The sequence below is a fragment of the Curtobacterium sp. LFS079 genome, assembly GCF_047977865.1.
Classification (GTDB): Bacteria; Actinomycetota; Actinomycetes; order Actinomycetales; family Micrococcaceae; genus Arthrobacter.
This window is the reverse complement of sequence record NZ_JBFPFO010000006.1, coordinates 1-226,606: the sequence shown is the minus strand read 5'-3', so window position 1 is coordinate 226,606 and position 226,606 is coordinate 1. Positions and strand designations below refer to the sequence as shown.

Genomic DNA, 226,606 nt, shown 5'->3' with positions numbered 1-226,606 from the left:
AGATTTCGTACAGTTGGAAGGCTAATACTGTCAGCGCCTGCTGCTACTAATCTCCTTACTCATTCGCGTACCTCTATTTAAGGATCCGTGGGCATGCTTCTCACCCTGATACGGCGCTACTCCAAGCCGTATTTGCCGCAAATTCTGGCCGTCATCATATTCCAGCTGGCGTCCACCATTGCGACCCTGTACCTCCCCAGCCTCAACGCCAAAATCATTGACGAGGGAGTTTCCAAGGGCGACACCGGCTACATCTGGCAGACCGGCGCTTTGATGCTTGCCGTCGCCTTCGGCCAGGTCATCACCGCGGTTGCCGGCGTGTACTTCGGCTCGCGCGTGGCCATGTCCATGGGGCGGGACCTGCGCCGCGAGGTATTCCGCAAGGTCAGCAGCTTCTCCGCCAAGGACGTCAACACTTTCGGCGCCCCCACCCTGATCACCCGCGGCACCAACGACGTCCAGCAGGTCCAGATGCTCATGCTCATGGGCCTGAACTTCATGGTCTCCACGCCCATCATGTGCGTGGGAGGCATCATCATGGCGCTGCAGGAAGACCTCAGTCTGTCCTGGCTGGTGTGGGTCTCCGTGCCGGTCCTGGTGGCAGTGGTTGGCTACCTTGTGGTTCGCCTGATGCCGCTCTTCCGTTCCATGCAGAAGAAGATCGACGCCATCAACGGCGTGCTCCGCGAACAGATCATCGGCATCCGCGTGGTCCGGGCCTTCGTCCGCGAACCCTACGAGGTGAAGCGCTTCGGTGCCGCCAACAAGGACCTCACCGAAGTCTCGGTGAAGATCGGCAACCTCTTCGTCCTGATGTTCCCCGCGATCGGCATGATCCTGCACCTGTCCACGGCCGCCGTGCTGTGGTTCGGCGGTCAACGGGTGGACTCCGGGGACATGGAGGTCGGCGCACTCACAGCCTTCCTGCAGTACCTCCTGCAGATCCTCATCGCCGTCATGATGGGCACCTTCATGGCCATGATGATCCCGCGCGCCTCGGTGTGTGCGGACCGCATCGGCGAGGTCCTCGACGTCGAACCCTCCATCCATAACCCGGACGCCCCGGTCGCCCCTGCGGAGAAGAAGGGCCGCGTGGAATTCCGCGACGTCACCTTCAAGTACCCCGGCGCCGAGGAGCCCGTGCTGAGCAACATCTCCTTCTCAGCCGAACCCGGCCAGACCCTCGCGATCATCGGCTCCACGGGTTCCGGCAAGACCACCCTGGTGTCCCTGCTGCCGCGGCTGTACGACGTCGCCTCCGGTGATGTCCTGCTCGACGGCGTTCCCGTCACCGAGCTGGACAGGGACGAAATCACCAGCCGTGTGGCCACGGTCCCGCAGAAGCCCTACCTGTTCTCCGGCACCATCGAGCACAACCTGCGCTTCGGCAAGACCGAGGCCACCGAAGACGAGCTTTGGGACGCGCTGGAAACCGCGCAGGCCAAGGACTTCGTCGAGGAAAAGAGCTCCGGGCTGAACCGGCGGATCGCCCAGGGCGGCACCAACGTGTCCGGCGGGCAGCGCCAGCGCCTGTGCATCGCCCGCGCCCTGGTCACCCAGCCCAAGGTGTACCTCTTTGACGACTCGTTCTCCGCCCTGGACGTTGCCACGGATGCCCGGCTCCGGCGGGCACTCAAGGAGAAGACCCGGGACGCCACGGTGATCATCGTCGCCCAGCGCGTCTCCACCATCGCCGACGCGGACCAGATCCTGGTCCTGGACAACGGCAGGATCGTTGACCGCGGCACCCACGAGGAACTCCTGGAAACCTCACCCACCTACCAGGAAATCGTCGAATCCCAGCTGAGCGCGGAGGAAGTGGCATGAGCGGGCAGAACCAGCAGAAACGCGGCTGGGCCGCGAAGGCCGAAGCCGCCAAGGCAGCCCGCGAGGCCGCCGACAAAACTGCAGTGGCCGCCGTCGCGGATGACGACTTCGAGGAAGAGGAGTACACGCCCGGCGAAGCCGATGGCGGCATGTTCGGCAACTTGCCGGCAAAGAAAGCCAAGGCCTTCGGCCCGTCGGCCAAGCGGCTCATGGGGCTGCTCAAGCCCGAATCCACCGGGGTGATCTTCGTGATCGGCCTCGTGGTGGTTTCCGTGGTGCTCAACGTCATCGCCCCGAAGGTGCTCGGCAGCGCCATGGACGTCATCTTCGGGGGCGTCATGGGCAAGCAGTTGCCGCCCGGCGTCAGCCAAGAGGCCTTCGCCGAAGGGCTTCGCCAGGCGGGCCAGAACAACTTCGCGGACATGGTCTCCAAGATGGAACTGACCAACGGCATCAACTTCTCGAAGCTGACGTTCCTGATCTCGATCGTGCTCCTGATGTACTTCGTGGCCAACATCTTCCTGTGGGCCCAGGGCTTCGTCCTGAACCGGATCGTCATGAAGGTCATCAACCGCCTCCGCAACGACGTCCAGGCCAAGCTCAACCGCTTGCCGCTGAACTACTTCGACACCCGGCAGCGCGGCGACATCCTCTCCCGCGTGACCAACGACGTCGACAACGTCCAGCAGGGCCTGCAGCAGGCCTTCGCCCAGTTGGTCAGCTCGGTGCTCACGGTGCTCGGCATCGTGGTCATGATGTTCATCGTCTCGTGGGAACTGGCGCTCATCGCGCTGATCGCCCTGCCCCTTTCGGGCATCGTGGCCGGTGTCATCGGCTCCCGCAGCCAGAAGCTGTTCGCTGCGCAGTGGAAGAACACCGGCGCGCTCAACGGGCAGATCGAGGAATCCTTCTCCGGCCACGAGCTGGTCAAGGTCTTCGGCCGGGATGCGGACATGCTGGAGCGCTTCGACGAACGCAACGAGGCCCTCTACAAGGCGTCCTTCGGTGCCCAGTTCGTGTCCGGCATCATCTTCCCGGCCATGAACTTCGTCTCCTACCTCGCCTATGTGGGCATCGCCGTGGTGGGCGGCCTACGCGTAGCCTCCGGTTCCATGAGCCTGGGCGACGCGACGGCGTTCATCCAGTACTCCCGTGAGTTCACCCAGCCGCTCGGCCAGATCGCCGGCATGGCCAACATGCTGCAGTCCGGTGTCGCCTCAGCCGAGCGCGTCTTCGAGTTCCTGGACGCGGACGAGCAGGTTCCGGAAGATGCCGCCAAGCACCTGCCGGCGCGCACGGACGGCCATGTGGAGTTCGAGAACGTGTCCTTCAGCTACGTGGCGGACAAGCCGCTCATCGAGGACCTGTCCTTCAGCGCCGAGCCGGGGCACACGGTGGCGATTGTCGGGCCCACCGGTGCCGGCAAGACCACCCTGGTGAACCTGGTGATGCGCTTCTACGAACTCAACTCCGGCCGGATCACCCTGGACGGTGTGGACATCAAGGAGCTGGGCCGCTCCGAGCTGCGCTCCAAGGTGGGCATGGTGCTGCAGGATGCCTGGCTGTTCGGCGGAACCATCTACGACAACATCAAGTACGGCAACCTGGACGCCACGGACGAACAGATCATGGAGGCGGCCAAGGCTACATATGTGGACCGCTTCGTGCGGGCGCTCCCGGACGGCTACCAGACCGTCATCGACGAAGAGGGCACGAACGTCAGTGCCGGTGAGAAGCAGCTCATCACCATCGCCCGGGCATTCGTCTCCGATCCTTCGCTGCTGATCCTGGACGAGGCCACCAGTTCCGTGGACACCCGCACCGAACTGCTGCTGCAAAAGGCCATGGCAGCCCTGCGCACGGACCGTACCAGCTTCGTGATCGCCCACCGGCTCTCCACCATCCGCGATGCGGACACGATCCTGGTGATGGAGAACGGCAGCATCGTGGAACAGGGCCGGCACAGCGAGCTGCTGGCCATGCAGGGTGCGTACTACCGCCTGTACATGTCCCAGTTCGCCGGTGAAGATGCCGGGGAAGCCGCGGTGGATGACACGACGGCGGTGCACAGCTGAACGCCCCGGCCACCCAGCCGGCAGCCTCCACTGAGCCCCGGCGCATCACGGTCACCGTGCCGATGCGCTGGGGCGACATGGACGCGTACGGCCACATCAACAACGTCCAGATTGTCCGGATGCTCGAAGAAGCCCGCATCGCGGCTTTCGGGCCACCACGGGGCGCCGGACTGCCCGGCGTCGAGCCGCCGGTGGCGATCTTCAACGACGTCGAGGACGGCACCATGACCCTCGTGGTGGAACACAAGGTCCGCTACGTCCGCACCCTCGACTACCGCAACATCCCCGCGGACGTCGAGATCTGGGTGGGTGCCGTCAAGGGGGCGAGCTTCGACCTGCATTACCTCATCAAGGATCCCGTCACTGGTGAGGAATGCGTGAAGGCCAGCACCCACCTGGCTTTTGTGGATGAAGCAACGGGCCGGGTTCGCCGGCTCACCCCGGAACAAAAGGAACGCCTGGGCCCGTACCGGGCCTGACGCTTCCACTCCGAATCCCGCAGCGCCCTGGGCGCCCGCATGGCCGTAGAGTTTCAGCATGAAACTCGAGATTGCCGTGGTGGGCGTGCAGGGCGCTGTTGTCGCAGCTGTCGAAGGAGCGGACCGGATCGAGCTGTGCAGTGCCTTGGAGCTCGGCGGGCTGACCCCCAGCCAGGGCCTCATGGAATCCTGCCTCGAAGCCGCGGCGTCCGTCGCGGACGGCGTGGCTGGCGCGGCCTTGGAAATCCACCCGCTGATCCGCTGCCGGCCGGGCGATTTCCGCTACTCCGAGGATGAACTGGCCACCATGGTCAAGGAGATCCATGCGCTCCTGGGCCAGGGCGCCCACGGCGTGGTGCTCGGGGCGCTTGATGCCCGGAACGAGCTGGACGTGGACGCCGTCCGCCGCCTTGCCGACGAGGCCAGGGAAGCAAACCCGGACGCCGAACTGGTCTTCCACCGCGCAGTGGACGAGACGCCGGACCCGGCCGCCGCCGTCGGGCAGCTCGTGGAACTCGGCTTCACCCGCGTCCTCAGCTCCGGGGGCGCCGCGACCGCGGGTGCGGGCCTGCCGGTGTTGTCGCGGATGGTGCAAAGCGCCGAGGGGCGGCTTCAGGTGATGGCCGGCGGCGGTTTGGCCATCGCGGACATCCCGGAGATGCGGCGGGCCGGCCTGGACGCCGTCCACCTGTCCGCCAAGCGGATTGTATCTGCGCAGGGAGCCGGCAGCGCCGGTGGTGGCCCGGCGTCGTACATGGTCACCGACCGGGAGATTGTGGCCGCCGCCAAGGCCGCCGTCGGTGCCGGGTAGCAGCGCCGCCGGATAGCCCAGGCCGCCCGGCGCTACGGGAAGTCGACGGGGGCGAACTCCAGGCTCATGAACACGCTGTTTGGGTCCGGGACGTAGTCGGCGAACGGCGGGCACTCGGTGAAACCATGGCGCAGGTAGAGCCGGCGCGCGGCGGCGAAGTAGTCCTCCGTGCCGGTTTCGAGGTACAGCCGCCGCAGTCCCCGGCCGCGCCCTTCGACCACGATGGCGGCCAGCAGCAGGCCCGCCACCCCGCGGCCCCGTGCGGCGGCTGTGGTGCGCATCGACTTCAGCTCGCCTTCCTTGGCGCCACCCGCCGCAGCGGGAAGTTCCTTCAACGCGCCGCAGGCCAGGAGCGTCCCGTTCTCGCGGGCGGTCCAGAAGCTGATCTCCGGCCGGGACAGGGCGGCGTGGTCCAGGGCGTGCACGCTTTCGGCAGGGGAGTTGGCGTGCATGTCTGCGAGGTGCTCCTCCAGCAGCAGGCGGACATCCTCCCGCAGGGGATCGTCGAGGTCGATGTCGATCATGGCGCACAATCTACCCGGCGCAGATGTCCGGCTTGTAAAACGTCCGCCCATGTCAATGCGCGGGCGGGGGAAATCCCAGTGAGTACGGTTCGCAATGCTTCTTTACAGGTCCGTTCGCGCCGTCAATGATTGAAGGATTCACCACCGACGGTGACACCCCTCCGGAAGCCTCCCAGGAGCCCCAGTGACGCCCCTGCGCCAAACGACTGAACACCGACCGACAGAGCACCCGCCCACACAGCACCCACCAGCACAGCATCCTGAACTTCCCTGCGGCATCGGGGAATGGGACAAACTTCTCTACGGCAACCATCGCTTCGTGGTGGAGGTCCCGCCGACGCCCGAGTCGGATGCACCCGCGTTCCGGGTGGTCCTGCCCTGGCGGCGGCAGGATCCTCAGCCCGATGCGGTGGACATCATCGTGGTCTCCGGCAGCAGCGGCCGGCGGGTGCGCAATGTGCTGATCCAAGAATGCACCCGGGAATCCGGCGAACTCGTGTTCGAGGCGCTGGGCGGTCCCGGCAGCTACTTCGTCTACTACCTGCCCTACGCCATGCTCGGTGCTGCCCACTATCCGCAGGCCCGGTACCTGCCGCGGCGGCCGACGGCGGCACCCGGGTGGGCGGCCGCCGTTGGTCAGTCGCCCTGGCATGAGGACACCCCGCAGCTGCCGGAGGCGACGGTCCTGCGCTACGAAGCCGAGAGCGAGCGCGATTCCTTCGCCCCAATGAACTTCACGGCCACCGAGCGCGAGCTGCAGGAACTGTACGCCAGGCACGACGGCGAGGCGTTCCTGCTGTTTCCCGAGGACAGGCTGAATCCGGTGTCCATGCGGGACCGGCTGCCCGCCCACTGGGCCATCAACGGACCCGCCGGCAGCTTCCGCGCCACCGCCGAGCCCGGCGAAGACTACGTGGTGCAGCTGGGACTGCACGCCATGCAAGACCTCGCGGAGGTGACAGTCCGGGTGGACGGGCCCGACGGCGGCCGCTGCCTGAACACTGAGGGCACCGACCGCCTCGGCCGGCCCCTGGCCAAGCGGCTGTCCGTGGCGGCCGGGTCGGTCCAGGCGCTCTACGTGGTGCTGCCCGTTCCCCGGCACGCGGCGGGAAGCACGTCCACCGCAGCCATCACGGTTGCCGCTGAGGGCGCCGATGCCGCGCAGGGCGTCGACCCGAAGACCGTCACGGTCACCTTGGACGTGTTGCCGCTGGAAACCGCCGATCCGGACATCCTGGCCGGCGGCTTCGGCGATCCGCGGTACCTGCGGCGGCTCGCTTGGCTGGATTCGACCCTCGCCCAGGACCACGGGCTTGTGGCGCCCTTCACCGCCATCACCCTCGACGCCGGGAACCGCACCCTCGGCATCCTCGGCCGGACCCTGCGGCTGACTCCGTCCGGGCTGCCGGAGCAACTGAGCTCCACCTTCACGCCGGCCATGACCGGGACCGACGGGCCCGCCGTCGAACTCTTCGCTGCAGCCATGGAACTGGCCGTCACGGCCGCGCCGCACCGCGGATGGGACTTCACGCCCCTGGACTTCACCGTCCACGGTCCGGGCAAGGTGTCCTGGAGCAGCCGCTGGCGCAGTATCGGGACAGGACTGACCCTGGAGCTCCGCGGAGAGCTGGAAGCGGACGGCGCGTGCAGCTTTACGGTCCGGCTGCGGAACGGGGACGGCCTGCCGCTGATGCTCGACGACGTCGGCCTGGCCGCGGAGTTCGTCGAGACGGCGGTGCCGCTCGCCATGGGCCTCGGCGTCCCGGGCGGCCGGCGCCCGGACACCCTTGACTGGAGCTGGGACGTTGCCGGCAGGAACCAGGACGCCCTGTGGCTCGGCGGGGTGAATGCCGGTGTCCAGCTGTCGTGGCGCGACGCCGGCTACGAACGACCCCTCAACACCAACTTCTACCGGGAAAAGCCGCTCCGCGAACCTGTTTCCTGGGCCAACCGGGTGGACGGGGAGGTCCGTGGCGGCGTCAGCCTGCGCCCGGGGTCCCGCGCCGGCACGGCGTCCGGTTCCAGCACCGTGTCCGGTTCCAACACGGTGCGGCTGACCGCCTTCAGCGGCGCGCGGACCCTGGCGCCGGGGGACAGCCTCGATTTCGACTTCCGGCTGCTCTTCACCCCGTTCAAGCCCATCGACCCCGGAAAGCACTTTTCCCGCAGGTACTTCCACGCCCCTGCGGACCCTCGGGAGATCGCGGAATGCGGGGCCACTGTGATCAACGTCCACCACGCCACCGCCCCGGCTCCGTACATCAACGATCCTTTGCTGAGCGCCGGCACCCTCGCCGGATACGTCCGTGAGGCGCACGCCCAGGGACTGCGGGCCAAGGTCTACAACACGGTGCGGGAACTGACGTTCCACAGCCCGGAGCTGCTGCCGCTGATGTCCCTGGGGCACGAGGTCTTCAGCGACGGGCCGGGGCAGGGCCACCCCTGGCTCCAAGAACATGTCGGCGGCGAACATGTCGGCGGCGGATACGTGTCCGCCTGGTTCGCCCCCGACGTCGAAGATATCGCGGTGGTGACCACCGGCGAGTCCCGCTGGGAGAACTTCTACGTCCGCAGCTTGGCCGAACTGGCGAAGGCCACGGACGTGGACGGCATCTACCTGGACGATATCGCCTACGACCGGCACACCATGCTGCGGGTGCGCAAGGTCCTCGAACGCCACTGCCCGGCCCCCGGACCCGAGATCGACCTGCATTCGGCCAACCAGTTCACGGCCAAGGACGGCTACGCCTCCTCCGCGAACCTCTACATGGAACACCTGCCTTACGTTGACCGGCTTTGGTTCGGTGAGTATTTCGATTACGACGACACCTCGCCGGACTACTGGCTCGTTGAGCTCTCGGGAATTCCGTTCGGGCACATGGGCGAGATGCTCGAAGACGGCGGCAACCCCTGGCGCGGCATGGTGTTCGGCATGACCGGACGCGCGCCCGCCGTCGACAACCGCTCCCTGTGGCAGTTCTGGCAGGACCATGGCCTGGAACGCAAGCAGATGACCGGGTTCTGGGATCCGGGCGCGCCCGTCCGCACCAGCCATCCAGGGGTCCTTGCCACCACGTGGTCCGGCGACGGCGGCATGGTGGTGGCGCTCGCATCCTGGGCCGAGGAGACTGTGGACGTGACCCTGCAGTTTAGTGGGGCGCAGTTTCGGGAAGCGCGCGAGTTCGGTGGAGCGCGGGAGTCCGGCAGAACGCACGACGGCGGCCCGGCAGGCGCCGTGCGCCTCGTCGCTCCCGCGATCGCGGGCTTCCAAGCGGCCGCCGAATACGCGCCCGGCCAAACCATCCGCATCGCCCCGCGGCGCGGGCTCCTGCTCACGATCGGAGACGCACATGACTGACCCGGCAATCCCGACATCCATCACCGCGGGCACCATCACGCTCGAGGTGGCAGACTTCGGCGCGGAGAGCCCGCTGCCGCCGGTCGCGGCCGGAATCCACACGCCCTACCGGGTGGGCATCGGGGTGCCGGAGGAGCTGAAGGCCAGGGCTGCCTACGGCTACCCGCCGAACATCTACCCCTACACCATCCAGGACGGCTACTCGCGGGAGCGGCAGGCGCGCGAGCTGCCCGCCGTCGTGCTGGAAAACCGGCACCTCAGGGCCACCGTTCTGCCTGGCCTCGGCGGCCGGATCTGGGAACTGCTGGACAAGGAGAGCGGCAAGCAGCTCCTGCACAGTCCCCGCACCATCCAGTTCGCCAACTTCGCGCTGCGCAACGCCTGGTTCGCCGGCGGGCTCGAATGGAACATCGGCACCCGCGGCCACACCCCTACCTCCTGCATTCCCTGGCACACCGCCCTGCTGACGGCACCGGACGGCCAGCAGCTCCTGCGGATGTGGGAGTTCGAGAGGCTTCGCGGCGTGGTGGTGCAGGTGGACCTCTGGCTCCCGGCAGACTCCCGCGTGCTGTTCTCCGCCGTCAGGCTCCGTAACCCGGACCCGCACGAGGTACCCATGTACTGGTGGAGCAACGCCGCCGTCCCGGAGACCCCGGACACCCGGGTGATCGCACCAGCCCGCACGGCCTTCGGCAGTGACTACGAGACCGACATCCGGCGCGTCACGCCCACCGACCACGAAGGCGCGGACGCCACCTGGCCCGCGCGCAACGCCCACGCCGCGGACTACTTTTTCGACATCCCCGAAGGCCACCGCCACTGGATCGCCGCGGTGGACGCCGACGGCGACGGGTTGGCCATGCTGTCCACCTCCCGGTTGCGCGGCAAGAAACTGTTCGTCTGGGGACAGGGGGACGGCGGGCACAATTGGCAGGAATGGCTCAGCCCACGTACCGAAGCGGGGGAGCCCGGAGCAGGCTACGCGGAGATCCAGGCTGGGCTGGCGCAGACCCAGTTCGAGCACGTGCCCATGCCCGGCGGCGCCGAATGGAGCTGGGTGGAAGCCTACGGAAACGCCGGGCTCGACCCCGCTGTGGCGCATGGTGACTGGGACGCTGCGGTGGAGCACGCCCAGTCCCGGCTCGCCGGGCTCGCGGACCAGCAGGCGCTGGACGAGGCGCTTGCCTTCGCCGCGTCCGTGGCTGACACGGCTCCGCCGGAGATGCTGTTGGCCGGCACCGGCTGGGGCGCCCTCGAAGAAGAGCTCCGCCGTGCCTCGGGCGTTGCGCCGCTGGACAGCGGCGGCACACCCTTCGCGGCGGACACCATCGGCGCGGAACAGGCACCCTGGCTCGAGCTGCTCCGGCATGGAGGTCCCGACGCCGGCGGCCCCCTCGCGTTTCCCGGTTCCGGAAGCTTCGTGGCCGGGCCGGCGTGGGAACGGCTGCTCGAAGGAGCAAACGGAGCCGAAGCCCGCTTCCACGAAGCCACCCTGAAACACGCCCGCCAGGATCTCGGGCCCGCGGAAAAGCTGTACGTCCAGGCACTGGTCCTGGACCACGGGCACGCACTGGCCCACCGTGGCCTTGGCCTGCTCCTGTTGGCCACGGGCCGCGTCGACCAGGGCCTTGCCGAGCTGCGCACGGCCTGCGCCGCAGACCCGGCGGGCGGGAAGCTGTTGGCCGAAGCCATGACCCTGCACCTGGCCCACGGGGAGCCCCGCGCCGCGCTCTTGCTGGCGGAACAGGCGCCCGAGGAGGCCACCGCCGTCGGGCGCAACCGCTTCCTGGCCGCCCGGGCCATGGCGGGGAGCGGCAGGACGGAGGAAGCCGCCGCGATCCTTCGGGCCGGGGTGGAAATCCCGGACCTGCTCGAAGGCGACAACGCGATCTCCGATCTCTGGCGCGAGGTGTGCCCGGAGGAACCCGTCCCCGCGAAGTACCGCTTCAGCATGCACTGACAGTCTGAGCTGCGCGAACGTACAGTTGGGGCCCTGCTTTCCGCGGATTCGGGGCCCCAACTGTACGTTCGCGCAGACGGGGAGCCCATGAAACCCCCAGCCAAACCATGTAAGTTGGCTAAGTGACTCCCGCCAGCAAATCCACCGTTTCCCGTGCGCCCGGAATCTCGAAGGAAATCGAGGACGCCGCGTGGTTCGTGCTGGGACCTGCCCTGCAGGGCAAGCGTTCCGCCCTCGACGGGCACACCCACACGTGGACCACCGAGGCCGCCACGGAACTGCTCGAGCGCCTGGAACGCGGCATCGAGGACAGCAAGGCGCCCATGATGACCAACCTCCGGCGCAACCTGGAGGGGGCCAGCCGCGAGGCCCGGCTCCTCGCCGTCGAACTGTTGTTCCTGCAGTCCCTGCCGCTGGCCCATGAGGTCAAGTCCCTGAAGGTCAAGCGCGCCCGCGTGGCCGAGGCCGCATCCTGGCTGGAACCGCCGCTGCAGCTGCCGGACGAGCTCTACCGGGACATGACCGACCACGGCGTCATCCGGGACCGCACTGCCGAATTCAACTGGACCATCTGGGACCAGCTCGGCTGGCTGTGCCGCTTCGTGGCCCAGGTGGACAAGCAGCCGACGGCGGCGATCGCCAAGGCGCTCAAGGACCCCTTGGTGTTCCACGAGCTTGCCGCTGGAACCCCGGGGGACCAGCCCGCCATCCGCCGCAGCATCGAGTATTTGGCATGGCCGGGCTATTTCGAGCCGGTCGTGGCCGACGTGGAGCGCCGCGAGATCCGGGACGCTTTCGCCTCCCTGGTGGGCGGGGCCAAGGGCGACAGCGAAGAGGACATCACGGCGGACATCCACCGCATCCGCCTGCACCTGGACGAACAAGCCGGGCAGCGCATCGACTGGTACTCCCGCCAGCTCGTGGGCCAGTGGCGCAAGGTGGGCGATCCCGGCCGCCGGGCCTGGCTGCTGCGCACCCACCACGACTCCGCCGAGCTCCTCGCCGCCTGGCAGGACGAAGAGAAGGCGACCCTCGACGTCGAACATTTGCGCGAACTGCAGCCGGGAGTCGCCGCCGGGCTGGTCCAGCGCGTGGTGGACGAGGACTGCAAGCACCTGGGCTACGTGGAGCGGGAAGACACCAAGACCGCCGTCTTCGCCTTCCTGACCGTGATGAAACCCGGTGACCTGGTCCTGTTCCAGCACTCGGGATCCGTGCGGATCGGCGTGGTGCTGGGCGAGGCCGAACACGACGGCGGGAAGGGCCAGCTGCGCCGCAAGGTGCGCTGGTTCGAGGAAAGCCACCCCATCGCCGAGGCGCCCCGGCACGTGCAGCGCCAGCTCTCCACCCCCGGCATCGTGGTGGACGTGACCAAGGTGCTGAGCCTGCTGCAGGCGCTGCTGCCCGCGGAAGCGGAGTCCGATGGCGAGGACACCGCCGCCCCCGAGTCCACCGTCGAGCCCGTCCCCGAGGGCTTCCGCCCGCTCAGCGAAGAATTCGCTGCCTCCCTGCACATGGACCTGGAGCCGCTGCAGGAAATCGCCGGGCTCCTGGAGGAGAACCGCCAACTGGTTCTCTACGGCCCGCCCGGCACCGGCAAGACCTACCTGGCCAAACACCTGGCCGCCGAACTCGCCGGGGACAGCACCGACGAGCGCGTGAAGCTGGTGCAGTTCCACCCCTCGTACGCCTACGAGGATTTCTTCGAGGGCTACCGGCCGGACAAGACCGACGACGGCCAGGTGTCCTTCAAGCTCGTTGCCGGACCGCTGCGGCGCCTGGCGGAGGAAGCCGCCAAGCCCGAAAACGCCAGCAAGCAATACTTCCTGATCATCGACGAAATGAACCGGGCCAACCTGGCCAAGGTGTTCGGCGAGCTGTACTTCCTGCTCGAGTACCGGGACGACCGGATCTACCTGCAGTACAGCCCCAACGAACCCTTCAGCCTGCCGGACAATCTGTACATCATCGGCACCATGAACACGGCGGACCGTTCCATCGCCATGATGGACGCCGCGATCCGCCGCCGCTTCGCGTTCGTGGAGCTGCACCCCAAGGTCGAGCCCATCCGGGGCACCCTGCGCCGCTTCCTTGAGGCCCGCGGCCTGGACACCCTGAACGCGGACCTGCTCGATGCCCTCAACGAGGCGATCGACGACTGGGACCGGGACCTGATGATCGGCCCGTCCTACTTCATGAAGCGTGCCGCGCAGACCCCCGCCGGCCTGCGCCGGATCTGGAAGTACGAGCTCATGCCGCTGCTCGAGGAGCACTACCACGGGCAGCTGAACCGGGCGCAGGTGGAAGAGCGCTTCGGACTGGAGCAACTGCTGGGACGCCTTGCGCCCCGCTGAGCAGCGCCCCGCTGAGCAGCGCCCCGCCGAAGGTTCCCGCCCGGTGGCGATTCCGCCCCGGCCGCGGCATGCCCCCGGCGTGCGGCACATCGTCCTGGACGAGCAGTCCCGGGGCGTCGTCGAACGGCTGGACCCCGCGACGGCGGCCTTCCTGAACTCGAGCGGGCTTGCGAAGGCCGCACCGATGGGCATGGGACTGTACCGGATCGAGCCCGTGGGCAAGGTGGGCTCGGTGCGGACCCCGGCGGTGCAGTTCGAGGTGCGGCCCAAGGACCGGCTGGGCCTGCGCAGGCTGCTGTTCCTGCTCAGCTACGCCGGGGACCAGGGTTTCCGCGAGGACGCGGTGGCCGCCGTCGAACACCAGGACCTTTGGAGTGCCCTGGCCGAATCGCTCGCCCAGCTGGCCGAGCGCGCCCTCGCCCGCGGTCCGCTCCAGGGCTACGTGACGGTGGATGAATCCCTGCGCACCGTCAAGGGACGCATCCGGATCTCCGAACAAATAGCCCGCCGTCCCGGCCTGCTGGTGCCCCTGGAAGTGTCCTATGACGAGTTCAGCGAGGACATCGCAGAAAACCGCATACTGCGGGCCGCGCTGGCCCGGATGGGCCAGGTTCCGGGCGTCCGTCCCGAGGTGCTGAGCCGCCTCCGCCGTTTGGGTGGCAAGCTCGACGGCGCCACACACCTGGTGCCCGGCGCGCCCCTGCCGCACTGGCAGGCCAGCCGGATGAACCTGCGCTTCCACGCGGTGCTGCGTCTGGCGGAGGTGATCCTGCGGAACTGCTCGGCCGAAGCCGGCGACGGAAAACAGAGCAGGGCCGCCTTCGTGGTGGACATGTCCACCGTGTTCAAGGAATTCGTGGGTGTCGCCCTCCGTGAAGCGATGCGTGCCCACCCCGGCGAGACCAGGATGCAGTACGGCACGCTGCTCAACGAGGCCGTCCGGGACTCGGACCGCATCACGGTCCGCCCGGATGCCGTGCATTTCCTGGGCGGCCGCCCGGTGGTGGTCTACGGGGCCAACTACGTTGCCGGACCGGACACCGGCGCCTCCCCGAACGCCGACCACTACCGGATGCTCGCGTACTGCACGGCCCTGCAGGTTCCCACCGCATGGCTGGTCTACGCGGGAACGGGGGAGATGAAACTGCGGCGCATCCTGAACACCGACATCGACGTGGTGGAGTACCCGCTGGACCTGTCCAGGCCGCCCGCCGAAATCCTTGCCTCGGTGGCCGACCTGGCCCAGCAGTCGTGGGGCGAAGTGGTCCGCCAAGCCCGCGGCTGATGTCCTGTTCCGTGCCGGCGGCAACAGGGCTAGCCTGAGAACAGACCGCTGCGGACGGAGGCAACTATGGGCGGCATGAGGACCATGGGCGGCATGAGGAAGAAAAAGTCCTGGAAAGACATGACCCCCGGGCAGCGCCGCGTCACCATCGTGGCGAGCGTGCTGGAGTTCGCGTTGATGCTGGCCGCGCAGCGCAGCATTTCGAAGACGCCGGCGGCGCAGATCCGCGGAAACAAGGTCCTTTGGCGGGCCGCATGCTTCATCAATTTCTTTGGCCCGGTGGGGTACTTCCTGTTCGGCCGTCGGAAGACTGCACCCTTGGGAGCGGCTCTTCGAGGAAACGGATAAGCTGCTCCTCCAGGGCGCTGCGGTCCTTGAGGCCGCACTCCCACACGGTGAGCACCTCCCAGCCGGCGGCCGAGAGCTGTTCGCGCTGCACGGCGTCGCGCTCGCGGGTGCGGCGCCGCTTCGCGTCCCAGAACTCGGCGTTGGCCGCGGGCGCGTGCGTTCCCGCGGGGCAGTCGTGGAAGTGCCAGAAGCAGCCGTTCACGAAGATCACCTTGTGCCTGCCCGCGAACACCAGGTCCGGGCTTCCCGGCAGTTTCCCGCCGGCCGCCGTTCCGTGCAGGCGGTAGCGGTAGCCTTTCGCGTGCAGGAGCCGGCGGACCAGGAGCTCGGGTTTCGTGTTCTTGCCGCGGATCCTGGACATGTTCCGGCTGCGCTGCTCCGGTGTGAGCAGATCACGGCTCAGCAGGTCCCGGCTTTCGCCCATGCTTCGAGTCTAGCCAGGGTCACCGTCGTGCGACCGTTACCGTGCGCGGCGCCTGGAAGGACAGCAGCCGGATCCACTCCGGGTCCTGCCCATGCAGGCCGACGCCCGGCAGCGCCGCTGCCGTTTCCTGGACGACGACGGCGGCCTCCAGCTCCGCGAGTTTCGCGCCGAGGCAGCGGTGGATGCCGGAGCCGAACGCCAGCCCGTAGGGCAGCGGACCTTGCTTTTGCGGTTCCTGGCCGTGGTTTCCCGTCAGTTCCAGCAGGATCTCCTCACCGGCAAGGATCGCCTGGCCGTTGAGGTCGGTGTCCTTGCTAGCGACGCGGCGCCACGTCGGCACGGAAGACTCGTTCGCGAGCACACCCCGTACCAACTCCGTGGCTTTGTCTTTGGCTGAAGCCTCGTCCCACGCGATGCCCGTGGAACCTTCGGCCAAGCGGAACAGGGCGGTGCTGATGAGCTGGGTGGTGGTTTCCTGGCCGGCGATGAGCAGGAAGTACCCGAGGGAGCAGATTTCCGGGGTGCTGAGCCCATGCGCGGCCAAGGACTTGAACAGGTTCCGGCCCGGGGAAGCCACGGATTCCAGCACCAGTTCCCGCAGCCAACGGTAGAAGTCCGCGGCGCTGCGGGCGAGCTCCAACTGGCGCTCCGCCCCGGGCCAGCCCCAGAACAATTCCAGGGAGTCCAGGCTCCAGGCCTTCAGTTCCGGCAGGTCCCGGACCGGCAGGCCCAGCATTTCCAGCATCACCACGGCCGGCGGAAGGGCGGCCACGGCCCGCACCAGCTCCACGCTGCCCGTCTCGCCGAGTTCATGGGCGGCCCCGTATGCGGCTTCCTTGGCCAGCTGGCGGATCCGGGGCTCCATTGCCTCCACCGTGGCCGGGGTGAAGAAGCCGGCCACGACCTTCCGGATTCCGGGGTGGGAGTCCGTGTCGTTGCTGGCCAGCACGGGCGGGAGCGCGAAGCGGGCGCCTTGCAGGATGCGCAAGGCTTGTCCGGACAACGGCGTCACAGCGAGCAGGGCGTTGGCCGGGCCGAAGTCCTCCGGCCGGTGCAGGACTTCCCGGACGTCGGCCGGTTCCCGGACCACCCGGTAGGGGCACTGGGCGGTGCTCATGCGAGCCCGTCCAGGCAGATTCGGTCCAGGCAGATTCGGTCCAGCCACTGCGGAGCCTGCTCCCGGAAAGCAGGCACGGGCAAGGAAGCCGCTGCTTCCGGAAGGGCGCCGAACAGCGGGACGGTGCCGGAATCGAACGCCGCCCGGTTGCCTTGCTCTGCCAACCCGGGACGCTCAGGCCAGCTGCCGAGGATCAGTCCTGAGACCGCGAGGCCCCTGCGCTCCAGGACCTCCAGGGTCAGCCCGGTGTGGTTCAAGGTGCCCAGCGACGGCCGGACCACTACCGCAAAACCGGCCCCGTTCCCGAGGAGGGTCCCAAGATCGGCGAGCGTTCCGCCGTCGGGATCCAATTCGACGAGCAGGCCGCCCGCACCCTCCACGAGCACATGGTCGTGCGTGGCGGCGAGCTGCCGGATGCGTTCGGCGTGGGCCGCCAACGGCGGCAGCTCCACGCCGTCGACGGCGGCTGCCTGCACCGGGGCCAGCGGTTCTTCGAGGACGACGCCGGCCTCCGCCGTCAGGGGAGCGGCCAGCCTGGCGATTTCTGAACAGTCCGAGTCGCCGTCCTTGTTGCCGCTTTGGCACGGCTTGTAGGCGGCCACGGAGCGGCCCTGCGCGTGCAGGGCCGCGGCGAGGGCGGCCGTGGCGACGGTCTTTCCGACCGCGGTGTCCGTGCCGGTGACCAGGATGATTCGGGGAAGGCTCCGGTGGTCTTGGTTCTGGTGGTCTCGCGTCATGGGGTTTCCTCCAGGATGCCGCGCAACGTTGCGCAGGCGTAGTCGATCTCGTCGGGGGTGAGCGTGGCGCGGGCGGTGAGGCGCAGCCGGGAGACGCCGTCCGGGACCGACGGCGGGCGGAAGCAGCCCACGCGGATCCCCGCTTCGCGTGCTGCCCGGCTCGTGCGCCAGGCTGTGTCGGCGTCGGGCATGGGAACGGACTGGACGGCTCCGGCAGCCCGCCGGTCGAGCCGCAAGCCGGCTGCCAGCCGGGCGGCGTTGTCCCGGACCGCGGCAGGGCGCCACGGTTCGGCAGTGATGACCCGCAAGGCCTCAAGGGCTGCAGCCGCCGACGCCGGTGCCTGGGCGGTATCGAAGATGAAGCTCCGTGCCCGGTTCAGCAGATGCTCCCGGAGGAGCGCCGAACCCAGCACCGCCCCGCCCTGGCTGCCCAAGGCCTTGGACAGGGTAGCGGTCAGCACCACATTCGGGTGCCCGGCCAGGGCGGTCCCGGCCACGGCACCGTGGCCTTCAAACCCCGCTGTTCCGGAAACGCCGAGGCTGTGGGCTTCGTCGATCAACAACATGGCGTCCTGCTCCACGGCCAGTTCCAGCAGGGAGGCCAGGGGCGCGGCGTCACCCCACACGCTGTAGATGGACTCGACGGCGATCAGCGCCCGGGGTTCGCCGCTCCCGGAAAGACCTCGTTCGGAAAGCAGCCGCGCGGCGTCGTCGGCGTCGTTGTGCGCGAAGGTTTCCACCCGAGAACGGGACAAACGGAAACCGTCGATGAGTGAGGCATGGCAGTGCTCGTCGGCCACGATCAGAGTGCCCGGACCACCCAGCGCCGTCACCACGCCCATGTTGGCAAGGTACCCGGAGGAGAACACCAGGCCGGCCTCCATGCCGGTGAACCGGGCCAGCTCCTCCTCGAGCTCCAGATGCAGCGCGGTGGTGCCGGCCACGAGCCGCGACGATGTGGCGCCGGTGCCCCAGCGTCGGACGGCCTCGCACGCGGCCTCGGCCAGGCGTGGATCCGAAGCCAGGCCGAGGTAATCGTTGCTGGACAGCTCCACCACGGCCCCACCGGCCGCGCGGCTCTCGGGTGAACGGGCTTCCGGCGAGCGCGTTTCCGGCGAACGGCGCAGCCCCCGGCGCTCGCGGACGGCTGCCTGCTGCTCCAGCCAGCGGGTCATCGAGACGCTCACGGAGCGCCCACCTTTCCGGTCGCGAGCTTTCCAGCCGCGACCGCCGCCACCATCCCTGCGGCCATCGCCTCCGCCTCCGCGGCTGAGCTGATGTACGGCGGCATGGCGTAGACCAGGTTCCGGAACGGCCGCACCCACACGCCGTTGCGGATGGCGGCCCGCGTCACGGCGGCGACGTCCACTGCCTCCTTCAGCTCGATGACGCCCACCGCGCGGATGGTGCGGACGTCGGCGACGCCGTCGAGCTCACGTGCGGGGGCGAGCCCGGACGCCAAAGCCGCACCGACCCGGGCCACGTCGCCGCGCCAGGCACCGGTGGCGATGATGCCCAGGCTCGCGTTTGCGACGGCACAGGCCAGGGGATTGCCCATGAAGGTAGGCCCGTGCAGGAGCGCCCCGGCCGCGCCGGCGGAGATGGTCCGTGCCACCTCGCCCGTGCAGAGCATGGCGGCCAGGCTGAGGTATCCGCCGGTGAGGGCCTTGCCGACGCAGAGAATGTCCGGCACCACCCCGGCATGGTTGGCGGCGAAGAGTTCGCCGGTGCGGCCGAAGCCGGTGGCGATCTCGTCCAGGATGAGCAGCAGGCCGTGCTGGTCGGCGATCTCGCGGAGGATCCGCACGCACTCCGCCGGGTAGGCGAACATGCCGCCTGCGCCCTGCAGCACGGGCTCGGCGATGATCGCGGCCAGCTCATCGGAATTCCGCGCGGCCAGCGACTCCACGTCCGACCGCCATTGCTGGATGTCCTGGTCCGTGGATGTCGCCGCGGCCGGTGGGCGGGGCGCAAAGACGTTCGACGCCAGCAGGCCCGGGAACGCCGAATGCATGCCGTCCACCGGATCGCAGACGCCCATGGCCGCGAAGGTGTCCCCGTGGTAGCCGCCGTGCAGGCTGAGGAAACGTTGCCGCTTCGGCCGCCCCGCCGCCGTCTGGAACTGCACGGCCAGCTTCAGGGCGACCTCCACGGACACCGAGCCGGAATCGGCCAGGAACACCCGCTCCAAGGCGGGACGGTCAGCCGCAGCCGGCGCCATCGCCAGGAGCCGTTCGGCCAGCTCGACGGCGGGACCGTGGGTGAGCCCGCCGAACATCACGTGGCTGAAATCCGCCAGCTGCCGCTTGGCCGCGGCGTCCAGCAGGGGATTCCGGTAGCCGTGGATCACCGACCACCACGAGGACATGGCGTCGAGGACCTCGAAGCGCTCGCCGTGTTCGTCGCGCAGTTGCAGCCGCACGCCCTCGGCGCTTTCCACCTCCCACAGCGGAAGCGTGCCCGACGCCGGAGCATAGGGGTGCCACAGGCTGGCCCTATCGCGCTGGATCAGGCTGCCGCGCTGGATCAGATTGCCGCGCTCGGTGAGGCTGCCGCGCTCGGTCAGGCTCATCCCGCGAGGCTCCCGTGCCGGGAGCATTCGGCGCTCCAACCCAAGGGGGTCACCTGGACCTTCATCCGGCGGCGGCACTGCGCGCAATAGCGCGGCGGTTCCAGGGCAAGCTGCGCCCGGCAGTCGTGGTGCGGGTCGGACGCAAAGCGGACGTCCGACGTCGGGCCCTCACCGGCTGCGGCAGGCCCGCCGGCCCGGGTGCCCGTTAGCAGGTCCCCGCCGCAGTGCCCGCAATACAGTTCGCTGCTGCTGTAGCTCACAGCGTCTTCTGGAGTTCCTTGATGGGCATGTTCAGTTCGACCAGCAGCTGCAGGTCGGCGTCGGCGGGACGGCCCAGGGTGGTCAGGTAGTTGCCGACGATCACGGCGTTGATGCCGCCCAGCAGGCCCTCACGGGTTCCCAGGTCGCCCAAGGTGAGTTCGCGGCCGCCGGCGTAGCGCAGCACCGTGCGCGGCATGGCCAGGCGGAAGGCGGCGATGGCGCGGAGGGCGTCCTTGCCGTCCATGATGCCCTGGTTTTCCAGCGGCGTTCCGGGCCGCGGGTTGAGGAAGTTCAGCGGGACCTCGTGCGGGTCCAGGGCCGCGAGCTGCGCGGCGAGTTCGGCCCGCTGTTCCAGCGATTCGCCCATGCCGATCAGGGCGCCGCAGCACAGCTCCATGCCGGCTTCCTTGACCATGGCGCAGGTTTCCAGGCGCTCTTCGTAGCTGTGGGTGGTGACCACCTGCGGGAAGTAGCTACGCGCGGTTTCGAGGTTGTGGTTGTAGCGGTGCACGCCCCACTCGGCGAGCTGGTCCACCTGCCGCTGGGTCAGCATGCCCAGGGAGCAGGCGATGTTGATATCCACTTCTTCGTTGATGCGGTCGATCGCGAACTTGATCTGGTTCATCAGCTTGATGTCGGGTCCGCGGACGGCGGCGACGATGCAGAACTCGGTGGCGCCGGTGGCAGCGGTCTCCTTGGCGGCCTTGACCAGCTCCGGGATGTCCAGCCACACGCCGCGCACCGGGGAGTCGAACAGCCCGGACTGGCTGCAGAAGTGGCAGTCCTCGGGGCAGCCACCGGTCTTGATGGAGATGATGCCCTCCACCTCCACATCCTCGCCGCAGTGTTCGACCCGGACCTCGTGGGCCAGCTGCAGGGCCGCGGGGATGTCCGCGTCGGGGAGTTGCAGGATTTCGAGCAATTGGGCCTCGCTGAGTCCGATTCCGTGTTCAAGGACCTGTTCGCGGGCGGTGTCCAAAATGGTCATGCTGCTCCTTGCTTCTTCGATGAAGTGCTTTTCGTGAATGCCTCCTCACTGACGCTAGCCACCTTGGGCGGAGGCGATTTTGTTGGACGTCCACAAAGCGCGGCGGCGGTTCTTGGCACTGCGCGGGCTGGCTCAAAGGCGGCCGGCGGGCACAAGTTACAGCCCCGAAACACCACGGTGACCCTGCTGTCGAATCCCGCCGATAGCGTCGGGCGAAGACGGAGAACACTCAAAAGCAGCTGAGGAAAGTGACGTGGGGATGACTGAGGAACAGCGGACAACACAGATCCTGGAACGCTCGACGGCGGGCGGCAGCGCCGTCGTCGACGGTTCCGGAAGGGCGGCGGCAGGCAGCCCCGCCAGGAGCGACGCGCTGAGCGCCGCGAAGGAAAGCCTGGAGGATTACACGCTGCGCTTCGCGCCGCGCTCCTACCGGAAATGGAGCGCCGGTGTGGTGGCGACAAGCGCGCTGGGCGGCATCGCGTACCTGGCGGATTTCTCCATCGGCGCGAACATCGGGATCTCCTACGGCACAGGCAACGCGATCCTCGGGATCCTCGTGGCCGCCGTGGTCATCTTCGCTACCGGGTTCCCACTGGCGTATTACGCGGCGCGGTACAACATCGACCTGGACCTCATTACCCGCGGTTCGGGATTCGGCTATTACGGTTCGGTGGTCACCAACATCATCTTCGCCACCTTCACCTTCATCTTCTTCGCCCTCGAAGGCTCCATCATGGCGCAGGGCCTGGAGCTTGGGCTCGGGATCCCGCAATGGATCGGCTACGCGGCGTCCACGCTGATCATCATCCCGCTGGTGGTCTACGGGATGAACACGCTGGCCAAGCTGCAGGTCTGGACCACGCCGCTCTGGCTGCTGCTCATGGTGGTGCCGGTGGGCTACCTGGTGGTGTCGCATCCGGAGAGCATCAGCTCCTTCTTCGCCTACACCGGCACATCCGGTGAATCCGGTACCAACCTGGCCTCGGTGATGCTCGCCGCCGGCGTCTGCCTGTCCCTGATGGCGCAGATCGCCGAACAGATCGACTACCTGCGCTTCATGCCGCCGCGGACAGCAGCGAACAAGGGCGCGTGGTGGCGGGCAGTGATCCTGGCCGGACCGGGCTGGGTGATTTTCGGTGCCATCAAGCAGATCGTGGGCATGTTCATTGCCGTCTACCTCATCGCGACCCTGGATCCGGCAGCCTCCGCGCACGCCAATGAGCCCGTCCACCAGTTCCTGGGCGTCTACCGGGAGATGATGCCGGCCTGGCTCGCAATGACCCTGGCAGTGGTGTTGGTGGTGATCTCGCAGATCAAGATCAACGTCACCAACGCCTACTCCGGCTCGCTCGCCTGGACCAATAGCTTCACCCGCATCACCAAGACCTACCCGGGACGCATGGTGTTCGTGGTGCTGAACCTGGTTGTGGCCCTGGTGCTCATGGAAGCGAACATGTTCGGGTTCCTGAACACCATCCTCGGCTTTTACGCCAACTGCGCCATCGCCTGGGTGGTCACGGTGGCCACGGACATCGCCATCAACAAGTACCTGTTGAAGATCTCCCCGAAGATTCCCGAATTCCGCCGCGGCATGCTGTACGCCGTGAATCCGGTGGGCTTCGTGTCCATGCTGGCCTCCGCAGGCGTGTCCATCGCAGTGTTCTTCGGGGCGTTCGGCGCCGCCGTGCAGCCGTACTCGCCGATCTTCGCCGTGGGCCTGGCGCTCGTCCTGCCCCCGCTGCTGGCCGTGCTGACCCGCGGGAAGTACTACTTGCGCCGCGGCGACGACGGAATCGACCTCGCCATGCTCGATTCCGAAGGCAACCCGAGCCAGGCCAAGCTGCTGTGCCACGTGACGGGCATCGAGTTCGAACGCCCGGACATGCTCCGCTCGGCACAGGACGGGCCCGACGGCGAACCGCAGTACATCTCGTCCCTCGCCTTGTCCACGGACAAGACCGGGGAACTGGTGCTGCCCGAACAGAGGTAGCCGGCAAAGGAATCTCCGACGGCGGCAGGAACCTCCCACGGGAAGGCGGCCGCCGCCGTCGGGCAGTTTGCTGACGGGCTTCCCTGAGCCGTGATCTGCGCCACACCTGGAATAGTTGCACGCGCGTGGTAGTTGCCTTATATCGGAAACGATTCCCGTGTGAAAGGTACTGCGCATGCTGTTTTCTCCCCTGACCGTCGGCGAGCTGGAAATCCCCAACCGCCTGGTAATGGCACCCCTCACCCGAGTCCGCGCAGGCCAGGAAGGCATTCCCGGCCTCTTGCTCGTGGAGCATTACCGGCAGCGGGCCTCCCTTGGCCTGATTGTCAGTGAAGGCACCTACCCGACGCCGGCCGGCCAGTCCTATCCGGGCCAGCCCGGCTTGGTCACCGACGAGCAGATCGCCGGGTGGAAGAAGGTCACGGACGCCGTCCATGCTGAGGGTGGCCGGATCTTCGCACAGATCATGCACGGCGGCAGGGTCTCGCACCCGGACATCACCGGAGGCCGCGAAATCGTGGCCCCCAGCGCCGTGGGCATCGATGGCGAAGTCCGCACCCCGAACGGCAAGCAGCCCTACCCGGTGCCGCGGGAGCTGCGCACCGACGAGCTTCCCCTGGTGATCCAGGAAATCGTGGCGGCGTCCCGGAACGCCATTGAGGCAGGCTTTGACGGTGTGGAGCTGCACTCGGCCAACGGCTACCTGCTGCACGAATTCCTGGCTCCCAATACCAATATCCGCACCGACAGCTACGGCGGATCCCCGGAAAACCGCGCACGCTTTGTGATCGAAACGGTGAACGCCGTGGTTGAGGCCCTCGGCGCCAGCCGTGTGGGCATCCGGATTTCCCCGGAGCACGAGGTCCAGCAGATCGCCGAGACCGATCCCGCCGACGTCCGCGCCACCTACGAGGTGCTGGTGGACACCATCGCACCCCTGGGCCTGGCCTACCTGAGCATCCTCCACCACGATCCCAAGGGCGCCCTGGTGCAGGATCTGCGGGCACGTTTCAAGGGCGCCTTCCTGGTGAATACCGGCTTCAGCAGCATCACCGGCCGGGAAGAGGCGGTAGACCTGGTAACCACCGGCCACGCCGACGCCGTGGTGGTCGGCCGCCCCGCCATCGCCAACCCGGACCTGGTGCGCCGCTGGCGTGAGGGCCTGCCGCTGAACGAAGCGGATCCCTCCACGTTCTACGGCGAAGGGGCCAAGGGCTACACGGACTACCCGTTCTACGAAGAATCCGCCAACTGACCAACCCGCCCGTCCCGACGGCGGCGCTTCTCGAAAGGGGGGCGCCGCCGTCGGACGTTTAACCAAGCTTGCCCGGTGCCCGTTGGCACAGCCCGATGAACCCGCCCAGCTGTTCGAGGCCCTCCGGGTGGACGGGCAAGTAGTTGCTCAGCTCCGGCGAACGGACGACGACGGCGCGCCACTGTCCGCGCGAAACCGCCACGTTGATCCGGTTCCGGGAGAGCAGGAACTCCATGCCGCGCGGAACCTCGCCGGCGGCCGAAGCCGCCATGGACACGATGACAACGGGCGCCTCCTGGCCCTGGAATTTGTCCACGGTGCCCACCCGCACGTTGCTCAGCCCCGCCGTGTGGAGTTCGCGCCGGATCAGCTGCACCTGCGCGTTGTAGGCGGCCACCACCAGGACGTCCTGCTGTGCGAGCGGGCGTCCCTCCGGGCCTTCCTGGGGGTCATGCCAGCGCAGGCCGAGATGGGCTTGGACCTGCCGCACCACCTCGGCGGCTTCCTCGGGTGACGAGGTTGAGTTCCCGCGGTGCGGCACATAGACGCAGTCGATCCCGGGCGGCAAACCTTCGAGATGCCGCGCCGAGGCCGGGGGAGCGGCGTAGAGCTTACTGTCGTAGGCGAGCTCGGACACGGCGGCGCACAATTCGGGGTGCATCCGCCATGACCTAGCCAGGAAATACCCCAGTTCCGGCGGCAGCGTGTGATGTTCCCGCGAGAGCCAGCCGAGGGCCGATTCGTCCACCGGCTCCGGATGCTTCCCCTGGGTGACCTGGGGCAGTTGCTGCGGGTCACCGAGCAGGAGGAGCCGTTGCGCAGCCCGGCTGACTGCCATGGTGTTGGCCAGCGAAAACTGCCCGGCCTCGTCGATGACCAGCAGGTCCAGTGACCCCGGCGGCACCCCGTTCCCGGTCATCGTCCACGCTGTGCCGCCGATCAGTGCGCCGCCTGGTTGGGACAGGAGGCGTTCGACGTCGGACTTGCCGCGCTGCTGCCAGGGCAGCGAATCGTCGTGCTTCACTTCCTTGGCCACCCGGCGGGGATCGACGCCCGCCTTATCCACGGCGGCGCAGAGCATGTTCTCCACCACGGCATGCGATTGGGCGACGATACCCACCTTCCAGCCGCGTTCGACCAGCCGGGCCACCACATGGGACCCGACATATGTCTTCCCCGTCCCCGGAGGACCCTGCACGGCGACGTAGGAATGGTCGAGATCCACCACCGCAGCGGTGAGCGCGTCGACGTAGCCGTCCGGGCCGTCCGCCACCTCAGGCAGCGCGGCAAGGCTCTTGAGCCGCGGCGGGCGGCGGCGCAAGAGGTCCAGGGCGGGGTCCTGCGGCCACGCCGGAAGGGAACCCCGGAGACTGGCGGCAAGCTGGGCCAGGGCGGCCTTCTGCCCGTCCGTGGGAATCGGCCGGTCCGGAGTCAGCGCCATGGGCAGCGCCGCGAACTCCGCGGCACCGCGCGGCAGCCGCTCGGTGACTACCACGATGTCCCGGCCGTCTGCCTCACCGCTTTCAATCACCTCGGTGCCCGCCCAGCCGGAGCGGCCCAGCGCGGACTGAAGGCCCGAGGCGTCATCCTTCTCCTGCAAACAGTCCGGCAGGGGAGGCCCGTACATCCGGAAGAACGTCCTGCCGGGCGAAAAGTCCGAACCCTCGGCGGCCCTGCCGGCCAGGAGGACTGTGCGGACCGGGTTCTTCCGCGGCCCGGGTTTCGCCCATCCCTGAAGTACCTCAACGCTTTCGGCAACGAAGACGTCCCGGGTGTCTTCCCACTCGGAGACCGGCTTGTCCAAGCGGTCGAAATGGCCCCACCAATACTGTTTGTCCTCGCGCCGGTGGTAGCCGACCGCCGCGGCGATCAGGGCAACGGCGCGGGCATCGTCGGACTGGAGTTCTTCCTCCGACAGCGTTCCGAGGTACTCCAGAAGTGCTGTTTCCTCGGGAGGAGCTTCGTAACCGGCAGCATCCGGAGCGGTCTCCACGGGGGGTTCAACGGCCGTCGCGCCGACATCGATGCCCCGCTCCGCGGCCAGGCCAAGCAGCCAGTTGCGCAGTTCCAGGGTGGAGAGGCAGTCGTACTCGTTGTAGTCGGAGATGCTGGCCAGGATGGCCGCGGCCTCCTCCGTCTGCCCGGTGTCGCGGGCCGTGCAGAAGTTGGCGTAGGCAACCACGGAGGCTCCGGCGTCGGTGACGTCGCCGGAGCGCAGGTGCGTGCCCATGTACAGGGGTTCCAGCTTCTTGATGCTGTAGGAGTTCTCGGAGATCCGCAGGCTGTGGCGCACGGTGTCGTAAAGGTCCACGAGCACACCTTCGCGCAGGAGGTCGTCCACCTCGGATTCGCCCATCACATGGCTGAGGGACAGGTTCCGCAGCGCCGTTTTCTCGTAGGACGCGTAGTGGTAGATGTGCATACCGGGATACTTGGCCCGGCGCTCGGCGACGTAGTCCAGGAAGTCCCTGAAGGCCTGGCCTTCCCCGGCCCGGGTGTGCGCCCAGAACGGCCGGAACGCGGGCTTCCCGCCCGGTTCCACCGGATTTTCGACCACGCCGAACAAGTACTCCAGTCCCCACGCGCCGGCGGGGTCCTGCCACAGCGGATCGCCTTCGAAGTCAAAGAAGATGTCGCCGGGGTCCGGGGCCGGAATCCGGCCCAGGGTGTTGTCGGGCAGGACCGTGTAGCCCACGGACTTCGCCTCGCCCTTCTTGTCCATGTAGCGGACGACGCCGTCAGGGGCGCCGGTGCCGGTCTGCAGGCGGGCCTGCTCCCGCAGCCGCTGGAAAGTGGCGTCCCCGTTCGGCCCGCCACGATCCGCGGGCGCGGCGGCCAGCTGGTCGATGGTCGTGATTCCGGATTCGATCAGCTTCTTGCGCCGGTTCACGCGCATTCCGGCCACCATCAGGAGGTCGCGGTGCAGCAGGACCTGCTCGGCGCAATAATCGCAGCGGCCGCAGGCGGAATAGCGCGGATCGCCCCAGCCGACCGGCCCGGGGCCGGCGATGTGACCCGCCGTCATGTCGAGGAACTGTTCGCGGCGCTCCCTGAAGACAGGAAGGATGTCCGCCAGGACATGGTCGCTGTGGATCCCGTTGCCGAGCACCAGCGTGACCGTAGGATCGGGCGCGATGCCGGCCTTGAGGAGTTGATCGGCGTAGGCGGCCAGCTGCAGCAGCGCAGTGACCTTCGCGTGCCGGGCCAGCTTGGTGTCGAACACCGCGTAGCTGCCCCCGCCGCGCTTCACCAGGAAATCCGAGCGGCCGTGGAAGGTGCCGTCGAAGAACGCCGCCTGGAACACGATGTCCGCCCCGGACCGCAGCGCGCCGAGCGATTCCTCATGCTTGGCTTGCAGGGTGGCGCGGTCCATCGCTCCGGCCGGAACGACGTCGTACACGCCCCTTCCCGTCCCCGGGTCCCAAGTGCCGAATTCCGTGAGGAACGCATCCAGGATCTTGTGCTCGTGGATGTCGCCGAGCGTCGCGGCGCGCTCCAGCATGGAGTCCTTCGGGAAGTCCGCCGGGGCGCTGCGGCCGAGTTTCTCGTCGAGCTTCCGCAGGACCTGGTACTCGCAGGTGGCAGCCACCACGAGGTCGCTGGCTGAAAAAACCAGGTCCCGGGGCTGGCTGGCAGTCTCCGCGTCGAGAAAGAACATTGCGCCCCCAAAGGCCGTTGAACTGATGAGTTCAAGCTATCAGCGGGGACTGACAAGATAACGCGACGGTTTATACACAACGCGACGGCGGCACCCGCCTTCCGGTAAGAAGACGGGTGCCGTCGTCGTAAGCGTCGTCCCGAGGGTCCCAATGCGAGCTTGCGAGTGTTGGGAAGGGACCTCCGCGCTATCCGGACCGGCGCCCTATTTCCGGGGAGCCCGCCGGGTCTTGGGAGCTGGTTTCTTGGCCTCCGCCGCTGGCGGCATCAGTTCCCGGACCTCCGCGACCACGCTCGGGTTGGCGCCCCGCTCACTGAGGTCCTTCGCCAGGGTCTCCACCTCGGCGCTGGCCGCCTGGGCATTGTCGGCGGCCATGTGCAGCCCGGCACGGAACTGCACGAGGTCCCGGTATGCGAGGTTCCCCGACGGCGTCCCCGCCGCCTGGAAGTGCTCCAGGCCGGGATCGGTGAGAGCCAGCGCCCGCTCCGGATCCGCGCTGTGGCTCTTGACCATGGTGCGGTGCTCGCGCCGGTAGAAGTCGTCGCCCACGGACTGCGCGACGGCGGTGGCGGCCTTGACGCCCAAAGGCTCGCCCGTGAAGCGCTCGGCTGCCTCCGTAAGGGCGTCCAGCCCCTTGCTCAGGTAGGGGGACATGGAGCCTTCGAAGGCGAGGGTGAGCCCGACCTCGCGGTTGAAGAACTGCGGTGCGAAGCGGTCCGCTTCCTTGGTGACTGGGAACCCCACGCGCAGCGGGAAGGTGTTGGAGGCCTGCAGCACGCCCTCGCTGCTGTACACCACCCGGACAAGGTACTGGCCGGGCTCGTCGAAAACGAAACCGCCGGTGCTGTAGGCCAGCTGGACGAGTTCACTGAAGCGGTCCTCGCCTGCGGTGCCGCCGGCGTCGACCGAGGGGCCGAGGGTGACCGGCTCGGGGATGCCGTAGTAGCAGACCACGGACTCGTGCAGCACCGTGGTGCCGTTGGGCTTCTGGACGTACACAGTGGTGTTCCCGTAGCGCGGGTCCAGGCGCCGGTCCAGCGCCAATGGAGCGTCGCTGGTGTTCCGGAGCCGGAATTCCAGGGCCACCGGCTCCATGAAGTCGAAGTGGTTCTTGCCGGTTACGGTCAGTTCCACGTCGCTGCCCGGACCGGAGACGGTCATGGCGCCGGCCGGGGATTCCAGGTGCCCGCCGGAGGCCCACGGATCCCCGCCCATGATCACCGAGGCGCGGTCGCCGTGGCGCATGTGCAGGAGCTCGTCGTCGTCGAAGCGGAAGCGGAAGTTCGCCCAGAACTGATCCGCACCGTTGCGTTGGTCGTAACGCCAGTCGTAGTTCATCCAGGACAGCGAATCCGGGCGGGCTTTGTCCCACGAGTGCAGGAAGTTGAAGGCATGCCCGGCCTCGTGCACCCAGGTGTAGAGGTAATGGCGCTGGGCCCAGGCCTGGTCCTGGGTGGTCGGTGTCCCCGCCACCAGGTTGGTGAACCAGGAATGGTTGCGGAACACAGCGAAGCCTTGCCGGTCGGGTCCGCGGCCGGCCCCGCCAAAGCCGGCGGCGGCGTCGAACATGATGCCACCCACGCCCGCGGTGTCGAACAGCCCGGCCTGCATTCCCCAGAGGTTCCAGGCGGGCCAGCCGGAGTTGAAGCGGCTGAAGGAGGTTTCCATGGCGTCGTGGAGTTCGCCGACGTTCCAGGACACGAAGGCCGGGGCGCTGTCGTCGATCACTGTATGGGCCGGATCGATCGTGACCGCGACCCCGGCATCCCGGTAGCTGGTCCCGATGTCCAAGGTGCGTTCGGCAAGGTCCGCGGGGCGGTTGTTGTGCGTGTGGGTGTTGTAGGAAGGGGCCTGGGGAGCGACGTCGACGGAGGAGCAGAAGTCCACCTCCAGGTTCACATCCCGGAAGCAATCGGACTTGTACGCACAGGTATACGCGGCCTCCGCGGTGCCTCCGACCGTGAAGACCACGTTGGCCGGCTGGATGGCGCCGAAGAACCAGCCCACGGAAATCTCCACCGTGGTGGGCGGGTGGACTCCCTGCCAGTAGCGGACTGTGCCGCTGATCCGCACCCGGCAGCGGGTCCAGGTGACCACCGGATTGTCCACGATCCAGGACTCCAGGTAGCTGGTGACCAGCTGGAAGCGGCCGCCGATCCGGACGATGCGTTTGGTGTAGATGTCCCCGCTGACCTTGTTCAGCACGGGGGATTCGACGTTGATCCTCCGGTCGATGTCCAGGCGGAGGTCCAGGGATCTGCCGATCAGCGAGGTGCCGCCCTGGCCTCCTTCGTAGCGTCCGCTGATGGCCGCGTTCCGCCAGCACCGCCACCAGTCGTGGTCCGGCGGCAGCGGCACTGGCCCCGGCTGCGGGAACGGGATGGGGCCGGGCAGCGGGACAGGTCCCGGAAGCGGGATCGGTCCGGGAAGGGGCGACGGCGGCAGCGGCACCGGAAGGGGGTTGTCGGGGTTGGGCGTGTAGGACGGATCAGGCATGTTGGGGGTGTTCATCGCAGGGTCTTTCTCGCTCAAAAGCAATCGAACAGAATCGTTCGCCGGAACGGCTAGGGCAGCGCAGCGGGCAACGGGAGCCCGGAAAGCGGGGCCATGGAGGGGCCGGCGGAAAGACGGTCCAGAGCGAGGCGGTGCGAGTCGGTCGGTGTCCCCAGAAACAGTCAGAAGGTGGCCCGCGCCCGGAATCCGTGAGTACCAAGGGGAACAATACTCCAACGAATGGATTATTGAAATGGTGGGCTAGACCACGATACTTCCGGTGCCCGCCAGGCGTAGGCTGACATCATCGGCGTCGGTGCCGAGGGGGGTCCGCGTCGATACCAATCGATCAAGGAGGACTCATGAGTGTTGTACGCGAATTCATGACCACCAATGCCCAATGCGTGAAGGAAGACCAGTCGCTGCAGGAAGCGGCCGTAATGATGCGCGATCTGGACTGCGGTTCCCTGCCCATTTGCGGCACTGACGGGAAGCTCAAGGGATTCATCACCGACCGCGACATCGTGGTCAAGTGCGTCGCCGAGGGGTGGAATGCCAGCGAGAAGACGGCGGCAGACCTTGCCCAGGGCAAGCCGATTTGGATCGATGCCGACGCAAGCATCGATGCTGCGATCGACCTGATGGAAAAGCACCAGGTCCGGCGCCTCCCCGTCATCACCGACCACAAGTTGGTGGGCATCATCAGCCAGGGCGACATCGCCAGGAACTACTCAGAGCAGCGCGTCGGTGAGTTGGTGGAGCACATTTCCGCCAAGAACCCGATGGCACCCATGGGCTGAGGACACGCTGGGCTGACGAAAGAACTGGGCTGACGAAACAACAGGCCGGGCACCGTGGCGGACGCGCCGCGGTGCCTCTTACTGCCCGGCTCCTGCTGTGCGGCCTCTTACTGTCCGGTGCCTCTAACCGCCCGGTGCCCGGAAATTCCAGCTAGAGGAACGCCTCGCGTCCGGTGCCTTCACGCAGCACCAGCTCCCCGGCTTCAACCGAAGCGAGCACGCTCTTGGGCCGGCCGTGGACCGTGATCGCAGCGGACATCTCCCGGGACGGGATCTCGACGCCGACCGTCGCCCCCTTTGCAGGCAGCTCCACGGAGATTTCGGCGGCCATCCCCAGGAGCAGCTTCGTGGACGCGCCGGGTTCGTGGTGGGCTTCCTTGCCGTTGACGGTGATGGTGACGTCGTCGCCGTCGAACCCGTCTTGGAGGATAACGAGCAATTCCTGCATGGTGCGCCCCTTCCTCGCGGTGCCTTCCCACTACAGCACGCGGCGGTCCTTTTGGGTAGGGCACGGCTTTTGGGTAGGTCACCTGTTCCGGTAGGGCAAACTGTCTTGGTGACTCAAATTCCTTCCGGTACCGCAAACGCCGCATCGCCCGAGGCCGCCATCCACGCCCTGATCGCCCAGGAGCTCGGCGTGAAAGCCTGGCAGGTCAAGGCCGCCGTCGAACTGCTCGACGCCGGCTCCACCGTGCCGTTCATCGCCCGCTACCGCAAGGAAGTCACGGGCACCCTGGACGACACCCAGCTGCGCCAGCTGGAGGAACGGCTGCGATACCTGCGGGAGCTGGAGGAGCGCAAGCGCACCGTCCTCGAGGCGATTGCCGCCCAGGGCAAGCTGACCCCTGAACTTGAGGCCGCCGTCGTCGCCGCGGACACCAAGGCCCGGCTCGAAGATATCTACCTGCCCTACAAATCCAAGCGCCGCACCAAGGCGCAGATTGCCCGCGAGGCGGGCCTGGAGCCGTTGGCGGATGCGCTGCTGGCTGACCCCACGCTCAACCCCGAGGCCGAGGCTGCGAAGTATCTCAACGCCGAGCACGCCGTCGACGACGCCGCTGCGGCGCTCGCCGGAGCCCGGTCCATCCTGGTGGAGCGCGTCTCCCAGGATGCCGACCTCGCCGAGACCCTCCGCGAACGGCTGTGGACCCAGGGCAGCATGGTGTCCCGCGTGAAGAAGGGCATGGAGGCGCAGGGCCAGAACTTCAAGGACTATTTCGAGTTCTCCCAGCTGCCGGCGAAGATGCCAGGCCACCGGGTACTCGCCTTGCTGCGCGGCGAGAAGGAAGACGTCCTGGAGCTGCAGCTCGCCGAAGCGGAACCGGCCGACGACGACGCCCTGGCCGCCGCCCGCACCCGTTATGAGAACGCCGTGGCCGCCTGCCTCGGGGTCGCCGAGCGCGGCCGGGCAGCCGACAGCTGGCTGATGCAGACCGCCCAGATCGCCTGGCGCTCGAGGATCCTGGACCGGCTTGCGAACGACTTGCGCGGGCGCCTCTTCGCCCAGGCCGAGGATGAGGCCGTGCGCGTCTTCGCCGCCAACCTCCGCGACGTCCTGCTGGCAGCACCCGCCGGCAACCGTGCCACCCTTGGCCTGGACCCGGGGCTGCGCACCGGGGTGAAGGTGGCCGTCGTCGACGGCACTGGCAAGGTCGTAGCGACCGACACCGTCTACCCGCACGCTCCGGCGAAGAAGTGGGACGAAGCCTTGGCGAGCCTTTCGCGGCTGGTGGCTCAGCACGGCGTCGAACTCGTGGCGATCGGCAACGGAACCGCCTCCCGCGAAACGGACAAACTGGCCGGCGAGCTCATCAAGACGCTCAAGGCTGCCGGCGGGCCGGCGCTGCAGAAGCTCGTGGTCTCCGAAGCCGGGGCGTCCGTGTATTCGGCCTCCGCGCTGGCCGCCGCCGAGCTGCCCGGCATGGACGTCTCCCTGCGCGGGGCCGTGTCCATCGCGCGGCGCCTGCAGGATCCGCTGGCCGAGCTGGTGAAGATCGAACCGAAGTCGATCGGCGTCGGGCAGTACCAGCACGATGTGACGGCGGCGAAGCTGGACCGCTCCCTGGACGCGGTGGTGGAGGACTGCGTGAACGCCGTGGGTGTGGAGCTGAACACGGCCTCGCCCGCGCTGCTGAGCAGGGTGGCCGGCGTCGGGCCGCTGCTGAGCGAGAACATCGTGGCGTACCGGAACGAGAACGGGCCGTTCGGCAAGCGGTCCGATCTGAAGAAGGTGCCGCGCCTGGGCGCCAAGGCCTTCGAACAGTGCGCCGGCTTCCTGCGGATCAGCGGGGGAGCCGAGCCGTTGGACGCCTCCAGCGTGCACCCCGAGGCCTACTCCGTGGCGCGGAAGATCCTGGCTGCTGCCGGTTCCGCGGGCTCGGCGGTGTCCTCGCTGGATCCGCAGGCGTTCGTGGACGGCGCCTTCGGCGTGCCCACCGTGCGGGACATCATGGCTGAACTCGAAAAGCCCGGCCGTGACCCGCGCCCTGCCTTCGTGGCCGCGAGCTTCTCCGAGGGCATCGAGAAGATCTCCGACCTGGTTCCGGGAATGGTGCTGGAAGGCACCGTCACCAACGTGGCCGCGTTCGGCGCGTTCGTGGACGTCGGGGTGCACCAGGACGGGCTGGTCCACGTCTCGGCGATGTCCAACAAGTTCGTCTCCGACCCGCGCGAAGTGGTGAAGTCCGGCCAGGTGGTGCGGGTGAAGGTGCTCGAGGCCGATCCGGAGCGGAAGCGGATTTCGCTGACCCTGCGGCTCGACGACGAACCCGGCGCGGGCGGAGGACGTTCCGGCGGCGCTGCCCGCCCGGGCGCTGACAGGGGAGGCCAGGCCGGCGGCCAGAACCGTGGGTCCCAGGAGCGTGGGTCCCAGGAGCGCGGGGGCCAAGACCGCCGGGGACAGAACCGGAACCAGCAGGGCCGTCAGCAGCAGGACCGCAAGTCCCAGGGCGGGCAGCAGCAGGGCCGGAACCAGCAGGGCCGCCAGGCACCTGCCGCCGATACTGCGTTGGCGGAAGCCCTGCGCCGGGCGGGGCTCGCCAAATAACGCTACGTGGGAAGGGCATCGGCACGACGATCCTTCCCACTTGCTTTTCCGGGCACCACCCGAGCCCCCGCGGGTCGGCCGGACACGCCGCACATTGCCCGCCCCAACGTGAGTAACCGGGAGGGAACGCACCTAAAGTGTGGCAATGAGCTTCACGAAGCCCGACGCTTTCACCACCAGGCCCACCCTGCGGGGCACCTTCGGCATGGCAGCCTCGACGCATTGGCTGGCCACAGCCACGGCGCAGGCGGTGCTCGAACGCGGCGGCAACACCTTCGACGCGGCAACCGCCGCCGCGTTCGTGCTGCACGTCGTGGAACCGCATCTCAACGGCCCCGGCGGCGACCTGACCGCTATCTTCAGCACCGCCGTCGAGCCCGGACAAGCGGTGGTCCTCATGGGGCAGGGACCGGCACCGCAAGGGGCTACCGTGGAGCACTTCCGGGCCGAAGGGCTCAGCCTTGTCCCCGGATCCGGCGCCCTGGCCGCGGCGGTTCCTGGCGCCGTCGACGCCTGGCTGTTGCTGCTGCGGGACCACGGCAGCTGGGAGCTTGCCGAGGTCCTGGATTTCGCGATCCGCTACGCGCGCGACGGCCACCCGGTGCTGGCCGGGGTGGGCGCGACGATTGCGTCCGTTGCCGGGCTTTTCCGGGAGCACTGGCCTGCGTCCGCCGAGCTGTGGATGCCGGGCGGCCGGATCCCCGAGGAAGGCGGACTGGTCAGCAATCCCGCGTACGCCCGGACGCTGCAAAGGCTGGTCCAGGCGGGTGCCGGGCTCGGCGACGCGACGGGCGGGACCGGCGCTCACACGCGGGAAGCGAGGATCGACGCCGCCCGCCGGGAATGGCGCGAAGGTTTCGTGGCCCGCGCCATGGTGGAGTCCGTGCAGCAGCCGCACCGCCATTCGACCGGAACCGATCATCGCGGTGTCCTGGCGCTGGCTGACCTGGCGGGATTCAGCGCAAGCTACGAAGCGCCGGCCACCTTGGAATTCCGCGGCCACACGATTGCCAAGACGGGCCCGTGGGGCCAAGGCCCGGCGCTGCTGCAGGCCCTGGCCATCCTGGACGGCTTCGACGACGCGCACCTGGACCCGTCCACCGAACTCGGCGCCCACGCGATCCTGGAGGCAATGAAGCTCGCGCTCGCCGACCGGGAGGCCTACTACGGCGACGGCGATGTGCCCCTCGACGAGCTCCTCTCACCCGAGTACGCGGCGTCGCGGCGGGCGCTGATCACCGATGCCGCATCGCACGAGTTCCGGCCGGGCCGCATCCCGGGCTGGGAGCCCTACATTCCCGCGTTGCGGACTGACGGCGTGCCGGCGGCCGGAACGGGGGAGCCGACGGTGGCGCAGTCCGGGGAAACCCGGGGCGACACCTGCCACCTCGACGTTGTGGACCGCTGGGGAAACATGGTGTCCGCGACGCCGTCGGGTGGTTGGCTGCAGTCATCGCCGACAATCCCGGAACTGGGTTTCTGCCTGGGCACCCGCCTGCAGATGACCTGGCTGGAGCCCGGCACCCCGTCCACGGTGACGCCCGGCAAACGGCCGCGGACCACGCTCACGCCGACCCTGGTGCTGCGCGACGGCGCCGCCGTGGCAGCCCTCGGCTCACCCGGAGGCGACCGGCAGGACCAGTGGCAGCTGCCGTACCTGCTGCGGACCATCGTCGGCGGGTATTCGCCGCAAGAGGCCATCGACGCGCCTGCGTTCCACACCACGTCCATGCCCGGATCGTTCTGGCCGCGCACCTGGGAACCCGGCGGCGCCGTCGTCGAGGACCGGCTGGGCGACGAAGTGATCGCAGGGCTCGAGCGCCGCGGACACCGGATCACCCGCGCAGGGGACTGGGCGCTGGGACGGTTGTCCGCCGTCGTGCGCGATCCGGTGAGCGGTGTGCTGCAGGCGGCCGCGAACCCGCGCGGCGCGCAGGGATACGCGGCCGGCCGGTAGCGGGGGATTCCGGAAGCTTAGAGCGCCGGATCCGGGACCGGGAAGAAGACCCGGGGGTCCTGGAGCAAGGCCGGGTTGGAAAGGTCCGAGCGTTCCAGGACCTGGCTGAGCTCGAAGTTGCGGCCGAAGCGTCCGTCGTCGAGCGTGATCGGCCGGCCCACGACCTTGCCGAGGGCGAGAGTGTGGCCGTCCTCCAGCGGGACGAGCACCGGGGTCTTGCCGGGAAGGGTGCGGAAGACCTCCTCCTGGCGCTTGCGCTTCGCGGTGGGCTTCTTCACCAGACGCTGCGGTTCCTTGCGGGCGGGCTTGGCCGTACCTTCTTCCGGGGTCTCGACGTCGGCCGCCTCGCTTGGCGCGGCGGGCTTGCCGACGGCGGGGAGGCCCACCGTGCGGATTTCGTCCGGGGCGCTTCCGGCCTGGGCGGAGCGGACCACCCAGAGGAAGTCCTCTTCGGGATCTTCCGGGATCAGGTCCATGGCGGGTTCAGGCCAGACGTATTCGAGTCCGGCCGGCGTTCCGGAGAAGGCCTCGCCGTAGAACCGGGCGTCCCTCTGGATCAGCTTGGAGCGGTGGCTCAGGTGGAGGTCGGGTTCGCCGAGCCAGCTGGGCATCGGAATCTTCGCGGCATAGTCAGGGTGCGCCGCCTGCGGGGCGAATTCGGTGATGTCGGCACGGAGCTTGTCCGGGTTGCCGCGGGACTCCCATTCATCGACCATGGCCAGGCCGTACAGGGTGAGGGCGGGGACATGGCCCATCCACATCCGGATGGCCGGGTGGCTCAGGCGGCCGAACTCGGGGATGACCAGGGTGCGCAGGATCTGCAGGACCTCGGCGCGCTGCTTGCCCAGCCGGTCGGTGTCCAGGGCGGCGGCGCATTGCTTGAAATCAGGGAAGGGGAGGTAGGTCTGCATCCCTTTAGTTTGAGGGTGGGTGCGGCTTGGAACCAACTCGGGCGCAGCTGCAGTCCTGCTCCCAGTCCTCGCAAGCTCGGCCCGGTGTCTCGCAAGCCCGGCCCGACACCTGGCCGGTAGTCTTAGCGGGTGGAAACTCATGGCGCGAACACAGTCCTTCCGGTAGCCGAACTGCACCTGCACATCGAGGGGACGCTCCAGCCGGAATTGATCTTCGCCCTCGCCGAGCGGAACGGCATCGAGCTCCCGTACGCGGACCTGGACGAGCTTCGCTCGCGCTACGAATTCACGGATCTCCAGTCGTTCCTCGACCTCTACTACGCAAACATGGCCGTGTTGCGTACCGAGCAGGATTTCGCGGACATGACCCGCGCCTACCTCGCCCGCGCATCCGCAGGCGGCGTGCAGCATGTCGAGGTCATGATGGACCCCCAGGCCCACGTTTCCCGGGGCGTTTCGCTCGAGACTTGCGTCAACGGGGTTGCGTCCGCGCTCGCGACGTCGGAGGAAGAGTTCGGCGTCTCCACCCTCCTGATTGCCGCGTTCCTGAGGGACCTGCCCGAGGAGGACGCTCTGGAAGTCCTCGAGCAGTTGCTGGCCATGAACGCCCCGATCGCCGGCATCGGCCTGGATTCCGCGGAAGTGGGCAACCCGCCGTCGAAATTCGTCCGCCTGTATCAGCGTGCGGCGGAGGCCGGGCTGCGCCGGATCGCCCACGCGGGTGAGGAGGGCCCGGCGTCGTACATCAGCGACTCGCTGGATCTGCTGGGCGTGGAACGGATCGACCACGGGATCCGCTGCATGGAGGACCCGGCCCTCGTCGAGCGGCTGGCTACGGAACAGATCCCGCTGACAGTCTGCCCGCTGTCCAACGTGCGGCTGCGTGCCGTGGATACCCTGGCTGACCACCCGTTGCCGGCGATGCTGGCCGCAGGCCTGAATGTCAGCGTGAACTCGGATGACCCGGCGTATTTCGGCGGCTACGTGGACGACAACTTCGTCCAGCTCTCCGCCGTCCACGGCCTGACGTCCGCCGAACTATCGACGCTGGCGGCGAATTCCATCCGTTCGTCCTTCGCGTCGGAGGCCCGCAAGGCAGAACTGTTGGGTGAAGTGCGCGTGTGGGAAGCGGCTAACGCCTGAGCGGACCGCCATTACCTGAGACTGCGCACTCACTTCCGCAACTGGGAGCGTAACAGTCGGTCACGACACACGGAGTTAACCGGTTGTGACACCCGGAATTTACAAAGGCTTGGCAGACTGCAAGAAAATACCCGCCGCTGAAGGAGCCACATGGCCAAGACTGCCGCCGACAACAGCATCACCCGTCTCAAGACGGTCCTCGACGTACTGGCCGAGGGAACCTGGTCCGAAACCACCCTGAATGCCGGCGAAGTCCTGGCTGAAGCAGCCTCGCGCGTCCCCTTTGACGACCATGAATCCGAGCTCCTGAGCGGCGGCATCCCGCGCGGCCACAAGGCTCTGACCACTGCCACGGCCAAGCTCGTCAAGGCCAGCTGGCTGGTCAAGGGCCGCTCCGGTTGGACCATCACCGACGACGGGCTGCGCGCCACGGTCGCCTTCGCCAAGCCGGAAGAATTTGCCGCTGCACTCGCCGCGGGTACCCCGGTCCCGGAAGGTACCCCGTTGCCGGAAGCTCCCAAGAAGCCGGCTGCCAGGAAGCCAGCCGCCCGGAAGCCCGCCGCAAGCAAGACCGCGGGCAAGAGCGAAAGCACGACGGCGGCAGAAGCCCCCGCGAAGAATGCTGCCGCGAAGGCCCCTGCCGCGAAGGAAGCGAAGCTCGAGCAGCCCTCCGCCGTCGCCGTCGCCGGTGACTTCAGCACCCTGCTCGGCGCTCCGGAGGACTGGGCTCCCCAGTACGACGAAGTCCAGATGAAGTACAACGCCCGCAAGAAGCTCTGGACGCTCAGCGCTGAACTGCCCGCCGGTTTCTACACCTACAAGATCGCGCTCGACCGTTCGTGGGATGAAAACTACGGCGCGTTCGGCGTCCGCGACGGCGCCAACCACGAGCTGCACCACGACGGCGGCAAGGTCACCTTCACGTACAGCCACGCCACCCGCGATATCGTCCTGAGCTAGTCCTAGGCGACTTCCTCCAGGCCCCGGCGCTGCTGGAGCCGGCCGTCCGCACCGAGCTCCAGCACGGTGTCGATTCCCAGCCGTTCCAGGAACGCGAAGTCGTGGCTGACGATCAGCACGGCGCCGCGGTAGTGGTCCAGGGCTTCGGCCAGCTGTTCCACGCTGGAGATGTCCAGGTTGTTGGTGGGTTCGTCGAGGACCAGCAGCTGCGCGGGCGGCTCGGCCAGGAGGAGTTTCGCCAGGCTCACCCGGAAGCGTTCGCCGCCGGAGAGTGTCCCCACCGGCCGGTCCGCCGCTGCGCCGCGCAGCAGCAGGCGGGCCAGCCGGTTGCGGATGGTTCCCGACGGCGTCGAGGGCGCTACGGACTGCACGTTCTCCAGGGCGCTCGCGCCGTCGTCGAGCCCGTCCAGCCGCTGCGGAAGGTACCCGACCCGCTCGGTCAGCAGCATCCCGCCGGGCAGCGCCGGAGCGGCATCGCCGGACAGCAGGCGCGCAAGCAGGGTCGACTTGCCGGAGCCGTTCGGGCCTACCAGCGCCACGCGCTCGGGGCCTTGGATGACGAACGTGCGGTGGCCGTCGTGGATTTCCGCGATCCGCCTGCCGCGCGGCACTTGCGGATCCGGCAGCTCGAGCTTGATGTGCTGTTCCTCCCGGACCCTTGCGTCTGCGGCGTCGACGGCGGCCTGTGCCGCGGCGACCTTGCCGTCCAATGTGCCGCGCAAGTTGCCCGCTGAGACTTGGGCGTTGCTGGCCCGGTTTCCTGCCAGGATCTTCGGGATGCCGCCGTCTTTCTGGGTCTTTTTCGCGGTCCGTTCGCGGCGGGTCAGCTTGGTTTCGGCCTCGACCCGCTGCCGTTTCTCCACCTTGAGGGCCTGCTGGGCGGACTGCGCAGCGTTGACCGCGGCCGCCTGCTCCTGTTCCCGGTATGCCTTCCACGCGCTGTACGGGCCGCCGAAGGTTTCCAGCCCGCCGGCATGGAGTTCCGTGGTGTTTTCCATGTGTTCAAGGAGCTCCACATCGTGGCTGACCACCACCAGCGTGCCGGGCCATTCGTCCACCATGCGGGTCAGTTGGCGGCGGGTGGTGCGGTCGAGGTTGTTGGTGGGTTCATCCAGCAGCGTGATGGGGGTGCGCCGGATCCGGAGGCCCGTCAGGGCGATGAGCATCGCTTCGCCGCCGGAGACCTCGGCGACGCGGCGCTGGAGGTCGGCGGCGGCGAAGCCGATCTGCTGGAGTTCTTCGTCTGCCCGCGACTCGATGTCCCAGTCGTTGCCGATGGTGTCGAAATGTTCCTGGCTGACGTCGCCGGCCTCGATGGCCTTCATGGCCGCGAGGATGTGTCCAATGCCAAGCAATCCGGCCACTGTGGTGTCGCTGCGGAGGGTGAGGTTTTGGGGCAGATAGCCCACCTCGCCGCTGCGTTCGACCCGGCCGCTGCTTGGTTCCAGCACCCCGGCGAGCAGCTTCAGCAAGGTGGATTTTCCAGTGCCGTTGCGCCCCACCAAGCCGGTCCGTCCGGGGGTGAAGGATCCGTTGAGCGCGGACAGTGCCGGGGTTCCGTCGGGCCAGTGGAAAGTGAGGTTGTGAAGGGAGATCGCTGATTTCATGGAGTGGTTCTTTCGTCCGGAGCGCGCGTCTTGGCCGGGTCCGGTAACGGGCAGGCGGCATTGCGGCGTGGTTCGCTTGATGGTTCGAATCAGAAGCGCGGAACGTTCCGGTTCCCCGGGAACAGCGTCAAGGAGGGACGCGACGGGGATTCAAAAGGAGGGGCGCATGGCCACCGGAACGCCGGCGGCTAGATTCTGTCGACCTCAATCTCCATGCCGTCGAGGCTACCACAGAGCCTTTACTGCACCCGTTCCCACGCCTCCACAGGCCCATCCTGCACGAAGAACAGCGGATGCGGCGCGGGCTCGGCGTCCGCCCAGCGTTGTGCGTCGTCCGGGCTGCGCCGCTGCAGCTTGGCTCCCAGGTGCTGCCATTCGTAGTCCAATTGGCCCTGCGTGACGGGAATGCGCCCGGCGAGCAGGCCCGGCTCCAGGATCCGGCCGGCGTCGAAGTTGTAGCCCCGCGCCCGGGCTTCCGCGGCGATCCCGCTGAGATAGGAGCCGACGGCGGCCAGCGGCTCTGCGTCCGCCCGGAACCTCACCAGTTGGGGATGGTTCTGGTAACCCCGGGTGCGGCCTGTGAGTACGGCCTGCGCCAGCAAGGTTTCGCGCCAGCACGCAACGAGCCCGGCCCGGTCCAGCTGGCTGGGGTGCAGGGACCAGATCCTCATCGGGTGCTTTCCTCCATGCCACGCAGCTTAGCCGCCAGGTACTGCCTGATCCGTGTTTCGCTGCTCAGCCCGATGGCCGTGCGCAGGCAGTCCGCAGCGCTGTCCGGATCGCCGGCGGCCTCGAATGCGACAGCCCGGGCCGCGAAGAATGGCTGGAATCGTTCGCAGCCTGCCGGGTGTTCGGCGGCAATCCGGTCGAGGCGCCTCAGCGCGGCCAGCGGTCCATCGAGCCGGCCGATCACGGCAGCCTGGGCAACCAGCGATCCCAACGTTGGTGCCACCGCATTCAGCGCCCCGTACAGGGTGCCCAAGGCGGTCCAGTCCGTCCGGCCGCTCCGGGAACGCGCGGCGTGCACGGCCTGGATGGCCGCTTCCAGCTGGAAACGGCCCGGCCCACGAGGAGCCGCAACCAGAGCCGCCGCCCGCTGAAGGTAATCCTCGCCGCGCCCGATCAGCACGGCATTCCAGCTTCCCGGATCCTGATCTTCCAACGGCACATAGCTCCCGCCGGCGGGACGGGAGAGCAGGAAGGCCGCCAAAGCCGCCAGCGCCCAGGCCTCCGGTTCCGTCTCCAGGCTGCCGGCCACGAGCTCGGCCAGGAACAGCCCTTCGGCGAGGGACGGGCGGGAACCCGTGCCGCCGTCGTCGGACCCCGCCGAACCAGCGCCCGCCGACAGCGCCGGAATCGCCAGGCACCCATACACCGCCTCCAGCACGGGCGGCAGCCGTTCCGGGAGGACCTCGGGGCCGGGAAGTTCGAAGGGGATCCTGGCATCCCGGATGCGCCGTTTCGCCCGGACGAGGCGTTGGGCCATGGTGGCTGGCGGGACGGCGAACGCCGCGGCAATCTGCGCGGCGTCGAAGCCCAGGACGGTCTGCAGCATCAGGGGAGCGCGGATGTCTTCCGCGATGGCTGGGTGCGCGCACACCAGCATGAGCGGCAGCCGCCGCTCGGGAAACGATGAATCGGGGAAAGGGGATTCGTCAGGCATGGCAGGCTCCGGGAGGGAATCCAGGGGAGTGGACAGCCGGTGCCGGGCGGACTTCCATTCGTCCCGCTGCCGGTTCCGGGCCACGGTCAGCAGCCAGGCCTCTGGCCGCTCCGGTACTCCGTCGGCGGGCCAGTGCCGGAGCGCCTGTTCGAAGGCGTCGGCCAGGGCGTCCTCCGCGAGCAGCACGTCTCCGGTGCCGCTCGCGAGGATGGCGAGCAGGCGGCCGTACGACGCGCGGGCGGCCAGTTCCGCGGCCGCCCGCGCCCCGCCGTCGTCGACTGTCCCGGTGCCGGGTGTCAGGCGCTCGGCGCCCACGTGCCGTCCACAGTGTGCATGGCACCGGGGCGGATTTCCACGTTGCCCCACATGGCGGCGGGCGCCTGCCCGGCCCACTGGATGGCGGCGTCCAGGTCCGGCACGTCGATCAGGAAGTAGCCGCCCAGTTGTTCCTTGGTGTCGGCGAACGGCCCGTCCTGGATCCGCAGCTTCCCGTCCTGCTTGGTGACCGTGGTGCTCGCGTGCGAAGGCTGCAAGACTTCGGCGCCCAGGAGCACCCCGGCCTGCTGGAGGGTGGCCGCGTAGCTGTTCATGGCCGCCTCGCCCTGTTCCAGCATTTCCGGTCCGAGCTCCTCGGGAGTCATTTCCTGGTAGTGCATCAGCAGTGTGTAGCGCATGGTTCTCTCCTCCTTGATCCGATGGTGGCCCGTGATGGGCTCACTCTCAAGACGAATGAGGCAAGGACCAATCGACAAAAGCTACGCCCCCACCTCAAAACGCCCCACCGCGAGGTCCTCCAGCACGTCCAGGTCCACGTCCACGCCGAGCCCCGGCCTGTCCGTCACCAGCACCTCGGGGATCCGGAATTCCAGGTTGCCGGGTTCACGGGAGAACTTCACCGGCCCGGAAAGCTCGGTGGACACGATGGCGGGGTGCGCCAGCGCCAGGTGGTAGCCGGCGGCCGAGGCGATGCTCGTCTCCAGCATGGAACCGATCTGCACCTTGAAACCGGCCAGCTCGGCCTGCGTCGCCAGGCGGTGGCAGGCCCGGATGCCGCCGCTCTTCTGCAGTTTCAGGTTCACCATGTCCACGCTGCGGGCCTTCACGAAGCGCGCCAGGTCGCCCTGGGACACCACGGCCTCGTCAGCCATGAGCCGCACACCCACCTGGGCGCGGATCTGTTCGAAGCCGTCCACGTCGTCGGCGCGGATGGGCTGCTCCACCCAGTCGATCCCGAACGGTTCCAGCTCCCGGATCATGGCGATCGCCGTCGCGGGATCGCCCCAGCCCTGGTTCGCGTCCACCCGGATCGCCAGGTCATGCCCGACTGCCGCGCGCACCGCCCGGACGCGTTCGACGTCGAGCCCGTCCTTCCCGCCCAGTTTCATCTTCAGGTGCAGGAATCCCTCGGCCCGCGCCTGCACCGCCTGCCCGGCCAGGACCTCGGGCGCGAGGATGCTCATCACCCGCGCGATGGTCGGGTTCTCCGGCTTCCGTCCGCCCAGCAGGCTGTAGACCGGCCGCCCTGCAGCCTTGCCCGCCAGGTCCCAGCATGCGATGTCCACGGCCGCCTTCGCGGAACCGTTGTTCTTCATCGCGGCGTCCATGCGCTGGTGGATCGCCGTGATGTCGTAAGGATCGAGCCCGACGACGGCGGGCAGCAGCTCGGTGCGCAGCGCCTCCACGGCGCCGCCCGGAGTCTCTCCGGTGACGTGCGCGTCCGGCACGCTTTCGCCGTAGCCGACCAGGCCATCGTCGGTCTCCAGCGCGAGCACGATGCTCGGCATCGTGGCGTAGGTGTCGTAGGCCACCACGAACGGTTCCTTGAGCGGAACGTCGATGCGGGTGATGGTTGCTTTGGTGATCTTCATTCGGTGCCTTTCATGTAGCCGGCTTTCACATCACGGAGTTGAGGAACGCGACGGTGCGCGGGTTCTGCGGGTTGCTGATGACCTCGGCGGGGGAGCCGGCCTCGACCACCACGCCGCCGTCCATGAACACCACGGTGTCCGCGACGCTGCGGGCAAAGCCGATTTCATGGGTGACCACGATCATGGTCATGCCGTCCGCGGCCAGCTGGCGCATCACGTCCAGCACGTCGCCTACGAGTTCGGGGTCCAGGGCCGAGGTGGGCTCGTCGAAGAGCAGCAGTTCGGGGTCCATGGCCAGGGCCCGGGCGATCGCCACTCGCTGCTGCTGCCCGCCGGAGAGCTGGGCCGGGTAGTGGCCGGCCACATGGGACAGGCCCACGCGTTCCAGCAGCTCGTAGGCCCGGGCCTTGGCCGCACCGCGTTCCACCTTCTTCACGCCCACGGGTGCCGCCATGATGTTCTCCAGGGCGGTCATGTGCGGGAAGAGGTTGAAGCGCTGGAACACCATGCCGATGCCGCGGCGTTGCCGGGAGACTTCGCGCGGGTTCATCTCGAAGATCTTGCCGTGCCGCCGGGCGTAGCCCACCAGGTCACCGCCCACCTCGATCCGGCCGCCGTCCACCCGTTCCAGGTGGTTGATGCAGCGCAGGAACGTGGACTTCCCGGAGCCGGAAGGCCCCAGCAGGCACATCACCTCGCCCGCCTTGACGGTGAGCGAAACGCCCTTGAGGACCTCCACGTGCCCGTAGCTCTTGCGGACGTTGCTGGCCCGCACCAGGGTTTCAGTCATCGCTTTTTCCTTTGAATGATGCGCTCAAACAGGGTGGGTGCCTGGGCGGCGGTGCCGCGGCCGTAGTGGCGCTCCAAGTAGTACTGCGGCACGGACAGCACCGAGGTGAGGAAGAGGTACCAGGCGCTGACCACCAGCAGCAGTTCCACTTGGCGCAGGTTCTGCGAGGAGATCTGCGTGGCCACCGTGTACAGCTCCAGCACCGCGATCACGGACAGCAGCGAGGTCTGCTTCAGCATGGAGATGGTCTCGTTGCCCATCGGCGGGATGATGACGCGCATGGCCTGCGGCAGCACCACCTTGAACAGCGTGTACGACGGCGACATCCCCAGTGACGCTGCCGCCTCATGCTGGCCGGGGTCCACCGAGAGCATGCCGCTGCGGATGATTTCCGCCGAGTACGCGGCCTGGTTCAGGGTCAGCGCCAGCAGGCCGGCCACGAACGCCGGCACCAGGGTGTTGGTGTCCACGGAGAACACGGTGAAGTCCGTGAAGGGCACGCCGAGGCTGATTTGTGAATACAGCAGGCCCAGGTAGCCCCAGAACACGATCTGGATCAGCAGCGGCGTCCCGCGGAACACCCACACGTACAGCCAGGCGAAGGCGTTCATCACCGGGTTCTTCGACAGCCGCATCACAGCCAGCAGCACGCCCAGCACGGTGGAGATGAGCATCGCCACCACGGTGACCAGCAGGCTGAGCCCCACGCCGTTGATGATCTTGGGGTTGAACAGGTAGGTGGCGATCGTGGAGTGCTCGATGTTCGGGTTCGTCCACAGTGAGCCAACGAGCCCCGCCAAGGCGAGCACCAGGACGGCGGCCACCACCCAGCGCCAGGGGTGGCGCAAGGGGACCGCGACGACGTCGTCATCCGTTTCCGTTGCGACGGCGGCACCGTGCCGGGCAGTGTGCGTGGCGGCAGGCGCCGGGCTGCTCACTTGCTGTCCTTGGCGTCGGATCCCAGGTTCATGCCGGCCTTCTTGACCGAGTAGTCCGAAAGCTCGTACTTCTTCAGGATCTCCTCGTACGTACCGTCCTTGACGATCGCTTCCATGGCCAGCAGCAGGGCCTTGCTGAGCCCGGCGTCCTTCTTCAACACGCCGATGCCGGTGTACACCGGGTTGTAGCCGGCCGGGTTGGCGGGGTCGCGGACGATGTCGAAGACCTTGCCGTCGCCGGCGGTCTTGGCCGCATAGGCTGCCGGGGCGGAGTCGACGACGTCGGCGCTCGCCTTTCCGGCGCGGACAGCCGTCTGCACGTCGGTTTCCATGGGCAGTTCGGTGACGTTGATCGGGCTGGAGCCCTTGTCCTTGCACTTCTGTTCGTAGCTGCGCAGGATATCGCCCTGCACGGTGGCCTTCTGGACGGCAACGGTCTTGCCGCACAGGTCCAGTGCCGTGGTGATGTTCTCCGGGTTGCCTTCGCGGACCAGGATGGAGAAGCCGGCGTGCAGGTAGTCCACGAAGTCCAGGGTTTTCTGGCGTTCCGGGGTGTCGTTCATGCCGGACATGATGATGTCGTTCTTGCCCGATTGCAGGGACGGGATGATGCTGTCGAAGGCCTGCTTCTGCAGTTCCAGCTTCACGCCGAGCTTGGCGGCCAGGGCCGAGGCGAGGTCCACGTCCAGGCCCGTGAGGTTCTGGTTCTGGTCGAACATTTCCAGCGGCGGGTAGGGGATGTCCGATGCCACCTTGATGGTCCCCGCCTGCTTGAAGCGGTCCGGGAGGGCAGCAGCGGCGGCGGGATCGGCGTCGGCGGCTGAGACGGGCTTGGCGGTTTCTGCGGGGGTGGCGGCACCGCCGCAGGCGCTCAGGCCGAGTACCAGCGGAAGGGCGGCGGCGGAGAGCAGACGCCGCAGGGAGGGTTTTTGGGTTGAGGCGTTCATTGAGGACTCCTTGGTGGGGGTGGCTAGCGGCTAGCGGCTCAGCCGGTACCAGCCGGTGCGGGTGACGCCGTCGGCCTGGTAGCCGGCGGCGAAGGCGGTTTCGAAGGACTCGCGCATGGTGCTGCGCCAGAGCGCGGCTTGCTCCGGATCGGCCGCCCGCAGGGCCACGATGTCGCGGGGTGCGCGGCACCAGAGAGTGCCGTCGGCATCAAGAAGCTGGGGCTCGCCGTCGGGCCCGTCCTTCAGGACCGCCGTGCTCTCCAGCGGAGGGAGCTCGACGTCGCGGGGGTGGCCCTGGCTGCAGGCGACGCTTTCCTGTGAGGAGAGCGGCCAGACGGCCACGAGACGGTCGCTTTCGTCGTTGGCGTTGATCTCGTCGTCCATTAGCCCGTAGAAGTTCCGCTCGTAGTCGCGGACGTGGGCGCCGAGCTTGCTGAGGTTGAAGCGGGCGTTGCGGCTGACGAGGGGATCGAAGGTCCAGGTCATGGTTTCGATGCCGCGGTCCAGGGACCAGGCGCGCTGGTGCTGCTTGAGGGCGAAGCCGACGCCTTTGTCCGCGATGCCCGGGGCCACGCCCGCGATGAACGAATAAGTGGCCGCGCCGCCCGGGGTGACGATCGCGACGGCGGCCCCGCAGAGGGTGCCATCCGGCAGGTATGCGGCGGAGATGTTGCAGCCGGCGTGGGAGATGCTGCGCAGGACGTCGAAGGGGACAGGTGCGCCGTGCGGGGACGTTCCCCAGACGGAGATAAGCAGGCCTTCTATGTCCCGGAGCTTGTCGCGGTCCGACTCCTCGACGACCGTGACGCCGGCCCGTTCGGCGGCCGCGGTGGCCGCTTCCCGGGCTTGGCGTGCTGCGGGGTGTGCTTCAACAGGATGCTCTTGAACAAGGAGTGACATTCCTCCACTATGGCGAGGCGCCCATGCCGCTGGCTTTAGCGTGCGGCACCAAGCTTTTGGACTCAGCTTGTTGTTTTCCACAAGGGCGGATAGGTTGCTGGGCATGGCTTCGATCCCGTCCCAGCGCCAGCAACACGGCCAGTCCCGGCCCGCCAGCCATTCCCGCCAGATTCCGCTGCAGGAACTCCTCAAGCTGCTGGAAGGTTCGGGCCTTGGCATCCGCTCGCACGGCCCGCTGCCCGAACTGGCGCTGTTGAGCCCGGGTCTCTACGACCCCACGGCGCCGCTGGAATCCTTGCCGGGCGGGATCCTGCTGGGCATCGGTCTGAGCCCGGCAGATCCCCGGACCGCCGCCGTCCTGGAGGAAGCGGCCGCGGCGGGTTTCGCGGCGGTCGTGATCAAGGCGGGCACGCAGGAGGGCGTTGATGAGCTCGCCGCCATGGCGGATCGCGCCGGCATCGCGCTGCTCGTCGTGGCGGACGAAGTCTCGTGGCGGCAACTGGACGGCCTGCTCGAATCCGCTGTGGGGACGCTCGCGGAGGCCAACAGTTCGCTGGTGCCGCTCGGCGTGGGCGATTTATTCGCGCTGGCCAACGCGATCGCCGCGATGGTTGGAGGCGCCACCACCATCGAGAACCTGCAGGAACAGATCCTGGCGTACTCCACGCTGCCGGGGCAGCCCATCGACGAGGACCGGCGCAGCGGCATCCTCGGGCGGCAGGTGCCCTACCTGCCGGAGAACGCCGGGCAGTACGCCGCGGTGTTCCGGTCCGAGGGCGCCGTGCACGTCAAAGGCGTGGGAGATGCCGCCATGGACCGGCTGGCCATCGCCGTGCGTGCCGGGACGCAGCCGCTCGGGTCGATCTGGGTGGTGGACGCGGACGGTACCTTCGATGCCGAGGCCAGGCGCGCCCTGGAGAGCGCCGCCGACATCGCCGCGTTGCACATGCTCCGCGCCCGCAGCAGCTACGACCTCGCCCGCCAGCAACGGGCCGAACTGCTGCGCCGGCTCCTGGAAAGCGACAGCGACTCCCAGCTCGTGGCGGAACAGTTGGCGCTCGGACGCAAGGGCCCGTTCGCCGTCGTCGCCTTCCAAACGGAGGTGGTGCCGGGCTCGGAGGAGATCGCGTTGGCGCGGGTGCTGGACCTGGTGAGCACGCAATGCGAGGCGTACCGGCAGGGGACCCAGTGCGTCATGCTCGGCACCACCATCTACGCACTGTTTACGGAGGCCGGGCCGTCCGCGTTGCCGCAGATCGGGACCCTGGCCCGGCGGCTGATCGAGCGGGCCGCCGCTTCGCTGCGGCTGGAGCTGCGGGTGTCGCTGGGGACGCCGGTTGCGGCGGTGAACGAGATCAGCCGGTCAAAGTACGACGCCGACCTGGTGCTTTTGATGCTGGCCGACGGCGGTGCCGGGGCTGGGTTTGGTGGGGCTGGGTCTGGTGGGGCCGGTTCCGGCGGGCTTGGGCCTGCTGGGACGGCGTCTGCCGGGGCCGGCACTGCCGGTGCCGCGCCTGCGGCGGCCGCCGCGGGCCGGGCCGCGTACGCCAGCGCGGAGGAGATGCGAAGCCGGCTCACCCTGTTGGAGGTGGCGGCCCTGTTCCGCAGCAAGCCACGGCTGATGTCCCCGGCCGCGGCGGCGATGCTGGAGCACGATGCCCGCGCCGCCACCGACTATGCAAAGACCCTCCGGACGTACCTGGCCTTCTCGTGCGACTCGGCCAAGACGGCGCACGCATTGTCGCTGCACCAAAACACGCTCCGGTACCGGTTGCGGCGGATGGAGGAAATCTTCGGCATCGACCCCGCCCAGCCGGACGACATGCTGGTGCTATGGCTGAGCCTGGCCATGCAGGAACTGGGTGGGGGCAGTTCCGGGGATGCGGGACCTGGGGCAGCGTAGCTCGGTTCCAGTTCAGGCCCTGCTGGGGTCCTGCTCAGTCCGCTGCAGCCTCCCAGGCGAATCCGTCCGGGTCCGTGAACGCACCGGCGTCGCTCCCAATCACGAGCCGCTGCGACCCGGTGCCGTCCGGTGAAACGCCGGCCGTTTTAGCGAGCACGCCACGTTTGTTGAGCGTCAGCTTGATGGGACCCGTGTCGAACTCGACATACCTGGATCCGAAGCTCTTGGACACGGTGAGGCCGCGGTCGAGGTAGAACTGCTTGCTTGCGGACACATCGGTCACACCCATCTGGAGCACGACCGCATCGATCTGCCCGGTGGCCTGACCGGCGTCCTTCTTCGACTGGGACGCAACCGTCCAGATCGTGCCGTCGGGGGCCTGGACCGCGCCGCCGTATCCCCAGAGTGACTTCGCCGCGGGCTTGAGCACTGTTGCGCCGGCCTTGAGGGCGCCGTCAATGAGGCTGTTCACGTCGGCTGGCTGGGGCACGACCAGTGACATCGTGAACCCGCGGAAACCACTGGTCGGCGCCTGCGATTCCCGCACACGCACCCGGCCGCCCATCCCGAAGGCGACGGGGTAGAAGGCCTCGGCCGCGGTGGTGTCGGCCGCCTCGATGATGACGTATTCGATGGCTCCCATGGCAGCCATCCTAGTGAGCTTGTGCCCTACGAGGACTGCATGACCGACAGGTGCCCGGCCTTCGCGGCCACCAGGCACTTGGCCAGGTAAAAGGGCTTGCCTGCGCGGCGCACGTACTGGGTGAGCACCAGCACCGGATCCGAGGGCCGCAGGTCCAGCAGCTTGGCGCGGCTCGGGCCGGCGGTGCTGAGGCTGATCTGGCATTCGCCCGGGCCCAGCGTCATGCCGGGACGCGCGGCGAGGATCTCAAGGAGGGTCTTCGGGGCCAGGCTGGTGCGCCCGGCGGGGTCGGCCGCGGCGGCCAGCCAGTCGCCGTCGTCGGCTCCTTTTTTCCCGGACGCAGCGCCGGACGCGAGCCCGGGCTCCCGACCGGCGTCCGCCGGCACGTTCTCCTGCAGGTGCCCGATCACTTCGCCGTTGCGGATGAGCACGCTTTCCCAGAGCCAGCAGTCCTCGTTGGGTTCAACGCCGATACCCGGGGCCGCGAATTCGGAGGCCGGCTGGATCTCCGAAAGAGTGCGCCTGACCTGCACGTCCAGCTCGGAGCCGCCCAGGATCTGGTCGAAGGGGCGGATCTTTTCGATGCCGATGCGGGGGAGGGAGTCTGCCACGAAGCGTCCGACGCCGCGGCGCGCCCGGGTGAGGCCGTCTTCCTCGAGCAGCATGAGGGCTTCGCGGATGACGGTGCGGCTGACGTCCATCATGACGCCGAGCTCGGTTTCGGTGGGCAGCAGCGAACCGGGGGAGAGCAGCTTGGTGCGGATGGCCTCGGCGATGCGGGAGTACGCGGCCACGCGCAGGGGCTGGCCCGGCTGGGCGGTGAGGGGTCGGGACAGGAACTGGACGGCGGTGTCGCTCACGGGGCCTCGCTTGGGTGGGGTATCGCCACTGTATCGGGGTTGTATAACAAATCAAATCCAGTGGCGGCGGGGCCCCGTTGCGTCGCCCGGCGCGGTTCAGCCGTACAGCAGCGAGCCCGGCGTGGTGAGCCTTTCGCCGGTCTCCAGCCAGGTCTTCAGGCCCGAGAGGATCATGGGCCAGCCGCCGTAGAGCTGGTCGTTGGCGCCTTCGCGGAGGTCGCTGTGGGTGACGGTGAGGTGGCAGGAATCGCCCACCTGCTCGATCTCCCACGTGACCTTCGACGTGCCTTCCGCCTTGACGTCGTCGTCCCACAGCGCGCGCATGCTCTGGACGAGGCGGCGGGGAGGATCGACCTCCAGGTTTTCGCCATCGCCCAGCACCATGCCATTTGCCCTGGGGTTGTGCATTTCGAAGCGACCACCGGGCGTCCAGTCGGAGGTAACTGTGTTGCCGAACTGGTAGTTCTGGCGGATCTCGCTGGTGGTGATGGCCTCCCAGAGCAGTTCCGGGGTGGTCTTGATGTAGATCTCGAAGATTTTTTCCATGGGACTTTCCAATCTGGATTTGAGGTCGCTGAGGGCAGCGGCCCATGGTTCTGCGTATTTGCTGACCCAGCGGTCGTGGACCAGCCGGATGGGCACCGGGTTGAGGAAATGCAGCTTTTCGCGACCACGACGGCGCGTGACCACCAGGCCGGCTTCCTCAAGGATGCGGAGGTGCTTCATGATCCCGAAACGGGTCATCTCGAACCGGGCTTCAAGGGCTCCCAAAGTTTGCCCGTCCTCGCGGAAAAGCTCGTCGAGCAGTTCCCTGCGGGTGGGGTCGGAGAGTGCCTTGAAGACGGCGTCCATGGTTGCAGAATAGGTGACCATTTGGTCACATGTCAACGGGTTTCGGTCGGGACTTCGCGTTGCGTCGCGGCGGGTTCCGGTGTGGCCCCGGGCGCGATGGCAGGTTTCCGCGCCGGGTCTCCGGCTCGCGGAAGCTTCCGGGTCGGTCGCTCGTCGCTAGCCCGGGTAGATAAATGGGCGGCCCACCGCTGGTGCAGTTGCCGGCGCGCCCCGGTGCCAACCGGAATGCGGTCGGTCCTTTCCCGCGGCCCAGGCCCCGCCCCCTCAGGTCCTCGAAGGCCTGAAGAACTGGTTTCGCCGCGGGGTTTGGCCTGGATCCAGATGCGGCGGCGGGATGAACCACGGCACGCCGGAGGCCACTCTGATCTTCCACCGTTCCTTATGGACGACGTGATGGTGATGGCTGCAGAGCAGGGTCCCGTTGTCGACTCCGGTGGTGCCTCCGTGCGACCAGTAGTCGATGTGGTGGGCTTCGCACCAGGGCGCCGGCATGGTGCATTCGGGGAACGCGCAGCCCTGGTCCCGGGCGGTGATCGCCTTGCGGATGTGGGGCGGGAAGATCCGGCTGGTCCGTCCGATGTCCAGTACACGGGATTCGCCGCCGAGCACGACCGGAATGATGTCCGCATCGCAGGCGATCTTGCGGACAACCTCGGGAGGAATCGGCCCTTGGAATGTTGAGCTCCCGGAGTTGCTCGTGCTTGCGATGCCGCCCGCAGCGCGCTGCCTGCCAGTGCGGCCCTGATAGCCGGTTCCGCCCTGATCGCCAGTGTGGCCCTGATAGCCGGTTCCGCCCTGATCGCCAGTGTGGCCCTGATAGCCGGTGCCGCCCTGGTAGCCAGTGCAATCCTGGCCGCCGGGGCCGCCGCCGGTACCGAAGCGTCCGCCGATCTTCGACAGCAAGTCGCGGTAGTCGATGGTGACCAGCACCTGCGGCCGGAGGCCGCCGTTGGTGGGTAGCTGTCCCGACGCCAGGGCGATACCGCAGGCGCCGACCAGTCCGTCCAACAGCTTCTGCGGACGCGAGCGGCGATCGAGCGAAACGCGGGGCCCGGCGTCGTGATTCTCTGGAACGTCCGGGTTTTCTGAGGCGCATTGGAGCCGAGGGTTGGCAGCCGCGTTCATCACCGTGGCGAGTGTTTCGAACTGTTCGGGCGTGGCGAAGATTTCCACGTGCTGCAGTCCGCGTCGCGGCCTCCGGAGGAAAGCCCCTTGCCGATGGCGCAGTTCCTCTTCGGTAGGTTCGTGCCCGTCCTGGTCGATCGCGTCGCACCACCGCCGGGCAACCCTGGCCACGAAGTCGGGATCACTTTGTTTGGCGGTGTCGGTCAGTGCCTGCTCCATGTGCCGGAGGGTGGATTCATCGGCGACGTGGCGGACCTGCTCGAGGGCCACATTGATCACCGTGGCCGAACGCGACGACAACTGCGCCGACGCGACCGCGGCGCCAACTGACTCGTTCAGTGCCGGAACATCCTGCCCGGCCATCCCCGTTCCCGGGAGCAACGTCGACGCCAGGGCGAGCCTGCGCCGGGCCTCACCAATACCGATCCTCAAGCGGCACCGAAGGAACTCTGCAGCATTCCGGTAGCCATCGTCCGCCGCGTCAAACACGCCCGTCCGGGCTTCCTCACGGGTCCGCTCAACAGCCCGGGCCGCGACGATCTGCAGGAACTCCACCGTCCTGGAGATCTCCTCCACCGTCCCTGCGAAGTCGGCCGCCTCATCGAAGCCAAACATCCGGGATTCGGCAGCCGCCTCCGGGCGCAGGGTGTTCAACAAGGCGAGGATTTCCCGTAGGGCGCCGCCGGATTCTGCGGGCCCCAATTCCTCCGCGGATCCCACCACGGCCGCACGCTTGATGTCTGCCGGACGCAGCACCCTCAGCCCGTGTTGCGGCTGCGGACGATCCGTCCGCAGATCCGTTACTTCAAGAGCGACCCCTCCCATGAATAAACCCTGTCACGGGGGTCGGACATTATTAGCCCGCTCATGAAAGCAGCACTTTGCCGTCCCCATCGATGCTCCAGCCGGGGTTGTGCGCGATCTCCCAGATGATGCCATTGGGATCTTTGACGTGCCCATGGAAGATCCCGCCGAAGGCGCTCGCCTGCGCCGGTTTCAGGACGGTCGCCCCCGCTGCTGCCAGCTTCCCGATGGTGCTGGAAACCTCGGCGGCACTGGCCACGTTGTGCGAGAGCGTCACCCCGCTGACACCCCTCGTGGTCCCTGCGATGCCCAGGTCCTCGCTGAACTTCGCGGAATCGAACAGCCCGAGCACCAGGCCGGGCGCCACTTGGAAGAAGATGATTTCCCCGGGAAGGTCCAGCAAGGGGTCCCAACCGAGCGCGTCCTTGTAGAACTCCCGGGCGCGGTCAAGATCCTCGGTGGCGAAGGTGATGAAATGCAGTCGCTGGTCCATACGGGGATAGTAGCGGGAGGGTCCGACGGCGGTCCGCCCTCATCAGCCGCGCCCCGCCGACGGCGGCCCGCCCCCATCAGCCGCGCCCCGCCGTCGGGCGGTCGCCTCACAGCTGCCACCCGCCGTCGTCCGCTTCCGCCACCAGCAGCCGCCCATCCTTGAGGCCCCTTCCAACCCGGTGGGAGGATGATTGTGTGAACCCCTTCTTCGACTTCGTCGGCAACTATTGGTGGCTGATTTTCCCCATCAGCGGCATGGCCGGCGGTTGGATGCGCCAGTGGTCCAGGGCCAGCGAGCGGCGGCACCGCCGCAAGATCGAGCTGTACAAACTGAGGAACCAGGCCGCCGCGGCGGAGCAGGCCAGCCGGTCCGAGGTGGCCGCGCTCATGGCAGCGCACGACTCCGTGAACCACAAATGGCTGGACTACGAGCTCGACGTCGGCAAGCTCATCGAGTTCCCCCTGATGACCGACGTGCGCGAGCCCCTCACGGTCGCCTTCCTCCGGGCCAAGAAGGAAGCCGACGGTCTGCGGCCGGCAGCCCCGGAGGACATCGCGACGGCGGCCCGGCTGGCTGAGTACCGCGCCGCCGTGCACGGCTTCGAGCTGGCGTTCGACGTCGCCGAACGCGAAGCGAAGCGCATCAAGGACGGCAACTTCACCGGCCCCGAACGGCAACGGCTGGCGACCGCCAGGAAGCTTCTGCGGATTGCCGAGGACAGCGCCGCCACCCCGGCCGAACGGCAGACCGCGTACAAGCGTGCCCGCAAGGAACTGGACGGCTTGATCGTCCTGCCGGAAGCCGCCGTAGCCACCCTGGAAGGGAAGATCGCCGGCATGCTCGACACCCGGAAAGGTCCGGCCTGAGCAATCGCATGACGTACATTCGGGGGATGGACAATTTGCTCATCCGCCACAACACCGAGCGGGAACGCTTCGAACTCCTGGACGCCGGCCGCGTGATCGGCAAGGCCGCGTACAAGGATTACGACGCCGCCCCGCACCGGATCTTCTACCACACGGTCGTCAATGAGGAGTACGGCGGGCAGGGCCTGGCGGGGAAGCTCGCCACCGAGGCGCTGGACCAGACGATCGCCGCGGAGCTGAAGATCGTGCCGGTGTGCCCGTTCATCAAGAAGTTCCTCGTCAAGCACCCGGAGTACGAAGCTAACGCGGTCAAGCCGACGCCGGCCCACCTGGCCTTCCTCGAGGACGCGCTCGCGCCGCGGGTCAACGCATAAGAGACGTAACAAGGCAGGGCTCCCGGAATTCCGGGAGCCCTGCCGTGTTTCCCCGGGCTTCAGTGGGGAAAGTCAGCGGGGGAGTCGGACGCTATGCGCGGACGCTGTTGCGGCCCCTGGTGAGGAACACGGACAGCGCCACCATGCCCACGCCAAGGAGCAGGTGCAGGATGTTGTCGAAGCTGTTCAGCGGCACGAAGTTGCCGGCCGAATCCTGCGGGACCACCAGGCCGTAGATGAACAGGACGAGGTAGATGATTCCGCCGTAGAGCAGGAACGCCTTGGAACCAATGGCGCTTCGGGCGAGAAACAGGCCGGCCGCGCCGAAGAGCAGGTGAACGATGTTGTGCAGGGCCGAGACCTGGAACAGGCCCAGCAGCATGGCCTCGGAATGGTGTCCGGCGAAGCCCATTTCACCGATGTCGGTGGTGATGCCGGGAACAAAACCAAGGACGCCGACCAGCAGGAACACGGCGCCTACGGCCAAGGATGCCTTCTGGACAATGGTGCGGCCTGCTGTGCGGGTAAGCGGGTGAGTTGCCATGATGATTTCTCCTGAATGCGATTTGTGTTCCTTGGACCAGCGGCTCGTCGCTCCCGCCGTCCCGAGTGGTTACGCCTGTAATTCGGCGCAGCTCGCGGACCGGATGGGCCCTTCAGGAAAAAAGTTCAGGGAAAAAGTTCAGGAGTCCAGCGGGGCGCTCGCGACGATAGGCAGCGTGGGTGACGCCGATCCGCCCACGGGTTCCACCGTGATGCCCAGGGAGGAGCCGGCGCTGATCCCGTTGACCACGGCGGGCTTGGACAGCGCCGCGGCATCCATGAGGCCCTGCGAGACCGGCGCGGAGCCGTTCTTGGGGATCAACCACATCTGGTAGACCTTGCCGGAGGGCGGAGGCGGAACATCCTTCATCCGCACCACCAATGCGTCCTTCGACGCCGAAATCGCCAGCAGCACGGTGCCGCCGCCGGTCACGTTTGTGGACGCTTCGCGGACGTCCTGCGCCTGCAGCACCTGGTTGACCGGGTCGTTCTGGCTCGCCACATAGCTGCCGATGCCCACCCCGCCCAGCGTCAAAGCCGCCGCGGCGGCCGCACCGATCAGCCACCTGCGGACGGCGGCAGGCCGACGTCGTTCTTCCCGCCGCAGCCTCGCGGCAGCCAGTTCATCGCCCGACGCCGGAACACCGGCGGGTGCCGGCCCGGCAGCTTCCGCAACCGGTTCCCCGGGCGCTGCTTCCGGCAGCTGCGGCAGCGTCCGTTCGAGCAGCCCGGCGGGCGGCTCTTCCTCCGCCGTGAAAGCCAAGGCGAGGGTTTCGCGGGCCTGGCGGACCCGTTCGTTGAAGGCGTCGCGCTCGGCCTGCGGGGCGGTGGAGATGTAGGCGTCGATGGCGGCGCGTTCGTCGTCGCTGACGGCGTCCAGAGCGTAGATCTCCGCCAGCTCGACGGCGCGGCCGGCCTTGAGGTCCGTGGCAATATCGGCGGCGAAACCGCGGGAGCGGGGGCCGCCGTCGTTCGCGTCCATGCTGTTCATCTCAACTCACCTCCAAACAGGTCTTCAACCGGATCAGTCCGTCCCGGATCCGGGATTTGATGGTCGGTAACGCGGAATTCAATCGCTCGGCGACTTCCCGGTAGCTCAGTCCGCCGTAGTACGCCAGCCGGACCGATTCCTGTTGGGTCTCGGTCAGCGTCTTGAGGCACCGCACCACGGCCTCGGCCTCCATGCGGCCGCCCACCTCATCGGACACCGAGTCGTGCTCGATCTCCTGGCTGGCGGCGCCGAATCTGGCCTCGCGGTCCGTGGATGCCTGGGCCGAGCGGACCTTGTCCACGGCGCGGCGGTGCGCGATGGTCATCAGCCAGGCGAGCGGGCTCCCGGCCGCAGCGTTGAAGCCGGCCGCATGCTGCCACACCTGCAGGAAGACTTCCTGGGTGGCGTCCTCGCTGAGCTCCGGATCCACCAGGACCCGCCGCGCCATGCCGAACACCCGGCGCGAGGTGAGCCGATAGAACTCCGCGAAGGCATCCCGGTCGCCGTCGGCGATCTGCCCGAGGAGCCCGGCCAGCTGTGTGTTCAGCTCCAGCCCGGTGGACGCCACGACGGCCGCAGGCGTGTCCGCCGTTTCGGGAACATGGGGAGTGTCCATTGCTTTCCAGCATAGGCGTCCCAGTTGCGCCGTTGTCACCCAGCCCACCTCCATGTTCCGCCTATTAACACAAGGCATTCGGTGCCGCAGGGGTTTTGGACGGGTCGGGCCGCGCACTCGGTCAATACCCCGGCTTTTCCGCGAGGACTACCATGGGTCATGGCTCGTTTCGGGATGAAGATGGCATGCACGTTCCTGGCCCTTCTTGGGCTGCTGACCGCCGGGGCGGCTCCGGTGGCAGCGGCTCCGCCACCGCGGAGTCCGGAACCGGTGGGCAACGACGTTTCCTGGCCACAGTGCGGCAAGACCCTTCCCACGGGGCAGGCCTTCGCGATCGTCGGAGTGACCGGCGGCCTGGCCAACAACACCAACCCCTGCCTGGCTGAGCAACTCGCGTGGGCCGCGGGCTCCACCGGGGGGACAGCGCAGCCCAAGGTGGCCTTGTATGTGAACACGGCCAACCCAGGGCATGCGGGCACGTGGTGGCCGACGTCGAACAGCTACGCCGGCAAGCAGGTCGCCAATCCCTACGGGACATGCGGCGGCGGCGTCGATGCCGCCTGCTCCTACATCTACGGCTACGCGAAGGCCTATGACGACGCCACGATCCGCGGCGTGAGCAACCCCGGGAGCTATTTCTGGTGGCTGGACGTGGAAACCGGCAACAGCTGGCAGGCCAACACGGCACTGAACCGGGCCGACCTCGAAGGAATGGTCGCCTACTTCAAGAGCATCACCTCCGGCATTGTCGGCGCCGGCGTGGGGATCTATTCGACGGGTTACCAGTGGGGAACCATCGCCGGGACCGTGCCGTCCGGCAGTTCCCTCACCGCGCTGCCGAGCTGGCTTGCCGGTGCCAAGACGTTGCGCGGCGCGAAGTCGAATTGTTCCTTGCCCGGCCTGACTGGCGGAAGCCGGGTATCGGTGACACAGTACGTGTCGGCGGGGTTCGACTACGACTACTCGTGCCCGTGATTCCTAGTCCGGCCGCGCCGCCCCCTCGAACACCAGCCGGACGGCGTTGCGCACCCGCTCGCGGGTGACAGCGGGATCCTCTGACGCAGCCCGCACCACCAGCTGGTAGTAATAAACGCCGTTGATGAGATCGATCATTGCCTCCACATCCACGTCCGGATCGACCTCACCTGCGGCAATGCCCCGGCGGATCTCCGCAGCGGTCGGTTCCCGGCGCCGCGACACATGCCCGTTCCCAGGACAGCGCGCGCAGCTTCTCGTTCTCCAAGACCAGGGCAATCCGCTTCTTGATGAGTGTCCCCACCTCGCCGTCCACCACCTGCGACGCGTCCTCGTACGTGGCCAGGATGGTGTCCATGCAACTGCCCGACGGCGCCACCTCAACGCCGGAGCGCACGCTGTCCAACGCCGCCGCGATCAGTTCCTCGCGGCTGGCCCAGCGCCGGTAGACCGCCGCCCGGCTGACGCCGGAGCGTTCCGAGATCGCGGAGATGGTCACCTCGCGGGTGTCGCGCTCCAGGAGCAGTTCCACCGTCGCCGCGAGGACCGGCGCTTCCAGCGCGCTGTCGCGGGGCCGGCCCGGTGCCCTACCCGAGGCGCTGAGGGTGTCAGTCATTCGGCACCACCAGCCGTTCGCGGAGCAGGGCGATCATGGCATCGTCCAGCCCCGCCCGCCGCACGGGTTCCAGGACGCTGCCGTGCCGCCCGGTCAGGATCCGCTGCATGGCATCCATCGATTCGGCGTGCGCGCCCATCATCGCGCCAACCGGAACCGCGCCACCCGGCACGGAAGCATCGGGAAGCACGGGCTCCGGCATGATCTCCCCGAGGATCGCCCGCAGGCGTGGGAAGAGCCGGGGGAGGCAGGCGGCCGTGGCCGCGTAGTCGGCCGAGATGGTCTCCGGCGAAGCACCCAGGGCGGACAGCACGACGGCGGCGAACACCCCGGTGCGGTCCTTGCCGGCCGCGCAGTGGAACACCGTTGCGCCCTCGCCGAGTGCCACGAGCGTGATGCCGAGCGCAAGCTGCCTTGCCTGGTCCTCCAAGAGGTCGGCGTACCACGTTCCCACCTGCTCGGGGGTCGAGGCGGCGGACTTGAGCTCGGCGGCGATGTCCTCGGGCATGGACATGGATGCGGTCAGGGCGAGGTGGTGGTAATTGACGCCGGGCAGCGTCAGGGGACCGCGACCCGTCAGCAGCGCCTCCTCGGCCGAGCGGAGATCGATCACGGAACGGACGCCGTCGTCGACCATTTTCCGGGCGAACACGCCGGGCATCACGGAGACGTCGTCGCTGCGCAGCAGCACGCCGGGGCGGGTAACGCCGCCGTCCACCGGCAGCCTGCCGAGGTCCCGGAGGTTGACCGGGGTGAGGTCGACGGCAAGATCAAGCGTTTCCAAAGGACGGTTCCTAACTGAGTTTGGCGCGGATGAAGGCGCTGGCGCGGTCGATGAGGGTGACCAGCACGATGATGCTGATGATGATGGCGCAGAGGTGGCCGTAGTCGTACATGCGCATGGCGGTGGTGAGTTCCAGGCCGATGCCGCCCGCGCCCACCAAGCCCAGGATGGTGGCGCCGCGGACGTTGCCTTCGAACAGGAGCAGCGTGTAGCTGACCAGCAGCGGCGCGGCCTGGGGGAGCACGGCGTAGCTGATGACCTGGCGTTTGTTGGCTCCGACGGCCGTGAGCGCTTCGACCGGTCCGGGCTGCACGGATTCCATGGCTTCGGCGTAGACATTGCCGATCGAGCCCACGGAGTGCAGCACGATCGCCAGGATGCCGGCGAACGGTCCCAGCCCCACGGCCGAGACGAACATGAGCGCGAAGATCAGCTCGGGGATGGACCGCAGCACGTTCAGCACCGCACGGCAGGAGGCGTAGAGCCAGCGCGGGGCGATGTTGCCGGCGGCGCCGAAGGCCAGCAGCAGCGATGCCAGGGCGCCGAGGACGGTGCCCACCACGGCCATCTGCAGGGTTTCGACGAGGAGCGTGACGATGACGCCGAACTTGTCGAAGGTGGGCGGGAACAGCCGGGCCAGGAAGCTGCCCATGTTGTGGATGCCGCTCAGCAACTTCTCCACGTTGAATCCCGCGCCCGTTCCGGCCCAGACCAGCACGACGGCGATCGCCACCCAGAGCGCGGCGCCGCGGAAACCGGGGACGTTGAAGGGCCGGGAGAGCCGGAGGCGGTCGGCTTCCGGGAGCTGTTGGGTTTCAGTTTGAAGGGCTTGCGGGGTTTCAGTTTTCGTGAAGTTCAGTGTCGGTGCCATAGATCTGTTCCACCTCCTTGTCGCTGAGGCTGGTGGCGGTGCCCGTGAAGACCAGCTCGCCGGAGTGCAGGCCCAGCACACGGTCCGCGTAGCGCCGGGCCAGGCCCACCACGTGCAGGCTGATGATCACGGGGATGTTCTCGTCGCGGGCGATGTCCCGCAGCAGGCCCAGGATGTTCCCGGCCAGGCGCGGGTCCAGGGAGGCGACGGGTTCGTCGGCCAGGATGAGCCGGGGTTTCTGCACGAGCGCCCGGGCGATTGTCACGCGCTGCTGTTCGCCGCCGCTGAGGCTGCGGCAGGACTGCCTGGCCTTGTGGGCCAGGCCCACGCGGTCCAGCAGGTCCAGGGCGGCGGTGCGTTGCGCACGGCTGAAGGTGCCCAGCAGGTTGATGGGGCCGGCGTCGTGCAGGCCGCCGGTGAGCACGTTGCTGAGTGCGCTGAGGCGCGGCACCAGGTTGAAGTGCTGGAAGACGTGCCCGACGTCGGAGCGCAGCTCGCGCAGTCCGACCTGGTTCTGCTTCGCCACCTCGCGACCGGCCACCTCGAGCGTGTCCGCCGTGAAGGGGGCGATGCCGGTGAGGGTCTTCATGAGGGTGGACTTGCCCGAACCGGAGTGGCCGAGCAGGGCCACCACCTCGCCGGGGTGGACGTCGAGGTCGACGTTGTTGAGGGCGGTCTGTTCGCCATAGCGGACGTGAAGCCGGCGGGCGTAGACGGTGGGTGTTGCCGTTTCTGGCTTTGGCCCGGCCGCGGCGGGCCTGCTCAGGATGGCTGCGCTCACCGCAGGTCCTTGAAGGCCACGCCGATGGATTCCGCGATCTTGGTCAGGGGTTCGTAGGTGCTGAATTCCGGATCGGCGACGGGTTCGCCCTTCAGGCCCATGGTCTTGGCCACGCCTTCGTTGGCGGCCATCAGCGCGGGCAGCTTGGCCTTGAGGGCCTTGCGTGCGTCCTCGTCCAGGTCCTTGCGGACTACCACGGAGATGCCCACCGGGATGGGGTCGCTCTTGGCGATGATGCTGATCTCGGATTCCTTGAAGAGGCCCTTTTCCACGAAGGTGGGGTAGAGCTGGCGGGCGGTGCAGGCCACGTCCACGTTGCCGTTGGCGAGGGCCAGGACGGCGGAGTCGTGGAGCCGGCGAAGGTGCTCTTGTAGTCGGTGCCGTCCGTGAGGCCGGCCTTCTTGAACAGAGCCTTGGGCATGAAGTAGCCGGTGGTGGAGCCGGGGTCCACGAACGCGATTTGGTGGCCCTTGAGGTCCACGGCGGACTTGATGCCGCTGTCCTTCCTGGCCAGGCAGAAGCTGGCAGGTTCGCTACTGGCGCCCCAGACCAGGAGCGGGTCTACGCTGCCTGTCTTGTAGGCCAGGGCGGCGGAGAACTGGCTGAGGATGGCCACGTCCACGGAGCCGCTGCGCACGGCCTCCACCACGCCCAGGTAGTCGGCGGGCTGGATGTTCTTGACCGGCCGGCCCGAGGCTTCGCCCACCATGGTGGCGAGGTCCTTCATGACGGCCTGCTCTTTCGGGTCGTCCGTGCCCGGGGGAGTGGCGAAGGTCAGTTCCTTGCTTGTTTCTCCTGCGGCGCTGTTTGCGTTGGCGTTGCCGGAGCAGCCCGCCAGGGCGCCGGTGAGGGCGACGAGTCCGATGAGTGAAGTGGCGATGATGCCTGCACGAGCGTGCATGGTCTGAATCGGAATTACGAGACTGGCAGTCTGCGGGTTGCGGGGAGGTTAAGAGTTGGGGGCGGGGTGATGGTGGCGCTTGGGTCTTCGAACATTCAGAGGAACGATCGCTGGAGCTATGGTTGGCGAACGCGGCCAGGGATTCCTCGGTCCACTCGCCGAGGCCCCCGCAGTTGGATTGGAAGTTGAAAGAGCCGTTGCACTAGTTGGTCTTGAGTGCGGAGGGCGGCGATGAGGGCTGCGGCAATGGTGAGGACTGAGCGCATGGTGGTGGTGGTTCCCCCTGAGGTAGGCGGTAGGCCCGCTGGCCTCCCGTGTGTGGCCGGGGACCCAAGCACAGTAGATATTGCAGGTGGACTGCTGTGGGCGCTGATGCGGCGGAAAGATGAACAGGGCGGAATGGCCGGGCGCGCTCGCGAGCGGGCGTGAACTCGCCTCAGGCTACATTGCTGCCGGTGCCTAGGATTGCGATTCCAGCAGCGTGGAGTCACCCACAATGACGAGCAGGCAGCGGGCCCTGGCTAGGCCGACGTAGCGCTGGAAGCGCGACCAAATAGGCGAAACGGCTCATGAGGGGTGTGCCAAGCTGATCGCTAACTTAGTACTTGAGTGCGCGGAGGGAGCTCTGCGACGGCGTCGCCCGGCTCTGGATTTTGTGCTTGCCATTGTCGAGACCGGCCCCGGCCGGAAATTCTCCAGTGCTACAGCGGAGCTTATTTGCGTCCCTGCTACCTGCCCGGGTCTCGGCCCGCGCACAGTCTGTTGGCCGGCTTCGGCCAGCGGCACCTCATCTGCAGCCAGTTTGAGACTTCGTCATCCGGTGCTGTACATCCGCTATTTTAAGGAGCCTTGTCGCTGGGTTGGTCAGGCCCCTTCAAAAAGGGTCGCGCAGGTGCGGCTGCTTGCTTTCGCACGCCTCAACCATGAAGCAGCGGACGAGTTCAGGGACCACTTCTGTTGCCGGATTTCAAGCCTGCGTAATTCCACTGACACGCACTAGCTTGAGGGACCTCTAAGAAGGGAGACCAAGAATGGCCTCGGCGACCCGGCGGATGCCAGCCACCGGGTTATCGAGGTTGATCGTCGCGGGCAGGTCCACCCGAAAGGTCAGGGACTGGACGTCGACATGCTGGTGTGCGACCACGTCATCGCGCCGGAGGACTTCGACGGCGGGGTCACCCATGTTGTAGCCGCGGACGAAAGTGACAATGAACCGGGCTGTGAACGGAGCCTCGTTGGCCATCGCTGCGTGCTCGTAGCCGATGCCGGACTCTGAGCCGTAGACGGACACATGGGTCAGGAAGTCGTCGATTACTCCCCCGGCCCCAGTCGCGCTGAGCCGTTCGAGGATGCCGTTCACCAGAGACGGAATCGATAAAGCTGGCATGTCAGGCTCGGCTTGGCGTAGACCGACGCTGACGAGCAGCAGGCGGGCCTCCCCCGGGTCCCCGTCCGTAGCTGGTGCAGGCTCAATCTGGTGGACGCCGTGGATGGTATGGGTGGAGGTGCTCCGGGTCGTGGTCTTGACCTCCACGCCAGTGCCCTCCCACGCGAGATCCCGGGCAGATCGGCGCCAGCCGTCCCAGGCCTGGACGATCGGACCGACGTGAACATCGTCTGCACGTCGGCATAGGGCGTCGAGGACGAGCAGTTCACCGACCAGGCCAAGGATGGCGTTCTGTGAGATCTCCAAACGTTTGATGGAGAGTTCGATCAGAGGTTCGGTCACACCGAAGGCACGCTCCAGGTCCGCGTCGGCCTCCTCACGCAAAAGTTCGGCGGCGATGAACGCTCCGACCCGATCGAAGTGTCCCAGTGCTGGCAGGAGTATGCGGTTGGCGCTGAGGGGCGGCTGGTTCTCACGATGCCATGAGTGGTGTTGCATCGCAGACTTCAGGGTGCTCGTCCTGGCCTTCAGTTGATCGCCCGCAAGGAACAGTTCTAGGTGTCCGCGGCTGTTCCTGGCCAAGCCCACCACCTGAGAAGCCGTCAGCCATGTGATGGTCCGGTCATCGCCGGCGCTGCCCGCTGGGATCGAGATGATCTGGTCGAGTACTTCTTCATAACTGGTCACGGGAGGCTCCTCAGTGCAGTGGCCGTTCCAGCGCGCGTGGCTGAGAACTGTTCAGGACCGCCGGCGGGGATACAGACCCCCACTGCGACAGCTGGGTACGGCTGTCCCGGATGCTGGTTGACGTAGAACAGGATCTGGCCGTCGGACCCGCTCGGGCGCCATGACGCATCACCACTGACCAACGGCAATGATGCCTGTCGGTGGTAGTAGTCGAAGTACAAGTCGCCGCGGTACTGCCCCGGCCCCGCCTTGGGATCGTTCGCCCCCCATGTGGTGGTGATCTCACCCCCGTGCACGTTCTTGGTGGTGGCCCGTATATCGAAGGGAAGCTGCGCAAGCGGATTGACGGAAACAGGGGCGCCGCTTCCGTATCGGATGCCGACCCAGAAACGCGGCTGCTCGACAGTCTTGCGCGCAAGGTTCGCGTAGGACCAGAGGTCGCCGGGGTGCCCCGTGACGAAGAAACCGGTGATTGGTCTGGTGAGACTCGCCGACCAGAGCCGGAGATAGGCGGCGATGCCATACGGGCAGGCGCGGCGTGCATGATCGCCCGGGCCGCCCTTAACGGGTGGTCGGTAGAAATCGGGGTCGGCGAGAGGGTGCACCGCGTTCAGACGAGCTTCTATCCCTCCCCAGAATGTTCCCTGGAAACTCTTGGAGCCAGGCCGGTAACCGTCAAAGGCAAGGCTATCGAGTAGCTGCGCGGCCTCTGTAAGGTTGAGGGGGCGGTCCAGGATACGACCGCGCAGCACTCTGTCGACGACCAGATCGGTTGACGGTCCGCCGAAGAGTTGCGCAACCACATCGGCGTTGGGGTCCGGCTGCAGGCCGGCGTTGATCACCTTGACGAAGGGCTGGGCACCGGGTGCCAGCGGGTGGACGCCGATATTGGCTATCTTGCCGGTGGCCGCGAAATTAAGCCCCTGCAGGACAGCCGGTTCGGGGGCACCATCCATCATGCCCTCGGTGATGGCGGCGCGCATGGCCTCGTCCGCGTCGTGGTAGGCGCGGAAGAGGCTGAGTTGGTCCTGGGATGCGAAGACGCGGCACAACTCAATGTAGGAACCGCGATAGCCGAACCAGCGCTGCATCTGCATCTGGGTGTCGGCCAGTGGGTTCACCGAAGAACGCTGGAACAGTGCGGTAGTCATCCCTTCGAGTGTCAGGCCACGCGCCATCACATTCCCGGAGACGAAGATCGTGCTGAGATCTCGTGCGGCATTCCACTTGCTGGTAGCCGGGACCTCCGTTGGGGTGTACGCAGGTCGGTCGTCAGCGTTGGGATCGCTATTGACGACTACGACTCTAGTCCCAGGGATGATCTCGTCGATGAGCAGGGTCTCGATCGTCTGCCAGTCCGGGAAGGCGCTGGGAGGCAGGACGTCGAACTCGGACTCAATCTTGTCGGCGGACGCACGGTACTTGTCTAACCACTGCGACCACGGGGCAGGATCAGCGAGCAAAGTAGTCGCCAGCATGTCGGGCAGTCGGGCATCCCCGCTGTTAAGCAGTCTGCGCGCGGTCACTCGGTCACTGATGCCAGCCCACAGTAGGACGTCTTCGGCCGCGCTGAAGTGCTCCACGATGTTTGGCGAGGGGTGGTAAAGCATCGAGTGGGGCGCAGCTACGCTGGACAAAACGTCGTCCTCGGTATCGAACTGCGTCGTGGCCGCCGAAGCGGGGCCAAGTTTGCCCGAGCGGTGCAGCCGAATCGCCCCGGCCACGAGGAAGGCCCGCACGGCCTCGGCAAGGTCATGTCCAGTGGTGTTGGTGGTGGGCACGCACAGACCCGCCCTGCGTGCCCGGCGATAGAAGACCTCCCCGCCGGTGTAGTAGGAGCGGATACCGGCGGGCTCGGGATAAGTTGACGAGCGAGGAGCCCTGAGATCGGCTGGGTTCGTAATGTCGACCGGATGGCCGACGTCGAGCGGGGTGCGCAGCGAGATTAGGAAGTCGCGCGGAGCTAGCGGGTTGTGGTCCTCCTGGAGGAGATTGGCCTGGGGTGTCGCTGTGTACGCGACGTAGGTGGCGAACAGGTTGGTGGGCGCTCCTTGGGGCGGGTTCCACAGGTTGGCGACCGTCCGAGGGATCTGCTTGAGGTTGCCGTAGACGGGATCCTGCGAGGACTCGACCACCGCATCAAGGATGGAGCCGTCGTCTGCCTCGTCGTCTAGGACTAGCATGTGTACCGGGCGATCGAGTTCCTTGATCGCACCGAAGACGTTTCTGCGAAGGCTATCGCCAAGGGCGCGCAGATGATGAGTCTGCTTCATGGCCACGATAATGATGGGTCGGTGCTGGGCTAGACGCTGTTTCACCGTCGCCGGCATCAGGCCGTAGGTGCGGTCCAACGGTTGGCTGCCCTCAGAGAGTGCGAGGACCGCAGCCGGGCAGAGGAGTCGACGTGAGCGCTTGGCAGCATTGTCCGGACCAGCGTCGAGTTGCTCCACTAGACGCCCATAAGTCTGCTTCCAGAGTGAGAGCCTGGTGCCGCCCAAAACGACGACGATGTCCACGCCGCGGTCCATGGCCAGCGCTGACACGCCAAGCATCGAGGCGGTCTTGCCGGACTGTACAGATCCCATCACCAACCCGGTCCGGGAACGGTTGGCGGGCCAGTTATCAGCTTTGGGGTCTCCGACGCCGAGAATGCCTCGTTCGAGGATGTAGCGGCTGTCCGCTTCGACGGAGGCCTTGGCCGTCGGACTCAGTCCGTCTAACTGCGCCGAATAGCGCGACCACCACGTGTCTGCCGGAACTGGCTCCGGTGGATGGAAGTAGACGTGCTCCGTGAGTGGTGAGTTTGGCATTGGCTACCGCTCATCGTCTGGCAGGATCATGCGTTCAAGGGACTCATAACCTGATGAACCGAAGCGGTGTCTCACCGCCTCGGACGCCCTCGCTGGGTCGAGAGCGAGCAATTCGATCACGCCCTTGGCGATACGCGCGATGTAATCCCACTGGGTCTTGCTCTGGGCCTTCGCGATGCGCGCCCAGTCTGCGTTGCCGGCTTCCCAGATGGTATCGGCGTTCTGCTCGATACGGTCCTCGATATCGTCGGGAGATGCAGCGTAGGCAAAGGCGATCCCGACCACTGAACCCACGAGTTGAAGCTCTTGCCACTTGGCGCCCTTGCCATCATCCATGAACGTTTCAGACCAGATTTCCGGGTGGCGTGCATGCACATCGATAGCCTCAACCAGCCAGCTGAAGAGGTCCGCAAGTACCTGTCTGTTGCGTAGCGGGTCCTGCGCGTCGTCCTGAACCCGAGTGAGGAGGTCATCGATGTGGCGCGCAGTAGTCTTGACCTTCTGCCCCTTGGTGTCGAGTAGGAGCAGGGACAAGATCCACGAGAGGACCTTCGTGCGGCGGTAGCGGCCGACACCGAACTTGTAAGCCCTGAGGGTTTCACCGAGGCCCGCCAGCCCCGGCACGCTTGTCAACGAGGGCGCGATGTCCTCGACAGCGACGCGAGGGTCGGCGTCGCCGGCCGCGAGCAGGATCGCCGGCGTGAGTTCGATTTCGTGGAAGGCAGCGTTCCGGATCTCTTCGGCGTTGAGATGGACGCCCTGCTTGTTGTAAAGCTTGAAGACGTCGTGGATCTGACGCGGGTTAGCTTGTATGTAGCGAATGACTGGCACCTTGTAGGGTGTCGTCATCGTGAAGAGTTTCTTTACGGTCATCGGGGCGCCTGCGACTGTGATGACGTTTTGAAGGATTTGGGTGTAGTACTTGCCCTGCAGGGCTCCAAGCTCGGAGCCCTTGAGGCCTCCGCTTTCATTGTTGCGCAGCTTGAAAGGGAAGTAATACTCGTTCTCCTTTGCTGCGGTGATGATCTCCCCCTCCAATGACCTCCACGCAACCCTGAAATTGGGATAGTCCTCCGTGAAGCTCTTGAGCAGGCCCTTCCCTGGATGTCGGGCATCGGCCTCCTCCACCCTTTCGAGGGCGGCGGGATGGCGTCCGACGAACCGCAGCAGAGCAGTGAGCCGCTGCTTGCCGTCGACGACTTCCTGAGGGTCGGACGCTCCGACTTCCCGAAGGATGATGGACGGCAGAGGGATGCCACGAAGGATGGACTCGATGAGCGCCTGTCGGTCGTTTGTGGTCCAGACGTCACCACGCTGATACGAAGGAGTGAGATTAATGTCCGAGGTAGCAAGTTCGTTGATGATGACAGTCTCGGCTGTGGCGGTGATGGGGTCGGTGCTAAGTTGCTCGGCGACCGAATCGGATTCTTCCCAGGCGGCCGCCCACTTGCTCGTCGCGGAGGCGCGCGTGGCGTCCTCAGACTCAAGATCCTCGGCGAAGCCCTGCTGCAAACGAGAGGCAAACTCGATGCGCTGGCTGAGCCGCTCGAGGGCAAACGGGGTAAGCTCGCTCGGGGACTTACTGTCATCGATCGCTTCGGCGACATCAAGCTCAAGACTGGAGATTAAGCTGGTGAGGAAGGCTCCCCGTTCGGAGGCAGGCAACCGTTCTGAGAGGTTGAGCCAACCTTGGACCTCTGCAAGGCGCGGCATCCAGGAGTCAGACAGCATATCGACATCGTCGCTGCTGATGAACGAGGAGGAGGCAGAGACACCCGATGGGGTGTCTGTGGCCTCGGACAGGGTCGAGATCCCGTCAGCAATGCTCTCCCACAACTGAACTCGGGGATCTTCCTCACTGAGGTCGGCGTCTTCGTAGTCCTTGTGGTCAGTCACGCGATGGCTCCCAGCGGTTCGAGGTCGGTGGTAGTGGACGAGCCGGAGTCGACCATGCCTTCGAGCAATCGCTCGGCGATGGCCTTGACGACACGGGCATTGACGGCGTTGCCTAGTGCCTTGTAAGCGTCGAGATCGGAAGATGGAAGCTGGATGTTGCCAAGGCTCTGGAGTTCGGCACACTCAACTGGAGTCATGTACCGGCGTTCGCCCGTCAGGTTAGCGCCGAGGATCGGAACCTGGGACTGAGTAAAGGCAATGAGGCTCGGAGATGTAGTTGGTCGCTTGATTCGCAGGCCCGAGGCGCGCACCTGCAAGACGAAGTCATCGATGTCGCGCTTTTCGCCCTGCGCATTCCACTCCATTTTCTGAAAGCTGGAGTGGAAGTCCTTGGGTTGCCACAGTTCGATCCATGGGTCGATCCAAGAACGGTTGTCGTCGTAAAACTCGCGGTTCTGTCGGATAAACGTGCGCTTCCAGCGCGGGAACTGATAGTCACCATCACGGCCAGCATGGCTCGGGATTAGTTCCTTCTGTTTGTCGACCGCACACTCAAGGCTTCGGCCAAAACTGCCCTTGACACCCATCTGTCGCAGACCCCACACTGGCCGGCGATCCCACACGCCCGGTGGAGTCTCGTCCTCATATGGGTACGTTGCGCCGAACTCCATCGACCAGATCGGGAACGAGGGCATCTTCAATGAGGCTGGCGAACGGCGGAGGAAGTCCCCCCACATGTCTATCGCGCGCAGCGTCTGTTCGGGGATCGAACGGGTAGGCGAAACGTCTTGACGGAGCACCGAGGTGATGTCTGTAGGGCCCTTGTGCTTGACGGGCCACACGGATTCATCTAATCCGTCGAGTGACCCAACGAAATAAGCGCGATCCCTGACCTGCGGAATGCCGAACTCGTGGGGGGAGAAGTGTCGGACGTCGACTGCGTAGCCGAGGCCCTTCAACATGTTGACGATCTTCTCCTGTGTGCGACCGCTATCGTGCTTCAAGATGTTCGGCACGTTCTCAAGGATGAAACGGCGAGGCCGTTTGACGCGGAGGATTTGGTGAACCTTGAAGAAGAGGTTGCCCTGGAGTGTGTCGGCGAAGCCCATCTGGTCGCCGGCCTTTGAGAACGGCTGGCAAGGAAAACCCGCAGTCAGCACGTCATGGTTGGGGACCTCGCGCTCGATGTCTCCATCGGTCTTGAGATCGTTGATGTCACTCCAGGGCTGGATACCAAAGTTGGTCTTGTAGAGTGCGTTGAGCGTAGGCTCCCACTCGGCAGCGAACACGCCCTCTCCACCTAGGCTATCGAGAGCGACGTGGAAGCCTCCGAGGCCGGAAAAGAGGTCGACGAATTGGAAGGTTGGTGCTGCGGCTGCCACATCGCCTCCTAATCTTGGTCGCTCCCGCCGGTGCTCGGTTAGGGGCGGCGGTCTCACTCTGCCGCGACTGCAAGTCTCTCAGTCCCCGCTGACATTCCTGAAATCGACATGCTGCAACCCAGTTGCACTGTTAAATTGCCAGACCCGGAACGGTCCACCGAGGGTGAAGGGAGACCTTCCATCCTGAAAGGGTTTGGTCCGTCTTTAGGCTCGGAATGGTGCCGTCGGACCGTTTTGCCTCTACAGGGGGAGCCCTATGCGACTCTGCGTCAGAGCCCTGGAAACGTCTCCTCCAGAGTTTCTTTCAGTTGCTTTGCGGTTCCACGGTCGATTTGGATCGTTTGGCTCACTTTCTGGTCGCTGACTCTGTTGTCCGAGCCAAAGGTGTCGATTTGGAGGAGGGGACCATCTTCGGTGAGAACGACCGACCACACGGCATCGACCTCGGTGGGGTGTTTCTTGGAATTTGTTGTGGAACGGGTGAAAGAGCGAATTCGTGCCATAGAGACGAGACTATATGGGCGGGTCAAAAATCAACGCCCACCCTCGCGCCCTGCCATCCGCCCCGCCAGGTACTCCGCATCCAGCCCCACGCCGCCCAATATCGACGAGTAGTGCCCGCTCAGCCATGGCAGACCCACGGCAAACAGCCCCGGATACTCGGTGACCCCGCGCGTATGACGGGGGTAATCCCATTCATCCAGGACGGGAATGTCCACGATTCCCATATCGAGCTTGTATCCGGTGGCCCAGAGGACCGTGGTGATTTTCTCGGCGGCCAAATTCAGTTTCGGAAACGATATAGGCAGCCAGTCGTCCACCCGCGCCGGCGCCGCCTGGGGCGCGGAAATCCCAGCGGCAGAAATGTACTCATCAAATAGCGGCTGCAGGCGCTGGCTGAACCCGGCCTCTACCGCGGCGAGGCGTTCGGGGAGGTCGTCGGTGAAGATGAGTCCGCCGTCGTTGACTGCTTCAAGGTGACCGTGCAGGCGCATGCCCTGGCGGCCGAGATCGCGCAGATGGATGTCGTGGCCGCCGTCGGTGCCGGAGAGCAGCGGGTTGCACGCGAAGCGTGCCGCGGGGGAGGGCAACTGCTCCACCCGGAGCGCGTCAATCCCGTACTCCGGCCCGTAGATGCCGACGTTCAGGATCCAGTGGAGGATGTCCTTGCCGCGGTATCGGCGGGGCGCCTCCGGGCAGCTGGACACGGCCAGGTGGATCTGCCGGCCCGCTGCGTGCAGCTCCTCCGCGATCTGCCCGCCCGACTGCGCGGTCCCCACAACCAGGACCGCGCCGTCCGGCAGCTGACCGGGGTGGCGGTAGTCGTGCGAATGCAGTTGGAAAATGTGCTGGGGGAGCTCAACGGCGAGGGCAGGGATCTTGGGCACCTGGTACGCGCCGGTGGCCAGCACGACCTTGCGCGCCCGCCAGGTTCCCTCGGAAGTTTCGACGCCGAAGCCGCCGTCCGCGGGCGAGATCCGCGTGACGTCTGTGCCGCTGCGGACCGGTGCACCGATTATCTGCGCGTACTGCCGGAAGAGGCTCACGGCCTCGTCGCGCGGCATGAATCCCTCCGGATCGGGGCCGTCGTACGGCATGCCGGGTAGGTCGATCGAGAAGTTCGGGGTGTTCAGGTAGAAGCCGTCCCAGCGGTCTTGCCAGGCGCCGCCGAGCTCGCGCCTTCGGTCCAGGATCACGTGCTCGACGCCGGCCTGGCTGAGCCAGTAGCTCAGGGCCAGTCCTGCTTGGCCGGCACCGACGATGAGGGTGTCGACTTTTTCTGCTTCTGAGGCGGCGGAACGTGGGGGTTCCATGGCTGAACTTTACGCTCCGAGGCGACTGTGGAGGAGGGGTGACTGACGAGCTATTTCCGTGACAGGACGCTGACTCCCCGGCCATCCAAAAGCCCAGCGTTGCCACGTAGAGCGGAGAAGCACTTGCTTTGAGGCGGAGTGGAAGTCATTTGCTGTGGATAACTTCTTATCGCCTGGAATGGCTCGGTTATTCTCGAAGGAGCACCTTTCACCACTGTCTAGATGAATTCGTTGGGGATCTCGATGACTGTACGCTCCATTTCCTTTGTCCGCGGCCGCGTTGTCGCCGCCCTCGTAGGAGCAGGTCTCTTGCTTTCTGCTTGCCAAGGCGGAGGTGCGACTCCCGGCAACTCAGCGGCAGCTTCGAATACTTCCGCGTCACCTTCGGCTACTCCGACAACTACTCCGTCTGCGAAGTACGTTCCGGCGTCGGCCAAGGGCAAGGCGCAGAACGTCCCCGTTCCCGTGAAGCCGGCTTTGGCTGACCAGAATTCGAAGGCTGGGCTCGAGGCGTTCACGAAGTACTGGTTCGCGTTGCTGAGCTATGGATACGAGACAGGTGACCTGAACAGTTGGTCGAAACTTAGCTCCGGCACTTGCACGTTCTGTAACAACTTGAAGGCTGGTGTCCGGGAAAGCTTCAGCGCGGGAGGGTGGCAGGCCGGAGGTACGTTCAAGACGCCGAATGTGAAAGCGACCATGTCGAACTCGGAATCCCGACAGGCCGTGGATGTCCAGGTACTCCAGGAAGCAACTTCTTACTACAAGAAAGATGGCTCAAAAGCTGCGCCGACCGATCCGTCGGGAAATAGCGCAGTAGTTGTCTTTGCAAAATATCAGAAGGGCGCTTGGTTCGTTGACGACATGAACCCCTTGCGATAGCGAAACCTCATGAAGAAGCTCGCAGCATTCATCCTCGCAACGTTGATGTCCCTCATAACTCCCGTTGCGGCCTGGGGTGTTGAAGGGAAATCGAACTTCGACAAGAAGGGTACTAATACCGTTGTTTACACGAAGTTACCGGGGTCTGAATATCCAGTAGTTGCCCCGCCCGGCTACGTGAACAACGACCCATACCAATACGACTACTTGCCGCTATGCGACATTGATCGTGGCGGATTGGACACTGGCTGTGAACGACTAGCCGTGAACTGTGAGCCCCGGACGCCGGGTGGCGAACGAGGAACTCCGGTTCAATGGCGTTTCGCTCCCAAGACAATTGCAAATCCAACATGGTCAGACTGGATACCACAGGGCGGCCCCACCTGTCTTTACGACCCCAAGCCCGAAGATGTCCTGAAAAAGATCGCAGCCCGCATCCTCAACGACTTCAAACAACTCCCGATCCTGCCGGCAAAGGTGACTGTCCAGCCCGGGCCGCACACCCTCAAGGGCATGGAAACGAATGTCTTCGCCGCGGCGTCCACCCAGGCGTTCGACGTCGTGATCCTGGGACAGAACGTCCACCTTGAGGCGACGCCGGTCGAATACACCTACAACTACGGTGACGGCACGAGCTTCGGCCCCACCATGTTCGCCGGCGGCTCGATTGCCGAGGACGAATGGGGCACCAAGACGCGCACGAGCCACGTCTACAAACAGACCGGCGACTTCCGGCTCGGGGTGACGACCAGCTTCCGCGGGACCTATTCGGTGAACGGCGGCCCTCCGCTGCCGATCACTGGGACGGGCCAGTTCGCCTCGCCCGCCCAGTTGGTCAGCGTGTGGCGCACCGAGACGCGCCAGGTCGCCGAGAACTGCGTCGAGAACCCGGCTGGCTGGGCCTGTCCCGGCGCTGGATAGCACCGCCGTAGAACGCCCAGGCTCAGTCCCGGAGGGTGCGGTTCTCCGCCCGCTCCCAGTGCGTCCGCAGCATTCCCGCGAGCCGTTCGGGCTCGATCCGGTGTGGCGGGTCGAAATGGTGGCGTTCCTCGAATACTTCCATGCGGAAGTCATGGAACACCTTGGACAGCCGTTCGGCCACCTCTCCGTAATCCACCGGGTTGCTGAGTCCACCGAGCGCCAGGAACACAGGCCGCCGGAACTCAGCCAGCCGTTCGCGGTCGAGCTCGTAGTCCTTGAAAGTGCGCAGGAACGCCCTGATGCCCGCCGGCCGCTTGCCCATCCACTGCGGCGGGTTGCCGGGCGGCGGAGGCGGCAGGACGACGTCGGGCTTCACGCCAAGCCGCATGAAGGCCGACATGAACTCATCGGGCGGAAGCAGGTCCAGTTCGTCGTACTCCTCCCAGAGCTCGGCATGCGCCGGGCTCCAGTCCCAACTGCCCGCCCACGCCGGTTCAAGCAGCGCCAGGCTTTCCAACCGCTCAGGATGCTTGGCGGCAAAGGCGAGGGCAGCGGCGCCGCCACCGGAATATCCGAGCAGATGGAAGGTGTCCCAGCCGCGGCCGTCGGCCACGCGAAGTACTCCGTCGATCTCCGTGTCGAGCGTCCAGTCCGGCGGGGGAGCGTCGCCCTCGTAGAGCTCAAGATCCTTGGCGACGGCGTCGACATCCGGCCCCAGGGCCTTGATCAGTTCGCCGTACGCTGGCTCCGCGGGAAGGACACTGCCGGGAAGAAGAATGACCCGTTTCGGTTCCATGGCAGAACTGTACGCTCGGGCGCTCTGGGGCGGGAGGTGTCACCGCGCACGGGAACGCCCGATTCCCCGACTCTTGCCGCAGGTGTCTATCGCGGGGTAGAACGGCTCAACGCGGTCGACGCCCGGCGTGGAATCAATTGAGGCGTTTCTTGAGCCAGTGCTGCATCGTGTCGGGGGTGAACCGAGTTCCGTCGCCGAGCTGATGGCTAGGATCCCGCAGGTGTGCTGCTGGATAACCTGGCGCGAGGTGGCTGATTGCGTGGAACGGGCCTTGCAGCAGCTTGTTGTGGAGGACCCGGCCGTGCGGGCCTCGGTCGAAAGAATTGCACTCTTCGTCACGAACGCCATTTCCTGGCACGCATAGGCTCCTGCTCAGCAGGCCGCCTGGGAGCCGGCGGAGCCTGGGCGGCGAACGATACGCACGAGACCCTAGTCACACAAGGGGTTGAGGAGGAAACTGTCCTCAGCGGGCTCCGTTCCGGGGCTCTCAGCAGAAGGGTTGATTGATGTTCAAGAGACTTGTCGCCTCTTTGGCGGTCATGGGAACTGCTCTATCCGCACTCCTGATCGGCGTCCCGGTCGCCCAGGCCAGCACGGGTGGAACTCCCGACGGCGAGCTGCATCCCAGCGTCGGCATGATCGTCTTCTACCAGGCGGACGGCCGCTTCCGGTGCAGTGCCACCCAGGTGTCCCCAACAGTTATCCTCACCGCCGCGCACTGTACGTCAGGAACCCTCGGGCTCACCCTGGTGACGTTCGAATCGGTCATTGCCGAACAACCGCCGTCGGGGATTCCTGCAGCCGCGGATCCGAGCGTCGGCTACACGGCCGCGGACCTCGCCGGGAAGATCTACGGCACCGCCTACGCACACCCTAACTACTCGAATTTCACTGACCTGAAGAACTGGAACGACGTCGGCGTCGTGGTTCTCAGCCAGCCGCTTGAGCACGCGACGTCGGCGCTGGCGCCGGCCGGGCGGCTCGACCAGATCCCGACGGGCAGCCTCAGCAGGACGATCTTCACCGGCGTCGGCTACGGCACGGAGGTCCGCAAGCCGGACAGCGGACCGCAGAAGCCCATGCCGATGAGCTACCCGCTCATCCGCCGCTACTGGGAGGCTCCCGGGCAGAAGCTCACCGACCAGATCCTCCAGGTGAACGGCAACCCCAACGACACGCGGGGAACCGGCGGCAGCTGCTTCGGCGACTCGGGCGGACCGCTGTTCCTGGACAATCAGATCGTCGGCGTGACGAGTTACGGGTACACCGCCAACTGCCGCTATCTCGATGGCTACCAGCGGGTGGACATTCCGGTGGTGCAGAACTGGCTGGCGACATTCGGGGTGACTCCCTGACGACCGAGCTAGGCGCGACAGGGGAGAAGTTGGAAACCGACTCTAGCCATTCGCCGAAACCTCTGTAGACTGGACCGTGTTGTTGTGTTTGGCATTTGGTAGTTCAGGCAGTTCCCGCGGCTCATCGCCCGCGACTTCTGAAGTAACGGTGGAGAACACCCCACACCGGAGGCCCGACAGTCGGGACAACCCTCCACCTTCAGTAAGGAACTGAGAAAAAATGGCTACAGGTATCGTCAAGTGGTTCAACGCCGAAAAGGGCTTCGGCTTCATCTCCCCGGAAGATGGCAGCCAGGACGTTTTCGCTCACTACTCCGCGATTAACTCCTCGGGCTACCGCTCCCTCGAAGAGAACCAGAAGGTTTCCTTCGACGTCGAGCAGGGCCCCAAGGGTCCCCAGGCAGTGAACATCCAGGCCATCTAAGGTTTCGGATTCAAGAAAGCAGGGCCGGTCGTTTGACCGGCCCTGCTTTTGTTTTCTGTTGCTTTGGGCGTGTTATCCACATAGCCGCGATTGCTGGTGTCGCCGGGGAGCGGGTGCTCATAGCGTGGTGGGAAAGCCACGACGTCAGGAGCACGATGAACAGGCTGCTCGCCACATTGGCGCTATCAATTACCTTCGCTCTCGCCGGTTGTGCTTCCCCAAGTGCCCCGGAGCCAAGGCCAGCCACCAGCGCGCCGGCGGGGGAGAGCACGGCGAGCGGGGCGCAACCGGGAACTGCCAGCCCAACAGACAAGCCACTTTCAGGGCAGAAGGTGAAGGGACAGGCAAAGGCACTCTCTGCAAGCGAAACTTTGCGGTGAATGGCAGGGCATCTTTCGCGGCCTTGCCTCGGGCTCGGTGATGGCCGACGACCTCGTGATGCGCACCCTGGACATTTCTGCCCGCGCGCCGAAGGAGCTAATAGCCGAATCGGCTTCGGCGGCCCACGCGATCATCTACACCATGGCAAACAAGAAACTCGGTGACGATCTCAGCAGCGCCGAGAAGGTTCTTGTGCAGCTTCGCGTGGCCTGCATGGTTGAAGCCGAGATGGATATCCTGCGCCGTTAGCATCATGGACGCACCCGCTAACCGTTCCCGCGGTCGAGCTTCGAGTCAGCATCACCGACACCGATCCGCTCAACAGGAAGTAAGACTTGTTGAGAGCACTTCGGGACTTCTACGAGAAAGGCCGGGAAACCCGGCCCTCCTCCACGATCAGCCGCGCTTGGCCCTATTCGCAGCCGATTCCGTCGCCATCTCTATCCAGACCATAAATGTCGCTTCCCACGACCCTGACCGGTCCCTGAACATAGGCCGGACCGTTTCCGCTACCTCCGGCGCAATCAACATCCGAGGCAATCGGTACGCATGCCCCCGCATAGTTCGGATCGCAACTGGACTGCTGCGCCTGCTGTTGTGCGGCCTGTTGCTGGGCTGCGGCGGCGGCAGCCGCAGCTGCAGCTGCCTGAGCGGCAGCAGCTTCTGCGGCTCGCTTCTCCGCTGCAGCGCGTTCTGCTGCGGCCTTCTGTGCCGCCGCCTTTGCTGCAGCTGCCTTCTGTGCGGCCAGTTTCTCCGCTGCCGCTTTTTGCTCCGCGGCCTTCTTCGCTGCGATGAGGGCCGCGGCTGCCGCGCGTTCATCCATCAGTTTCTTCGAAGCCGAAGATTCCATCCAGACAAGCATGCCCGCCTCGTCCGTGGTGCAGACGTAGTCCTCTCCGCCTTGCTGCTCCGTTGCCTTCTCGCTGGTACATGCAGTGAGTGCGAGGCTTGTTTCGCTCGGACTGGCGGACGCGCTTGCTGATTGGCTGGTGGAGGAAGAGAGATCTGCCGGCGCGGACACCGGTGCCTTTGGTGCACACCCGGCGATTAGCAAGGCCAGCGTCCCAAACGCAATGACTGCTCGTAGGCGTCCGGTGGTTTGCCCGAATACGCCGTCGGCGTGATTGAGATTCAGACGTGACGCGCAGGCCGTTTTGCCCGCGCGAAAGCGCAGTTTCTTGGTATTCATTTATGCCCCCGTGGTTCGACACTGAACGTGTGCGCAGAGCGTAGCAACTGCGTCGGCAGGGGGAAAGAAGGCGCCTGTAAGTCGGAGTGCTGTACTGTTTCGCGCTACGGTGGGCGTCGAAAGACGGGACTCAACCCCCGTTTATTTGCTCAATGCGCTTGGGCAGCCTTCACCATTGGGATTTTCCAAGCAGTTCTCCGCGTAGAGGTGTGTTTCCGTGCGCCACACGCTCATCGGAACGGCTGGGCTATTGACCTGGGCGGTGCCGATTATCGGGATCCAGGGGCCGCCGTCGACCGAGTATTCGCCCGTGTACGTCGTGGTGACGGAGATGCTGTAGTCACCGGTGCCTGCATACACATGGCTCGTGCGCGTCTCCGAGTCGAGCTCGGCCTGATCCGGGCGCAGCGGTCCGCCTTGGATCGTGAACGTTTTGGTGGTGCCGTCGCCGTAGTTCCAAGCGAACGACGACGGGTGAGCCCGCACGCTGATGACCTTGCCAGCAAGGCGGGGAGAGAAGCCTTGGTCGCCGATCTCGGCGTAAACGTTCGTGTAGGCGCCCTTGAGCGTGTGCCGGCCAGGCTGGGTCACGATCTTCGCGGGCTTCAGTGGCAAGGAACGGAATTCTGTAATGCTGAAAGCCGGCCGGGCTGGACCAACCGGGCGGTCGGCCGGGTCGCTGGGATAGGAACAGACCTGTGTCTGAAAAGTCTCCCAATCAGAGATGCCGTCATTCCGCTTGTAGTCCCAGTCCACCATGGTGCCGCCGGGTTTCTCATCGCATTTGGCATCAAGCAGCGTGCATTCGGCGATTGAAAGGGTGTCTTGTCCAACCGCGCAAGTGGGAGTCTTCCTAAACAGAAAGGCAGGCTTTTCGGCGACATCTTCTGTGTTCAGAACCGCCGTTTGTTCCGACTTCGGCAATCCATTGCCGGCCTGGGCTTCTGCCTTTCCTCCGTGGAGGCTGCCTGAATCACTTCTTGCGAGGGCTGCGGGAGCTACCGAGAGTAGCAAAGCGAATGTAAGTGTGACGACGGCCGTCCGGCGAATACTTGTACTCATCACGCCCCATTAGGAACACCAAAGTCGGCCACGATCCAGGAGCCGTTCTGGAACCGTGAGTACATGACGAAGACGTCATCCCCGGCGGCGTGGCCTTCGTTCTGGCTCACCGGCTTTCCGGCTTCGTCATACTCGCGCATGGGGGCCTGCGACACCGTCATCAAAGGCGAATAGGTGCCATTGATGTCTGCCCGGAATTTGTCTGAGTATTTTTCAATCTTCAGTTCTCCTCCAACAAACCAACCGTTCTTCCTGTATGTCTCGGGAATGCCTTCCTGCACGTTCTTGCATGTTTTGCAGCCCGGGACCGTGAGCTTATTGACCGGGCCGTAATCTCCGGTAGCGAACCCGTAGTTCATGAGGCTGAGCCAGTAATCCGCAAACGCCCGGAGGCCTTCCTTCGTCTCCTTCGTCGCTGCCTCCGGCAACTTCGGCACCGGGATGTTCCGTGCCGGACCCTCGGACGACGCCGGGGTTGGCTTCGAGGCGTCCGGTGCTGGGGATTCAGAAGAAACCGTCGGGCTCGGCGACGGAGAAGGAATCGAAGATCCCTGGCATGCGGTCAGCGCCAGCAGGCCAGCAACAAATGCGGCGGCAATGGGCCCAAAACGGTGCAATTTGAGAGTCACGTGGACATCCCCCGAGTCTGTGTGGCTGTGGCGTTGAAGCCCGTTCCCACCGACTTTACAGAATTGTCACACGGCGTTTCGAGTTATCCACAGAGATGACAGGTGCCGCCGCTACGGCGGGCGCGCTCCCGATCCCCAGCCCCCGCACCGTCCAGCCGGCTGCTTCCCATGCTGACGCGTCCAGCACGTTCCGCGCGTCCAGCACCGTCCGGCGTCGTACGAGCGCCCCGACAGTTTCCGGCGACAGGGAACGGTATTCCTCCCACTCGGTCAGCAAGAGAACCAGCTCGGCGCCCTCGAGCGCCCGCGAGACTGAGGACTCGAAGCGTAGCTGCGGGTAGCGCATCCAGGCGTTGTTGATCGCCTTCGGATCGGTCACGGTCACGTGGGCGCCGGCGGCGGCAAGCTGCAGGGCGACGTCCAGGGCGGGGGAGTCGCGGATGTCGTCGGTGTCGGGCTTGAACGCGGCACCCAGCACGGTGACGGTGCGGCCGGAGAGGTGGCCGCGGCACAGCTCCCGGGCTACTTCCACGGTGCGCGAACGCTGGCCCAGGTTGACCGAATCCACCACGCCCATCCACTCGTCAACGGAGGGCACATCGAGCGCCCTCGCCTGCGCCCGGAAGGAGCGGATGTCCTTGGGCAGGCAGCCGCCGCCGAAGCCGAGCCCGGCATGCAGGTACCGGTTGCCGATCCGCGGGTCCAGGCCCATCGCCTCGCTAAGCTCGGTGACGTCGGCGCCCGAGGCGTCGCACAGTTCGGCCATCGCGTTGATGAAGCTGACCTTGGTGGCGAGGAAGGCGTTCGCAGCGGACTTGATGAGCTCCGCCGTCGCGAAGTTGCAGACGAGCCGCGGGATGCCCGCGCTGATCAGCGGCGCATAGACGGCATCCAGCACCTTCGTGACGGGGATCCCCGCCGCCGAAGTGCGGCCGCCGGGCACCCCGTAGACCAGGCGGTCCGGCACCAGGGAGTCCTTCACGGCGGTGCCCTGCCGCAGGAACTCGGGGTTCCAGCCCAGCAGCACATCGGGTCGGCGGGCCAGCACGCCGCGGAGCATGTCCACCGTGCCGACGGGAACCGTCGACTTTCCCACGACGACGGCGCCCTTCGCCAGGTGCGGCAGCAGGCTCTTCGTGGCCGCGATCAGGTAGGACAGGTCCGCGGTGTCCGAGGTCTTGGACTGCGGGGTGCCCACGCACAGGAAGTGCAGGGCGGCACCGGCGGCGTCCTCGAACTCCGGGGAGAAGCTCAGCCGCCCGGTGGCGAAACCGTCGCGGAGCAGCTCGTCCAGGCCGGGCTCGTGGAACGGCGCGAAGCCCTTGTTCAGGTGCGCCACCTTCTGGGCATCCACGTCGATGCCCACCACGGTGTGGCCCATCGAGGCGAGGGTGGCAGCATGCACGGCGCCGAGGTAACCGCAGCCGATGACGGAGATCTTCATGAGGCAAGTCCTTTGCTGGAAGTCAGTGGCGGCGCCGGAATGACAGGTGCCGGGGATATATACGCCGGAGGAACGGGCACCGGAGTAGCAAGAGGCAGTTCCGCCATCTCCTCGCCGGCGATCACGGATTTGTAATGGCGCACCAGTTCCGCGCTGAGGGCGGGCCACGTCCGGCCCTGGACCGACGCGAGGGCCGCCGTTCCGAACGCGCGGCGCTTGGCGTCGTCGCCCATCAGGTCCTGGACATAGGCACGCAGCTGCCCCAAGGAACCGGGCTCGTACAGCCAGCCGGTGCGGGAATTCTCCACCAGGTCCAGGGGACCGCCGCGGCCGGTGGCCACCACGGGCACCCCGGAAGCCATGGCTTCCTGGATGGTCTGGCAGAAGGTTTCGAATTCGCCGGGATGGACGAACAGGTCGAAAGAGGCCACGGCCTCAGCCAGGGCATCGCCGCCCAGGAAGCCCGTGAACACCGCGCCGGGCAGGGCGGATTCCAGCGCGGCGCGCTGCGGGCCGTCACCCACCACCACAAGCCTGGTGCCAGGCAGGTCCGCCAGGACGGCCAGGTCCTCCACCTGCTTCTCGACGGCGAGCCGCCCCACATAGCCGATGATCCGTTCGCCGCCGGGTGCTGAACTGCCGCCCGAAAGCACGGAGGTCCGCCACGCCGTCGAACGCTTGGCGGGGGAGAAGCGCGCGGTATCCACACCACGCCGCCACATGCCCACCCGCAGGATCCCGCGGCCGCGCAGCTGGTTCAGCGCGAACGTGGACGGGACCAGGGTCCGGCTGGCCAGGAGATGGATGTTGTCCACCCGGTTCCAGGCCCAGTTCTCCAGGAACGGCACGCCGTAGCGGCCCGCATAGCTGGGAACCTCGGTCTGGTAGATGGCAACCGTGGGAATGCCGAGCTGGTGTGCGGCCTGCACGGCGCGCCAACCGAGCACGAACGGGGAAGCGAGGTGGACAACGTCCGGTGCGTAATCGGCAAGGATTCTCTTGACCCGGTTCACACCGCCCAACGCCACCCGCACATTCGTGTATCCGGCCAGCGGCACGGAAGGAAGACGGTGCACATACGCGCCGTGCACGACGTCCGAAACGGCAGTGTCCGACGTCGACGGCGCAATCACCATCACCTCGTCGCCCCGCTCCTGCAGATGCTCCAGCACCCGCAGGATGGAGTGCGTAACCCCGTTCATCAGCGGCAGGAATGATTCGGCGACGATAGCGATCCTCACACCTCCACGGTGTGCGCGGCGGCTGACGGAACGGCGGAAACGGCGTGACGGTGCGGGAAAGCTTTGGTTAACAGATGGGCTGGACCATCAACCTTCGTGCCGCAACTCCTCCGGCAATTCATCCACGTACACGGTCTGCGGCGGCTCGAAGTAAATCACCAGGACCTTCTCGCCCACGGGGTATTCGCTGCTCTTGTCGAAGGGGTGGGCGTGGAATGCGCTGATGCCTCCCCGGTACGGCAGCATCACCTCGCCGATGGTTCCGGGGCCGATCCGTCCCGTGACGCGGCCGATCCTGCCGGTGAGGCTGTGGTCGACGTTCTTATGCATCGGGCTCAAGCATTGGGCGTGGTCGGGGGACGCTTGACGCCATCCTTCCCGCCCCTCAGCGCGGAAGCCAAGGACGGCAGGAAGTTCCCCACCTGGGACAGGATGCCGCCGACCATGCTGTTGAGCCCCTCGCCGCCGTTCAGCACGGTCAGCTGCCCCACATGGGCGAAAGGCTCGGCAGCCGCGGCGACGATGGCCGGCATGTTCTCGGCCAGCTGCTGGGAAATCACCGCGTCCTGGTTGATCTCCAACGCCTCACCGCGCGCCTTGATGCCCTCGGCTTCGGCAAGTGCCTTGGCCTTCACAGCCGAAGCGGCGGCGTCGCCGCGGGCCTTGGTGGCGGCGGCTTCGGCCTCGCCGGTGACCCGGGTGGCGCCGGCCATGGCGGCCGCCGCGGCGGCGTTCGCCTGCGCCTCGACTTCCAGCCTCCGGGCATTGGCCTGCGCCTCGAGTTCGGTGCGCTTGGCGCGTGCCTCCGCGGCGCTGATGTCGGCCGCCTTCTGTGCCTCGGCTTCGGTGCGCTGGGCGTAGGCCTTGGCGTCGGCGGGCTTGCGGATGCTTGTCTGGAGTTTCTGCTCCTCGCGGTCGGCCTCGAGCTTGGCCACTTCGGTTTCCTGCACCACCACCTGCTGGCGGGCTGTGGCGTCGGCGAGCGGGCCGGCCTGGGCGGCGTTGGCCCGTGCCCTTTCCGCATTGGCCTGGGCCGCGGACTGCTTGATAGCCGAGAGGCTCTGCGCGTCGGCGATCAGGGCGGCGGCTTCGGCCTCCTTTTCGGCAGCCTCGCGGTTCCGGGTGGCCTCGGCGATGCGGGCCTCCATCTTGACCATGGCGATGTGCGGCTTGGCGAGGTTCTGGATGTAGCCGGTGGGGTCCTGGAGGTCCTTGATCTGCAGGGAATCCACCACGAGGCCGAGTTTTTCCATCTCGACGCCGCTCGCGCTGCGGACCAGTGAGGCCAGCTTGTCGCGTTCCCGGATGATCTCCTCGACCGTCATGCTGCCGATGATCGAACGCAGGTGGCCTTCGAAGACGTTGTAGACCTGGCTTTCCATCTTGGGCTGCTGGCCGAGGAAGCGCCGGGCGGCGTTGGCGATGAACGGCGGGGCGTCACCGATCTTGTAGATCACGACGCCGTCGACGATCACCTGAATGCCCTGGGACGTCACGCACGAAACCTTAAGCTCGGTTTCATTCAGGGTCAGTGCGAGGGTCCTTACCGTCTGCAGGCCGGGGACCACCAGGGCGCCCTTGCCGGTGACGATCTTGAAGTCCATGCCGTCTGTGTTCTCAAGGGTTCCCCGTGTCAGGCCGGAGATGATGAGGGCCTCGTTCGGCTCGGCCACCTTCCACATCGCCTTGGTGATGCCCCAGATGACCCCGATGACGATCAGGATTCCGATGATTCCGAAGGCTAGCGGCAGGAAAGCTACAAGGTCTCCCATGACTGATCCTCTCAGCGTCAGTGAACCTGCACCGTGATGGACCCATCAGGACGTGCTTCCGGTTCTTAGGACAGTCTGTGCAAGCAGATGCGTGGAAGTCCAGTGATTTTCGCGCTGGACTCACAGGGCCTGCTATCCGGCGCCGCCGAAGCCGTCTCGCGCCTGCTTCAGGTCCTTCCGCAGGCCGTGGTTGTCCGCCCGCAATCCGCGGTTGTCTTCGGCCAGGCCGCGGTTGTCTTCGGCCAGGCCGCGGTTCGCGGCTTCCAATTCCAGCACCAGCTTCACTCCGGCGAGGTTCAGTCCCTCCTCCAGAAGAACCCCGATCCTGCGCAGCGTGACGAGGTTCGCTTCGCTGTAGCGCCGGGTGCCGCCGCCGGTCCTGTCCGGGGTGAGCAGGCCTTTGCGCTCATACAGCCGAAGGTTTTGCTGGCCGGTGCCCACGAGTTCGGCCGCGACGGAGATGGCATAGACCCCGAGCTCGTCCCGTCCGGCCAGCCCACGGGACGAGCCGCCGCCCGCCCCGGCGGCCGTGCCGCCGTCGTGCTCTGCCATCAAAACCTCCCAAAAATCCTCTTGCACCGCTCTTTTGCCAGTGCTATAAAAAATTTATACCAGCTGCCATAGATTTTGGTGGCTGGGACAGCAACAAATCAGCATCAAGATCTGAAGGAGTGAGAACAACATGCTGATGCGCACTGACCCGTTCCGCGAATTCGACAGGCTCGCCCAACAGGTTCTTGGCACAACAGCACGCCCCGCAGCCATGCCGATGGATGCATGGCAGGAGGGCGAGGAATTCATCGTTGCCCTTGACCTTCCGGGGGTCAGCCCGGAGTCCGTTGAGCTCGACGTCGAACGCAACGTCCTGACCGTCAAGGCCGAGCGGAAGCCGCCGACCGGCGAGGACACCGAGATGGTCGCCGCAGAGCGCCCGCAGGGCGTGTTCAGCAGGCAGCTCATCCTCGGCGACACCCTGGATACCGACGGCGTCAAGGCCAGCTACGACGCAGGCGTCCTGACGCTCCGCATCCCCGTCGCCGAAAAGGCCAAACCGCGGCGCATCGAGATCACGTCCCAGGGGCAACGCCAAGAGATCAACGCCTGACCCGCTCCTCCGCCATGCAGTCCAGCAGCCATGGCGGAGCGCCTGACCGGGAGCATCGGACCGACCGCATCGGAAGAAAGGGCGCAGGCTTCGCGCCACGCCACAGCGCTTGTTGCGCAGAGGAAAACGCGGCCCCCGACGGTGTCTCCCAACGGATGGCCCCCGGTCCAACCCCCGGGGGCCGTCCCCACTTCAACAGCACCCCGACCGGGAACCGAACTTGGGAAACAGCCACGCCGATTACTACGGGATCCTCAACGTGCCGGTTGCGGCCACCGCACGCGAGATCACCCGCGCCTACCGCGGTCTGCTGCGGAGGTTCCATCCGGACACCCGCCAGGTGAATCGCGACGGCGGCACCTCCGCAGCGGGCGACCTGCAGCGACTGCACGAGATCATGCAGGCGTATGCGGTGTTGTCGGATCCGGCGAAGCGGGCGGCCTACGACCGGGCCCGCCGCACTGGATCCAGCGCCGGAACCCCCGCGGGCGCGAACGGCATTCCGGTCAAGGTGCGTTTCCATCCGCAGCCCGGGGCTGGCAGCCCTAAAACTGAACAGCCGTTCAGCTACGGACCGACCAGGTGGTCTCCGCTGCCCGGCCGCGGGCCCACCTTCCCGAGGAGATCTGTATGAGTGCCTGGCGTCCTTATGACAGCCACCTGATGCCTGCCTTCTGCGAACGCTTCGAGCAACGCTGGGGCAAGGGAACCGCGCCGTTCCTGGACCCGGAAGTCCACGAGCAGCCGATGCCGCGGGCGCAATGGATCAATCCGGACACCGGTGCAGCCGTTGCAGTTGTCCCGATCTGGACCGACGATCCCGAACATCGTTCCTTCGGAGTCTTCTATCTGCCCCCGGCGGGTGACATCTGGATCCTGCGGCCCGGTTCCACCGCCTTCGTTGAACCAGGCGCCGGTACAACACGAGAGCAGGTTTCGCTTCGGAATGACGCCTTCAAGAAGGCCGTCAATCATGCGAAGGAGTTCATCTACGGAGCGCAGCCCTGAGGGTGGACGAACGGGCCGCAAACACGAGATTGGCGCAGTCCCCGGCAACTTCGCCGGATGACTGCGCCAACCCTTTTTGATGACTCGTTAGATTGAGCTGTACTCGCTACTCATTGGCCGCTCCTCATCGTCCCGGGATTGCCAGATCCGGGCTATCTCCTCCCATCGGCCTGGTTGGGCCAGAACATCCAGCCGGCAGTCATCATCAGGATTCCGAGCACCAAGTGCGTCCAGTTATCCAGGATGTTCACCGAAAGGAAGTTGGCCGCCGAGTCCGTGCCGACGCCCAGCCCGTAGGCGCTCAGCACCACATACAGGGCGCCGAAGCCATACAGGAACGCCCGCGCTCCGGACGCCGTGCGCGACATGAACCAGCCGCTCACCCCGATGGCCAGCTGCACCAGGTTCAGCAGCACGGACACTTGGAACAAGCCCAGCAGCATGGCATGCGAACCCGGACCGAAGAACTGCATCTCCGCGTACCGGGCAGTGATGCCCGGGACGAATCCCAGCACACCCACCAGAGCCACGAGCAAGGCCACACCGATACCGGCCACCTGAATGTCCCGGCGCCCGAAATGGACCCCTGATGCTTGTGACGCCGCGCCGCTCATGTGCCCTCCAACCATTCCGTGGGAACACTCCCCATCTTACGTCCGGGCCGCTGAAAAGGCGCCCGACGGCGGCCCGTCCCGCCGCACCCGACACCCGCCAGGGCGGGCGGGTCAGCGAGTTCAAAACAGCCCCGCTCCAGCGCGCCCGACCGGCCCCGGCAGGGCCTTCGTGGCACGATGGAACACGATGAAATTGCGTGCTGACCAGACCGGTAACCGTGGCCTCCCCATGCCCCTGTGGCTGCAGGGCGCGCTCGAATCGGCGCAGGCCGCCATCATCTCCGCCCTGGTGGTGATCCTGCCCCTGGCCGGGGTCTGGGCCACGGACGGATTCGAGAACCGCAAGATCGACTTCCTGGCCCGCTTGGCAGGCCAGGCCTGGCTGCTGATCCACGGCGTTCCGCTCCAGTTGGCGGCAGTCAACCTCGGGACCGCGAGCCCGGGAGCCGCGCAGCCCGGGAGCGGTGTCCTCTCCCTGTTTCCCCTCGGCCTGACACTCATTCCATTCCTCCTGGCCTGGCGAGCCGGCCGCCGCCTGGCCCGGGCTTCCTACACGGACCAGCTGTGGCAGGCCTTCCTGGGCGGGATCCTGGTGTACGGTGCCTTCGGTGCCGCTACCGGGTTCGTTTGCCGCACGCAGGAAGTGGTGATCAACATCTGGCTCGCCATGCTCCTGCCGCTCATTCCTTTCGGCCTGGGCATGGTGGTGGGCGCCCGCCGCGAATCCGGCTCCTGGAGCAGGCTCATCGGCGTGGACGCGGTGGACTGGATCGCCCGCACCAGCCAGCATTCCCGCTGGGCAGGCTCCTACTTCGCCTCGGCCCTCAAGGCCGGAACCGTGGCCCTTATGGCCTCGCTCGCCCTGGCCGCCCTGCTGCTCGCCGTGGACCTGGGCATCCACTGGACACAGATCATCGCGGTCTACGAAGGATTGAAGGCCGGCGCCCTCGGCGGCGCGGTGCTCACCATCGCCCAGCTCGGCTACCTGCCCAACCTGGTGGTCTTCACGCTCGCCTGGAGTTCCGGCGCAGGCTTCTCGCTGGGAGTCGGCTCGCACGCCGGACCCCTGGGCACCGCCGTCGGGCCCCTGCCTGCAGTCCCGGTTTTCGGCGCGCTGCCTACCGGGCAGCTGGAGTTCGGCGTCGCTGCCCTGGTGCTTCCCATCCTGGCCGGCGTGCTGGCCGGTTGGTGGTTCATGCGCGAAGGCGAAAACCACTTCGACGAATGGCTCTCCATCAAGATCAGGGCCCGTTGGTTCACCGCCGCCGCGTCCACCGTGGTGCTCGGTGCGCTGATCGGGTCCGTCGCAGGTGTCCTGGCCGGGGGACTGGCCTGGATCGCGCGGGGTTCGGCCGGGATCGGCCGCCTCACCGAGATCGGGCCCGATCCGTTGTGGACGGCGGCGTGGCTGGCCGCCGATGTGGGGATCGGCGTCGTCATCGGCTACTCGGCAGGGCCGTGGCTGGAACGCCGGCAGAAGCTGCGCGAGGCGGACCTCGAGGCCGTCAAGTACTAGGGCTGCCGCAGTATCAGGGTTGCCGCAGCGCCGGCGGCAGGGACTTCTGGAAGTCCGCCACGCAGCTGTTCGAGGCCCGGTCCGTCAGGGCGTCGCGGGAGCACTCCTGGACGGCGCTGACCTGGCTGAAGAAAAGTACCGAGAAGACCACCAGCGATCCCAACACCGCTGAAACCACCAGCCCGGAAATCGTCCCGTACAGCAGGATCCGGCCCTGCCGCAGGCGCACCGCACGCACCACTACCACCAGGCCGAGCGCCCAGGCCGCCGCGGTGAGGATGCCGGAAAGCCACACGTAGCTGACATTCAAGGTGTAGACGAACGCCGCGCCCAGCACAGTCAGCAGGAAGCTCCGGAACAGGAGTTGTGTGCGGGACTGCGCGGCGGCCGCCGCCTCCCCGGGAGCAGGCAGCTGGGGGCGGGGTCCGGCGTCGGGATTCATGTTTTCCAGCCTACGCGAGGCGGCCATAAGCTATTGCAATGCGCATTGTTGTCCTCGTCTCCGGCACCGGTTCCAATCTCCAGGCGGTCATCGACGCCGTGAAGGCGGGAGAGCTCGACGTCGAGATCGCCGCCGTGGGTGCCGACCGCGAGGACACCTTCGGCGTGCAGCGCTCGGCCGACGCCGGCCTGGAAACCTTCGTGGTGAACTTCAACTCGTTCGAAACCCGCGCCGAATGGGACGCGGCGCTGACCGCGAAGGTGGCCTCCTACCAGCCGGACGTGGTGGTGTCCTCCGGCTTCATGCGGATCGTCAGCCCCGAGTTCATCGACACCTTCCACGGCAAGTACCTCAACACCCACCCTGCCCTGCTGCCCGCGTTCCCGGGCGCCCACGGCGTGCGGGACGCGCTGGCCTACGGCGTGAAGGTGACCGGCTGCACCGTCCACTGGGCGGACGCCGGCGTGGACACCGGCCCCATCATCGCGCAGGAAGCCGTCACAGTCCTTCCAGAGGACGACCAGGACTCCCTCCACGAACGCATCAAGGTGGTAGAACGCAAGCTGCTTGTCAGCACTTTGTCAGACATCGCCCAGCATCGCTTGCTATAAAGAATCGCACGCCGGCACAGACAGCCCATCGCGGATTCAGGCGCGCCTTGAGGAATAACGGCGGACATGCAAGGAACGGTCATGGGATTTTGGAAACCCGTCTTGGATATGACGGTCACCGGTTCGCGCTTCCTGCTCGCCTGGACCCTCCTCAGTTCGGCCCTGCTGGCCTACCTGCTGCTCAAACGGCGGAACGTACGTTGGGCGGTGGTGGCCGCAAGCGCATTGGCCGCCGGCACCGTGTTGGGGCTGGCTGTCCTTTGGTACTCCGTCGTCATTGACAACGCCTTCGGGGGACCGGTGATCTCCGAGGTGTGGTTCTGGGCCCCTGCGGCTTTCGCCGCGATCGCGCTCGCCATCGCCAATCTCCGGGGCGGACGCTGGTGGCGGGGCCTGATCGCCGCCGCGTCGGTACTGGTGTTCGCAGTGACCGCGGCCTTCCAGGTCAATGCAGCTTACGGGCTGAACCCGACCCTCGGGTCCGTACTGAACATCGACACCGGCAACACGGTCCAGATTCCAGCCCGGTCCTCGTGGCTCGAAGGTTCGGACCTGCCGCTGTACAAGACCTGGACGGCCCCGGCCGACATGCCCCAGACCGGACTCCGCGGCAAGACACCCGTGCCCATCCCGGCCACGCACTCGGGGTTCCAGGCGCGCTGGTCCGGCCTCTACCTGCCTCCCGCAGCCCTGGTGAAGCATCCTCCGCTGCTGCCTTTCGTCATCATGATGATGGGACAGCCGGGAAATCCCGGCCCGTCGCCCGTCGCCAACGTGGCCGACGCGATGGCCGCAAGGAACCACGGGCTCGCGCCCGTCATCCTGGTGGTGGACCAGCTCGGTAATCCCTACAAGGATCCGCTGTGCCTGGATTCAAACCGGGGCAAGGTGGAGACCTACGTAATGGAGGACGTCCTGCCCTGGGCCCGCGCCAATCTGCCCATCCTGCAGGACAGGGCGCACTGGACCTTCGCGGGCTATTCGGAAGGCGGGGTCTGCGCCAGCTACTTCGCGGCGAAATACCCTGAGGACTTCGGCAACTACGCATCCATCTCCGGCGAAGAATTTCAGGGCTCCGATAACCCGGCAAACGTCCTGGCCACCGTTTTCGGCGGAAACCAACAGGCCTACGACGCCGTAAGGCCGCTCAACATCATGCTGGCACACGGCCCTTACACGGACATGGTTGCTGTCTACACCGCGGGCAGCAAAGACCCCTACTACACCAACCAGGCCCGGCGCTCCCTTGCCACCGCCTTGCGCGTGGGAATCAAGGCGTCCTTCCACAGCGTGCCGGGAGCGGGCCACGTCAAGTTCGCCGTCGCGGGAGGACTCGCCGAGGCCTTCGACGTGCTCTACCCGCGCTGGGGATTGTCACCCTGATGAGCAACAACGCCACACAGCTTCCGCCCACCCCCGGCGGGGTGGACCGTCCGCCCGCCGGGCAGCGCAGCCATCTGCAAAACACCAAGGAACGCCTGGACGGCTTCTTCCGGCGCATCCCGTTTTCCTTCCTGATGGCGTCTGTGTTCCTTGCGGCGGCGGTGTTCAGCCGCACCCTGTTCGGCGTGGATGCCGGCCGGCACTGGGGCCAGGGCGTGGCCACCACCTTCGACGGCGGCCACTGGTGGACCCTGCTCACGGCACTGCTGGTTCCCCAGGACGCCACGGCCACCGCGTTGGCGGCGATCGGCGCGGTCCTCCTCCTCGGCCTGGCGGAGCGGACTCTCGGGACGCGGAAGGCCGCCCTTGCTTTCTTCGCCACAGGGCTGGCCGGCGGGTTCCTGGGCATCCTGCTGCAATGGCTGGGAACGCTCACCTGGGAATGGTGGTCCACCAGCGCCTCAACGTCCGCCACGGTGGATCCGCTGACCGGAGTCCTGGGGGCCCTCTCCTCGGCCACGGGCAGCATGGGCTTGCTGTGGCGGCGCAGGATCAGGGTGGTCCTGCTGACGTTCGTGCTCATCTTCGTCCTGTACTCGGGAGACTCCGAGGACTTCTACCGGCTCCTGGCCGTGCTGGCGGGCCTCCCGCTGGGGGCGTTGCTCAGGACTGCGAAACGCCCCCTCCACGTGGTCTACAGCTCCCACCGGGAGACCCGGACCCTTGTTGCCGCCGTCGTGCTGGTCACGGCAGTGGGGCCGCTGGTGGCGTATCTCGGCAGCACCGACCTGACGCCCTTCGCGTTCGGTTCCTACCTGTTCATGAACGACCCGATGGACCCTGGCACGCTGGCCGCCGCCTGCCATGGTGACCAGCCCCTGTCCCGTCTTTGCATCCATCAGCTGGCACGGATCGGATCGCAGGGGCCGGGCATGGTGGCCTTGGCGTTCGTGCCGGTGGTGCTCCTGGGCCTAGCGGCGTGGGGGCTTTACCGGGGCAGGCGTTTCGGCTGGTGGCTCGCTGTGGGCGTGAACACAGCGATCCTGCTTGTTTCGCCTGCGTCCTTCGGCGTGGTCCGGCTGATCGCGCAGGCCGGAACGCCTGTGCATCGCCCGTTCAACGGCCAGGAGCTGGTGATCTGGATGGTCACGGCGGCCTTGGTTCCGGCGGCATCCCTCATCCTGCTCGTCCTCAAGCGCCGGAACTTCGCAATCCACGCACCCCGGCGGGCTTTCCGCCGTTTCCTCCTGGTCCTGCTGGGCTCCTTCCTGGTCCTGGCGGGCGCCTGCGCGGTCACCGCCCTGTCGGCGCTGAAGTCGATCGCCCCGCGCATGACAGCTTCAGGGGTGCTCCTCGAAGCACCGCGCCACTTCGTCCCGCCGCATTTCCTTGGCGGACCGGGACATCTGGTCCTGCCCCGCCACACGGCGGTGAGCTGGGCCTTCCAATGGAGCGGACCCGCCTTCTGGACGGTCTTCGTTGTGGCGGCCCTATGGTTGCTCTCGCGCTCACCGCGCCTGGCGGTAGCGCACGACGTCGGGAAGTTCCGTGCGCTGTTGCGCCGCCACGGCGGCGGCTCGCTGGGCCATATGACCACGTGGGAGGGCAACACGCCGTGGTTCACCCGCGATGGTGAGGGAGCCCTGGCGTACCGCGAGGTCAACGGGCAGGCCATCGTCCTTGGCGACCCCATCTGCGCCCCGGACCGCGTGGAGCAGACCATCCGGGAGTTCCTCGTGTTCTGCGATGAACACAATTGGACCCCTGTCTTCTATTCATTCCATCCCGGGTTGCTGCCCTTCTTTGAACGACTTGGCTGGCCGCACATGCCCGTCGGGGAGGAAACGGTGATCCATACCGCGGGACTCACCATGAAGGGCAAGCACTGGCAGAGCGTGCGGACCGCCCTCAACAAGGCGGCCCGTGAAGGCATGACGGCGGTGTGGACCACGTGGAGTGACTTGCCGTTCGCTGCAACCACCGAGATCGTGGCGATCTCCGAGTCCTGGGTCGCGGAGAACAAGCTTCCCGAGATGGGATTCACCCTCGGAGGCCTGGAAGAACTCAAGGACCCGGATGTCCGCCTCATGCTTGCCGTTGCCGAGGACGGGCGCATCGAGGCGTTGACGTCCTGGATGCCGGTGCACGAAAACGGGGAAGTGGTCGCCTGGACCCTGGACTTCATGCGCCGCGCCCCCGATTCGCACAACGGCGTCATGGAATTCCTGATTGCGTCCGCCGCGCTGCATCTGCAGGAGGAAGGCGCGCGGTTCGTAAGCCTGTCCGGTGCGCCGCTGGCCACGAAACCGGTGCCGGAGGACAAGCAGCCCGTGGACACGCAGTCAGGGGACACAGAACCGGAAGGAACCGAGGCGGGCATCGCTGCTTTCCTGGTCTGGCTTTCACGGACGCTGGAACCGGCTTATGGCTTCGGATCGCTGTTCCGTTTCAAGGCGAAGTTCCACCCTGAATACACCACCCTGTTCATGGCCTTCCCCGACTTTTCGGCCCTGCCGCGCATCGGCGTGGCTTTGGCGCGCGCCTACCTGCCCGAGGTGTCCACCAAAGAGAGCATGGTCCTTGCCCGGGTGCTGGGGCGCCGCGACTGAGGTCTCCGCAGCCTCAGCTCATCTCCGGCCTCAGCCCATCTCCAGCCTCAGCCCATCTCCAGCCTCAGTCCAGCGAGCGCTGCCTGGTTTCCGGCGCGAAGAGCCCCATCCAGATGACGGCCAGCAGCACCAGCCCGCCGGCCAGCGCGAAGGAGGTGGCCAGCCCGAAGGTGGGCCAGAAGAACGAGGCGAACACCAGCGGGCCGAAGCCCGCGCCGATCCTGGAAAACGTGGAGGCCCAGCCGAAGCCCGAGCCGCGAAGCTCCGTGGGATAGAGCTCGGATACATACGCGTACAGCACCGGAATCGCCACCTGCACCACGAAGCCGAAGACCAGCAGCCAGAACACCGCGGCCGACGGGATGTCCACCACCAGCGCCACCGCCACCAGTGTCAGGGCGGACAGTGGTCCGGTGACGGCAAGGATCCGCTTGCGGCCCAGCCGCTCCACGAGGAGCGCGGCCACCACCACGCCGAGGAGCCCGACGGCGGCCATTCCCGCCGTCGTCACGAACGCCTTGTACTCGGCGAAGCCGGCGCCGATCAGGATGCGCGGCATCCAGGTAAGGCTCAGGTAGTACACGAGAAGGATAGTGAAGAACAGAGCCCAGGCCGCCGTCGTGATCTTCCAGCTGAACTGCCATAGGCTGCGCAACTGGATCCAGGCACTTCCGGCGGAAAGCCGCGGCGCGTCCTGCGGATCGGGCAGGCTGTAGGCGCGCGGTTCCGTGCCCGTGGCGGCGACGAGGCCGTCGATGACCTCCGCGGCTTCCCGGCGGCGGCCCTTGCGGATCAGGAAGAGCGGGGACTCGGGGACGCTGCGCCGCACCCAGAACACCAGCAGGGCCGGGAGCACCATCACCAGCATGGTCAGCCGCCAGTCGGCGAACGCGGCCATCAGGCCGGCGGACGCGAAACCGCACAGCGCGGCGCCCACCGGCCACCAGCCGTCCATCGCGGTGAGCACCCGGCCACGCTGCTTCCGCGGCGTAAACTCACCCACCAGGGCATAGTCCACCGGGATGCAGCCGCCCAGGCCGAAGCCGGCCATGAACCGGAAGACGCAGAACCACAGGAAATCCGGGGCGAACGCGCCCAGCACGGTGAAGAGCGAGAAGATCAGCAGCGTGGCCGTGAAGGCTTTCCTGCGCCCGATCGTGTCCGCGATGGTTCCCCACGCGAACGCGCCCAGGGCCATGCCGATCAGGTTGGCTGTGCCGATCCAGGCGGCGTCGGCCGGTTCGAGGGACCAGTGCTTGGAAAGCAGGGGAATGAGGATGCCGTTGAGCGTGACGTCCCAGGCATCGAACATGAAGCCCAGCCCGCCGATCAGGAAAATCCGGCCCTGGACGGCCCACCGCCACGGCAGTTCCTGGACCACCTGCTCGCCGCTGGGCACTGACGTATACGTGTTCATCTTCCCCTCCTGGGGAAAACTTTAGCGGTGGTTTTCTATCGCTTTCCGCAGGAAGCCGCCGGCCTCGTCCAGTGCACCCTTCGCCTGCGCAGGATCGATGCCGGTCAGCAGCACCAGGATGGCCGCCTTCACCGATCCGCCCACCGCATCGAGGGCGCGGATGGCGGCGTCTGCGTCGGCTCCCGTGGCGTGCTGGATGGTGCGCTGGGAGCGGGCCAGGAGTTTCTCGTTCGTCGCCTTCAGGTCGACCATCAGGTTCCCGTAGGTCTTGCCGAGCTTGACCATGGAGAGCGTGCTGATCATGTTCAGCACCAGTTTCTGGGCGGTTCCGGCCTTGAGCCGGGTGGAGCCTGCAACGAACTCCGGTCCCACCACCACGTCGATCGCCACGTCCGCGAGCTTGCCGATGGGGGAGTCGTGGTTGCAGGCGAGGGCCGCGGTGAATGCGCCCCGGCTGCGGGCCTCCTCCAGCGCTCCGATCACGTACGGGGTGCGGCCCGACGCCGAGATGCCAATCACAGCGTCTTTTTCCGTCACGTTGATGTCATGCAGGTCCCGGGCGCCCGCCGTCGCGTTGTCCTCCGCGTACTCGACGGGTTTCTGGATGGCCTGGATCCCGCCGGCGATGATCCCCACCACGAGTTCCGGGCGGGTCCCGAAGGTGGGAGGGCACTCGCTGGCGTCCAGCACACCCATCCGGCCGGCCGTTCCGGCGCCCACGTAGAGCAGGCGGCCGCCGTGGGCGAGCCGCTCGGTGACTGCGTCGACCGTTTGGGCGATCGCGGGGGCGGCTTCCTCGACGGCGGCCGGGACTCCGCGGTTGATTTCGTTCATGGCGGCCACGAGCTCGGCGGTGCCCATGGTGTCGATGCCGCTCAGGCCCGGGGCGGCCTGTTCGGTCTGCAGCCCGGCTAGTTCGGAGCGCAGCCCTTCCAGCGGGTCGTTGCTTGCGGCGGTGGGGTCAGTCGGGCCAGTTTGTTCCGTCACGGTGGATGTACCTTTCCTGAAGGAGCCCGCGGCGCGTCGCAGCGAGGGCCGCCCCGTCCATGCCGTCGCCGAGGGGCTCGACCATCTCAATCCCAGCCGAAGCCAGGGTGTTGTGCAAGAGCCCCGCGAAGAACTCCGAGTTCGCCACACCGCCGAGCACCGCCACCCGGCCGCTGCCGCAGCTGGCCCGCTTGACCGTGCCGGCAAGGACCTTGCAGGCTTCGTCAACGATTCCGCGCGCGACGGCGTCCCCGGCCTCCGCTGCGTGCAGCACCAAGGGAGCGAAGCGGGCCATCGCCCGGGCCGGGTTCTCCATGCTGCCCAGCCAGGCGGGAAGCATCAGGGGCGACTCAACCAAAGCGTTTGCCGCGATGCTCAGCGAGGTCTCCGGGCCGCCGTCGAACGCCTGCACTACCGCTTCCAGTCCGCGCTGGCCGATCCAGCGGCCGCTGCCGCGGTCCCCCAGCAAGGGGCCCCAACCGTCGGCACGGTGCAGCTGCCCGCCGTCGTCGAAACGGAAAGCCACGGCACCGGTGCCCACGATGAGCACGGTTCCCGGGGCGCCCTGCATGGCGCCGAGCTGGGCGGCGGTGGCGTCGGAAAGGACGGCGGCGGGAACGCCGAAGCGGCTCGCAAGCAGGCCGGCCAGTTGGCGGGAGCTGTTGGCAGAGGCCTCGACGCCGGCAACGGCTGCACCGAAACCGGTCAGCGGGGACCCGGAGGGGCCGGACGCGGTCAGCTCCGCGGGCAGCATCGCGGCTGTCTCTTCAAGAAGCTCGAACGCCAGCCGGGCGCCGTCCGTGATGCCCAGGCCGGGGAAGCCATGCTGGTCCGCCGTTCCGAGCACCCGGTCCCCGGAGCGCAGTTCCAGCCGGCACCGGCTCTTGCCCAGATCGGCCACCAGCACCGTCCCCGAAGCATTCATGAACCAACCCTACCTGCGTTGTGAGGCCTGCTCTACGTCCTTTCGCGGGCCCAAAGAACGTAGAGCAGGCCCCGCAATTCTGTGGAGGAATAGTCGTCCCGGGCCGGGATGTCCGTTTCTGTGGATAACCCGGGTGGGCCCTCGCCGGCGCGCCAGCATTGATCCATGCGCACGCCTCCATCGTTACCGGCAGACATCGATCCGCGGGGATTCCTTGTTCACGACGCCTACGCTGCGGGGATCGCCCGATGGCGTTTGGAGAGTGCCAGACTGGTCACGCCAAGCCGCGGCATCCGGCTTGATCCCGGAGCCGCACGGGACCTGGAACTACTCGCCCGGCTCCACACCGGAGTCACCCCGCGCTGCGCCATCAGCCACACCACGTCTGCCTTGCTGTGGCCGCTCCCGCTGCCGATGTCCCTGGAGGCTGAAGAGAGGGAAAGCGGACTCATCCACATCACTCGCCGCGCGGAAATCGGACGGATCAAACGCCGCGGCGTGGTTGGGCACCGGGCGCCGCTGCTGGCGCGCGACGTGCGGTTTCTCAACGGGATCGCCGTGACGTCTCCGGAATGGACCTGGGTTGATCTCGCCGGAATCCTGGGGCGTGATGCGTTGGTGGCAGCGGGAGATGCGATGCTCGCGCGGGAAGATCCGTTGTCGTCCATTGAAGCAATCCAGGAAGTCATCGATCGCCGCCCGAAAGTGAAAGGGATCCGGAGGGCACGGGCCGTCCTGCCGCTGCTGCGGCATGGTGTCGATTCGCCGCAGGAGTCCAGGCTCCGGATGAAAATCCTCGACGCCGGGCTGCCGGAGCCGCTCGTGACGGAGCCGGTCCATGACTCGCATGGCAATTACGTCTCAACACCGGACCTGCAGTACCGCGAATACCGGATTGCCATGGAATATGAGGGTGAGCACCACCGCACGGATCCCGTGCAATGGGGACACGACATCGAACGTGATGACAGGCTGCGGAGCCTGGGCTGGATCGTGCTGCGTTTCTCGAAGTTCCAATTGCGCCAAGGGTGGCCCGCCTCCGAGCGGAAGGTGCGGCACGCGCTCGCCGAGCGGGGCTGGCGCATCGCCGCCTAGTTTCGCCGCGTTGTGAGGCCTGCTCTGCGTCCTTTGGAGTGGGCAAAGCACGTAGAGCGGGCCCCACAGCGCAATCGCGATAAACTGTGGCGTATCCCCACCATCCGCGAACCCAACGCGATCTTAGACGGAGACTTTTGTGAGCTTCACGCAGCTTGACCGTGTCCCTATCCGCCGTGCACTGATCTCGGTTTACGACAAGACAGGACTGGAGGAGCTCGCGAAGGGCCTGCACGCGGCCGGCGTCGCCATCGTCTCCACCGGGTCCACCGCCAAGAAGATCGCCGCGGCCGGTATCCCGGTCAAGGAAGTCGAAGAGGTCACCGGTTCGCCGGAAATGCTGGACGGCCGCGTCAAGACCCTGCACCCGCGCGTTCACGGCGGCATCCTCGCCGACCGCCGCGTCCAGGCCCACATGGACACCCTCGCCAAGATGGAGATCGAGCCCTTCGATCTCGTGGTGGTCAACCTCTACCCCTTCGTCGAGACGGTCCGCTCCGGCGCCGGCCAGGACGACGTCGTCGAGCAGATCGACATCGGAGGCCCCGCCATGGTGCGCTCGGCCGCAAAGAACCACGCCGCCGTCGCCATCGTCACCGACCCCTCCTTCTACGGTTCCGTGGTGGAGGCTGCCGCTGCCGGCGGTTTCGACCTGAAGACCCGCCGCCGCCTGGCCGCCAAGGCCTTCGCGCACACCGCGGCCTACGACAACGCCGTGGCCACCTGGACCGCTTCCCAGTTCCTGGACGAAGACGGCGACGGCATCATCGACTGGCCCGCGTACGCCGGCCTGGCACTGGAACGTTCCGAGGTGCTCCGCTACGGCGAGAACCCGCACCAGCAGGCCGCCCTCTACGTGGACAAGGCCGCCCCGGCCGGCATCGCCCAGGCCGACCAGCTGCACGGCAAAGCCATGAGCTACAACAACTTCGTGGACGCCGACGCCGCCTTGCGCGCTGCCTTCGACTTCGCCGAGCCCGCCGTCGCCGTCATCAAGCACGCCAACCCCTGCGGTGTGGCCGTCGGTTCCGCTTCCGCGGAGGACCCGATCGCGGATGCCCACGCCAAGGCCCACGCCTGCGACCCCGTTTCCGCGTTCGGCGGCGTGATCGCGGCGAACCGCACGGTAACCGCCGGCATGGCACGCACGGTCGCGGACATCTTCACCGAGGTCGTCATCGCCCCGGACTTCGAGCCCGAAGCCGTGGAGATCCTCTCCAAGAAGAAGAACATCCGCCTGCTGGCCCTGCCCGAGGGCTACGGCCGCTACCCGGCCGAGATGCGCCAGGTGTCCGGCGGTGTGCTGGTGCAGATGAGCGACAAGGTGGACGCCGACGGCGACAACCCCGCCAACTGGACCCTCGCCGCGGGCGAGGCTGCTGACGAGGCCACCCTCGCGGACCTTGCCTTCGCCTGGACCGCCTGCCGCGCCGCCAAGTCCAACGCCATCCTGCTGGCCGACAACGGCGCTGCCGTGGGCATCGGCATGGGCCAGGTCAACCGCCTGGACTCTTGCAAGCTGGCCGTGGAGCGCGCCAACACCCTGGGCGTGACCGTGGAGTCCGACGTCGACGGTGCCGGCGGTGCCTCCAACGCCTCCGCTGCCGGTGCACCCGAGCGTGCCCGCGGCGCCGTGGCTGCCTCCGACGCGTTCTTCCCGTTCGCCGACGGCCTGCAGATCCTGATCGACGCCGGTGTCCGCGCCGTGGTCCAGCCCGGCGGCTCCGTCCGGGACGAGGAAGTCATCGCCGCGGCCAACGCCGCCGGCATCACGATGTACTTCACCGGAGCACGCCACTTCTTCCACTGATCCCCACCCGCATCGACTGCTGCAACAACGTCGTTTTGGAGGCTCAAAACGACATGTGCTGAGCAGTCGATGGGAAGCGAAACGGCGGCCGCCCCTCAAAGGGGACGGCCGCCGTCGTGGTTTAAGTCAGCCTAGTTGGCGGAGGCGTTGTTGTAGGCCTGCTGGATGACCGAGCCCCAGTACGGGCCGTACATGGTGGTGGAGCGGCTGCCGTAGCCGTAGCTGTTGATCGAGTTCTGGTAGCCCTCGGAGTTGCTGCCGATGAACCAGGGGCCGCCGGAGGAGCCGCCGGTCATGTCGCAGGGGATGCCCTGGGTGGTGCCGCCGGGGTTGATGGTGTCGTTGCTGGCGGTACCGGAGCAGGCCTTGAGGGACTGGCCGTCGAAGGGGCTCGCGGCCGGGTAGCCGAAGGCCTTGTAGCTCAGGCCGCGGGCTGCGTTGAACTCGACACCCGAGGCGCCCACCGCGTCGGAGAGCGCCTGGCCGTTCAGCGTGGAGACGACGGCGAAGCCGGTGTCGTACTGGATGTCGCCGCCCGAGCTCCACTGGCTGGTGGTGTACAGGGCGCGGGCAGTCCACTTACCGTACGGAGCGGCGCCGTTGAGGTACGCCGGGACGAAGACGAAGTTGGTGGCGAAGGCGCCGGGGCCCTCGTTGACGCAGTGGCCCGCGGTGGAGACGGTGCTCTTGTTCGCGGAGGCCACGGAATTGCCGGAGCAGACGTAGTTGACGCCGCCGAGCGTGAAGAAGACCTTGCCGATGTGGGACACGGGAGCCTCGTCGGTGTGCAGGGAAGGCTTGCCCTTGCCCGCCTTGCCGGAAATCCTGGTCGACTTGCCCTGCTCGACGGCGGCGCGGGACGTGTTGCCGCGCTCCAGTGCCTTGCGGGCCAGGACATCGCCGGGGACCGCGGCGCGCATGCGCTCGGGGGTCCAATAGTCGGCCACGCCGGTGGTCCGGAGCGTGGCACTTACCGCGTGGGACGAAGTCTTGGCGTCGGCGGACACAGACGTTGCGGCCGCCCCTCCCGCGGACGTAAAGGCGAACATTGCGGCTGCGGTGAGACCGAGAAGGCTTGTGGCCAAGGTCTTGGTTCTTGTCACGATTGTCCTGACTTTCGGTGGGGAAAGTGGCCCGGGGCGGAGGCCGCCGCGGGATAACGGAACGAAGGTACCCGTGCTGTGACAGCTTTGTAAAGAGATGTTTCAGGCTTTGTGATAGCTCTCTATGAAATACGACGGCGGCTCCCACGCCGCGCGAACCCGCTCGGTCGCGGCGTCATGCAAGCCGCGGGAACCCTTGCAATTTAGGGGCGAAATGGCCCGCTGTGGCATAGTTGGAATGTTCCGCCGGGCATCATCCGGCAAACATCGCGAGGGGTTTTGTGGTTCGTCCTGCGCGCCGACACGAGCAGCGGCGGGCTCGCAGCCCCGGGAGACCTTCAGGGAGACGCCCGAGCAATGGCCAAGATTATCTACACCCACACCGATGAAGCGCCGATGCTGGCCACGTATTCCTTCCTGCCGATCATCGAAGCCTTCGCTTCGACGGCGGGCGTGGACGTGGAAACCCGAGACATCTCTTTGGCCGGCCGCATCATTGCGGTCTTCGGTGACTACCTCACCGAAGAGCAGCGCACCGGTGACGCCCTGGCCGAGCTCGGCGAACTGGCGAAGAAGCCCGAAGCCAACATCATCAAGCTGCCCAACATCAGCGCATCCGTCCCGCAGCTGAAGGCTGCCATCGCCGAACTGCAGGGTCAGGGTTACGCCCTGCCGGACTACCCGGACAACCCCTCTTCGGATGAAGAGACGGACATCCGCTCCCGTTACGACAAGATCAAGGGCTCCGCCGTGAACCCGGTCCTGCGCGAAGGCAACTCGGACCGCCGCGCCCCGCTGTCCGTGAAGAACTATGCCCGCCAGAACCCGCACTCCATGGGTGCCTGGAGCAGCGACTCCAAGACCAACGTTGCCACCATGGGTGCCGATGACTTCCGCTCCAACGAGTTGTCCGTGGTGATCCCGGCCGACGACACCCTCCGCATCCAGCTGGTCCGCGAAGACGGCACGGTCAAGACCCTCAAGCAGTCCATCCCCGTGCTGGCCGGCGAGGTCATCGACGGCACCGTGATGCGCGCCGCCGCGCTGGACGAGTTCCTCGCCGCCCAGGTCGCCCGCGCCAAGGAAGAAGGCGTGCTGTTCTCGGCCCACCTGAAGGCCACCATGATGAAGGTTTCGGACCCCATCATCTTCGGCCACGTGGTCAAGGCCTACTTCGCAGACCTCTTCGCCAAGTACGGCAAGCAGCTCGAAGCCGCCGGCCTGAGCGCCAACAACGGCCTGGCCGCCATCCTGAACGGCCTCGAGGAACTCCCGGAAGACATCCGCGAAGAGGTTGCCGCCGCCATCAAGCAGGGCCTGGAAAACGGCCCCGCACTGGCCATGGTGGACTCCGACAAGGGCATCACCAACCTGCACGTTCCCTCCGACGTGATCGTGGACGCCTCCATGCCGGCCATGATCCGTACCTCCGGCCACATGTGGGGCGCGGATGGCAAGGAAGCAGACACCCTCGCAGTCCTTCCGGACAGCTCCTACGCCGGCGTCTACCAGGTAGTGATCGACGACTGCCGTGCCAACGGCGCCTTCGACCCCACCACCATGGGCACCGTCCCGAACGTCGGCCTCATGGCCCAGGCCGCCGAGGAATACGGCAGCCACGACAAAACCTTCGAAATCCAGGACGCCGGCAAGGTGCAGCTGGTTAATGGCTCCGGCAAGGTCCTGATCGAGCACGAGGTTGCCCCCGGCGACATCTGGCGCGCCTGCCAGACCAAGGATCTCCCCATCCGCGACTGGGTCAAGCTGGCTGTCACCCGCGCCCGCGCCTCCAAGACCCCGGCCGTCTTCTGGCTGGACGAAGAGCGCGCACACGACGCGCAGCTCATCGCCAAGGTCAAGGAATACCTGAAGGACCACGACACCGAGGGCCTGCAGATCGAAATCATGTCCCCGGTCAAGGCCACGGCCTTCACCTTGGACCGCATCCGCAAGGGTGAAGACACTATCTCCGTGACCGGCAACGTGCTCCGCGACTACCTCACGGACCTCTTCCCGATCCTGGAACTGGGCACCAGCGCCAAGATGCTCTCCGTGGTTCCGCTGATCAACGGCGGCGGTCTCTTCGAAACCGGCGCCGGCGGCTCCGCTCCGAAGCACGTTCAGCAGCTGCTCAAGGAAAACTACCTGCGCTGGGACAGCCTGGGTGAGTTCCTTGCCCTGGCCGTCAGCTTCGAACACCTGGCCACCACCGAGGGCAACGCCCGCGCACAGGTCCTGGCCGACACCCTGGACCGTGCCACCGGCACCTTCCTGCTGGAGAACAAGTCCCCGGGCCGCAAGCTGGGCACCATCGACAACCGCGGCAGCCACTTCTACCTGGCGTCTTACTGGGCACAGGAACTGGCCAAGCAGACCGCCGACGTCGAGCTGGCCGCCTCCTTCGCGAAGGTCGCCGAAGCGCTGACCACCGGTGAGGAAACCATCGTGGGCGAGCTGCTCGCCGTGCAGGGTTCCCCGGTGGAGATCGGCGGCTACTACCGTCCGGACGCCGACAAGGCTTCCGCGGTCATGCGCCCGTCCGGGACCTTCAACAAGGTGCTTTCCACCTTGAAGTAGTCACGGCTTAGCCAACTGGCTCGCAGTTGTGGACGTTTTGGGTTCCCGGAACGGCCTTAACTGCGGGTCAGTTGGGTTTAACGCCCCGTTCAACGGGCCGCCGCGAAGCGCGCAGGTGCCACGCCGCCGTCGGCGATGTCCGCCAGGACCCGGCCGATCGCCGGGGTGAACTTGAAACCGTGCCCCGAGAAGCCGGCACCCACCACCAGCGGGCCGAAACCGTCCAGCACGAAGTCTTCGTCCGGGGTGGTGGTGTAGGTGCAGCTGATCGGCTCCGCCGATGAAGGGTCGACGCCGGGAAGCCACTCGCGCGCGTAGCGCACCAAAGCTTTAAGCTGGCGGGGTTCGGGCTGGAAGGTGCGCGCGTCGGGATCCATCACGGGGCCCACGCCGTGCCACCCGGCCTTGATGCCCTCGCCCGGCGTCACCATGCCATAGACCGGGCTGTACCAGTAGGCGTCCCGGGGGTCGTCCGGATCCGGGTTGTGGTTGAAGCTGGGCCACTCCAGCGAGTCGTCCAGCGGGGTGAAGTGGGCCGGCTGTTCCTGGGTGACAACCAGCGGCGGCAAGGGAGCGAGCCCTGCGAGGACCTTGCCGGACCAGGCCCCGGCCGTGACCACCACCCGGCGCGCCGTGTATTCCGTCTCGTCCGTCACCACCAGCACCGAATCGGCGCCGAGGACCCGGATGGCGCGCACCGGCGTCGAATACTGAAAGCGGGCTCCGCGGGATTCAGCCGCTTTCCGCAGCGCGACAAGTGCTTCCGCCGCACGTACCCGCCCGGAGCCGGGCACGAACAGGACGTCGCTGCGGAAGTTCATTCCCTGCCAGCGCCCGGCCGCCTCGGCGGCGGAGACGAAGTGGCTTTCGATGCCCCGTTCCTGGTGGGCTTCGTGGACGGTGCGGAGTTTGGCAACATTGCCGTGGTTGGCCAGTCCCACGAGGTCCAGGAGCGGCGTTCCGGTTTCCTCGGCCAGCTCGTCCCACAGCTTCCGGGACTCGGCGAGGAGGCTGAGGTAATCCGGCTCGGCGTAGGCGGTATTGAAGTTCCGGGTGGCGCCGTGCGAGGCACCGATCTTGTGGCCCTCCTCAAATTGCTCCAGGAGCACCACCGATTTGCCGCTCCGGGCCACCTGCCACGCGGCCGCCGAGCCCATTGCTCCGCCGCCCACTACCACTACGTCAACATTCATGCGCTCCATTCTGCCGGTTTCCTCCGGGGCTACGCGGCCAGCTTCCTGCGGATGAGGGCGGACAGCTGGTCGACGGCGATGATGAGCACCAGCACGATGACGATGTGCGTGAGCATCGAATCGAACCGGAAGGACTTGATGGACTGGTTGATCAGCAGGCCGATGCCGCCCGCACCCACGAGGCCCAGCACCAGGGAGGAGCGAACGTTCACGTCGAAGCGGTAGAGCAGCAGGCCCACGAACTGCGGAACCACCATGGGCAGGGTGGCATTCGCCAGCTGCTGGACCCGGTTGGCGCCGGCGGCACGCAAAGCCTCCTGCGGGCCACAGTCGGTCTCCTCCATGGCTTCGGCCCACAGTTTGCCCATCACCCCGGTGTTGTGGCAGATGAGCGCCAGCACGCCCGCGAAGGGACCCAGGCCCACAGCGGTCACGAAGATCAGCGCGAACACGATGTCCGGCACCGCACGGAAGAAGGACAGCACCGCGCGGGCGGCCTGGTAGACGGCCTGGTGTGGCGTGGTGGTCCGGGCGGCCAGGACTGCCAGCAACAGCGCGAAAGGCACCGAAAACGTGGTTCCCAGCAGGCCGATCCACAGCGTTACTAGCGTTGCTTCGAGACCTGGCCGCAGGGTCTTTTCCCAGTCCAGGTCCGGCGGGAAGGCGTCGGCCACGAAGGCGGCCATGCCCTTCCAGCCGTCCACCAGCAGGGCCGGCTGAAAGTCCGTCCCCTGGATGGCCAGTGCGTGAACGAGGACGACGGCGGCAGCCACTGCCGCCGTCGTGCTCCATCGCAGCGCCGGGCGCGGGCGTTTGGAGAGCGCCCGCGCGGACAGACCGGCGCTCATGCCGCCGCCACGCGGTCCGGCGCGTAGAGCGCGTCGAGCCTGGCCTGGGTGAGGCCGGGGGCCGGCAGGTCGAACGCCATGGTGCCATTGAGCAGGCCGATGCAGCGGTCCGCGTGCCGTAGCGCCAGGTCCGGCTGGTGCAGCACCGCGGCGACGGCGAGGTTTTCGGCATGGGCCAACTCGCGCAGCAAGGCCATCACCTGTTCGGCGGCGTGCGGGTCGAGCGCCGAAACCGGCTCGTCGGCAAGTACGACGTCGGCCCGCTGGCACAGCGCCCGGGCGACGGCCACGCGCTGCTGCTGTCCGCCGGAGAGGCGGCCGACGCGGTCGAAGGCGCGGTCCGCCAGTCCCACGCGTTCCAGGCAGTCGAGAGCCTCCTGCTGCACCGAACGGGGGAAGAACAGCGGCGAGAACGACTGAGCGGTCGGGATGCGGGCGAGGGCACCTGCGCAGACGTTGTCCAGAGCCGTGCGCCGGGGCACGAGGTGGATCTTCTGGAAGATCATGGCCGTGCGCTGCCGGGCCTGCTGGAGCTGCCGCCACGGCAGGCTGCCGAGTTCCTGGCCGTCGATGGTGATGCTTCCCGCGTCCGGTTGGGCGACGCCCATGATGCAGCGCAGGGTGGTGGACTTGCCGGATCCGTTGGCGCCGAGGAAGGCAACCAGCTCGCCGGCACGGACGTCGAAGTCCACGCCCTTGAGGACCTCGCGGCCGCCGAAGGACTTGGCCAGGCCGCGGACGGAGAGCAGCGGGGTGTGCACTACAGGTCCTTTTCGCTGAGGTTCATCGCCGTGGCGAGCTCGAAGAGGGGCCTGTAGCTTTCCTTGTCCACCGCGAGCAGCGGGCCGGGAGGGGTGACATCCAGGAACGAGCCCACCTTCGCCACGTCTCCGGGTTCCAGGCTGAGGAAGGCATCCTTGACTGCCTTCTTGAAGGCGGGGTCGGCGTCGCCGCGGACGGTGATGGGGTCGTTCGGGATGGGGTCCGAGCTCCACACCAGGCGGAAGTCAGCCTTCGTGAAGGTGCCTTCGGAGATGGCCGTCGCGAGGGTCTGGGAGTTGATTTCCGCGGCGTCCACTTTGCCGTTCTTGAGGGCAAGCAGGGCCTCCGGGTGGCCGCCGGTGTAGTCCATCTTGAGGTCCGCATCCGCGATGCCGGCTTCGCGCAGGGCGAAGCGGGGGAGCACATCCCCGGAGGTGGAACCGACGCTGCCCAAGGCCAGGGACTTGCCCTTGAGGTCCTCGATCTTCCGGATGTGGCTGTCCTTGGGAACCCAGATGCCGGCCGTGTAGCTGCTGAGTTTCTTGTCGGCGGTGCCGAAGGAGACCAGCGGCTCGGCCTTGGCTTTCACGTCGGCGAAGACGTAGCCGAGCGGGCCGAACTGGCCGAGATCGAGCTTGCCGTTGCGCATGGCCAGGACCTCGGCGGCGTAGTCCTCCACCACCTGCACCTTCACGGGGCAGTCGAGCTTCTTGGACAGGGCCGAGGCCAGGACATCGTAGGCCGGCTTGAGTTTTGCCGGGTCCTCGTAGGGTTCGATGCCGAACTTGATTTCGCCGCCCGGGCAGGTGGCGTTCTTGGCGTCTGCCGCGGACGGGTTTGCTGCGGACTGGTTTGCTGCGGACTGGGCGCTTCCGCCGCAGCCACTCAGGGCCAGTGCCGCGGTGACGGCGAGGACGGATACGGGGATGAGCTTCGTTTTCATGGGTTTCCTTTGGGAAGGGAGGGGATTCAGGAGGGGCGGGAAATGTTCTTGTGGGCCAGGCCGAAGGAGAGGGTCATGCCGACGCCGGAGGTTACGGAGACGACTGTGACGCCGGGCTGCACCTCGCGGACCAGGAGGGGAGCCACCTCGCTGGAGGCGTAGACGCCTTGCCAGCGCTCGATGACCTGCATGGGGAGTCCGATGGCGTCCGAGATCTCCCGGTTGAGGGTGCTGCTGACCTCTTCCGCCAGGAAGGGCGCCGCGGTCCGGTGGTAGTGGTGGGAGTCGCCCAGGATGAGCGTGCCGTCCGGGCGCTGGGTGAACATCACGTTCGCTCCGATGGCCAACAGCTCCGGACGGTCCGCCTGCATTTCGGCGCGCAGGGCCGCCGCCGAGGGCATGTCGGTGAAGGCCGGGTAGCGCAGCATGGAGGTCGCCGTCAGCACGGCCGGGCCGATTTCCAGCCCCACGGGCGGCTCGGCGCGGCTCATCTGCAGGGCGCAGCGCTCGATCCGGTGCTCTTCGGCCAGTTCCGGGAAGAGGTAGTCGACGTCGTGGCCGACGCACACGAAGACCTCCTTCCCGCGGAAGCTGCCGCGCGGGGTGCGGACCGTGGTGGCGCCGGGGCCTTCCTCGAAGCCGAGCGCCGCGGTGTTCCAATGGAGTTCGACGCCGGGCTGCCGGGCCAGCCAGTCCGCCAGGGCTGTGACCGTGGTGCGTGGGTCGACGCGCAGATCGTCCCGGAGGAACGCGCCGCCCAGCAGGCCGGGCCACGGAGCGGCCGGTGCATCGCCGCCGTCGGCAGGGCTTCCGGCGAGGCGGGCACGGGTCTCCTCGGGGGAGAGCAGCACCACCTGGCCCGGTTCGCGGCGTTCCGACAGTTCGCGGAGCACGGCGAGCTCGGCCTCGCTGCGGGCCAGCACCACCGCCCCGGACTCGAGGGCCTGGAAGCCGGCCCGCTCGGCGAATTGGAGCCAGTACTTGCGGGAGGTCCGGGCAAGTTCGTAGAGCCCGCCGGATTGCGCGGTGATGCAGCAGTGACCGAAGTTCCGGATGGAGGCGCCGACGGCGTGGTGGTCGCGTTCGAGGATGGTCACACTCAGGCCGTTGGCCACCGCGTGGGCAGCGTGGGCGAGGCCGACGATGCCGGCTCCGATGATCACCACATCGGCTGCCGGTGGCGTTGAAGAGGAAGACTCGGAATTCACGGTATTGACATTGGCGGGCCGCGGCGACTGATTTCAAGCTGAATCGGGACTTGTATATACAAATTAACCGAAACTTTCTTTTCGCCGAATCGAGTTCATGTGTTGTTCATCGAGGACGCCCGAATTGCGCATTTCCTGCCAATCCTGACTTGTATTATCAAGTGGCGTAAATGAACTCCTGAATGAATCCGAGGACCAATGATCAAGCTCGTAGCCTGCGACATGGCCGGAACCACCATTGACGAACACGGCGACGTCTACGCCGCCCTCGCCCGCAGCGTCGAAGAGACGGGCGCAAGCACCACGCCGGCGGCTGTCCAGGAATGGATGGGCGCGGACAAGGTCGAGGCGATCGCGGCCCTCATCGGCCTGGGCGGCGGAACGCCAAGCACGGAACGCGTCCAGGGTGCGTTCGTGCGTTTCAAGGAGATCCTGGCCGGGCTCTACACGGCCAGGCCGCCGGTAGCGCTCGACGGCGTGGAGGACGCCATCCGGGAGCTGCGCCGCCGCGGCATCAAGGTGGCCCTGACCACCGGTTTCTCGCGCGACGTCGCCGATCCGCTGCTGGCCGGACTTGGCTGGAAGCTGGCCGGAGCAGAGGGAACCAGCGACGCCGGTGACCCCGGCGCCGTGCTGCTGGACGCCGTCGTCTGCTCAGACGAGGTATCTGCCGGCCGCCCGGCACCGCACATGATCCACCGGGCAATGGAGCTGACCGGCGTGCTCGACGTCTGCGAGGTCCTTGCAGCGGGGGACACGGTGAACGACCTGCAGGCCGCGATGAACGCAGGGGTCACCGCCGTCGGCGTCCTCAGCGGAAAGCTCGGCCGGGGGGAACTGGGCGCCCACCCGCACCACCACCTCCTCGACGGCGTCAAGGACATTCCAGCGCTGCTGGCATAGATTTGGGTGCGTGAATTTCCTGAATCCTTCCGCCACTTCCATCTCGCGCGGAACCGCCCTGCTCCGGATCTGCGTCGGTGCGCTCCTGGCGCTGCACGGTGTCCAGAAGGTCCTGGCCGGGCAGGAAGCGTTCGAATCATCCATTGCCGCGATGGGGGTGCAGAAGGCGGAGCTGCTGTCCTGGCTGGTCATCGCCGGGGAGACCGGCCTGGGCGCGATGTTCCTGCTGGGCGCATTCACCCGGCTGGCCGGCTTCCTGGCGGCGGTAATGTTCGCGGCCATCTGGTTCGTCACCGAATCCGGCAAGCCCCTGTTTCCGGGGACGGGCGGAATCGCGGGCGAACTGCTCATTGTCTACGTCGTGGTGTCCCTGGCCTTTGTCTTCCTGGGCGGGGGCGCAGCCTCACTGGACCGGAAGATGTCCGGTGGGAAAAGGATCAAAGCGCGCCGGCGTTGACGTTCAGCATGGTGGCCCCGATATTGACAGGGACCGCTATCGGAGCCACCACCTGATCTCCGGACGGGACGCCACCCGCCGGATTTGTAGCCGTGGTTTCCGAAGCAGCTTTGCGGCTTGCGCAGCTTAATCTGACGCCCCCAGCCTCTGACTCAGATTCAACGGTTGCGTACATGGTAGGTCCGGGAAAATAACGGGTCCACAAAAAGCGGAATATCGACGCCAACTGTCACGCCGGGCATCGTGAATGACGGGAAGAGGACGCCGGTACGGAATCTTCCAAGGCCGTTTGACGCCCCTGTCACATGCCCTTGGGAAGATCGTTGGCGTAACGGATGCCCAGCTGGGAACGGACGCCGTCGAACAGGCGCATGGTGTCCAGCGAATCCTCCCACGGCATCACCGGGCTCTCGGTGAGCCCCTGCTGGATGCAGCGGGTCACCTCGCGCAGTTCGTAGCAGTACCCCACGCCCACGACGTCGAAGCGCTCCACCCGCGGCTCGTCCCACCCCGTGCGGATATGCAGTTCGCGCGGGTTGTTGATGGAACCGCGGGTCTGCAGGAAACCCTTGCTTCCGGCCACGGACGCGCAGCGCGGGCCGTGGGCGAGCAAGGAAGAGGTCAGTTGCGCGATGGCGCCGCTGTCATAGCCGAGGGTCAGCCCGTTCTGCGAATCCACGCCGTCGCCGTTCAGGGTGCCCACGGCGCTGACGGTCTGCGGCGCCCCCAATGTGCCCCACGCCCAGAGAAGCGGATAGACAGTCAGGTCCAGGAGGGCGCCGCCGCCGTCCGCCGGCGCCCAGATCCGCGCCGTGGGGTCGTAGGGTACCGGGAAGCCAAGATCCGCGCTGACCCACTTGATCTCGCCCAGTTCGCCGGACGCGGCAATCGCGAACGCCCGCTGCATGCTGGGCAGGAAACGGCTCCACATGGCTTCCATCAGGAAGAGCTTGCGCTTGCGCGCCAGCTCCACCAGCTCGGTGGCCTCGCGGGCATTGATGGTCAGCGCCTTTTCGCAGAGCACATGCTTGCCGGCCTCAAGCGCCGCCTTCGCCACCTGGTAGTGCTGCGCGTGCGGGGTGGCGACATAGACGACGTCCACCGCGTCGTCGGCGAGCAGCCGCTGGTAGCCGTGCAGGCCGCCGTCGTCCCCGTACGCCATCTTCGCCCCGTGCGCCGCGGCGAAGGCGTCCGCCGACTCCTGGCGGCGCGAACTGACCGCATACAGTTCGGCGTCTTCGAGCTGCAGCAGGTCCCCGGTGACGGTCTGCGCGATCCCGCCGGTGGCGACCACACCCCAGCGCAGGGTCTTTCCGGTGGCGGCCCGGGGGTCCTGGTTTTCCTGGCTGAACAGCCACGGCCTGGCGATGTGCTTGCTCATGGTGACCATCCTCTCACCCGGGACGCCGAGGAGTGGCGGTCAGTTTCCGGCCGTCACCTCTTCGCTCAGCTGGCCCTGCTGCAGCCGGAACCGGCGGTCCGCCTTCCGGGCCAGGCCGCGGTCGTGCGTGACCACCAGGATGGTGGTGTTGTGGTCGCGGCTCAGCGAGCTCAGCAGCTCGATGATGTGATCGCCGGTCTGCTCGTCCAGGTTCCCGGTGGGCTCGTCGGCCAGGATCAGCTTGGGCTCGTTGGCCAGCGCGCGGGCGATCGCCACGCGCTGCTGTTCGCCGCCGGAGAGGCGATTGGTCCGGCGCGATTGCTTCTCCGGATCCAGCTGCACCTGCTCCAGCAGTTCCTTGGCGCGTTGGACCCGCGCAGACTTCCGGACGCCCGCGAACTCCATCGGCAGCATCACGTTGTCCACGGCGCTGAGGTTGGGGATCAGGTTGAACTGCTGGAAGACGAAGCCGATGTCCCGGCGCCGGTACTCGGTCAGCTTGCCGTCCGGGAGGCCGGCCAGGCTCACGCCATCCACGACGACGTCTCCGCTGGTGGGCTTGTCCAGCGCGCCCAGGAGGGACAACAGTGTGCTCTTGCCGCTGCCGCTCTTGCCCACGATGGACGCCAGCGATCCTTTTCCGAGTTCGAAACTGACGCCGTTGACCGGTTTGATGGTGCGGTCGCCGGATTTGAACTGGCGGACCAGGTCCTTGACTTCAATCATGGCTATTCTCCTCGGAGGACTTCGATGGGACGGATGCGGGCCGTGAGCAGGGCCGGGACGAGGGAGCCGATGATGGCGACCACGAAGACAGCTGCGATGCCGGCTGCGATCACGCCGGGGGAGGCGGTCGCCGTGACCGAACTGAGCAGCTGGGACGCGCCCCCGAAAGGTCCGCCCTGCCCGCCGAAGCCGCCGCCGAAGCCGCCGGGCCCGCGCTGGGCAGCGGCTGCTCCGGTGGTGCTGTTGGAACTGATCAGCGCCGAGGCGATGCTTCCGCTGGCGAACGACGCAACCGCCGCACCGACGACGCTGCCGAGTGCCACCAGGACAAGGGCTTCGAGGACGAACTGCAGGCCGATGGTGCGGTTGCGCGCCCCGATGGCTTTCAGGACGCCGATTTCGCGGCGGCGCTCGCGGACCAGCAGGACCATGATGAGCAGGATGATGAGTCCCGCCGTGGCCAGGGCCGCGATGAAGGCGACGAGGGAGATTCCCTTGACGCTGTCCAGGGAGCTGACCGCGGTTTGGAGGTTGCGCTGACCCTGCGTGACGTCGGCCTTGCCGGAGCCGAGAGCCGACTGGAGCGCGGTCTTCGTGGTGTCCACGTTTTCCATGCTGTTGACGGTGACCACCATGCTGGAGAGTTCACCGGGGGTTTCGGCGAGGGCCTGGGCTTCGGGCAGCGTCAGGTAGACGGCGTTGTTGCCGAAGGTGGTGCCGGCGTCGAAAATACCCGCGACGGTGAAGGTCTTGCCGGCGATGGTGAACGTGGAGCCGGCCTTCAGCTTGTTCTTCTCCGCGAGGGTGGTTCCCACGAGGGCCTTGGTGCTTGCCGCGGAGTAGTTGCCCAGGCCGGTGCCGCTGGTGATGTCCAGGGCCTTGCCGGCGCTGTCCACCTCGGCGGCGATGCCGGTGGCGGTGATGGGCAGGGTAAACGTGCGTGTTTGCGTTGTGCCGTTGCTGGTGCCGGTGCCTGTTCCGTTGCTGGTGCTGCCTCCGTTGTTGCGGTTGCCGAGGGTCCCGGCGTCGACGGCGGCTGCCAGGCTGGTGGTGACGCTCGCCGCCTGCCCGCCGGGTCCGCCCGCACCGGGCTGGGCGGCGCCGGCGGCAGCGTTGGCGGTGTCCGCCGTCGTGGTTTCGGTGCGCAGCCGCAGCGCCTTGGTTCCCACCACGGACGTGACGTTGGGGACTGCGGCTGCGGTAGCGGTTTCGGCCGCTGTGAGGGGCTCGCCGCCGCCTTCGAAGCCCTGCCCGCCGGCCGGGTTGACCGTGAGGACGGTGCCAACGGACGCGTTCAGCTCCTCGACTTTGGCTCCCACGGCCTGGTTGGCGACGAGCATGGACAGGGCCAGCCCGATGGCGACGGCCAGCACCGCCACCACGGCTGCCGTCCTGATTTTGTTGCGGAAGGCATTGCCGACGCTGCGGGCAAGGACGCTCACGGTTCTCCTAGGGATCTGTTGCCGGCCGGAAGCGCCGGCGTCGGATCCAACATTTCCGTCCCCGCCTGTGCGGATAACTGCACGAAGCTATGTTTGCGCTGTGAAGCCCACGTCGAAGCCTTAAACGAGTGATGCCCGGCCCCCTTGGGGACCGGGCATCTCCTGGCAAAGGTGCTACTTGGTGATCGGGCCGAGCACCGGATCGTCAACGTAGGCGGTCTTGACGTTTTCCTTGGTCACGATGACCGGAGGAAGCAGGTACGCCGGGACGCGCTTGAACTCGTTCTTGTAGTTGCGGTTGTCGTTGATCTCCAGCGCGACTCCCTGCTGCAGGTCCTTGACCATAGTGATCGCGTGCTCAACCAGCTTGCGGGTGTCCTTGTTGATGGTGGAGTACTGCTTCCCTGCCATGATCGACTTCACGGATTCCTGCTCGGAGTCCTGGCCGGTGACGATGGGGAGGGGGCTCATGGTCTTCGCCGATTCGAGGATGGCCCGGGCCAGGGTGTCGTTCGGGGAGAGCACGCCGTCCAGCGTGGTGGAGGCGTAGCTTCCGGAGAGCAGGGCGTCCATGCGGCGCTGGGCGTTTTCCGGCTTCCAGTCCTGGGTCACGGCCTTCTGGAAGTCGGCCTGGCCAGAGACCACCTTGAGCGTGCCGTCGTCGATCTTGGGCTTGAGGACACTCATGGCGCCGTCGAAGAAGACCTTCGAGTTGGCATCATCCGGGGAACCGGCGAAAAGCTCGATGTTGTAGGGTCCGTTGGGCTTCCTGGCCTTGAGGCCGTTCAGGAGGGCCTGGCCCTGCAGCTCGCCGACTTTGAAGTTGTCGTAGGCCACGTAGTAGTCCACGGCCTTGGTGTTGGTGAGCATGCGGTCGTAGGCGATAATGACGGCGCCGGCATCCTTGGCCTGCTGCAGCTGGGTTCCCAGCTGGGCTCCGTCCACGGCACCGACAATGATCACCTTGGCGCCGGAAGTGATCATGGTGGAGATCTGGTTCTGCTGCTCGGAAACGCCGTTGTTGGCGAACTGCACGTTCGGCTTGAAGCCGGCCTTGGACAGGCCGTCGTTGAACAGCTTTTCTGCGAGGGTCCAGTTTTCGGAGGTCTTCTTGGGGAGGGCGACGCCGATCACCGAGTCCTGCGGGAAGCCACTGAGGGTGGCTCCCGCCTTGGCTACCTGGGAGTCGGAGTCGGAACGGCCGCAGGCGGTGAGGGAGAGCGTTGCTACTGCCGCGAGGACGGTCAGGGTCTTTGCGATTTTACGCATGGTTGATTCTCTTTCTGTGTCCAATGGCGCCGTGCCAGCCTTTTCCGGTGACACCGGTTGGCGCCGTCGCGGGTTTACTTGGCGGGTTCCGCCGGCTCGGGGGTAGCGATGACGTCGCGGGTCTTTGTGGTTTCGTCCGCCGTAATGACGGGCTGGTTGCTCCTGAGGCCGTTCATCAGCATCCCGATGATCGAGCGCCGGCCCTGGCTCTTGTTGTAGACGTCAATGGCGACGGCGACCAGCAGGACGAGGCCCTTGATGATGGACTGCATGTCGGCACCGACGCTCAGCAACTGCAGGCCGTTGTTCAGGACCGCCATGACCAGACCACCGACGATCGAGCCGATGACCGTACCAACGCCACCGGAGACCGCCGCGCCGCCGATGAAGACTGCCGCGATTGCGTCAAGTTCCCAGCCCACGCCGTCGGCCGGGCCGGAGCTGGTGGAGCGGGCCACGAACATCATGCCGGCCAGGGAAGCCATGATGGACATGTTCATCATGACCAGGAAGTTGATCTTCTTGGACCGCACGCCGGAAAGCTCTGCGGCGTGCCGGTTGCCGCCCACCGCGTAGACGTGGCGGCCGAGGACCGTCTTGGTGGTGATGAAGGCATACAGGGCCACCAGGCCCACCAGGATCAGGCCCGAGACCGGGAAGGACGTGCCGTAGCGGCCCGTGGAGAACAGCCAGGTCACGTACAGGACAGCTGCGGCGAGCAGGCCGAGCCGCACCAGGGGAACCCACAAGGGATCGGGGGTGCTGCCGGTCTTGGCCTCGAGGCGGCGCCGGCGGAATTCCAGGTAGACGACGCCCACGATGAGCAGGACGCCAAGGATGACCGTGGGCCAGTTGTAGCGGGCGAAGTCGCCGATTTCCGGCAGGAAGCCGGCGCCCATGGAACGGAATTCGTCCGGCACGGGAACCGTGAGGGACTTGCCGACGAACTGGTTGATGCCGCGGAACAGCAGCATGCCCGCCAGGGTCACGATGAAGGCCGGGATGCCGACGTAGGCCACCCAGAATCCCTGCCAGGAGCCGATGACCGCGCCCAGGACAATGCCCAGGACGATGCCCAGGTACCAGGGGATGCCCCAGTCCCGCATGGCGATGGCGACGACGATGCCGACGGCGGCCGCGACCGAGCCGACGGAGAGGTCGATGTGGCCGGCGATGATGACCATGACCATGCCGATCGCAAGCACCAGGATGTAGGAGTTGCCGTTGAACAGGTTGATCATGTTCGTGGGGGTCAGGACCTTGCCGCTGGTGAACAGCTGGAAGAACAGGACCAGGGCCACGAGGGCAATGATCATGCCGAACTGCCGGGTGTCACCGCCGAAGATCCTCTTGAGTGCATTCATATGGGTTTCCGTCCTTGCAGGCTATGCGGTCAGAGTCTGGGCGGCGGCACCGTTGCCGGGTCGCGCCGCGGAGGTCATGAGTTTCATCAGGCTTTCCTGGGTGGCGTCCTTCTTGTCCAGCACGCCGGTGATGGCTCCTTCGAAGATCGTGTAGATCCTGTCGGACAGTCCCAGGAGCTCGGGCAGTTCCGAAGAGATCACGATCACGCCCTTGCCCTGGTTGGCCAGCTCCTGGATGATTCCGTAGATCTCGTACTTCGCCCCGACGTCGATGCCGCGGGTGGGTTCGTCCAGGATCAGGATGTCCGGGTCGGTGAACATCCATTTGGCGAGCACCACCTTCTGCTGGTTCCCGCCGGAGAGCTTGGCCACGCCTTCGTTCACGCTCGGAGCCTTGGTCCGGAGGCTCTTGCGGTAGCCCTCGGCGATGGTGAATTCCTTGCGTTCGTCCACCACGAAGCCCTTGGTGATGGCCTTGAGGTTGGCGGAGACGGTGGTGGTCTTGATGTCGTCCAGCAGGTTCAGGCCCAGGACCTTGCGATCTTCAGTGACGTAGGCGAGGCCGGCGCCGATGGCCTGGGAAACGTTCCTGACGTGGAGTTCCTTGCCGTTCTTATAGATGCTGCCGGAAATGTAGTTGCCGTAGGAGCGGCCGAAGACGCTCCGTGCCAGTTCCGTGCGCCCGGCACCCATCAGGCCTGCGAAGCCGACGATTTCGCCGCGCCGCACGGTGAAATTGGACTTCTTGCAGACCAGCCGGTCCGGCACCTGCGGGTGTCCCACGGTCCAGTCCTTGACCTCGAAGAATACCTCGCCGATATCCGGCGTGTGGTCCGGGAAACGGGATTCCAAGGAGCGGCCCACCATGCCCTTGATGATCCGGTCCTCGTCCACGCCGTCGCCCTTGACGTCCAGGGTCTCAATCGACTTCCCGTCCCGGATGATCGTGATGGAGTCGGCGATCTGTTCGATCTCGTTGAGCTTGTGCGAAATGATGATCGAGGTGATCCCCTTGCCCTTGAGGCCCAGGATGAGGTCCAGGAGGTGCTGGGAATCGGATTCGTTGAGGGCCGCGGTGGGCTCGTCCAGGATGAGCAGCTTGACCGACTTGTTCAGGGCCTTGGCGATTTCGACGAGCTGCTGCTTGCCGACGCCGATCTCCTTGACGGGGGTGTCCGGGTTTTCGCGCAGCCCCACGCGGGCCAGCAGTTCGATCGAACGACGGCGGGCTTCCGCCCAGTCGATCACGCCCCGCTTGGTGGGTTCGTTGCCCAGGAAGATGTTCTCCGTGATGGAGAGCTCGGGGATGAGTGCCAGTTCCTGGTGGATGATCACGATGCCCGCGTGTTCGCTGGCGCGGATGTCCTTGAACTCCTGCACCTCGGCCTGGTAGACGATGTCCCCCTTGTAGCTGCCGTGGGGGTAGACGCCCGAGAGGACTTTCATGAGGGTGGATTTGCCGGCGCCGTTCTCGCCGCAGATCGCGTGTACTTCGCCGGCCTTGACCCGGAGGTTCACTTCCGACAGGGCCTTCACCCCGGGGAACTCCTTGGTGATGGACCGCATTTCCAAGATCAGCGGATCCTTGTGCGTTGTGGGTGTCGTCATAGGCCCTACGCCTCCAATGCATGACGTCGTTGTCTCCCGGAAGGAATCCGGGGCTGTCTGAGGAAAAAGTAAACTGGATCACCGGTCTTGTCGTCAAGAGTTGAACGCAAGACTTTTTCGGGGACGGTGACGGTCGCGTCGGTTTCCGGTCGTCAGCCGGTGCTGATCCCCGCGTGCTGGAATACGAGGGCGGCCGCGCCAAGGGCCTCTGCGCGCGCCCCGAGGGAGGACATGGTCAGCCGGGTGGTTTCGCTGACAACGGGCACCGCATGGCGGACCAGACCGCGGCGGATCGGGCCGAGCAGGGTTTCGCCGAGCCCGGCCAGCGGGCCGCCCACCACGATCACCTCCGGCCCGATCAGGTTGGCCACATTTCCCAGAGCGCGGCCGACGGCGAGGCCGGCGTCGTCGATCACGCGCAGGGTTGCGGGATCCTTGGCCAGGGCGTTGCGCACGATGTCTTCCGGTTCGAGGCTCATGCCTGTGCTCTTGCTGAGGAGCTCGATCATGGTGCTTGTGGAAGCCACGGTTTCCAGGCAGCCGCGGTTCCCGCATCGGCAGATGGCGCCGTATTCGTGGATGGTGGCGTGGCCGATTTCACCGGTGATTCCCACGGCCCCGTAGTAGGGCGCACCGTTGACGATCAGCCCCGCGCCGATGCCGGAGCCGACCTTCAGGAACATGAGCTCGCCCACCCCGTTGTGCGGCCCCCAGGTGACTTCGGACAGGGCGCCGAGATTGGCGTCGTTGTCAACGTACACGGGCATTTCCAGGGCCCGTTCAAGGCGCTCGAGGATGTGGAATCCGACCCATTCGGGCAGGATCGCACCCTGTGCCACGGTTCCGCTGCGGCGGTCGATGGGCCCGGCAATGCCGGCCCCCGCGCCCACCACCGCACGGCGTTCGACGCCGTTTTCGTTGAGCAGCTTTTCCAGGAGTTCGACGGCGGCCGCGATGCCTTCCTCCGCGTGGTGGCCCAAGGGGAGGGTGACGGTTTCCTCTGCGATCACCTGGTATCCCAGTGAAGCGAGGACGACGCGGAGGTGGCGGCGGCCGAAGTCGATTCCGACGGCGACCGCGCCGCGGCTGTTCAGCCGCACGCTCAGTGCCCGGCGCCCCGAGCTGGTCACCGGTTCCGTGGAAACGAGCCCGGCCCCCTGCATGATCTTCACGATGTTGGACACCGTGGCCGTGGAGAGGCCGGTCTGCCGGGAAAGCTCGGCCTGGGTGGCCGGTCCGCTGAGCAGGCATTCGATGAGGCGCTGCTGGTTGAGGTGGCGCAGCGCCGATTGGGACCCGGGGGCGGATTGCGAGCCGGGGGTCTTGTGGGGGCTCGTTGCCGAGCGCGTCGTTGCGGGCATTTAAGAAGCCTGCACCAAGGCACATTTGTAGTCAAGAAGTTAACACAAGCGAACGCGATGCGACCCTGGTGCGACCAACCAGGGTGCGGCCCGAGGCGAGGCCCCGGACGCTCGTCCGGACGATGCCAAGAAGTAGTGCGTTCCATCCCGAAATGGGTCGGCTTGGGTCCAATCGTCCGAAAGGTACAGGGGCGGTGATGCGTATCGTGGGAGCACAACCGAGAGCCATTGAAGGGGTAATGATGCTGCTGGCCGTGCTGCAGGCAAACGCTGCTGTCCTGGACGTCGAAGCGAACCTGGCGGCCATCGATGATGCGGCCGGCCGGGCTGCCGCGGCCGGTGCCTCCTTGCTGCTTACCCCCGAACTTTTCCCCGTGGGCTACGCGCCCCTGCGTATCGACGCGGAATTCGACTACGCGGCACTGCCGGAACTCCGGGAGCGCCTCGCCGGGACTGCGCGCCGGCACGGGATCGGCCTCGTGTACAGCCTGCCCGCGCGCGACGGCCGGGGCGGAAGCCGGATCACCGCCACCCTGCTGGACCGTACCGGCGCAACCCTGCTCGACTACGGCAAGGTCCACCTCTTCGGTGCGGACGAGCGCAAGGCATTCAGCCCGGCGTCGGAGGCCCCCGCCGTCGTCGACTTTGAGGGAATGCGGACCTCCCTGCTGATCTGCTACGACGTCGAATTCCCGGAGGCCGTGCGCGCGGCCGCGGTCCGCGGTGCCGAACTGCTCTTGGTGCCGACGGCGCTGTCCGCCGGGTTCGACGCCGTCCCGCAGGTGCTGATCCGGGCCCGGGCCCTCGAGAGCCAGCTCACCGTGGCGTACGCCAATCACAGCGGACACGAGGATGGCTGCGATTTCGCGGGCGGCAGCGTGGTGGCAGGGCCCGACGGTGCGCTGCTGGCCGCGGCCGGCGATGGACCTGCGCTGCTGTTCGCCGAAGTGTCCGCGGAAGATGCCCGGGCCGCGCGGGAGAAAGTGCCGTACCTGCGCGAACGGCGTCCCGCCGTGTATCGGGAATGGGAAGCCTGACGACCCGCTAACGGGAGGCCATGGACCGCCGCTGCGGCCGCTGGTAGCCTCCCGCCCATGGCCGTTGAACCTGCCCTGCTTGATTGGCTGCTGGATTCGGACCCTGCACTGCGCTGGCAGGTGGAGCGCGACCTCGCCGGCGCCGCGCCCGAGGTGTGGCAGGACAGCCGCAAACGCGTTGCCCGCGAAGGCTTCGGCGCCCGGCTGATCGCCCGGCAGGATCCGGACGGCCAATGGGCAGGCGGCGCGTATTTCCCTGCCGGGCATGATTTCGCATCCGAAGAACCCGGGCAGCCTTGGACAGCCACCACCTGGTCGCTCAATGCCCTGCGCGAATGGGGCCTGGACGCCGGTGCCTTGGCGGGCACCGCGGAACTGCTCGAGGCCAACAGCCGCTGGGAATACGACAACCTGCCCTATTGGGGCGGCGAAGTGGACTGCTGCATCAACGCCTACACGCTGGCCAACGGGGCTTGGCTGGGGGCGGATGTTTCCGGGCTGGCCCGCTGGTTCGTGGAGCACCGGCTGCCCGACGGCGGCTGGAACTGCGACTGGGTGGAAGGCTCCACGCGCTCGTCCTTCCACTCCACGATCAACTCCCTCAAGGGCCTGCTGTACTACGAACAGGCCGGTTTCGGCAGCGGAGACCTGACCGCGGCCCGCCGTGGGGGCGAGGAGTACCTGCTGGAACGGCGCCTGCTGTACCGCTTGTCTACTGGGGAGCAGGTGGCACACTGGGCCAGCCATTTCGCCTACCCGTTCCGCTGGTTCTACAGCGCGCTGAACGCGGCGGACTACTTCCGTGCCGCGGCGCTCCACGACGGCACGGAACCCGATCCGCGCCTTGCCGACGCAATCGACATCATCCGTGCCGCCCGCGGTCCGGACGGTCGCTGGATCCAGGAGCTGCGCCATCCCGGCGAGGCCTGGTTCGAGGTGGACGTGCCGGCCGGCGAGCCTTCCAAGTGGCTCACTTTTTATGGCACACGTGTGCTGGCATGGTGGGAAGCGCGCTAGATCCCGGTTGTTAACAAGCCGCCAGGCTGTTGGGCAGCGGGACCGGCGAAATCGTTGACAACCGACAACCATCGGGCGTATTGTCGACAATCGACAGGGAGTATCGTCGACAATCGACGATCTGCACGCCCCCAACATCTGGAGGAAAAGATGGCATTCGAAAACAAGCCGAAGTTCGTCACGTTCGACATGAACGGAACGCTCATCAAGTTCGCGATCAATGACGCCATGCGTGAGGTCCTGGGCGAGCGGCTTCCGGCCGAGCTCGCCGATGAGTACCTGCGGATCTGCAAGGCGTACCGGATCGACGAGTGCATGGGCGACTACAAGCCGTTCCACCAGATCGTCGCGAACTCAATGGAGCGCGCCTCACGCAAGGTCGGCCTGGAGTACCGCGAGGACGAAGCGCGCGAGGTGTACGAGCGGATCCCCACCTTCGGCCCCTACCCAGGCGTCACCGAGGCCCTGAACCGCCTGGCGGAGGCTGTCCCGCTTGTCATTATCACCAACAGCGACACCGCGCAGGCTGAGCGTCTGGCGGAGAACCTCAAGGCTCCCTTCGAGGTGGTCATCACGGCCGAGCAGATGGGCTGCTACAAGCCGCGCCTCGCCGCGTTTGACTACCTTTTCGAGAAGCTCGGGGTGACCCCGGACGAGCTCGTGCACGTCTCCGCGAGCCCAATGTACGACCACCGCTCCGCGGCCGTTATGGGCATCAAGAATAAGGTCTATGTAGACCGGGGCTTCGAGCAGGATGAGCACTGGCTCGGCTACGAGCGGATCACTGACATCGCCGATCTCCCCGTCCTCTTTGGCTTGCCGCGTCCTGCTTCCTAAGCGGAGAAGAGAGACAGTGATGCGCAGAAAGGCAGTAGCGGCATGAGTCTGCCACTACCTCAAACCGTAAAAGGCGACACGGCCTCAGAGCGGCTCCAGGCCCTGGGCCTGGAGCTGCCCGAGCTCGACGGCAACGCCTACTTCGTCCACCACCAGGCGGTGGACGGGAGCATCCATATCTCGGGACAACTGCCTTACAAGGATGGTGTGCTGCTGGGCCAGGGCATCGTCGGCCGGGACGTGGACCTGGAGATGGGCAAGGAGCTCGCGCGCCATGCGGCGCTCAACTGCCTTGCCGCCGCTGTGCAGGCGGTGGGAGAGCTGGACCGGGTCCGGATCGTGCAGATGCTGGTCTTCGTGGCCAGCCCGCCGGACTTCGGCCTGCAGTCCCAAGTCGCCAACGCCGCCAGTGAATTGCTCATCGAGGTCTTGGGTGAAAACGGGCGGCACGCCCGCACCGCAATCGGTGCCGCCGGCCTGCCGCTGAACACTCCTGTGGAGATCCAGATGATCTGTACAGCCGTTTAGGGCGGACGTGTTGGCGGCAAATTCATGAGGAGAACAAACGTGAACCGTATTCAGGGAGCACTCAGCGCCCTCGTCGGGCGGGTTGACACCCCTGCGCCGATCGTTCTGGTCGACGTGATGCAGGACAACATCGATCGCATGCAAGGCTTCGCAGCCCAGCATGGCCTCGACGTCAGGCCGCACGTGAAAACACATAAGTGTGTCGAAATCGGCCGTCGCCAGGTCAAAGCCGGAGCTGTCGGAATCACCGCAGGAAACGTTGGTGAGGCCGAAGTGTTCGCCGCGGCAGGCTTCGACGATATTTTCATCGCTTACCCGATCTGGCCTTCGGGAACGAAAGGCCTGCGGATCCGCAAACTTGCCGTCACCACCCGCTTGCGGGTCGGCGTCGACAATTTCGCCGCTATAGATGCCCTTGCCGATGCGATGGGAACTGAAGCCGATCGGCTGCAGGTCGTGATCGAGGTCGACTGCGGTGCGCGTCGTTCCGGTGCGCCGCCCGAGGCCGCCGGCGACCTCGCAGCCGCTGCCCGCAAGCGCGGACTTGTGCCGGTGGGTGTCTTCACCTATCCAGGTCACGGCAGCTCCAGCCGGGACGCGCGCAGGCGGGCCGCCATGGACCAGGACGCCGCCCTGACCACCGCAGTGCGCAGCTTCAACGCGGTTGGGATCAGCGCAGAGGTGGTCAGTGCGGGCTCCACACCCACCGTTGAATACTCCACCAGCAGCGTGATCACCGAGATCCGCCCGGGTGAGTACGTTTTCAACGACTTGAACAACGCCAGGCTCGGAGCCTGCACGGAAGACCAAATTGCCCTGTTCGTTGCCGGCACAGTGGTCAGCGACTGGGTTCCAGGGCAGGTCATTCTCGATGTAGGCACCAAAGCCCTAAGCCGCGAAGGCAATCCCGAAATCGGCTACGGCGCCGTCCCCGGCACGTCAGCAGTCCTGTCCAAGCTCAACGAATATCACGGGTTTCTCCCGCTGCCGGCCGGCGATTTCCGCCCCGGCATCGGCACCGTTCTCCCGATCGTGCCGAACCACGTCTGCCCGGTCGTCATCAATTTTGAGGAATTGATTGTCACGGACAGCACGGGCTCGTCGCTGGAGCGGTGGCGGGTGGACGCCCGGGGCTTTCTTAGCTGATCCGTCCTAGACGGGGCGCCGGTCCCGGGGTCGGCAAACCAAGCAATACATCACGAAGGAGTGACCATTATGAGACTAGATAAGACCACAGCCGTGGTAACCGGAGCCAGCAGCGGAATCGGGGAAGCAGTAAGTTCCCACTTCCGCCGCGAAGGAGCCCGGCTGCTCCTCACCGGCCGCCGGGAGCACCTCGAGAGCGCCCGGCCGGATGATCTGTACTTCCCTGGAGACCTTAACGACGAGGCCTTCGTCGAAAGCCTGGCGCGCCAGGCGGCCGAGTCGTTCGGCACCGTGGACGTCGTGGTTCTCAACCACGGCCTGCAGGTCAGCGGCCCGCTCACGGAGATGGCCTACGAGGACGCGAAGAACGTGTTGCACAGCAACCTGCTCAGCGCCTTCCTGATGATGAAGCATTTCGCGCCCCTGATGCCCGCCGCGGGAGGCTCGTTCGTCCTGGTCAGCTCCAGGCTCGGCATGGTCGGCAAGCCCGATGAAGTCCTGTACTCCGCGGCCAAAGGCGGCCTCATCATGCTTGCCAAGGGCGCCGCGATCGAGTGGGCCCCGCGCAACATCCGCGTCAATGTCGTCGCCCCGGGCCTGACGGTCACACCCGTCATCGAGGCATCTTTTCAGCGCCGGGCCGATCCCGAGGCCTACCGCCGCGAGCGTGAGGGACAGATCCCGCTCCAACGCCTCGCCACGCCCGAGGAGATCGCCGACGCTGTGCTCTTCATGGCGTCGTCAGAATCCTCCTACATCACCGGAGCGGTCCTTCCCGTCGACGGTGGATACACCGCTTTTTAGAGAGGGACAAACAATGACAGCCCTGGCGGCAACACCCCGAAACGGAGAGCTCGGCTTCTGGATGGCCGGACTTGCGGACAAGAGGCCCTCGTACCCCCGCTTCTCAGGCGGTGACTCAGTAGACCTGGCGATCATCGGTGGCGGTTACACAGGCCTTTGGGCTGCGTACTTCGCCAAGAAGCTCGAGCCGTCACTTTCGGTCGCGGTTTTTGAGGCAGAGCAGCTCGGCTACGGCGCCTCCGGACGGAACGGCGGTTGGCTATCGGCCATGCCTCCAGGAAACCGTGCCACGTTTGCCAACGCCTCCGGGGGCGGGGTGGAGGCGAGCCGTGCGTTACAGCAGGAGTTTGTCGCCGGCGTCGATTCCGTCCTGGATATTCTTCAGGCCGAGGGCATCGACGCCGACCAGAACAAGGGCGGCGCGCTCGTCGCTGCCCACACTGAGGCGGGTTTGGGCCGGCTGGTAGGCAGGCGTGACGCTGATTGGAAATACGGGTTGAGCGAAGACGATGTCTATTTGCTCGACCGGGACGAGTTCCAGAACAAGATCAACATCTCCACAGTCCACGGCGGGCTCTTCTACAGGCACTGCGCCCGGATTCAGCCAGCCAAACTTGTCTACGGTCTCGCTGACACTCTGGCTTCCATGGGCGTGGGCATCTATGAAGGCAGCCGGGTTGGCAGCATCGACGGCTCGACGCTCACCCTGGCCAATGGGAGCCGGGTGACCGCGGCGAAAACGTTCATTTGCACCGAGGGATACTCCGGACAACTGCTTGGCAGCAGGACGCTGATACCCATCAACTCCTCGATGATCGTGACCAAGCCGTTGTCGGAGGACGCATGGCAGCAGATCGGCTGGAACGGGCTTGAGTGCCTTAGCGACTCAGCACACACTTTCGTCTACTCGCAGCGAACGGCGGACGGCCGCATCGCCATCGGCGGCCGGGGAGTGCCGTACCGCTACGGTTCGGGCACAGGGGGAGCTGGCTCAACTGCCCAGTCCACAATTGACCTGATCTCTACAAAGCTTCGCTCCTTCTTCCCCGGAATCCCGTTCGAGGTGGACCACGCCTGGTCCGGAGTTTTGGGCGTCACCCGTGACTGGAACGGCGGCGTGCATTGGGATCCGGCCTCCGGGATCGGATCCTCCACCGGCTACGCAGGGCATGGTGTCACAGCTGCCTACGTGGGTGGCAGGACCCTCGCAGAGTTGGCTTTCGAACAGGAAACGGAGCGCACAACACTTCCCTGGGTCGGGTATCGCGCGCGGAACTGGGAGCCTGAGCCCATCCGCTGGCTAGGTGTTCACGGCATGTACCGCCTCTTCGGATTTGCAGACCAATGGGAAGAGCGCAGGGATTCCACCAAGACCTCTCTGCTGGCCCGATTCGGCAGCAGGCTCGCCGGACTTCACGAGTAAGGGAGATTTGGCAACATGGACGCAAAACTTGCCGTCATCGGCCTCGGCGGCATCGGCAGCATGGCGCTCTGGCAGGCCTCCAAGCTGTCCGGCTCGGTCGTCGGCTTCGAAGCCGCAACCCCGGCCCACGGCCGCAGCGCCGTGGGCGGGGATACCCGCCTGTTCCGGATGATCTACACCGGGAACCCCGGTTTCTACCCCATCATGGAGCGGTCGCGGAGCCTCTGGGCAGAACTCGAGGCCGATACCGGGCAGGAGATCCTCACGCCCACGGGCGGCCTGTCCATCGGGACGGAGAACGGCAGTTACATCACCAGCGTCCTCGAAACGGCACGCACTACGGGTGCCGATTACAAGGTCCTCAGCCACGAGGATCTGGCGGAACGCTACCCCCAGCACAACCTGCGCCCCGAAGACATCGCCGTCTATGACCCCCGGGCGGGCGTTCTGCGCACCGACCGGGCGGTCACCGCCGCCGTCGCGGCGGCCCAGGCCAACGGCGCCACCGTGCATCAGAACACCCCCGTGGACAGCATCACCGAAACGGAACAGGGCGTCGTCGTCATGTCCGGCGACAGGAGATGGACGTTCGAGAAGGTCATCGTCGCCGCGGGCGGCTGGGCTCAGAAGCTCATGCCCGAGTACCTCAAGGCTGCTGTGGAGACCAAGCGGCTCATCCTGACCTGGTTCGTCGCCAAGGACGGCGCGCAGTTCTCGCCGGAGAACTTCACCACCTTCAGCCGGGTGTACGAGAACCGCTCCATGTACGGGGCACCTGCCGTCGATGGGGTGACGGTCAAGGCAACATTGGACGGGCGCGGCAGGGCAACCCCCAACCCCGACTCCGTGCCCAGGGACCTCACGCCGGAGGAAATCGCAGAGACCACAGAAACCGTCATGGAGTTTCTCCCCGGCCTTATCCCCACCATTGTCCGCTCGGATGCCTTCCCTGAGCTCTACACCCGGGACAGGAGTCCCCTCCTCGGCTGGATGGAAGAGAACAGCCGGATCTACTGTGCTGCCGGATTTAGCGGGGGCGGCTTCAAGAACGCCACCGGCTTTGGCCACGTCGCCGCCAACGAAGCACTTGGCAAACGCCACTTCACCGGACTGGACTTCATGCGTCCGGAACGGTTCAACACGAACTACTAACCCACCCGACTATCAACTGAAAGCGTGACATGACTGTCTCTTTTGACCCCAGCAGCCTCAACACCGGACTGTTTATCGACGGCGCCTGGCGACAAACCACGAATGCGGCCACCTTCCCGGTGGAGAACCCGGCCACCAACGAAGTCATCGCCCAGGTGGCTGACGGCGGCCCGGACGATGCAGCCCACGCCATCGAGGCCGCCGGCCGTGCCCAGGCAGAGTGGGCGAAATCAACTCCCCGCGTCCGCGCCGACATCCTGTACCGTGCCTATGAGCTGGTTGTGGCCAACACCGACCGGCTTGCCGCAATCATGACCGCGGAAATGGGCAAGCCGCTCGCCGAGGCCAGGGGCGAGGTGGCCTATGGCGCTGAGATGCTTCGCTGGTTCTCCGAGGAAGCCGTGCGCGTGGGCGGGGACCACGCCACCTCCGTGGACGGCGGCACCCGTGTCATGGTGACCAGGGAACCGGTCGGTCCCTGCGTACTCGTCACGCCGTGGAACTTCCCGCTGGCCATGGGAACCCGCAAGATCGCCCCGGCAGTCGCCGCGGGCTGCACCATGGTCTTCAAACCTGCCGCGCTGACGCCGCTGACGTCCCTCGCGCTGGTGGACATCTTCCGGGAGGCAGGCCTTCCCGACGGCGTACTGAACGTTGTCACGACGTCGCGTGCTTCCAGCGTGGTGGGGACGTGGATGGGCAGCGGCATTGCCCGCAAGGTCAGCTTCACAGGCTCCACCGAGGTCGGCAAGGCCCTGCTGCGCCAGGCGGCCGACAACGTCATGCGTTCCTCGATGGAACTGGGCGGCAACGCCCCGTTCATCGTCCTGGCCGACGCCGACATCGAAAAGGCCGTCGACGGCGCCATGAAGGCCAAGATGCGCAACATGGGCGAAGCCTGCACCGCCGCGAACCGTTTCTTCGTCCACCGCTCCGTAGTCGAGGAGTTCGGGGAGAAGTTCGCGAAGAAGATGTCTGAACTTCAGGTGGGCAATGGAGCGCATCCCGGTACGCAGGTCGGGCCGCTGATCGAACAAAAAGGCCTGGACAAAGTGCACGCGCTCGTTACCGACGCTCTCACCAAGGGTGCCCGCGTCCTTACCGGCGGCATGCTCCCCGGGGGACCAGGCTACTTCTACGCGCCAACCGTCCTGACCGACGTGCCTGCCAATGCCGTGCTGATGAGCGAAGAAATCTTCGGGCCCGTCGCCGCCATCACCGCCTTCGACAGCGAAGACGAGGTCCTCCGCATGGCGAACGACACTGAGTGGGGTTTGGCCGGATACGTCTACACCCAGGGCATGGACAAGGCCCTGCGGTTCTCGGAGGAGCTGGAAGTGGGCATGGTCGGCATCAATACCGGGCTCGTCTCCAACCCCGCAGCACCCTTTGGCGGGATCAAGCAGTCCGGCCTTGGACGGGAAGGCGGCAAGGTCGGCATCGAAGAATTCCTGGAGATCAAGTACACCGCCATAGCCGTCTAGGTAGTGCCCGGCCGGATCTCCGGGCCACGGAGATCTGGCCGATATAATCGACAATCGACGAAGAGAGGCGGCGACATGGACGACAAGTTCACGTGGCACGAGCAGCGCACCACCACGCCGGATGGTGTCTACCGCGTCCTGCGCACCGCCATCCTTGACGGAACGGTGCCCCCCGGCGGTCAGCTGCGCGAAACCCGCATTGCCACGGACCTCGGGATCAGCCGGTCACCGTTGCGGGAAGCACTCACCCGGCTGGAGGAGGAAGGGCTGGTCGAACGGATCCCCTTCCGTGGATCGTTTGTTGTGGAGGTGAGTGACCGAGAAGTCGCCGAAATCGCCGCAATCCGCGTGCTTGTCGAGCCCTACGCCGCCGAGCTCTCAGCGGAAACGCTGCGGGGTCCTGAGCGGGACCGGCTGATGCAAACCGTCGAGGAATTGCACCGGGCCACGGAAACGAACGATATTCCTGCCAGTATTGACGCGCACCTTCGCTTCCACAGGCTGTTCTACGACTTCTCGGGGAACAGCGCCCTGCAAAATATGTGGAATGGCTGGGAGACCAAGCTGCGCCTTTACCTCGCGGTTGACCATCGCACGTACAGCGACCTGCACGACATAGCCGTCGAGCATGAAAAACTGGCTTCAATGGTGGTGGACGGCGACATGGACGGCTTCCGTCAGGAACTGGCCAGCCAATTCCAAAATGCACTAGGGGCTGGGCTCTGACCAAGGTTGGACGCGACCCCCGGGCCCAAGCTTCCTAGTTCGGCAGCCCGTCCGTGTACTGCAGCGCGATCCACAGTTCGGCGCGCACCTGGGCGTCGTTGAGGTCCCGGCCCAACAGCTCGCCCACCTGGCCGATCTGCCGTCGGACGCTGTTGCGGTGCAGGCCCAGGCGCTTGGCGGATCCGTCCCAGCTCCCGTTCTCCGCCAGCCAGCCGCGCAGGACAGTCAGCAGCGGGTCCCGCTTCCCGGCGTCGAGCGCCAACACCGGCTCCAGCAGGCGGGCGGCGAGCATGGTCCCGGCCTCCCGGCCGAGCAGTCCCGTGACGCTCCAGCTGACCTCGTCCACTCGGGCGCTGCGCCCGCTGGACTGCACCTTCGAGCGCAGTGATGACACCCGCTGGTAGGCGGAAGGCAGGCTCCCGAGTTCCGCGGCGTCGCCGATCGCCAGGCGCCAGCCAAGCTTCTCGACCTCGGAAACGAGGGCATCGTCCACCTTCAGCCGGGTCACGGCGGCGAAGCCGTAGTCCGTGATTTCGACGAGCTTGGTGTCGAACAGGCGCCGCCACTGCAGCAGCTCGCGCACCGGGCTGTCACCGGCCGGCCAATCGGGGGAGTCGGACTTGATGCCCTGGACCACGCGGACGGCGGCGGAGCGGCTGGAGGACAGGCTCTGCGCCAGCAGGTCCTTGAGGCCGTTGACGTGCCGGGTGCCGCCTGAGGACAGGCTGTCCGGGTGCAGCAGCAGCGCCGTCGCGAGCTGGCTGGGCGCGAGCGAACCGCTGGTGCGCTGCCGGACGAGCAGCTCCAGCAGGCCCACCACCGACTGCACTACGTTGTTCTGCGCGGGCGTGAGGGCATCGTCGGAGCCCAGGACCAGCGCCCCCAGGTTGGCGTCCTTAGTGCTGCGCAACGGGTGGCCGAACACCAGCGCCGAGCCCGGATGTTCGAAGCTGTCCATCTCCACGCGCGGACCGCTACCGGAGAGCAGGCGCTGCAGCATCGGTTCCAGGAGTGAAAGCTCGACGGCGGTGCTGCCGCCGGCGCTGGCGCTGTGCGCCCGCGCCCGGACCCGTCCGTCGGCCCCGAACAGCAGCGCCCACACCGGCACCCGCTGCACCAGGGCGGCCAGGAGCTCGTGTTCGGGTCGGGGGGAAAGGACCGCCCGCATCAGCTGCCGGTTGATCTCCGCGAGCTGGCGGAACACCCGGGCGTTGTCCGATTCCAGCAGCTGCGAGAATTCCAGGCCGATCGCTGCGAAGGGAATGGACTCGGGGATTTCGATCAGGGTGAGGCCGTGCCAGCGGCAAGCCTCGAGCAGGCTCTCGGGGACCTCGTCAAAATAGGGACGGACGCCGAAGCCCAAGGCCCGCACTTTCGCCTCCACCAGGCGCCGGACGTAGGCGTCGATGCGTTCCGGGGTGCCGCCGTCGCCCCTGAAGGGCAAACCGGCGGTGAGCAGGAACTCGCCTTCGGGGACATACGGCGTGGGGTCTTCGAGTTCGCTGGGTTCCACCCATCGCAGCGGTTCCGCTTCTCCGTTGCTCCGGCCGCCGTTGTGGAGGATCCGCATGCCTGCCGGTAGCTGGGCGAGGAGCTGTTCCAGCGTAACCGCGCCCAAAGGCCCTTGCGGTGGCGTGGGCGAAGGGGCACCGGCTGCCGTGTCGGACGCCCCGCCAGCAGCCGGGTCCTCGGGTGCATTACGTCTCATGTAAGTTGACTATAGGTCACTTTGCACCAACTTGAGAGCTGGCTCACAAGATAGCGTTGACCGAGGAAAGCGCAACGACTTCGAAGGGACGTCAACGGTGACTGTGTCCGCCAACCCCGCAACAAAGGCCCCCGCCGGCAAGCCCGGCCTCGGCGCGCAGTTGCTGCGCCGCAAGCCGATCAACCAGATGGTCGAGGAGGCCGGCAACGGCGAAGGCGGCGCCCCGCTGCGCCGCAGCTTCGGCGTCCTGCAGCTGACCATGATCAGCGTCGGCGCCACCCTGGGCACCGGCATCCTGGTGATCCTCGGCGAATCCGTGCCGCTGGCCGGCCCCGCCATCTGGATCTCCTTCGTAATCGCCGGATTCGCGGCCCTGCTCTCGGCCGTGTCCTACGCCGAAATGGCCGGACTCGTCCCGGTGGCCGGGTCCTCCTACTCCTACTCGTACGCCACCATGGGCGAAGGGATGGCCTGGATCTGCGGCTGGTGCCTGGTCCTGGAATACGCCGTGTCCGTGGCCGCCGTGGCGGTGGGTGCGGGCCAGTACGTGAACGAAACGCTCGGCGCCTTCGGCCTGTCGCTGCCGGACGCCCTCGCGCTGGCTCCGGCCGAGGGCGGAGCGGTGAACATTTCCGCCGTGGTGATCGTCCTGCTGGCCATGGTGCTGCTGGTGCGGGGCGCCCGCGAAAGCGCCTGGATCAACACCGCGATCGTCGTCATGAAGGTGGGCATCCTTGTCTTCTTCTGTGCCGTGGCCTTCACGGCCTTCAACGCCGGTAACTTCGAGCCCCTGATGCCCATGGGCGCCGCCGGTGTCTCCGCCGCAGCCTCCCGGGTGTTCTTCTCCTACATCGGCTTCGACGCCGCCTCCACGGCCGGTGAGGAAGCGAAGAACCCCAAGCGCGACCTGCCCCGGGCCATCATGCTCTCCATGGTGATCGTCACCAGCATCTACGTCCTGGTGGCCGTGGCCGCCATCGGCGCCCGCCCCTGGGGCTGGTTCGACGGTACCGAAGCCGCCCTGGTGCAGATCCTCGAGGAGACCACCCACCAGCCGTGGATCGCCCTGGTGTTCGCCGTGGGCGCCGTGCTGGCCATCGCCAGCATCGTGCTCACCGTCCTCTACGGACAGACCCGCATCCTGCTTTCCATGTCCCGTGACGGGCTCGTGCCCAAGGTCTTCGGCCGCGTCTCCCGCCGCACCGGCACTCCGGTGGCCGGAACCCTGATCGTGGGCATCGCCGTCGCGCTCACTGCAGGCTTCATCCCGCTCGGGGCGCTCGCGGACGCCACCAGCATCGGCACCCTCTTCGCCTTTGCGCTGGTGAACGTGGCCGTGATCTACCTGCGCCGCAACCGTCCGGACCTCAAGCGCAACTTCCGCGTCCCGCTGTATCCCTTCACCCCGATCCTGGGCACCCTGATGTGTGCCTACCTGATGGCCAATCTCGGTGCCGAGACCTGGCTGGTGTTCGGGGCGTGGATGCTCGTTGGGATCGCCCTCTACTTCGGCTATGGGCGCCGCAACTCGAAGGTAGCCGCCCTCAGCGAGCAGGACTACCGTGAACTATCCGCCGGGGCCACCGACTTGGAAGCCGACCCTGAAACCGCGAAGGCAGGACTCTGATGACCACCGCCACCGAACTGCCCGCAACCAGGGCCGACGAGGCCGCGAGGCCGGCAGCCGCACCGATCACCATGCTGAACCCGGACTTCCCTTTCAGCTACGACCACTACCTGCAGCACCCCGCAGGCCTGGGCAGCGTCCCGGAGGAGCTGTACGGAACCGAGGTGGCCGTCGTCGGGGCCGGGGTGTCCGGGCTGGTCACCGCCTACGAACTGATGAAGCTCGGCCTCAAGCCTGTGGTCTACGAGGCCGACCAGATCGGCGGGCGACTGCGCACCGCGTCCTTCCCGGCCGCTCCCGGCGTGGTGGCGGACCTGGGCGGCATGCGCTTCCCGGTCTCCAGCAAGGCCCTGTACCACTACATCGAGCTGCTCGGCCTCGAAACCCAGGACTTCCCCAACCCGCTGGCGCCGCCCACCTCCAGCACCGTGATCGAACTCAAGGGCGAGAAGTTCTACGCCGAAACGGCCGGGGACCTCCCGGAGTTCTTCCACGAGGTGGCCGAGGCCTGGCGGGCCGCGCTGCGCGAGGACGCCCGCTTCGAGGAAATGCAGGAAGCCATCAGGGCCCGCGACACGGCCCGCATCAAGGAACTGTGGAACGGGCTGCTGGAGGACTTCGACGAGGAGACCTTCTCCGGTTTCGTAGCCAAGAGCCGGGCTTTCAAGGAAGCCGGCTTCGCGCACCGCGAGGCCTTCGGCCAGGTGGGCTTCGGCACCGGCGGCTGGGACACCGACTTCCCCAACTCCATCCTGGAAATCCTCCGCGTGGTCTACACCGACGCGGACGACCACCACCGTGGCATCGCCGGGGGAGCGCAGCGGCTGCCGGAGGCACTCTGGAACCACAAGCCGACGCGAAGCGGCGATTCGGGCATGGCCCACTGGCCGGAAGGCACCTCCCTGGCGTCCCTGCACTCCGGTTCGCCGCGCGGCGCCGTGGCGGGGATCGCCCGCGTGAAGGACGACGACGGCGCACCCACCCCGCGGATCGCCGTCACCGAGCGCTGGGGCCGGACGAGCGAGTACGCCGCCGTGGTGACCACCTGCCAGTCATGGCTGCTCTCCACCCGGATCAAGACCGAGGAAGCCCTGTTCCCGGCGGAGCTGTGGACCGCGATCGAGCGCTCCCACTACATGCAGTCCTCCAAGACCTTCGTGATGGTGGATCGCCCGTTCTGGAAGGACCGCGACCCGCAGACCGGCCGGGAAGTCATGTCCATGACCCTGACCGACCGCCTCACCCGCGGCACCTACCTGCTGGACAACGGCCCGGACCAGCCCGCCGTCATCCTGCTTTCGTACACCTGGAACGACGACGCCCTCAAGTGGCTGAGCCTCGACGCCGAACAGCGTGCCGACCTCATGATCCACTCGCTGGAGCAGATCTACCCGGGCCTGGACATCCGCAGCCACATCGTGGGCCAGCCGATCACCGTGTCCTGGGAGTCCGACCCCAACTTCATGGGCGCCTTCAAGGCCAACCTGCCGGGCCACTACCGCTACCAGCAGCGGCTCTACACCCACTTCGAGCAATCCGGGCTCGAGGCTGGCCACCGTGGCATCTTCCTGGCCGGCGATGACGTCTCGTGGACCGCCGGCTGGGCCGAAGGTGCCGTGACCACCGGCCTGAACGCCGTGTGGGGCGTAGTGAACCACCTGGGCGGCGCCTCTTCCCCGGGGAACCCCGGGCCGGGTGAACTGCTGGCGGAGTACGGCCCGGTGAGCCTGGACTAGGCTCGCCTTAACGTTGCGGGGCCTGCTTTACGCCTTTTGGAACCCTCAAAGGACGTAAAGCAGGCCCCGCATTTTGCTTAAGCGTGCATCTCCCGGTGGGCCGCCGCGAGCTCCATGTAGTGGGCGGCATTGTGCTTGACGCCGTCGAACTCCTCGTCGCTGAGCTCCCGGCGGACCTTCGCCGGGACGCCTGCCACGAGGGAGCGGGGCGGGATGACTGTTCCTTCGAGCACCACGGCGCCCGCGGCCACGAGCGAGCCGCTGCCGATCACCGCGCCGTTGAGGATGGTGGCGCTCATGCCGATGAGGCAGTCGTCCTCCACCGTACAGCCGTGCACGACGGCGGAATGGCCCACGCTGACCCGCTCGCCGACGGTGCACGGGAAGCCGGGGTCGGCGTGCAGCACCACGTTGTCCTGCAGGTTCGAACCCGCGCCTACGCGGATCGCGGCGGTGTCCGCACGCACGGAAACGCCGTAGAAGGCGCTCGCGTTTTCGGCCAGGCTGGCCTTGCCGATGATCGACGCGCTCGGTGCCACGAAGGCGGTTTCATGGATCTCCGGGGTGTCCCCGGCGAAGGTGTAAATGGGAGCCATGCAGGCAAGCCTAGTCCCCGCCGCCGCTCTGCGGATTGTGACCAGCCGGCGTCCGCAGCACCAGGAACTGGTAGTGCTGCGTCCATTGCCCGGCGCCCGGCCCGGACTCGGCACCCTCGCCTTCCGGCCACGTTTCGAAGTGCTCCACTGTGCTGTGCCGGCCGAAGATCTCCCGCACGGCGGCGTCGCTGCGGCGGCTGAAGAAGCGCCGCGGTTCGATGTCGTCCTCAGGGTTCAGGAGCTCTTCGTCGTCACCCGACCAGAGCCCGACGGCGATCGGCGCACCCGGTGCGGTGACCCGCACGAGTTCGCGGACGACGTCGTCGATTGCGCGGTTCGGCACGTGCAGCAGGGTGCTCATGGTCCACGCCGCCGGGAACGAGTTATCGGCGAAAGGCAGCGCCCGGCCGTTCGCTACCGAGGCGTCAAGGCCCTTGGCCCGGGCCAGACGGACGCTTTCCTCCGAGAGGTCCACGCCGCAGTAGTGCAGCCCCGCCTGCACGAATCCGAGGCCGTCGACGCCGGAGCCGCAGCCAAGTTCCAGCAGCGAGTGCCGCTGTTCGGACTTGAGCAGTCCGATGAACCACTCCCGGCAGGCCACCCGCCGGCTCGTCAACGGACGACTGTCGCGGGCCGCGGCCTCGCGGTTGTAGTACACCGCAAGGTCCGCCTCGTAGCTGCCAGGTCCGTGGTTGCCGTGTTCAGGGCTGCCTCGTTCAGGGCCGCTGCGCCGTCGTTCCCCGTCCATGGCTCAAGGGTAGTCCTCCGGTGCTAGTTGAAGACGACCGTCCGGGTGCCGTCCAGCAATACCCGGTGCTCGGCGTGCCACTGCACGGCCTGCGCCAGGGTGCGGCCTTCCACGGCCCGGCCCATCTGCACGAACTGTTCGGCGGTGCGGGCGTGGTCCACCCGGATGACTTCCTGTTCGATGATCGGGCCTTCGTCCAGGTCCGCGGTGACGTAGTGGGCGGTGGCGCCGATGAGCTTCACGCCGCGCGCGTGGGCCTGGTGGTAGGGCTTGGCGCCCTTGAAGGACGGCAGGAAGGAATGGTGGATGTTGATGGCCTTGCCGTTGAGTGCGGTGCACAGTTCATTGGACAGCACCTGCATGTAGCGGGCGAGCACGGTGAGTTCGACGTCGTGCTCCTTGATCAGCTCGAGCAGCTGCGCCTCCGCCTGCGGCTTGGTGTCCGCGGTGACGGGAACGTGGTGGAAGGGGATGCCGTAGAACTCGGCCAGGCCTTCGAGGTCCCGGTGGTTGGAGACGATGGCCGGCACGTCGATGGGCAGGGTGCCGCTGCGCTGCTGGAAGAGGAGGTCGTTGAGGCAGTGGGCATCCTTGGAGCCCATGATGAGCGTGCGCAGCTTCCGGCCCACGGGGTTGATTTCCCAGTTCATGCCGAACTCCGCGGCCACCGGTTCCAGGGCCGCAGACAGCCCGGCCTGGGTGGACGATGTGGTGGCCTCCACCCGCATGAAGAAGTTCCCGGTGGTGGGGCTGCCGTACTGCTGGGAATCGGCGATGTTGCAGCCTGCCTCAAGCAGGGCGCCGGCCACGGCGTGCACGATTCCGGGACGGTCCGGGCAAGAGAGGGTCACAACAAAAGACGCGGGAAGGGCGGAGTCAATCACCGGACAAGCCTACCGTCGCACGCCTGCTGTACTGTTAATGCCGTCGCGACTGGCGTTGGGTGGTGAACCACCAGGGAGCGGCAAGAACGAAGACCACGGATCGTACGCCTGGGCCGAGGGTCATGTTTTGCCTTTTGGCCCGGCTACGCCTCATTGATTACATGGCCCGTAATTATGAGGCATTCCGGATATGCCAGACGGTAGCCTGACCTGTGAGTAGTACCACGTTGCCTAACCAGGAGATCTTTGTGTCGACCAACATCACCTCCGCGACCATCAGCAACCAGCCGCTAGCCGAACTCGACCCCGAGATCGCAGCCGTCCTGGAACAGGAACTCGGCCGCCAGCGCGGCACCCTGGAAATGATCGCCTCCGAAAACTTCGCCCCCCGCGCCGTCATGGAAGCACAGGGTTCCGTGCTTACCAACAAGTACGCCGAAGGTTACCCGGGCAAGCGCTACTACGGCGGCTGCGAATACGTCGACATCGCCGAGCAGCTGGCCATCGACCGCGTGAAGGCCCTCTTCGGCGCCGAGTACGCCAACGTCCAGCCGCACTCCGGCGCCCAGGCCAACGCCGCCGCACTCTCCGCCCTGATCAACCCGGGCGACAAGATCCTCGGCCTCTCCCTGGCCCACGGCGGCCACCTGACCCACGGCATGAAGCTGAACTTCTCCGGCAAGCTCTACAAGGTTGCGGCTTACCAGGTGGAGGAAGACACCTTCCGCGTGGACATGGACAAGCTCCGCGAGCAGGCCATCGCCGAAAAGCCGCAGGTCATCATCGCCGGCTGGTCCGCCTACCCGCGCCACCTTGACTTCGCCGCCTTCCGCTCCATCGCCGACGAGGTCGGCGCGCTGCTCTGGACGGACATGGCCCACTTCGCCGGCCTGGTCGCAGCGGGCCTGCACCCGAGCCCGGTGCCGCACTCCGACGTCGTCACCTCCACCGTGCACAAGACCCTCTCCGGCCCGCGCTCCGGCGTGATCCTGGCCAAGGAGCAGTACGGCAAGAAGATCAACTCCAACGTCTTCCCGGGCCAGCAGGGCGGTCCGCTGATGCACGTCATCGCCGCCAAGGCCGTGGCCTTCAAGATCGCCGCGGGCGAAGAGTTCAAGGAACGCCAGCAGCGGGTCCTGGAGGGCGCTAAGATCATCGCCGACCGCCTGGCCCAGTCCGACGTCGCCGACGCCGGGGTTTCGGTCCTCACCGGTGGCACCGATGTGCACCTGGTCCTCGTTGACCTGCGCAACTCCCAGCTGGACGGCCAGCAGGCCGAAGACCTCCTGCACTCGGTGGGCATCACGGTCAACCGCAACGCCGTGCCGTTCGACCCGCGCCCGCCGATGGTCACCTCCGGCCTGCGCATCGGCACCCCGGCCCTGGCCACCCGCAGCTTCGGTGCCGCCGAGTTCACCGAGGTCGCTGACATCATCGCAACCGCGCTGGTAAAGGGCACCTCCGGCAGCGTCGATATTGAGGCCCTCCAGGCGCGCGTCGACAAGCTGGCCGCCGACTTCCCCCTATACCCCGAGCACGAACAGTGGTGACCCCATCCATGACACAGACCGCGAAGATCCTTGACGGCAGGGCAGCTTCGGCCGCCATCAAGGCCGAACTAACGGAACGGGTCGCGGCGCTCAAGGCGCGCGGCATCACTCCGGGCATCGCCACCGTGCTGGTCGGCGCGGACCCGGCCTCCCAGCTGTACGTGTCGATGAAGCACAAGCAGTCGCACGAGATCGGGATGAACTCGATCCAGCGCGAGCTGCCCGAGGACGCCACCCAGGAGCAGGTCGAGGCCCTCATTGACGAGCTCAATGCGGACCCCGCCTGCCACGGCTACATCGTCCAGCTGCCGCTGCCCAAGCACCTTGACACGGACGCGATCCTGGAACGGATCGATCCGGACAAGGACGCCGACGGCCTGCACCCGACCAACCTCGGCCGCCTGGTGCTCAACGTCAACGGCGAGATCACCTCGCCGCTGCCGTGTACGCCCCGCGGCGTCATCGAGCTCCTGCAGCGCAACGGTTACGACCTGAACGGCAAGCATGTGGTGGTGGTGGGCCGCGGCGTGACCATCGGCCGCTCCATCGGGCTGCTGCTGACCCGGCGTGAAATCAACGCCACGGTCACCCTGACCCACACCGGCACCAGGAACATGTCGGAACTGCTGCGCCAGGCCGACGTCATCGTGGGCGCTGCCGGTTCCAAGCATGTGGTCAAGGCCGAGGACGTCAAGCCGGGCGCCGCGGTGCTCGATGTCGGCGTCACCCGTGAAACCGACCCGGAGACCGGCAAGAGCCGCGTCCACGGCGATATCGACCCCGCCGCCGCCGAGGTGGCCGGCTGGATTTCGCCGAACCCGGGCGGCGTCGGTCCGATGACCGTCGCCCTGCTCATGACCAACGTGGTCGAAGCCGCGGAACGGGCAGCAGCCAAGGCCTGAGAAGCACGTAAACCGGACGCGCAGCTGTGCGTCCACCCGCCCGGACGACGGCGGCAGCCAACCCGGCTGCCGCCGTCGCCGTTTCCGGGCAGCTAGCGTCCGTCCTACTTCAGTTGACCGCGGATCTCACCACCCGGGAACGTCGGGGTGTGCACGTTGACATAGTAGGCGCGGGGGCTGGCCGCGATCGCCGCCAGGACCGCGGGGTCCGCAGTGGTGCAGGCTTCGTGGGTCCAAGTGGTTCCGCTGCCCACGGTGAGGGGCACCAGCACCGGGCCTGGGACGCCGCGCGGAGCCAGGTGGATGTGGGCCGCGACCGCCGGGGCGGAAAGGTTACGCGCCGTCAGCGTGTAGCAGAGTTCCCCGCCGTCGATCGTGTAGCTGAAGAAGCCGCTGGCTCCGGTATTCGAGCCCGTGGTTTCCTGTTCGGTGTTCAGCGGGATCGCCGGGATCCCTCCCGGATTCGCGGTGGCGGCACCGGCACCCCCGGCCACCAGGGCAGCGATGACGCCCAGCACGGCGAGTGGTTTGAATGTGCGGATTGCTGGCATTTCTGGTCCTCCTTGCAGATAAGCGCTGTTGCTTACCGGAAGTCCCCCAACGTTGACCACGGTACGCCGGGGCGGGCCCGCACAACAGACACAACGGCTCGCATCGGGCCCGGCGCCTACTCCCTGCGGAGTAGGCGGCTTGCTCCCTGAACCGGACGACGGCGGCGGCTCCGGGGGCTAGGCTCGGAGCATGCAGCGCGGTTTCAGCGGCGGACGCGGTTTCCACCACGGTTTCGGCGGGGGCCCGGGATTCGGCAGGCGCAAGGGGCCGCCCACGTCCTTCATCGCCATCGCGGTGGCACTGATCCAGGTAGTCGGGACGGTCTTCGCCGCCAGCCATCAGGACGGCGCCCGGCCCCTGGACGCCTTCGCCTTCGTGCTGCTCCTTGCCGGTCCTGCCGCGTTTCTGCTGCGCCGCCGGATGCCGGTGCTGATGCTGCCCCTGACCTTCGCCGCAGCCCTTGCCTACGTCCTGGCCGGCTACCCCTGGGGTCCCGTGGTGGTGTCCTTCGCGGTGTCCCTGCTGCTGACCGCCGCCGCGGGCCTGAGCTGGCTGGCCTGGCTCGGCGCCGGCAGCGCGGCAGCCACCGTGCTGCTCTGGTCCCTCCTGGGTGGCGACGAGGCCTGGCCGCTGCGCTCCGCCGCCGCTGGGGCCTGGGCGGCCATACTGGTGCTGCTGGGCGAGGGGCTCCGGCGGCGCAGGGAGCAGATCGCAGAGTACCGCCGCAGGCGCGCGGCAGCCGAGCAGGCCGAGCGTGACGAATACCGGCTCACCCTCGCCCGGGACATCCACGACGTCGTGGCCCACTCCCTGTCGATGATCAACGTCCAGGCCTCCGTGGCGCTGCACCTGGGCGCGAACGAACCCGAGCGGCTCCGGCCGGCACTTGAGGCCATCAAGGCGGCCAGCAAGGAATCCCTCGCAGAGGTCCGGCAGTTGCTGGGAGTGCTGCGCGAAGATGCCCCGCTGCACCCCGGGGCCCGGCCCGGCCTGGACCGGATTCCGGAGCTGGTGGAGCACGCACGGCTGGCCGGGCTGCGGGTTGACCTGGAGGGTCCTCCGGAGCTGCCCGGAGCCGGGGAACCCCAGCAGGAAGCGGCCTACCGGGTGGTCCAGGAGGCGCTGAGCAACGTCCGCCGGCACTCCGGTGCGTCGGCCGCCGTCGTGCGCCTTGCGCTTGCCGGGAACACGCTGGAGGTGACGGTCGACGACGACGGCGCGGGCCTGGACTGGTCGAAGCAGGGCGGGGCGGCACCTGGCAACGGGCTCACCGGGATGCGGGAGCGGGTGGAAGCCCTGGGCGGCAGCCTCGCCCTGCTGCCGCTCGACCCCGGGCTGCGGGTGGACGCACGGATCCCCCTGAACCCGGAGAGGGCTGAACCATGATCCGCATCCTGCTGGCCGACGACCAGACACTCATCCGAGCCGGCTTCCGGGCCCTGCTGGACGCGGAACCGGACATGCAGGTGGTGGGCGAGGCCGGTACCGGAAGGGACGTCGTCGCGCTGGCCGTGCGCGAGGCGCCGGACGTCGTGCTCATGGACATCCGCATGCCCGACGGCGACGGCCTGGACGCCACCCGCCGGATCATGGCGGAGCCGCGGCTTGCCGGAACCCGAATCATCATCCTCACCACCTTCGAGCTGGATGAATACATCGCCGAAGCGGTCCGCGCCGGTGCCGCCGGTTTCCTGCTCAAGGACACCGAGCCGGCGGAGCTCATCCGTGCCGTGCGTGTGGTGCACGACGGCGACGCACTCCTTTCGCCCTCGGTGACCCGCCGCATCATGGCCCAGTTGGCCCTGCACAGCCGGGCGGCCGTGGAGCCGGTGGCCCTTCAACAGATCACCGGAAGGGAGCGGGAAGTGCTGGCGCTGGTGGGCGAAGGGCTGAACAATGCCGAGATCGCCGGGCGGCTCTTCATCACGCCGCTCACCGCGAAGACCCACGTCTCGCGGATCATGAACAAGCTCATGGTCCGGGACCGGGCCCAGCTGGTGGTCCTTGCCTACGAATCAGGCCTGGTCCGGCCCGGCTGGAGCAACTGAAGCCCGGCTGGAGCAACTGAAGTATCCGGCGGTCTCCCGGGGGAGTAGGCACCGGCCCCGGATTGCCTCCCTGGGGCAGACGTTTTCCGGCGGCCCGGAAAACAGACTGGATACAGAGCCGGGAAAAGGCTCGGACGGCCCGCAAAACCCGGACCCGACCGCCAAGAGTTTGGACCCTGACATGTTGACATCACTGAGCGCCCTAGTCGCCGCCCACGGGCCGTGGGACGGAGGAGGCTTCTGGCCGTTGTTCCTGCTGATTCCGCTCTTCTGGATCCTGCTGATCGGCTTCTTCATCTTCTTTGCCCGCCGCAGCTGGCGGCACAACCACCACTGGGCCGCCACCCAGGGAGCCGAAGGCGTGCTGCGTGAACGCTACGCCCGCGGCGAGATCGACGAAACCGAGTACCGCCAGCGCCTTGAAGTGCTGCGCGCGAATCCGAAGTAGCGCGCACATTCTGCTGGATCACACCGCCGATCCCGCCATCTGGCCCTTGGAACCAGGAGGTTCCGGGGCCAGACGCTTGCGGTGATCCAGCAGAATGCGCGCCGGCCCAACCCGTCGGGCATTCCAGGAAGGATTGTTCCGGAAAGTTGTGCAATAGCTCTTTCACGTTTTTCGCGGCTCAACTAGTGTGCTGAGGGTGCACAATGAAGCCACCCGTTCCGCAACCACTCCAGCAAGTGCCCGCATGAACCCTGATGCTGTGATCCGCGCCGAGCAGCTGCGCAAGAATTACGGTGACGTCGCCGCCGTCGACGGCATCTCCTTCGAGGTGCCGCCGGGGGAGTCGTTCGGCCTCCTCGGCCCCAACGGCGCGGGCAAGTCCACCACCATGAAGATGATTGGCGGCGTCTCGCAGCGCAGTTCCGGGAAGCTGAGCATCATGGGCCTGGACCCGGACGTGAACGGCCCCGAAGTCCGCGCACACCTGGGCGTGGTGCCGCAGCAGGACAACCTGGACGAGGAACTGAAGGTCCGCGAAAACCTGATCGTCTACGGCCGCTACTTCGGCCTGCCGCTGAGCTACCTGCGGCCCAAGGCGGACGAGCTGCTGGAGTTCGCGCAGCTGACGGACAAGGCCAAGTCCCGCGTGGATGCGCTCTCGGGCGGCATGAAGCGGCGGCTCACCATCGCGCGCTCGCTGATCAACGAACCCAAGATCCTTCTCCTGGACGAGCCCACCACGGGCCTTGACCCGCAGGCGCGGCACATCCTCTGGGACCGGCTCTTCCGGCTCAAGGAGCAGGGCGTCACGCTGATCCTCACCACGCACTACATGGACGAGGCCGAACAGCTGTGCGACCGGCTGATCGTGGTGGACAAGGGCCGGATCATGGCCGAAGGTTCGCCCGCCTCGCTGATCCGGGAGCACTCCACCCGGGAAGTCCTGGAGCTGCGCTTCGGTTCAGAACGCAACGCCACCATCGGCGCCGAACTCCAGGGCGTCGGTGAACGGCTGGAGACCCTGCCGGACCGCGTCCTGATCTACACCGACGACGGCGAATCCGCCGCTGAGCAAGTCTCCGCCCGCGGCCTGCACCCGCTGACGTCGCTCGTGCGCCGCTCGTCGCTGGAAGATGTCTTCCTCCGCCTGACCGGACGGAGCCTCGTTGACTAGCGGAACGGACAAGCAGTTCCCGACGGCGGCCGCCGCCCTGCGCGCGCACCCGCCTGCCGTCTCGGCCGCCCGGGCCCGGCGCTGGGGCTCCTTCTTCTACGCCGAACAGGTGCTGCGGGTGATGCGCGGCTACTCCTGGTCCTTCATCATGTACAGCATCGCCCAGCCGGCGGCGTACCTCTTCGCCATGGGCGTCGGCCTGGCCACGCTCGTGGACGCCAACGGGGCCGCGGCGTTCGGCGGGGTGAGCTACCTGCAGTTCATCGCGCCGGCACTGATCGTCTCGTCGGCGGTGATGACGGCGTCGGGAGAGTTCTCCTACCCGATCATGGACGGCTTCAAATGGCGGCGGGTTTTCTACGGCCCGCACGCCTCGCCGCTGGTGCCGCAGCAGATCGCCGCAGGCCACGTGATCGCCGTGACCCTGAAATTCCTCCTCCAGTCAGTGGCCTACTTCGTGATCGTCGCCTTGTTCGGCGGGGCACCCGGGGCCTGGGGCTGGATGTCCGCACTGGTGGCCACGCTGGCCGGGCTCTCCTTCGGGCTCCCGCTCATGGCCTACGCCTCCAGCATCATCAAGGACAGTGGCCAGTTCGCCCTGGTGCAGCGCTTCATCGTGGTCCCGCTGTTCCTGTTCTCCGGGACGTTCTTTCCCCTGGATTCCCTGCCCGTGGCCGTGCGCTGGATCGGCTGGATCTCCCCGGTGTGGCACGGCACTGAGCTGGGCAGGGTTTTCACCTACGGCATGGAGGAGAACCCTGTGCTCACGGTGGTCCACGTGGCCTACCTGCTGGCCGCGGCCGGCGCCGGCTGGATCCTGACCCGGCGGCAGTTCGTGAAAAGGATGGGGCAATGAGCACTCTCGCATCCGGACGTGGCGGGGTCCCGGGCGGGCCGCACAGCGTCACCGAGGCCGCCCGGCGGCGGAAGTTCGGTGCCCTCTATTCGCGCAACGTCCAGGCCGTCGTCGCGCGCGGCCTCATGGCCGCCAAGTCCAGCACCTGGCTGATCCTTGTCTCGGGATTCTTCGAACCGGTGCTGTACCTGATCGCCATGGGCGTGGGACTCGGCTCGATCGTCGGTGACGTGGAAGGCCCGGGCGGGCAGATGATCAGCTACGCGGCGTACATCGCGCCGGCCCTGTTGGCCGTCTCCGCCATGAACGGCGCCGTCTACGACTCCACTTGGAACGTCTTCTTCAAGATGAACTTCGCCAAGCTGTACCAGGGCATGCTCTACACGTCCCTGGGCCCGCTGGACGTGGCCATGGGCGAGATCTTCCTGGCACTGCTCCGCGGGCTCCTTTACGCCACGGGATTCACCGCGGTGATGGGCGTGATGGGACTGCTCACCACGTTCTGGGCGGTGCTGATGATCCCGGCCTCGCTGCTGATCGCCTTCGGATTCGCGAGCCTGGGCATGGGCATCACCAGCTTCATGAAGACCTTCCAGCAGATGGACTGGATCAACTTCTTCATGCTGCCGATGTTCCTGTTCAGCGCCACGTTCTACCCGTTGAGCGTCTACCCGGAAAGCATCCAGTTGTTCATCCAGGCCATGCCCCTCTGGCATGGCGTGGAGCTGCTGCGGCAGATCAGCGTGGGCGCCTTCAGCCCCGCCACCGCGGTCCACATCGGCTACTACCTGGCGATGATCCTGATCGGGGTATCGCTCACCACGGGCCGGCTGCGCAAGCTGTTCCTGAAGTAGCCGCACTTTTTGGACCCGGACCGGCCAGCAACACCGAGGGAAAGGATCAGTGGAATGTCATTTCAGGCATACCTGGACGCGATAGAGGACAAAACAGGCCTCACGCCCCGCCAACTCGTCGAGCTGGCGCGGGAACGCGGCTTCGATGCACCAGGCACCAAGGCCGGGACGATCGTCGACTGGCTGAAGGAGGACTTCGGGCTCGGCAGGGGCCACGCCATGGCGCTGGTCCATGTCATCAAGAACGGTCCCAAAATCAGCGACAAACACGTGGGCTCGGGCGGAACCCACAGCGATGCTTCGAACGAGCTCTGGCTCGACGGCAAGGCTACCAAGCCGGCAGGCAGCTGACGCGCCCCCGGCCCCGATCGGCCGTCCGGAAGGCCGTGTTCGCCGGAGGTGGAAGCGGCCAGGGCGGCCTGCGGAGTTTGCGACAATAGGGGAATGCAATCTCTTGGCGACTCTCCGTCCTCCGTTCCGTCACAGTCCCCGGCGCAGGGCCTGTTCAGGGGCTTCCGCATCGGCGGGCTCGGCATGACCGTAGTGCTCATCGCCTTCCTGGTGGCCGTGATCTTCGCTGCCAACCAGAACGACGTGGTGGGCTGGATTGTCGCCGTCATCTCCCTGGGCTGGCTGCTCCTTGCCGCCTTCGTGGTTTTCAGCATCCAGAAGGCCGCGCGCAGGGCCGGCCAGAAGCTCACCGAGGCACAGAATGCCTTCAACGCCGCAGCCGGCCGGGCGCCGTCGTCGTCGAGCGCGGACCACGGAGGCACCCGCGTGGTCTCCGAGCGAAGCGAAGCGGACGAGATCCGCGACCTCAAGCTGGACCACTCCTTCAAGATCGTGCAGGTGCAGGTCCGTGTGATCGAGGACGAGCGCGCCAAGGGCGAGGCGGCCAGCCAGGACACCATCAACCGGGCCTTGGAGACGATCGCCATCACGTCCGCCAACGCGCGGGACATGATCAAGACTCCCGGCGATTCCGGCGAGCCCGTGACCGGCACCATCATCGATTAGAGTAGGCGGGTGAGCTCGGCATTGAAGAAGGATTTCCTTCGCATCGCAACGGTCAACGTCAACGGCCTCCGCGCCGCCTACCGGAAGGGCATGGCCGAATGGCTGGAACCCCGCGAGGTGGACATTCTGTGCATGCAGGAAGTCCGGGCGCCTGACGACGTCGTCCGTCAACTGATCGGCGAAGGCTGGCACATCCTGCATGCCGAGGCCGAGGCGAAGGGCCGCGCGGGCGTGGCCATTGCCTCCCGTCAGGAACCCGTGGCCGCCCGCGTGGGCATCGGGGACGACTACTTCGCCACCGCCGGTCGCTGGGTCGAGGCAGACTACGCCGTCAAGACCGCGGCAGGCGAAGACACCACCCTCACCGTGGTCAGCGCCTACGTGCACTCCGGCGAGGTGGACACGCCCAAGCAGGTGGACAAGTACCGCTTCCTGGACGTCATGGTCAACCGGTTGCCGGAACTGGCCAAGCACAGCGAGCACGCGCTGGTGGTAGGTGACCTGAACGTCGGCCACACCGAGTTCGACATCAAGAACTGGAAGGGCAACACGAAGAGGGCAGGCTTCCTCCTGGAGGAACGTGCCTACTTCGACCGCTTCTTCGGCGAGGAAATCGGTTGGAGGGATGTCCACAGGGGCCTGGCGGGAGCCATTGACGGCCCCTACACCTGGTGGTCCCAGCGCGGCAAGGCCTTCGACACCGACACAGGCTGGCGCATCGACTACCACATGGCCACCCCGGGACTCGCCGACGCCGCCGTCGTGGCGGTCGTGGACCGGGCTGCGTCATATGACACCCGCTTCTCCGACCATGCCCCGCTGGTAGTGGACTACCGGCTCTAAGCTTCCCGAAAGTGTTCCATGACAAGCTTCACGACTGAAACCGTTGCCGTGCCCGCAACGTCCACCAAACTCGCCGCCGGCCAGAAGCACCGCGTGCTCTCCGGCATGCAGCCCTCCGCCGATTCCCTGCACCTGGGCAACTACATCGGGGCCCTGGTCAACTGGGTCCGGATGCAGGACGAGTACGACGCCATCTTCTTCATCCCCGACCTGCACGCGATCACGGTGCCGCAGGACCCTGCTGAGCTGGCCAAGCGCACCCGCGTTACCGCCGCGCAGTACATCGCCGGCGGCGTGGACGTGAACAAGTGCACCCTGTTCGTCCAGTCCCAGGTCCCCGAGCATGCCCAGCTGGCCTGGGTCCTGAACTGCATCACCGGCATGGGCGAAGCCTCCCGGATGACCCAGTTCAAGGACAAGGCACAGAAGCAGGGCACGGATCAGGCCAGCGTGGGCCTCTTCACCTACCCCATCCTCCAGGCCGCGGATATCCTGCTCTACCAGCCGCACGGCGTTCCGGTCGGCGAAGACCAGCGCCAGCACGTTGAGCTCAGCCGGGACCTGGCGCAGCGCTTCAACACCCGTTTCGGCGAGACGTTCCAGGTGCCGGAGGCCTTCATCCAGAAGGAGTCCGCCAAGATCTACGACCTGCAGAACCCCACGGCGAAGATGTCGAAGTCGGCCGAATCCCCGGCGGGCCTGATCAACCTGCTGGACGACCCCAAGATCACGGCCAAGCGCATCAAGTCCGCGGTGACGGACACCGAAACGGAAATCCGTTTCGACCGCGAGGCCAAGCCCGGGATCTCCAACCTGCTCACCATCTACTCGACCATCAGCGGACAGCCGGTGGAAAAAATCGTGGCAGCCTACGAAGGCAAGATGTACGGCCACCTGAAGGTGGACCTCGCCGAACTGGTCACCAACCACCTTGCACCGATCCGCGAACGGGCCCACGAGCTCCTGGCGGACCCGGCCGAACTGGACCGCCTCCTGGCGCACGGTGCGGACAAGGCCCGCGAGATCGCCTCGGCCACGCTCGCCGACGTCTACGCAAAAGTCGGTTTCCTGCCCTACGGCGGTCCGCAGGGATCCCGCTAAACCGATGTGCCCTGCCAGCAAGCTCACGGCCGAAGCCGGTTCCCGTTCCACGGGACCCGGCCCGGCCGCGGGCGCCTTGGCCGGAGAGGCAAGCGCCGGCAACAACCCGAGCGTCGGCGTCATCCTGGGTTTCCCGCCGGACATAGCGGCGGAACTGCAGCAATGGAGGGCGTCCTTCGGCGACCCCATGGCCGGGGTCATTCCGGCGCACATCACCCTGGTCACCACCACGCCCGCCCGCGACTGGGACGCTACCACCCGCCACGTCCGCAGCATCGCCGGCCGCCAGGCCCCCTTCAGTGTCACCATCTCCGGCACCGGCTCCTTCCGGCCTGTCTCCCCGGTGGTCTTCCTGAAGGTCGAGGACGGCTTCGGCGAGTGCGTCAGCCTGCACGAACAACTGCAAAGTGGCCCGTTGGAACGCGAGCTTCCCTTCCCGTACCACCCGCACGTCACCGTCGCCCACGACGTCGCCCCGGAAAACCTCGACGAAGCCGAATCCGTCCTGAAGGACTACAGCGTCACCTTCCCTGTGGCTAGCATGGGACTCTACGAGCACGACAGCAACGGGATCTGGCAGCTACGGGAAGAATTCGACTTTGGCGGCGATACTGACGAAGCAGAGACTGAGCAAGCGGCGACTGACCAAAGGGCAAGCGTCCAGGCAGCATCCGTCGCATCACACAAAAAGCCTGCCCACCAGGGCCCTGAACGGGGCTGAACATCCGCCGCTGCCCACCGAACTCAGCAAGCTCAACGCGGTCCTGATCCAACGCAGGCTTGAATGGGGCAAGGCCCGGCGCTCGGGGCAGGGAATCACGGCCCGGCCGCTCGCGCTCATGCAGCTCCTGCTGGCCCGGCTCAACGTGTTCCGGCCCATGCGCGTCTGGCAGCATTACAGCCTCGCCCACGGCCCGCTGATGAGCGCGGGAATCGGCTTCACCATGTTCTTCTCCATCACCGGCCTGCTGGCCACCGGCTTTTCCATCGCGGGCCTGGTGCTTGCCGGCCAGCCGGTCCTCGTGGACGCCATCGTTGCCAACATTGCCAAAAGCGCCCCGGGGCTGCTGAAGGTCGGCGGCGGCCAAGGACTTGTCGACCCGCACCAACTGCTCAACCCGGGCGGGCTCGGGCTGACGGCGGTGATCGCCGCGGCCGTCACCCTGTTCACCTCGCTCGGCTGGATCGCGAGCATGCGCGACGGGCTGCGCGGAGTGGTGGACCTGCCTCCGCTGAAGCGGAACCCCGTGTTGTTGAAGCTGTCAGACGCCGGCACCCTGCTGCTGCTGGGCGTGGCCCTGGTTGCCAGCTCGGGCGTCTCAATCGTCTTCGGGACCGCGGCGGACTGGTTCATCGGGCTGCTTGGCCTGGACCAGCAGATTGCCGGGCCACTGGTTGGCGCCGTGAAGCTCGTGGTGCCACTCCTGCTGAACTGGGCCACTGCTGCGATGCTGTTCCGCCTGGCCGGCGGCCTGCACCTTCGCAGGCGGGCGTTCCTTGAGGGGACGGTCCTGGCGGCCGCGGGAACCACGGTGCTTCAGGTCTTCAGCACCGAACTGCTGGCCCGTGCCGGCCAGAATCCCATCCTGGCGCCGTTCGCCATCATCATCGGCCTGCTGATCTGGTTCAACCTGGTCAGTCAGGTCTACCTGCTCTCCGCGGCCTGGTCCGCCATCCGGGAGGCGGACCTCGGCAAGCCGGAGCACAGGAAGTCCCAGACGCTCGGCTCGCGGCCGGTACGGCTGTAAGCGCGTTAGTTATCCAGGTACTGGCCGGCCCACGCGGAGATGATCCGCGCCACCCGTGCCGCCTGTCCTTTGCCCGTGAGCAGGTGTTCGGTCCCTTCCAGGGAGACGAAGCTGCGCGGATGCCGCGCGGTCTGGAAGATTTCGCTGGCATTCTCGATGCCCACCGTGTTGTCCGTGGGGGAGTGGAGCACCATCAGCGGCCGGTGCAGAGTGCGGATGCAGTCCCGCAGGTCCGCTTTTTCGATGTCTTCCACGAAGTGCCGCCGGATCTCCCGGCGCCGTCCGCCCAGGTTCACCTCGGCGCTGCCTTCGGTGAGGATGGTTCCCACCTCGGCGTCGAACATGTGCTCCACGTGCTTCGGCTGGAACGGTGCGGCCACCGTGGCCACCGCAGCGACCTCCGGGAGGCTGCCCGCGGCCGCCAGCACCGCCGCGCCGCCGAAGGAGTGCCCGACGAGCAGAGAGATCTCCTTGTCCTGGCTGCGCATGAATTCCGCCGCCTTGACGGTGTCCGCCACCTTCACGCTGAACGAGCCGTCCGACCAGTCGCCGGCCGAATCGCCCAGACCGAGGTTGTCAAAGCGCAGCATGCCCACGCCCTGCTCCGCCAGGCCCTTGCAGATGCGCGATGCGGACGGACTGTCCTTGCCAAGGGTCAGGCCGTGCGAGAACAGGCCCCAGCCGCGTACCGGGCCTTCGGGCACGTCCAGGATGCCGGCCAACAGTGCGCCGGTGCTGCCTTCGAAACTGACCTTCACGGATGTGGACACCTGTCCGCCTTTCGTAGGTCCCGCCGTCTTGTACTGCCGGCAGGGGCTTGGGTGATTAAGCGCCGACGACGGCGGCCCACCGGAGGGTGGGACGCCGTCGTCGGGCTGTACTGCTGTCCTCGGGGGAACCGCTAGATCTTGCGTGCCAGGATGGCCTGCTTGACCTCTGCGATCGCCTGGGTGACCTGGATGCCGCGGGGGCAGGCCTCGGAGCAGTTGAAGGTGGTGCGGCAGCGCCACACGCCTTCCTTGTCGTTGAGGATCTCCAGGCGCATGTCGCCGGCGTCATCACGGGAGTCGAAGATGAAGCGGTGGGCGTTCACGATTGCGGCCGGGCCGAAATACTGGCCGTCGGTCCAGAACACCGGGCAGGAGGAGGTGCAGGCCGCGCAGAGGATGCACTTGGTGGTGTCATCGAAGCGCGCACGGTCCTCGATGGTCTGCAGGCGTTCCTTGGTGGGCTCGTGGCCCTTGCTGATCAGGAACGGCATGACCTCGCGGAAGGACTGGAAGAAGGGCTCCATGTCCACGATCAGGTCCTTTTCGACCGGCAGGCCCTTGATGGGCTCGACGGTGATGGGCTTGGACGTGTCCAGGTCCTTGAGCAGGGTCTTGCAGGCCAGGCGGTTGCGGCCGTTGATGCGCATGGCGTCGGAACCGCAGATGCCGTGGGCACAGGAGCGGCGGAAGGACAGCGAACCGTCGATCTCCCACTTGACCTTGTGCAGGGCGTCCAGCACGCGGTCCGTGCCGTACATGGTCAGCTGGTGGTCTTCCCAGGCAGCCTCTTCGGAGACCTCCGGGTTGTAGCGGCGGACCCGCAAGGTGATGTTGAAGGTGGGGATTTCCCCGCCCCCGCCAACGCCCGCAGGAAGCTCGATCTTCGAGGCCGGCTCAGCCATTTCGCTCGTCATTAGTACTTACGCTCCATCGGCTCGTAACGGGTGAAGACAACGGGCTTGGTCTCCAGGCGGATGCCCGCAACGGACTCGGCCGAGGATTCGGTGGTCACCGAGGAATCCTTGTAGGCCATGGAGTGCTTCATGAACTTCTCGTCATCACGGTCAGGGAAGTCTTCGCGGTAGTGGCCGCCGCGGGACTCTTCGCGGTGCAGGGCACCCACGGTCATGACCTTCGCCATATCCAGGAGGAAGCCAAGCTCGACGGCTTCCAGCAGGTCCAGGTTGAAGCGCTTGCCCTTGTCCTGGACAACCACGTTCTTGTAGCGCTCTTCGAACGATGCGATGTCGCTGAGGACCCGGTCCAGGGATTCCTTGGTGCGGAACACCTGCATGTTGGCATCCATGGTGTCCTGCAGTTCCTTGCGGATCTGGGCCACGCGTTCGGTGCCCGTGCCGCCCAGCAGGCCATCAAGCATGCCGCGCGTCCGGGCCTCGGGATCCTCAGGGAGTTCCACGAAGTCGGCCGTCTTGGAGTATTCCGCGGCGGCGATGCCGGCGCGCTTGCCGAAGACGTTGATGTCCAGCAGGGAGTTGGTGCCGAGGCGGTTGGAGCCGTGGACCGAAACGCAGGCAACCTCACCGGCGGCGAACAGGCCCGGGACAATCGTGTCGTTGTCCTGCAGGACCTCCGTGGTGATGTTGGTGGGGATGCCGCCCATGGCATAGTGCGCGGTCGGGAACACCGGTACCGGATCCGTGAACGGTTCCACACCGAGGTAGGTGCGGGCGAACTCGGTGATGTCCGGCAGCTTGGCTTCGATGTGCGCCGGCTCAAGGTGCGTCAGGTCCAGGAGCACGTAGTCCTTGTTCGGGCCGCAGCCGCGGCCTTCACGGACTTCGTTGGCCATGGCCCGTGCCACGATGTCACGCGGTGCCAGGTCCTTGATGGTGGGGGCGTAGCGCTCCATGAAGCGCTCACCCTCGGAGTTGCGCAGGATGGCGCCTTCGCCGCGCGCACCCTCGGTGAGCAGGATGCCGAGGCCCGCCAGGCCGGTCGGGTGGAACTGGAAGAACTCCATGTCCTCCAGCGGGATGCCGCGGCGGAAGGCGATGCCCATGCCGTCACCGGTCAGGGTGTGGGCGTTGGAGGTGGTCTTGAAGACCTTGCCGGCGCCGCCGGAAGCGAAGACCACGGACTTGGCCTGGAAAACGTGCAGTTCGCCGGAGGCGAGGTCGTAGGACACTACACCGGCTACGCGCTTCTGCTTGTAGGGGGTACCGTCCTCGCGGACCGCGTCCTCTTCGACCAGCAGGAGGTCCAGGACGTAGTACTCGTTGTAGAACTCAACGTTGTGCTTGACGCAGTTTTGGTACAGCGTCTGCAGGATCATGTGGCCGGTACGGTCGGCTGCGTAACATGCGCGGCGCACAGGGGCCTTGCCATGGTCACGGGTGTGGCCACCGAAGCGGCGCTGGTCGATGCGGCCTTCGGGCGTGCGGTTGAACGGCAGGCCCATCTTCTCCAGGTCCAGCACTGCGTCGATGGCTTCCTTCGCCATGACCTCGGCTGCGTCCTGGTCAACCAGGTAGTCGCCACCCTTGATGGTGTCGAAGGTGTGCCATTCCCAGTTGTCTTCTTCAACGTTTGCCAGGGCTGCACACATGCCGCCCTGTGCGGCACCCGTGTGGGAACGGGTGGGGTAAAGCTTGGTCAGTACCGCGGTGCGCGCGCGCTGACCGGATTCGATCGCGGCGCGCATGCCGGCGCCACCGGCACCGACAATAACGACGTCGTACTTATGGACCTGCATACCGGATGCTCTTTCTCTCAAAAGTCAGATGGTCAGCGGAGCTGCTCCGCCAGTGTGGGCGCCGCCTGGGGCAGCGCGGCAGGAGCGCTACGGCGCGGGGCAGAAACCGCCCGGCAGCTGGACGCCGTCGACCACGGGGCACGGGTTGAAGGTGAAGATCACCAGGGTGCCGAGGATGACGATGACGAAGCTCGCAGCGTAGAGGACCACCTTGAGCCAGAAGCGGGTGGCGTCCTTTTCGGCGTAGTCGTTGATGATGGTGCGCACACCGTTGGTGCCGTGCAGCATCGCGAGCCACAGCATGGCGAGGTCCCAGAACTGCCAGAACGGATCGGCCCACTTGCCGGCAACGAACCCGAAGTCGATGGCGTGGATGCCTTCGCCCACCAGCAGGTTCACGAAGAGGTGCCCGAAGATCAGCACCACCAGGACGACGCCGGAAAGCCGCATGAACAGCCAGGCGAGCATTTCGAAGTTGCCCTTGCTGCCGCCGGTGCGCTTGTACTGCGGCGCGATCTTGCCGGAACTGTTTCCACTGCGGGGAGACTGGATGGCTGTCATGGCTTAGTGGCCTCCCAATGCGAGGGACAGGTGGCGGATGGCGAAGCCTGCGAAGGTCACCAGCCAGAGCGCGAGGACAACCCACAGCATCTGGCGCTGGTACTTCGCGCCCTTCTTCCAGAAGTCGACGGCGATCACGCGCAGGCCGTTGAAGGCGTGGAAGATGATCGCTGCGACAAGGCCGGTTTCACCCAAGGCCATGAGGGGGTTCTTGTAGGCGCCGATGACGGCCGTGTAGGCCTCGGGGGACACACGCACCAGTGAGGTGTCCAGGACATGGACCAACAAGAAGAAAAAGATCACAACACCCGTAATACGGTGTCCAACCCAGGACCACATGCCTTCACGGCCGCGGTACAAGGTGCCAGCTGGTTTTGTCGGCACTGAATAAACCTTCCTGCATCACAGCGGCGCTGGCACGGGACCATGCGGGGGAACGCCAGCTGCGAGAGCACTCGTAGCTCAGCCTAAATCTAGGCTTCGCTCACAGCTTATTCAATTCAGGTCTTCCTACCCCGCTCGCGAAATCCAATGTTTCCCGCGTTGTTTTCAGCCTTTTACATTCGCATATGAGACGAACACCACAAAGCGGTTTATGTGGGCGCGGTCGGATAAGGTAAGGCGGTGAGTACAGACAATGCTTCCCGCCCCGAATCCCCGCTGAGCCGCTTCCACGCGGTCATCCCGGCCGGTGGAGTCGGGACACGCCTGTGGCCCCTTTCGCGTGCCGCCGCGCCGAAGTTCCTTCACGACCTGACCGGTTCCGGCAGCACCCTGCTGCGTGCCACTTACGACCGGCTCGAACCCCTCGCCGGCAACCGCGTGCTGGTGGTCACCGGCGTCGCGCACCGTACTGCCGTCTGCCGCCAGCTCCCGGAAGTGGGCGACGACGAACTTGTGCTCGAAAGCGAGCCGAAGGATTCCGGTGCAGCCATCGGCCTGGCAGCGGCAATCCTGCACCGCCGTGACCCGGACACCATCATGGGTTCCTTCGCCGCGGACCAGGTCATCAGCCCGGACGACGCCTTCCAGGACAGCGTCCGGGAAGCCATCCACACGGCGGCAAGCGGGAAGATCGTCACCATCGGCATCAAGCCGACGCATCCTTCCACCGGCTTCGGCTACATCCGCAGCGGCAAGCTGCTTGACGTTGACGGTGCACCGAATGCCCACGCCGTGGTCGAGTTCGTCGAGAAGCCCAGTGAGGACGTTGCCAGGAAGTACCTCGAGGCCGGCGACTACGTCTGGAACGCGGGCATGTTCGTGGCGCCGGTGGCGCTGATGCTCAAGCACCTTGAAGCGAACCAGCCGGAACTCTTCGCCGGCCTGCAGGAGATCGCCGCCGCGTGGGACACCCCGCAACGTGCCGACGTCACCGCGCGGGTTTGGCCCACCCTGCCCAAGATCGCCATCGACTACGCGGTGGCGGAACCGGCGGCAGCGGCGGGCGATGTCGCCGTCGTGCCCGGCGCCTTCCGCTGGGACGACGTCGGTGACTTTGCCGCCATCGGCCGGCTGAACAGCGCCGGCGACGTCGACGAGGTCACCGTACTCGGCGACGGCGCCCGGGTCTTCACCGAGAACGCCAGCGGCGTGGTGGTGTCCGACACGAAGCGCGTCATCGCCCTGATCGGCATCAAGGACGTGGTGATCGTCGATACCCCGGACGCACTGCTGGTCACGACCAAGGAGCACGCCCAGCGGGTCAAGGGAGCCGTCGACGCGCTCAAGGCCAGCGGCGACACCGACGTGCTCTAGACGCGTAACCGTCTCCGTAAGGGCACGATCTCGTAACCAAGAGACCTCTTTCGGTCCGCGGCGCGCCGGGGTGGCTAGAGTTGTGAGGTGCGCAATTTCACTACTGAAACCGAGCCGACCCCAGTGGTGGGTCCATGGCTCGAGGAACTCCTGCCGGAACTCACGGAATTCCGGAGGGACCTGCACGCGCACCCGGAGCTTTCCTTCAAGGAATTCCGCACCACGGACAAGCTCGTGGAGCGGCTCGAGGCCGCGGGGCTGAAGCCCCGCCGGCTCGAAGGAACGGGCCTCACCGTGGACGTGGGGGAGGGGCCGGTCGCCACCGCCCTTCGCGGCGATATCGACGCCCTGCCGATCATCGAGGAAACGGGACTTCCCTTCGCCTCGAAGAACCACGGCGTCACCCATGCCTGCGGCCACGACGTACACACCACCACCATGCTGGGCGTGGCGCTGGTGCTGCACGGCATGCACCAGTTGAGGCCGCTCGGCGGAACCGTGCGCATCATCTTCCAGCCCGCCGAGGAAACCATGCCAGGCGGGGCGCTGTCCTGCATCGAGCAGGGCGTGCTCGAAGGCGTGCCGCGGATCATGGCGCTGCACTGCGACCCGCGCATCAACGTAGGCCAGATCGGCACCCGCATCGGCGCGATCACCTCTGCCTCGGACACCATCAAGATCGAGCTGACCGGCCGCGGCGGCCACACCTCGCGCCCGCACCTCACCGAGGACCTTGTCTTCGCGCTGTCCCAGATCGCCGTCAACGTTCCCGCGGTCCTGTCCCGCCGGGTGGACGTGCGCAGCGGGGTTTCCGTGGTCTGGGGGCAGATTTCGGCCGGCTCGGCACCCAACGCGATCCCGGCGAGCGGCTACATGGCGGGCACCATGCGCTGCCTGGACCGCGACGCCTGGCACGATGCGGGCGAACTGCTCGACGACGTCGTGCGCGAGATCGCCGCACCGTACGGGGTGGACGTGCACCTGGAACACACCCGCGGCGTTCCGCCCGTGGTCAACTCCGAGGATGAAACCGCCATCATCGAAGCCGCCGCCCGCGCCGAACTCGGCGAGCATGCGGTGGTCCTGACCCCGCAGTCCATGGGCGGCGAGGATTTTGCCTGGTTCCTGGCGGACCTTCCCGGGGCCATGATGCGGCTCGGCACCCACACGCCCGGCGGCGAGGAATACGACCTGCACCGCGGCGATTTCATCGTGGACGAGCGGGCCCTCGGTTACGCCGTGCAGGTCCTCGCGGCGGCGGCCCTGCGCACCATCCGCGACCTCTAGTCCCGTTTCTCCAGCGCGAACGTACATTTGAGGCCCTGAATCCTGCGATTCCAGGGCCTCATCTGTACGTTCGTGCTTCCCTTTGGCTGAATTGAGTTGTGCACAATTTAATTGTGGTCTATTGTTTTTTTCATGAGTGACGCACCCCGGCTGAACCACCAGGTCTGTTTCGCGCTGTACTCCGCCTCGAAGGCGGCGACGGCGGTCTACCGGCCCGTGCTCGAATCGCTCGGGCTGACCTACCCCCAGTACCTCGTGATGCTGGTGCTCTGGGAAGAGGAGCCGCGTACCGTCCGCGAACTGGGCGCCGCGCTGGGGCTCGACTCCGGCACGCTGTCCCCGCTGCTGAAGCGGCTGGAGGCGATCGGACTCGTGGAACGCCGTCGTTCGGTTGAAGACGAACGCCGCGTCGAGGTCCACCTCAGCGACGCCGGCCGCGCCCTCAGCGAAGGCGCCTCCGCCGTGCCCAAGCGGCTCGCTGATGCCGCCGGACTGAGCGCCGGCGAGCTGGCGCAGCTGCATGGAACCCTGCTCCGGCTCACCACTGCGCTGCAGGACGCGGACAAGCACTAGTCCAACCCGCGAAGAAGACCCCAAAAATCCGAAGAACGGAAAAGAAACTGTGAAAACCCTCTACACCGCGGAGGCCCTGGCCACCGGCGAAGGCCGCGACGGCAACGCACGCAGCAAGGACGGCAAGCTGGACGTGGCACTTGCCAGCCCCGTGGAACTCGGCGGCAACGGCCAAGGCACCAACCCGGAACAGCTTTTCGCTGCCGGCTACGCCGCATGCTTCCACTCGGCGCTGCGCCTGGTGGGCCGCAAGGCGCGGGTGGACCTCAGTGATTCCGCGGTCGCTGCCAGGATCCATTTCGGCGCCCTTGAAGGCGGTGAAGGCTACGGCCTCGCCGCCGAGCTAGAGATCGCGCTCCCGGCACTCGATCGCGAAACCGCCGAACAGTTGGTGGCCAAGGCCCACCGGATCTGCCCCTACTCCAACGCGACGCGCGGGAACATCGACGTCGACATCAAGCTCGTGGAGGTGGCCGCATGAGCCAGCCCCTTCCGCTGAACGGCCGCGAGATCCAGCTCGCCTCCCGACCCCAGGGCCGCCCCGTGCCGGAAAATTTCCGCCTCGCCGGGGCCGGGATCCCCGAGCTGGCGGACGGGCAGCTCCTGATCCGGAACGAGTTCATGTCCGTTGACCCGTACATGCGCGGCCGGATGAACGACAGCAAGTCGTACTCGGCCCCCTTCCGTTTGGATGAAGCGCTCGACGGCGGGGCCGTAGGTGAGGTGATCGCGTCCCGTTCGGACGCGCACAAGCCGGGCGACGTCGTCGTGCACCAGAGCGGCTGGCGGGAGTACGCGGTGGTGGACGCCGCTGCGGCGACGCCGGTACCGGCCGGACTGGCACCGCATTCGGCGTTCCTTGGGGCGCTGGGGATGACCGGTCTGACCGCCTACGCCGGCCTGCTCAAGGTGGCCGAATTCAAGGCCGGGGACGTCGTCTTCGTGTCCGGCGCCGCCGGCGCAGTGGGTTCGATCGTGGGGCAGATCGCCAAGGCGATGGGTGCCTCGAAGGTGATCGGCAGTGCCGGAACGCCGGAGAAGGTGGAACGCCTGCTGGAACTGGGCTTCGACGCCGCGTTCAACTACCGCGACGCCCCTGTGCTGGAGCAGCTGGAAGCTGCCGCGGGGGAGGGCGGCGTCGACGTCTACTTCGACAACGTCGGCGGCGAACACCTCGAGGCCGCGCTCGCTCTCATGAACCCCGGAGGCCGGGTTGCCATGTGCGGGGCCATCGCCCAGTACAACTCGACTGAGCCGCCCGCTGCCCCGCGCAACCTGGCCGTGGCGATCGGCAAGCAGCTCACGCTCCGGGGATTCCTGGTGGGCGGGCAGCGCCAGCATGCGGCAGAATTCGCCGGGCGGATGGCGGCGTGGCTCGCGGACGGAACCGTGCGCTACGACGAGACCGTCGTGGACGGGCTGGAGAACGCGCCCCAGGCGTTCATCGACCTGCTGGATGGAGCCAACACGGGCAAGATGCTCGTGCGGATCTGAGCCCTCGCGCACGCCGCCTACTGCAAAGTAACAAAAGCCCAACAATCCGCGGATCGTTGGGCTTTTGTTATGCCATGGTGTGGCCTGCGCCACTAGTGTTTGATACATCAGTGCGCTCCCGCGCATGCTGCGAAGCATCAGTGAAAACAGAATTTCAGGCCCGAGTCTTCGAAACGGACACTCATTGACCCACCGTCGTAGCATCAATCACTTTCTTCCTGGAGGAAAATTGAAGCAATCACTGCGTGCCACCCTCAAGCGCGGTTCGTTTGCCGGCATCGCCACCGCAGGTGCAGCAGCCCTCATGCTCAGCGGCTGTGGCGCAGCCCCGGACGCCGGCTCCGGCGGCAAGACGGCCAGCAACTACACCGGATGCATCGTCTCCGACTCCGGCGGCTTCGACGACCAGTCCTTCAACCAGTCGTCCTACGACGGCATGAAAAAGGCGGAGAAGGATCTCGGCATCAACTTCAAATCGGCCGAATCCAAGTCGAACAGCGACTTCGAGACCAACCTCAACGGCATGATGAGCGCCGGCTGCAACCTCACCGTCACGGTCGGCTTCCTCCTCGGCGACGCCACCAAGAAGGCCGCCGCCGATAACACGGACAAGCACTTCGCGATCATCGACTTCGCGTACGACAAGCCGATCGCCAACATCAAGCCGATTGTCTACGACACCGCACAGGCCGCCTACCTGGCGGGTTACGCGGCAGCGGCAACGTCCAAGACCGGCAAGGTAGGCACCTTCGGCGGCAAGAAGATCCCCACCGTTACCATTTTCATGGACGGTTTCTACGACGGCGTCCAGGCCTACAACAAGGCCAAGGGCAAGAGCGTCCAGGTGGTCGGCTGGGACAAGACCACCCAGGACGGGTCCTTCACCGGTGACTTCGAAAAGCAGGACACCGGCAAGCAGGTCACCAAGAACCTCCTGGACCAGGGCGCGGACATCATCCTGCCCGTTGCCGGTCCGGTCGGAAAGGGCGCCGGCGCAGCGCTCAAGGAAGCCAAAGCCGCAGGCAAGGACGTCAAGCTGATCTGGGTCGACTCCGATGGCTTCCTGACAGCACCGGAGTACAAGGACCTCATGCTCACGTCCATCGTGAAGAAGATGGACGAGGCCGTTGGAGTCGTGGTCAAGGACGACAAGGACGGCAAGTTCTCCAATGAGGCCTATGTCGGTACCTTGGCCAACGACGGCGTGGCGATCGCCCCGTTCCACGACCTCGACTCCGCTGTTTCCGCGGAAACCAAGTCGGAACTGGACGCCCTGAAGGCCGATATTGTTTCCGGCAAGCTTGTGGTCGAGTCCAAGGCCAGCCCCAAGAAGTAGGCACTCCAGCAAACACGCCGCCGGTACCGGCCCTCGGTACTGGCGGCATGTTTTTGCCCAAACTAGGCTGTGCTCAAGTTCTGCGAACGACCAGTGCGGCCGTCTTTCGGACTCAAAGAACGGTGGGAGTTGTGAAACTCGAATTGAAGGGGATTTCGAAGGCCTTCGGATCCTTTTACGCCAACCAAGACATCGACCTTGTCGTCGAATCCGGCCAGATCCACTGCCTCCTCGGTGAAAACGGGGCCGGAAAATCAACCCTCATGAACGTGCTGTACGGCTTGTACGAGCCGACGGCTGGCCAGATCCTGGTGGACGGGAAAGCCGTGGCCTTCCGCGGACCGGGTGACGCGATGGCAGCGGGCATCGGAATGGTCCATCAGCACTTCATGCTGGTACCGGTCTTCACGGTCGCCGAAAACGTTGCCCTCGGAGCCGAGCCGACCACGCTTGGCGGGGTTCTCAGCCTCGAGGAGACCCGGACGAAGATCCGCAAGATCTCGGACCAATACGGCTTCGACGTCGATCCCGACGCCCTCGTGGAAGACCTGCCTGTGGGTGTGCAGCAGCGCGTCGAAATCATCAAAGCCCTGGTCCGGCAGGCCAAGGTGCTTATCCTCGATGAGCCCACCGCCGTGCTGACCCCGCAGGAAACCGATGAGCTGCTCGACATCATGCGCCAGCTCAAAGCGGGTGGAACGTCAATCGTCTTCATTTCGCACAAGCTGCGCGAGGTCAAGGCCGTCTCCGACGTCATAACGGTGATCCGCCGCGGCAAGGTGGTGGGCGACGCCCCGCCGACGGCCTCGCCCACGGAGCTGGCGTCCATGATGGTGGGCCGCCCCGTCAGCCTGACCCTGGACAAGGCCACCGCCCAGCCCAAGGAAACCACCTTCGTGGTCAAGGACCTCACCGTGCGGGCCGCCAACGGAACCAACGTGGTGGACGGGATCAGCTTCGAGATCGCCCAGGGCGAGATCCTTGCCGTCGCCGGCGTCCAAGGCAACGGGCAAACCGAGCTGACCGAGGCGATCCTCGGCGTCCAAGAGCACGTGGCGGGATCCGTCACCCTCGACGGCAAGGAACTGCTCGGCCTGCCGGTCAAGGAGGTGCTGCGCTCCGGCGTCGGCTTCGTCCCCGAGGATCGCACCCACGACGGATTGGTCGGTCCCTTCTCGGTGGCCGAAAACCTGGTCCTGGACCTTTATGACCAGGCACCCTTCGCCAGGGGAGTCAGCATGAGCCCCGCTAGAGTGGCGGAAAACGCCGCCGCCAAGGTCAAGGAGTTCGACATCCGGACTCCCTCGCCAGGCTCGGCAGCGGGGACGCTTTCGGGCGGCAACCAGCAGAAGGTGGTCATGGCCAGGGAACTGTCCCGGCCGCTGCGCCTGTTTATCGCCAGCCAGCCGACGCGCGGTGTCGACGTCGGTTCCATCGAGTTCCTGCACCGCCGGATCGTAGCCGAACGCGACGCCGGCACTCCCGTGATGATCGTCTCCACGGAACTCGACGAGGTGGTCGAACTGGCCGACAGAATCGCCGTACTTTACAAGGGCAAACTGGTGGGCATCGTCCCCGCCGGAACCCCTCGAGACACCCTCGGCCTGATGATGGCCGGGGTGGGCCCCGAAGGAGGCTCCGATGACAACTAAGGACCCTATTCCCCAGGCCGGCTCCGAAAGGGAGTCCAGCGCCGAAGTCCAGGCCGCCGACGTCGCGCTTGATACAGCCGGCGGCACCCTGGAACCGTCGCTCGTGCCGGTCTTCACGCAAAGCGGGGACACCGGCCACGCGGAGGGAAGCCTGTTGCGCCGGATCGTCATGGGCAACGGCTTCGTTTCCGTCCTGGCGGTGGTAGTCGCCCTGGTGCTGGGCGGGATCCTGATCGCGAGCACGGACGCCAACGTGACGAAGACCGCAGGCTACTTCTTCGCCCGGCCCAGCGACTTCCTGGGCGCCCTATGGAGCGCCATGACCCGCAGCTACGTTGCGCTCTTCCAAGGCTCCGTGTTCAACCCGCGGCAAGGTTTCTCGCCCCTGCTGGAAACCATGACCGTGGCCACCCCGCTGATCTGTGCCGGCCTTGGCGTCGCGCTGGCGTTCCGGGCAGGCCTCTTCAACATCGGTGCCCAGGGCCAGATCATCATGAGCGCCACGCTCGGCGCCTATGCCGGCTTTACCTGGCACCTGCCGCTCGTGGTGCACCTGCTCGTGGTGATCGTGATGGGCGTGATAGGCGGTGCCATCTGGGGCGGCATCGTCGGCATCCTCAAGGCCAGGACCGGCGCGCACGAGGTCATCGTGACCATCATGCTGAACTACGTAGCCTTGTTCCTGCTGGACTTCCTGCTCAATACCGCCGCCTTCCGCCGTCCTGGCGACAACAGTCCGATTTCGCCAAGACTCGATGACACTGCGGTCTACCCGCAGCTCATCCCCGGCTCCCGGCTGCACCTGGGCTTCCTGGTCGCCGTGGCACTGACCGTCGGGGTGTGGTGGCTGCTCAACCGCTCCACCATCGGTTTCGAGTTCCGGGCAGTCGGCGCAAACCCCGCGGCGGCACGGACTGCCGGCGTCAACGTCCAGAGGGCCACCGTGCTCGTGATGGCGATGGCGGGGGCGCTGGCCGGATTCGGCGGGATCGCCCAGATGGCGGGCACGGAGAAGGTTCTCACCGACGGCGTCGCCGCGCAGATCGGCTTCGACTCGATCACCGTGGCGCTCCTGGGACGCAGTACCCCATGGGGCACCTTCTTCGCCGGCCTGCTGTTCGGAGCGTTCCGCGCCGGTGCCGTGCAAATGCAGATCCAGACCGGCACGCCGATCGACATCGTGCTCGTCGTCCAGTCCCTTATAGTCCTGTTCATCGCCGCTCCTCCGCTGATCCGCTCGATCTTCGGGCTGAACCCCGCCAGGAAGAAGCGTGCCAAGACTGCGGCGAAGGCCGCCGTCGCCACCGGAGGTGCCAAATGACCACCGCAACCGCGCCCAAGCCGGCGTCCGGCGCCGCAGGGCCGACGACGGCGGTCCGCCCGTCGCTGAAGGTTCCCGTTTCGCTCGGGGTGCTTTCCCTCGTGGCCCTGGTGTTCTTCGGCTTCCTCGGGCCCGGCAGGACCGCCGAGATGAAGATCAGCGAGCAGGGCGACGCAATCGCCCTTCCCGCGCTGCAGATTCCTGGCCAGGCCGGAGGGATCGTCCTGGCAATCCTCCTCCTGGCGATGGCCGCCTACTCCGTCTACATGTGGAGCAGGGGAGAGCGCTCGCCCAAGTGGCTGCCGATCGTCTTCGCCGTGGTTTTTGTCTTCGCCCTGCTGGTGTGGATCGTCGCAGGCGCGCGCGAACCCTCGATCTCGCTGGCCGGCCTGATTGCCGGTTCCGTGACCCTGGCCGTGCCGCTGGTTTTCGGTTCCCTGTCCGGCGTGCTCTGCGAGCGGGTGGGCGTGGTGAACATTGCCATCGAAGGCCAACTGCTGGGCGGTGCTTTCACCGCCGCCCTCGTGGCCACGGTGACCCACAACGCGTACATCGGGCTGCTCGCCGCGGCGGTCGCGGGGGCCATGGTGTCGATGGTGCTGGCCGTGTTCAGCATCAAGTACCTCGTCAACCAGATCATCGTGGGCGTAGTCCTGAACGTCCTGGTTTCGGGCCTCACAGGCTTCCTTTTCGGCACGGTCATGGCACCGGATCCGGAACTGTTCAACACCCCGGCCCGCCTGGACATCCTGCCGATCCCGCTGCTGTCCGACATTCCGATCATCGGTCACATCCTGTTCGAACAATCGGTGGCCGGCTACCTGATGTACGTCGCCGTCGCCGTGGTCTGGGTGGGCCTGTTCAAGACCCGCTGGGGCCTGCGCGTCCGCGCCGTCGGCGAGCACCCGCAAGCGGCGGACACCCTGGGCATCAACGTCAACGCCACGCGATTCTGGAACGTCACCCTGGGTGGCGCGATTGCAGGCATCGGCGGTGCCATCTTCACCCTGGTAACCATCGATTCCTTCACCAAGGAGATTTCCGGCGGCCGCGGCTTCATCGCGCTGGCAGCCTTGATCTTCGGCCGATGGAACCCGATCGGTGCCTTCCTGGCCTCCCTGCTGTTCGGCTTCGCCTACAACCTGCAGTCCATCCTGGGCATCATCGGCACCCCCGTGCCCAGCCAGTTCATGGCGATGCTTCCCTACCTGGTGACGATCTTCGCCGTCGCCGGGCTGGTGGGCAGGTCACGGCCCCCGGCAGCCAGCGGCATACCGTACGTCAAGGGCTGAGCATGGCGGACATCGACTGGAGAGCGCTGGAAAGCGCCGCCGTGGCCGCGATGCGGAAGGCCTATGCACCGTATTCGAAGTTCCCGGTGGGGGCTGCCGCCCTCACCGAGGACGGCAGGATCGTCAGCGGCTGCAATGTGGAGAACGCCAGCTACGGCCTGACGCTGTGCGCCGAATGCGCGCTGGTGGGAGAACTGCACATGAGCGGTGGCGGGCGCCTGGCTGCCTTCTACTGCGTTGACGCCAGCGGCGCGGTCCTCATGCCCTGCGGCCGCTGCCGGCAGCTGCTGTATGAATTCCGGGCACCCGGCATGCAGCTCATGACCAGCAGCGGCATCCGGAGCATGGACCAGGTGCTGCCCGACGCCTTTGGCCCCGAAAACCTGGAGGACAAGCATGAACAGCAGTGAGGCATTCGGCGCCGAACCGTTTGACGCAGTACAGATCATCACCATCAAGCGGGACAAGGGAACCCTGACCCCGGAACAGATCGACTGGACCATCGACGCCTACACCCGCGGCGTCATTGCCGACGAGCAGATGTCCGCCCTGAACATGGCCATCCTCCTTAACGGCATGAACCGGGAGGAAATCTCCCGCTGGACGGCGGCGATGATCGCCTCCGGCGAGCGGATGGACTTCTCCGGCCTGCGGCGTCCCGACGGCGGCGTGAAGGCCACCGTGGACAAGCACTCCACCGGGGGCGTGGGGGACAAGATCACCCTTCCGCTCGCGCCACTGGTCGCCGTGTTCGGGGTGGCCGTTCCGCAGCTGTCCGGCCGCGGCCTCGGCCACACCGGTGGCACCCTGGACAAGCTCGAGTCCATTCCCGGCTGGCGCGCCGCCCTGAGCAACCGGGAAATCATGGACCAGCTGCAGGACATGGGCGCCGTCATCTGCGCGGCCGGCAGCGGCCTGGCGCCGGCGGACAAGAAGCTCTACGCCCTGCGCGACGTCACCGGAACGGTCGAGGCCATCCCGCTTATTGCTTCCTCGATCATGAGCAAGAAGATCGCCGAAGGCACGGGCTCGCTGGTCCTGGACGTCAAAGTGGGCTCGGGCGCCTTCATGAAGGACGAGGCACGGGCCCGGGAGCTGGCTGAGACGATGGTCGCCTTGGGCAAGGACGCGGGCGTCAACACCGTGGCCCTGCTGACCAACATGGACACCCCGCTGGGCCTCACGGCGGGCAACGCCATTGAAGTGGAAGAGTCCGTCGAGGTGCTGGCCGGCGGCGGCCCGGAAGACGTCGTCGAACTCACCGTCCGGCTCGCCGAAGAAATGCTGGCCTGCGCCGGAATCCACGACGCCGACCCCGCCGCCGCCCTCAAAGACGGCCGCGCCATGGACGCCTGGAACCGGATGATCGAGGCCCAGGGCGGCGACCCGAGGGCCGCGCTGCCCGTGGCGAAGGAGTCCGAGGTCATCTACGCACCGGCCGACGGCGTCCTCCTGGAGCTGGACGCGCTTTCCGTGGGCGTCGCGGCATGGCGGCTCGGGGCCGGCCGCGCCCGGAAGGAAGACGCCGTGCAGGCCGGTGCCGGGGTGCGGATGCACGCCAAGCCCGGCGCCTACGTGCGCGCCGGCGAACCGCTCATGACCCTGCTGACCGACACCCCGGAAAAGTTTGAGCGTGCGAAGGAGGCGCTGCAGGACGCCGTCGTGATAGGCCCGGAAGGCTCCCGCCCGGCACAGCGGCTGATCCTTGACCGGATTTCATAGGACCGGATTTCCTTGGGCCGGACTCCAGAGGACCGGACCGGCCAGGAACACCACGCCCAGACTCCTCGTTAGGAAACCGTGCAGGCAATCAATGACTTCATCCTCGCGGCCGCCGGGCAACCCTGGGTCCTGTTCCTCGTCCTCGCCTGTTGCCTGATCGACGGCTTCTTCCCGCCGATCCCCAGCGAGTCCGTGGTGGTGGGCCTGGCCGCGGTTTCCGTCACGGCCGGGATGCCGAACGCCTGGCTGCTGATACTGGTGGCCGCCATCGGTGCCTTCAGCGGCGACAACATCGCCTATCTCCTTGGCCGGAAGATCGGGACCCGGCGCTGGCGTTGGATGCGGACCCAGCGCATGCAGGGGGCGTTCCGCTGGGCGTCGCGGGAGCTCCGCCGTCGGGCAGCCTCGCTTATCCTGGTGGCCCGCTTCATTCCGATCGGCAGGGTGGCCGTCAACCTCACCGCGGGTGCCACGCATTTCCGGCATGGGGAGTTCATCGCCCTGACCGGGCTGTCGGCCGTGCTGTGGGCCGGCTACTCGGTGGGGATCGGCGCCTTCTTCGGCCAGTGGTTCGAACACAACCACCTGCTGGGCGCCGTGATCGCGATCATTGCGGCCATCATCCTTGGCGTGATCGTGGACCGGATCATCAGCAAAGTGCGCGGTCCGCTGCCCGAGGACCTGGACGTTCCTTGATCCAAGGCTTTGGCGCCCGGACTCCACCCTGGGTATGAGGCGCCCGACGCCGGAAGATCACCCCGCAGGGGGAGCCGCCGATGCTGCCTCCCGGGATAGCGTTGAAGCGGTGATTCCCGCGGCCGGGGCGTAGCGAACGGCGCACCGGCCGTGGGACACTGGGACAAGCTGTCCAGCCCTTCTTCCCCCGGTCAGATCGCCCGGTCATTACTAGGAGCCGTCGTCCGTGGATTTCCTGAACCAGATGCTTGAGCATGCCGCCGGGCAACCGTGGATCTACCCCATACTCCTGGTGTTCTTCTTCATCGACGGGTTCGCCACGATCCTGCCCAGCGAAACGGCCATCGTGGGCCTGTCCGCCCTCTCCATGCACCACGGTCAGCCGAACCTCTGGATCCTCGGCGCCACTGCCCTCGTCGGCGCAATGGCCGGGGACAACATGGCTTACCTGCTGGGCCGCAAGATCGGCCTGGAACGCTGGAAATGGATGCGCCGGCCGAAGGTCAAGAAAATGTTCGCCTGGGCCCAGTACGAACTCGGCAAGCGCGGCGCCGTGCTCATCTTCACCGCCCGCTACATTCCCTGGGGCCGGGTCGCCGTCAACTACGTGGCGGGCCAGACCGGATTCCGGCACCGCACCTTCTTCTTCCTGGACGCCTTCGCCTGCCTCACCTGGGTGGGCTACTCGATCGGCGTCGGCCTGCTGGCTGGGCAGTGGGTGCACAACAACCCGCTCCTGGGCGTCGGCATCGCGGTGGCATTCGCCGTCGTGCTCGGCTTCGTGGTGGACCATGCGCTCCGTTGGTGGCACAAGCGCCTGGAAAAGAAGGACGCCGCGAACGAGGCCGCCGAAGAGCCGGCTGCCGCCCAACCGGCCGTGCACGACGAACCCGAAGCCGCGCGGATTCCCGACGCCGGCTGAGTTTGGCACTACCCTTAGACCGTGACTGAACCCATCGTTGACGCCGCCCCTGCCCTTGACTTCGATCTGAAGAGCCTGCCCAAGGTTTCCCTTCACGACCACCTGGACGGCGGACTGCGCCCGGCCACCATCATTGAGCTCGCCGAAGCCGCTGGCCACACCCTGCCGTCCACCGATCCCGTGGCACTGGGCGAATGGTTCCGCGAGTCCGCGGACTCCGGCTCCCTGGTCCGCTACCTCGAGACCTTCGACCACACCGTCGCGGTGATGCAGACCAAGGAAGCCCTGGTGCGCGTCGCCAAGGAATTCGTCGAGGATCTCGCGGACGACGGCGTCATCTACGGTGAAGTGCGCTGGGCGCCGGAGCAGCACCTCCAGAAGGGCCTCACCCTGGACGAGGTCGTGGACGCCGTGCAGGAAGGCATCGAGGCCGGCGTTGAAGCGGTGGCCGCCACCGGCCGCGATATCCAGGTGGGACAGCTCATCACCGCCATGCGCCACGCGGACCGCAGCCAGGAAATCGCCGAGCTCGCCGTCCGCCACCGTGAAACCGGTGCCGTCGGATTCGACATCGCCGGTGCCGAGGACGGCTTCCCGGCGTCGCGCTTCAAGGACGCCTTCACCTACCTGGCCGAGCAGCACTTCCCGGCCACCGTGCATGCAGGCGAGGCCGCGGGCCTGGACAGCATCAGCTCCGCGCTCGTGGACGGCCGCGCCCTGCGCCTGGGCCACGGCGTGCGGATCGCCGAGGATATTTCCGTGGAGTTCGAAGTGGATCCGGAGAACGACGGCGAGGAAGCAGTGGGCATGGTGACCCTCGGCGAACTTGCCACCTGGGTCCGCGACCGCGGCATCGCCCTGGAGATCTGCCCGTCCTCCAACCTGCAGACCGGTGCCATTGCCGGCTTCGGCGAAGGCATCGAGAGCCACCCGATCGACATGCTGTACCAGCTGGGCTTCAATGTCACGGTCAACACCGACAACCGGCTCATGAGCGGCGTGACCCTCACCGACGAGTTCGAGCTGCTGGTGGAGACTTTCGATTACGACCTCGACGACCTGCTGGAGCTCACCCTCAATGCAGCCGAGGCTTCTTTCCTGTCCTTGGACGAGAAGGAAGCACTGGTCGAGTTCATCAACGACGCCTACGCCAACCTTGCCGCCTGACCATCCGGAAAACGGTATGCACGGTTCCTCCGGGAATGTTTCCCCCGGGGGAGCCGTGTCCCGCCTGGTGGAGGTCATCGCGGCCCTGCGCGAGCACTGCCCGTGGATGGGCGCCCTAACGCACGAATCGCTCGTTGAGTACCTGATCGAGGAAGCCTACGAAGTGGTGGATTCGATCGAGGCGGGCACGGAGGAGGAACTCGCCGGCGAACTGGGCGACGTCCTGCTCCAGGTGGTCTTGCATGCCCGGCTCGCCGAGGAACACGGCCGCTTCGATTTCGATGATGTGGCCCGCGCCATCACGGAGAAGATGGTCCGTCGCAACCCGCATGTGTTCCGGCCCGACGGCGCCCTGCAGGATTCGTTCCCGGCCACGGTCGAGGAAATCGTGCAGAAATGGGATGCCGTCAAGAAAGCCGAAAAACCCGGGCGCACCGATCCCTTTGAAGGCATCCCGCCGCACCTGCCGGCGCTAGCGCTCGCGCAGAAATCCCTTGACCGGGCTGCGCGGGCCGGCACCGCAGCTCCCGCACCGGCCGCCGTCGTTCCCGTCCCGGCCCACGCGACGGAAGCGGAGCTCGGCGACTACCTGCTCTCCGTTGCCGCCGCGGCGCGGGAGCGGGGATTCGACGCCGAACGGGCCTTGCGCGGGGCAGTGCGCCGCTACCAGGGCCACGGGGGAGGAACCCCGGAAGGTGCTTCCGAGGAAACCGTTCCGTAACCTTGGCCACTCTCGACTAGGCTAGTGCCGACGAGGACGTCGAGACTTTCCCTCTAGATTCCCAGTAAATCGCTTCACCATAAGGAGCAATCCATGGCGCTTATCGATGCCATCCACGCCCGCGAGATCCTTGACTCCCGCGGAAACCCGACCGTAGAAGTAGAGGTACTGCTCTCCGACGGCCAGATCGGCCGCGCCGCGGTTCCGTCCGGTGCCTCCACCGGTGAGCACGAGGCAGTCGAACTGCGCGACGGCGACAAGGGCCGTTACCTCGGCAAGGGTGTCCAGAAGGCCGTCGACGCCGTCATCGACGAAATCTCCCCGGCCCTGATCGGCTTCGACGCCACCGACCAGCGCAGCATCGACCAGGCCATGATCGACCTGGACGGCACCCCGAACAAGGCCAAGCTCGGCGCCAACGCCATCCTGGGCGTCTCCCTGGCCGTGGCCAACGCCGCCGCCGCTTCCGCCGACCTCCCGCTGTACAAGTACCTGGGCGGCCCGAACGCCCATGTCCTGCCGGTCCCGCTGATGAACATCCTCAACGGTGGCTCGCACGCCGACTCCGATGTCGACATCCAGGAATTCATGATCGCCCCGATCGGTGCAGAGACCTTCTCCGAAGGCCTGCGCTGGGGCGTTGAGGTCTACCACAACCTCAAGTCCGTGCTGCAGGAAAAGGGCCTCTCCACGGGCCTGGGCGACGAGGGCGGCTTCGCTCCGAACCTGCCCTCCAACCGCGCCGCCCTGGACCTGATCCAGGAAGCCATCAAGAATGCCGGCTACACCCCGGGCAAGGACATCGCCCTGGCCCTGGACGTTGCCTCCTCCGAGTTCTTCAAGGACGGCGCCTACCAGTTCGAGGGCAAGGCCCTCAGCGCGGCAGACATGAGCGCCTACTACGCCGAGCTCGTTGCCGACTACCCGCTGGTCTCCATCGAGGACCCGCTGGATGAGAACGACTGGGAAGGCTGGAAGATCCTCACCGACGCCATCGGTGACAAGGTCCAGCTGGTGGGTGACGACCTCTTCGTCACGAACCCGGAGCGCCTGCAGCAGGGCATCGACGCCGCCACGGCAAACTCCCTGCTGGTCAAGGTCAACCAGATCGGTTCGCTGACCGAAACCCTGGACGCAGTGTCCCTGGCACAGCGCAGCGGCTACACCACCATCACCTCGCACCGCTCCGGCGAGACCGAGGACACCACCATCGCTGACATCTCGGTCGCCACCAACGCCGGCCAGATCAAGACCGGTGCCCCGGCCCGCTCCGAGCGCGTTGCCAAGTACAACCAGCTGCTGCGCATCGAAGAGGAACTCGACGACGCCGCACGCTACGCCGGCCGCAGCGCGTTCCCGCGTTTCAAGGGCTAGCATCCGCGAAAACGGCTGACCGGTGGCTATGGTGGAAAGACCATGGCCACCGGTTCGGTTTAAGGGAACACCCGCGATCCGGGCGGCCGTGCGGAACCTCGAACGCAGCAAGCCGCCGGGCATGCAACAGGCAGTACAGGAGTGTCATGGCAACCCGCCGTCCCAAGGTCCCCCGCGCTGACGCCCTCGGCCGGCCTCAGCAGAAGGCCGACGGCGGCGATGTCATCCGGGCGGATTTCGGCGAGTCCCGCAAGGCAAACCCGGCCCCGGGAAACCCTGCCCAGGTGTCGCCCGCCGCCAGTGCTTCGGCAACAAAAGGCGCAGCGGAAAAAGCAAACGATGCCAGGGCCGCAAAGCCAAAGGCCCCGGCGTCGAAGGCCGCCTCGGCCAAAGCCCCGCCGGAGCCGGTGATCTCCAGAACGAGCGGCAAAGCCAGCGGCGCCGCCAGGAACGGGGATGATCCGGTCCCGGCCAAGGCCTTCTCTGGTCGCATGCTGGCGCTGGCCGTCGTCTTGGTAGCCATCACGGTGCTGCTGGCCCCGACGGTGAAGATCTTCCTGGAGAAGCGCGCTGAGATCTCCGCCTTGGAGGCCGAAATCGCGGGCAAGCAGGCCGAACAGGAAGACCTGAAAAATCAGATCTCGCGCTGGCAGGACCCCAACTACGTCAAACAGCAGGCGCGCGACCGCATTAACATGGTAATGCCGGGTGAAACGGGCTACTGGGTATTTGGTGCGGATGTTCCCGCCGGTACCCCCGGTGGCCGCACCGGCAACGGAGCGTCCGGAACCCCGGGAAACCTGCCCTGGGTGGATGGCCTGTGGGAGTCAATCCGACGCTCGGCAACAGACTAGACGCGGTGCCCGCCGCCGTCGTGCCCTGAGGGAACGGCAGAACAGGGCAGGAAGGTGGCAGAGCCAGTGCAAGAGAACACGGCCCCTGCGACGGAAGAATCCCGCATGCCCTCGGCACATGACCTGGACGTCCTGAGCCGCCAACTCGGCCGGCCCGTTCGCGATGTGGTGGAAATTCCCGCCCGCTGCGTCTGCGGCAACCCGCTGGTGGCCGCAACTGCACCCCGGCTGAGCAACGGCACCCCGTTTCCGACTACCTTCTACTTGACGCACCCGGTCATCACGTCGGCCGTGTCGCGCCTGGAGGCCAGCGGCACGATGAATGAGATGAACGACCGGCTCGCCGCCGATTCGGAACTCGCCGGGGCCTACCGCGGCGCGCACGAGGCCTACCTGCGGGCCCGGAACGAGATCGCCGGCCGCTCGGGCACGGGCGAGGTTCCGGAAATTGCCGGTGTTTCCGCCGGGGGCATGCCCACCCGCGTCAAATGCCTGCATGTGCTGGTGGGGCATTCCCTGGCCGCCGGCCCCGGCGTCAACCCGCTGGGCGACGAGGCGCTGGACGCCATCGCCGAGTGGTGGACCAAGGACCGCTGCTACTGCGCCGGCGCGTGGGAGACCGCGGGTGAGGCGCCGTCCAAGGACCTCAGCCGGCACGGTCCGCAGGGCTTGCCCGGGATCGTGGGCCGTCCCGCACCCGTCCGCAAGTCCCACGACGCATCCCGGCCCACGGAAGAAGGCTCCGCATGAAGCGCGTCGCTGCGATTGACTGCGGCACCAACTCCATCCGCCTGCTGATTGCCGACGTCAACGGCAGTGGCAACGGCGCCCCGCTGAGCGACATCGTGCGCGAAATGCGCGTGGTCCGCCTCGGCCAAGGCGTGGACGCCACCGGCGAACTGGCGCCGGAAGCCCTGGAACGGACGTTCGAGGCGAGCCGCGACTACGCCCGGCTGATCGAGGAGCACGGAGCCGGGGGAGTCCGCTTCGTCGCCACCTCCGCCAGCCGCGACGCCCGCAACCGGCAGGTCTTCGTCGACGGCATCCGCGAGCTCTTCGGGGTGGAACCGGAAGTCATCTCCGGTGACGAGGAAGCCGCGCTGTCCTTCGCGGGGGCCAGCAGCGTGCTGCCTTCGCGCGGCAAGGACCCTGTGCTGGTCGTGGACCTCGGCGGCGGCAGCACGGAATTCGTGCTCGGCGACGCCGACGGCGTGATCGCGGCGAAGTCGGTGGACATCGGCTGCGTGCGCCTCACCGAACGGCACCTGCGCAGCGATCCGCCCACCGCAGCTGAAATCGCCGCCGCGGAAGCCGACGTCGACTCCGCCATCGACCTCGCGGCGGAGACCGTTCCGCTGGGACGCAGCACCGCCGTCGTCGGCGTGGCCGGTTCCATCACCACCATCACGGCGCACGCGCTTGGCCTGGAACGCTATGAACCCGACCGGATCCACGGCGCCACACTGGACCTCGACCAGATCAGCAAGGCCGCAACGGAGTTGCTGGAAATGAGCCGCGAAGAGCGGGCGAAACTGCCGTACATGCACCCCGGACGGGTGGACGTCATCGGCGCCGGCGCCTTGGTCTGGCGGCGCATCCTGCAGCGGCTCGCGCGGGAAAGCGCTGGAACCATCACCGGTGCCACGTCCAGCGAACACGACATCCTAGACGGCATTGCGCTGAGTATTCAGTGATGGGGGATCCGCTGATGACGCACCCGGAAGCAGTTGGACCACGACGGCGCCACCGCACCCTTTCCGCCACGCTGGCCGGCCTGCTGGCCGCCAGCGGGCTCGCCGCGGCTTTGGCTGCCGGCGGACTGGCCACCGCGCCGCCTGCCGCCGCCGATACCTGGCGGGACAAGGAATACTGGCTCAAGGAATCCGGCATCGCCGAAGCCTGGAAGGTGTCCAAGGGTGCCGGGGTGAAGGTCGCGATCATCGACAGCGGCGTGGATGGGAAGCACCCTGACCTGAGGGGTGCGTTGGTAGGCGGTACCGACGTCTCCGGGGCGGGCAACCCGGACGGACAGAAAAGCATCGGCGCCAAACCCGAACACGGCACCCTCGTTGCCACCCTGCTCGCCGGCCGCGGCCACCAGAAGGCCACCCCTTCCGCCTCGCCACCCTCGTCCGCAACAAGCAGCGGAGGGCCCGAAGGCATCATCGGGGTCGCCCCGGAAGCGGACATCCTCTCCGTCTCCACCTGGCTTGGTTCGGCGAACCCGGCGGGCAAGAGCGACCAGGAACAGATCCCGGTGGCCGTGCGCTGGGCGGTGGACCACGGCGCGAAGGTCATCAACATCTCCCTCGGCAGCACGTCGCCGGAATGGCCGCAGAGCTGGGACGCTGCCTTCCTGTACGCCGAACAGAAGGACGTGGTGATCGTTGCCGCCGCAGGCAACCGCATAGGCGGGAACGTGCAGGTCGGTGCGCCCGCCACCATCCCCGGCGTGCTGACCGTGGCCGGACTCGACCGGGACGGCAAGGCAAGCGTCGATTCGTCGTCGCAGGGCATCAGCATCGGCGTCGCCGCGCCCGCGGAAGAACTCATCGGCGGCATGCCGGGCGGCAGCTATGCCGATTGGGCAGGAACCTCCGGGGCCACACCGATCGTCTCCGGCGTGGCCGCCTTGATCCGCTCCAAGTGGCCCAGCATGAGCGCCAAGCAGGTGGTGAACCGGATCGTCAGCACGGCGAAGGACGCCGGAGTCAAGGGCAAGGACCCGATCTATGGTTTCGGTGTGCTTGACGCCAAGGCTGCCCTGATTGCCAGCGTCCCGGAAGCCAAGGCCAACCCGCTGGGTTCGATCAACGACTGGATCCGCGTCCACAGGCGCGGGGACTTCAGCACTCCCACGCAGGCGCCGGGCCCGACGAAGAAGGCGAGCGCCAAACCGACCCTGCCGGATCCCACGGTCCCGTCGGCCAAGGCCCCGGCCGACGCCGGAACTGCCCTTCCGGGCGTCGTGGTCCTGGGCTTCGGGGTACTCTTCATCGCCATCGTGGCTGGGGCCGGGATGCAACTGCGCCGGGTCTACCGGAGTACCCCGGCGGAACCGGAAACCGGCAGCCTCGATACCGTTGAACCGGGCTCCCGAAAGTAGTTGGACAAGCTGTCCGGGAGTGCCCCCGGAACTAGTTAGTGAAGATTTTCACAAAGTGCGCTATTCTGGATTCATGGCACCCACCCCTGAGCTTATTGACCGTCCCCGTGTTCTCGTCGTCGGCGGCGGTTACGTCGGCCTGTACGTCGCACTGAAGTTGCAGAAGAAGATCGCCAACGCCGGTGGCATCGTCACCGTCGTCGATCCGCTGCCCTACATGACCTACCAGCCCTTCCTCCCGGAAGTTGCCGGTGGCAACATCGAGGCGCGCCACGCCGTCGTCTCCCACCGCCAGCACCTGAAGCACACCGAGCTGATCCAGGGCCGCGTCACCAGCATCGACCACGCCAACCGCACCGCGGTTGTTGCCCCGGCCGACGGCGGCGCTCCGTTCGAGATCCCGTACTTCGACGTCGTCCTGGCCGCCGGCGCCATCACCCGCACCTTCCCGATCAAGGGCCTCGCGGACAAGGGCATCGGCCTGAAGACCATCGAGGAAGCCGTTGCGCTGCGCAACAAGGTCCTCGAGCGCATCGAAGCCGCGTCCACCATGACCGACGCCGCAAAGCGTGCCAAGGCCCTGACCTTCGTGGTCGTGGGCGGCGGCTTCGCCGGCATCGAGTGCATCACCGAAATGGAGGACCTCGCCCGCGCCGCGGTCAAGAACAACCCGCGCATCAAGCAGGAGGAAGTCCGCTTCATCTTGGTTGAAGCCATGGGCCGCATCATGCCCGAGGTCACCGCACCGCAGGCCGAGTGGGTTGTTGAGCACCTGCGCAGCCGCGGCATCGAGGTGCTGCTGAACACCTCCCTCGACAACGCCGAGGGCACCCTGAAGCTGATCAACATGCCGGACAAGTCCCCGGCCGAGGAAGTCGCCGCGGACACCCTGGTGTGGGCCGCCGGTGTGCAGGCCAACCCGATGGTCCGCTCCACCGACTTCCCGCTGGAACCGCGCGGCCGCGTCAAGGTCCTCCCGGACCTGCGGATCGGCGGCGACGAGGGCATCGTCGACAACGCCTGGGCTGCCGGCGACATCGCCGCCGTCCCGGACCTCACCGGCAAGGGCCTGCCGGACGGCACCTGCGTGCCGAACGCCCAGCACGCGCTGCGCCAGGCCAAGAAGCTCGCCAAGAACCTGTGGGCTTCCCGCTGGGACAAGCCGCTGGCTGACTACAAGCACAAGAACCTTGGTGCTGTGGCCGGCTTCGGTGAATGGAAGGGCGTTGCCAACATCAACATCCTTGGCCGCATCGGCCTCAAGGGCGGCCTCGCCTGGTTGGCACACCGTGGCTACCACGGCCTGGCCATGCCCACGGTCGAGCGCAAGTTCCGTGTGATCTTCGGCTGGATCCTGGCCTTCTTCGCGGGGCGCGACACCACCCAGCTGATCGACCTGGACAACCCGCGCGGCGCCTTCGTGGCTGCCGCCACCCCGGCCCCCAAGCCCGCTGCCGCTCCGGCGCCCGCGGCTCCGGCCGAGGAGAAGGACAAGGACAAGGCGCCGGTTACCGCCGACGCCAAGTAAGTCCCTAATAAGGCCCCTTCCAACGACGGCGGCCGCTTCCCGCCACGGGAGGCGGCCGCCGTCGTCGTATCTGCCGGGCACAAGCCCGGCCATAGACTGTCTGCCATGGCAGGCGAAACTGATCTGATGGTTCTGTTGGGGTCCATGCATCCCGTGCTCCGTGACGGTGACTATGTCTACGCGCTCTGGCCGCACGGCAAGCCGCTGGAGGGCGGCATCGAGGCCGCCGTGCGCGAAGCCGAGGGCCTCACGGTGGTGCTGCACCGCGACGAAGCCGAGCGGCTGGGCCTGTCCTACGACTTCGTGGCCGCCTGGATCACCCTGCAGGTGCATTCCGCGCTCGAGGCCGTGGGCCTGACGGCCGCCGTCAGTTCCGCGCTGGGCGCGGCCGGCATCAGCTGCAACGTCCTGGCCGGCTTCCACCACGACCACCTCCTCGTGCCCACGGCTCAGGCGGCACATGCGATGGAGGTCCTCACTCTGCTGCAGCAAGGGCTGGTACTGCGCGGCGAAGTCCCGGCGGACCGCGGCGCGATCCTGGCCCTGACTGCTTCGGCCTTCTCCATCAGCCCGGTCACTGGCCTCCCGGTGGAAGGTACCCCGGCCGAAGTGGCGCTCCTGAAGGAACTGTTCGACTGCGTGGAGTACCTCCCCGATTTCAGCATCGTGGCCGAGCTTGGCGGCGAGATCGTGGGCCATGTCATCAGCACCCGCGGCGCCGTGGGCGGGACCCCTTTCCTGGGGCTCGGCCCCATCAGCGTGGAACCGCACCTGCAGCGGCGCGGGATCGGTTCGGCCCTCCTGCGCGAAACCGCCCGCCGCGCCGAGGCCGCGGGGGAGGCGGGCATCGCCCTGCTCGGAAGCACCGTGTACTACCCGCGCTTCGGCTATGTTCCGGCGGCCGCGGTGGGCATCGAGGCTCCCGATCCTGCCTGGGGTGAGCACTTCCAGGTGCTGCCGCTTCCCGGAATGCCCGACGGCGGCCAGCCCGACGGCGTCAGGGGCACCTTCCGCTACGCGGCACCTTTCGAGCGGCTCTAGCGGGCGGGGGTACCGGGCGGGCGCTGGGTTAGGATTGTGCGGGCGCCCCAGTAGCCCAATTGGCAGAGGCAGCGGACTTAAAATCCGCAAAGTCAGGGTTCGAGTCCCTGCTGGGGCACCATCGCCGTGGCAGGACCATTACCGCCGCATTTCCCGCGAAAGCACACAAAATTCAGACACTACCCGTGCGCCCGGAAGAGGATTCCCCAGAGGCAACGAGTGTTATAGGGATGTGACCTGATTCACTTATCTTCCCGGTCTGATTGCACTAGTTTGAGTCGTATTCAGGGACTACCTGATCTATCGCATCAAAGGCAGTTCGCACCTTCGATCGAGGAGACAAACATATGTTTGACCTTTCCCACGCGGCTCCGCGTGCAGCCAAGCTCACCGTGCTTGGCATCGGTGTCGCGTTCCTGGCTACGGCCTGCGGCGGTTCGCCGGCACCCAGCGCATCATCGTCGTCCAGCGGCCCGGCAGCCGGAGCCATCTCCTGCCCGGCACCGACCGCAAGCGCGAGCGCCAGCAGCACCGAAGCGCCGTCCACCGGCCCGGTGCCGCCGTCGGCCACCACCACCGACGTTCCCCTGAAGCTGGGCTCCCTGCTGCCGACCACCGGCAGCCTGGCCTTCCTCGGCCCGCCCGAAATCGCCGGTGTGAACCTTGGCGTCAAGGAAGTCAATGCAGCAGGCGGTGTCTTGGGCAAGCCGATCCAGGTGACCCACCGCGATTCCGGCGACACGAAGACTGACACCGCCACGCAGTCCACCACGGCCCTGCTGGCGGGCGGAGCGCAGGCCATCATCGGTGCCGCTTCGTCCGCTGTGTCGAAGACCGTGATCAACCAGATCACGGGAGCCGGGGTCATCCAGTTCTCGCCCGCCAACACCTCCCCGGACTTCACCGCCTGGGATGACAAGGGCCTCTACTGGCGCACCGCCCCGTCGGACGTCCTGCAGGGCAAGGTCCTCGGTAACTACATCGCCACCTGCGGCGTCCAGACCGTCGGCATGATCGTGCTTAACGACGCTTACGGAACCGGGCTGCAGAAGTATGTGAAGGAGTCCTTCGAGGGCGCCGGCGGCAAGGTGGTAGACGAAGAGCTCTTCAACACCGGAGACTCCCAGTTCCAGGCCCAGGTGGACAAGGTCGTTGCGGCCAAGCCGGACGCGATCGTGCTGATCACCTTCGACGAAGCGAAGTCGATCATCCCGCTGCTGACTGCCAAGGGCATCCCCGGCAATCAGCTGTTCCTGGTGGACGGCAACACCTCCGATTACAGCAAGGTCTTCAAGGCCGGCACCATGACGGGGGCACACGGCACCTTCCCGGGTACCTTCACCAAGGACGCATTCAAGAAGTCGCTCCTGACGGTGGACCCGAAGCTGAAGGACTTCACCTACGGTGGCGAGTCCTATGACGCCGTGAACCTGATCGCACTGGCCGCCGAGGCTGCCAAGAGCACCAAGGGCGTGGACATCGCCAAGAAGCTCAAGGACGTTTCCGAAGGCGGCGAGAAGTGCTCGGACTTCGCTTCCTGCGTGACACTGCTGCGCAACGGCAAGGACATCGACTACGACGGCAAGTCCGGTCCGGTGACATTCTCCGACGCCGGCGACCCCACGGAAGCCTACATCGGCATCTACGAGTACAAGGATGACAACACCTTGAGCCCGGTCCAGGAAGAGTTCGGCAAGCTGTAAGCCGGCCCGTTCAGGAGAAGGTCCAGGACAAAGAGTAAGCCCCGGAGCGTTCGCTCCGGGGCTTACCTTTTGTGTGTGCCTGCTTTACGGGCCCTCGCCCTCCACGGTGTCTGCAAGGGTGCCCAGGTACAGCTGGATGACCTTGGGATCCTTCATGAGCTCCCTGCCGGTTCCGGTGTACGCGTCCTTGCCCTGGTCCAGGACGTAGCCGCGGTCGCAGATCTGCAGGCAGCGGCGGGCGTTCTGTTCCACCATGATCACGGACACGCCGGCCCGGTTGATCTCGTGGACCCGCAGGAAGGTCTCGTCCTGCTTGACGGGGGAGAGGCCTGCCGAGGGTTCGTCCAGCAGCAGCACGGCCGGATCCATCATCAGGGCCCGTCCCATGGCCACCATCTGGCGTTCACCGCCGGAGAGTGAACCCGCGCGCTGCGCACGGCGGCGGCCAAGTTCCGGGAAGAGCTCGGTGACAAAGTCGAAGCGCTCCGCGAACGCCTTGGGCCGCTGGAACAGGCCCATCTGCAGGTTCTCTTCGATGGTCAGTGCCGCGAACACGTTGTTGTTCTGCGGTACGAAGCCCAGTCCCTGCGAGACCAGCTTGTTGGCCTTCAGCCCCGTGAGGTCCTTGCCGTGCACCACCACCGAACCCGAGTGCACCTTGACGAGGCCGAACATGGCCTTGAGCAAGGTCGACTTGCCGGCGCCGTTGGGTCCGATGATGCCGATCAGTTCGCCCTTGCGGGCCTCGATGCTGCAGCCGTTGAGGATGTTGACCCCCGGCAGGTAGCCGGCCACGAGGTCGGTGACCTTGACGACGGCGTCCTCCGTGGGCGTACTGCCGGCAGCCGGCATGGCGCTGGTGGCGCTCATTTGCCTTCCTCCTCTTCCAAACGGGCTTCGATGACCTCCGGCGCGATGATGCCGGCGTCCTCGGTGCCCACGATCGATTCTTCGTCCGCTTCCAGTTCAGCCTCGAGTTCCCGGATGCCTTCAGCATCGCCGAGGTCGACGTCGTGGTGGGCGCCCAGGTACGCGTCGATCACGGCGGGGTCCTTCATGACTTCGCCCGGGGGGCCTTCGGCGACGATCCGCCCTTCGGCCATCACCACCACCCAGTCGGCGATGTGCCGCACCATGTTCATGTCGTGCTCGACGAACAGCACGGTCATGCCTTCGGCCTTGAGGTTCTTGATGTGGTCCAGGAGGGACTGGGTGAGCGCCGGGTTGACGCCGGCCATGGGCTCGTCCAGCATGACCAGTTTGGGCTGCACCATCAAGGAACGGGCCATTTCCAGCAGCTTCCGCTGGCCGCCGGACAGGGATGCCGCATAATCGTCCTTTTTGGCGTCCAGTTTGAACTTCTCCAGCAGTACGTCTGCCTGCTTGGTGATTTCCCGTTCCCGGCCGCCCCAGAGGTTCTTGAACAGGGCCTTCGAGAGCCGTTCGCCGGGCTGCCTGGACGCGCCAAGCCGCATGTTCTCCATCACTGTCAGCTTGCCCATCACCTTGGTCAGCTGGAAGGTCCGCACCATGCCCATGCGCGCCAACTTGTAGGAGGAGACGCCGGCGATGCTGTTGCCTTCGAAGGTCCAGGCCCCGGAATTGGGAGTGTCGAAGCCGGTCAGCAGGTTGAAGAGGGTGGTCTTGCCGGCGCCGTTGGGGCCGATCAGTGCGGTGATCTTATGCCTGGGGATTTCGAGGTGCTCGACGTCGACGGCGCTGATGCCACCGAAGTTCCGGGAGACGTTGTCCGCCACCACGATCGGGTCCCGCTTCTTGCAGCCCGGGAGGTTTTCGCCGACGGCGATTGCCCGGGAGTCTGTCATGTAGTCGATGTTGTCGTCGTTGCCGACGGCGTGGGAAGGGCTCATGCGAACGCCAGCTCCTTTTTGTTACCGAAGACGCCTTGCGGCCTGAAGACCATCAGGAGCATCAGCGCGACGCCGACCAGGATGAATCGCAGCTGGCCGGCCTGGACGATCGAGAGGAACGTGACCGCACCGGACTCGATGAGTCCGGCAAGCAGGTTCTGGGTCAGAGACAGCACGACCCAGAAAATCATGGCTCCGACAATCGGGCCCAGCACCGTGGACATGCCGCCGAGCAGGAGGACCGTCCACAGGAAGAAGGTGAGCTCGGTTGCGTAGTTCGCCGGCTGCACCGATCCGCGGGGGAGGGTGAACAGGAGCCCGGCCAGGGTGCCCAGGATGCCGCCGATTACCAGTGCCTGCATCTTGTAGGCGTAGACGTTCTTGCCCAGGGAACGGACGGCGTTCTCGTCCTCGCGGATGCCCTTGAGCACCCGTCCCCAAGGGCTGCGCATCAGGAGCCAGACGATCACCGCGCATACGGTCACGAGGATCCAGCTGACGACGCGGACGTAGAAGTCCCGGTTGCTCCAGCCGAAGATGTAGGTTCCGGGCGGGAAGGGGTTGAAGGAATCGAAGTCCCGTTGGAAGGAGGACAGGCCGTCCGCGGAACCGGTGACCCGGAACAGGGTATTGGTGGTGACGATGTACCGGATGATTTCCGCCGCGGCGATGGTGACGATGGCCAGGTAGTCGGCCCGCAGGCGCAGCGTGGGCACACCCAGGAGGAGGCCGAAGATGACTGCGCAGAGCAGCGCGATCAGGAACCCGACCACGAACGGGACCTTGAAGGTCAGCGTGGAAATGGCGAAGCCGTAGGCGCCCACCGCCATGAAACCGGCCTGGCCGAAGTTCAGCAGGCCCGAGTAGCCGAAATGCACGGCGAGGCCGAGCGCGGCAAGCGCGTAGGCCGCCGTCGTCGGGGCGACGATTTCGCCGAGCGCAAGAGAGAGGATGTTTCCGAAATCCATTGTTTGCTCCTAACCCACACGCTCACGCCGGCCGAGGATGCCCTGCGGACGGAAGAGGAGGACTACGATCATGACGACGAGAGCGCCGACGTATTTCAGGTCCGGTGGCAGCACGAGGCTGGTCAGTTCGATGAAGATGCCGACCACCAGGGATCCGACCAGGGCGCCGAACACGGTGCCGAGGCCGCCGAGGGTCACGCCGGCGAAGATGGCGAGCAGGATCTGCGTGCCCATGTCCCAGGTGACGCCGGGGCGGTAGTAGGCCCAGAGGATGCCACCCAGGGCGGCCAGGAAGCCGCCGACGACCCAGACGATCCGGATGACGCCGTCGACGTCGATGCCTGAGGCCGCCGCGAGTGCCGGGTTGTCCGCTACGGCACGGGTGGCCTTGCCGAGCCGGGTCTTGAGCAGCAGGAGGCCCAGGGCGGCGATCACCACGGCGGAGATAAGCAGGGACCAGAGAGTGTTCGGGGACACCGAGATCGGCCCGAGTTGCACGTCCGTGACCTGCGCGCCGGGGAGCTGTTGGGTGTCGCCGCCGAAGAAGAACTGGAAAACGTACCGGGCAGCCAGGGCAAGGCCGATCGAGACGATCATCATCGGCACCAGGCCTGTTCCGCGGCGTCGCAATGGTCGCCATAGCGCAGCGTCCTGGAGGTATCCGAAGGCGGCGCCAGCCACAAGGGCAAGCGCGATGGCCAGCCAGACCGGCAGTCCCAAGGCGTTGAAGGCGAAGACGCCGAGGGCGCCGACGGTCACCATCTCGCCGTGGGCGAAGTTGGTCAGGCCCGTGGTTCCGAAGATGAGGGACAGGCCCACTGACGCCAGGGCGAGGAGCATGCCGAAGCTCACCCCGGCCACGAGGCGGTTGAGCAGGTCCTGGCCGAAGTCCTGGCCCTGGACAACGATGCCCTTGCCGAAGGCGAAGATCACCGAGAGGTTGGACGTCTGGCTGAAGGAGACATCGCGCGGATTCTGTTGGCCTTCGGCGAGCTTGATGCCATTGGGCAGGGTGGAAGTGTCGAGTTCAATCGAGTAGGTGCCTTTGGACGGCACGGGGATGTTCCACGAGCCGTTGGCTCCCGAGGTCGCCGAGCCTTCGAAGTTGTTGCCCTTGGCGGTGATCCGGACGCCCGGGATCGGCGCACGGGCGTCGTCACGGAGGAAGCCGCTGATGTTGTTTTGGAAACCTTGCTGAGCGGGCGACGGCGAAGGCGAAGGGGTGACTGCCTGCGCGGCGGGCCCTGCCAGCAGCAGTCCGGCCACGAGGGTCGCAAGGAGCGCCCCCATGACTTGCCGCAGTCCCGCGTGCGGTCTCTTGGACCGCTCTCTGCTTGTGCTTCTCAAGATGGAAAACCTTCCACATTGGGGGTGGTCCCGGTGCGCCATTGCAGCCGGTGCGAACGGTCATGGGCTCGGCGCACAGCTTCCGTAGCCTCCGCTGTGTGACTTGCATCACCCATGCGTGCTTATGCTACCGCCGAGCGAGCGTGAATAATGCTGTGCGCAGGGGTCCAGAGGGTCGCGATCGGATAACAACTGTGCTGTCCCGTACCCATGCGGAACTTTCGGGAGGGGCTGTGCGTAGGAATTGGTAGCGTGAACTATCACTTCGCCCTTATTCAGGAGGACATTCCACCATGGCACTCGGCGGCAACCCGATCTTCAACGGAAAGAATTTCCGTGGGGCCACGCAGGCACCACCTGTCCCCGCGAATCCCTACGCCCAGAACCCGTACGGCCAGAACCCTTATGCCCAGACCCAGACTGTGCAGAATCCGTACCTGAGCGCTGATCAGTTGCAGAACATGTACAACCGGCCCGCCGCCGGTCCGGTTGAAACCGGCCGCATGACGTTCGACGACGTCATCATCAAGACAGCTGCCTGCCTCGCCGTTGTGGTGCTCGGCGCAGCCGTGACGCTGTTCGTGCCGATGGGCACCGCCAGCCTGTTGATGATCGCCGGCGCCCTCGGCGGTTTCGTGCTGGCGCTGGTGAACACCTTCAAGAAGCAGCCGTCCCCGGCCCTGATCCTGGCCTACGCCGGCCTCGAGGGCCTGTTCCTGGGCGGTCTCACCCGCATCCTGGACGGCATGTTCCCGGGCGTCGGCCTGCAGGCCGTGATCGGCACCCTGGCGGTAGCCGGAGTGACCCTCCTGCTCTTCAAGAGCGGCAAGGTGCGCGCCACCCCCAAGGCGATGCGCTTCTTCATGATCGCCCTCATCGGCTACGCCGTCTTCGCCCTGATCAACATGGTGCTGATGCTGACCGGTGCCGTCACCGAACCCTTCGGCCTACGCACGAGCGTTGAGATCTTTGGCATCCCGCTTGGTGTCTTCGTCGGCCTGCTGGCCATCGGCCTGGCCGCGTTCTCGCTCATCATGGACTTCACGAGCATCGAGGAAGGCGTCCGCGCCGGCGCCCCGGAGCGCTACTCCTGGACGGCCGCCTTCGGCCTGACCGTCACCCTGGTGTGGCTGTACGTGGAAATCATCCGTCTGCTGGCCATCCTGCGCGGCGACGACTAGCCATCAGCAAACACGGCGAGGGCTCCGCTTCGGCGGGGCCCTCGCTTTCTGTTGTCCGGCTTTCTGTTGTCCGGCTCAGCTCAGCCGCTCGAACACCACGGCCATGCCCTGGCCGCCGCCCACGCACAGGGTGGCCAGGCCGAAAGTGCCGTCGCGTTCGCGCAGGCCGTTGATCAGGGTGTTGGTCATCCGGGCCCCGGTCATGCCGAAGGGGTGGCCCAGGGCGATTGCGCCGCCGTGGACGTTGAGTTTTTCCGGATCGATGCCCAGCTCGCGCGCACTGGCCACCACCTGCACGGCGAAGGCCTCGTTGAGTTCCACAAGGTCGATGTCAGCCATGGTCAGGCCAGCCAGGTCCAGTGCGCGTCGCGTCGATTCCACCGGGCCCATTCCCATGATCTCGGGGGAGAGGGCGCTGGCCGCGGTGGAGACGATGCGCGCCAGCGGTGTCAGGCCGAGCTCCCGAGCGCGGGAGTCGCTCATGACGACGACGGCGGCCGCGCCGTCGTTCAGCGGGCAGGCGTTGCCGGCGGTGACGGTTCCCCCGCGGCGGAAGACCGGTTCCAGGGCGCTGACGGCCTCCAGCGTCACTCCCGGGCGGGGCGAATCGTCGCGCTCCACCACGGTGCCGTCCTTGCGGGTGTACGGGGTGATCTCGCGGCTGAAGAATCCCGAGGCAATCGCGGCCTCGGCACGGTTCTGGCTGAGGACACCCCATTCGTCCTGCTCGGCGCGGCTGATGCCGTAGGTGGTGGCGACGTTCTCCGCCGTCTGGCCCATGGCGATGTAGACGTCCGGCAGGCGGTCCCCGAGCCGCGGGTCCGTCCACGGAGTGTTGGACGCTGCCCGGGCCGCGGTGCGCTGCTTGGCGGACTGGAAGCGCGGGTTGTGCACCCCGGCGTCGCTTTCCCCGGCACCGGCCCAGTTCTGATACCGCGACACTGACTCGACGCCGCCGCTGAGGAAGGCATGGCCCTCCCCGGCCCGGATTGCATGGAAAGCCATCCGGAGGGTCTGCAGGCTGGACGCACAGAAGCGGTTGACCGTGACGGCAGGCACGTAGTCGAGCCCGCACAGCACGGACACCACGCGCGCCATGTTCGAGCCCGCTTCGCCGCTGGGTTCCGCGCACCCCAGGTAGAGGTCGTCCAGTCCGAGGCCGGGACCCGCGCCGGCGTCGAACGCGGGGATCTTCGCCAGCGCCGCGGTGACCATGGCTGCGGCCAGGTCGTCCGGGCGCTCGTCCTTGAGGGAGCCTTTGAAGGCCCGGCCGATCGGGCTGCGGACCATGGACACGATGACAGCCTCAGTCATGGCCCCAGCTTACGCCCGCGCCCGGCTGCCGGGCCGCGCCTGTTCAGGCCAGGCGGGAGGCCCCGGCGGCCGGGGTGACCGTGAAGATGTCCGGTGCGGTGTAGCCGGCGTCCGCGAAGGACCGCACGACGGCGTCGCGCACCTGCTGCTCCAGTTCCACCGGGGTCAGGGCGATCGCAGAGCCGCCGAAACCGCCGCCGGTCATGCGCGCGCCGATGGCGCCGTTGGCCCGTGCCGTGTCGACGGCGAGGTCCAGTTCCGGGCAGGAGATCTCGAAGTCGTCGCGCATCGACACGTGGCTGGCATCCAGGAAACGGCCGATGCTGCCCGCGCCACCTGCCGCCAGCTGTTCCACCGTCTCAAGCACACGCGCGTTCTCAGTGACTACGTGCCGGACCCTGCGGAAGGTGACATCGTCGAGGATCCGGGCGGCGTCGTCGAGCTGCTCCACCCCGAGGTCGCGCAGCGCCGGGACGCCCATGAGCCGGGCACCCAGCTCACAGGACGCGCGGCGCGAGGCGTAACCGCCGTCGGCGTGGGAATGCGAAACCTTCGTGTCGATCACCAGCAGGACCAGGCCCGCGGCTTCGGCGTCGAAGGGGACCAGCTGCACGCTCTGGTCCCGGCAGTCCAGGAACACGGCTTTGCCCTTGCTGCCGCGCAGGGACGCGGACTGGTCCATGATGCCGGTCGGGGCGCCGACAAAGCCGTTCTCGCCGTGCTGGGTGGTCAGCACCATTTCCTCTGCGGCCAGCCCCGCGCCGGTGAGTTCGTTCAAGGCGCTGATGACGGCGCATTCGATGGCGTGGGACGAGGACAGTCCGGCACCCAGCGGAACATCGGAGTCCAGGAGGAGCTCGAACCCCGGGACCGTGAGGCCACGCTGCTGCAGGGCCCAGGCAACGCCCAGCGGGTACTTGCTCCAGCCTTTGCCGGAACCGGGGGTGAGCACGGCCAGGTCCGCGTCCACGATGCCCTGGTCCCCGAAGGTGGACAGCAACCGCACCGTGGAGTCACCGCGCAGGCGGATGGCCACCTTCGCGGTCTTGTCGATCGCGAAGGGCAGCACGAAGCCCTCGTTGTAATCCGTGTGTTCGCCGATCAGGTTCACGCGCCCCGGCGCCTGCCAGACACCGTCGGGCAGTGTCCCGAAAGCCTCTTCGAAGCGGGCGGCGAGGCCGCTGCGGAGCTGCCCGTCTATCTGGTGGACGGCCCGGGTGCGGGTCATGCGCGCGCTCCTTCCGGGAGGTTGCTGTCGAAGACAGGGCTGGCAACTGCCCTGAGCCTTTCGGCGACGGCTTCGGGGGTGGTGTCGTTGATGAAGGCTCCCATGGCCGCTTCGGAACCGGCGAGGAACTTCAGCTTGTCCGCGGCACGGCGCGGGGACGTCAGCTGCAGGTGCAACTGGCCGGAATCCCTCAGGGAAGGCTCCAAGGGGGCCTGGTACCACGCAGAGATGTACGGCATGGGCGTGGGGTAGAGCCGGTCCAGCCGCTTGAGCAGTTCCAGGTACACCACGGCAAGTTCATCGCGCTCTTCGCCGTTCAGTGCCGCCAGGTCCGGGACGTGGCGGTGCGGAACGAGGTGGATTTCCAGCGGCCAGCGGGCCGCGAAGGGGACGTATGCGCTGAAGTGGCCGGCCTCCAGGACCATGCGGCTGCCGTCGCTGCGTTCGGCGCGGAGGATGGAGGCGGCCAGGGTCTCCTTGCCGCCGTTTCGCTCGAAGTGCGCGGCTGCGGCGGAGGCCAGGACCCTGGCCCGCGGGGTGACGTAGGGGTACGCATAGATCTGCCCGTGCGGGTGGTGCAGCGTGACGCCGATGTCCGCACCCCGGTTCTCGAAGGGGAAGACCTGCTTGATTCCGGGGAGGGCGCTCAGGGCTCCGGTGCGCTGCGCCCAGGCTTCGATGACTGTGCGGGCGCGCTGTTCGCTGAGTTCGGCGAAGGAGCCGGTGTGCTGCGGGGTGAAGGAGACCACCTCGCATCGGCCGTAGGCGGGTGCGCTATGGCCCCAACCACCGTTGTCCGGGGCCTCCGGCAATTCTCCCGTTGCGGGGCCGAGCGAGGGGAAGCGGTTTTCGAACACCACGACGTCGTAATCCGGCGCCGGGATCTCCGACGGGTTGTCCGGCGTGGTGGGGCAGATGGGGCACTGGTCCGCCGGCGGCAGGTGCGTACGGCTCTGGCGGTGGGCGGCGACGGCGACCCAGTCACCGCTCAGTGCGTCGAAGCGGACTTCGCCTGGCTCGGCGCGCGGCGGCAGCGCGCGGTGGTCCACCAGGGAGGCGGGGTCCCGCGGCGGCGTGCCTGCGTCGTCGAAATACATCAGCTCCCGGCCGTCGGCGAGGAAAGTGCTGCTAAGGCGAGTCATGCGACAATCATCCCACAACTAACCAAAAGTGCAAATTAATTAACAAAACATCACATCTGTCGATGCAGTACGGTTATGCCATGCCTACCGAGATTGCCGGTGAAAAGACCGAATCGCGCCGCTTTGCCAGCGGCCGCCAGTACGAGATCCGACGCGGCGACGCGCTCGCCGTGGTCACGGAACTTGCCGCCGGCCTGCGCCTTTTCAGCCGCAATGGCGTGCAGCTGACCGAAAGCTACAACGACGACGAAATCCCACCAGGCGCCACCGGCATCACCCTGGCGCCGTGGGCCAACCGCGTAGAGGACGGCGTCTGGTACCTCGACGGTGCCAAGCAGCAGCTGGACATCACGGAGGTGGGCCGCAACAACGCCAGCCATGGCCTGCTGCGCAACGCCTCCTACGCGCTGGTGGACGAAGACGAATTCTCGGTCACCCTTGAAGCCGTGATCTTCCCGCAGCACGGCTACCCCTTCCTGGCCCGGCACCGGGTGAGCTACGAACTCGATGCGGACCTCGCCCTGCGGGTCTCGCAGACCTTCATCAACGACTCGCATTCCGCGGCGCCGTTCGTGCTTGGCGCCCACCCGTACCTTCGCCTCGGCGACGTCGCACCGGAGGAACTGCTCCTGACGGTCCAGGCGGCCACCCGCCTCGTGGCGGACGAGCGGCTCATCCCGCGCAGTGCCACGCCCGCGGACGGCGCGTACGCGCTGGGCGGCGGGGCCGCCGTCGCGGACCTGGACATCGACGTCGCCTATACGGACCTGGTGTTCGACGGCGGCGTGGCCCGGCATGTGCTCAGCGCGCCGGACGGGCGACGCGTCACCCTTGAACAGGACGAGGGCTGCGGTTACGTGCATGTCTTCGTTACCGGCAATTTCCCGGGCCGCAGCAAGGCGGTGGCGATCGAGCCCATGACCGGCCCGGCGAATGCCTTCAACACCGGTGAGGGCCTCCGCTGGCTGGAGCCCGGCGCGTCGTTCACCATGCGCTGGGGGATTTCGGCAGTCATCTGAGCGGTTCCCCCTCCGGGCCAGGCGGTTTCCCATAGACGCCCGCCTGCGGAATTATGGGGGCATGAGGCCCACACCAGACGCCACCCCCTCCCTTCCGCCCGCCCGACCCACGGTGGTTCCGCCCCGGCTGTCCGAACACGAGATTGCACAGGACATTCCCTACGGTGTGCGGATCGCTGCGGCCTGGGGCTGGCGGATCGGGCTGATCATGCTGGTGGGCGGGGCGTTCATCTGGCTCCTGTCCAAGGTCAGCTTCCTCATCATCCCGCTGATGGTCGCGTCCCTGCTGGCCGGCCTGCTGCACCCGGTCACGGCCTGGCTGCGCAAAGCCATGCCCCAGGGCCTCGCCGTTGCGGTCACGGTGCTGGGCTTCATCGGCCTGATCGCCGGCGCACTGGCCCTGGTGGGCCGGCAGCTCGCCACCGGCTTCGGCGAACTGTGGCAGCAGGCCCTGACCGGCATCCAGCAGGTCCAATCCTGGCTCTCCGACGGGCCGCTGCACATTACGGCCGACCAGATCGATAAGTACATCGAAGACGGCGTCAACGCGCTGCAGAACAACAGCAGCAGCATCCTCAGCGGGGCGTTGTCCTTCGGCAGCACCGCGGGCCATTTTGCCGCAGGGCTGGTGCTCGCACTGTTCATCCTGATCTTCTTCCTGCTTGAGGGCTCACGGATCTGGAGCTTCCTGGTGCGGTTGCTGCCCAAGCGCGCCCGCGCAGCCACCGACGGGGCGGGACGCCGTGGCTGGGCGTCCATGGTCAGCTACGTGCGCATCCAGATGTTCGTGGCCTTCGTGGACGCTGTGGGCATCGGCGCCGGTGCCGCGATCATCGGGGTTCCGCTGGCCTTGCCATTGGGCGTGCTGGTGTTCATCGCTTCCTTCATCCCCGTGGTGGGTGCCCTCGTCACCGGTGCGATCGCCGTCCTGCTGGCACTGGTGGCGAACGGGTGGGTCAACGCCCTGATCATGCTTGGCATCGTGCTGCTGGTGCAGCAGCTGGAAAGCCACATCCTGCAGCCGATCGTCATGGGCAAGGCGGTGTCCTTGCACCCGGTGGCCGTGATCCTCTCCGTTGCCGCCGGTTCCTACCTTGCCGGGATCCCCGGTGCCCTGTTCGCCGTGCCACTGCTGGCCGTAGCAAACACGGCGGTTCGCTATATTGCCGGCCGGACGTGGGAACATGATGAAGGACTGTCCGCCTCCTACAGGGAGGCCGGAGCCGAGGTGCAGGACCCTGACCAGGATCCCAACATCAAGGACACCCGGCCTGCCGCGTTGCGCCCCGCGCACAACGGCAAGCAGTTCCCGGGCGGCAATGATGCCCCCACCCATGAAGCGGCCGCCCGGCCAGGCCACGGCCAGGACCCGGCAGCCGAGACCGACAAAGGAGAGTAATCCGTGAACACCCTCGAAACCCTGCCCGTCACCCTGGACGATGTCCTTAAGGCGCAGGAGCTGCTCGAGGGCATTATTACCCGGACTCCCATCGAAACCTCCCGGGCGCTCGGCGCCATGGTGGGCGGCGAGGTGTTCTTCAAGTGCGAGAACCTGCAGCGCGCCGGCTCCTTCAAGGTGCGCGGCGCCTACGTCCGCATGGCCCGGCTCTCGGCCGAAGAGAAGGCCCGCGGCGTGGTGGCAGCCTCGGCCGGCAACCACGCCCAAGGCGTGGCCGTCGCTGCCAAGAGCCTGGGCATCAAGGCCCGCATCTACATGCCGCTTGGTGTGGCCCTGCCTAAGCTCGCCGCCACCCGCAGCCACGGGGCCGAGGTGGTGCTTCACGGCCACAACGTCGATGAAGCACTCGCCGAGGCCCAGCGCTACGCCGACGAAAGCGGCGCCGTCTTCGTGCACCCCTTCGACAACGTCGACGTCGTGGCCGGCCAGGGCACCATCGGCCTGGAAATCCTGGAACAGGTCCCCGACGTCGACACCATCCTGATGGGGGTCGGCGGCGGCGGCCTGCTGGCCGGCGTCGCGGTGGCCATCAAGGCCAAGGCCAAGGAACTCGGCCGCGAGATCCGGATCATCGGCGTCCAGGCCGAAAACGCGGCGGCCTACCCGCCCTCGCTTGCCGCCGACGCCCTGGTGCCGCTCAAGAGGGTGTCCACGATGGCGGACGGCATCGCCGTCGGACGTCCCGGGCAGCTGCCCTTCAGCATCATCCGCGAACTGGTCGACGACGTCGTGACCGTCAGCGAGGACTCCCTCGCCCGGGCGCTGATCTTCCTGCTCGAACGGGCCAAGATGGTAGTGGAGCCGGCGGGCGCCGTGGGCGTGGCCGCGCTCATGGACGGCACCATCGAGAATCCCGGCAAGGTGGCCGTGGTGCTTTCCGGCGGCAACATCGACCCCATGCTCATGCTCAAGGTGATCCAGCGCGGCCTCTCGGCAGCAGGACGTTTCATGACCGTGCGCATGATGCTCGATGACCGCCCCGGCTCGCTGGCAACCATCGCCCGTATCATTGCCGAGAACGACGCCAACGTCACCGGCCTGGACCACACCAGGGTGGGCGGCGCCATCAGCATGGGTGATGTCTCCATCACCATCAACCTGGAAACCAAGGGCCACGAACACGGCAAGCAGGTTCTCGCCGCGCTCCGGGCCGAAGGCTTCCAGCCGATCGTGGTGCACTGACGGCGGCAGGATGTCTTACCTGGGCGCCAGCACCCCGGAGCCGTCCGCGCCCGGGAAGGAGTCCCTCGCGGCGCGCGCCAAAGGCGGGCTGCTCCTCATGGGCGGCTTCGTGCTGCTGCTGGCCGTGATCGAGCTGATCAACACGCTGCTCCGCCACAGTCTCAACAGCACGTTCGGGCTGCGCCCGCGGAGCCCGGACGGCGCGCTGGACATCCTGACCTTCCCCTTGCTGCACGCCGGTTTCGGCCACCTGTTCTCCAACGCCCTGCCCCTGATCATCTTCGGATTCCTGGTGTTCCTGTCGGGCCTCCGGGTGTTCCTGACCACCTTGGCGTTCAGCTGGCTGGGGTCCGGCGTGGCGGTCTGGCTGATCGGCGCAGGCGTGACCGTCGGCGCATCGGGGCTCGTGTTCGGCCTGTTCGCCTTCCTGCTGGTGCGCGGCGTCCTGAACCGCAACTGGTGGCAGCTGCTGCTTTCGGTGGTGCTGTTCCTTGCCTACGGCGGCATCCTCTTCGGGATACTGCCCAGCGTGATGGGCGTCGTGTCCTGGCAGGCGCACCTCGGCGGGGCGGCGGGCGGCGTCCTGGCCGCGGTGCTGCTCCGGCCCAAGACGCCGTAACGCAAAACGCCGGCCCTCCCGCAAAAAGGGGAGGGCCGGCGTCGTCCTTAACGGGTGCTTAGCCGGTGAACGGCTTGGCGGAAACGATCTCCACCGGGATTACCTTGCCGTTGGGGGCGGTGTAGCTGAGCTTGTCGCCCTCCTTGTGGCCCATGATGGCGACGCCGAGCGGGGACTTCTCGCTGAACACGTCGAGGTCGGAATCCCCTGCGATCTCGCGGGAGCCGAGCAGGAAGGTTTCCTCATCGCCGGCGATGAGGGCCACGACGAGCATGCCCGGTTCGACGATTCCGTCGTCGGCCGGTGCTTCGCCGACCTGGGCATCGCGCAGCAGTACGGTCAGCTGGCGGATGCGGGCTTCGATCTTGCCCTGCTCTTCCTTGGCGGCATGGTAGCCGCCGTTTTCCTTCAGGTCGCCTTCCTGACGCGCAGCTTCGATCTTCTGGACGATGTCCGCACGGCCGGCCCCGGACAGGTGCTCCAGTTCGGCCTTCAGGCGGTCATATGCGTCCTGGGTAAGCCACGCTGCAGTTGCGCTGTTGGTGGTAGACACGGACTTCTCCTTATGGATCTGCAAGCAAAAGACCCCGCAGTGGTGGCCACTCGTGGAACTCAGTAACCAGCTCAGCGGGGTAGAGGTATTGATCCAGTGTAGTCAATCCTATGGACAAACCAAAAGCCAAAGGAGTCGCGGGTCACACCTGATCAGTGGCCGCTGTCCGTGATCCAGCAATTGTCCACGAGGCCGGAGACTGCCTCCGACTCGGTCCGTAGGGCCAGCCGGTGGATGGTGGTGCGCCCGCCGTCCGCGCCGTCCTTGGGCTCGTTCGGGCCGATCTCCACGACCTTCCAGCCCACCACCGCGAACTTGGAATCCAAGGCTTTCACGGCGCATTTTGCCGTCGCACCCGGGTACTTGGTGACTTGGAAATCCACGTCGATCTGCGTGGCGTCCGTGGCGTGGTAGCCGATGTCCTTGAAGGTGACCGGAGCGGTGGCGTTGCTGGTCGCGATCCATGCCATGAACCCGATGCCCAACAGAAGCGCGGCGATGACCAGGTTCCGCATTCCTTTGCGTCCGAGGCGTCGCTTTTGGCCGCCGTAGCGATTGGCTAGGCTGGTACTTGCCGGCAGCGCGGTAGCCGATGGGTCTTCCGAAGTCACCTGTCCAGTTTAGTGCGCGTCCGGCAACACCCTTGCACCAGCCCATCACCTGCCACCCCGCCAGCAGGACGAAGCATTGCCGGCAGCACCCCCGCCGGCAGCACCCAGAAAGAGGAACGCCTGAAGGATGAGCACATCCACCAGCTCCGACACCCCGCTCCGGCTGCTTGCGGTCCACGCGCACCCGGATGACGAATCCAGCAAGGGCGCCGCGACCATGGCGATGTACGCCGCGTCCGGCGTCGAGGTGATGGTGGCGACCTGCACCGACGGTTCCCGCGGGGACATCCAGAACCCCGGGATGGAAGATGCTCCGCATCCCAAGCGGGACATGGCCGGCGCCCGCCGGCTGGAGATGAACGCGGCCGCGAAGGTCCTGGGCATCCGCCAGCAGTGGCTCGGCTTCGTGGATTCCGGGCTCCCCGAAGGCGATCCGACGCCGGCCCTTCCGCAGGGCTGCTTCGCCCTCCAGCCGTTGGAACGGGCCGCTGCGCCCTTGGTGCGCCTGGTCCGCGATTTCAAGCCGCACGTCATCCTCAGCTATGACGAGAACGGCGGCTACCCGCACCCGGACCACATCATGGCCCACAAGGTGGCCGTCGAGGCATACCACGCGGCCGGCGACCCCGAGCGCTACCAAGGCATCGGGGAGGCCTGGGCTCCTAGCAAGCTCTACTACGACCGCGCCTTCAGCCCGGAACGGTTCCGCGCCCTGCACTTCGCGCTGGAGGAGGCCGGCCTGCAGTCTCCCTACGCCGCTCGCCTGGCCGCCTGGCTGGAGGCCGACGCCGAAGGCCACACCCCGGCGGCGCCCGCGCACCAGACCACCACCCAGGTTGACTGCGGGGACTATTTTGAGCTCCGTGACGATGCGCTCCGGGCCCACCGCACCCAGATCGACCCCGAGGGCTTCTTCTTCGCCGTCTCGCCGGAGTTGCAGCGCACGGTGTGGCCGTGGGAGGACTACACCCTGGTGCATTCACGGGTCGAGTCCGAACTGCCCGAAAAGGACCTGTTCGCAGGGCTAAGATAGAACGTGCCAGGCGATTTCTATCAGACGTAGAAATCAGGTGCGGAAAACGCCGCCCGGCAGCCAGCACCTCCCACAGAAGGTTTGAACCGTGCATCACTTGCTCCTCGCCCTGGCCACGACCCCGGCGCCTTCGCCGACTCCGTCCCTGCGGCCGGGCCTGTCGGAGGACCAGGTGACTCCCGGTACCTGGGGCTTCATCCTGACCGCGTTCATTGTGGTGCTGACGACCTTCCTGATCGTGGACATGGTCCGCAGGATCCGCCGGGTCCGCTACCGTGCCCAGGTTGAAGAAGCCCGCCTTGCTGCCGAAGGCGGTTCCGATGCCGAGGCCGATGGTGATGGCGGAGCAGCAACCCGCTGACCAGCGACCCGCTGACCGGCAACCCGCCGACCCGGACCGTAGTCCGGACGCGCCGGGGAGCTTCAACGTCCTCGGCTCCGAGCCTTCGGCCTACCTGCGCCAGCACGCGCACAACCCGGTGCACTGGCAGCCCTTCGGGGACGACGCCTTCGCGTTGGCCGCGGGCCGCGACGTTCCAGTCTTCCTCTCCATCGGCTACGCGGCCTGCCATTGGTGCCACGTCATGGCCCATGAATCCTTCGAGGACCAGGACACGGCCGACTACCTGAACGCCCATTTCGTGGCGATCAAGGTGGACCGCGAGGAGCGGCCGGACGTCGATTCGGTCTACATGGCGGCCACCCAGGCAATCAGCGGCGAAGGCGGCTGGCCCATGTCCGTGTTCCTCACCCCGGAGGGGCTGGCCTTCCACGCCGGAACCTACTTCCCGCCCGCGCCGCTGCCCGGCCGCCCCTCGTTCCGGCAGGTGCTCGAAGCCGTCCGCGAGGCCTGGCTGGAACGCCGTGACGCCGTCGTGCAGAATGCCCGCGGTCTCGCCGCCGGGATGGCCGACGCCCAGGCGGGTGCCGCCGTCGTCCTCGACGCCGTGCCGCAACCGCTCGACGCCGGGCTGCTGGCCGCCGCGGTCCAGGTGCTGGCGCGCTCGGAAGACCCCGACGACGGCGGCTTCGGCCGCGCGCCCAAGTTCCCGCCGTCGGCGGTGCTGGAGTTCCTCATCCGGCACGCGGCGGTCCCCTCTGAAACCTCGGACGCGGCGCGGGACATGGCCGGCCGCACCCTCGCCGCGATGGCCCGTTCAGCGTTGCGGGACCAGCTGGACGGCGGCTTTGCCCGCTACTCCGTGACGGCCGACTGGTCCGTTCCGCATTTCGAGAAGATGCTCTACGACAACGCCCAGCTGGTGCGGGTGTACGCCCATTGGGTCCGGCTGGGTGGCGACGCCGTCTTCCCGGCCGACGAAGCCGCAGCGGTGGCCCGGGGAGCCGCGGCGTGGATGATCGACGCGCTGGGCCTGGGCACGTTGGAAGAAGGCACGTTGGAAGAAGGCACGTTGGAGGAAGGCACCGAGGCGGAAGGCGGCCTCGCCTCCTCCCTGGATGCCGACACCGTGGTCGACGGCGTCCACCACGAGGGGGCCACGTACTTGTGGAGCCCAGCCCAGTTGGAGGAGGCCCTGGGGCCAGGTGACGGGCCGGCAGTGGCCAGGCTGATGAACGTCGCCGCCCGCGGGACGGTGTCCGCCGACGGTTCGCCGCTTCATCCGGGCCGACACTTCGACGCCGCCGAAGCCGCGCTGTGGGAGCGTTCACTCCCGGTGCTGCTGGCGGCACGTTCGCACCGCAGCCAGCCCGAGCGGGACGACAAAGTGGTGGCCGGCTGGAACGGACTGGCCATCGCCGCCCTGGCCGACGCCGGGGCCATCCTCGAAGAACCCCGCTTCATCCACGCGGCGGAGAATATCGCCGGGTACCTGCAGCGTGTGCACTGGGGCGCGGATCCGCACACCGGCCGCCCGCGCCTCAGCCGGGTCTCGCACGAAGGGACGGCCCGCGGAATCGGCGGCCTGCTGGAGGACTACGCCTTCTGCGCCGACGGCCTACTGGCGCTCTACGCCGTCACGGGCCGCGGCCGCTGGTACGGTTTCGCCCAGGATCTGCTCACGGAAGCCGCGGCCCGCTTTGCGGCCGGCGGGCGCCTGTCCGATTCGGCGGGGGAGTCCGGGCAGGTGCTCCGGGCGCAGGGCGAGCAACCGTCTCTGGATCCCTTCGACAATGCCGCGCCCAGCGGTGCGGCCGCATTCGCCGGGGCGCTGCTGTCATCCGCGGCCTATTCCGGCTCGCATGCGCAACGCGTGATGGCCGGGAACATCCTGAACCTCCTTCCACCGATCGCCACCCGCGCCCCCCGGGTGGCCGGCTGGCTCCTGGCCACCGCGCAAGCCGCCCTGGCCGGGCCGCTGGAGGCCGCTGTCGCGGGTCCGGACGGGCCCGCACGGCGGGAACTGCACCGCCGCCTGCTGCTCTCGCCGAGCCCGGGGCTGGTCATTGCCGTGCAGCAGGATCCCGACGGCGGCGGGCCGGTTCCGGAAAAGGACAGGGTTCCGCTCCTGGAGCACCGTAGCGCCACGGCGGATGGTTCGCCCCAGGTGTACCTGTGCCGGGGCATGGTGTGCCGGCGGCCGGTGGCTTCGCTTGCGGAACTCGAGGAGCAACTGGCTGCGATTGCCGGAGCCGGGACGGAACCCGAAGGCTAGGCTGGGCACATGAGTGGCGGCAGCTCCGGCGTCGAACGTTTCCTCCGCAACGGGCGGATCGACAGGTACCCCAGGAAACAGGACGCCCGGCGCATGCTCCTGGAATGGATCACCGAACGGGTCCTCGCGCCGGGCGAGGCGATCAACGAGCGCAGCTTCAACGATCGCCTCGCGGAATACACTGACGACCACGTGATGCTGCGCCGCTACCTGGTGGACGCGGGGCTGGTGGAGCGGGCGCCGGATGGCAGCTCATACTTCCTGCCGGGGGGCTGACTCAGCGGATCAGCGCAGCACCGCGACCATGATCGCAGCGAAGTGTGCCGCGAACCCGAACACGGTGAAGACGTGGAAAAGCTCGTGGAAGCCGAAGACGCCGGGCCGGAAATTGGGTGCCTTCAACCCGTAGAACACGGCCCCGGCAATATAGAACGCGCCCCCCACACAGATCAGCACCGCCGCCGGAATACTGGCGGCGAAGAACTGCGGAAGGAAGAACACCGCGGCGCAACCCAGCGCCACGTAAATGGGCACGTAGAGCCAGCGCGGTGCATGCGTCCACAGGACCCGGAACAGCACTCCGAGGACGGCACCGCTCCAGATGAGCCACAACAGCAACACGGCAGTGGGGCGCTCCAGCAAACACCAGGACAACGGCGTGTAGCTGCCGGCGATCACCAGCATGATGTTGCTGTGGTCAAGGCGCTTCAGGAGCATCCGCGGCTTATCCCGCCAGTTGCCGCGATGGTAGACGGCGGATACCCCGAACAGCAGGGCACCCGTGACGGCATAGATGGCGGAGGCGATTTTGCGGTCCGCGCCGGGGGCCAGGGACACCAGCACGATCCCTGCCGCGATGGCGAACGGGGTGGCTGCGGCATGGATCCAGCCGCGCCAGAGGGGTTTGGCCAAGAGAAGCTCCGACATTGTTAAAGGGTAAGCTACGATCCGGTAAGTTACCAACGGGTAACTTGTGTGGGCTGCGCTTCACGACAGCGCGTGCATGTCCTTCCCGCTCCGGGGCGGTAGCCTAGGTGGTGCACCCGCGGCGCCCGGCCCGGGTCTGCTGTGAGCGAAGGAAGCCAGGTGAACGTCCGGATGGAGCTGCCCGGGATTCTCTACGGCTTCTACGAACGCAAGCTCCTGCGCTCCCTCGAAACAGAGAAAATTCCGCGCCATATCGGCGTGATGGTGGACGGTAACCGCCGCTGGGCGCGGCAGTTCAACGCCCCCACCAGCGAGGGCCACCAGGCCGGTGCGGACAAGATCCACGAGTTCCTCGGCTGGTGCCAGGAACTCGGCGTCAAAGTGGTCACGCTCTACATGCTCTCCACGGACAACATGAGCCGGTCCGGTGAAGAACTGGACCTGCTCATGGGGATCATCGCCAACACCATGGACCGCCTCGACGAAGCCCCCGACATTTCGGTGCACGCCCTGGGCGCCCCCGAGCTCCTGCCCGACTACCTCGCCGAGCGGCTCAACAAACTCACCGCCCGCACGCCGGTGCGCGAGAAGCTGCACGTGAATGTCGCCGTCGGGTACGGCGGCCGCCGGGAGATCGTCGACGCCGTCCGCGAACTGCTGCACGACGCCGTCGCCAAGGGGCGCGACATGGCAGAGGTCGCGGACGAACTGTCCGTGGACGACATCTCCCGCTTCCTCTACACCCGCGGCCAGCCTGACCCGGACCTGGTGATCCGCACCTCGGGAGAGCAGCGGCTCTCCGGCTTCCTGATGTGGCAGAGCGCCTACAGCGAGTTCTACTTCTGCGAGGCACTGTGGCCTGCCTTCCGCAAGATCGACTTCCTGCGGGCCCTGCGCGATTATGCGGGACGGCAGCGGCGCTTCGGCGCCTGACACCGCACGCCTGACCTCCGCATTGTCGGACGCCCGACGCCGGTGGGCCGGGGTTCACATGAAGTTCACATCGCGGACACACGAATCGCCGCAGTTTGTCACCGGAAATGTAAATGCCCGGGAATACGTTAATCCCATCAGCAGGCAAAACCGCCCGCTGATCGGGGAGGCCAGTAGATGGAGCGAAACATCGCACCTTATACGTGGAGGGCCGAGCCCGGCCTTCGGCCGAGCCGCCTCACGAATAAGCCGGGCGAACGCCCGGGGCTGGAGTCGATGTGGCTATTTCCGAGCAACTGCCCGTAATCGTTTCCGACGGGGAAAGTGCAGCTACCTCTCGCAGCAAGCGGAGCCCTAAAGCCAAGGCTCCGCAGGCCGGAAAAGCAGCCGGCCGAAGCTATGTGATTGACACCTCCGTGTTGCTCTCCGATCCGCGCGCACTGCTACGCTTCGCCGAGCACGAGGTCATTGTGCCGATCGTGGTCATCACCGAGCTCGAAGGCAAACGCCACGATCCCGAACTTGGCTATTTCGCCCGCAAGGCACTGAGGCTGCTCGACGACCTCCGCATCGAACACGGCGGACTCAACACGCCCATTCCGATCGGCAGCGACGGAGGAACTCTCCGCGTGGAAATGAACCACATCTCCACTGAGGTCCTGCCCGCAGGATTCCGCGGCGCGGACAACGACAGCCGCATCCTCGCCGTCGCGAAGAACCTGGCCAACGAAGGCCACAACGTCACGGTGGTCTCCAAGGACCTGCCCATGCGCGTCAAGGCTTCGGCGATGGGCCTGCTTGCCGACGAGTACCGCAACGAACTCGTGAAGGACTCCGGCTGGACCGGCGTGGCCGAAGTGGAAGCCAGCGAAGAGGAAATCGGCACCCTCTACGGCCACGAGCCCGTCTTCATCCCCGCGGCGGCCGAACTTCCCGTCAATACCGGGCTGGTGCTCCTCTCCAACCGGGGATCTGCCCTCGGCCGGGTGGGCGCGGACAAGCAGGTGCGCCTCGTCAAGGGCGACCGCGACGTGTTCGGCCTACACGGACGTTCCGCCGAGCAGCGGCTCGCCATCGACATGCTCATGGACCCCTCCGTGGGCATCGTCTCCATTGGCGGCCGGGCAGGCACCGGCAAGTCCGCCCTGGCGCTCTGTGCAGGCCTCGAAGCCGTCCTGGAACGCCGGGAACACCGCAAGGTGATCGTCTTCCGTCCGCTCTATGCGGTCGGCGGCCAGGAACTGGGCTACTTGCCCGGCTCCGAGTCGGAAAAGATGAACCCGTGGGCACAGGCCGTGTTCGACACACTCGGCGCACTGGTATCGCAGGAAGTCGTCGAGGAGGTCATGGACCGAGGCATGCTCGAAGTCATGCCGCTCACGCACATCCGCGGCCGCTCCCTGCACGACGCCTTCGTGATCGTCGACGAAGCCCAGTCGCTCGAGAAGAACGTCCTGCTCACCGTGATGAGCCGCATCGGACAGAACTCCAAGATCGTCCTCACCCACGACGTCGCCCAGCGCGACAACCTCCGGGTCGGACGGCACGACGGCATTGCCGCCGTCGTCGAAACCCTCAAGGGACACCCGCTGTTCGGCCACATCACCCTGACCCGCTCAGAACGCTCGCCCATCGCGGCGCTTGTCACGGAACTGCTCGAAGGGGCGGAGATTTAACCCTGGTGGGTTAATTTATCCTTCAACGGAGCGACGCTCATCTGGGTGCCGCTCCGTTGTCGGGTTCGACGTGAGACGGCCCTTCGCCGTCGCTTAGACACGGCCGATAGGCGCCGCTTCGGTCGCTGAGCGACCTACACGACGCGATCGACCGCGATGCGCTCCTTTACGAAGGACCGCCGTCCCGTCTCGTGCGTTCGTCGCCTCTTGTTCGGCGCTACCCTCAGAGCCCCAGGAACTTTGCGAAGGGGGCGTGGCCTTGTACCTTTAGGGTCCAGTCGGGGCGCTTGAAGGCTTCCGGTGTGACGCGGACGCGTTGGACGTCCTCTACTTTCGGGCCCCAGTTGGTGCGGTGGATGCCGTTCAGTTCGTAGCCGAGGGAGCGGGAGACGCCCAGGGACTTTTCGTTCCAGGCGGCGGCTTCGGACTCGGCAACTTCCGCGCCGAGGTGGTCGAAAGCGTAGCTCACGACGGCGGCACGCATCTCTTTGCCGAGGCCCTGGCCCTGGGCGGACTGCGTCAGCCAGGAGCCGGTGCCGACCGTCTTCAGGACCTTGAAATCCTTGGCGCCGATGTCCTGGCAGCCGATGAGTGCACCCTCGTGCCAGATGCCCAGCAGGAGAGTCCAGTTGTCGGGGGTCGTCGTGGAGCGGCAGGTCCAGTGCCAGCGGGCAAGGTTGGGGCCAAGTTCGTCTGCCGGCACTTCCGCCCACGGGCTACTGAAGGGGCTGCGGCCGGGTTCGTGGATGCCGCTGAGCGCGGCGTCGAACAATGCCGGGATGTCCTGGTCCTGCACGGCCTTCAGCTGTAGGCGGGGCGTGGTCAGAGTGAGCCCGAATGCAGGCCAAAGGTCCGTAAGCGAGGTCATCACAGAACCCTAGCGCGTTTGGGATCAGCCGCTCTGCGCTCCCGGCTCCCAGGTGATGTGCTGCCGGACGTCGCTCAGGTTCATGGATTCGGCCAGGAACAGGTCGTCCAGCATGTATTCGTCCACGCCCAGGATGCGGATCCAGTGTCCGGTGCCGGCGGCGCCGCCGTCGAGCGCCTCGCTCGCCACGCACACGCCCGTGCCCGCGTCGACTCTCAGGCGGGTGCGGCCTGGCTGGCACAGGGGAGAAGCCGCGTCCGCCGGTGTGTAGTTGGTCCCGGGGGTCACCACGCATTCCAAGGCCGGGCGACCCTCGTGGTCCACCTCGCGCACCGGGCCGAGCGCCACGGGATTGCTTTCCGGGAATTCGATCGGCACCGGGGCATTGCCCGCAAGCTCCACTGGATCGAGTGCCGCCGCCAGGCGGCCGTTCCCGAAGGACGGCTCCCCGTACGCGGCTTCCGGCCGGCGGCGGACCAGCCCGGCGCCGTCGTACACGGGAGTCACCAGGTGCGCCGGCAGCAGCCAGGAGCTGCGGCTGGAGCGGACGTAGAAGCTGTCCCGCGAGTCGTTGATGCCCGTGGTGGAGTGCAGCAGCATGCCGTCCGCGCTCTCAAGGCGAAGCGCGCCCGGCCGGCGCAGCCACGCCTTAACGGCGCCGCTTCCGTCTCCCGGGAGGTCGCGGTATTCGAAGCGGAGGCTGGTCCATTTCCACGGCGAAGACCGGCAAAGGTTCCGGAATGTGGAGGACATGTCGGGGGTATTTCCGCCCCCGGAATCTGCACTGTAGCGCCCCATATCCACATGATACGGCCCGGCCCACGCGGCTCCGCCGGCAAAACGGATAGCATCCGAGAGTGATCCGACGACTCAGTGAATTGTGGAGCGCCAGCCCCGTGGCCTTCTGGCTGGTCCTGGCCGCGTGCCTCTACTTCGCCGTCATGGCCGTCCGGCTGACCATCATCGACGTCCGCCACCACCTGCTGCCCAACCGGATCGTGTTCCCCTCCTACGGGATCGCCGGGCTGCTGCTCGCCGGGGCCGCGCTCGCCGTTGCCGCTTCCGGCGCGGTACAGGAAATGCCCGACGCCGGAGCCGCCCTGTTCGGCGTGCCCGTCCTGGGGGTCGTGGCCGGGGGAGCGGTGCTGTGGCTCTTCTATTTCGTGCTTCGGCTGATCCACCCGCCCGGCATGGGATTCGGGGACGTCAAGCTCGCAGGGGTGCTGGGCCTCTACCTGGGCTACCTCGGCTGGACGCATATCTTCGCCGGGACGTTCCTGGCGTTCCTCTTCGGCGGGGTGTGGAGCCTGCTTATCCTGGCCGCGCGGCGCGGAACCCTCCGCTCCGCGATTCCCTTCGGACCGTTCATGCTCGCGGGCGCAGCCGCGGCCATGGCAGTGCTGCCCGCCTGAACCAGTGCGCGGCCCGGGCCCGCTGTGGCTTCCCGGCGTCCGGGGAGTGGTCGCGTGCGGCGTGCCGTCTCAGAGGGTGCTCCTGCGCGTTCCGCAGGCCCGGGGTAGGGCGGCTAGGAGCGGCCCTTTCCGGCGTTGAGGGCGCGGTAGCCGGCAAAGCATGCGGCCGCCGCACAGAGCACTGCCCCGGTGATCATCGCAGCGTTGCCGCCCGAGGTGAAGGCCATGGAAACGGCCAGAAGCGCAAACAGCACTGCGCCCAGTCCCCAACGGACGGCGGGGCTGGTGCTTGTTGATTCATCGGGATCCAGGCTCACCGTTCCAGCGTAACAAGCTGGAGGCGGCCGTTCCGGAGCCGTGACCTGGCCCGCTGGATTGCAACGCGGTTGTGCTTCCCGGCATGGCGGCGAAGGGAGAAGACTGGTCCCCTAGCGGCGAACCGCCGGCAGACATTTGGGGGCTTTCATGCATGTGCGCAACGGCTTTTCCAGGCTCACGGTACTGATTCTTGTCTTCATGGCCCTGGCCGGCTGCGGCAATGCGCCTGGAGCGCCGCCTCCGGAGGAATCACTCTCCTCCTCCGCCGCTGGAACCCCCACCGGTCCCGTGCCCGGACCGGTGTGCGAGGGCGGACCGCTGGGCTGCAGGCTCTACCGCTCGACCGGCGGCCGGGATGCCACCGGCGACCTCGCGTGGCTCAAAAGCGAGCCCCTTGAAGTTTCCATGGTCTTCGTCAACGGGACCTGGACCGTCGGGGTGAAGACGCCCTGCAACAACCTCGGGGTGGAGGTCAAGGTCGACGGAAACCGCTGGCTCCCGGGCCGGATCATTGCCACGGCAATGGGTTGTCCAGCTACAGAAGGCGGGTACGAAAACTGGACGCATGAGCTCTTCAAACAGCCGGTCACCTGGACGTTGGATGGCCCGACCCTGCTGCTGCGCAACAGCCACGGCACCGTCGAGCTCACCGACTCCGGCCCGCTCACGCACATGTAGCAACCTCGGCTTCGGAAACGCCGACGGCGGCTGGCCCCTTCCGCTGGGAAGATGCCGGCCGCCGTCGTGCCTTTGGGAGGCGCTGGGGACCTAGGCCTTGTGGGCCGGAGCCGTCATGGTGGTGACGTCCAGGGCCTTGTCGAGATCGGCCTCGGAAACCTTGCCTTCGCCTTCGCCGACGAAGCCGAGCTTCTCGGTGGCCTGGCGGATGGTCAGGCCCTCCTTGACGGCGATCTTGGCGATCTTGGCGGCGTTTTCGTACCCGATGTACTTGTTCAGCGGGGTCACGATGGAGGGGGAGGCCTCGGCCAGGAAGCGGGCTCGCTCCACGTTGGCGGTGATGCCGTCGACCATCTTGTCGGCCATGACGCGGCTGGTGTTGGCCAGCAGGCGGATGGACTCGAGCAGGTTGGCGGCCATCACCGGGATGCCGACGTTCAGTTCGAAGGCGCCGTTGGTGCCGGACCAGGCGATGGCGGTGTCGTTGCCGATGACCTGGGCGCAGACCATGATGGAGGCTTCGCAGATGACCGGGTTGACCTTGCCGGGCATGATCGAGGAACCGGGCTGCAGGTCCGGGATAGCGATTTCGCCGAGGCCGGTGTTGGGGCCGGAACCCATCCAGCGGAGGTCGTTGTTGATCTTCATGAAGGAGATCGCGATGTTGCGCAGCTGGCTGGAACCCTCGATCAGGCCGTCGCGGTTGGCCTGGGCCTCGAAGTGGTCGCGGGCCTCGGTGAGCGGCAGGCCGGTGTCGGCGGAGAGCAGTTCGATGACGCGCTCAGGGAAGCCGGCCGGGGTGTTGATGCCGGTGCCGACGGCGGTGCCGCCGAGCGGAACTTCGGCAACGCGGGGGAGCGCCGCGTTGATGCGCTCGATGCCGTAGCGCACCTGTGCTGCATAGCCGCCGAACTCCTGGCCCAGGGTGACCGGGGTGGCGTCCATGAGGTGGGTGCGGCCGGACTTGACGACGTCCTTGAACTCCACGGCCTTGCGCTCCAGCGAGGCAGCCAGGTATTCGAGGGCCGGGATGAGGTCGTTGATGAACGCCGAGGTGGCGGCCACGTGCACCGAGGTGGGGAACACGTCGTTGGAGGACTGCGAGGCGTTCACGTGGTCGTTCGGGTGGACAACCTTGTCGCTGCCCTTGGCGGCCAGTGCACGGGTGGCGAGCTCTGCGATCACTTCGTTGGTGTTCATGTTCGAGGAGGTGCCCGAACCGGTCTGGAAGACATCGATCGGGAAGTCGCCGTCGTACTTCCCTGCAGCAACCTCATCGGCGGCGGCGGCGATAGCCTCGGCGAGCTCATCGTCGAGCACACCCAGTTCGGCGTTGGCCAGTGCGGCAGCCTTCTTCACACGGGCCAGGGCCTCGATGTGGGCACGCTCGAGGGTCTTGCCGGAAATCGGGAAGTTCTCCACGGCGCGCTGCGTTTGGGCACGGTACAAAGCGTTCACGGGAACGCGCACTTCACCCATGGTGTCGTGCTCGATGCGGAACTCAGCATTCGTTTCTTGAGTGGAAGTCATGGGGCTAGCTTATTGCGGGCGGCCGTCCCAGCCGAAACCCGAACGCAAGGCTACGGCGGCGCTGGCAGTGGAAGGGGCGCGCCGCCGTCGGGCCTTAACGCCGTCTGCTAAAGCTGGCCGATTCCGGAAACCAGCGCCGCGCGGCCCTCATCCAGCTTGTAGGAGAGGCCGATGATGGCGGTGCGTCCGTCCTCGATTGCGTCCGAGATCACACGCGAGCTCTCGGCCAGGCGGGCCGCCGTCTGCTTCACGTGCTCCACCACCATGTCGTTGACATCGTGCTGTTCGTTCCGGAGGGAGGTCAGCACCGAAGGGGTGATGCGTTCGACGAGGTCGCGGATGAAGCCGGCTGGCATCGCACCGGTCTCCACGGCGGCCTTGGTCGCGGTCACGGCGCCGCAGCTGTCGTGGCCGAGGATCACGATCAGTGGGACGTGGAGCTGGGAGATGCTGTATTCCAGGGAGCCGAGCACGGCGTCGTCAATCACCTGGCCGGCGGTGCGCACCACGAAGGCGTCGCCCAAGCCGAGATCGAAAATGATCTCTGCGGCGAGGCGGGAATCGGAGCAGCCGAAGATCACCGCAAAGGGATGCTGGTCCTCAATAAGGGACGTACGGCGGGAGGCATCCTGGTTGGGGTGCTGGGATTCGCCGGATACGAAACGCTCGTTGCCTTCGCGGAGTCTGCGCCAGGCAAGGGCGGGAGTCAGGTAGGTAGCCACGCCGCTACTTTACGGGGTGGCGGACGGCGCGGGTGAAACTGTGTCGGCGGACTTTACGACGGCGGCGGCCAATGCGGACATCTCGTCCAGGCTCGCCGGACCGCTCAGGATGATCGTGGTGCCCTTGTATTGCAGAACCATGCTGCGGTTGCCCTTCCCGGCGTCGCGCAGCTCCCAGTCGTGGCCGCCGGCGTTCCGTTTTCCGGTCACGGGGGCGTTGTTCGTCTGCTGCAGCAGCCAGGTGGGGTTGGCCTTGCGGGTCTGGACCAGGCCGACGAATGATTCCTTGGGGGTCAGGAAACCCACTTCCCAAGTGGGCACGCCGCTGCCGCTGCCCGATTCCCAGCGGGCGTAGTTCGGACGAAATGTGTCGCCGGGGTCCGGGGCTACGGGTGTGAATCCCGCCACATCCTTGGCGTTCGCCGCGATGGCGGCGACATCGATGTCCGGACGGTAGCCGTCGCTCTTCGGCGTGGGGTTCATGAGCACGATCGGCAGGAAAGCAAGGACGCAGACCAGAAGCGCGATCACCATGCCGATCACCGAGGCGTTGGCCCGTTTTGCCGCTTTTGCCGCGATAACCGGCTTGACGGCGGACTGTCCGGGGTCCTGGGGACCGGTTGCCTTTTCGTCGCGTACAGACTCGGCAACCGGGGTGTCCTGCTTTTCGCTCACCCTTCAATAGTCCCTCATCCGCGCGGCGAATACACATTCAGGGCGATCAGGGAAGGGCCGTTCCGGGGCGTGGACGCCGCATGGCCGCGCCGTGGCGCCCAGACTATGATCGATTCCAGGGGAAACATCGAAGTTGCCAAGCGGCTGCTCGGGTCCCACGAGTTTCGTCCCATGAGTTCGGTTCCTGAATCGTCATCGAAGAAGAGGTTCACGTGTCTTCAGCAGCAATGTCCCAGCAGTATTCCACGATATCCCCGTCCCTCGCCGTCGGGAGCGATGAGCCGGACCGCAACCTCGCACTGGAACTCGTCCGCGTCACCGAAGCCGCGGCGATCGCCGGTGGCCACTGGGTGGGCTTCGGCGACAAGAACAAGGCCGACGGCGCCGCCGTCGACGCCATGCGTTCGTTCCTTCACTCCGTCCACTTCAACGGCGTCGTGGTCATCGGTGAAGGCGAAAAGGACGAGGCCCCGATGCTGTTCAACGGTGAACGCGTGGGCGACGGCACGGGCCCGGAGTGCGACGTCGCCGTCGACCCCATTGACGGAACCCGCCTGACCGCTCTTGGCATCAACAACGCCCTCGCCGTGCTGGCCGTTGCCGAACGCGGCTCAATGTTCGACCCCTCCGCCGTGTTCTACATGGAGAAGCTGGTCACCGGTCCGGAAGCCGCGGACATGGTCGACCTGCGCCTGCCGGTCAAGCAGAACCTGCACCTGATCGCCAAGGCCAAGGGCGTGAAGGTCAACCAGCTCAACGTCATGATCCTTGACCGCGACCGCCACCGTCCGCTTGTGGAGGAAATCCGCGAAGCCGGCGCGCGCACCAAGTTCATCATGGACGGCGACGTCGCCGGTGCCATCGCCGCGGCCCGTGCCGGAACCGGCGTCGACGCCCTGATGGGCATTGGCGGCACCCCCGAAGGCATCGTCGCCGCCTGTGCGATCAAGTCCCTGGGCGGCGTGATCCAGGGCCGGCTGTGGCCCACCAGCGACGAAGAGAAGCAGAAGGCCATCGACGCCGGCCACGACCTCGAGCGCGTGCTGTCCACGAACGACCTCGTCACCAGCGACAACTGCTACTTCGCCGCCACCGGCATCACCGACGGCGACCTGCTGCGCGGCGTCCGCTACCAGAAGGACCGCGTGGTGACGCAGTCGATCGTGATGCGCTCCAAGTCCGGTACCGTCCGCTTCGTCGACGCCGAGCACCACGCCAGCAAGTGGGAAGGCTACGCCCGCAAGAACTAAGGCTCCCGCTCCCTGAGCGCGAACGTACAGTTGAGGCCCCGAAATCGGCGATTCCGGGGCCTCAACTGTACGTTCGCGCCGGAGCTCGGACCTGTGCCTGTGGATAACCTCCTTCGGCCCCGCCGGACGGGTCACACTGAGGCATGCCACGAAAGCCCTTGCCCGATGCTTTGCAGTCCGGATCTTTCACCGCGGCCTCCGCGAGGGAGCTTGGCTTCGGTCGGAAACGCCTTCGGCAGCCTGATCTTTTCATCCCATCGCGCGGAATCCGGCTCCCCCTGTACGGCGCTTCGGAACCTTCCGCGAATCTCCGTGCCTACACCGGCCTGGACGGTTCGTCGGTGGTTACTCATCACTCCGCCGTTCACGTGTGGGACGGCAGCCTGCCCGGCAGAATGCAGTCTGATTGGCGAATCCACGTGGCGCGTGGCCGCAACGACGGCAAACCAAGACGCCGGAATGTGGTCGGTCACCGGATGACATTCCTGCCGGGCGAGGTGCTGGTGCGTGACGGCGTTCGGGTCACTTCGCCTGCCAGGACGTGGCTGGATCTGGCAGCATTGTTGGACGTTGACGAGTTGATCGCTCTCGGAGACTCTTTCGTAGTCAGCCATGACGAGGAACATCCGCGACCGAAAACGGCGATAACCACCATTGAGGAGCTTCGGCGGATGATGGCTGCGCACCCCGGAATGCGCGGAATAAGGACTGCCCGTTTGGCCCTGCCCGACATAAAGGTGGGTGCCGACTCTTCCCAGGAAACCAGGATGCGGCTCATCCTTTCGAGATCCCGTCTTGGAGAACCGGTGCTGAATCAGATCATCCGGAACAGCTGGGGACAAGCTGCGGTATGGCCCGACGCCGCCTATCCGGATAGCCGGATCGCCCTCCAGTACGATGGCGGCCACCATGGCGAATCCACACAGTACCTGCGCGACATCAAGCGGCAGGCAACAACGGAGAGACTGGGCTGGCGGGAAATTCGCGTCAGCAAAGATGACCTTGAAGGCGACAGGCCGTTCCTGCTCGAGAAAGTCCGTGCAGCCCTGGGCGCGGCTCCGTTGAGGGACGCACGAACGTACAGTTGAGGCCCCGAAATCGCCGAAAACGGGGCCTCAACTGTACGTTCGCGCGGAGGACGCCCGAGGCTAGCGGAGCTTGTCCCGCATCTTGCGGGCCAGTTGGTAGGCGCCGTATCGCAGTTTGTTGACCGGCAGGTCCCAGGTTCCCGGGTACGCCACCTCGCGCCCACCGAAGGACTTCTTGAACGCGGTGAAGCCCGCCCATTTGTGGTCGGGCTGGTCCTCGGGTGCGACGCCCCACAGGTCCACGTGCTTCAGGCCCCGCTCCTTGGCATCGGCCATGAGGGTGACCAGCAGCGGGATCCCGGCGCTGAGCTTGCGGCGGCTGTCGTCCAGCGCGGCGTGCGCGTAGGTGCGCGTGTCTGCGGAGTCGTAGGCAAATGCCGCGGCGATCGGAGCGCCGTCGAGTTCGGCGATGAACAGGGTGCCCGCGCCGGCAGGCAGCAGGGACTCAGCCACGGTGCCCAGATAGTCATCGCTCTGCGGCTTGAATCCGTTGCGGGCTGCCGTCATGTGGAGGAAGTCCAGCAGCACCGAGATCTCGGCGGGGTCCTGGGAGGAACGGAAAGTGACGCCCTTCTTGTGGATGTTCCGGTACAGGTTCCGGTTGGTGGGCTTCATGCCGGCCAGGACGTCCTTGAAGTCGCCCTCAAGGTCCACGATCCAGCTCAGCTCGGGCTGCTGGTTTGCCGGTGCCGGCTGCATGCCCCGGGCCCGCAGCAGCGCCGGCGCCTCGTCCACGCCGAAACCCGCGCTCACTGGTTCGAGGCGCACGAAGACCGCCCCGCTGCGGCGGGCGATGCCGCGCAAGGCGGCCAGGGCGGCGTCGAACGCTTCAACAGACTCGGCCACCGGGCCGTAGGGCGCGTAGAGGACCTTGCCGGCCGGGTTCTTCTCCTCCACGGCGAGGAAATGCCAGCCCGGGCCTGACTGCTCGTGGACCGTCCGGCCGAGGGCGCGCTGGACGTCGGCCCAGGCGGGGCTTTGCAGGAAAAACTCCATGGCTCAGCTTTCCAGGCTCGTGGTGATGGCGAACGCCACGCTGCTCGCTGACGCACCGGACTCGGCGTGCACCATGACAGGATCCTCCGCCGCCGGGACGAAGGCGCTGCCGCCGCGCGCCAGCCGCAGTTCGCTCTTGGGAGAGTCGAGCAGCACGGCACCCGCAACCACCACGACGACGGCGGGCCCGGACTGCGCGAGCGGCACCGGTTCCGCCCCGGGAGCCAGCTCGATGCGCTGGAGCCGGAATTCGCGGAACGGCGGGACATAGAGTTCCTGGCCGAGCCCGGAGGTGACAGCCGCAACCCGCGGAACGCCGATCGGCGCGAAATCCACGGTTTTCATCAGTTCCGGAATGTCAATGTGCTTGGGGGTGAGGCCGCCGCGCAGCACGTTGTCCGAGCTCGCCATGACCTCCACGCCGAGGCCCTTCAGGTATGCATGGATGTTTCCGGCCGGCAGGTAGATCGCCTCCCCGGGGGCCAGGGACACAAGGTTCAGCATCAGCGAGATCAGCACTCCGGGGTCGCCAGGGTACTCCTTGCCGATCCCGATCATTGCCGAGAGCGCGGTGGCGTGCGGGCCCAGGGAGTCGGCCACGCCGCGATCCGCGGCGTTGACGGCGGCCGCGGCCACGACGCTGGAAACCGCGCTGGAAACCGCGTCGGAAACGGCATCCCCGCCGGAGATGAGGGCGCTGAATGCACCTCCGAGCGCCTCGGATTCATCCGGCTTGGAGAGTTCGGTGATGACGTTCCGGAGCACGGCAGTGGCAGCCCCGGAGGCTTCCACCAGGCCGGCCAGGTGGACGAAGATGGCCCTCGATTCCGCGGCCGGACGGAAACCGCACAGGGCCTGGAAGGGCGTGAGGGCGAAGATCATCTCGGGCTTGTGGTTGTCGTCCCGGTAGTTGCGCTCGGGAGCGTCGGGGCCGATACCGGCGGCGTTCTCCCTTGCAAAGCCTTCCTTGGCCTGTTCAAGGCTCGGGTGCACCTGCAGGGAAAGCGGCTTCTCCGCGGCCAGGAGCTTGCCGAGGAACGGCAGCCGCGGACCGAACTCGGCCACGCTGGCCGCCCCGAGGAAGTGCTCCGGGTCTTCGGCGATCAAGGCGTCCAGGGGCACCTTCGAGGATCCCGCACGGCTGGCGAGCGACGGTGACCCGGGATGAGCGCCAATCCACAACTCGGCCTCCGGGCCGCCCGAGGCTGTGGTGCCCAACAGGGCGGAGATCGCCGTCGTCGAGCCCCATGCGTAGGGGCGCAGGACGTTCTCAAGCTGGTACACGGGCAGGGATCCTTGTCACTGAAGGGACTGTCACTGAAGGGACCGTCACGGAAGGGACTGTCGCTGAAAGGAGGGACTACAGGGGGCGGCACTGGCCGTTGTTGGCCAAGAGCTGTTCAAGCGTCGCATAGTCCTGGATGTCGTAGAGCGAATTCAGGTACGCGGCCGTGATCGGCTGGCCGTCCGGACGGGTGGTCACCGGGGTGAAATCACCGGGCGGCGTCTCCGCAGCCACCCGGGCCGGGACACCGCCCGCTTGGGGGCCGCTGCCGGGGGCGGACTGCCCGACGCCGGCAAGAGAGTCTTCCTGCACAGCGCCGGCCTTGGGGCCCGCCTTGGATTGGAGCAGTTTGCGGACGCGTTCATGGATGACGTTGAAGTCCGGCGCGGTGGAGAAACCGGCGTCGAAGTCCGGCGGGCCGATGGTGAGGCGGGATACCGGCTGGCTCTTGGATTTGATGGCCAGGTCCACGAAGCTGCCAAGCTGGGCGGAGGAAATGTTGGATTCCACTACCTTGGTACCGGCGTTGGCGATCGCTTCGAACTTGGACAGCAGCGTGGCCGGATCCAATTGCTTGAGCATGGCCTGTTGCACGCACTGCTGGCGGGAAATCCGGGCGAAGTCGTCAACGTTCTCGCGGGAACGGCTGTACCACTGGGCCTGGAAGCCGTTGAGCTTCTGTTCGCCCGCGGGGATCCAACCGTCCGGCTTGACGTGGCGGTTGTCGCTGCCCGGAAGCATGGGGCCGCTGATGGGCACCCAGCCGCCGGCCTTGATGCGGATGCCGCCCATGGCGTCGATCAGCTTGGAGAAGCCATCCATGTCCACCACCACGTAGGCCTGGATGGTGATGCCGAGGGTTCCGGAGACGGCTTCCATGGTGGCCTGCGCCCCGGGATCGGCAACGCCAGGGTACAGGTTCGTGTACTTGTTGCTGACCTCGGTGTTGATGGCGTTGATGAGGCACTCGTTGCCGCAGTTGTAGCCGTCGGGGTAGATCTTGCGCATCGGGGAGCCCTCGCTGAACCGGGCGTTCTGGAGGTTGCGCGGCACCGAAATGATCGCGCTTGCGCCCGTCTCGGCGTCGACGCTCATGACCGAAAGGCTGTCCGGGCGCCGGCCGGTGCGGCCGTCACCTGCGTCGCCGCCCATCATGAGGAAGTTGTAGCGTCCGTCCACGGGCTCCAGCGCCGGGCCGTTTGCGAAGATGCTGCCGATGGCGTTCCGGCCCACGTTCAGCACGTAGGCGAAGTAGCTTAGGGTGCCGCTGCTGAGCACCAGGGAGAACACCAGCGCAACGGCCACAATCGGCCGCATGCCCGGGGCCAGGAGCACCGGGCGGATGATCCTGAAGGTGTTCACGAAAAGCAGGGCCCAGCCGGCGGCGAGGGCCACCAGGAGGACGATCAGCACGAGGGACGCCACCGGATGCGTGAACAGGGCCAGCAGGAGCGAGCGGTTGAACAGTGCCAGGACCAGCAACAGGAGCGCCAGCGCCCAGACCGTGAAAGTGACCCGAAGCGCGATGCGGCCCAGTTTCCGGTCACCTGCCACCACCTGCGCGCTGCCCGGCAGGAGCAGTGTCATCAGGATCAGGACGAAGGCGCGCTTGGTCCGCACAGGCGCACTCGCCGAGGCCGGGAACCGGACCGGGTCAGTGAGCGTCGCTGTGGTGGTGAGCTGCTTCGGGCTGGTCTGGCTGCTGGCCTGGCTCCTGTTCATCGGCGAGGCCTCCCTTAGTGGCTGCTCCGGGCGGACACGTTGTCCTGGGAGAACACTTCGGCGACTTTGTCGCGCAGTTTGGCGCCCTTGGCCGAAGCCACGTTGTTCAGTTCCCGCGCGAATTCCAGGAGCTCACCTTGAAGCCGGGCGGCAAGTTCATCGTTGCCGGACGCGAGCACACGCACCGCAAGCAGGCCGGCGTTGCGTGCGCCGCCGATTGACACAGTGGCCACCGGAACGCCGGCAGGCATCTGCACGATGGAGAGCAGGGAGTCCATGCCGTCAAGGGTCTTCAACGGCACGGGCACGCCGATGACGGGCAAGGGGGTGACGGAAGCAAGCATGCCTGGCAGGTGCGCTGCGCCGCCGGCTCCGGCGATGATCACCCGGATGCCGCGCTCGTGGGCGGTCTGCCCGTAGCGGATCATTTCGGTGGGCATCCGGTGGGCGGAGACGACGTCGGCCTCAAACGGGATGCCGAATTCGGCAAGCGCGTCCGCGGCGGCTTCCATGACGGGCCAGTCGGAGTCCGAGCCCATCACGAGGCCTACGATCGGGGCGGCGTTCTGTGCACTCATGCGGTCTCCTCGGGGAATTCAGCCGGCACACGGCCGTCACGGATGATGCCGGCCACCACGGTTGCGCGGCGGCGGATGGTGTCGAGTTCGGCGACGGAATCGCCCACGAGGTTGACGTGGCCGATCTTGCGGCCGGCGCGCACGGATTTGCCGTAGCAGTGCACCTTCGCGGCAGGCTCGTAGGCAAGGGCCTGCGGGTAGGCACTGAACAGGTCCTGGTTCTCGCCGCCCAGGAAGTTCTTCATCACGGCGACCGAGCCCAGCACGTCGGTGGCCCCCAAGGGAAGGTCCAGGACGGCGCGCAGGTGCTGTTCGAACTGGCTGGTGACGGAACCGTCCTGGGTCCAGTGGCCCGTGTTGTGCGGACGCATCGCCAGCTCGTTGATCAGGAAGCCGACGCCGACTCCCGGGGTTTCGAAGAGCTCGGCGGCCATGACGCCGGTGACGCCGAGTTCTTCGGCGATCCGCAGCGCGGCCTCTTCCGCGGCGGCGGCCACTTCGACAGGGATGTCCTGTGCCGGTGCGATGACTTCGTCGCAGACGCCGTCCACCTGGACGGTGTGGGCCACGGGCCAGGCGCGTGATTCGCCGCCCGGGGTCCTGGCCACCAGCGCGGACAGTTCGCGGCTGAAGTCCACCTTCGCTTCGGCCAGCAGCGGGCTCATGGCGTCGAACCAGCCGGCGGTCTCCTCGGCCTCGGCGGGGGAGTGCACGATGCGGACACCCTTGCCGTCGTAGCCGCCGCGCGGGGTCTTCAGGACCACGGGCCAGCCGGTTTCGGTGCCGAAGTCCACGAGCTCGGCGATGGTGTGCACCGCGGCCCACGTCGGGTTGGGCAGGCCGAGGCGGTCGATGGCCGCCCGCATGACCAGCTTGTCCTGGGCATGGACCAGGGCGTCCGGGCCGGGTTGGACGTTGACTCCGGCGTCGATGAGCGCACGCAGGTGCTCGGTGGGGACGTGCTCGTGGTCGAATGTCATCACGTCCAGGCCCTTGGCAAACTCCAGGAGGGCGTCCAGGTCCTTATAGTCACCGACCGGTGCGGTTGCTACCGCGCGGGCCGCCGAGACGTCCTCGCCTTCGGCGAGAACACGGAGCTCGAAACCTAGGGCAGTTGCTGCCGGGGCCATCATTCGTGCGAGCTGGCCGCCGCCAACAACGCCAATAACAGGAAAAGTCACAGGGTTTAGCCTACCGAACAGCAGGCCGGATACGGGATTCCATGCCGCCCGGGGCAGCGCATGACGGGGCGGAAAGGAGCCTCCGGGCACACTCTTTGCAGCTTGTGCCAAGGAAACGGCGCTAAAATGGTGCTTCGGCCCGTCGGCCCCAATTCACCAGGCCATGGAGGGTCATGATCAACACACTTGCAGATCGCATTCGCGGCTTTGCCTCGCTCTTCTGGCGTGAGGTGGCCAAGTTCGGCGCTGTCGGCGGTGTGGCGTTCGTCATCGACAACGGGCTCACGTACTACCTGATGCACGGACCCATGTCCGACAGCCCGTCCAAGGCGCGCTTCGTCGGCGCGCTCCTGGCCACCATCTTCTCCTGGGTCGCCAACCGTTTCTGGACTTTCCGGCACCGCCGACAGGACAACGTGCTCCGGGAATTCGTGATGTTCGCCATCATCAACGGCATCGGCATCGGCATCTCCACCGGCTTCACGTTCATCGCCAACTACTGGCTGCACATCACCGACAAGAACCTGCTGTTTGCGGCGGGCGTCTTCGGCATCCTCGTAGCCACGGTGGTCCGCTTCTTCGCCTACCGCTTCCTCGTGTTCAACCAGGAACTCGACGAAGAACCGGAGTTCTCCCACGACCACGAACTCATCGAGCTCCACCACAAGGCCAAAGCCGAGGCGGACCAGGCCAGCGACCCGGAATCCCTCAAACGCCGCTGACGCGTTCGTTCTTCAGGAGGTGCTCCGTCACCTCGACGTCCGGGTGCACCAGCACGATCGAGCCTCCGCGGTCCCAGCAGCCGAGGGCCTCAGCCAGGGCGGCATCCAGTCCGTCCGCGGCGCGCACCAGTATGCGCGCACCCTCATCGGCTACCGTCCCGTTTTCTTCGTCGCCGGCCGCAGCCGGTCCTGCCGCAGCGAACCCGGTCAGCAGTTCACCGTGGCTGAAGCCCCGGCCGGGAAGACGCAACGCGGACAGGCCCGGTTCCGGTTCCGAGTAAGGCATGAACACATCGCCGTGGGAGCGCACCTCCGCCGCGTAGTCCAGCACGCCGGGCGGCAGTGTTCCCGGCCAACGCATGGCGAGCGCGGCAAGCGGGACGGCGACGACGGCCTCGAAACCGGCGGCGGTTCCGCCGCCGGCGGTGTCCCCGGACCCGCCGTCCCCTGACGCGGCGTCCCCGGGACTGGACGTGGCGAGCAGGTCCGCCGGGCCGCCGTCGAGCACCAGCTCCATGCCCAGCTGCCAGGCCGCCAGTGCCCACACGAGCGACTTCCAGTGGGCCGGCAGCTCAAGGCGCAGTGAAATGCCCGGCCCGGCGTCGAGCTCGTCCTGAAGGAGGTTGGCCGTCTTCGCCACCCAGTTGTCCAGAACGCGGCCGGAGAGTTCGATCCGTTCGGAGTCAGGGCCGTACCAGGTCAGGCGGGGCGAGGTGGCGTGGCCGGAGCGAAGCGCAGTCATCAAGTTCATTGCCGGGATGCTCATGGCTAAATCTTCCCACGGGGCGGACAGGTGCGCGCCGGGGATCCGGACGCTGCGGTGGCTGTGATTTGCGCCACTCGCCTCCCGTTGGGCGGACGCGCGAAGCAATCCGTCATCCGCGGAAATTCAATGAAAGTTTGCATTAACTGCAACCCTGCTTCCGATTTCGCGGCGCCGCGCGGATCGGACGGAAAAATCCCGGGCGTGGCGCGGCGCGCCACGCGGGCATGTGGTGATTATTATCCCGGCGCGGCTTGACGCCCCGGTAGTTACACGCGTGTAATTAGAAATCAATCGCCGCTGCGCAGTTATCGCGTACACACCGAGTGCCGGACCATCAGGCAGCGGCTGCAACATCAGGAGGGACGCCATGGGGCAAGCGTTGAGAATCCAGGAAGATGCAGCCGTCGCAGGAATTGCGTCGGTGAAATACCGTTCGAGGGAAGTTCCGGGCGATTGGTACGTGGATCCTGCTGATCCTGCCGCGGCGGAACGGTACCTCGAGGCGACGAGGGAGTCGCTGGAGGACCAGGCGACGGCGCTGCTGGCCGAACACGAAGCACAGGAAAATGAGGGCCTGCTGGGCGACGACGGCACGGACGGCCTCGACGACCCGCCCATGGAGCTCCACCGGCCGGCCAGTTCACCGGCCCAGCCGCTGTGGATCGGTCTTCCGGGCCTGGCCGATTTCGACGACGAGGGCGAATTGGGATGGCAGGGCGACGCGCTCTGCGCCCAGACGGACCCCGAAGCATTCTTCCCCGAAAAGGGCGGGTCGACCCGCGATGCGAAGAAGGTCTGCGGCGCGTGCAACGTCCGCGCACAATGCCTTGAATACGCACTGGCCAACGACGAGCGGTTTGGCATCTGGGGCGGGCTCTCAGAGCGGGAGCGCCGGCGGTTGAGGAAGCGAGCGGTCTGATTCTCGAAGCGGTACACGTTACTGCCGTTGTGGTTTCCCGCAACGGTGCTAGCTATCTCCCCAGAACCCTGGCGGCTCTGCTGGACCAGACGCGTCCGGCAGATGCCGCCATTGGTGTTGATACAGGCTCGCACGACAACTCGGCAGCACTGCTGGAGCGGGTGCTGGGCAAGGCCAATGTCACAACGTTCAGCCAACCGAAGGCCGGGTTCGGCGGTGCCGCCAAGGCAGGCCTCGCCGCCTTGGCCCCGGCCAAAGGAACATCCTCGGAATGGATCTGGCTGCTGCACGACGACGCCGCTCCGGCACCGGAGGCCCTCGCTGAGCTGCTGCTCGCCGTCGAACGCGCGCCCTCTGTCACCGTGGCCGGCTGCAAACAGCTGGACTGGGACGCCGAACGCCGCCTGATCGACGCAGGCCTGTCCACGAGCCGCTGGGCCGAACGGCTGACCCTCATCGACGCCGACGAACTCGACCAGGGCCAGTACGACGGCCGCACGGACACGTTCGCCGTCAACTCTGCGGGGATGCTGGTCCGCCGGGATGTCTGGGAACAGATGCAGGGTTTCGACCCCGCGCTGCCTGGCGTCGGCGACGACGTCGACCTTTGCTGGCGCAACTGGCTGGCCGGAAACCGCGTGGTGGTGGTCCCTTCGGCACGCATGTACCACGTGGACGGCCGCCCGGAAGCCCTGGCCAATCCGGTGGCCGCCCGCAAGGCGCAGATCCACCTGCGGCTCAAGCACTGCCCGGCGTGGGCCGTGCCCCTGCACGCGGGAGGGGCGCTGCTCGGCAGCATCCTGCGTTTTGTCCTCAGCATCCTGGTCAAGGAACCGGGCCGCGGCCTGTCCCAGCTCGGAGCCACCGTGGCCGGCCTCATCCGGCCCGCGGCACTGCTCCGGGCCCGGAGGACCGCCGCGCAGACCCGCCGGGTGCGCCGTTCAGTCATCCGCAGCCTGCAGACACCCCGCCGGGAAGTCTGGGCACACCGGCGTTCCTTGGTTGAAGCCTTGGGTGTGGACGAGGAAGAGGATGTCTCGCCGGAACGGCTGTCCCAGGACCTGCTGCACAGCGAGCCAAACGGGGACGCCGGGGACGACTTCGCTGCCCTTGCCACCAAGGAGCGCGGCTGGATCGGCACCGGAGCCATCGCCGCCGGTGCCATCGCCTTGGTTGCGTCCGTGGCGGGCCTGCTGGGCGTGTTCGGTGCATCCGCGGTCACCGGGGGCGCACTGCTTCCGCTCTCCACGGATCCGGCGGCAATCTGGCGCACCGCCTCCAGTTGGTGGATCGGCCTCGGTGCCGGCCTGCCCGGCCATGGCGATCCTTTCGCGTATGTGCTCTGGCTGCTTTCCGTCATCGGCGGCGGCAGCGGAAACGGGGCGATGGGCTGGCTGCTGCTGTTGGCCATGCCCCTGTCCGCTCTCGGCGCCTGGTTTGCCGCCGGCGCCTTGACCGGCCTGCGCCGCTTCCGCTTCATCGCCGCCCTGTTGTGGGCAGCCGCACCGGCGTTGCAGGTGGCCCTGAACCAGGGACGGGCAGGAGCGCTGCTGGCCCATGTGATGATGCCGCTGCTGCTTCTGGCCCTCCTCCGGGCAACCGGCTCGGCCCGGGGCCGCAGCGGAGTGGCCGGCAGGCACGCGCAGCGTGCCATCGCCAGGGACCGGGTGCCGGGCACGGTTCCTGCGAAAGAGCTCCCAGGCAAGCCCGGAAGCAACGGCACGCCGTCCTGGACGGCCGCGGCTGCCGGGGGACTGGTCCTGGCCGTCGTGACCGCCTGTGCGCCGTCGCTGTTCCTGCCGCTTGCGCTCCTGATCGTCCTCTGCGGGCTCCTCCTGGGCCGCCGCGGGCGGACCGTCTGGTGGGCGCTGCTTCCGGCTGTTGCGTTGTTGCTGCCGTTCGGCATCTCCGTGCTGGACCGCCCCCGTGCCTTGCTTGCGGACCCCGGCGTGCCGCTGGGCTCCCGCGCGGCTCCGCTCTGGCAGCAGCTGCTCGGCCGGCCTTTGGAATTCATGCCCGACGGCGGCCTGGCGAACCTTCCGCTGTTCGGCCCCTCGGAGGTGCCCTGGGCGCTGCTGCTGGCTTTGCTGACCGGCGCACCGCTGCTGATCCTGGCTGTGGCCGCGCTCTTCGTGCCCGGCCGGCGGACCAGGGTGACCCGCATGCTGTGGTTGGCGGCGGTCCTGTTGCTGGCATGGTCCTGGGCGTCGGGGCACATTGCCACGGCCCTGGCGGGCAACACACTCGTTACGCCGTTCAGCGGTCCCGCCGTCTCCGCTGCGGCCTGCGCCTTGCTCGGTGCCGCACTGGCCGGAGCCGATAACCTGCTCCGTTTTGCCGGCCGGCGCCCCGCCGGTGCAGCCGGAAGCTTCACTTCCGGGCGCGCCGCGGTGCTTCCCTGGCTTTCGGGGCTGGCAACGGCGCTGCTGGTGGCAGGTCCCCTCGCCGGGATGGCGGTGTGGGCCACGCAGAACGCCTTGCCCGATTCGGGCACCGGTTACAGCCCTGCGGCGCTGGGCACGGCGCGCTTGATCCAGCCCGCCGCTGAGCGCACCTTGCCGGCCACCGCTGTCGACCATGGCCGGGGCCCGGAGAGCAGCAACACCCTTGTCATCACCCCCGACGAACAGGGCGGATACACCTCGGCCCTGATGCGCGGCGCCGGAACCACCCTGGACTCGCTGTCCACGATCGCGGCAGCCCGGCAGATCAGCGGGCCTCCCGGGAAAGAGCAGGTCCGGGGGGACGACGACGCCACGGCCTCGATCCGGACCGCCGTCGCCACCATCGTGGCCGGTACCGGGGTCGACCCTCGGCCCGCCCTGGAACAGCTGGGTGCCGGCTTCGTGGTCCTGAAGGCCACGGACGCCGCCGCGCAGCTGACCGCGAACAGAATCGACGCCGTGCCCGGCCTGGTGGCCGTCGGCCAGACCGACGCCGGCTGGCTGTGGCGGATCACCCCGCTTAGCGACGCGGCTGCCCAGGATGCCGAAACCGCCCACCGCGCCCGGATCATCAACCCCAAGGGCGCCGTGGCGGCCTTGCTGCCGTCATCGGGGAACAACGTGGACGCATCGGTTCCGGACGGACCCGAAGGCCGGAAGCTGGTGCTCGCCGAACGGTTCGACCCGGGATGGACAGCGTGGCTGGACGGGCGCCGCCTTACCGCCACCGCCTCCGGCTGGGCCCAGTCCTTCACCTTGCCCGCGCGCGGCGGCGAACTCGATGTCCGCTACCTCAGCCCGTGGGAGCCATGGCTGGGGGCCCTCCAGGCGGTGGTGATCGGCCTGACGGCGCTTTTGGCCATTCCGATGCCTGCCCGGCGTCCAAAGCCCGCCCGGACCACCCAGGAACGCGGCCGGGAACAGCATGCCGCCACCAAGGAGCGCAGCAGTGTCTAAGGAGAACAGGACCGAAGCCCGCAAAGCCGCAGTGAAGAAAGCCGCAGTGAAGAAAGCCGCAGTGAAGAAAGCCGCAGTGAAGCCCGGAAAGAAGCGGCAAAGCCGCGGGATCGTGGGCGGATTGCTTTCCGCCGGTCTCCTCCTTGCAGGGGGAGCCGGCCTGGTCTCCGCGGCGTCGGTCCTCCCGCAACCCGCCGGAAGCAGGACGCTGCAGGCAGGCCTGTCCGACGTTCCGGCAGGGCTCAGCACGATGGTGTGCCCCGGCCCGGCCGTGCTGCCCGAAGGAACGGCCGCCGGCACCGATGCCCAATTCAGCCCGGTCTCGCGGACGGCAAAAAACAGGCTGGACGCCCTGGTGCTCAGCGACGGCACGGGGGTCCTGCCAGGAAGCCGGGTGGCGGGCCTGGACGGCAGCGCTGCCAGGACCGTCTCGGAAGCACCGAAGGGAACCCCCGCGCCCGCGCCCGGGCCGCCGGCGCTCAAAGCCGCAACGGTCGGGCAAGCCGCGGCCAAGGTCACCGTGCTCGACGCCGCACCCGCGGGCGAACAGCAGGCAGCGATGGCCGCCGTCGGGAGCTACTCGGCGCAGGACGGTGACCTGCGCGGCCTCGCGGCAGCCCAATGCCAGCAGCCTTCGAACGATTTCTGGCTCCTCGGAGCGGACACGACGGTGGGGCGCACGGCATTGCTTAACCTCAGCAACGCCTCGGGGACGCCAGCCACGGTCAACCTTGAACTTCTGGGTGCGAAGGGACGGATCCAGTCGCCCGGAAGCCGCGGGCTCCTGGTTTCGCCGCACAGCAGCCGCACCATCAACCTCGCCGGCCTCGCCTCGAACGAGGAGCGCCTCTCCGTGCACGTGCGCAGCAGCGGTGGTCCGGTGGCGGCAACAGTCCAACAGAGCGTGCTGCGCGGCCTTGTCTCCGGCGGTGTGGAGCATCTGGCACCGGGCGCGGGGCCGGCAGATTCCCAGGTGATGGCCGGAGTTGTCATCCAGGACCCAAAAACCATCAAGGCGCTCAGCGGCAAGAGCGGTTTTGCGGACGCAGTGCCTGCCCTGGAAATCACCGTCCCCGGGGCTGCTGACGCCGTCCTGGACGTCAAGCTCTTCGGAGCGAACGGGCAACAGGTCTTGCCAGGTGGCGGAGCGTTGACCGCCAAGGCAGGATCAGTCAGCGAACTTGCCCTCACCGGCGTCCCTGCAGGGACCTACACCGTGAGCGTCACCTCGGATGTGCCATTTGCCGCGGCTGTCCGGATGCTCGGGAATCCGGGTGAATCGGCCCCCATGGACTTTGCCTGGTCGCCGGCCGCTGTCCGTCTCGGCAGCCAGCACGTGGTGGCCGTGCCCCAAGGCGGGCGCCGTTACCTGAGTTTCGGTGTCCCGGACGGCAGGGCCACCGTGAGCTACACTCCCGTGACGGTCGACGGCAAGCTCGGCAAGGCCGAGTCCGTGGACATCGCGGGAGGAACGACGACGGTCATCGGCGTTCCGGACACGGCCAAGGGACCGGCGGTGATCGGCTATGTCGTGACCGCCTCAGGTGACCCGGCCTACGGGGCCGTGCTCCTTGGCGAACAAAAGGGCCCCGGGATCTCGGTGGTGTCCATCCAGCAGGGAGCTCTGGGCCATGAGAAGGTCGCGGTGACCCTGGGCTACTGAGAAACCTGGGCTGCTAAGGAACCCTTGGGCTGCTGAGCACCCGCCGTCCGCCGGCCTACTGGTAGCGGCGGCGGTAGACCGGATCCAGGGACTCGGGCGGGACACCAAGGTACTCGGCGGTGTATTCAACCACCACGTCATGGATGAGGTCCTGAAGGTCTTCCCGGCCGCCGGCGGTGTGCTCCACCACGCGGCGGTACACGGTGATGAGCGGACCTTCCGTGCCGGTGGCCCTGCTGCAGGCACCCAGTGGTGCGGCTCCGCCCTCGGCAACCAGCTGCTCGAGGTTCGGCGGGATTTCCTCCACGGCAAAGGACACACCGCTGAGCTGCTGGCCCCACATGTCCTGGAGCCGTTCCGCCGAGTCCAGGACCATGTCATCAAAGCGTTCGGCCCTGCTGCGGTAGCCCGGAAGAGTTGGAAGCATGACTTCGCCGCGCTGCCCCCGGCCATGACGGTTCCGCCGGCGCTGCCTGAAGCTGCGCACCGGAGAGCCGGAAGGGCTGCCGCCGGCTTCGCCCAGGCTGATCGTGAAGCCCGGGCTGTGGTGCTGTGACTGCATACATCGACTTTAGTCCCCATCGGCTCCCAAATCTCGCTCCGCTTCGATTCGGGGCCCTCGCCGACGTGGGCCCAGGCGGCTCCTAAATCTCGCTCCGCTTCGATTCGGGGCCCTCGCCGACGTGGGCCCAGGCGGCTCCCAAATCTCGCTCCGCTTCGATTCGGGGCCCTCGCCGACGTGGTGGGCCCTGTCAAGGCAATGCGACATAATCCGCGCCAGGCGGCCAATGCGCCGCGTGTCGTCCTGCACCGGCTAATCTGGGATGTTGTGGGTGCTATTCGCCAATGTTCCAGGTCAGCCTGCCGCCAGTCCGCGGTGGCCACGCTGACGTACGTTTATGCCGAGTCCACGGCTGTGCTGGGGCCGTTGGCGATGTACGCCGAGCCGCATTCGTACGACCTGTGCACCCAGCACGCAGGCTCCTTGACGGTGCCGCGTGGCTGGGAAGTACTGCGTCTTGCGATGCCTTCCACTCCGCCCGAACCCGGTCCCGACGACCTGTTGGCCCTGGCGAACGCCGTCCGCGAAGCCGCCGCCGCGCCGGACGTTTCCGAACAGCGGACCGCACGGCACGCCGTCGAACCTCCGCTCGTCGAGGGGACCCGCCGCGGGCACCTGCGCATCTTGCGTGAGCCTTCCTGAGGCGTAAAGTCAATCGTCCGCTCTGTGGCCGGGCTGTACGCTGGAAGCTGCACATCCGGTCCGCCACCGGCACCCACGAGATGGTGCCTTCCAGGGAGCTTCAGCCATGCCAAAAGTCAGTCCTGAACTGTTGTCCATTCTGCGTTGCCCGGTCACCGGCTCAGCGCTGGTCCAGGAAGGCGAAGAACTGGTAGCGGCCGAGGCGGACGCCACCGGCAAGAATCCCCGCTACACCATCCAGGACGGCATCCCGCTGCTGCTCCCGCCGGAACTGCTGGCCGCGGCGGACTCCGCCGGATCCGCCCAGCACGACGCTCCCCGCAAAGCCTGACCCGCCAGCCGTTCCAGCCGTAACCGGTTCTACCTAAGGACATCCATGACTTTCGACTTCAAGGTTGCCGACCTTTCCCTGGCCGAGGCAGGCCGCCACCAGATCCGCCTCGCCGAACATGAAATGCCGGGCCTGATGTCCCTGCGCGCCGAATTCGGCCCGAGCCAGCCGCTCAAAGGCGCCCGGATCGCAGGATCGCTGCACATGACAGTGCAGACCGCCGTGCTCATCGAGACCCTGACCGCACTGGGCGCGGAAATCCGCTGGGCTTCCTGCAACATCTTCTCCACCCAGGACGAAGCCGCTGCCGCCGTCGTCGTCGGCACCGGCACCCCGGAGAACCCGCAGGGCGTGCCCGTGTTTGCCTGGAAGGGCGAAACCCTGGATGAGTACTGGTGGACCGCCGAGCAGATCCTCACCTGGCCCGGTGCCGACAGCAACCCGGAGCTGGGCCCCAACATGATCCTCGACGACGGCGGCGACGCCACGCTGCTGCTGCACAAGGGCGTCGAGTTCGAGGCCGCCGGTGCCGTCCCGGAAGCCACCGACGACGACCCCGAAGAGTACGCGCTGATCCTCGGCGTGCTGCGCGCAGCCCTCGCCAAGGACCCGCAGAAGTGGACCCGCATCGCCGCCGGCATCCGCGGCGTCAGCGAAGAGACCACCACCGGGGTCCACCGCCTCTACCAGCTCGCTGAACAGGGCAAGCTGCTGTTCCCGGCGATCAACGTCAACGACTCCGTCACCAAGAGCAAGTTCGACAACAAGTACGGCATCCGCCACTCCCTGCCGGACGGCATCAACCGTGCCACCGACGTTCTGATCGGCGGCAAGGTCGCCGTCGTCTGCGGCTACGGCGACGTCGGAAAGGGTGCCGCGGAAGCGCTCCGCGGCCAGGGTGCCCGCGTGATCGTCACCGAAATCGACCCCATCTGTGCGCTGCAGGCCGCCATGGACGGCTACCAGGTGGCCCGCCTCGGAACGGTGCTGGAACAGGGTGACATCTTCATCACCACCACCGGCAACAAGGACGTCATCATGGCCGAGGACATGGTGCGCATGAAGAACAAGGCGATCGTGGGCAACATCGGCCACTTCGACAACGAGATCGACATGGCCGGCCTGGCCAAGGTTGGCGGGGTCAAAAAGGTCGAGATCAAGCCGCAGGTCCACGAGTGGGTCTTCGACGCCGGCACCGGCGCCGAACGCTCCATCATCGTGCTCTCCGAAGGCCGCCTGCTGAACCTGGGCAACGCCACGGGCCACCCGTCCTTCGTGATGAGCAACTCCTTCGCCAACCAGACGATCGCCCAGATCGAGCTGTGGACCAAGCGCGACCAGCCCGAAGGCGAACGCGAATACGACAACCAGGTCTACGTGCTGCCGAAGATCCTCGACGAGAAGGTCGCCCGCCTGCACCTGGACGCCCTCGGCGTCGAACTGACCGAACTCAGCAAGGAACAGGCCGAATACCTGGACCTTGACGTGGCAGGCCCGTACAAGCCGGAGCACTACCGCTACTAATCCCCGCCACCTCCCTTGCTTCGCTGCGCTCACCAAGGGAACCCGGGCGGCGTGGGCCCAACCGCCACCTCCCTTGCTTCGCTGCGCTCACCAAGGGAACCCGGGCGGCGTGGGCCCAACCGCCACCTCCCTTGCTTCGCTGCGCTCACCAAGGGAACCCGGGCGGCGTGGG

Annotated in this window: 208 protein-coding genes, 1 tRNA gene, 1 pseudogene and 1 riboswitch; of the genes and pseudogenes, 109 read left to right on the top strand and 101 right to left on the bottom strand. The window is 66.7% G+C overall.

From position 1 onward, the window contains the following. The first annotated feature begins 93 nt into the window (after nt 1-93). The 4 genes from ACNQPB_RS12665 to ACNQPB_RS12650 all read left to right on the top strand — a co-directional run bounded on the left by ACNQPB_RS12665 (nt 94) and on the right by ACNQPB_RS12650 (nt 5,192). Nucleotides 94-1,827, top strand: a complete 1,734-nt coding sequence (locus ACNQPB_RS12665; RefSeq protein ID WP_498752161.1) for an ABC transporter ATP-binding protein — start codon at nt 94-96, stop codon at nt 1,825-1,827. After that, complete coding sequence (locus ACNQPB_RS12660) at nt 1,824-3,902, top strand: ABC transporter ATP-binding protein (protein WP_498752159.1); 2,079 nt, start codon at nt 1,824-1,826, stop codon at nt 3,900-3,902. The genes ACNQPB_RS12665 and ACNQPB_RS12660 overlap by 4 nt, the downstream gene beginning before the upstream one ends. A gap of 62 nt (nt 3,903-3,964) precedes the next feature. Beyond that, nucleotides 3,965-4,381 (top strand): acyl-CoA thioesterase, encoded by a 417-nt coding sequence (locus tag ACNQPB_RS12655; protein WP_498752218.1) that lies wholly within the window; start codon nt 3,965-3,967, stop codon nt 4,379-4,381. Nucleotides 4,382-4,439: 58 nt separating this feature from the next. Further along, nucleotides 4,440-5,192 carry a copper homeostasis protein CutC gene (locus ACNQPB_RS12650; RefSeq protein WP_498752157.1) on the top strand — a complete coding sequence of 251 codons (753 nt, stop codon included), beginning with the start codon at nt 4,440-4,442 and terminating at the stop codon, nt 5,190-5,192. A 32-nt stretch (nt 5,193-5,224) separates the two neighbouring features. Here ACNQPB_RS12650 and ACNQPB_RS12645 read toward each other — a convergent pair whose 3' ends face one another. After that, nucleotides 5,225-5,716 carry a GNAT family N-acetyltransferase gene (locus tag ACNQPB_RS12645; RefSeq protein WP_498752155.1) on the bottom strand — a complete coding sequence of 164 codons (492 nt, stop codon included), beginning with the start codon at nt 5,714-5,716 and terminating at the stop codon, nt 5,225-5,227. Nucleotides 5,717-5,900: 184 nt separating this feature from the next. Between ACNQPB_RS12645 and ACNQPB_RS12640 the strand changes: the two genes are divergently transcribed. The 5 genes from ACNQPB_RS12640 (at nt 5,901) to ACNQPB_RS12620 (ending at nt 15,021) form a co-directional block, all read left to right on the top strand. Further along, nucleotides 5,901-9,074 (top strand): glycoside hydrolase domain-containing protein, encoded by a 3,174-nt coding sequence (locus ACNQPB_RS12640; RefSeq protein WP_498752153.1) that lies wholly within the window; start codon nt 5,901-5,903, stop codon nt 9,072-9,074. Beyond that, the gene (locus ACNQPB_RS12635) at nt 9,067-11,034 is read left to right on the top strand and encodes a DUF5107 domain-containing protein (protein ID WP_498752151.1); all 1,968 of its coding nucleotides are present in this window, start codon (nt 9,067-9,069) and stop codon (nt 11,032-11,034) included. The genes ACNQPB_RS12640 and ACNQPB_RS12635 overlap by 8 nt, the downstream gene beginning before the upstream one ends. Before the next feature lie 122 nt (nt 11,035-11,156). After that, complete coding sequence (locus ACNQPB_RS12630) at nt 11,157-13,388, top strand: McrB family protein (RefSeq protein ID WP_498752149.1); 2,232 nt, start codon at nt 11,157-11,159, stop codon at nt 13,386-13,388. 49 nt (nt 13,389-13,437) lie between these two features. Next, nucleotides 13,438-14,673 carry a 5-methylcytosine restriction system specificity protein McrC gene (locus ACNQPB_RS12625; RefSeq protein WP_498752216.1) on the top strand — a complete coding sequence of 412 codons (1,236 nt, stop codon included), beginning with the start codon at nt 13,438-13,440 and terminating at the stop codon, nt 14,671-14,673. Between the two features lie 66 nt (nt 14,674-14,739). Next, nucleotides 14,740-15,021 (top strand): PLDc N-terminal domain-containing protein, encoded by a 282-nt coding sequence (locus ACNQPB_RS12620; RefSeq protein ID WP_498752147.1) that lies wholly within the window; start codon nt 14,740-14,742, stop codon nt 15,019-15,021. Here ACNQPB_RS12620 and ACNQPB_RS12615 read toward each other — a convergent pair. From ACNQPB_RS12615 to bioB, 7 genes are read right to left on the bottom strand one after another with little or no spacing between them, the layout of a single operon-like run. Next, entirely contained in the window at nt 14,936-15,445 is a 510-nt protein-coding gene (locus ACNQPB_RS12615; RefSeq protein ID WP_498752145.1) for a very short patch repair endonuclease, read from the bottom strand. The genes ACNQPB_RS12620 and ACNQPB_RS12615 overlap by 86 nt on opposite strands. A gap of 19 nt (nt 15,446-15,464) precedes the next feature. Continuing rightward, a complete protein-coding gene (locus ACNQPB_RS12610; RefSeq protein ID WP_498752143.1) occupies nt 15,465-16,562 on the bottom strand; it encodes a cytochrome P450 family protein in 1,098 nt (365 codons plus the stop codon). Continuing rightward, nucleotides 16,559-17,299 carry a dethiobiotin synthase gene (gene bioD, locus ACNQPB_RS12605; protein WP_498752141.1) on the bottom strand — a complete coding sequence of 247 codons (741 nt, stop codon included), beginning with the start codon at nt 17,297-17,299 and terminating at the stop codon, nt 16,559-16,561. Before bioD ends, ACNQPB_RS12610 begins: the two co-directional genes overlap by 4 nt. Further along, a complete protein-coding gene (locus tag ACNQPB_RS12600; protein ID WP_498752215.1) occupies nt 17,296-18,474 on the bottom strand; it encodes an 8-amino-7-oxononanoate synthase in 1,179 nt (392 codons plus the stop codon). The genes bioD and ACNQPB_RS12600 overlap by 4 nt, the downstream gene beginning before the upstream one ends. 8 nt (nt 18,475-18,482) lie before the next feature. Beyond that, on the bottom strand, nt 18,483-19,871 hold the full coding sequence (locus ACNQPB_RS12595; protein ID WP_498752139.1) for an adenosylmethionine--8-amino-7-oxononanoate transaminase: 1,389 nt from the start codon (nt 19,869-19,871) through the stop codon (nt 18,483-18,485). Beyond that, entirely contained in the window at nt 19,868-20,131 is a 264-nt protein-coding gene (bsaP, locus tag ACNQPB_RS12590) for a biotin synthase auxiliary protein BsaP (RefSeq protein ID WP_498752137.1), read from the bottom strand. The genes ACNQPB_RS12595 and bsaP overlap by 4 nt, the downstream gene beginning before the upstream one ends. Next, nucleotides 20,128-21,120, bottom strand: coding sequence for a biotin synthase BioB (bioB, locus tag ACNQPB_RS12585; protein ID WP_498752135.1), 993 nt, complete (start codon nt 21,118-21,120; stop codon nt 20,128-20,130). Before bioB ends, bsaP begins: the two co-directional genes overlap by 4 nt. A gap of 259 nt (nt 21,121-21,379) precedes the next feature. Here bioB and ACNQPB_RS12580 point away from each other — a divergent pair, with 259 nt between their 5' ends. Then, complete coding sequence (locus tag ACNQPB_RS12580) at nt 21,380-23,113, top strand: purine-cytosine permease family protein (protein WP_498752134.1); 1,734 nt, start codon at nt 21,380-21,382, stop codon at nt 23,111-23,113. A 175-nt stretch (nt 23,114-23,288) separates the two neighbouring features. Further along, entirely contained in the window at nt 23,289-24,368 is a 1,080-nt protein-coding gene (locus tag ACNQPB_RS12575) for an alkene reductase (protein ID WP_498752133.1), read from the top strand. Nucleotides 24,369-24,426: 58 nt separating this feature from the next. On the opposite strand, the gene ACNQPB_RS12570 is transcribed toward ACNQPB_RS12575, so the two are convergent. Together ACNQPB_RS12570 and ACNQPB_RS12565 are read right to left on the bottom strand one after the other, a co-directional pair. Then, nucleotides 24,427-28,026 carry a TM0106 family RecB-like putative nuclease gene (locus ACNQPB_RS12570; RefSeq protein WP_498752132.1) on the bottom strand — a complete coding sequence of 1,200 codons (3,600 nt, stop codon included), beginning with the start codon at nt 28,024-28,026 and terminating at the stop codon, nt 24,427-24,429. A gap of 204 nt (nt 28,027-28,230) precedes the next feature. Next, on the bottom strand, nt 28,231-30,537 hold the full coding sequence (locus ACNQPB_RS12565; protein WP_498752130.1) for a hypothetical protein: 2,307 nt from the start codon (nt 30,535-30,537) through the stop codon (nt 28,231-28,233). Between the two features lie 344 nt (nt 30,538-30,881). Here ACNQPB_RS12565 and ACNQPB_RS12560 point away from each other — a divergent pair, with 344 nt between their 5' ends. Continuing rightward, a complete protein-coding gene (locus ACNQPB_RS12560; RefSeq protein ID WP_498752128.1) occupies nt 30,882-31,319 on the top strand; it encodes a CBS domain-containing protein in 438 nt (145 codons plus the stop codon). Between the two features lie 151 nt (nt 31,320-31,470). Here ACNQPB_RS12560 and ACNQPB_RS12555 read toward each other — a convergent pair whose 3' ends face one another. Then, nucleotides 31,471-31,767, bottom strand: coding sequence for a hypothetical protein (locus ACNQPB_RS12555; RefSeq protein ID WP_498752127.1), 297 nt, complete (start codon nt 31,765-31,767; stop codon nt 31,471-31,473). A gap of 108 nt (nt 31,768-31,875) precedes the next feature. On the opposite strand from ACNQPB_RS12555, the gene ACNQPB_RS12550 reads away from it, so the two are divergent. Together ACNQPB_RS12550 and ACNQPB_RS12545 are read left to right on the top strand one after the other, a co-directional pair. Beyond that, the gene (locus tag ACNQPB_RS12550; RefSeq protein ID WP_498752125.1) at nt 31,876-34,365 is read left to right on the top strand and encodes a Tex family protein; all 2,490 of its coding nucleotides are present in this window, start codon (nt 31,876-31,878) and stop codon (nt 34,363-34,365) included. A 145-nt stretch (nt 34,366-34,510) separates the two neighbouring features. After that, a complete protein-coding gene (locus ACNQPB_RS12545; RefSeq protein WP_498752123.1) occupies nt 34,511-36,322 on the top strand; it encodes a gamma-glutamyltransferase family protein in 1,812 nt (603 codons plus the stop codon). Nucleotides 36,323-36,339: 17 nt separating this feature from the next. Here ACNQPB_RS12545 and ACNQPB_RS12540 read toward each other — a convergent pair whose 3' ends face one another. Next, nucleotides 36,340-37,233 carry an MSMEG_6728 family protein gene (locus ACNQPB_RS12540; RefSeq protein WP_498752121.1) on the bottom strand — a complete coding sequence of 298 codons (894 nt, stop codon included), beginning with the start codon at nt 37,231-37,233 and terminating at the stop codon, nt 36,340-36,342. A 129-nt stretch (nt 37,234-37,362) separates the two neighbouring features. On the opposite strand from ACNQPB_RS12540, the gene ACNQPB_RS12535 reads away from it, so the two are divergent. Together ACNQPB_RS12535 and ACNQPB_RS12530 are read left to right on the top strand one after the other, a co-directional pair. Continuing rightward, entirely contained in the window at nt 37,363-38,376 is a 1,014-nt protein-coding gene (locus ACNQPB_RS12535; RefSeq protein ID WP_498752119.1) for an adenosine deaminase, read from the top strand. Between the two features lie 150 nt (nt 38,377-38,526). Beyond that, complete coding sequence (locus ACNQPB_RS12530; RefSeq protein WP_498752117.1) at nt 38,527-39,336, top strand: pullulanase X25 domain-containing protein; 810 nt, start codon at nt 38,527-38,529, stop codon at nt 39,334-39,336. 2 nt (nt 39,337-39,338) lie between these two features. Here the strand turns inward: ACNQPB_RS12530 and ACNQPB_RS12525 are convergent, their stop codons facing one another. The 9 genes from ACNQPB_RS12525 to ACNQPB_RS12485 form a co-directional block, all read right to left on the bottom strand. Further along, nucleotides 39,339-40,943 carry an ABC-F family ATP-binding cassette domain-containing protein gene (locus ACNQPB_RS12525; protein WP_498752116.1) on the bottom strand — a complete coding sequence of 535 codons (1,605 nt, stop codon included), beginning with the start codon at nt 40,941-40,943 and terminating at the stop codon, nt 39,339-39,341. 239 nt (nt 40,944-41,182) lie between these two features. Beyond that, on the bottom strand, nt 41,183-41,614 hold the full coding sequence (locus tag ACNQPB_RS12520) for a pyrimidine dimer DNA glycosylase/endonuclease V (RefSeq protein WP_498752114.1): 432 nt from the start codon (nt 41,612-41,614) through the stop codon (nt 41,183-41,185). After that, the gene (locus tag ACNQPB_RS12515; RefSeq protein ID WP_498752112.1) at nt 41,611-42,921 is read right to left on the bottom strand and encodes an RNA polymerase sigma factor; all 1,311 of its coding nucleotides are present in this window, start codon (nt 42,919-42,921) and stop codon (nt 41,611-41,613) included. Before ACNQPB_RS12515 ends, ACNQPB_RS12520 begins: the two co-directional genes overlap by 4 nt. Further along, nucleotides 42,903-43,280 carry a YciI family protein gene (locus tag ACNQPB_RS12510; RefSeq protein WP_498752111.1) on the bottom strand — a complete coding sequence of 126 codons (378 nt, stop codon included), beginning with the start codon at nt 43,278-43,280 and terminating at the stop codon, nt 42,903-42,905. Before ACNQPB_RS12510 ends, ACNQPB_RS12515 begins: the two co-directional genes overlap by 19 nt. An 81-nt stretch (nt 43,281-43,361) precedes the next feature. Further along, on the bottom strand, nt 43,362-44,474 hold the full coding sequence (locus tag ACNQPB_RS12505) for a mandelate racemase/muconate lactonizing enzyme family protein (RefSeq protein ID WP_498752109.1): 1,113 nt from the start codon (nt 44,472-44,474) through the stop codon (nt 43,362-43,364). 25 nt (nt 44,475-44,499) lie between these two features. Then, nucleotides 44,500-45,264, bottom strand: coding sequence for an amino acid ABC transporter ATP-binding protein (locus tag ACNQPB_RS12500; RefSeq protein ID WP_498752108.1), 765 nt, complete (start codon nt 45,262-45,264; stop codon nt 44,500-44,502). Beyond that, complete coding sequence (locus tag ACNQPB_RS12495; protein ID WP_498752106.1) at nt 45,261-46,202, bottom strand: amino acid ABC transporter permease; 942 nt, start codon at nt 46,200-46,202, stop codon at nt 45,261-45,263. The genes ACNQPB_RS12500 and ACNQPB_RS12495 overlap by 4 nt, the downstream gene beginning before the upstream one ends. Further along, nucleotides 46,199-47,149 carry an ABC transporter substrate-binding protein gene (locus ACNQPB_RS12490; RefSeq protein ID WP_498752104.1) on the bottom strand — a complete coding sequence of 317 codons (951 nt, stop codon included), beginning with the start codon at nt 47,147-47,149 and terminating at the stop codon, nt 46,199-46,201. Before ACNQPB_RS12490 ends, ACNQPB_RS12495 begins: the two co-directional genes overlap by 4 nt. A 30-nt stretch (nt 47,150-47,179) precedes the next feature. Continuing rightward, nucleotides 47,180-48,049 carry a GNAT family N-acetyltransferase gene (locus tag ACNQPB_RS12485; RefSeq protein WP_498752102.1) on the bottom strand — a complete coding sequence of 290 codons (870 nt, stop codon included), beginning with the start codon at nt 48,047-48,049 and terminating at the stop codon, nt 47,180-47,182. A gap of 103 nt (nt 48,050-48,152) precedes the next feature. Between ACNQPB_RS12485 and ACNQPB_RS12480 the strand changes: the two genes are divergently transcribed. After that, nucleotides 48,153-49,952: a PucR family transcriptional regulator gene (locus ACNQPB_RS12480; RefSeq protein ID WP_498752100.1), complete on the top strand. Its 1,800-nt coding sequence runs from the start codon at nt 48,153-48,155 to the stop codon at nt 49,950-49,952. Nucleotides 49,953-49,986: 34 nt separating this feature from the next. Here ACNQPB_RS12480 and ACNQPB_RS12475 read toward each other — a convergent pair whose 3' ends face one another. The 5 genes from ACNQPB_RS12475 to ACNQPB_RS12455 form a co-directional block, all read right to left on the bottom strand. After that, nucleotides 49,987-50,595 carry a glyoxalase gene (locus tag ACNQPB_RS12475; RefSeq protein WP_498752098.1) on the bottom strand — a complete coding sequence of 203 codons (609 nt, stop codon included), beginning with the start codon at nt 50,593-50,595 and terminating at the stop codon, nt 49,987-49,989. Between the two features lie 26 nt (nt 50,596-50,621). Next, nucleotides 50,622-51,455, bottom strand: a complete 834-nt coding sequence (locus ACNQPB_RS12470; RefSeq protein WP_498752096.1) for a GntR family transcriptional regulator — start codon at nt 51,453-51,455, stop codon at nt 50,622-50,624. A 96-nt stretch (nt 51,456-51,551) separates the two neighbouring features. Beyond that, nucleotides 51,552-52,307 carry an ArsR/SmtB family transcription factor gene (locus ACNQPB_RS12465; protein WP_498752094.1) on the bottom strand — a complete coding sequence of 252 codons (756 nt, stop codon included), beginning with the start codon at nt 52,305-52,307 and terminating at the stop codon, nt 51,552-51,554. A 264-nt stretch (nt 52,308-52,571) separates the two neighbouring features. Continuing rightward, nucleotides 52,572-54,257 carry an HNH endonuclease signature motif containing protein gene (locus tag ACNQPB_RS12460; protein ID WP_498752092.1) on the bottom strand — a complete coding sequence of 562 codons (1,686 nt, stop codon included), beginning with the start codon at nt 54,255-54,257 and terminating at the stop codon, nt 52,572-52,574. A gap of 40 nt (nt 54,258-54,297) precedes the next feature. After that, entirely contained in the window at nt 54,298-54,729 is a 432-nt protein-coding gene (locus tag ACNQPB_RS12455; RefSeq protein WP_498752090.1) for a VOC family protein, read from the bottom strand. 194 nt (nt 54,730-54,923) lie between these two features. On the opposite strand from ACNQPB_RS12455, the gene ACNQPB_RS12450 reads away from it, so the two are divergent. Then, entirely contained in the window at nt 54,924-55,595 is a 672-nt protein-coding gene (locus ACNQPB_RS12450) for a hypothetical protein (protein ID WP_498752088.1), read from the top strand. A gap of 26 nt (nt 55,596-55,621) precedes the next feature. Next, nucleotides 55,622-55,969 (top strand): GNAT family N-acetyltransferase, encoded by a 348-nt coding sequence (locus ACNQPB_RS12445; RefSeq protein ID WP_498752086.1) that lies wholly within the window; start codon nt 55,622-55,624, stop codon nt 55,967-55,969. Nucleotides 55,970-56,060: 91 nt separating this feature from the next. Here ACNQPB_RS12445 and ACNQPB_RS12440 read toward each other — a convergent pair whose 3' ends face one another. The 3 genes from ACNQPB_RS12440 to sigK all read right to left on the bottom strand — a co-directional run bounded on the left by ACNQPB_RS12440 (nt 56,061) and on the right by sigK (nt 58,119). Further along, on the bottom strand, nt 56,061-56,513 hold the full coding sequence (locus ACNQPB_RS12440) for a DUF4383 domain-containing protein (protein ID WP_498752085.1): 453 nt from the start codon (nt 56,511-56,513) through the stop codon (nt 56,061-56,063). Nucleotides 56,514-56,651: 138 nt separating this feature from the next. Continuing rightward, nucleotides 56,652-57,503, bottom strand: coding sequence for an anti-sigma factor (locus ACNQPB_RS12435; RefSeq protein WP_498752084.1), 852 nt, complete (start codon nt 57,501-57,503; stop codon nt 56,652-56,654). 1 nt (nt 57,504) lies between these two features. Then, nucleotides 57,505-58,119: an ECF RNA polymerase sigma factor SigK gene (gene sigK, locus ACNQPB_RS12430; protein ID WP_498752083.1), complete on the bottom strand. Its 615-nt coding sequence runs from the start codon at nt 58,117-58,119 to the stop codon at nt 57,505-57,507. A gap of 159 nt (nt 58,120-58,278) precedes the next feature. Here sigK and ACNQPB_RS12425 point away from each other — a divergent pair, with 159 nt between their 5' ends. Continuing rightward, entirely contained in the window at nt 58,279-59,094 is an 816-nt protein-coding gene (locus tag ACNQPB_RS12425; protein ID WP_498752081.1) for a glycoside hydrolase family 25 domain-containing protein, read from the top strand. A gap of 3 nt (nt 59,095-59,097) precedes the next feature. Here the strand turns inward: ACNQPB_RS12425 and ACNQPB_RS12420 are convergent, their stop codons facing one another. The 12 genes and pseudogenes from ACNQPB_RS12420 to ACNQPB_RS12365 form a co-directional block, all read right to left on the bottom strand. Continuing rightward, nucleotides 59,098-59,319 carry a TetR/AcrR family transcriptional regulator C-terminal ligand-binding domain-containing protein gene (locus ACNQPB_RS12420; protein ID WP_498752079.1) on the bottom strand — a complete coding sequence of 74 codons (222 nt, stop codon included), beginning with the start codon at nt 59,317-59,319 and terminating at the stop codon, nt 59,098-59,100. Further along, nucleotides 59,261-59,710, bottom strand: coding sequence for a helix-turn-helix domain-containing protein (locus ACNQPB_RS12415; protein ID WP_498752077.1), 450 nt, complete (start codon nt 59,708-59,710; stop codon nt 59,261-59,263). The genes ACNQPB_RS12420 and ACNQPB_RS12415 overlap by 59 nt, the downstream gene beginning before the upstream one ends. Next, on the bottom strand, nt 59,703-60,494 hold the full coding sequence (locus tag ACNQPB_RS12410) for a tyrosine-protein phosphatase (RefSeq protein WP_498752076.1): 792 nt from the start codon (nt 60,492-60,494) through the stop codon (nt 59,703-59,705). Before ACNQPB_RS12410 ends, ACNQPB_RS12415 begins: the two co-directional genes overlap by 8 nt. A gap of 10 nt (nt 60,495-60,504) precedes the next feature. Next, a complete protein-coding gene (gene phnE / locus ACNQPB_RS12405; RefSeq protein ID WP_498752074.1) occupies nt 60,505-61,365 on the bottom strand; it encodes a phosphonate ABC transporter, permease protein PhnE in 861 nt (286 codons plus the stop codon). Continuing rightward, nucleotides 61,334-62,146 carry a phosphonate ABC transporter ATP-binding protein gene (gene phnC, locus ACNQPB_RS12400; protein ID WP_498752073.1) on the bottom strand — a complete coding sequence of 271 codons (813 nt, stop codon included), beginning with the start codon at nt 62,144-62,146 and terminating at the stop codon, nt 61,334-61,336. Before phnC ends, phnE (ACNQPB_RS12405) begins: the two co-directional genes overlap by 32 nt. After that, a pseudogene (gene phnD / locus ACNQPB_RS12395) lies at nt 62,143-62,855 on the bottom strand (phosphate/phosphite/phosphonate ABC transporter substrate-binding protein). The gene phnC and the pseudogene phnD overlap by 4 nt, the downstream one beginning before the upstream one ends. A 1,204-nt stretch (nt 62,856-64,059) precedes the next feature. Next, nucleotides 64,060-65,121 (bottom strand): PD-(D/E)XK motif protein, encoded by a 1,062-nt coding sequence (locus tag ACNQPB_RS12390; RefSeq protein WP_498752071.1) that lies wholly within the window; start codon nt 65,119-65,121, stop codon nt 64,060-64,062. Continuing rightward, the gene (locus ACNQPB_RS12385) at nt 65,118-67,931 is read right to left on the bottom strand and encodes a Z1 domain-containing protein (protein ID WP_498752069.1); all 2,814 of its coding nucleotides are present in this window, start codon (nt 67,929-67,931) and stop codon (nt 65,118-65,120) included. Before ACNQPB_RS12385 ends, ACNQPB_RS12390 begins: the two co-directional genes overlap by 4 nt. Nucleotides 67,932-67,934: 3 nt before the next feature. Beyond that, a complete protein-coding gene (locus ACNQPB_RS12380) occupies nt 67,935-69,827 on the bottom strand; it encodes a GmrSD restriction endonuclease domain-containing protein (protein WP_498752067.1) in 1,893 nt (630 codons plus the stop codon). After that, nucleotides 69,824-71,209 carry a DNA cytosine methyltransferase gene (locus tag ACNQPB_RS12375; RefSeq protein WP_498752066.1) on the bottom strand — a complete coding sequence of 462 codons (1,386 nt, stop codon included), beginning with the start codon at nt 71,207-71,209 and terminating at the stop codon, nt 69,824-69,826. The genes ACNQPB_RS12380 and ACNQPB_RS12375 overlap by 4 nt, the downstream gene beginning before the upstream one ends. A 269-nt stretch (nt 71,210-71,478) precedes the next feature. Further along, nucleotides 71,479-71,712 carry a hypothetical protein gene (locus tag ACNQPB_RS12370; protein WP_498752065.1) on the bottom strand — a complete coding sequence of 78 codons (234 nt, stop codon included), beginning with the start codon at nt 71,710-71,712 and terminating at the stop codon, nt 71,479-71,481. A 30-nt stretch (nt 71,713-71,742) separates the two neighbouring features. Continuing rightward, on the bottom strand, nt 71,743-73,023 hold the full coding sequence (locus ACNQPB_RS12365) for a flavin-containing monooxygenase (protein ID WP_498752063.1): 1,281 nt from the start codon (nt 73,021-73,023) through the stop codon (nt 71,743-71,745). Nucleotides 73,024-73,245: 222 nt separating this feature from the next. Here ACNQPB_RS12365 and ACNQPB_RS12360 point away from each other — a divergent pair, with 222 nt between their 5' ends. Both ACNQPB_RS12360 and ACNQPB_RS12355 read left to right on the top strand, forming a co-directional pair. Continuing rightward, entirely contained in the window at nt 73,246-73,905 is a 660-nt protein-coding gene (locus tag ACNQPB_RS12360; protein WP_498752061.1) for a DUF6318 family protein, read from the top strand. A 9-nt stretch (nt 73,906-73,914) separates the two neighbouring features. Continuing rightward, on the top strand, nt 73,915-74,826 hold the full coding sequence (locus ACNQPB_RS12355; RefSeq protein WP_498752059.1) for a hypothetical protein: 912 nt from the start codon (nt 73,915-73,917) through the stop codon (nt 74,824-74,826). 22 nt (nt 74,827-74,848) lie between these two features. On the opposite strand, the gene ACNQPB_RS12350 is transcribed toward ACNQPB_RS12355, so the two are convergent. Then, nucleotides 74,849-75,622: an alpha/beta fold hydrolase gene (locus ACNQPB_RS12350; protein ID WP_498752057.1), complete on the bottom strand. Its 774-nt coding sequence runs from the start codon at nt 75,620-75,622 to the stop codon at nt 74,849-74,851. A gap of 506 nt (nt 75,623-76,128) precedes the next feature. Here ACNQPB_RS12350 and ACNQPB_RS12345 point away from each other — a divergent pair. The 3 genes from ACNQPB_RS12345 (at nt 76,129) to ACNQPB_RS12335 (ending at nt 78,031) form a co-directional block, all read left to right on the top strand. Next, nucleotides 76,129-76,977, top strand: a complete 849-nt coding sequence (locus tag ACNQPB_RS12345; protein ID WP_498752055.1) for a trypsin-like serine protease — start codon at nt 76,129-76,131, stop codon at nt 76,975-76,977. 220 nt (nt 76,978-77,197) lie between these two features. Continuing rightward, complete coding sequence (gene cspE, locus ACNQPB_RS12340) at nt 77,198-77,401, top strand: transcription antiterminator/RNA stability regulator CspE (protein WP_074586232.1); 204 nt, start codon at nt 77,198-77,200, stop codon at nt 77,399-77,401. Between the two features lie 420 nt (nt 77,402-77,821). Continuing rightward, entirely contained in the window at nt 77,822-78,031 is a 210-nt protein-coding gene (locus ACNQPB_RS12335; protein ID WP_498752054.1) for a hypothetical protein, read from the top strand. A 163-nt stretch (nt 78,032-78,194) separates the two neighbouring features. Here the strand turns inward: ACNQPB_RS12335 and ACNQPB_RS12330 are convergent, their stop codons facing one another. The 8 genes from ACNQPB_RS12330 to ACNQPB_RS12295 form a co-directional block, all read right to left on the bottom strand. Beyond that, on the bottom strand, nt 78,195-78,971 hold the full coding sequence (locus ACNQPB_RS12330; protein WP_498752052.1) for a hypothetical protein: 777 nt from the start codon (nt 78,969-78,971) through the stop codon (nt 78,195-78,197). Nucleotides 78,972-79,112: 141 nt separating this feature from the next. Further along, nucleotides 79,113-80,033 carry a hypothetical protein gene (locus ACNQPB_RS12325; protein WP_498752050.1) on the bottom strand — a complete coding sequence of 307 codons (921 nt, stop codon included), beginning with the start codon at nt 80,031-80,033 and terminating at the stop codon, nt 79,113-79,115. Further along, a complete protein-coding gene (locus ACNQPB_RS12320; RefSeq protein ID WP_498752049.1) occupies nt 80,033-80,662 on the bottom strand; it encodes a DUF6318 family protein in 630 nt (209 codons plus the stop codon). The genes ACNQPB_RS12325 and ACNQPB_RS12320 overlap by 1 nt, the downstream gene beginning before the upstream one ends. Nucleotides 80,663-80,717: 55 nt before the next feature. Further along, nucleotides 80,718-82,106, bottom strand: a complete 1,389-nt coding sequence (locus ACNQPB_RS12315) for a UDP-glucose dehydrogenase family protein (protein WP_498752047.1) — start codon at nt 82,104-82,106, stop codon at nt 80,718-80,720. Next, entirely contained in the window at nt 82,103-83,347 is a 1,245-nt protein-coding gene (locus tag ACNQPB_RS12310; protein ID WP_498752045.1) for a glycosyltransferase family 4 protein, read from the bottom strand. Before ACNQPB_RS12310 ends, ACNQPB_RS12315 begins: the two co-directional genes overlap by 4 nt. Before the next feature lie 87 nt (nt 83,348-83,434). Continuing rightward, a complete protein-coding gene (locus tag ACNQPB_RS12305; RefSeq protein ID WP_498752043.1) occupies nt 83,435-83,677 on the bottom strand; it encodes an NfeD C-terminal domain-containing protein in 243 nt (80 codons plus the stop codon). Between the two features lie 5 nt (nt 83,678-83,682). Beyond that, a complete protein-coding gene (locus ACNQPB_RS12300) occupies nt 83,683-85,119 on the bottom strand; it encodes a flotillin family protein (protein ID WP_498752041.1) in 1,437 nt (478 codons plus the stop codon). 132 nt (nt 85,120-85,251) lie between these two features. Next, nucleotides 85,252-85,671, bottom strand: coding sequence for a MerR family transcriptional regulator (locus ACNQPB_RS12295; RefSeq protein WP_498752039.1), 420 nt, complete (start codon nt 85,669-85,671; stop codon nt 85,252-85,254). 130 nt (nt 85,672-85,801) lie between these two features. Between ACNQPB_RS12295 and ACNQPB_RS12290 the strand changes: the two genes are divergently transcribed. The 3 genes from ACNQPB_RS12290 to ACNQPB_RS12280 all read left to right on the top strand — a co-directional run bounded on the left by ACNQPB_RS12290 (nt 85,802) and on the right by ACNQPB_RS12280 (nt 87,232). Continuing rightward, nucleotides 85,802-86,224, top strand: a complete 423-nt coding sequence (locus ACNQPB_RS12290) for an Hsp20/alpha crystallin family protein (RefSeq protein WP_498752037.1) — start codon at nt 85,802-85,804, stop codon at nt 86,222-86,224. 220 nt (nt 86,225-86,444) lie between these two features. Then, nucleotides 86,445-86,858: a J domain-containing protein gene (locus ACNQPB_RS12285; RefSeq protein WP_498752036.1), complete on the top strand. Its 414-nt coding sequence runs from the start codon at nt 86,445-86,447 to the stop codon at nt 86,856-86,858. Further along, on the top strand, nt 86,855-87,232 hold the full coding sequence (locus ACNQPB_RS12280) for a hypothetical protein (RefSeq protein ID WP_498752034.1): 378 nt from the start codon (nt 86,855-86,857) through the stop codon (nt 87,230-87,232). The genes ACNQPB_RS12285 and ACNQPB_RS12280 overlap by 4 nt, the downstream gene beginning before the upstream one ends. 152 nt (nt 87,233-87,384) lie before the next feature. Here the strand turns inward: ACNQPB_RS12280 and ACNQPB_RS12275 are convergent, their stop codons facing one another. Continuing rightward, on the bottom strand, nt 87,385-87,846 hold the full coding sequence (locus ACNQPB_RS12275; protein WP_498752032.1) for a DUF4383 domain-containing protein: 462 nt from the start codon (nt 87,844-87,846) through the stop codon (nt 87,385-87,387). Nucleotides 87,847-88,033: 187 nt separating this feature from the next. Between ACNQPB_RS12275 and ACNQPB_RS12270 the strand changes: the two genes are divergently transcribed. Next, entirely contained in the window at nt 88,034-89,362 is a 1,329-nt protein-coding gene (locus ACNQPB_RS12270) for a cell division protein PerM (RefSeq protein ID WP_498752030.1), read from the top strand. 13 nt (nt 89,363-89,375) lie between these two features. Here the strand turns inward: ACNQPB_RS12270 and ACNQPB_RS12265 are convergent, their stop codons facing one another. After that, entirely contained in the window at nt 89,376-89,804 is a 429-nt protein-coding gene (locus tag ACNQPB_RS12265; RefSeq protein ID WP_498752029.1) for a hypothetical protein, read from the bottom strand. A gap of 38 nt (nt 89,805-89,842) precedes the next feature. Between ACNQPB_RS12265 and purN the strand changes: the two genes are divergently transcribed. The 3 genes from purN (at nt 89,843) to ACNQPB_RS12250 (ending at nt 94,407) form a co-directional block, all read left to right on the top strand. Continuing rightward, the gene (purN, locus tag ACNQPB_RS12260; protein WP_498752027.1) at nt 89,843-90,415 is read left to right on the top strand and encodes a phosphoribosylglycinamide formyltransferase; all 573 of its coding nucleotides are present in this window, start codon (nt 89,843-89,845) and stop codon (nt 90,413-90,415) included. An 81-nt stretch (nt 90,416-90,496) separates the two neighbouring features. Then, nucleotides 90,497-91,798: an alpha/beta hydrolase gene (locus tag ACNQPB_RS12255; protein WP_498752025.1), complete on the top strand. Its 1,302-nt coding sequence runs from the start codon at nt 90,497-90,499 to the stop codon at nt 91,796-91,798. Next, nucleotides 91,798-94,407: a phosphatidylglycerol lysyltransferase domain-containing protein gene (locus ACNQPB_RS12250; RefSeq protein WP_498752023.1), complete on the top strand. Its 2,610-nt coding sequence runs from the start codon at nt 91,798-91,800 to the stop codon at nt 94,405-94,407. The genes ACNQPB_RS12255 and ACNQPB_RS12250 overlap by 1 nt, the downstream gene beginning before the upstream one ends. Before the next feature lie 64 nt (nt 94,408-94,471). Here ACNQPB_RS12250 and ACNQPB_RS12245 read toward each other — a convergent pair whose 3' ends face one another. The 3 genes from ACNQPB_RS12245 to ACNQPB_RS12235 are packed head-to-tail and all read right to left on the bottom strand — an operon-like array spanning nt 94,472 to nt 97,736. Beyond that, nucleotides 94,472-95,824: an MFS transporter gene (locus ACNQPB_RS12245; RefSeq protein WP_498752022.1), complete on the bottom strand. Its 1,353-nt coding sequence runs from the start codon at nt 95,822-95,824 to the stop codon at nt 94,472-94,474. A 21-nt stretch (nt 95,825-95,845) separates the two neighbouring features. Then, nucleotides 95,846-96,811, bottom strand: a complete 966-nt coding sequence (murQ, locus tag ACNQPB_RS12240) for an N-acetylmuramic acid 6-phosphate etherase (RefSeq protein WP_498752020.1) — start codon at nt 96,809-96,811, stop codon at nt 95,846-95,848. Further along, nucleotides 96,786-97,736, bottom strand: a complete 951-nt coding sequence (locus ACNQPB_RS12235; RefSeq protein ID WP_498752018.1) for an N-acetylglucosamine kinase — start codon at nt 97,734-97,736, stop codon at nt 96,786-96,788. Before ACNQPB_RS12235 ends, murQ begins: the two co-directional genes overlap by 26 nt. Nucleotides 97,737-97,901: 165 nt before the next feature. Between ACNQPB_RS12235 and ACNQPB_RS12230 the strand changes: the two genes are divergently transcribed. Together ACNQPB_RS12230 and purH are read left to right on the top strand one after the other, a co-directional pair. Beyond that, nucleotides 97,902-98,831 carry an endonuclease domain-containing protein gene (locus tag ACNQPB_RS12230; protein ID WP_498752016.1) on the top strand — a complete coding sequence of 310 codons (930 nt, stop codon included), beginning with the start codon at nt 97,902-97,904 and terminating at the stop codon, nt 98,829-98,831. A 139-nt stretch (nt 98,832-98,970) separates the two neighbouring features. Further along, nucleotides 98,971-100,641 (top strand): bifunctional phosphoribosylaminoimidazolecarboxamide formyltransferase/IMP cyclohydrolase, encoded by a 1,671-nt coding sequence (gene purH, locus ACNQPB_RS12225; RefSeq protein ID WP_498752015.1) that lies wholly within the window; start codon nt 98,971-98,973, stop codon nt 100,639-100,641. A 131-nt stretch (nt 100,642-100,772) separates the two neighbouring features. Here purH and ACNQPB_RS12220 read toward each other — a convergent pair whose 3' ends face one another. Then, nucleotides 100,773-101,744, bottom strand: a complete 972-nt coding sequence (locus ACNQPB_RS12220) for a trypsin-like serine peptidase (RefSeq protein WP_498752013.1) — start codon at nt 101,742-101,744, stop codon at nt 100,773-100,775. Between the two features lie 357 nt (nt 101,745-102,101). On the opposite strand from ACNQPB_RS12220, the gene ACNQPB_RS12215 reads away from it, so the two are divergent. Continuing rightward, nucleotides 102,102-104,321 carry an NADP-dependent isocitrate dehydrogenase gene (locus ACNQPB_RS12215; RefSeq protein ID WP_498752011.1) on the top strand — a complete coding sequence of 740 codons (2,220 nt, stop codon included), beginning with the start codon at nt 102,102-102,104 and terminating at the stop codon, nt 104,319-104,321. Nucleotides 104,322-104,410: 89 nt separating this feature from the next. On the opposite strand, the gene ACNQPB_RS12210 is transcribed toward ACNQPB_RS12215, so the two are convergent. From ACNQPB_RS12210 to ACNQPB_RS12190, 5 genes are read right to left on the bottom strand one after another with little or no spacing between them, the layout of a single operon-like run. After that, on the bottom strand, nt 104,411-105,514 hold the full coding sequence (locus tag ACNQPB_RS12210; protein WP_498752010.1) for an FAD-dependent oxidoreductase: 1,104 nt from the start codon (nt 105,512-105,514) through the stop codon (nt 104,411-104,413). 29 nt (nt 105,515-105,543) lie between these two features. After that, a complete protein-coding gene (phnE, locus tag ACNQPB_RS12205) occupies nt 105,544-106,362 on the bottom strand; it encodes a phosphonate ABC transporter, permease protein PhnE (RefSeq protein ID WP_498752009.1) in 819 nt (272 codons plus the stop codon). Then, a complete protein-coding gene (locus ACNQPB_RS12200; RefSeq protein ID WP_498752007.1) occupies nt 106,359-107,123 on the bottom strand; it encodes a phosphonate ABC transporter ATP-binding protein in 765 nt (254 codons plus the stop codon). Before ACNQPB_RS12200 ends, phnE (ACNQPB_RS12205) begins: the two co-directional genes overlap by 4 nt. Continuing rightward, nucleotides 107,123-108,067 carry a phosphate/phosphite/phosphonate ABC transporter substrate-binding protein gene (locus ACNQPB_RS12195; RefSeq protein WP_498752005.1) on the bottom strand — a complete coding sequence of 315 codons (945 nt, stop codon included), beginning with the start codon at nt 108,065-108,067 and terminating at the stop codon, nt 107,123-107,125. Before ACNQPB_RS12195 ends, ACNQPB_RS12200 begins: the two co-directional genes overlap by 1 nt. 26 nt (nt 108,068-108,093) lie before the next feature. Continuing rightward, the gene (locus ACNQPB_RS12190) at nt 108,094-109,275 is read right to left on the bottom strand and encodes a TIGR03364 family FAD-dependent oxidoreductase (RefSeq protein WP_498752003.1); all 1,182 of its coding nucleotides are present in this window, start codon (nt 109,273-109,275) and stop codon (nt 108,094-108,096) included. 198 nt (nt 109,276-109,473) lie between these two features. Between ACNQPB_RS12190 and ACNQPB_RS12185 the strand changes: the two genes are divergently transcribed. Both ACNQPB_RS12185 and ACNQPB_RS12180 read left to right on the top strand, forming a co-directional pair. Beyond that, a complete protein-coding gene (locus ACNQPB_RS12185) occupies nt 109,474-110,178 on the top strand; it encodes a phosphonatase-like hydrolase (protein ID WP_498752001.1) in 705 nt (234 codons plus the stop codon). Nucleotides 110,179-110,188: 10 nt separating this feature from the next. Continuing rightward, nucleotides 110,189-110,635 (top strand): DoxX family protein, encoded by a 447-nt coding sequence (locus tag ACNQPB_RS12180; RefSeq protein ID WP_498752000.1) that lies wholly within the window; start codon nt 110,189-110,191, stop codon nt 110,633-110,635. A 301-nt stretch (nt 110,636-110,936) separates the two neighbouring features. Here the strand turns inward: ACNQPB_RS12180 and ACNQPB_RS12175 are convergent, their stop codons facing one another. The 7 genes from ACNQPB_RS12175 to ACNQPB_RS12145 form a co-directional block, all read right to left on the bottom strand. Beyond that, nucleotides 110,937-112,016 carry a Gfo/Idh/MocA family protein gene (locus ACNQPB_RS12175; RefSeq protein WP_498751998.1) on the bottom strand — a complete coding sequence of 360 codons (1,080 nt, stop codon included), beginning with the start codon at nt 112,014-112,016 and terminating at the stop codon, nt 110,937-110,939. A 39-nt stretch (nt 112,017-112,055) separates the two neighbouring features. Beyond that, nucleotides 112,056-112,742 (bottom strand): ABC transporter ATP-binding protein, encoded by a 687-nt coding sequence (locus ACNQPB_RS12170; RefSeq protein WP_498751996.1) that lies wholly within the window; start codon nt 112,740-112,742, stop codon nt 112,056-112,058. A gap of 2 nt (nt 112,743-112,744) precedes the next feature. Beyond that, entirely contained in the window at nt 112,745-114,184 is a 1,440-nt protein-coding gene (locus ACNQPB_RS12165) for an ABC transporter permease (protein WP_498751995.1), read from the bottom strand. A 174-nt stretch (nt 114,185-114,358) separates the two neighbouring features. After that, on the bottom strand, nt 114,359-115,453 hold the full coding sequence (locus ACNQPB_RS12160) for a substrate-binding domain-containing protein (protein WP_498751993.1): 1,095 nt from the start codon (nt 115,451-115,453) through the stop codon (nt 114,359-114,361). A gap of 74 nt (nt 115,454-115,527) precedes the next feature. Next, nucleotides 115,528-116,817, bottom strand: coding sequence for a multiple monosaccharide ABC transporter permease (gene mmsB / locus ACNQPB_RS12155; RefSeq protein WP_498751991.1), 1,290 nt, complete (start codon nt 116,815-116,817; stop codon nt 115,528-115,530). A 21-nt stretch (nt 116,818-116,838) separates the two neighbouring features. After that, nucleotides 116,839-118,425 (bottom strand): multiple monosaccharide ABC transporter ATP-binding protein, encoded by a 1,587-nt coding sequence (mmsA, locus tag ACNQPB_RS12150; RefSeq protein ID WP_498751990.1) that lies wholly within the window; start codon nt 118,423-118,425, stop codon nt 116,839-116,841. A gap of 152 nt (nt 118,426-118,577) precedes the next feature. After that, on the bottom strand, nt 118,578-119,786 hold the full coding sequence (locus tag ACNQPB_RS12145) for an ROK family transcriptional regulator (protein WP_498751989.1): 1,209 nt from the start codon (nt 119,784-119,786) through the stop codon (nt 118,578-118,580). Between the two features lie 239 nt (nt 119,787-120,025). On the opposite strand from ACNQPB_RS12145, the gene ACNQPB_RS12140 reads away from it, so the two are divergent. The 10 genes from ACNQPB_RS12140 (at nt 120,026) to ACNQPB_RS12095 (ending at nt 129,940) form a co-directional block, all read left to right on the top strand. After that, a complete protein-coding gene (locus ACNQPB_RS12140) occupies nt 120,026-120,823 on the top strand; it encodes a nitrilase-related carbon-nitrogen hydrolase (RefSeq protein ID WP_498751987.1) in 798 nt (265 codons plus the stop codon). Between the two features lie 57 nt (nt 120,824-120,880). Beyond that, nucleotides 120,881-121,840, top strand: a complete 960-nt coding sequence (locus ACNQPB_RS12135; RefSeq protein WP_498751985.1) for a prenyltransferase/squalene oxidase repeat-containing protein — start codon at nt 120,881-120,883, stop codon at nt 121,838-121,840. Between the two features lie 150 nt (nt 121,841-121,990). Next, on the top strand, nt 121,991-122,677 hold the full coding sequence (locus ACNQPB_RS12130) for a haloacid dehalogenase type II (protein ID WP_498751984.1): 687 nt from the start codon (nt 121,991-121,993) through the stop codon (nt 122,675-122,677). A 42-nt stretch (nt 122,678-122,719) separates the two neighbouring features. After that, nucleotides 122,720-123,205: a RidA family protein gene (locus ACNQPB_RS12125; protein ID WP_498751982.1), complete on the top strand. Its 486-nt coding sequence runs from the start codon at nt 122,720-122,722 to the stop codon at nt 123,203-123,205. Nucleotides 123,206-123,244: 39 nt separating this feature from the next. After that, nucleotides 123,245-124,351: an alanine racemase gene (locus ACNQPB_RS12120; protein ID WP_498751980.1), complete on the top strand. Its 1,107-nt coding sequence runs from the start codon at nt 123,245-123,247 to the stop codon at nt 124,349-124,351. A 69-nt stretch (nt 124,352-124,420) separates the two neighbouring features. Further along, nucleotides 124,421-125,155 carry an SDR family NAD(P)-dependent oxidoreductase gene (locus tag ACNQPB_RS12115; RefSeq protein WP_498751978.1) on the top strand — a complete coding sequence of 245 codons (735 nt, stop codon included), beginning with the start codon at nt 124,421-124,423 and terminating at the stop codon, nt 125,153-125,155. A 13-nt stretch (nt 125,156-125,168) separates the two neighbouring features. Continuing rightward, nucleotides 125,169-126,578: an NAD(P)/FAD-dependent oxidoreductase gene (locus ACNQPB_RS12110; RefSeq protein ID WP_498751976.1), complete on the top strand. Its 1,410-nt coding sequence runs from the start codon at nt 125,169-125,171 to the stop codon at nt 126,576-126,578. Between the two features lie 15 nt (nt 126,579-126,593). After that, nucleotides 126,594-127,730, top strand: coding sequence for an FAD-dependent oxidoreductase (locus ACNQPB_RS12105; RefSeq protein ID WP_498751974.1), 1,137 nt, complete (start codon nt 126,594-126,596; stop codon nt 127,728-127,730). Nucleotides 127,731-127,759: 29 nt separating this feature from the next. Beyond that, nucleotides 127,760-129,214, top strand: a complete 1,455-nt coding sequence (locus ACNQPB_RS12100; RefSeq protein WP_498751972.1) for an NAD-dependent succinate-semialdehyde dehydrogenase — start codon at nt 127,760-127,762, stop codon at nt 129,212-129,214. Between the two features lie 75 nt (nt 129,215-129,289). Next, the gene (locus ACNQPB_RS12095; RefSeq protein ID WP_498751971.1) at nt 129,290-129,940 is read left to right on the top strand and encodes a GntR family transcriptional regulator; all 651 of its coding nucleotides are present in this window, start codon (nt 129,290-129,292) and stop codon (nt 129,938-129,940) included. Nucleotides 129,941-129,974: 34 nt separating this feature from the next. Here ACNQPB_RS12095 and ACNQPB_RS12090 read toward each other — a convergent pair whose 3' ends face one another. Beyond that, nucleotides 129,975-131,648, bottom strand: coding sequence for a PucR family transcriptional regulator (locus ACNQPB_RS12090; protein ID WP_498751969.1), 1,674 nt, complete (start codon nt 131,646-131,648; stop codon nt 129,975-129,977). Nucleotides 131,649-131,835: 187 nt separating this feature from the next. Between ACNQPB_RS12090 and ACNQPB_RS12085 the strand changes: the two genes are divergently transcribed. After that, nucleotides 131,836-133,275: an amino acid permease gene (locus tag ACNQPB_RS12085; protein WP_498752213.1), complete on the top strand. Its 1,440-nt coding sequence runs from the start codon at nt 131,836-131,838 to the stop codon at nt 133,273-133,275. Next, nucleotides 133,275-135,011, top strand: a complete 1,737-nt coding sequence (locus ACNQPB_RS12080) for a flavin monoamine oxidase family protein (RefSeq protein ID WP_498751967.1) — start codon at nt 133,275-133,277, stop codon at nt 135,009-135,011. Before ACNQPB_RS12085 ends, ACNQPB_RS12080 begins: the two co-directional genes overlap by 1 nt. Nucleotides 135,012-135,088: 77 nt before the next feature. Here ACNQPB_RS12080 and ACNQPB_RS12075 read toward each other — a convergent pair whose 3' ends face one another. From ACNQPB_RS12075 to purU, 3 genes are read right to left on the bottom strand one after another with little or no spacing between them, the layout of a single operon-like run. After that, entirely contained in the window at nt 135,089-135,607 is a 519-nt protein-coding gene (locus ACNQPB_RS12075; protein ID WP_498751965.1) for a gamma carbonic anhydrase family protein, read from the bottom strand. 10 nt (nt 135,608-135,617) lie between these two features. Further along, nucleotides 135,618-136,355 (bottom strand): class I SAM-dependent methyltransferase, encoded by a 738-nt coding sequence (locus tag ACNQPB_RS12070; RefSeq protein WP_498751963.1) that lies wholly within the window; start codon nt 136,353-136,355, stop codon nt 135,618-135,620. Nucleotides 136,356-136,378: 23 nt separating this feature from the next. Further along, on the bottom strand, nt 136,379-137,239 hold the full coding sequence (gene purU / locus ACNQPB_RS12065) for a formyltetrahydrofolate deformylase (protein WP_498751961.1): 861 nt from the start codon (nt 137,237-137,239) through the stop codon (nt 136,379-136,381). Between the two features lie 35 nt (nt 137,240-137,274). Then, nucleotides 137,275-137,360: riboswitch (ZMP/ZTP riboswitch) on the top strand. A gap of 127 nt (nt 137,361-137,487) precedes the next feature. On the opposite strand from purU, the gene glyA reads away from it, so the two are divergent. Both glyA and ACNQPB_RS12055 read left to right on the top strand, forming a co-directional pair. Next, nucleotides 137,488-138,789 (top strand): serine hydroxymethyltransferase, encoded by a 1,302-nt coding sequence (gene glyA, locus ACNQPB_RS12060; protein ID WP_498751959.1) that lies wholly within the window; start codon nt 137,488-137,490, stop codon nt 138,787-138,789. Nucleotides 138,790-138,797: 8 nt separating this feature from the next. Next, entirely contained in the window at nt 138,798-139,691 is an 894-nt protein-coding gene (locus tag ACNQPB_RS12055) for a bifunctional methylenetetrahydrofolate dehydrogenase/methenyltetrahydrofolate cyclohydrolase (protein ID WP_498751957.1), read from the top strand. 104 nt (nt 139,692-139,795) lie between these two features. On the opposite strand, the gene ACNQPB_RS12050 is transcribed toward ACNQPB_RS12055, so the two are convergent. Further along, a complete protein-coding gene (locus ACNQPB_RS12050) occupies nt 139,796-140,242 on the bottom strand; it encodes a CHRD domain-containing protein (RefSeq protein WP_498751955.1) in 447 nt (148 codons plus the stop codon). A 190-nt stretch (nt 140,243-140,432) separates the two neighbouring features. Between ACNQPB_RS12050 and ACNQPB_RS12045 the strand changes: the two genes are divergently transcribed. From ACNQPB_RS12045 to ACNQPB_RS11990, 12 genes are all read left to right on the top strand, one after another. Then, nucleotides 140,433-141,629: a sensor histidine kinase gene (locus tag ACNQPB_RS12045; RefSeq protein ID WP_498751953.1), complete on the top strand. Its 1,197-nt coding sequence runs from the start codon at nt 140,433-140,435 to the stop codon at nt 141,627-141,629. Beyond that, complete coding sequence (locus ACNQPB_RS12040) at nt 141,626-142,291, top strand: response regulator transcription factor (RefSeq protein WP_498751951.1); 666 nt, start codon at nt 141,626-141,628, stop codon at nt 142,289-142,291. Before ACNQPB_RS12045 ends, ACNQPB_RS12040 begins: the two co-directional genes overlap by 4 nt. Nucleotides 142,292-142,472: 181 nt before the next feature. After that, nucleotides 142,473-142,739, top strand: coding sequence for an SHOCT domain-containing protein (locus ACNQPB_RS12035; RefSeq protein WP_498751949.1), 267 nt, complete (start codon nt 142,473-142,475; stop codon nt 142,737-142,739). Between the two features lie 244 nt (nt 142,740-142,983). Further along, a complete protein-coding gene (locus ACNQPB_RS12030; protein WP_498751947.1) occupies nt 142,984-143,913 on the top strand; it encodes an ABC transporter ATP-binding protein in 930 nt (309 codons plus the stop codon). Next, nucleotides 143,906-144,769 (top strand): ABC transporter permease, encoded by an 864-nt coding sequence (locus ACNQPB_RS12025; RefSeq protein ID WP_498751945.1) that lies wholly within the window; start codon nt 143,906-143,908, stop codon nt 144,767-144,769. Before ACNQPB_RS12030 ends, ACNQPB_RS12025 begins: the two co-directional genes overlap by 8 nt. After that, a complete protein-coding gene (locus ACNQPB_RS12020) occupies nt 144,766-145,623 on the top strand; it encodes an ABC transporter permease (RefSeq protein ID WP_498751943.1) in 858 nt (285 codons plus the stop codon). The genes ACNQPB_RS12025 and ACNQPB_RS12020 overlap by 4 nt, the downstream gene beginning before the upstream one ends. Before the next feature lie 54 nt (nt 145,624-145,677). Beyond that, a complete protein-coding gene (locus tag ACNQPB_RS12015) occupies nt 145,678-145,974 on the top strand; it encodes a DUF4287 domain-containing protein (RefSeq protein ID WP_498751941.1) in 297 nt (98 codons plus the stop codon). Nucleotides 145,975-146,067: 93 nt separating this feature from the next. Then, nucleotides 146,068-146,640, top strand: a complete 573-nt coding sequence (locus tag ACNQPB_RS12010; RefSeq protein WP_498751939.1) for a hypothetical protein — start codon at nt 146,068-146,070, stop codon at nt 146,638-146,640. Between the two features lie 9 nt (nt 146,641-146,649). Next, nucleotides 146,650-147,483: an exodeoxyribonuclease III gene (locus ACNQPB_RS12005; protein ID WP_498751937.1), complete on the top strand. Its 834-nt coding sequence runs from the start codon at nt 146,650-146,652 to the stop codon at nt 147,481-147,483. A gap of 18 nt (nt 147,484-147,501) precedes the next feature. Beyond that, complete coding sequence (trpS, locus tag ACNQPB_RS12000) at nt 147,502-148,584, top strand: tryptophan--tRNA ligase (protein WP_498751935.1); 1,083 nt, start codon at nt 147,502-147,504, stop codon at nt 148,582-148,584. Nucleotides 148,585-148,588: 4 nt separating this feature from the next. Beyond that, nucleotides 148,589-149,305 (top strand): 2'-5' RNA ligase family protein, encoded by a 717-nt coding sequence (locus ACNQPB_RS11995; RefSeq protein ID WP_498751933.1) that lies wholly within the window; start codon nt 148,589-148,591, stop codon nt 149,303-149,305. Between the two features lie 118 nt (nt 149,306-149,423). Further along, a complete protein-coding gene (locus ACNQPB_RS11990; RefSeq protein WP_498752211.1) occupies nt 149,424-150,332 on the top strand; it encodes a YihY/virulence factor BrkB family protein in 909 nt (302 codons plus the stop codon). Between the two features lie 5 nt (nt 150,333-150,337). On the opposite strand, the gene ACNQPB_RS11985 is transcribed toward ACNQPB_RS11990, so the two are convergent. The 5 genes from ACNQPB_RS11985 to sdhC all read right to left on the bottom strand — a co-directional run bounded on the left by ACNQPB_RS11985 (nt 150,338) and on the right by sdhC (nt 154,760). Next, nucleotides 150,338-151,102, bottom strand: a complete 765-nt coding sequence (locus ACNQPB_RS11985) for an alpha/beta hydrolase family protein (RefSeq protein WP_498751931.1) — start codon at nt 151,100-151,102, stop codon at nt 150,338-150,340. 131 nt (nt 151,103-151,233) lie between these two features. Beyond that, entirely contained in the window at nt 151,234-152,016 is a 783-nt protein-coding gene (locus ACNQPB_RS11980) for a succinate dehydrogenase iron-sulfur subunit (protein WP_498751929.1), read from the bottom strand. After that, the gene (gene sdhA / locus ACNQPB_RS11975; protein ID WP_498751927.1) at nt 152,016-153,815 is read right to left on the bottom strand and encodes a succinate dehydrogenase flavoprotein subunit; all 1,800 of its coding nucleotides are present in this window, start codon (nt 153,813-153,815) and stop codon (nt 152,016-152,018) included. The genes ACNQPB_RS11980 and sdhA overlap by 1 nt, the downstream gene beginning before the upstream one ends. 87 nt (nt 153,816-153,902) lie before the next feature. Then, nucleotides 153,903-154,376: a succinate dehydrogenase hydrophobic membrane anchor subunit gene (locus ACNQPB_RS11970; protein ID WP_498751925.1), complete on the bottom strand. Its 474-nt coding sequence runs from the start codon at nt 154,374-154,376 to the stop codon at nt 153,903-153,905. Between the two features lie 3 nt (nt 154,377-154,379). Beyond that, nucleotides 154,380-154,760 (bottom strand): succinate dehydrogenase, cytochrome b556 subunit, encoded by a 381-nt coding sequence (gene sdhC / locus ACNQPB_RS11965; protein ID WP_074586309.1) that lies wholly within the window; start codon nt 154,758-154,760, stop codon nt 154,380-154,382. A gap of 240 nt (nt 154,761-155,000) precedes the next feature. Between sdhC and ACNQPB_RS11960 the strand changes: the two genes are divergently transcribed. The 24 genes from ACNQPB_RS11960 (at nt 155,001) to ACNQPB_RS11845 (ending at nt 179,923) form a co-directional block, all read left to right on the top strand. After that, nucleotides 155,001-156,134, top strand: coding sequence for a mannose-1-phosphate guanylyltransferase (locus ACNQPB_RS11960; protein WP_498751923.1), 1,134 nt, complete (start codon nt 155,001-155,003; stop codon nt 156,132-156,134). Nucleotides 156,135-156,221: 87 nt separating this feature from the next. Then, nucleotides 156,222-157,421: an amidohydrolase gene (locus ACNQPB_RS11955; protein WP_498751921.1), complete on the top strand. Its 1,200-nt coding sequence runs from the start codon at nt 156,222-156,224 to the stop codon at nt 157,419-157,421. Between the two features lie 132 nt (nt 157,422-157,553). Then, a complete protein-coding gene (locus ACNQPB_RS11950) occupies nt 157,554-157,994 on the top strand; it encodes a MarR family winged helix-turn-helix transcriptional regulator (RefSeq protein ID WP_498751919.1) in 441 nt (146 codons plus the stop codon). A 49-nt stretch (nt 157,995-158,043) separates the two neighbouring features. Next, nucleotides 158,044-158,475, top strand: coding sequence for an organic hydroperoxide resistance protein (locus tag ACNQPB_RS11945; protein WP_426302520.1), 432 nt, complete (start codon nt 158,044-158,046; stop codon nt 158,473-158,475). Next, a complete protein-coding gene (locus ACNQPB_RS11940; RefSeq protein WP_498751917.1) occupies nt 158,472-159,488 on the top strand; it encodes an NADP-dependent oxidoreductase in 1,017 nt (338 codons plus the stop codon). Before ACNQPB_RS11945 ends, ACNQPB_RS11940 begins: the two co-directional genes overlap by 4 nt. A 229-nt stretch (nt 159,489-159,717) precedes the next feature. Beyond that, nucleotides 159,718-160,824 carry a BMP family lipoprotein gene (locus tag ACNQPB_RS11935; RefSeq protein WP_426302522.1) on the top strand — a complete coding sequence of 369 codons (1,107 nt, stop codon included), beginning with the start codon at nt 159,718-159,720 and terminating at the stop codon, nt 160,822-160,824. Nucleotides 160,825-160,955: 131 nt separating this feature from the next. Then, nucleotides 160,956-162,476, top strand: a complete 1,521-nt coding sequence (locus ACNQPB_RS11930) for an ABC transporter ATP-binding protein (RefSeq protein ID WP_426302523.1) — start codon at nt 160,956-160,958, stop codon at nt 162,474-162,476. Beyond that, a complete protein-coding gene (locus ACNQPB_RS11925) occupies nt 162,466-163,797 on the top strand; it encodes an ABC transporter permease (protein ID WP_498751915.1) in 1,332 nt (443 codons plus the stop codon). Before ACNQPB_RS11930 ends, ACNQPB_RS11925 begins: the two co-directional genes overlap by 11 nt. Further along, nucleotides 163,794-165,089, top strand: a complete 1,296-nt coding sequence (locus tag ACNQPB_RS11920; RefSeq protein ID WP_498751913.1) for an ABC transporter permease — start codon at nt 163,794-163,796, stop codon at nt 165,087-165,089. Before ACNQPB_RS11925 ends, ACNQPB_RS11920 begins: the two co-directional genes overlap by 4 nt. 2 nt (nt 165,090-165,091) lie before the next feature. Next, nucleotides 165,092-165,499: a cytidine deaminase gene (locus ACNQPB_RS11915; RefSeq protein ID WP_498751911.1), complete on the top strand. Its 408-nt coding sequence runs from the start codon at nt 165,092-165,094 to the stop codon at nt 165,497-165,499. Further along, a complete protein-coding gene (locus tag ACNQPB_RS11910) occupies nt 165,486-166,811 on the top strand; it encodes a thymidine phosphorylase (protein ID WP_498751909.1) in 1,326 nt (441 codons plus the stop codon). The genes ACNQPB_RS11915 and ACNQPB_RS11910 overlap by 14 nt, the downstream gene beginning before the upstream one ends. 78 nt (nt 166,812-166,889) lie before the next feature. After that, on the top strand, nt 166,890-167,507 hold the full coding sequence (locus ACNQPB_RS11905; RefSeq protein ID WP_498751907.1) for a DedA family protein: 618 nt from the start codon (nt 166,890-166,892) through the stop codon (nt 167,505-167,507). 244 nt (nt 167,508-167,751) lie between these two features. Then, entirely contained in the window at nt 167,752-168,429 is a 678-nt protein-coding gene (locus ACNQPB_RS11900; protein ID WP_498752209.1) for a DedA family protein, read from the top strand. Between the two features lie 21 nt (nt 168,430-168,450). After that, the gene (locus tag ACNQPB_RS11895; RefSeq protein ID WP_498751905.1) at nt 168,451-169,596 is read left to right on the top strand and encodes an adenosine deaminase; all 1,146 of its coding nucleotides are present in this window, start codon (nt 168,451-168,453) and stop codon (nt 169,594-169,596) included. Nucleotides 169,597-169,612: 16 nt separating this feature from the next. After that, on the top strand, nt 169,613-170,317 hold the full coding sequence (locus ACNQPB_RS11890; RefSeq protein WP_498751903.1) for a MazG nucleotide pyrophosphohydrolase domain-containing protein: 705 nt from the start codon (nt 169,613-169,615) through the stop codon (nt 170,315-170,317). Nucleotides 170,318-170,410: 93 nt separating this feature from the next. After that, entirely contained in the window at nt 170,411-171,691 is a 1,281-nt protein-coding gene (eno, locus tag ACNQPB_RS11885; protein ID WP_498751901.1) for a phosphopyruvate hydratase, read from the top strand. A gap of 146 nt (nt 171,692-171,837) precedes the next feature. Further along, nucleotides 171,838-172,545, top strand: a complete 708-nt coding sequence (locus ACNQPB_RS11880; protein ID WP_498751899.1) for an FtsB family cell division protein — start codon at nt 171,838-171,840, stop codon at nt 172,543-172,545. 105 nt (nt 172,546-172,650) lie between these two features. Then, entirely contained in the window at nt 172,651-173,295 is a 645-nt protein-coding gene (locus ACNQPB_RS11875) for a DUF501 domain-containing protein (protein ID WP_498751897.1), read from the top strand. Then, nucleotides 173,292-174,239 (top strand): Ppx/GppA phosphatase family protein, encoded by a 948-nt coding sequence (locus ACNQPB_RS11870; RefSeq protein WP_498751895.1) that lies wholly within the window; start codon nt 173,292-173,294, stop codon nt 174,237-174,239. Before ACNQPB_RS11875 ends, ACNQPB_RS11870 begins: the two co-directional genes overlap by 4 nt. Before the next feature lie 14 nt (nt 174,240-174,253). After that, the gene (locus ACNQPB_RS11865; protein ID WP_498751893.1) at nt 174,254-175,651 is read left to right on the top strand and encodes a S8 family serine peptidase; all 1,398 of its coding nucleotides are present in this window, start codon (nt 174,254-174,256) and stop codon (nt 175,649-175,651) included. Nucleotides 175,652-175,724: 73 nt separating this feature from the next. Beyond that, nucleotides 175,725-177,179 (top strand): NAD(P)/FAD-dependent oxidoreductase, encoded by a 1,455-nt coding sequence (locus ACNQPB_RS11860; protein ID WP_498751891.1) that lies wholly within the window; start codon nt 175,725-175,727, stop codon nt 177,177-177,179. Between the two features lie 105 nt (nt 177,180-177,284). Then, on the top strand, nt 177,285-178,220 hold the full coding sequence (locus ACNQPB_RS11855; RefSeq protein WP_498751889.1) for an N-acetyltransferase: 936 nt from the start codon (nt 177,285-177,287) through the stop codon (nt 178,218-178,220). A gap of 44 nt (nt 178,221-178,264) precedes the next feature. Next, nucleotides 178,265-178,341, top strand: a tRNA-Leu gene (locus ACNQPB_RS11850). 226 nt (nt 178,342-178,567) lie between these two features. Then, a complete protein-coding gene (locus ACNQPB_RS11845) occupies nt 178,568-179,923 on the top strand; it encodes an ABC transporter substrate-binding protein (RefSeq protein ID WP_498751887.1) in 1,356 nt (451 codons plus the stop codon). An 84-nt stretch (nt 179,924-180,007) separates the two neighbouring features. Here ACNQPB_RS11845 and ACNQPB_RS11840 read toward each other — a convergent pair whose 3' ends face one another. The 4 genes from ACNQPB_RS11840 to ACNQPB_RS11825 are packed head-to-tail and all read right to left on the bottom strand — an operon-like array spanning nt 180,008 to nt 184,052. Next, the gene (locus ACNQPB_RS11840; RefSeq protein WP_498751885.1) at nt 180,008-180,793 is read right to left on the bottom strand and encodes an ABC transporter ATP-binding protein; all 786 of its coding nucleotides are present in this window, start codon (nt 180,791-180,793) and stop codon (nt 180,008-180,010) included. After that, entirely contained in the window at nt 180,790-181,794 is a 1,005-nt protein-coding gene (locus ACNQPB_RS11835; RefSeq protein ID WP_498751883.1) for an ABC transporter ATP-binding protein, read from the bottom strand. Before ACNQPB_RS11835 ends, ACNQPB_RS11840 begins: the two co-directional genes overlap by 4 nt. Beyond that, complete coding sequence (locus ACNQPB_RS11830; RefSeq protein WP_498751881.1) at nt 181,791-182,762, bottom strand: branched-chain amino acid ABC transporter permease; 972 nt, start codon at nt 182,760-182,762, stop codon at nt 181,791-181,793. Before ACNQPB_RS11830 ends, ACNQPB_RS11835 begins: the two co-directional genes overlap by 4 nt. Before the next feature lie 9 nt (nt 182,763-182,771). Next, nucleotides 182,772-184,052 carry a branched-chain amino acid ABC transporter permease gene (locus ACNQPB_RS11825; protein ID WP_498751879.1) on the bottom strand — a complete coding sequence of 427 codons (1,281 nt, stop codon included), beginning with the start codon at nt 184,050-184,052 and terminating at the stop codon, nt 182,772-182,774. A gap of 350 nt (nt 184,053-184,402) precedes the next feature. On the opposite strand from ACNQPB_RS11825, the gene ACNQPB_RS11820 reads away from it, so the two are divergent. Next, nucleotides 184,403-185,290 carry a Bax inhibitor-1/YccA family protein gene (locus tag ACNQPB_RS11820; protein ID WP_498751877.1) on the top strand — a complete coding sequence of 296 codons (888 nt, stop codon included), beginning with the start codon at nt 184,403-184,405 and terminating at the stop codon, nt 185,288-185,290. 75 nt (nt 185,291-185,365) lie between these two features. Here ACNQPB_RS11820 and ACNQPB_RS11815 read toward each other — a convergent pair whose 3' ends face one another. Genes ACNQPB_RS11815 through galT form a run of 3 tightly spaced genes read right to left on the bottom strand, consistent with a single transcriptional unit; the run spans nt 185,366 to nt 188,974 of the window. Then, nucleotides 185,366-186,604 carry an acetyl-CoA C-acetyltransferase gene (locus tag ACNQPB_RS11815; RefSeq protein WP_498751875.1) on the bottom strand — a complete coding sequence of 413 codons (1,239 nt, stop codon included), beginning with the start codon at nt 186,602-186,604 and terminating at the stop codon, nt 185,366-185,368. Between the two features lie 43 nt (nt 186,605-186,647). Further along, nucleotides 186,648-187,832 carry a galactokinase gene (gene galK, locus ACNQPB_RS11810; RefSeq protein WP_498751873.1) on the bottom strand — a complete coding sequence of 395 codons (1,185 nt, stop codon included), beginning with the start codon at nt 187,830-187,832 and terminating at the stop codon, nt 186,648-186,650. Further along, nucleotides 187,829-188,974 (bottom strand): galactose-1-phosphate uridylyltransferase, encoded by a 1,146-nt coding sequence (galT, locus tag ACNQPB_RS11805; RefSeq protein ID WP_498751871.1) that lies wholly within the window; start codon nt 188,972-188,974, stop codon nt 187,829-187,831. Before galT ends, galK begins: the two co-directional genes overlap by 4 nt. Before the next feature lie 80 nt (nt 188,975-189,054). On the opposite strand from galT, the gene ACNQPB_RS11800 reads away from it, so the two are divergent. The 4 genes from ACNQPB_RS11800 to ACNQPB_RS11785 all read left to right on the top strand — a co-directional run bounded on the left by ACNQPB_RS11800 (nt 189,055) and on the right by ACNQPB_RS11785 (nt 193,253). Continuing rightward, nucleotides 189,055-189,993 (top strand): aldose 1-epimerase family protein, encoded by a 939-nt coding sequence (locus tag ACNQPB_RS11800; RefSeq protein ID WP_498751869.1) that lies wholly within the window; start codon nt 189,055-189,057, stop codon nt 189,991-189,993. 61 nt (nt 189,994-190,054) lie between these two features. Beyond that, nucleotides 190,055-191,392 (top strand): AI-2E family transporter, encoded by a 1,338-nt coding sequence (locus ACNQPB_RS11795; RefSeq protein WP_498751867.1) that lies wholly within the window; start codon nt 190,055-190,057, stop codon nt 191,390-191,392. Between the two features lie 3 nt (nt 191,393-191,395). Then, on the top strand, nt 191,396-192,634 hold the full coding sequence (ilvA, locus tag ACNQPB_RS11790) for a threonine ammonia-lyase (protein ID WP_498751865.1): 1,239 nt from the start codon (nt 191,396-191,398) through the stop codon (nt 192,632-192,634). Nucleotides 192,635-192,644: 10 nt separating this feature from the next. Then, the gene (locus ACNQPB_RS11785) at nt 192,645-193,253 is read left to right on the top strand and encodes a rhomboid family intramembrane serine protease (protein ID WP_498751863.1); all 609 of its coding nucleotides are present in this window, start codon (nt 192,645-192,647) and stop codon (nt 193,251-193,253) included. Nucleotides 193,254-193,311: 58 nt separating this feature from the next. Here the strand turns inward: ACNQPB_RS11785 and greA are convergent, their stop codons facing one another. Then, entirely contained in the window at nt 193,312-193,806 is a 495-nt protein-coding gene (greA, locus tag ACNQPB_RS11780) for a transcription elongation factor GreA (RefSeq protein ID WP_498751861.1), read from the bottom strand. 152 nt (nt 193,807-193,958) lie between these two features. After that, nucleotides 193,959-194,417: a DUF4307 domain-containing protein gene (locus ACNQPB_RS11775; protein ID WP_498751859.1), complete on the bottom strand. Its 459-nt coding sequence runs from the start codon at nt 194,415-194,417 to the stop codon at nt 193,959-193,961. A gap of 127 nt (nt 194,418-194,544) precedes the next feature. Here ACNQPB_RS11775 and mca point away from each other — a divergent pair, with 127 nt between their 5' ends. From mca to ACNQPB_RS11755, 4 genes are all read left to right on the top strand, one after another. Next, the gene (gene mca / locus ACNQPB_RS11770) at nt 194,545-195,450 is read left to right on the top strand and encodes a mycothiol conjugate amidase Mca (RefSeq protein ID WP_498751857.1); all 906 of its coding nucleotides are present in this window, start codon (nt 194,545-194,547) and stop codon (nt 195,448-195,450) included. Between the two features lie 88 nt (nt 195,451-195,538). Then, the gene (locus ACNQPB_RS11765) at nt 195,539-195,811 is read left to right on the top strand and encodes a hypothetical protein (protein ID WP_498751855.1); all 273 of its coding nucleotides are present in this window, start codon (nt 195,539-195,541) and stop codon (nt 195,809-195,811) included. Further along, on the top strand, nt 195,783-198,065 hold the full coding sequence (locus tag ACNQPB_RS11760; RefSeq protein WP_498752208.1) for a thioredoxin domain-containing protein: 2,283 nt from the start codon (nt 195,783-195,785) through the stop codon (nt 198,063-198,065). The genes ACNQPB_RS11765 and ACNQPB_RS11760 overlap by 29 nt, the downstream gene beginning before the upstream one ends. Nucleotides 198,066-198,074: 9 nt before the next feature. Continuing rightward, the gene (locus ACNQPB_RS11755; protein ID WP_498751853.1) at nt 198,075-198,341 is read left to right on the top strand and encodes a DUF2087 domain-containing protein; all 267 of its coding nucleotides are present in this window, start codon (nt 198,075-198,077) and stop codon (nt 198,339-198,341) included. Nucleotides 198,342-198,350: 9 nt separating this feature from the next. On the opposite strand, the gene trhA is transcribed toward ACNQPB_RS11755, so the two are convergent. After that, the gene (trhA, locus tag ACNQPB_RS11750) at nt 198,351-198,992 is read right to left on the bottom strand and encodes a PAQR family membrane homeostasis protein TrhA (protein WP_498751851.1); all 642 of its coding nucleotides are present in this window, start codon (nt 198,990-198,992) and stop codon (nt 198,351-198,353) included. Nucleotides 198,993-199,163: 171 nt separating this feature from the next. On the opposite strand from trhA, the gene ACNQPB_RS11745 reads away from it, so the two are divergent. After that, entirely contained in the window at nt 199,164-199,925 is a 762-nt protein-coding gene (locus ACNQPB_RS11745; protein ID WP_498752206.1) for an isoprenyl transferase, read from the top strand. A gap of 401 nt (nt 199,926-200,326) precedes the next feature. Beyond that, nucleotides 200,327-201,601 (top strand): RNA 5'-3' helicase PhoH2, encoded by a 1,275-nt coding sequence (gene phoH2 / locus ACNQPB_RS11740; protein ID WP_498751849.1) that lies wholly within the window; start codon nt 200,327-200,329, stop codon nt 201,599-201,601. Between the two features lie 223 nt (nt 201,602-201,824). On the opposite strand, the gene ACNQPB_RS11735 is transcribed toward phoH2, so the two are convergent. Further along, the gene (locus ACNQPB_RS11735; protein ID WP_498751847.1) at nt 201,825-202,469 is read right to left on the bottom strand and encodes a GNAT family N-acetyltransferase; all 645 of its coding nucleotides are present in this window, start codon (nt 202,467-202,469) and stop codon (nt 201,825-201,827) included. Between the two features lie 24 nt (nt 202,470-202,493). Next, nucleotides 202,494-203,222, bottom strand: coding sequence for a hypothetical protein (locus tag ACNQPB_RS11730; RefSeq protein WP_498751845.1), 729 nt, complete (start codon nt 203,220-203,222; stop codon nt 202,494-202,496). A 104-nt stretch (nt 203,223-203,326) separates the two neighbouring features. On the opposite strand from ACNQPB_RS11730, the gene ACNQPB_RS11725 reads away from it, so the two are divergent. Next, nucleotides 203,327-203,881: a prepilin peptidase gene (locus ACNQPB_RS11725; protein WP_498751843.1), complete on the top strand. Its 555-nt coding sequence runs from the start codon at nt 203,327-203,329 to the stop codon at nt 203,879-203,881. Nucleotides 203,882-203,994: 113 nt separating this feature from the next. Here the strand turns inward: ACNQPB_RS11725 and ACNQPB_RS11720 are convergent, their stop codons facing one another. After that, on the bottom strand, nt 203,995-204,198 hold the full coding sequence (locus tag ACNQPB_RS11720) for a hypothetical protein (protein WP_498751841.1): 204 nt from the start codon (nt 204,196-204,198) through the stop codon (nt 203,995-203,997). 148 nt (nt 204,199-204,346) lie between these two features. On the opposite strand from ACNQPB_RS11720, the gene ACNQPB_RS11715 reads away from it, so the two are divergent. Continuing rightward, nucleotides 204,347-204,877: an META domain-containing protein gene (locus tag ACNQPB_RS11715; RefSeq protein ID WP_498751839.1), complete on the top strand. Its 531-nt coding sequence runs from the start codon at nt 204,347-204,349 to the stop codon at nt 204,875-204,877. Between the two features lie 90 nt (nt 204,878-204,967). On the opposite strand, the gene ACNQPB_RS11710 is transcribed toward ACNQPB_RS11715, so the two are convergent. The 3 genes from ACNQPB_RS11710 to ACNQPB_RS11700 all read right to left on the bottom strand — a co-directional run bounded on the left by ACNQPB_RS11710 (nt 204,968) and on the right by ACNQPB_RS11700 (nt 207,804). Next, the gene (locus ACNQPB_RS11710; protein WP_498751837.1) at nt 204,968-206,407 is read right to left on the bottom strand and encodes a class II fumarate hydratase; all 1,440 of its coding nucleotides are present in this window, start codon (nt 206,405-206,407) and stop codon (nt 204,968-204,970) included. A 107-nt stretch (nt 206,408-206,514) separates the two neighbouring features. Then, the gene (locus ACNQPB_RS11705; protein ID WP_498751835.1) at nt 206,515-207,129 is read right to left on the bottom strand and encodes a carbonic anhydrase; all 615 of its coding nucleotides are present in this window, start codon (nt 207,127-207,129) and stop codon (nt 206,515-206,517) included. 9 nt (nt 207,130-207,138) lie between these two features. Continuing rightward, the gene (locus tag ACNQPB_RS11700) at nt 207,139-207,804 is read right to left on the bottom strand and encodes a DUF4245 domain-containing protein (RefSeq protein ID WP_498751833.1); all 666 of its coding nucleotides are present in this window, start codon (nt 207,802-207,804) and stop codon (nt 207,139-207,141) included. Nucleotides 207,805-208,031: 227 nt separating this feature from the next. Here ACNQPB_RS11700 and glpX point away from each other — a divergent pair, with 227 nt between their 5' ends. Both glpX and ACNQPB_RS11690 read left to right on the top strand, forming a co-directional pair. Beyond that, complete coding sequence (glpX, locus tag ACNQPB_RS11695) at nt 208,032-209,054, top strand: class II fructose-bisphosphatase (RefSeq protein WP_498752204.1); 1,023 nt, start codon at nt 208,032-208,034, stop codon at nt 209,052-209,054. Nucleotides 209,055-209,395: 341 nt separating this feature from the next. Further along, nucleotides 209,396-210,142, top strand: a complete 747-nt coding sequence (locus ACNQPB_RS11690; protein WP_498751831.1) for an endonuclease domain-containing protein — start codon at nt 209,396-209,398, stop codon at nt 210,140-210,142. Nucleotides 210,143-210,202: 60 nt separating this feature from the next. Here ACNQPB_RS11690 and ACNQPB_RS11685 read toward each other — a convergent pair whose 3' ends face one another. The 5 genes from ACNQPB_RS11685 to ACNQPB_RS11665 all read right to left on the bottom strand — a co-directional run bounded on the left by ACNQPB_RS11685 (nt 210,203) and on the right by ACNQPB_RS11665 (nt 215,904). Further along, entirely contained in the window at nt 210,203-211,138 is a 936-nt protein-coding gene (locus ACNQPB_RS11685; RefSeq protein WP_498751829.1) for a lipid II:glycine glycyltransferase FemX, read from the bottom strand. A 3-nt stretch (nt 211,139-211,141) separates the two neighbouring features. Continuing rightward, nucleotides 211,142-212,422, bottom strand: coding sequence for a mannose-6-phosphate isomerase, class I (gene manA, locus ACNQPB_RS11680; RefSeq protein ID WP_498751827.1), 1,281 nt, complete (start codon nt 212,420-212,422; stop codon nt 211,142-211,144). 76 nt (nt 212,423-212,498) lie between these two features. Next, nucleotides 212,499-214,145 carry an LCP family protein gene (locus tag ACNQPB_RS11675; protein ID WP_498751825.1) on the bottom strand — a complete coding sequence of 549 codons (1,647 nt, stop codon included), beginning with the start codon at nt 214,143-214,145 and terminating at the stop codon, nt 212,499-212,501. Between the two features lie 14 nt (nt 214,146-214,159). Then, on the bottom strand, nt 214,160-214,723 hold the full coding sequence (purE, locus tag ACNQPB_RS11670) for a 5-(carboxyamino)imidazole ribonucleotide mutase (protein ID WP_498751823.1): 564 nt from the start codon (nt 214,721-214,723) through the stop codon (nt 214,160-214,162). Next, entirely contained in the window at nt 214,720-215,904 is a 1,185-nt protein-coding gene (locus ACNQPB_RS11665) for a 5-(carboxyamino)imidazole ribonucleotide synthase (RefSeq protein WP_498751821.1), read from the bottom strand. Before ACNQPB_RS11665 ends, purE begins: the two co-directional genes overlap by 4 nt. Before the next feature lie 173 nt (nt 215,905-216,077). On the opposite strand from ACNQPB_RS11665, the gene ACNQPB_RS11660 reads away from it, so the two are divergent. Next, a complete protein-coding gene (locus tag ACNQPB_RS11660) occupies nt 216,078-216,626 on the top strand; it encodes a GtrA family protein (protein WP_498751819.1) in 549 nt (182 codons plus the stop codon). Here the strand turns inward: ACNQPB_RS11660 and ACNQPB_RS11655 are convergent. After that, nucleotides 216,613-217,392 carry a TIGR03089 family protein gene (locus ACNQPB_RS11655; RefSeq protein ID WP_498751817.1) on the bottom strand — a complete coding sequence of 260 codons (780 nt, stop codon included), beginning with the start codon at nt 217,390-217,392 and terminating at the stop codon, nt 216,613-216,615. The two genes, ACNQPB_RS11660 and ACNQPB_RS11655, sit on opposite strands and share 14 nt — an antisense overlap. Nucleotides 217,393-217,759: 367 nt before the next feature. Here ACNQPB_RS11655 and ACNQPB_RS11650 point away from each other — a divergent pair, with 367 nt between their 5' ends. From ACNQPB_RS11650 to ACNQPB_RS11640, 3 genes are read left to right on the top strand one after another with little or no spacing between them, the layout of a single operon-like run. Next, nucleotides 217,760-218,311 carry a WhiB family transcriptional regulator gene (locus ACNQPB_RS11650; RefSeq protein WP_498751816.1) on the top strand — a complete coding sequence of 184 codons (552 nt, stop codon included), beginning with the start codon at nt 217,760-217,762 and terminating at the stop codon, nt 218,309-218,311. Between the two features lie 29 nt (nt 218,312-218,340). Then, the gene (locus tag ACNQPB_RS11645; protein WP_498751815.1) at nt 218,341-221,712 is read left to right on the top strand and encodes a glycosyltransferase family 2 protein; all 3,372 of its coding nucleotides are present in this window, start codon (nt 218,341-218,343) and stop codon (nt 221,710-221,712) included. Beyond that, complete coding sequence (locus tag ACNQPB_RS11640; RefSeq protein ID WP_498751813.1) at nt 221,705-223,375, top strand: DUF5719 family protein; 1,671 nt, start codon at nt 221,705-221,707, stop codon at nt 223,373-223,375. Before ACNQPB_RS11645 ends, ACNQPB_RS11640 begins: the two co-directional genes overlap by 8 nt. A 55-nt stretch (nt 223,376-223,430) precedes the next feature. Here the strand turns inward: ACNQPB_RS11640 and ACNQPB_RS11635 are convergent, their stop codons facing one another. Continuing rightward, the gene (locus tag ACNQPB_RS11635) at nt 223,431-223,937 is read right to left on the bottom strand and encodes a metallopeptidase family protein (RefSeq protein WP_498751811.1); all 507 of its coding nucleotides are present in this window, start codon (nt 223,935-223,937) and stop codon (nt 223,431-223,433) included. Between the two features lie 267 nt (nt 223,938-224,204). Between ACNQPB_RS11635 and ACNQPB_RS11630 the strand changes: the two genes are divergently transcribed. The 3 genes from ACNQPB_RS11630 (at nt 224,205) to ahcY (ending at nt 226,434) form a co-directional block, all read left to right on the top strand. Next, on the top strand, nt 224,205-224,579 hold the full coding sequence (locus tag ACNQPB_RS11630; RefSeq protein ID WP_498751809.1) for a DUF3499 domain-containing protein: 375 nt from the start codon (nt 224,205-224,207) through the stop codon (nt 224,577-224,579). 106 nt (nt 224,580-224,685) lie between these two features. Beyond that, nucleotides 224,686-224,910: a hypothetical protein gene (locus ACNQPB_RS11625; RefSeq protein ID WP_498751807.1), complete on the top strand. Its 225-nt coding sequence runs from the start codon at nt 224,686-224,688 to the stop codon at nt 224,908-224,910. Between the two features lie 45 nt (nt 224,911-224,955). Continuing rightward, nucleotides 224,956-226,434 (top strand): adenosylhomocysteinase, encoded by a 1,479-nt coding sequence (gene ahcY, locus ACNQPB_RS11620; RefSeq protein ID WP_498751805.1) that lies wholly within the window; start codon nt 224,956-224,958, stop codon nt 226,432-226,434. The last annotated feature ends 172 nt before the right edge of the window (nt 226,435-226,606 follow it).

Bases quoted from the DNA above. Each gene is read 5' to 3' on its own strand.
- ACNQPB_RS12665 (WP_498752161.1), top strand. From the start codon at position 94: ATGCTTCTCACCCTGATACGGCGCTACTCCAAGCCGTATTTGCCGCAA.
- ACNQPB_RS12660 (WP_498752159.1), top strand. From the start codon at position 1,824: ATGAGCGGGCAGAACCAGCAGAAACGCGGCTGGGCCGCGAAGGCCGAA.
- ACNQPB_RS12655 (WP_498752218.1), top strand. From the start codon at position 3,965: ATGCGCTGGGGCGACATGGACGCGTACGGCCACATCAACAACGTCCAG.
- ACNQPB_RS12650 (WP_498752157.1), top strand. From the start codon at position 4,440: ATGAAACTCGAGATTGCCGTGGTGGGCGTGCAGGGCGCTGTTGTCGCA.
- ACNQPB_RS12645 (WP_498752155.1), bottom strand. From the start codon at position 5,716: ATGATCGACATCGACCTCGACGATCCCCTGCGGGAGGATGTCCGCCTG.
- ACNQPB_RS12635 (WP_498752151.1), top strand. From the start codon at position 9,067: ATGACTGACCCGGCAATCCCGACATCCATCACCGCGGGCACCATCACG.
- ACNQPB_RS12620 (WP_498752147.1), top strand. From the start codon at position 14,740: ATGGGCGGCATGAGGACCATGGGCGGCATGAGGAAGAAAAAGTCCTGG.
- ACNQPB_RS12615 (WP_498752145.1), bottom strand. From the start codon at position 15,445: ATGGGCGAAAGCCGGGACCTGCTGAGCCGTGATCTGCTCACACCGGAG.
- ACNQPB_RS12610 (WP_498752143.1), bottom strand. From the start codon at position 16,562: ATGAGCACCGCCCAGTGCCCCTACCGGGTGGTCCGGGAACCGGCCGAC.
- bioD (WP_498752141.1), bottom strand. From the start codon at position 17,299: ATGACGCGAGACCACCAGAACCAAGACCACCGGAGCCTTCCCCGAATC.
- ACNQPB_RS12600 (WP_498752215.1), bottom strand. From the start codon at position 18,474: ATGACCCGCTGGCTGGAGCAGCAGGCAGCCGTCCGCGAGCGCCGGGGG.
- ACNQPB_RS12595 (WP_498752139.1), bottom strand. From the start codon at position 19,871: ATGAGCCTGACCGAGCGCGGCAGCCTCACCGAGCGCGGCAATCTGATC.
- bioB (WP_498752135.1), bottom strand. From the start codon at position 21,120: ATGACCATTTTGGACACCGCCCGCGAACAGGTCCTTGAACACGGAATC.
- ACNQPB_RS12580 (WP_498752134.1), top strand. From the start codon at position 21,380: ATGACTGAGGAACAGCGGACAACACAGATCCTGGAACGCTCGACGGCG.
- ACNQPB_RS12575 (WP_498752133.1), top strand. From the start codon at position 23,289: ATGCTGTTTTCTCCCCTGACCGTCGGCGAGCTGGAAATCCCCAACCGC.
- ACNQPB_RS12570 (WP_498752132.1), bottom strand. From the start codon at position 28,026: ATGTTCTTTCTCGACGCGGAGACTGCCAGCCAGCCCCGGGACCTGGTT.
- ACNQPB_RS12565 (WP_498752130.1), bottom strand. From the start codon at position 30,537: ATGAACACCCCCAACATGCCTGATCCGTCCTACACGCCCAACCCCGAC.
- ACNQPB_RS12560 (WP_498752128.1), top strand. From the start codon at position 30,882: ATGAGTGTTGTACGCGAATTCATGACCACCAATGCCCAATGCGTGAAG.
- ACNQPB_RS12555 (WP_498752127.1), bottom strand. From the start codon at position 31,767: ATGCAGGAATTGCTCGTTATCCTCCAAGACGGGTTCGACGGCGACGAC.
- ACNQPB_RS12545 (WP_498752123.1), top strand. From the start codon at position 34,511: ATGAGCTTCACGAAGCCCGACGCTTTCACCACCAGGCCCACCCTGCGG.
- ACNQPB_RS12540 (WP_498752121.1), bottom strand. From the start codon at position 37,233: ATGCAGACCTACCTCCCCTTCCCTGATTTCAAGCAATGCGCCGCCGCC.
- ACNQPB_RS12530 (WP_498752117.1), top strand. From the start codon at position 38,527: ATGGCCAAGACTGCCGCCGACAACAGCATCACCCGTCTCAAGACGGTC.
- ACNQPB_RS12525 (WP_498752116.1), bottom strand. From the start codon at position 40,943: ATGAAATCAGCGATCTCCCTTCACAACCTCACTTTCCACTGGCCCGAC.
- ACNQPB_RS12520 (WP_498752114.1), bottom strand. From the start codon at position 41,614: ATGAGGATCTGGTCCCTGCACCCCAGCCAGCTGGACCGGGCCGGGCTC.
- ACNQPB_RS12510 (WP_498752111.1), bottom strand. From the start codon at position 43,280: ATGCGCTACACACTGCTGATGCACTACCAGGAAATGACTCCCGAGGAG.
- ACNQPB_RS12505 (WP_498752109.1), bottom strand. From the start codon at position 44,474: ATGAAGATCACCAAAGCAACCATCACCCGCATCGACGTTCCGCTCAAG.
- ACNQPB_RS12500 (WP_498752108.1), bottom strand. From the start codon at position 45,264: ATGACTGAAACCCTGGTGCGGGCCAGCAACGTCCGCAAGAGCTACGGG.
- ACNQPB_RS12490 (WP_498752104.1), bottom strand. From the start codon at position 47,149: ATGAACGCCTCAACCCAAAAACCCTCCCTGCGGCGTCTGCTCTCCGCC.
- ACNQPB_RS12485 (WP_498752102.1), bottom strand. From the start codon at position 48,049: ATGTCACTCCTTGTTCAAGAGCATCCTGTTGAAGCACACCCCGCAGCA.
- ACNQPB_RS12480 (WP_498752100.1), top strand. From the start codon at position 48,153: ATGGCTTCGATCCCGTCCCAGCGCCAGCAACACGGCCAGTCCCGGCCC.
- ACNQPB_RS12475 (WP_498752098.1), bottom strand. From the start codon at position 50,595: ATGGGAGCCATCGAATACGTCATCATCGAGGCGGCCGACACCACCGCG.
- ACNQPB_RS12465 (WP_498752094.1), bottom strand. From the start codon at position 52,307: ATGGACGCCGTCTTCAAGGCACTCTCCGACCCCACCCGCAGGGAACTG.
- ACNQPB_RS12460 (WP_498752092.1), bottom strand. From the start codon at position 54,257: ATGGGAGGGGTCGCTCTTGAAGTAACGGATCTGCGGACGGATCGTCCG.
- ACNQPB_RS12455 (WP_498752090.1), bottom strand. From the start codon at position 54,729: ATGGACCAGCGACTGCATTTCATCACCTTCGCCACCGAGGATCTTGAC.
- ACNQPB_RS12445 (WP_498752086.1), top strand. From the start codon at position 55,622: ATGGACAATTTGCTCATCCGCCACAACACCGAGCGGGAACGCTTCGAA.
- ACNQPB_RS12440 (WP_498752085.1), bottom strand. From the start codon at position 56,513: ATGGCAACTCACCCGCTTACCCGCACAGCAGGCCGCACCATTGTCCAG.
- ACNQPB_RS12435 (WP_498752084.1), bottom strand. From the start codon at position 57,503: ATGAACAGCATGGACGCGAACGACGGCGGCCCCCGCTCCCGCGGTTTC.
- sigK (WP_498752083.1), bottom strand. From the start codon at position 58,119: ATGGACACTCCCCATGTTCCCGAAACGGCGGACACGCCTGCGGCCGTC.
- ACNQPB_RS12425 (WP_498752081.1), top strand. From the start codon at position 58,279: ATGGCTCGTTTCGGGATGAAGATGGCATGCACGTTCCTGGCCCTTCTT.
- ACNQPB_RS12415 (WP_498752077.1), bottom strand. From the start codon at position 59,710: ATGACTGACACCCTCAGCGCCTCGGGTAGGGCACCGGGCCGGCCCCGC.
- phnE (WP_498752074.1), bottom strand. From the start codon at position 61,365: ATGGCACCGACACTGAACTTCACGAAAACTGAAACCCCGCAAGCCCTT.
- ACNQPB_RS12385 (WP_498752069.1), bottom strand. From the start codon at position 67,931: ATGCCAAACTCACCACTCACGGAGCACGTCTACTTCCATCCACCGGAG.
- ACNQPB_RS12370 (WP_498752065.1), bottom strand. From the start codon at position 71,712: ATGGCACGAATTCGCTCTTTCACCCGTTCCACAACAAATTCCAAGAAA.
- ACNQPB_RS12365 (WP_498752063.1), bottom strand. From the start codon at position 73,023: ATGGAACCCCCACGTTCCGCCGCCTCAGAAGCAGAAAAAGTCGACACC.
- ACNQPB_RS12360 (WP_498752061.1), top strand. From the start codon at position 73,246: ATGAATTCGTTGGGGATCTCGATGACTGTACGCTCCATTTCCTTTGTC.
- ACNQPB_RS12355 (WP_498752059.1), top strand. From the start codon at position 73,915: ATGAAGAAGCTCGCAGCATTCATCCTCGCAACGTTGATGTCCCTCATA.
- ACNQPB_RS12350 (WP_498752057.1), bottom strand. From the start codon at position 75,622: ATGGAACCGAAACGGGTCATTCTTCTTCCCGGCAGTGTCCTTCCCGCG.
- ACNQPB_RS12345 (WP_498752055.1), top strand. From the start codon at position 76,129: ATGTTCAAGAGACTTGTCGCCTCTTTGGCGGTCATGGGAACTGCTCTA.
- cspE (WP_074586232.1), top strand. From the start codon at position 77,198: ATGGCTACAGGTATCGTCAAGTGGTTCAACGCCGAAAAGGGCTTCGGC.
- ACNQPB_RS12335 (WP_498752054.1), top strand. From the start codon at position 77,822: ATGGCCGACGACCTCGTGATGCGCACCCTGGACATTTCTGCCCGCGCG.
- ACNQPB_RS12330 (WP_498752052.1), bottom strand. From the start codon at position 78,971: ATGAATACCAAGAAACTGCGCTTTCGCGCGGGCAAAACGGCCTGCGCG.
- ACNQPB_RS12325 (WP_498752050.1), bottom strand. From the start codon at position 80,033: ATGAGTACAAGTATTCGCCGGACGGCCGTCGTCACACTTACATTCGCT.
- ACNQPB_RS12315 (WP_498752047.1), bottom strand. From the start codon at position 82,106: ATGAAGATCTCCGTCATCGGCTGCGGTTACCTCGGCGCCGTGCATGCT.
- ACNQPB_RS12305 (WP_498752043.1), bottom strand. From the start codon at position 83,677: ATGCATAAGAACGTCGACCACAGCCTCACCGGCAGGATCGGCCGCGTC.
- ACNQPB_RS12300 (WP_498752041.1), bottom strand. From the start codon at position 85,119: ATGGGAGACCTTGTAGCTTTCCTGCCGCTAGCCTTCGGAATCATCGGA.
- ACNQPB_RS12295 (WP_498752039.1), bottom strand. From the start codon at position 85,671: ATGGCAGAGCACGACGGCGGCACGGCCGCCGGGGCGGGCGGCGGCTCG.
- ACNQPB_RS12290 (WP_498752037.1), top strand. From the start codon at position 85,802: ATGCTGATGCGCACTGACCCGTTCCGCGAATTCGACAGGCTCGCCCAA.
- ACNQPB_RS12280 (WP_498752034.1), top strand. From the start codon at position 86,855: ATGAGTGCCTGGCGTCCTTATGACAGCCACCTGATGCCTGCCTTCTGC.
- ACNQPB_RS12275 (WP_498752032.1), bottom strand. From the start codon at position 87,846: ATGAGCGGCGCGGCGTCACAAGCATCAGGGGTCCATTTCGGGCGCCGG.
- ACNQPB_RS12270 (WP_498752030.1), top strand. From the start codon at position 88,034: ATGAAATTGCGTGCTGACCAGACCGGTAACCGTGGCCTCCCCATGCCC.
- ACNQPB_RS12265 (WP_498752029.1), bottom strand. From the start codon at position 89,804: ATGAATCCCGACGCCGGACCCCGCCCCCAGCTGCCTGCTCCCGGGGAG.
- purN (WP_498752027.1), top strand. From the start codon at position 89,843: ATGCGCATTGTTGTCCTCGTCTCCGGCACCGGTTCCAATCTCCAGGCG.
- ACNQPB_RS12255 (WP_498752025.1), top strand. From the start codon at position 90,497: ATGGGATTTTGGAAACCCGTCTTGGATATGACGGTCACCGGTTCGCGC.
- ACNQPB_RS12250 (WP_498752023.1), top strand. From the start codon at position 91,798: ATGAGCAACAACGCCACACAGCTTCCGCCCACCCCCGGCGGGGTGGAC.
- ACNQPB_RS12245 (WP_498752022.1), bottom strand. From the start codon at position 95,824: ATGAACACGTATACGTCAGTGCCCAGCGGCGAGCAGGTGGTCCAGGAA.
- ACNQPB_RS12235 (WP_498752018.1), bottom strand. From the start codon at position 97,736: ATGAATGCTTCGGGGACGGTGCTGGTGGCCGATCTGGGCAAGAGCCGG.
- ACNQPB_RS12230 (WP_498752016.1), top strand. From the start codon at position 97,902: ATGCGCACGCCTCCATCGTTACCGGCAGACATCGATCCGCGGGGATTC.
- ACNQPB_RS12215 (WP_498752011.1), top strand. From the start codon at position 102,102: ATGGCCAAGATTATCTACACCCACACCGATGAAGCGCCGATGCTGGCC.
- ACNQPB_RS12210 (WP_498752010.1), bottom strand. From the start codon at position 105,514: ATGAATGTTGACGTAGTGGTAGTGGGCGGCGGAGCAATGGGCTCGGCG.
- phnE (WP_498752009.1), bottom strand. From the start codon at position 106,362: ATGAGCGCCGGTCTGTCCGCGCGGGCGCTCTCCAAACGCCCGCGCCCG.
- ACNQPB_RS12195 (WP_498752005.1), bottom strand. From the start codon at position 108,067: ATGAAAACGAAGCTCATCCCCGTATCCGTCCTCGCCGTCACCGCGGCA.
- ACNQPB_RS12185 (WP_498752001.1), top strand. From the start codon at position 109,474: ATGATCAAGCTCGTAGCCTGCGACATGGCCGGAACCACCATTGACGAA.
- ACNQPB_RS12175 (WP_498751998.1), bottom strand. From the start codon at position 112,016: ATGAGCAAGCACATCGCCAGGCCGTGGCTGTTCAGCCAGGAAAACCAG.
- ACNQPB_RS12170 (WP_498751996.1), bottom strand. From the start codon at position 112,742: ATGATTGAAGTCAAGGACCTGGTCCGCCAGTTCAAATCCGGCGACCGC.
- ACNQPB_RS12160 (WP_498751993.1), bottom strand. From the start codon at position 115,453: ATGCGTAAAATCGCAAAGACCCTGACCGTCCTCGCGGCAGTAGCAACG.
- mmsB (WP_498751991.1), bottom strand. From the start codon at position 116,817: ATGAATGCACTCAAGAGGATCTTCGGCGGTGACACCCGGCAGTTCGGC.
- mmsA (WP_498751990.1), bottom strand. From the start codon at position 118,425: ATGACGACACCCACAACGCACAAGGATCCGCTGATCTTGGAAATGCGG.
- ACNQPB_RS12145 (WP_498751989.1), bottom strand. From the start codon at position 119,786: ATGCCCGCAACGACGCGCTCGGCAACGAGCCCCCACAAGACCCCCGGC.
- ACNQPB_RS12140 (WP_498751987.1), top strand. From the start codon at position 120,026: ATGATGCTGCTGGCCGTGCTGCAGGCAAACGCTGCTGTCCTGGACGTC.
- ACNQPB_RS12135 (WP_498751985.1), top strand. From the start codon at position 120,881: ATGGCCGTTGAACCTGCCCTGCTTGATTGGCTGCTGGATTCGGACCCT.
- ACNQPB_RS12130 (WP_498751984.1), top strand. From the start codon at position 121,991: ATGGCATTCGAAAACAAGCCGAAGTTCGTCACGTTCGACATGAACGGA.
- ACNQPB_RS12125 (WP_498751982.1), top strand. From the start codon at position 122,720: ATGAGTCTGCCACTACCTCAAACCGTAAAAGGCGACACGGCCTCAGAG.
- ACNQPB_RS12115 (WP_498751978.1), top strand. From the start codon at position 124,421: ATGAGACTAGATAAGACCACAGCCGTGGTAACCGGAGCCAGCAGCGGA.
- ACNQPB_RS12110 (WP_498751976.1), top strand. From the start codon at position 125,169: ATGACAGCCCTGGCGGCAACACCCCGAAACGGAGAGCTCGGCTTCTGG.
- ACNQPB_RS12105 (WP_498751974.1), top strand. From the start codon at position 126,594: ATGGACGCAAAACTTGCCGTCATCGGCCTCGGCGGCATCGGCAGCATG.
- ACNQPB_RS12100 (WP_498751972.1), top strand. From the start codon at position 127,760: ATGACTGTCTCTTTTGACCCCAGCAGCCTCAACACCGGACTGTTTATC.
- ACNQPB_RS12095 (WP_498751971.1), top strand. From the start codon at position 129,290: ATGGACGACAAGTTCACGTGGCACGAGCAGCGCACCACCACGCCGGAT.
- ACNQPB_RS12090 (WP_498751969.1), bottom strand. From the start codon at position 131,648: ATGAGACGTAATGCACCCGAGGACCCGGCTGCTGGCGGGGCGTCCGAC.
- ACNQPB_RS12085 (WP_498752213.1), top strand. From the start codon at position 131,836: ATGGTCGAGGAGGCCGGCAACGGCGAAGGCGGCGCCCCGCTGCGCCGC.
- ACNQPB_RS12080 (WP_498751967.1), top strand. From the start codon at position 133,275: ATGACCACCGCCACCGAACTGCCCGCAACCAGGGCCGACGAGGCCGCG.
- ACNQPB_RS12075 (WP_498751965.1), bottom strand. From the start codon at position 135,607: ATGGCTCCCATTTACACCTTCGCCGGGGACACCCCGGAGATCCATGAA.
- ACNQPB_RS12070 (WP_498751963.1), bottom strand. From the start codon at position 136,355: ATGGACGGGGAACGACGGCGCAGCGGCCCTGAACGAGGCAGCCCTGAA.
- ACNQPB_RS12055 (WP_498751957.1), top strand. From the start codon at position 138,798: ATGACACAGACCGCGAAGATCCTTGACGGCAGGGCAGCTTCGGCCGCC.
- ACNQPB_RS12050 (WP_498751955.1), bottom strand. From the start codon at position 140,242: ATGCCAGCAATCCGCACATTCAAACCACTCGCCGTGCTGGGCGTCATC.
- ACNQPB_RS12045 (WP_498751953.1), top strand. From the start codon at position 140,433: ATGCAGCGCGGTTTCAGCGGCGGACGCGGTTTCCACCACGGTTTCGGC.
- ACNQPB_RS12040 (WP_498751951.1), top strand. From the start codon at position 141,626: ATGATCCGCATCCTGCTGGCCGACGACCAGACACTCATCCGAGCCGGC.
- ACNQPB_RS12035 (WP_498751949.1), top strand. From the start codon at position 142,473: ATGTTGACATCACTGAGCGCCCTAGTCGCCGCCCACGGGCCGTGGGAC.
- ACNQPB_RS12030 (WP_498751947.1), top strand. From the start codon at position 142,984: ATGAACCCTGATGCTGTGATCCGCGCCGAGCAGCTGCGCAAGAATTAC.
- ACNQPB_RS12020 (WP_498751943.1), top strand. From the start codon at position 144,766: ATGAGCACTCTCGCATCCGGACGTGGCGGGGTCCCGGGCGGGCCGCAC.
- ACNQPB_RS12015 (WP_498751941.1), top strand. From the start codon at position 145,678: ATGTCATTTCAGGCATACCTGGACGCGATAGAGGACAAAACAGGCCTC.
- ACNQPB_RS12010 (WP_498751939.1), top strand. From the start codon at position 146,068: ATGCAATCTCTTGGCGACTCTCCGTCCTCCGTTCCGTCACAGTCCCCG.
- trpS (WP_498751935.1), top strand. From the start codon at position 147,502: ATGACAAGCTTCACGACTGAAACCGTTGCCGTGCCCGCAACGTCCACC.
- ACNQPB_RS11995 (WP_498751933.1), top strand. From the start codon at position 148,589: ATGTGCCCTGCCAGCAAGCTCACGGCCGAAGCCGGTTCCCGTTCCACG.
- ACNQPB_RS11990 (WP_498752211.1), top strand. From the start codon at position 149,424: ATGCAGCTCCTGCTGGCCCGGCTCAACGTGTTCCGGCCCATGCGCGTC.
- ACNQPB_RS11980 (WP_498751929.1), bottom strand. From the start codon at position 152,016: ATGACGAGCGAAATGGCTGAGCCGGCCTCGAAGATCGAGCTTCCTGCG.
- sdhA (WP_498751927.1), bottom strand. From the start codon at position 153,815: ATGCAGGTCCATAAGTACGACGTCGTTATTGTCGGTGCCGGTGGCGCC.
- ACNQPB_RS11970 (WP_498751925.1), bottom strand. From the start codon at position 154,376: ATGACAGCCATCCAGTCTCCCCGCAGTGGAAACAGTTCCGGCAAGATC.
- ACNQPB_RS11950 (WP_498751919.1), top strand. From the start codon at position 157,554: ATGAGTGACGCACCCCGGCTGAACCACCAGGTCTGTTTCGCGCTGTAC.
- ACNQPB_RS11940 (WP_498751917.1), top strand. From the start codon at position 158,472: ATGAGCCAGCCCCTTCCGCTGAACGGCCGCGAGATCCAGCTCGCCTCC.
- ACNQPB_RS11925 (WP_498751915.1), top strand. From the start codon at position 162,466: ATGACAACTAAGGACCCTATTCCCCAGGCCGGCTCCGAAAGGGAGTCC.
- ACNQPB_RS11920 (WP_498751913.1), top strand. From the start codon at position 163,794: ATGACCACCGCAACCGCGCCCAAGCCGGCGTCCGGCGCCGCAGGGCCG.
- ACNQPB_RS11915 (WP_498751911.1), top strand. From the start codon at position 165,092: ATGGCGGACATCGACTGGAGAGCGCTGGAAAGCGCCGCCGTGGCCGCG.
- ACNQPB_RS11910 (WP_498751909.1), top strand. From the start codon at position 165,486: ATGAACAGCAGTGAGGCATTCGGCGCCGAACCGTTTGACGCAGTACAG.
- ACNQPB_RS11900 (WP_498752209.1), top strand. From the start codon at position 167,752: ATGCTTGAGCATGCCGCCGGGCAACCGTGGATCTACCCCATACTCCTG.
- ACNQPB_RS11890 (WP_498751903.1), top strand. From the start codon at position 169,613: ATGCACGGTTCCTCCGGGAATGTTTCCCCCGGGGGAGCCGTGTCCCGC.
- eno (WP_498751901.1), top strand. From the start codon at position 170,411: ATGGCGCTTATCGATGCCATCCACGCCCGCGAGATCCTTGACTCCCGC.
- ACNQPB_RS11880 (WP_498751899.1), top strand. From the start codon at position 171,838: ATGGCAACCCGCCGTCCCAAGGTCCCCCGCGCTGACGCCCTCGGCCGG.
- ACNQPB_RS11875 (WP_498751897.1), top strand. From the start codon at position 172,651: ATGCCCTCGGCACATGACCTGGACGTCCTGAGCCGCCAACTCGGCCGG.
- ACNQPB_RS11870 (WP_498751895.1), top strand. From the start codon at position 173,292: ATGAAGCGCGTCGCTGCGATTGACTGCGGCACCAACTCCATCCGCCTG.
- ACNQPB_RS11865 (WP_498751893.1), top strand. From the start codon at position 174,254: ATGACGCACCCGGAAGCAGTTGGACCACGACGGCGCCACCGCACCCTT.
- ACNQPB_RS11860 (WP_498751891.1), top strand. From the start codon at position 175,725: ATGGCACCCACCCCTGAGCTTATTGACCGTCCCCGTGTTCTCGTCGTC.
- ACNQPB_RS11855 (WP_498751889.1), top strand. From the start codon at position 177,285: ATGGCAGGCGAAACTGATCTGATGGTTCTGTTGGGGTCCATGCATCCC.
- ACNQPB_RS11845 (WP_498751887.1), top strand. From the start codon at position 178,568: ATGTTTGACCTTTCCCACGCGGCTCCGCGTGCAGCCAAGCTCACCGTG.
- ACNQPB_RS11840 (WP_498751885.1), bottom strand. From the start codon at position 180,793: ATGAGCGCCACCAGCGCCATGCCGGCTGCCGGCAGTACGCCCACGGAG.
- ACNQPB_RS11835 (WP_498751883.1), bottom strand. From the start codon at position 181,794: ATGAGCCCTTCCCACGCCGTCGGCAACGACGACAACATCGACTACATG.
- ACNQPB_RS11830 (WP_498751881.1), bottom strand. From the start codon at position 182,762: ATGGATTTCGGAAACATCCTCTCTCTTGCGCTCGGCGAAATCGTCGCC.
- ACNQPB_RS11825 (WP_498751879.1), bottom strand. From the start codon at position 184,052: ATGGGGGCGCTCCTTGCGACCCTCGTGGCCGGACTGCTGCTGGCAGGG.
- ACNQPB_RS11820 (WP_498751877.1), top strand. From the start codon at position 184,403: ATGGCACTCGGCGGCAACCCGATCTTCAACGGAAAGAATTTCCGTGGG.
- ACNQPB_RS11815 (WP_498751875.1), bottom strand. From the start codon at position 186,604: ATGACTGAGGCTGTCATCGTGTCCATGGTCCGCAGCCCGATCGGCCGG.
- galK (WP_498751873.1), bottom strand. From the start codon at position 187,832: ATGACCCGCACCCGGGCCGTCCACCAGATAGACGGGCAGCTCCGCAGC.
- galT (WP_498751871.1), bottom strand. From the start codon at position 188,974: ATGACTCGCCTTAGCAGCACTTTCCTCGCCGACGGCCGGGAGCTGATG.
- ACNQPB_RS11800 (WP_498751869.1), top strand. From the start codon at position 189,055: ATGCCTACCGAGATTGCCGGTGAAAAGACCGAATCGCGCCGCTTTGCC.
- ACNQPB_RS11795 (WP_498751867.1), top strand. From the start codon at position 190,055: ATGAGGCCCACACCAGACGCCACCCCCTCCCTTCCGCCCGCCCGACCC.
- ACNQPB_RS11785 (WP_498751863.1), top strand. From the start codon at position 192,645: ATGTCTTACCTGGGCGCCAGCACCCCGGAGCCGTCCGCGCCCGGGAAG.
- mca (WP_498751857.1), top strand. From the start codon at position 194,545: ATGAGCACATCCACCAGCTCCGACACCCCGCTCCGGCTGCTTGCGGTC.
- ACNQPB_RS11760 (WP_498752208.1), top strand. From the start codon at position 195,783: ATGGTGATGGCGGAGCAGCAACCCGCTGACCAGCGACCCGCTGACCGG.
- ACNQPB_RS11755 (WP_498751853.1), top strand. From the start codon at position 198,075: ATGAGTGGCGGCAGCTCCGGCGTCGAACGTTTCCTCCGCAACGGGCGG.
- trhA (WP_498751851.1), bottom strand. From the start codon at position 198,992: ATGTCGGAGCTTCTCTTGGCCAAACCCCTCTGGCGCGGCTGGATCCAT.
- ACNQPB_RS11745 (WP_498752206.1), top strand. From the start codon at position 199,164: ATGGAGCTGCCCGGGATTCTCTACGGCTTCTACGAACGCAAGCTCCTG.
- ACNQPB_RS11735 (WP_498751847.1), bottom strand. From the start codon at position 202,469: ATGACCTCGCTTACGGACCTTTGGCCTGCATTCGGGCTCACTCTGACC.
- ACNQPB_RS11730 (WP_498751845.1), bottom strand. From the start codon at position 203,222: ATGTCCTCCACATTCCGGAACCTTTGCCGGTCTTCGCCGTGGAAATGG.
- ACNQPB_RS11715 (WP_498751839.1), top strand. From the start codon at position 204,347: ATGCATGTGCGCAACGGCTTTTCCAGGCTCACGGTACTGATTCTTGTC.
- ACNQPB_RS11710 (WP_498751837.1), bottom strand. From the start codon at position 206,407: ATGACTTCCACTCAAGAAACGAATGCTGAGTTCCGCATCGAGCACGAC.
- glpX (WP_498752204.1), top strand. From the start codon at position 208,032: ATGTCCCAGCAGTATTCCACGATATCCCCGTCCCTCGCCGTCGGGAGC.
- ACNQPB_RS11685 (WP_498751829.1), bottom strand. From the start codon at position 211,138: ATGGAGTTTTTCCTGCAAAGCCCCGCCTGGGCCGACGTCCAGCGCGCC.
- ACNQPB_RS11675 (WP_498751825.1), bottom strand. From the start codon at position 214,145: ATGAACAGGAGCCAGGCCAGCAGCCAGACCAGCCCGAAGCAGCTCACC.
- purE (WP_498751823.1), bottom strand. From the start codon at position 214,723: ATGAGTGCACAGAACGCCGCCCCGATCGTAGGCCTCGTGATGGGCTCG.
- ACNQPB_RS11660 (WP_498751819.1), top strand. From the start codon at position 216,078: ATGATCAACACACTTGCAGATCGCATTCGCGGCTTTGCCTCGCTCTTC.
- ACNQPB_RS11655 (WP_498751817.1), bottom strand. From the start codon at position 217,392: ATGAGCATCCCGGCAATGAACTTGATGACTGCGCTTCGCTCCGGCCAC.
- ACNQPB_RS11650 (WP_498751816.1), top strand. From the start codon at position 217,760: ATGGGGCAAGCGTTGAGAATCCAGGAAGATGCAGCCGTCGCAGGAATT.
- ACNQPB_RS11635 (WP_498751811.1), bottom strand. From the start codon at position 223,937: ATGCAGTCACAGCACCACAGCCCGGGCTTCACGATCAGCCTGGGCGAA.
- ACNQPB_RS11625 (WP_498751807.1), top strand. From the start codon at position 224,686: ATGCCAAAAGTCAGTCCTGAACTGTTGTCCATTCTGCGTTGCCCGGTC.
- ahcY (WP_498751805.1), top strand. From the start codon at position 224,956: ATGACTTTCGACTTCAAGGTTGCCGACCTTTCCCTGGCCGAGGCAGGC.